The 224,779-nt window shown below is 72.2% G+C and carries 195 protein-coding genes, 3 tRNA genes, 2 pseudogenes and 1 riboswitch (2 of these 201 running past the window's edge); of the genes and pseudogenes, 82 read left to right on the forward strand and 118 right to left on the reverse strand.

Annotated elements, in window-relative coordinates:
* The 3 genes in view from ACZ67M_RS29510 to ACZ67M_RS29520 are tightly spaced (at most 27 nt apart) and all read left to right on the forward strand, a layout consistent with a single transcriptional unit that may run on beyond the window.
* Window positions 1-1,435: the 3' portion of an aldehyde dehydrogenase family protein gene (locus ACZ67M_RS29510; RefSeq protein WP_361357966.1), read on the forward strand. 32 nt of this gene lie to the left of the window's left edge; only the last 1,435 of its 1,467 coding nucleotides appear in the window; its start codon lies beyond the left edge, outside the window; its stop codon occupies window positions 1,433-1,435.
* A 27-nt stretch (window positions 1,436-1,462) separates the two neighbouring features.
* Complete coding sequence (locus ACZ67M_RS29515) at window positions 1,463-3,031, forward strand: GMC family oxidoreductase (protein WP_361357964.1); 1,569 nt, start codon at window positions 1,463-1,465, stop codon at window positions 3,029-3,031.
* Window positions 3,028-4,530 carry an APC family permease gene (locus ACZ67M_RS29520; RefSeq protein WP_469853611.1) on the forward strand — a complete coding sequence of 501 codons (1,503 nt, stop codon included), beginning with the start codon at window positions 3,028-3,030 and terminating at the stop codon, window positions 4,528-4,530. Before ACZ67M_RS29515 ends, ACZ67M_RS29520 begins: the two co-directional genes overlap by 4 nt.
* On the opposite strand, the gene ACZ67M_RS29525 is transcribed toward ACZ67M_RS29520, so the two are convergent.
* Both ACZ67M_RS29525 and ACZ67M_RS29530 read right to left on the reverse strand, forming a co-directional pair.
* A complete protein-coding gene (locus tag ACZ67M_RS29525) occupies window positions 4,527-5,153 on the reverse strand; it encodes an ATP-binding protein (protein WP_361357959.1) in 627 nt (208 codons plus the stop codon). The two genes, ACZ67M_RS29520 and ACZ67M_RS29525, sit on opposite strands and share 4 nt — an antisense overlap.
* Before the next feature lie 194 nt (window positions 5,154-5,347).
* Window positions 5,348-5,725 carry an STAS domain-containing protein gene (locus tag ACZ67M_RS29530; RefSeq protein WP_122617044.1) on the reverse strand — a complete coding sequence of 126 codons (378 nt, stop codon included), beginning with the start codon at window positions 5,723-5,725 and terminating at the stop codon, window positions 5,348-5,350.
* Window positions 5,726-5,965: 240 nt separating this feature from the next.
* On the opposite strand from ACZ67M_RS29530, the gene ACZ67M_RS29535 reads away from it, so the two are divergent.
* On the forward strand, window positions 5,966-6,892 hold the full coding sequence (locus ACZ67M_RS29535) for an RNA polymerase sigma factor SigF (protein ID WP_163015898.1): 927 nt from the start codon (window positions 5,966-5,968) through the stop codon (window positions 6,890-6,892).
* 67 nt (window positions 6,893-6,959) lie between these two features.
* On the opposite strand, the gene hutI is transcribed toward ACZ67M_RS29535, so the two are convergent.
* Genes hutI through hutU form a run of 4 tightly spaced genes read right to left on the reverse strand, consistent with a single transcriptional unit; the run spans window position 6,960 to window position 12,410 of the window.
* Window positions 6,960-8,135: an imidazolonepropionase gene (gene hutI, locus ACZ67M_RS29540; protein ID WP_469853612.1), complete on the reverse strand. Its 1,176-nt coding sequence runs from the start codon at window positions 8,133-8,135 to the stop codon at window positions 6,960-6,962.
* 41 nt (window positions 8,136-8,176) lie between these two features.
* Window positions 8,177-9,526: a formimidoylglutamate deiminase gene (locus tag ACZ67M_RS29545; RefSeq protein WP_469853613.1), complete on the reverse strand. Its 1,350-nt coding sequence runs from the start codon at window positions 9,524-9,526 to the stop codon at window positions 8,177-8,179.
* Window positions 9,523-10,740 carry an allantoate amidohydrolase gene (locus ACZ67M_RS29550; RefSeq protein WP_469853614.1) on the reverse strand — a complete coding sequence of 406 codons (1,218 nt, stop codon included), beginning with the start codon at window positions 10,738-10,740 and terminating at the stop codon, window positions 9,523-9,525. The genes ACZ67M_RS29545 and ACZ67M_RS29550 overlap by 4 nt, the downstream gene beginning before the upstream one ends.
* Entirely contained in the window at window positions 10,737-12,410 is a 1,674-nt protein-coding gene (gene hutU / locus ACZ67M_RS29555; protein WP_382805218.1) for a urocanate hydratase, read from the reverse strand. Before hutU ends, ACZ67M_RS29550 begins: the two co-directional genes overlap by 4 nt.
* Before the next feature lie 177 nt (window positions 12,411-12,587).
* On the opposite strand from hutU, the gene ACZ67M_RS29560 reads away from it, so the two are divergent.
* Window positions 12,588-13,973 (forward strand): type III PLP-dependent enzyme domain-containing protein, encoded by a 1,386-nt coding sequence (locus ACZ67M_RS29560; RefSeq protein WP_469853787.1) that lies wholly within the window; start codon window positions 12,588-12,590, stop codon window positions 13,971-13,973.
* A 79-nt stretch (window positions 13,974-14,052) separates the two neighbouring features.
* Here the strand turns inward: ACZ67M_RS29560 and ACZ67M_RS29565 are convergent, their stop codons facing one another.
* Window positions 14,053-14,640 carry a hypothetical protein gene (locus ACZ67M_RS29565; RefSeq protein WP_467321756.1) on the reverse strand — a complete coding sequence of 196 codons (588 nt, stop codon included), beginning with the start codon at window positions 14,638-14,640 and terminating at the stop codon, window positions 14,053-14,055.
* A 112-nt stretch (window positions 14,641-14,752) separates the two neighbouring features.
* Window positions 14,753-15,631, reverse strand: coding sequence for a MurR/RpiR family transcriptional regulator (locus ACZ67M_RS29570; RefSeq protein ID WP_361357943.1), 879 nt, complete (start codon window positions 15,629-15,631; stop codon window positions 14,753-14,755).
* Window positions 15,632-15,745: 114 nt separating this feature from the next.
* Here ACZ67M_RS29570 and ACZ67M_RS29575 point away from each other — a divergent pair, with 114 nt between their 5' ends.
* Both ACZ67M_RS29575 and ACZ67M_RS29580 read left to right on the forward strand, forming a co-directional pair.
* Entirely contained in the window at window positions 15,746-16,204 is a 459-nt protein-coding gene (locus ACZ67M_RS29575) for a protein-tyrosine phosphatase family protein (protein ID WP_392102678.1), read from the forward strand.
* A 106-nt stretch (window positions 16,205-16,310) separates the two neighbouring features.
* Window positions 16,311-16,733, forward strand: coding sequence for a hypothetical protein (locus tag ACZ67M_RS29580; RefSeq protein ID WP_385802790.1), 423 nt, complete (start codon window positions 16,311-16,313; stop codon window positions 16,731-16,733).
* 358 nt (window positions 16,734-17,091) lie between these two features.
* On the opposite strand, the gene ACZ67M_RS29585 is transcribed toward ACZ67M_RS29580, so the two are convergent.
* Window positions 17,092-18,477, reverse strand: coding sequence for a cystathionine beta-synthase (locus tag ACZ67M_RS29585; RefSeq protein WP_361357939.1), 1,386 nt, complete (start codon window positions 18,475-18,477; stop codon window positions 17,092-17,094).
* Window positions 18,478-18,656: 179 nt separating this feature from the next.
* Between ACZ67M_RS29585 and ACZ67M_RS29590 the strand changes: the two genes are divergently transcribed.
* The 3 genes from ACZ67M_RS29590 to ACZ67M_RS29600 all read left to right on the forward strand — a co-directional run bounded on the left by ACZ67M_RS29590 (window position 18,657) and on the right by ACZ67M_RS29600 (window position 22,247).
* Window positions 18,657-19,682 carry an SGNH/GDSL hydrolase family protein gene (locus tag ACZ67M_RS29590; RefSeq protein ID WP_361357936.1) on the forward strand — a complete coding sequence of 342 codons (1,026 nt, stop codon included), beginning with the start codon at window positions 18,657-18,659 and terminating at the stop codon, window positions 19,680-19,682.
* Between the two features lie 243 nt (window positions 19,683-19,925).
* Window positions 19,926-21,146 carry an acetyl-CoA C-acetyltransferase gene (locus ACZ67M_RS29595; RefSeq protein WP_361357934.1) on the forward strand — a complete coding sequence of 407 codons (1,221 nt, stop codon included), beginning with the start codon at window positions 19,926-19,928 and terminating at the stop codon, window positions 21,144-21,146.
* Window positions 21,147-21,443: 297 nt separating this feature from the next.
* Window positions 21,444-22,247: a hypothetical protein gene (locus ACZ67M_RS29600; RefSeq protein ID WP_361357931.1), complete on the forward strand. Its 804-nt coding sequence runs from the start codon at window positions 21,444-21,446 to the stop codon at window positions 22,245-22,247.
* 21 nt (window positions 22,248-22,268) lie between these two features.
* Here the strand turns inward: ACZ67M_RS29600 and ACZ67M_RS29605 are convergent, their stop codons facing one another.
* A complete protein-coding gene (locus tag ACZ67M_RS29605) occupies window positions 22,269-22,580 on the reverse strand; it encodes a hypothetical protein (RefSeq protein ID WP_234961090.1) in 312 nt (103 codons plus the stop codon).
* A 103-nt stretch (window positions 22,581-22,683) separates the two neighbouring features.
* On the opposite strand from ACZ67M_RS29605, the gene ACZ67M_RS29610 reads away from it, so the two are divergent.
* On the forward strand, window positions 22,684-22,914 hold the full coding sequence (locus tag ACZ67M_RS29610) for a DUF4287 domain-containing protein (protein WP_064728274.1): 231 nt from the start codon (window positions 22,684-22,686) through the stop codon (window positions 22,912-22,914).
* 83 nt (window positions 22,915-22,997) lie between these two features.
* Here ACZ67M_RS29610 and ACZ67M_RS29615 read toward each other — a convergent pair whose 3' ends face one another.
* The 3 genes from ACZ67M_RS29615 to ACZ67M_RS29625 all read right to left on the reverse strand — a co-directional run bounded on the left by ACZ67M_RS29615 (window position 22,998) and on the right by ACZ67M_RS29625 (window position 25,502).
* The gene (locus tag ACZ67M_RS29615) at window positions 22,998-23,918 is read right to left on the reverse strand and encodes a Bax inhibitor-1/YccA family protein (RefSeq protein WP_122617029.1); all 921 of its coding nucleotides are present in this window, start codon (window positions 23,916-23,918) and stop codon (window positions 22,998-23,000) included.
* Window positions 23,919-24,086: 168 nt separating this feature from the next.
* Entirely contained in the window at window positions 24,087-25,274 is a 1,188-nt protein-coding gene (locus tag ACZ67M_RS29620; RefSeq protein ID WP_385802760.1) for a 4-hydroxybenzoate 3-monooxygenase, read from the reverse strand.
* 144 nt (window positions 25,275-25,418) lie between these two features.
* Window positions 25,419-25,502: transfer RNA gene (locus ACZ67M_RS29625), tRNA-Leu, on the reverse strand.
* Window positions 25,503-25,884: 382 nt separating this feature from the next.
* On the opposite strand from ACZ67M_RS29625, the gene ACZ67M_RS29630 reads away from it, so the two are divergent.
* Both ACZ67M_RS29630 and ACZ67M_RS29635 read left to right on the forward strand, forming a co-directional pair.
* Window positions 25,885-26,655 carry an ABC transporter ATP-binding protein gene (locus tag ACZ67M_RS29630; protein ID WP_161342920.1) on the forward strand — a complete coding sequence of 257 codons (771 nt, stop codon included), beginning with the start codon at window positions 25,885-25,887 and terminating at the stop codon, window positions 26,653-26,655.
* 72 nt (window positions 26,656-26,727) lie between these two features.
* The gene (locus tag ACZ67M_RS29635; RefSeq protein WP_392017506.1) at window positions 26,728-29,259 is read left to right on the forward strand and encodes an ABC transporter permease; all 2,532 of its coding nucleotides are present in this window, start codon (window positions 26,728-26,730) and stop codon (window positions 29,257-29,259) included.
* Between the two features lie 73 nt (window positions 29,260-29,332).
* On the opposite strand, the gene ACZ67M_RS29640 is transcribed toward ACZ67M_RS29635, so the two are convergent.
* The 14 genes from ACZ67M_RS29640 to ACZ67M_RS29705 form a co-directional block, all read right to left on the reverse strand.
* On the reverse strand, window positions 29,333-30,649 hold the full coding sequence (locus ACZ67M_RS29640) for a class I SAM-dependent methyltransferase (RefSeq protein WP_469853615.1): 1,317 nt from the start codon (window positions 30,647-30,649) through the stop codon (window positions 29,333-29,335).
* A 221-nt stretch (window positions 30,650-30,870) separates the two neighbouring features.
* Complete coding sequence (locus tag ACZ67M_RS29645) at window positions 30,871-32,289, reverse strand: NAD(P)/FAD-dependent oxidoreductase (protein WP_361357920.1); 1,419 nt, start codon at window positions 32,287-32,289, stop codon at window positions 30,871-30,873.
* A gap of 418 nt (window positions 32,290-32,707) precedes the next feature.
* Window positions 32,708-33,649: a Ppx/GppA phosphatase family protein gene (locus ACZ67M_RS29650; protein WP_392017501.1), complete on the reverse strand. Its 942-nt coding sequence runs from the start codon at window positions 33,647-33,649 to the stop codon at window positions 32,708-32,710.
* A complete protein-coding gene (locus ACZ67M_RS29655) occupies window positions 33,646-34,188 on the reverse strand; it encodes a DUF501 domain-containing protein (protein ID WP_234961097.1) in 543 nt (180 codons plus the stop codon). Before ACZ67M_RS29655 ends, ACZ67M_RS29650 begins: the two co-directional genes overlap by 4 nt.
* A gap of 49 nt (window positions 34,189-34,237) precedes the next feature.
* Window positions 34,238-34,720 (reverse strand): FtsB family cell division protein, encoded by a 483-nt coding sequence (locus tag ACZ67M_RS29660; protein WP_125491366.1) that lies wholly within the window; start codon window positions 34,718-34,720, stop codon window positions 34,238-34,240.
* 99 nt (window positions 34,721-34,819) lie between these two features.
* Window positions 34,820-36,100, reverse strand: coding sequence for a phosphopyruvate hydratase (gene eno, locus ACZ67M_RS29665; protein ID WP_079155847.1), 1,281 nt, complete (start codon window positions 36,098-36,100; stop codon window positions 34,820-34,822).
* Window positions 36,101-36,343: 243 nt separating this feature from the next.
* On the reverse strand, window positions 36,344-37,045 hold the full coding sequence (locus tag ACZ67M_RS29670; protein WP_469853616.1) for a transglycosylase family protein: 702 nt from the start codon (window positions 37,043-37,045) through the stop codon (window positions 36,344-36,346).
* 3 nt (window positions 37,046-37,048) lie between these two features.
* Window positions 37,049-37,215: riboswitch (cyclic di-AMP (ydaO/yuaA leader) on the reverse strand.
* A 183-nt stretch (window positions 37,216-37,398) separates the two neighbouring features.
* Window positions 37,399-38,418: a transglycosylase family protein gene (locus ACZ67M_RS29675; protein ID WP_469853617.1), complete on the reverse strand. Its 1,020-nt coding sequence runs from the start codon at window positions 38,416-38,418 to the stop codon at window positions 37,399-37,401.
* Between the two features lie 148 nt (window positions 38,419-38,566).
* A complete protein-coding gene (locus ACZ67M_RS29680; protein ID WP_469853618.1) occupies window positions 38,567-39,868 on the reverse strand; it encodes a cytochrome P450 family protein in 1,302 nt (433 codons plus the stop codon).
* Window positions 39,865-40,842: a nucleoside triphosphate pyrophosphohydrolase gene (locus ACZ67M_RS29685; RefSeq protein WP_361357903.1), complete on the reverse strand. Its 978-nt coding sequence runs from the start codon at window positions 40,840-40,842 to the stop codon at window positions 39,865-39,867. Before ACZ67M_RS29685 ends, ACZ67M_RS29680 begins: the two co-directional genes overlap by 4 nt.
* Before the next feature lie 67 nt (window positions 40,843-40,909).
* Complete coding sequence (locus ACZ67M_RS29690; RefSeq protein ID WP_361357900.1) at window positions 40,910-41,557, reverse strand: SurA N-terminal domain-containing protein; 648 nt, start codon at window positions 41,555-41,557, stop codon at window positions 40,910-40,912.
* Between the two features lie 147 nt (window positions 41,558-41,704).
* Window positions 41,705-43,195 carry a serine/threonine protein kinase PkaE gene (gene pkaE, locus ACZ67M_RS29695; RefSeq protein WP_392102735.1) on the reverse strand — a complete coding sequence of 497 codons (1,491 nt, stop codon included), beginning with the start codon at window positions 43,193-43,195 and terminating at the stop codon, window positions 41,705-41,707.
* Window positions 43,196-43,248: 53 nt separating this feature from the next.
* On the reverse strand, window positions 43,249-43,833 hold the full coding sequence (locus ACZ67M_RS29700; protein WP_122617015.1) for a hypothetical protein: 585 nt from the start codon (window positions 43,831-43,833) through the stop codon (window positions 43,249-43,251).
* Between the two features lie 123 nt (window positions 43,834-43,956).
* Window positions 43,957-44,727, reverse strand: coding sequence for an HNH endonuclease family protein (locus ACZ67M_RS29705; protein WP_392102664.1), 771 nt, complete (start codon window positions 44,725-44,727; stop codon window positions 43,957-43,959).
* A 136-nt stretch (window positions 44,728-44,863) separates the two neighbouring features.
* Here ACZ67M_RS29705 and ACZ67M_RS29710 point away from each other — a divergent pair, with 136 nt between their 5' ends.
* Window positions 44,864-45,061, forward strand: coding sequence for an antitoxin (locus ACZ67M_RS29710; protein ID WP_125494714.1), 198 nt, complete (start codon window positions 44,864-44,866; stop codon window positions 45,059-45,061).
* A 60-nt stretch (window positions 45,062-45,121) separates the two neighbouring features.
* Here ACZ67M_RS29710 and mfd read toward each other — a convergent pair whose 3' ends face one another.
* From mfd to ACZ67M_RS29725, 3 genes are all read right to left on the reverse strand, one after another.
* Window positions 45,122-48,655, reverse strand: coding sequence for a transcription-repair coupling factor (mfd, locus tag ACZ67M_RS29715; RefSeq protein ID WP_361357894.1), 3,534 nt, complete (start codon window positions 48,653-48,655; stop codon window positions 45,122-45,124).
* Between the two features lie 436 nt (window positions 48,656-49,091).
* The gene (locus ACZ67M_RS29720; RefSeq protein ID WP_392017488.1) at window positions 49,092-51,656 is read right to left on the reverse strand and encodes an ABC transporter permease; all 2,565 of its coding nucleotides are present in this window, start codon (window positions 51,654-51,656) and stop codon (window positions 49,092-49,094) included.
* Window positions 51,653-52,441: an ABC transporter ATP-binding protein gene (locus ACZ67M_RS29725; protein ID WP_122617011.1), complete on the reverse strand. Its 789-nt coding sequence runs from the start codon at window positions 52,439-52,441 to the stop codon at window positions 51,653-51,655. Before ACZ67M_RS29725 ends, ACZ67M_RS29720 begins: the two co-directional genes overlap by 4 nt.
* 509 nt (window positions 52,442-52,950) lie before the next feature.
* Between ACZ67M_RS29725 and ACZ67M_RS29730 the strand changes: the two genes are divergently transcribed.
* Both ACZ67M_RS29730 and ACZ67M_RS29735 read left to right on the forward strand, forming a co-directional pair.
* Window positions 52,951-53,409, forward strand: a complete 459-nt coding sequence (locus tag ACZ67M_RS29730) for a DUF485 domain-containing protein (RefSeq protein WP_385802733.1) — start codon at window positions 52,951-52,953, stop codon at window positions 53,407-53,409.
* Entirely contained in the window at window positions 53,406-55,016 is a 1,611-nt protein-coding gene (locus ACZ67M_RS29735) for a sodium/solute symporter (RefSeq protein WP_361357885.1), read from the forward strand. The genes ACZ67M_RS29730 and ACZ67M_RS29735 overlap by 4 nt, the downstream gene beginning before the upstream one ends.
* A 33-nt stretch (window positions 55,017-55,049) precedes the next feature.
* On the opposite strand, the gene ACZ67M_RS29740 is transcribed toward ACZ67M_RS29735, so the two are convergent.
* The 3 genes from ACZ67M_RS29740 to ACZ67M_RS29750 all read right to left on the reverse strand — a co-directional run bounded on the left by ACZ67M_RS29740 (window position 55,050) and on the right by ACZ67M_RS29750 (window position 59,831).
* Window positions 55,050-55,940, reverse strand: a complete 891-nt coding sequence (locus ACZ67M_RS29740) for a cellulose-binding protein (protein WP_469853619.1) — start codon at window positions 55,938-55,940, stop codon at window positions 55,050-55,052.
* 194 nt (window positions 55,941-56,134) lie between these two features.
* Window positions 56,135-58,828, reverse strand: coding sequence for an SUKH-4 family immunity protein (locus ACZ67M_RS29745; protein ID WP_469853620.1), 2,694 nt, complete (start codon window positions 58,826-58,828; stop codon window positions 56,135-56,137).
* Between the two features lie 7 nt (window positions 58,829-58,835).
* The gene (locus tag ACZ67M_RS29750; protein WP_161328293.1) at window positions 58,836-59,831 is read right to left on the reverse strand and encodes an SMI1/KNR4 family protein; all 996 of its coding nucleotides are present in this window, start codon (window positions 59,829-59,831) and stop codon (window positions 58,836-58,838) included.
* A 283-nt stretch (window positions 59,832-60,114) separates the two neighbouring features.
* Between ACZ67M_RS29750 and ACZ67M_RS29755 the strand changes: the two genes are divergently transcribed.
* Together ACZ67M_RS29755 and ACZ67M_RS29760 are read left to right on the forward strand one after the other, a co-directional pair.
* The gene (locus ACZ67M_RS29755; RefSeq protein ID WP_385800129.1) at window positions 60,115-60,645 is read left to right on the forward strand and encodes a YwqJ-related putative deaminase; all 531 of its coding nucleotides are present in this window, start codon (window positions 60,115-60,117) and stop codon (window positions 60,643-60,645) included.
* Between the two features lie 62 nt (window positions 60,646-60,707).
* Complete coding sequence (locus tag ACZ67M_RS29760; protein WP_361357874.1) at window positions 60,708-61,202, forward strand: SUKH-3 domain-containing protein; 495 nt, start codon at window positions 60,708-60,710, stop codon at window positions 61,200-61,202.
* Between the two features lie 30 nt (window positions 61,203-61,232).
* On the opposite strand, the gene ACZ67M_RS29765 is transcribed toward ACZ67M_RS29760, so the two are convergent.
* Window positions 61,233-62,540: a sensor histidine kinase gene (locus tag ACZ67M_RS29765; RefSeq protein WP_385800127.1), complete on the reverse strand. Its 1,308-nt coding sequence runs from the start codon at window positions 62,538-62,540 to the stop codon at window positions 61,233-61,235.
* A 134-nt stretch (window positions 62,541-62,674) separates the two neighbouring features.
* Here ACZ67M_RS29765 and ACZ67M_RS29770 point away from each other — a divergent pair, with 134 nt between their 5' ends.
* The 6 genes from ACZ67M_RS29770 (at window position 62,675) to ACZ67M_RS29795 (ending at window position 68,404) form a co-directional block, all read left to right on the forward strand.
* Complete coding sequence (locus ACZ67M_RS29770) at window positions 62,675-63,532, forward strand: terminase gpP N-terminus-related DNA-binding protein (RefSeq protein ID WP_469853621.1); 858 nt, start codon at window positions 62,675-62,677, stop codon at window positions 63,530-63,532.
* Window positions 63,533-63,742: 210 nt separating this feature from the next.
* Window positions 63,743-65,191 (forward strand): bifunctional UDP-N-acetylglucosamine diphosphorylase/glucosamine-1-phosphate N-acetyltransferase GlmU, encoded by a 1,449-nt coding sequence (gene glmU, locus ACZ67M_RS29775; protein ID WP_385800125.1) that lies wholly within the window; start codon window positions 63,743-63,745, stop codon window positions 65,189-65,191.
* A 132-nt stretch (window positions 65,192-65,323) separates the two neighbouring features.
* Window positions 65,324-66,298, forward strand: a complete 975-nt coding sequence (locus ACZ67M_RS29780) for a ribose-phosphate diphosphokinase (protein ID WP_125494724.1) — start codon at window positions 65,324-65,326, stop codon at window positions 66,296-66,298.
* A 236-nt stretch (window positions 66,299-66,534) separates the two neighbouring features.
* Window positions 66,535-67,137, forward strand: coding sequence for a 50S ribosomal protein L25/general stress protein Ctc (locus ACZ67M_RS29785; RefSeq protein ID WP_361357862.1), 603 nt, complete (start codon window positions 66,535-66,537; stop codon window positions 67,135-67,137).
* 102 nt (window positions 67,138-67,239) lie between these two features.
* A complete protein-coding gene (gene pth, locus ACZ67M_RS29790) occupies window positions 67,240-67,842 on the forward strand; it encodes an aminoacyl-tRNA hydrolase (RefSeq protein WP_469853622.1) in 603 nt (200 codons plus the stop codon).
* Window positions 67,843-67,894: 52 nt separating this feature from the next.
* The gene (locus ACZ67M_RS29795; RefSeq protein ID WP_361357857.1) at window positions 67,895-68,404 is read left to right on the forward strand and encodes a hypothetical protein; all 510 of its coding nucleotides are present in this window, start codon (window positions 67,895-67,897) and stop codon (window positions 68,402-68,404) included.
* A gap of 75 nt (window positions 68,405-68,479) precedes the next feature.
* Here ACZ67M_RS29795 and ppc read toward each other — a convergent pair whose 3' ends face one another.
* Complete coding sequence (gene ppc, locus ACZ67M_RS29800; protein ID WP_392017473.1) at window positions 68,480-71,227, reverse strand: phosphoenolpyruvate carboxylase; 2,748 nt, start codon at window positions 71,225-71,227, stop codon at window positions 68,480-68,482.
* A 290-nt stretch (window positions 71,228-71,517) separates the two neighbouring features.
* Between ppc and ACZ67M_RS29805 the strand changes: the two genes are divergently transcribed.
* The 3 genes from ACZ67M_RS29805 to ACZ67M_RS29815 are packed head-to-tail and all read left to right on the forward strand — an operon-like array spanning window position 71,518 to window position 74,408.
* Complete coding sequence (locus tag ACZ67M_RS29805; RefSeq protein WP_122617000.1) at window positions 71,518-72,528, forward strand: acyl-CoA desaturase; 1,011 nt, start codon at window positions 71,518-71,520, stop codon at window positions 72,526-72,528.
* Window positions 72,525-73,202 (forward strand): TetR/AcrR family transcriptional regulator, encoded by a 678-nt coding sequence (locus ACZ67M_RS29810; protein ID WP_064728310.1) that lies wholly within the window; start codon window positions 72,525-72,527, stop codon window positions 73,200-73,202. Before ACZ67M_RS29805 ends, ACZ67M_RS29810 begins: the two co-directional genes overlap by 4 nt.
* 30 nt (window positions 73,203-73,232) lie before the next feature.
* The gene (locus tag ACZ67M_RS29815) at window positions 73,233-74,408 is read left to right on the forward strand and encodes a CaiB/BaiF CoA transferase family protein (protein ID WP_467321788.1); all 1,176 of its coding nucleotides are present in this window, start codon (window positions 73,233-73,235) and stop codon (window positions 74,406-74,408) included.
* 42 nt (window positions 74,409-74,450) lie between these two features.
* Here the strand turns inward: ACZ67M_RS29815 and ACZ67M_RS29820 are convergent, their stop codons facing one another.
* The gene (locus ACZ67M_RS29820) at window positions 74,451-74,825 is read right to left on the reverse strand and encodes a VOC family protein (protein ID WP_392102653.1); all 375 of its coding nucleotides are present in this window, start codon (window positions 74,823-74,825) and stop codon (window positions 74,451-74,453) included.
* Window positions 74,822-75,643: a trans-aconitate 2-methyltransferase gene (locus tag ACZ67M_RS29825; RefSeq protein ID WP_469853623.1), complete on the reverse strand. Its 822-nt coding sequence runs from the start codon at window positions 75,641-75,643 to the stop codon at window positions 74,822-74,824. The genes ACZ67M_RS29820 and ACZ67M_RS29825 overlap by 4 nt, the downstream gene beginning before the upstream one ends.
* Before the next feature lie 117 nt (window positions 75,644-75,760).
* On the opposite strand from ACZ67M_RS29825, the gene tamR reads away from it, so the two are divergent.
* The gene (gene tamR, locus ACZ67M_RS29830; protein WP_122616995.1) at window positions 75,761-76,258 is read left to right on the forward strand and encodes a MarR family transcriptional regulator TamR; all 498 of its coding nucleotides are present in this window, start codon (window positions 75,761-75,763) and stop codon (window positions 76,256-76,258) included.
* Here the strand turns inward: tamR and ACZ67M_RS29835 are convergent.
* Window positions 76,217-76,996 (reverse strand): response regulator transcription factor, encoded by a 780-nt coding sequence (locus ACZ67M_RS29835; protein ID WP_382808249.1) that lies wholly within the window; start codon window positions 76,994-76,996, stop codon window positions 76,217-76,219. The two genes, tamR and ACZ67M_RS29835, sit on opposite strands and share 42 nt — an antisense overlap.
* Window positions 76,997-77,300: 304 nt before the next feature.
* Here ACZ67M_RS29835 and ACZ67M_RS29840 point away from each other — a divergent pair, with 304 nt between their 5' ends.
* On the forward strand, window positions 77,301-77,762 hold the full coding sequence (locus tag ACZ67M_RS29840) for a GNAT family N-acetyltransferase (RefSeq protein WP_392017459.1): 462 nt from the start codon (window positions 77,301-77,303) through the stop codon (window positions 77,760-77,762).
* On the opposite strand, the gene ACZ67M_RS29845 is transcribed toward ACZ67M_RS29840, so the two are convergent.
* From ACZ67M_RS29845 to galT, 5 genes are all read right to left on the reverse strand, one after another.
* Entirely contained in the window at window positions 77,759-78,820 is a 1,062-nt protein-coding gene (locus ACZ67M_RS29845) for a hypothetical protein (protein WP_467321797.1), read from the reverse strand. The two genes, ACZ67M_RS29840 and ACZ67M_RS29845, sit on opposite strands and share 4 nt — an antisense overlap.
* Complete coding sequence (locus tag ACZ67M_RS29850) at window positions 78,808-79,461, reverse strand: hypothetical protein (RefSeq protein WP_469853624.1); 654 nt, start codon at window positions 79,459-79,461, stop codon at window positions 78,808-78,810. Before ACZ67M_RS29850 ends, ACZ67M_RS29845 begins: the two co-directional genes overlap by 13 nt.
* Window positions 79,462-79,543: 82 nt before the next feature.
* A complete protein-coding gene (gene galK, locus ACZ67M_RS29855; protein WP_392102646.1) occupies window positions 79,544-80,707 on the reverse strand; it encodes a galactokinase in 1,164 nt (387 codons plus the stop codon).
* Between the two features lie 36 nt (window positions 80,708-80,743).
* A complete protein-coding gene (galE, locus tag ACZ67M_RS29860; RefSeq protein WP_361357830.1) occupies window positions 80,744-81,706 on the reverse strand; it encodes a UDP-glucose 4-epimerase GalE in 963 nt (320 codons plus the stop codon).
* Window positions 81,703-82,764 (reverse strand): galactose-1-phosphate uridylyltransferase, encoded by a 1,062-nt coding sequence (galT, locus tag ACZ67M_RS29865; RefSeq protein WP_355829823.1) that lies wholly within the window; start codon window positions 82,762-82,764, stop codon window positions 81,703-81,705. The genes galE and galT overlap by 4 nt, the downstream gene beginning before the upstream one ends.
* A 189-nt stretch (window positions 82,765-82,953) precedes the next feature.
* Between galT and ACZ67M_RS29870 the strand changes: the two genes are divergently transcribed.
* Entirely contained in the window at window positions 82,954-84,633 is a 1,680-nt protein-coding gene (locus ACZ67M_RS29870; RefSeq protein ID WP_392017448.1) for a sodium:solute symporter family protein, read from the forward strand.
* Window positions 84,634-84,654: 21 nt separating this feature from the next.
* On the forward strand, window positions 84,655-84,963 hold the full coding sequence (locus tag ACZ67M_RS29875) for a hypothetical protein (protein WP_385800103.1): 309 nt from the start codon (window positions 84,655-84,657) through the stop codon (window positions 84,961-84,963).
* A gap of 218 nt (window positions 84,964-85,181) precedes the next feature.
* Here ACZ67M_RS29875 and ACZ67M_RS29880 read toward each other — a convergent pair whose 3' ends face one another.
* From ACZ67M_RS29880 to rsmI, 10 genes and pseudogenes are all read right to left on the reverse strand, one after another.
* On the reverse strand, window positions 85,182-85,856 hold the full coding sequence (locus ACZ67M_RS29880; RefSeq protein WP_352155704.1) for a helix-turn-helix transcriptional regulator: 675 nt from the start codon (window positions 85,854-85,856) through the stop codon (window positions 85,182-85,184).
* A gap of 240 nt (window positions 85,857-86,096) precedes the next feature.
* The gene (locus ACZ67M_RS29885) at window positions 86,097-87,926 is read right to left on the reverse strand and encodes an outer membrane protein assembly factor BamB family protein (protein ID WP_469853625.1); all 1,830 of its coding nucleotides are present in this window, start codon (window positions 87,924-87,926) and stop codon (window positions 86,097-86,099) included.
* 63 nt (window positions 87,927-87,989) lie between these two features.
* On the reverse strand, window positions 87,990-89,780 hold the full coding sequence (locus ACZ67M_RS29890; protein ID WP_469853626.1) for an outer membrane protein assembly factor BamB family protein: 1,791 nt from the start codon (window positions 89,778-89,780) through the stop codon (window positions 87,990-87,992).
* Window positions 89,781-90,054: 274 nt separating this feature from the next.
* The gene (locus ACZ67M_RS29895) at window positions 90,055-91,869 is read right to left on the reverse strand and encodes an ABC-F family ATP-binding cassette domain-containing protein (protein ID WP_361357815.1); all 1,815 of its coding nucleotides are present in this window, start codon (window positions 91,867-91,869) and stop codon (window positions 90,055-90,057) included.
* Window positions 91,870-91,925: 56 nt separating this feature from the next.
* Window positions 91,926-92,828 (reverse strand): 4-(cytidine 5'-diphospho)-2-C-methyl-D-erythritol kinase, encoded by a 903-nt coding sequence (locus ACZ67M_RS29900; RefSeq protein ID WP_392017435.1) that lies wholly within the window; start codon window positions 92,826-92,828, stop codon window positions 91,926-91,928.
* 7 nt (window positions 92,829-92,835) lie between these two features.
* Window positions 92,836-93,696 (reverse strand): 16S rRNA (adenine(1518)-N(6)/adenine(1519)-N(6))-dimethyltransferase RsmA, encoded by an 861-nt coding sequence (gene rsmA / locus ACZ67M_RS29905; protein WP_307012878.1) that lies wholly within the window; start codon window positions 93,694-93,696, stop codon window positions 92,836-92,838.
* Between the two features lie 78 nt (window positions 93,697-93,774).
* Window positions 93,775-94,995: pseudogene (locus tag ACZ67M_RS29910) on the reverse strand (ubiquitin-like domain-containing protein); the annotation flags it as partial.
* A 149-nt stretch (window positions 94,996-95,144) separates the two neighbouring features.
* Window positions 95,145-96,035 (reverse strand): TatD family hydrolase, encoded by an 891-nt coding sequence (locus ACZ67M_RS29915; RefSeq protein ID WP_361357809.1) that lies wholly within the window; start codon window positions 96,033-96,035, stop codon window positions 95,145-95,147.
* 41 nt (window positions 96,036-96,076) lie between these two features.
* Window positions 96,077-96,514, reverse strand: a complete 438-nt coding sequence (locus tag ACZ67M_RS29920; RefSeq protein WP_392238850.1) for a hypothetical protein — start codon at window positions 96,512-96,514, stop codon at window positions 96,077-96,079.
* Between the two features lie 150 nt (window positions 96,515-96,664).
* Window positions 96,665-97,513 carry a 16S rRNA (cytidine(1402)-2'-O)-methyltransferase gene (rsmI, locus tag ACZ67M_RS29925; protein WP_361357803.1) on the reverse strand — a complete coding sequence of 283 codons (849 nt, stop codon included), beginning with the start codon at window positions 97,511-97,513 and terminating at the stop codon, window positions 96,665-96,667.
* 104 nt (window positions 97,514-97,617) lie between these two features.
* Between rsmI and ACZ67M_RS29930 the strand changes: the two genes are divergently transcribed.
* Window positions 97,618-99,363 carry a dolichyl-phosphate-mannose--protein mannosyltransferase gene (locus tag ACZ67M_RS29930; RefSeq protein ID WP_361357800.1) on the forward strand — a complete coding sequence of 582 codons (1,746 nt, stop codon included), beginning with the start codon at window positions 97,618-97,620 and terminating at the stop codon, window positions 99,361-99,363.
* A 78-nt stretch (window positions 99,364-99,441) separates the two neighbouring features.
* Here the strand turns inward: ACZ67M_RS29930 and ACZ67M_RS29935 are convergent, their stop codons facing one another.
* Window positions 99,442-99,621: a hypothetical protein gene (locus ACZ67M_RS29935; RefSeq protein ID WP_450734140.1), complete on the reverse strand. Its 180-nt coding sequence runs from the start codon at window positions 99,619-99,621 to the stop codon at window positions 99,442-99,444.
* Window positions 99,622-99,954: 333 nt separating this feature from the next.
* On the opposite strand from ACZ67M_RS29935, the gene ACZ67M_RS29940 reads away from it, so the two are divergent.
* Both ACZ67M_RS29940 and ACZ67M_RS29945 read left to right on the forward strand, forming a co-directional pair.
* Entirely contained in the window at window positions 99,955-101,583 is a 1,629-nt protein-coding gene (locus tag ACZ67M_RS29940; RefSeq protein WP_361357795.1) for a penicillin-binding transpeptidase domain-containing protein, read from the forward strand.
* A gap of 108 nt (window positions 101,584-101,691) precedes the next feature.
* Window positions 101,692-103,362, forward strand: coding sequence for a penicillin-binding transpeptidase domain-containing protein (locus ACZ67M_RS29945; RefSeq protein WP_469853627.1), 1,671 nt, complete (start codon window positions 101,692-101,694; stop codon window positions 103,360-103,362).
* Window positions 103,363-103,395: 33 nt separating this feature from the next.
* On the opposite strand, the gene ACZ67M_RS29950 is transcribed toward ACZ67M_RS29945, so the two are convergent.
* Complete coding sequence (locus tag ACZ67M_RS29950) at window positions 103,396-103,773, reverse strand: SsgA family sporulation/cell division regulator (RefSeq protein WP_469853628.1); 378 nt, start codon at window positions 103,771-103,773, stop codon at window positions 103,396-103,398.
* Window positions 103,774-103,937: 164 nt separating this feature from the next.
* Here ACZ67M_RS29950 and ACZ67M_RS29955 point away from each other — a divergent pair, with 164 nt between their 5' ends.
* From ACZ67M_RS29955 to ACZ67M_RS29970, 4 genes are all read left to right on the forward strand, one after another.
* Window positions 103,938-105,008 carry an energy-coupling factor ABC transporter permease gene (locus tag ACZ67M_RS29955; RefSeq protein WP_469853629.1) on the forward strand — a complete coding sequence of 357 codons (1,071 nt, stop codon included), beginning with the start codon at window positions 103,938-103,940 and terminating at the stop codon, window positions 105,006-105,008.
* A 1-nt stretch (window position 105,009) separates the two neighbouring features.
* Window positions 105,010-105,771 (forward strand): cobalt ECF transporter T component CbiQ, encoded by a 762-nt coding sequence (gene cbiQ, locus ACZ67M_RS29960; protein WP_469853630.1) that lies wholly within the window; start codon window positions 105,010-105,012, stop codon window positions 105,769-105,771.
* On the forward strand, window positions 105,759-106,517 hold the full coding sequence (locus ACZ67M_RS29965) for an energy-coupling factor ABC transporter ATP-binding protein (RefSeq protein ID WP_161330693.1): 759 nt from the start codon (window positions 105,759-105,761) through the stop codon (window positions 106,515-106,517). The genes cbiQ and ACZ67M_RS29965 overlap by 13 nt, the downstream gene beginning before the upstream one ends.
* A gap of 71 nt (window positions 106,518-106,588) precedes the next feature.
* The gene (locus tag ACZ67M_RS29970; protein ID WP_469853631.1) at window positions 106,589-107,809 is read left to right on the forward strand and encodes a serine hydrolase domain-containing protein; all 1,221 of its coding nucleotides are present in this window, start codon (window positions 106,589-106,591) and stop codon (window positions 107,807-107,809) included.
* On the opposite strand, the gene ACZ67M_RS29975 is transcribed toward ACZ67M_RS29970, so the two are convergent.
* The 5 genes from ACZ67M_RS29975 to ACZ67M_RS29995 all read right to left on the reverse strand — a co-directional run bounded on the left by ACZ67M_RS29975 (window position 107,800) and on the right by ACZ67M_RS29995 (window position 112,671).
* The gene (locus tag ACZ67M_RS29975; RefSeq protein ID WP_125493354.1) at window positions 107,800-108,075 is read right to left on the reverse strand and encodes a DUF1876 domain-containing protein; all 276 of its coding nucleotides are present in this window, start codon (window positions 108,073-108,075) and stop codon (window positions 107,800-107,802) included. The two genes, ACZ67M_RS29970 and ACZ67M_RS29975, sit on opposite strands and share 10 nt — an antisense overlap.
* Window positions 108,076-108,178: 103 nt before the next feature.
* A complete protein-coding gene (locus ACZ67M_RS29980) occupies window positions 108,179-109,024 on the reverse strand; it encodes an EamA family transporter (RefSeq protein ID WP_469853632.1) in 846 nt (281 codons plus the stop codon).
* On the reverse strand, window positions 109,021-109,524 hold the full coding sequence (locus ACZ67M_RS29985; RefSeq protein ID WP_361357774.1) for a YbaK/EbsC family protein: 504 nt from the start codon (window positions 109,522-109,524) through the stop codon (window positions 109,021-109,023). The genes ACZ67M_RS29980 and ACZ67M_RS29985 overlap by 4 nt, the downstream gene beginning before the upstream one ends.
* A 163-nt stretch (window positions 109,525-109,687) precedes the next feature.
* Complete coding sequence (locus ACZ67M_RS29990; protein WP_385800077.1) at window positions 109,688-111,928, reverse strand: MMPL family transporter; 2,241 nt, start codon at window positions 111,926-111,928, stop codon at window positions 109,688-109,690.
* A gap of 113 nt (window positions 111,929-112,041) precedes the next feature.
* Window positions 112,042-112,671, reverse strand: a complete 630-nt coding sequence (locus ACZ67M_RS29995; protein ID WP_361357768.1) for a TetR/AcrR family transcriptional regulator — start codon at window positions 112,669-112,671, stop codon at window positions 112,042-112,044.
* Window positions 112,672-112,828: 157 nt separating this feature from the next.
* On the opposite strand from ACZ67M_RS29995, the gene ACZ67M_RS30000 reads away from it, so the two are divergent.
* Window positions 112,829-116,173, forward strand: coding sequence for a S41 family peptidase (locus tag ACZ67M_RS30000; RefSeq protein WP_469853633.1), 3,345 nt, complete (start codon window positions 112,829-112,831; stop codon window positions 116,171-116,173).
* Window positions 116,174-116,269: 96 nt separating this feature from the next.
* Here the strand turns inward: ACZ67M_RS30000 and ACZ67M_RS30005 are convergent, their stop codons facing one another.
* The 4 genes from ACZ67M_RS30005 to ACZ67M_RS30020 form a co-directional block, all read right to left on the reverse strand.
* Complete coding sequence (locus ACZ67M_RS30005) at window positions 116,270-116,461, reverse strand: hypothetical protein (RefSeq protein ID WP_122617504.1); 192 nt, start codon at window positions 116,459-116,461, stop codon at window positions 116,270-116,272.
* Between the two features lie 88 nt (window positions 116,462-116,549).
* Window positions 116,550-117,443, reverse strand: coding sequence for an SDR family oxidoreductase (locus tag ACZ67M_RS30010; RefSeq protein WP_361357762.1), 894 nt, complete (start codon window positions 117,441-117,443; stop codon window positions 116,550-116,552).
* Window positions 117,440-118,384, reverse strand: coding sequence for an alpha/beta fold hydrolase (locus tag ACZ67M_RS30015; RefSeq protein WP_361357759.1), 945 nt, complete (start codon window positions 118,382-118,384; stop codon window positions 117,440-117,442). The genes ACZ67M_RS30010 and ACZ67M_RS30015 overlap by 4 nt, the downstream gene beginning before the upstream one ends.
* The gene (locus tag ACZ67M_RS30020) at window positions 118,381-119,913 is read right to left on the reverse strand and encodes a flavin-containing monooxygenase (protein WP_469853634.1); all 1,533 of its coding nucleotides are present in this window, start codon (window positions 119,911-119,913) and stop codon (window positions 118,381-118,383) included. The genes ACZ67M_RS30015 and ACZ67M_RS30020 overlap by 4 nt, the downstream gene beginning before the upstream one ends.
* A gap of 142 nt (window positions 119,914-120,055) precedes the next feature.
* Here ACZ67M_RS30020 and ACZ67M_RS30025 point away from each other — a divergent pair, with 142 nt between their 5' ends.
* Together ACZ67M_RS30025 and ACZ67M_RS30030 are read left to right on the forward strand one after the other, a co-directional pair.
* A complete protein-coding gene (locus ACZ67M_RS30025) occupies window positions 120,056-120,709 on the forward strand; it encodes a MerR family transcriptional regulator (RefSeq protein ID WP_392102623.1) in 654 nt (217 codons plus the stop codon).
* A 136-nt stretch (window positions 120,710-120,845) separates the two neighbouring features.
* Complete coding sequence (locus tag ACZ67M_RS30030) at window positions 120,846-122,174, forward strand: recombinase family protein (RefSeq protein WP_392102622.1); 1,329 nt, start codon at window positions 120,846-120,848, stop codon at window positions 122,172-122,174.
* 6 nt (window positions 122,175-122,180) lie between these two features.
* Here ACZ67M_RS30030 and ACZ67M_RS30035 read toward each other — a convergent pair whose 3' ends face one another.
* On the reverse strand, window positions 122,181-122,984 hold the full coding sequence (locus ACZ67M_RS30035; protein ID WP_392102621.1) for an exodeoxyribonuclease III: 804 nt from the start codon (window positions 122,982-122,984) through the stop codon (window positions 122,181-122,183).
* A 69-nt stretch (window positions 122,985-123,053) separates the two neighbouring features.
* Here ACZ67M_RS30035 and ACZ67M_RS30040 point away from each other — a divergent pair, with 69 nt between their 5' ends.
* Window positions 123,054-123,539 carry a GNAT family N-acetyltransferase gene (locus tag ACZ67M_RS30040; protein ID WP_469853635.1) on the forward strand — a complete coding sequence of 162 codons (486 nt, stop codon included), beginning with the start codon at window positions 123,054-123,056 and terminating at the stop codon, window positions 123,537-123,539.
* Between the two features lie 164 nt (window positions 123,540-123,703).
* On the opposite strand, the gene ACZ67M_RS30045 is transcribed toward ACZ67M_RS30040, so the two are convergent.
* The 7 genes from ACZ67M_RS30045 to galU all read right to left on the reverse strand — a co-directional run bounded on the left by ACZ67M_RS30045 (window position 123,704) and on the right by galU (window position 129,318).
* Window positions 123,704-123,777 (reverse strand) — tRNA-Ala (locus tag ACZ67M_RS30045).
* Window positions 123,778-123,873: 96 nt separating this feature from the next.
* Complete coding sequence (sepX, locus tag ACZ67M_RS30050) at window positions 123,874-125,124, reverse strand: divisome protein SepX/GlpR (RefSeq protein ID WP_392102620.1); 1,251 nt, start codon at window positions 125,122-125,124, stop codon at window positions 123,874-123,876.
* A 172-nt stretch (window positions 125,125-125,296) separates the two neighbouring features.
* Window positions 125,297-125,932: a GNAT family N-acetyltransferase gene (locus ACZ67M_RS30055; RefSeq protein ID WP_185832196.1), complete on the reverse strand. Its 636-nt coding sequence runs from the start codon at window positions 125,930-125,932 to the stop codon at window positions 125,297-125,299.
* Window positions 125,929-126,468, reverse strand: a complete 540-nt coding sequence (locus tag ACZ67M_RS30060; RefSeq protein WP_361357743.1) for a MogA/MoaB family molybdenum cofactor biosynthesis protein — start codon at window positions 126,466-126,468, stop codon at window positions 125,929-125,931. Before ACZ67M_RS30060 ends, ACZ67M_RS30055 begins: the two co-directional genes overlap by 4 nt.
* Complete coding sequence (gene moaC / locus ACZ67M_RS30065; RefSeq protein ID WP_161332004.1) at window positions 126,465-126,977, reverse strand: cyclic pyranopterin monophosphate synthase MoaC; 513 nt, start codon at window positions 126,975-126,977, stop codon at window positions 126,465-126,467. The genes ACZ67M_RS30060 and moaC overlap by 4 nt, the downstream gene beginning before the upstream one ends.
* A gap of 86 nt (window positions 126,978-127,063) precedes the next feature.
* On the reverse strand, window positions 127,064-128,410 hold the full coding sequence (glp, locus tag ACZ67M_RS30070) for a molybdotransferase-like divisome protein Glp (protein ID WP_392238870.1): 1,347 nt from the start codon (window positions 128,408-128,410) through the stop codon (window positions 127,064-127,066).
* Window positions 128,411-128,415: 5 nt separating this feature from the next.
* Window positions 128,416-129,318, reverse strand: a complete 903-nt coding sequence (galU, locus tag ACZ67M_RS30075; protein WP_122617559.1) for a UTP--glucose-1-phosphate uridylyltransferase GalU — start codon at window positions 129,316-129,318, stop codon at window positions 128,416-128,418.
* A gap of 93 nt (window positions 129,319-129,411) precedes the next feature.
* Between galU and ACZ67M_RS30080 the strand changes: the two genes are divergently transcribed.
* On the forward strand, window positions 129,412-130,026 hold the full coding sequence (locus ACZ67M_RS30080) for a 5-formyltetrahydrofolate cyclo-ligase (protein ID WP_469853636.1): 615 nt from the start codon (window positions 129,412-129,414) through the stop codon (window positions 130,024-130,026).
* A 36-nt stretch (window positions 130,027-130,062) separates the two neighbouring features.
* Here ACZ67M_RS30080 and ACZ67M_RS30085 read toward each other — a convergent pair whose 3' ends face one another.
* Window positions 130,063-132,864, reverse strand: coding sequence for a penicillin acylase family protein (locus ACZ67M_RS30085; protein WP_469853637.1), 2,802 nt, complete (start codon window positions 132,862-132,864; stop codon window positions 130,063-130,065).
* A gap of 276 nt (window positions 132,865-133,140) precedes the next feature.
* On the opposite strand from ACZ67M_RS30085, the gene ACZ67M_RS30090 reads away from it, so the two are divergent.
* The 6 genes from ACZ67M_RS30090 to mscL all read left to right on the forward strand — a co-directional run bounded on the left by ACZ67M_RS30090 (window position 133,141) and on the right by mscL (window position 138,902).
* Window positions 133,141-134,673 carry a potassium/proton antiporter gene (locus ACZ67M_RS30090; protein WP_392017338.1) on the forward strand — a complete coding sequence of 511 codons (1,533 nt, stop codon included), beginning with the start codon at window positions 133,141-133,143 and terminating at the stop codon, window positions 134,671-134,673.
* 247 nt (window positions 134,674-134,920) lie between these two features.
* Window positions 134,921-136,237 (forward strand): MFS transporter, encoded by a 1,317-nt coding sequence (locus ACZ67M_RS30095; protein WP_392017335.1) that lies wholly within the window; start codon window positions 134,921-134,923, stop codon window positions 136,235-136,237.
* A 67-nt stretch (window positions 136,238-136,304) separates the two neighbouring features.
* On the forward strand, window positions 136,305-136,640 hold the full coding sequence (locus ACZ67M_RS30100; protein ID WP_361357730.1) for an FmdB family zinc ribbon protein: 336 nt from the start codon (window positions 136,305-136,307) through the stop codon (window positions 136,638-136,640).
* Window positions 136,641-136,749: 109 nt separating this feature from the next.
* Window positions 136,750-137,592 (forward strand): S-methyl-5'-thioadenosine phosphorylase, encoded by an 843-nt coding sequence (locus ACZ67M_RS30105; RefSeq protein WP_365633909.1) that lies wholly within the window; start codon window positions 136,750-136,752, stop codon window positions 137,590-137,592.
* A gap of 257 nt (window positions 137,593-137,849) precedes the next feature.
* Complete coding sequence (locus tag ACZ67M_RS30110; RefSeq protein WP_361358030.1) at window positions 137,850-138,320, forward strand: hypothetical protein; 471 nt, start codon at window positions 137,850-137,852, stop codon at window positions 138,318-138,320.
* Between the two features lie 111 nt (window positions 138,321-138,431).
* Complete coding sequence (mscL, locus tag ACZ67M_RS30115) at window positions 138,432-138,902, forward strand: large conductance mechanosensitive channel protein MscL (RefSeq protein ID WP_161330955.1); 471 nt, start codon at window positions 138,432-138,434, stop codon at window positions 138,900-138,902.
* A gap of 49 nt (window positions 138,903-138,951) precedes the next feature.
* Here the strand turns inward: mscL and ACZ67M_RS30120 are convergent, their stop codons facing one another.
* On the reverse strand, window positions 138,952-139,128 hold the full coding sequence (locus ACZ67M_RS30120; protein ID WP_122617522.1) for a hypothetical protein: 177 nt from the start codon (window positions 139,126-139,128) through the stop codon (window positions 138,952-138,954).
* A 62-nt stretch (window positions 139,129-139,190) separates the two neighbouring features.
* On the opposite strand from ACZ67M_RS30120, the gene ACZ67M_RS30125 reads away from it, so the two are divergent.
* From ACZ67M_RS30125 to ACZ67M_RS30135, 3 genes are all read left to right on the forward strand, one after another.
* Entirely contained in the window at window positions 139,191-140,423 is a 1,233-nt protein-coding gene (locus tag ACZ67M_RS30125) for a low temperature requirement protein A (RefSeq protein WP_361357721.1), read from the forward strand.
* 46 nt (window positions 140,424-140,469) lie between these two features.
* Window positions 140,470-141,504 (forward strand): P1 family peptidase, encoded by a 1,035-nt coding sequence (locus ACZ67M_RS30130; RefSeq protein ID WP_392238880.1) that lies wholly within the window; start codon window positions 140,470-140,472, stop codon window positions 141,502-141,504.
* A gap of 217 nt (window positions 141,505-141,721) precedes the next feature.
* The gene (locus tag ACZ67M_RS30135) at window positions 141,722-142,471 is read left to right on the forward strand and encodes a DUF6227 family protein (RefSeq protein WP_361357715.1); all 750 of its coding nucleotides are present in this window, start codon (window positions 141,722-141,724) and stop codon (window positions 142,469-142,471) included.
* Between the two features lie 55 nt (window positions 142,472-142,526).
* On the opposite strand, the gene ACZ67M_RS30140 is transcribed toward ACZ67M_RS30135, so the two are convergent.
* The 4 genes from ACZ67M_RS30140 to ACZ67M_RS30155 form a co-directional block, all read right to left on the reverse strand.
* The gene (locus ACZ67M_RS30140; RefSeq protein WP_469853638.1) at window positions 142,527-144,602 is read right to left on the reverse strand and encodes a PTS fructose transporter subunit IIABC; all 2,076 of its coding nucleotides are present in this window, start codon (window positions 144,600-144,602) and stop codon (window positions 142,527-142,529) included.
* 97 nt (window positions 144,603-144,699) lie between these two features.
* Window positions 144,700-145,647, reverse strand: coding sequence for a 1-phosphofructokinase (gene pfkB / locus ACZ67M_RS30145; RefSeq protein ID WP_392017320.1), 948 nt, complete (start codon window positions 145,645-145,647; stop codon window positions 144,700-144,702).
* Window positions 145,644-146,405, reverse strand: a complete 762-nt coding sequence (locus tag ACZ67M_RS30150; RefSeq protein ID WP_469853639.1) for a DeoR/GlpR family DNA-binding transcription regulator — start codon at window positions 146,403-146,405, stop codon at window positions 145,644-145,646. The genes pfkB and ACZ67M_RS30150 overlap by 4 nt, the downstream gene beginning before the upstream one ends.
* Window positions 146,406-146,551: 146 nt before the next feature.
* Window positions 146,552-148,102, reverse strand: coding sequence for an MFS transporter (locus tag ACZ67M_RS30155; protein WP_469853640.1), 1,551 nt, complete (start codon window positions 148,100-148,102; stop codon window positions 146,552-146,554).
* Window positions 148,103-148,164: 62 nt separating this feature from the next.
* Here ACZ67M_RS30155 and ACZ67M_RS30160 point away from each other — a divergent pair, with 62 nt between their 5' ends.
* Window positions 148,165-149,142, forward strand: coding sequence for a helix-turn-helix transcriptional regulator (locus ACZ67M_RS30160; protein ID WP_450734098.1), 978 nt, complete (start codon window positions 148,165-148,167; stop codon window positions 149,140-149,142).
* Between the two features lie 9 nt (window positions 149,143-149,151).
* Here the strand turns inward: ACZ67M_RS30160 and ACZ67M_RS30165 are convergent, their stop codons facing one another.
* Window positions 149,152-149,838: a TetR/AcrR family transcriptional regulator gene (locus ACZ67M_RS30165; RefSeq protein WP_469853641.1), complete on the reverse strand. Its 687-nt coding sequence runs from the start codon at window positions 149,836-149,838 to the stop codon at window positions 149,152-149,154.
* A gap of 359 nt (window positions 149,839-150,197) precedes the next feature.
* Window positions 150,198-151,196, reverse strand: coding sequence for a sigma-70 family RNA polymerase sigma factor (locus ACZ67M_RS30170; RefSeq protein ID WP_122617530.1), 999 nt, complete (start codon window positions 151,194-151,196; stop codon window positions 150,198-150,200).
* Window positions 151,197-151,377: 181 nt separating this feature from the next.
* Between ACZ67M_RS30170 and ACZ67M_RS30175 the strand changes: the two genes are divergently transcribed.
* Entirely contained in the window at window positions 151,378-151,896 is a 519-nt protein-coding gene (locus ACZ67M_RS30175) for a GNAT family N-acetyltransferase (protein ID WP_392102597.1), read from the forward strand.
* Window positions 151,897-151,912: 16 nt separating this feature from the next.
* On the opposite strand, the gene ACZ67M_RS30180 is transcribed toward ACZ67M_RS30175, so the two are convergent.
* The gene (locus ACZ67M_RS30180; RefSeq protein ID WP_469853642.1) at window positions 151,913-152,698 is read right to left on the reverse strand and encodes a dioxygenase family protein; all 786 of its coding nucleotides are present in this window, start codon (window positions 152,696-152,698) and stop codon (window positions 151,913-151,915) included.
* A gap of 94 nt (window positions 152,699-152,792) precedes the next feature.
* Here ACZ67M_RS30180 and ACZ67M_RS30185 point away from each other — a divergent pair, with 94 nt between their 5' ends.
* On the forward strand, window positions 152,793-153,284 hold the full coding sequence (locus tag ACZ67M_RS30185; RefSeq protein ID WP_122617532.1) for a MarR family winged helix-turn-helix transcriptional regulator: 492 nt from the start codon (window positions 152,793-152,795) through the stop codon (window positions 153,282-153,284).
* A gap of 100 nt (window positions 153,285-153,384) precedes the next feature.
* Here ACZ67M_RS30185 and ACZ67M_RS30190 read toward each other — a convergent pair whose 3' ends face one another.
* Window positions 153,385-154,920, reverse strand: coding sequence for an MFS transporter (locus ACZ67M_RS30190; RefSeq protein WP_161326720.1), 1,536 nt, complete (start codon window positions 154,918-154,920; stop codon window positions 153,385-153,387).
* A gap of 102 nt (window positions 154,921-155,022) precedes the next feature.
* Window positions 155,023-155,676: a TetR/AcrR family transcriptional regulator gene (locus ACZ67M_RS30195; RefSeq protein WP_469853643.1), complete on the reverse strand. Its 654-nt coding sequence runs from the start codon at window positions 155,674-155,676 to the stop codon at window positions 155,023-155,025.
* Window positions 155,677-155,988: 312 nt separating this feature from the next.
* On the opposite strand from ACZ67M_RS30195, the gene ACZ67M_RS30200 reads away from it, so the two are divergent.
* Both ACZ67M_RS30200 and ACZ67M_RS30205 read left to right on the forward strand, forming a co-directional pair.
* Window positions 155,989-157,284 carry a M6 family metalloprotease domain-containing protein gene (locus tag ACZ67M_RS30200; protein WP_469853644.1) on the forward strand — a complete coding sequence of 432 codons (1,296 nt, stop codon included), beginning with the start codon at window positions 155,989-155,991 and terminating at the stop codon, window positions 157,282-157,284.
* Window positions 157,285-157,319: 35 nt separating this feature from the next.
* Window positions 157,320-158,951 carry an IclR family transcriptional regulator domain-containing protein gene (locus tag ACZ67M_RS30205; RefSeq protein WP_469853645.1) on the forward strand — a complete coding sequence of 544 codons (1,632 nt, stop codon included), beginning with the start codon at window positions 157,320-157,322 and terminating at the stop codon, window positions 158,949-158,951.
* A gap of 38 nt (window positions 158,952-158,989) precedes the next feature.
* Here ACZ67M_RS30205 and ACZ67M_RS30210 read toward each other — a convergent pair whose 3' ends face one another.
* Both ACZ67M_RS30210 and ACZ67M_RS30215 read right to left on the reverse strand, forming a co-directional pair.
* Complete coding sequence (locus ACZ67M_RS30210) at window positions 158,990-159,787, reverse strand: ABC transporter (protein ID WP_469853646.1); 798 nt, start codon at window positions 159,785-159,787, stop codon at window positions 158,990-158,992.
* Between the two features lie 6 nt (window positions 159,788-159,793).
* Complete coding sequence (locus tag ACZ67M_RS30215; RefSeq protein WP_469853647.1) at window positions 159,794-160,747, reverse strand: ABC transporter ATP-binding protein; 954 nt, start codon at window positions 160,745-160,747, stop codon at window positions 159,794-159,796.
* Window positions 160,748-160,883: 136 nt separating this feature from the next.
* On the opposite strand from ACZ67M_RS30215, the gene ACZ67M_RS30220 reads away from it, so the two are divergent.
* The 3 genes from ACZ67M_RS30220 (at window position 160,884) to ACZ67M_RS30230 (ending at window position 163,747) form a co-directional block, all read left to right on the forward strand.
* Window positions 160,884-162,617, forward strand: a complete 1,734-nt coding sequence (locus tag ACZ67M_RS30220) for a sensor histidine kinase (protein ID WP_469853648.1) — start codon at window positions 160,884-160,886, stop codon at window positions 162,615-162,617.
* A gap of 32 nt (window positions 162,618-162,649) precedes the next feature.
* Window positions 162,650-163,321, forward strand: a complete 672-nt coding sequence (absA2, locus tag ACZ67M_RS30225) for a two component system response regulator (protein WP_469853649.1) — start codon at window positions 162,650-162,652, stop codon at window positions 163,319-163,321.
* Between the two features lie 353 nt (window positions 163,322-163,674).
* Window positions 163,675-163,747, forward strand: a tRNA-Arg gene (locus ACZ67M_RS30230).
* A 114-nt stretch (window positions 163,748-163,861) separates the two neighbouring features.
* Here ACZ67M_RS30230 and ACZ67M_RS30235 read toward each other — a convergent pair.
* From ACZ67M_RS30235 to ACZ67M_RS30250, 4 genes are read right to left on the reverse strand one after another with little or no spacing between them, the layout of a single operon-like run.
* Window positions 163,862-165,592: a SpoIIE family protein phosphatase gene (locus ACZ67M_RS30235; RefSeq protein ID WP_469853650.1), complete on the reverse strand. Its 1,731-nt coding sequence runs from the start codon at window positions 165,590-165,592 to the stop codon at window positions 163,862-163,864.
* 8 nt (window positions 165,593-165,600) lie between these two features.
* Complete coding sequence (locus tag ACZ67M_RS30240) at window positions 165,601-167,838, reverse strand: xanthine dehydrogenase family protein molybdopterin-binding subunit (RefSeq protein WP_469853651.1); 2,238 nt, start codon at window positions 167,836-167,838, stop codon at window positions 165,601-165,603.
* A complete protein-coding gene (locus tag ACZ67M_RS30245; RefSeq protein WP_469853652.1) occupies window positions 167,835-168,863 on the reverse strand; it encodes an FAD binding domain-containing protein in 1,029 nt (342 codons plus the stop codon). The genes ACZ67M_RS30240 and ACZ67M_RS30245 overlap by 4 nt, the downstream gene beginning before the upstream one ends.
* A gap of 11 nt (window positions 168,864-168,874) precedes the next feature.
* Window positions 168,875-169,399, reverse strand: coding sequence for a (2Fe-2S)-binding protein (locus ACZ67M_RS30250; protein WP_361357663.1), 525 nt, complete (start codon window positions 169,397-169,399; stop codon window positions 168,875-168,877).
* 74 nt (window positions 169,400-169,473) lie between these two features.
* On the opposite strand from ACZ67M_RS30250, the gene ACZ67M_RS30255 reads away from it, so the two are divergent.
* Complete coding sequence (locus ACZ67M_RS30255; protein ID WP_469853653.1) at window positions 169,474-170,046, forward strand: antibiotic biosynthesis monooxygenase; 573 nt, start codon at window positions 169,474-169,476, stop codon at window positions 170,044-170,046.
* A gap of 164 nt (window positions 170,047-170,210) precedes the next feature.
* Here the strand turns inward: ACZ67M_RS30255 and ACZ67M_RS30260 are convergent, their stop codons facing one another.
* The 4 genes from ACZ67M_RS30260 to ACZ67M_RS30275 form a co-directional block, all read right to left on the reverse strand.
* The gene (locus ACZ67M_RS30260; protein WP_469853654.1) at window positions 170,211-171,386 is read right to left on the reverse strand and encodes an NAD(P)/FAD-dependent oxidoreductase; all 1,176 of its coding nucleotides are present in this window, start codon (window positions 171,384-171,386) and stop codon (window positions 170,211-170,213) included.
* The gene (locus ACZ67M_RS30265; RefSeq protein ID WP_125492722.1) at window positions 171,383-171,625 is read right to left on the reverse strand and encodes a helix-turn-helix domain-containing protein; all 243 of its coding nucleotides are present in this window, start codon (window positions 171,623-171,625) and stop codon (window positions 171,383-171,385) included. The genes ACZ67M_RS30260 and ACZ67M_RS30265 overlap by 4 nt, the downstream gene beginning before the upstream one ends.
* Window positions 171,625-172,116 (reverse strand): DUF2975 domain-containing protein, encoded by a 492-nt coding sequence (locus ACZ67M_RS30270; RefSeq protein WP_361357651.1) that lies wholly within the window; start codon window positions 172,114-172,116, stop codon window positions 171,625-171,627. Before ACZ67M_RS30270 ends, ACZ67M_RS30265 begins: the two co-directional genes overlap by 1 nt.
* Window positions 172,117-172,333: 217 nt before the next feature.
* On the reverse strand, window positions 172,334-172,459 hold the full coding sequence (locus ACZ67M_RS30275) for a hypothetical protein (RefSeq protein WP_392017239.1): 126 nt from the start codon (window positions 172,457-172,459) through the stop codon (window positions 172,334-172,336).
* A gap of 283 nt (window positions 172,460-172,742) precedes the next feature.
* Between ACZ67M_RS30275 and ACZ67M_RS30280 the strand changes: the two genes are divergently transcribed.
* Window positions 172,743-172,898, forward strand: a complete 156-nt coding sequence (locus ACZ67M_RS30280) for a DUF6131 family protein (protein WP_122619779.1) — start codon at window positions 172,743-172,745, stop codon at window positions 172,896-172,898.
* 74 nt (window positions 172,899-172,972) lie between these two features.
* On the opposite strand, the gene lysA is transcribed toward ACZ67M_RS30280, so the two are convergent.
* The 9 genes from lysA to ACZ67M_RS30325 form a co-directional block, all read right to left on the reverse strand.
* Window positions 172,973-174,307, reverse strand: a complete 1,335-nt coding sequence (gene lysA / locus ACZ67M_RS30285) for a diaminopimelate decarboxylase (protein WP_469853655.1) — start codon at window positions 174,305-174,307, stop codon at window positions 172,973-172,975.
* Window positions 174,308-174,322: 15 nt separating this feature from the next.
* Window positions 174,323-174,667 (reverse strand): SAV_915 family protein, encoded by a 345-nt coding sequence (locus ACZ67M_RS30290; protein ID WP_392017234.1) that lies wholly within the window; start codon window positions 174,665-174,667, stop codon window positions 174,323-174,325.
* Window positions 174,668-174,865: 198 nt separating this feature from the next.
* Window positions 174,866-175,042: a hypothetical protein gene (locus tag ACZ67M_RS30295; protein WP_361357640.1), complete on the reverse strand. Its 177-nt coding sequence runs from the start codon at window positions 175,040-175,042 to the stop codon at window positions 174,866-174,868.
* Window positions 175,043-175,065: 23 nt separating this feature from the next.
* Window positions 175,066-175,746, reverse strand: coding sequence for a response regulator (locus ACZ67M_RS30300; RefSeq protein WP_392238918.1), 681 nt, complete (start codon window positions 175,744-175,746; stop codon window positions 175,066-175,068).
* A gap of 106 nt (window positions 175,747-175,852) precedes the next feature.
* On the reverse strand, window positions 175,853-176,524 hold the full coding sequence (locus tag ACZ67M_RS30305; protein ID WP_469853656.1) for a potassium-transporting ATPase subunit C: 672 nt from the start codon (window positions 176,522-176,524) through the stop codon (window positions 175,853-175,855).
* A 5-nt stretch (window positions 176,525-176,529) separates the two neighbouring features.
* The gene (gene kdpB, locus ACZ67M_RS30310; protein ID WP_392017576.1) at window positions 176,530-178,629 is read right to left on the reverse strand and encodes a potassium-transporting ATPase subunit KdpB; all 2,100 of its coding nucleotides are present in this window, start codon (window positions 178,627-178,629) and stop codon (window positions 176,530-176,532) included.
* 62 nt (window positions 178,630-178,691) lie between these two features.
* Window positions 178,692-180,356, reverse strand: a complete 1,665-nt coding sequence (gene kdpA / locus ACZ67M_RS30315) for a potassium-transporting ATPase subunit KdpA (protein ID WP_392017226.1) — start codon at window positions 180,354-180,356, stop codon at window positions 178,692-178,694.
* Window positions 180,357-180,363: 7 nt separating this feature from the next.
* Entirely contained in the window at window positions 180,364-180,453 is a 90-nt protein-coding gene (kdpF, locus tag ACZ67M_RS30320) for a K(+)-transporting ATPase subunit F (RefSeq protein ID WP_018536030.1), read from the reverse strand.
* 247 nt (window positions 180,454-180,700) lie between these two features.
* The gene (locus ACZ67M_RS30325; RefSeq protein ID WP_469853657.1) at window positions 180,701-182,539 is read right to left on the reverse strand and encodes an APC family permease; all 1,839 of its coding nucleotides are present in this window, start codon (window positions 182,537-182,539) and stop codon (window positions 180,701-180,703) included.
* A 287-nt stretch (window positions 182,540-182,826) separates the two neighbouring features.
* Between ACZ67M_RS30325 and ACZ67M_RS30330 the strand changes: the two genes are divergently transcribed.
* Window positions 182,827-183,375: a hypothetical protein gene (locus ACZ67M_RS30330; RefSeq protein ID WP_469853658.1), complete on the forward strand. Its 549-nt coding sequence runs from the start codon at window positions 182,827-182,829 to the stop codon at window positions 183,373-183,375.
* A gap of 26 nt (window positions 183,376-183,401) precedes the next feature.
* Here ACZ67M_RS30330 and ACZ67M_RS30335 read toward each other — a convergent pair.
* The 3 genes and pseudogenes from ACZ67M_RS30335 to ACZ67M_RS30345 form a co-directional block, all read right to left on the reverse strand.
* Window positions 183,402-183,869 (reverse strand): annotated as a pseudogene (locus tag ACZ67M_RS30335) (hypothetical protein); the annotation flags it as partial.
* 169 nt (window positions 183,870-184,038) lie between these two features.
* Window positions 184,039-184,827 carry an ABC transporter permease gene (locus tag ACZ67M_RS30340; protein ID WP_469853659.1) on the reverse strand — a complete coding sequence of 263 codons (789 nt, stop codon included), beginning with the start codon at window positions 184,825-184,827 and terminating at the stop codon, window positions 184,039-184,041.
* Window positions 184,824-185,816 (reverse strand): ATP-binding cassette domain-containing protein, encoded by a 993-nt coding sequence (locus tag ACZ67M_RS30345; protein WP_469853788.1) that lies wholly within the window; start codon window positions 185,814-185,816, stop codon window positions 184,824-184,826. Before ACZ67M_RS30345 ends, ACZ67M_RS30340 begins: the two co-directional genes overlap by 4 nt.
* A 324-nt stretch (window positions 185,817-186,140) precedes the next feature.
* Between ACZ67M_RS30345 and ACZ67M_RS30350 the strand changes: the two genes are divergently transcribed.
* The gene (locus ACZ67M_RS30350) at window positions 186,141-186,548 is read left to right on the forward strand and encodes a YciI family protein (protein WP_125492730.1); all 408 of its coding nucleotides are present in this window, start codon (window positions 186,141-186,143) and stop codon (window positions 186,546-186,548) included.
* Between the two features lie 8 nt (window positions 186,549-186,556).
* Window positions 186,557-187,744 carry an RNA polymerase sigma factor gene (locus ACZ67M_RS30355; RefSeq protein WP_469853789.1) on the forward strand — a complete coding sequence of 396 codons (1,188 nt, stop codon included), beginning with the start codon at window positions 186,557-186,559 and terminating at the stop codon, window positions 187,742-187,744.
* On the opposite strand, the gene ACZ67M_RS30360 is transcribed toward ACZ67M_RS30355, so the two are convergent.
* Complete coding sequence (locus tag ACZ67M_RS30360) at window positions 187,680-189,239, reverse strand: MFS transporter (RefSeq protein ID WP_469853790.1); 1,560 nt, start codon at window positions 189,237-189,239, stop codon at window positions 187,680-187,682. The genes ACZ67M_RS30355 and ACZ67M_RS30360 overlap by 65 nt on opposite strands.
* A 273-nt stretch (window positions 189,240-189,512) precedes the next feature.
* On the opposite strand from ACZ67M_RS30360, the gene ACZ67M_RS30365 reads away from it, so the two are divergent.
* The gene (locus ACZ67M_RS30365) at window positions 189,513-191,249 is read left to right on the forward strand and encodes a helix-turn-helix domain-containing protein (protein WP_469853660.1); all 1,737 of its coding nucleotides are present in this window, start codon (window positions 189,513-189,515) and stop codon (window positions 191,247-191,249) included.
* A 148-nt stretch (window positions 191,250-191,397) separates the two neighbouring features.
* The gene (locus ACZ67M_RS30370) at window positions 191,398-192,762 is read left to right on the forward strand and encodes an MFS transporter (protein WP_469853661.1); all 1,365 of its coding nucleotides are present in this window, start codon (window positions 191,398-191,400) and stop codon (window positions 192,760-192,762) included.
* A 39-nt stretch (window positions 192,763-192,801) separates the two neighbouring features.
* Here the strand turns inward: ACZ67M_RS30370 and ACZ67M_RS30375 are convergent, their stop codons facing one another.
* Window positions 192,802-194,019: an MFS transporter gene (locus ACZ67M_RS30375; RefSeq protein ID WP_469853662.1), complete on the reverse strand. Its 1,218-nt coding sequence runs from the start codon at window positions 194,017-194,019 to the stop codon at window positions 192,802-192,804.
* A gap of 92 nt (window positions 194,020-194,111) precedes the next feature.
* Here ACZ67M_RS30375 and ACZ67M_RS30380 point away from each other — a divergent pair, with 92 nt between their 5' ends.
* From ACZ67M_RS30380 to ACZ67M_RS30390, 3 genes are all read left to right on the forward strand, one after another.
* Complete coding sequence (locus ACZ67M_RS30380; RefSeq protein WP_385801905.1) at window positions 194,112-195,110, forward strand: ArsR/SmtB family transcription factor; 999 nt, start codon at window positions 194,112-194,114, stop codon at window positions 195,108-195,110.
* A gap of 9 nt (window positions 195,111-195,119) precedes the next feature.
* A complete protein-coding gene (locus ACZ67M_RS30385; protein ID WP_361357605.1) occupies window positions 195,120-195,641 on the forward strand; it encodes a glutathione peroxidase in 522 nt (173 codons plus the stop codon).
* A 106-nt stretch (window positions 195,642-195,747) separates the two neighbouring features.
* Entirely contained in the window at window positions 195,748-196,608 is an 861-nt protein-coding gene (locus ACZ67M_RS30390) for a MerR family transcriptional regulator (protein WP_361357602.1), read from the forward strand.
* A 106-nt stretch (window positions 196,609-196,714) separates the two neighbouring features.
* Here ACZ67M_RS30390 and ACZ67M_RS30395 read toward each other — a convergent pair whose 3' ends face one another.
* From ACZ67M_RS30395 to ACZ67M_RS30405, 3 genes are all read right to left on the reverse strand, one after another.
* A complete protein-coding gene (locus ACZ67M_RS30395; protein WP_361357599.1) occupies window positions 196,715-196,906 on the reverse strand; it encodes a DUF397 domain-containing protein in 192 nt (63 codons plus the stop codon).
* Window positions 196,907-197,083: 177 nt separating this feature from the next.
* The gene (locus ACZ67M_RS30400; RefSeq protein ID WP_355830543.1) at window positions 197,084-197,941 is read right to left on the reverse strand and encodes a helix-turn-helix domain-containing protein; all 858 of its coding nucleotides are present in this window, start codon (window positions 197,939-197,941) and stop codon (window positions 197,084-197,086) included.
* A gap of 303 nt (window positions 197,942-198,244) precedes the next feature.
* A complete protein-coding gene (locus tag ACZ67M_RS30405; protein WP_161329570.1) occupies window positions 198,245-199,006 on the reverse strand; it encodes a GOLPH3/VPS74 family protein in 762 nt (253 codons plus the stop codon).
* Window positions 199,007-199,150: 144 nt separating this feature from the next.
* On the opposite strand from ACZ67M_RS30405, the gene ACZ67M_RS30410 reads away from it, so the two are divergent.
* From ACZ67M_RS30410 to ACZ67M_RS30420, 3 genes are all read left to right on the forward strand, one after another.
* On the forward strand, window positions 199,151-201,625 hold the full coding sequence (locus ACZ67M_RS30410) for a D-alanyl-D-alanine carboxypeptidase (RefSeq protein ID WP_469853663.1): 2,475 nt from the start codon (window positions 199,151-199,153) through the stop codon (window positions 201,623-201,625).
* A 199-nt stretch (window positions 201,626-201,824) separates the two neighbouring features.
* Window positions 201,825-203,714 carry an MFS transporter gene (locus tag ACZ67M_RS30415; protein WP_469853664.1) on the forward strand — a complete coding sequence of 630 codons (1,890 nt, stop codon included), beginning with the start codon at window positions 201,825-201,827 and terminating at the stop codon, window positions 203,712-203,714.
* A 224-nt stretch (window positions 203,715-203,938) separates the two neighbouring features.
* Window positions 203,939-205,522: a sodium:solute symporter family protein gene (locus tag ACZ67M_RS30420; protein ID WP_361357589.1), complete on the forward strand. Its 1,584-nt coding sequence runs from the start codon at window positions 203,939-203,941 to the stop codon at window positions 205,520-205,522.
* Window positions 205,523-205,583: 61 nt separating this feature from the next.
* On the opposite strand, the gene ACZ67M_RS30425 is transcribed toward ACZ67M_RS30420, so the two are convergent.
* Window positions 205,584-205,994 (reverse strand): VOC family protein, encoded by a 411-nt coding sequence (locus tag ACZ67M_RS30425; protein WP_361357586.1) that lies wholly within the window; start codon window positions 205,992-205,994, stop codon window positions 205,584-205,586.
* 174 nt (window positions 205,995-206,168) lie between these two features.
* On the opposite strand from ACZ67M_RS30425, the gene ACZ67M_RS30430 reads away from it, so the two are divergent.
* Complete coding sequence (locus ACZ67M_RS30430) at window positions 206,169-206,453, forward strand: DUF4190 domain-containing protein (RefSeq protein WP_161329565.1); 285 nt, start codon at window positions 206,169-206,171, stop codon at window positions 206,451-206,453.
* A gap of 59 nt (window positions 206,454-206,512) precedes the next feature.
* On the opposite strand, the gene ACZ67M_RS30435 is transcribed toward ACZ67M_RS30430, so the two are convergent.
* From ACZ67M_RS30435 to ACZ67M_RS30445, 3 genes are all read right to left on the reverse strand, one after another.
* Window positions 206,513-207,628: an ADP-ribosylglycohydrolase family protein gene (locus ACZ67M_RS30435; protein WP_361357583.1), complete on the reverse strand. Its 1,116-nt coding sequence runs from the start codon at window positions 207,626-207,628 to the stop codon at window positions 206,513-206,515.
* A gap of 105 nt (window positions 207,629-207,733) precedes the next feature.
* Window positions 207,734-208,222, reverse strand: coding sequence for a hypothetical protein (locus ACZ67M_RS30440; RefSeq protein WP_469853665.1), 489 nt, complete (start codon window positions 208,220-208,222; stop codon window positions 207,734-207,736).
* 43 nt (window positions 208,223-208,265) lie between these two features.
* On the reverse strand, window positions 208,266-209,069 hold the full coding sequence (locus ACZ67M_RS30445) for a helix-turn-helix domain-containing protein (RefSeq protein ID WP_392015644.1): 804 nt from the start codon (window positions 209,067-209,069) through the stop codon (window positions 208,266-208,268).
* Window positions 209,070-209,499: 430 nt separating this feature from the next.
* Here ACZ67M_RS30445 and ACZ67M_RS30450 point away from each other — a divergent pair, with 430 nt between their 5' ends.
* From ACZ67M_RS30450 to ACZ67M_RS30465, 4 genes are read left to right on the forward strand one after another with little or no spacing between them, the layout of a single operon-like run.
* Window positions 209,500-210,312, forward strand: coding sequence for a helix-turn-helix domain-containing protein (locus ACZ67M_RS30450; protein ID WP_467322515.1), 813 nt, complete (start codon window positions 209,500-209,502; stop codon window positions 210,310-210,312).
* On the forward strand, window positions 210,309-210,509 hold the full coding sequence (locus tag ACZ67M_RS30455; RefSeq protein ID WP_469853666.1) for a DUF397 domain-containing protein: 201 nt from the start codon (window positions 210,309-210,311) through the stop codon (window positions 210,507-210,509). The genes ACZ67M_RS30450 and ACZ67M_RS30455 overlap by 4 nt, the downstream gene beginning before the upstream one ends.
* A 50-nt stretch (window positions 210,510-210,559) precedes the next feature.
* Window positions 210,560-211,645, forward strand: coding sequence for a tyrosine-protein phosphatase (locus tag ACZ67M_RS30460; RefSeq protein WP_469853667.1), 1,086 nt, complete (start codon window positions 210,560-210,562; stop codon window positions 211,643-211,645).
* Window positions 211,646-211,674: 29 nt separating this feature from the next.
* Window positions 211,675-212,187: a DUF2165 domain-containing protein gene (locus ACZ67M_RS30465; RefSeq protein WP_125494834.1), complete on the forward strand. Its 513-nt coding sequence runs from the start codon at window positions 211,675-211,677 to the stop codon at window positions 212,185-212,187.
* Here ACZ67M_RS30465 and ACZ67M_RS30470 read toward each other — a convergent pair.
* Complete coding sequence (locus ACZ67M_RS30470; RefSeq protein ID WP_469853668.1) at window positions 212,171-212,734, reverse strand: hypothetical protein; 564 nt, start codon at window positions 212,732-212,734, stop codon at window positions 212,171-212,173. The genes ACZ67M_RS30465 and ACZ67M_RS30470 overlap by 17 nt on opposite strands.
* A 96-nt stretch (window positions 212,735-212,830) precedes the next feature.
* Window positions 212,831-213,703, reverse strand: a complete 873-nt coding sequence (locus ACZ67M_RS30475) for a DUF4231 domain-containing protein (protein ID WP_469853669.1) — start codon at window positions 213,701-213,703, stop codon at window positions 212,831-212,833.
* Window positions 213,704-213,831: 128 nt separating this feature from the next.
* Here ACZ67M_RS30475 and ACZ67M_RS30480 point away from each other — a divergent pair, with 128 nt between their 5' ends.
* Window positions 213,832-216,675 carry a toll/interleukin-1 receptor domain-containing protein gene (locus tag ACZ67M_RS30480; protein WP_469853670.1) on the forward strand — a complete coding sequence of 948 codons (2,844 nt, stop codon included), beginning with the start codon at window positions 213,832-213,834 and terminating at the stop codon, window positions 216,673-216,675.
* Window positions 216,676-216,719: 44 nt separating this feature from the next.
* On the opposite strand, the gene ACZ67M_RS30485 is transcribed toward ACZ67M_RS30480, so the two are convergent.
* The gene (locus ACZ67M_RS30485; protein ID WP_361357560.1) at window positions 216,720-219,323 is read right to left on the reverse strand and encodes a bifunctional FO biosynthesis protein CofGH; all 2,604 of its coding nucleotides are present in this window, start codon (window positions 219,321-219,323) and stop codon (window positions 216,720-216,722) included.
* Window positions 219,324-219,508: 185 nt separating this feature from the next.
* On the opposite strand from ACZ67M_RS30485, the gene ACZ67M_RS30490 reads away from it, so the two are divergent.
* Window positions 219,509-221,017, forward strand: a complete 1,509-nt coding sequence (locus ACZ67M_RS30490; protein ID WP_469853671.1) for a CehA/McbA family metallohydrolase — start codon at window positions 219,509-219,511, stop codon at window positions 221,015-221,017.
* Here ACZ67M_RS30490 and ACZ67M_RS30495 read toward each other — a convergent pair.
* Window positions 220,989-221,864, reverse strand: a complete 876-nt coding sequence (locus tag ACZ67M_RS30495) for an endonuclease/exonuclease/phosphatase family protein (RefSeq protein ID WP_392015661.1) — start codon at window positions 221,862-221,864, stop codon at window positions 220,989-220,991. The genes ACZ67M_RS30490 and ACZ67M_RS30495 overlap by 29 nt on opposite strands.
* A 98-nt stretch (window positions 221,865-221,962) precedes the next feature.
* On the opposite strand from ACZ67M_RS30495, the gene ACZ67M_RS30500 reads away from it, so the two are divergent.
* Both ACZ67M_RS30500 and afsR read left to right on the forward strand, forming a co-directional pair.
* Window positions 221,963-222,403 (forward strand): nitroreductase/quinone reductase family protein, encoded by a 441-nt coding sequence (locus tag ACZ67M_RS30500; protein WP_361357552.1) that lies wholly within the window; start codon window positions 221,963-221,965, stop codon window positions 222,401-222,403.
* Window positions 222,404-222,496: 93 nt separating this feature from the next.
* Window positions 222,497-224,779 carry the 5' portion of an SARP-family global regulator AfsR gene (gene afsR / locus ACZ67M_RS30505; RefSeq protein WP_469853672.1) on the forward strand. The gene runs 696 nt beyond the window's last position, so the window shows 2,283 of its 2,979 coding nt (coding positions 1-2,283); it begins with the start codon at window positions 222,497-222,499; the stop codon falls past the right edge of the window.

The raw sequence follows: 224,779 nt of genomic DNA on the forward strand, positions 1-224,779 counted from the left end.
CGGCGCCGTGGGCGGGGGGCGGCGGGACGTGGTCAACCCGTTCGACGCGTCCGTCGTGCAGCAGGTCGACGAGGCGGACGAGGCCGACGTCGACCTCGCCGTACGGGCCGCCCGGCGGGCCTTCGACCGGGGCGACTGGTCGTCGGCGCCCACCCGCGAACGGGCCGACGTGCTGCTCAGGGTGGCGCGGTTCCTGCTGCGCGACCAGGAGGAGATCGCCCACGTCGAGTCGCTGGACACCGGCAAGACCCTCAAAGAGGCGCGGATCGACGTGGAGGACGTCTCCAACGCGTTCCGCTACTTCGCCGAGATCGCCGACAAGGACGGCGGCCGGATCGTGGACGTGGGCCCCGACGTGCTCAGCCGGGTCGTCTACCAGCCCATCGGGGTCTGCGCGCTGATCGCGCCGTGGAACTACCCGATGCTCCAGGCGTCCTGGAAGGTCGCCCCGGCCCTGGCCGCGGGCAACACCTTCGTCCTCAAGCCCAGCGAGACGACCCCGCTGTCCACCATCCACATGGTCCGCCTGATCGCCGAGGCGGGGGCCCCGCCCGGCGTCGCCAACCTGGTGCTCGGCCCCGGCTCCACCGTGGGCGCGGCGATGTCCGCCCACGAGGACGTGGACCTGGTCTCCTTCACCGGCGGCCTGGCCACCGGGCGCCGGATCATGGAGGCGTGCGCGCCGGGCGTGAAGAACCTCGCGCTGGAGCTGGGCGGCAAGAACCCCAACCTGGTCTTCGCCGACTGCGACTTCGACGCCGCCCTCGACTACGCGCTCGACGCCGCGTTCCTGCACTCGGGGCAGGTCTGCTCGGCCGGGTCCCGGCTGATCGTGCAGGACGAGCTGCACGACCGGTTCGTGGAGCGGCTGGCCGCCCGCGCGCGGACCATCCGGCTGGGCAGCGGCCTCGACCCGGCGACCGAGAGCGGGCCGCTCAGTTCGGCGGAGCACCGCGCGAAGGTGGAGAGCTACCTGGAGATCGCCCGCGACGACGGCGCCCGCCTGGTCTGCGGCGGCACCCGGCCGGACGACCCGGAACTCTCCCGCGGCTTCTTCCTGCTGCCCACGATCTACGCCGACTGCGACCGCTCCATGCGCATCGTGCAGGAGGAGGTCTTCGGGCCCGTCGTCACGGTGGAACGCTTCCGCACCGAGGACGAGGCCGTGGAACTCGCCAACGACACGCGGTACGGGCTGGCCGGCGGTGTCTGGACGAGCGACGCGTCCCGCGCCCAGCGGGTCGCCGGACGGCTGCGGCACGGCACCGTCTGGATCAACGACTTCCACCCCTACCTGCCCCAGGCGGAGTGGGGCGGCTTCGGCCGCTCCGGGATCGGCCGCGAGCTGGGACCCACCGGGCTGCGCGAGTACCAGGAGGCCAAGCACATCTACCAGAACCTGCGGCCGGGCCCGTCCGGCTGGTTCAAGGGCTGACCGGGACAGGGCGAGAGAGGGCGACGCATGGACGACGAGACGACGACCTACGACTACGTGATCATCGGCGGCGGCACGGCGGGCTCGGTGCTGGCCGCGCGACTGAGCGAGGACCCGGCCTGCCGGGTGTGCGTGGTGGAGGGAGGTCCCAGCGACGTCGGCGACGAGCGCATCCTGCGGCTGCGCAACTGGATCAACCTGCTCGGCTCCGAGTTCGACTACGGCTACACCACCGTGGAACAGCCGCGCGGCAACTCGCACATCCTGCACTCCCGCGCCCGCGTGCTCGGCGGCTGCTCCTCGCACAACACGCTGATCAGCTTCCTGCCGTTCCCCGAGGACCTCGACGAGTGGGCGGCCCGCGGCTGCGACGGCTGGGGGCCCGAGACGATCCTGCCGTACCGGCAGCGGTTGCAGAACACGATCGTTCCCGTCGGCGCCGCCGACCGCAATCCGATCGCCCAGGACTTCGTCACCGCCGCCGCCGCACGGCTCGGTGTCCCGGTCGTGGAGGACTTCAACGCCCGCCCGTTCACCGACGGCACCGGCTTCTTCTCCCTGGCGTACGACCCGGAGACCAACATCCGCTCCTCGGCCTCGGTCGCCTATCTGCACCCCGTCCTGGACCGGCCCAACCTGACGCTGCGTCTGGAGACCTGGGCGTACCGGCTGCTGCCCGACGGCGAGGGCCGCTTCACCCGCGTCCAGGTCCGCAACCCCGACGGCTCCCTGTCGACCCTGGAGGCCGAGGCAGAGGTCCTGCTGTGCGCCGGGGCCATCGACACGCCGCGGCTGCTCATGCTCTCCGGCATCGGCCCCGCCGACCACCTGCGCGACCTGGGCATCGAGGTCCGCGCGGACCTGCCCGGGGTGGGCGAGAACCTGCTGGACCACCCCGAGTCGGTGATCGTGTGGGAGACCGGCGGACCGCTGCCGCCCAACTCGGCGATGGACTCCGACGCCGGCCTCTTCGTACGCCGCGACCCGGCGGGCGGCCCCCGCCCGGACCTGATGTTCCACTTCTACCAGGTGCCGTTCACGGTCAACACCGAGCGGCTGGGCTACCCGGTCCCGCAGCACGGCGTCTGCATGACGCCGAACGTGCCGCGCGCCCGCTCCGTCGGCCGCATGTGGCTGACCAGCGCCGACCCGGAGGTCAAACCGGCGCTGGACTTCCGCTACTTCACCGACCCGGACGGACACGACGAGCGCACCATCGTCGACGGTCTGCGGATCGCCCGCGAGGTGGCGGCCACCGCACCGCTCAGCGACTGGCTGCTGCGCGAGGTGGCCCCCGGCCCGGACGTGACGTCGGACGCGGACCTGTCCGAGTACGGACGCCGCGCCGCGCACACCGTGTACCACCCGGCGGGGACCTGCCGGATGGGCGCCGACGACGATCCGCTCGCGGTGCTCGATCCGCAGCTCAGGCTGCGCGGGCACGACGGGCTGCGGATCGTGGACGCGTCCGTCTTCCCCACGATGCCGTCGATCAACCCGATGGTCACGGTGCTGCTGGCCGCGGAGCGCGCGGCGGACCTCATCACCGCCCGGCCCGCCCCGCGTCCGCTGACGACGGAAGGACAGGAGCGGTGACCCGGCCGGCGACGCCGGGCGGCGCCGCGGAATCCGGCCCCGAGGAGGGCGAGTCGGAGTTCCGCAAGGAGATGGGCCCGTGGGCGAACTTCGCCCTCGGCTTCACGTATCTGTCCCCGGTCGTGAGCACGTACACCCTGTTCGGCACGGCCCTCGCCGACGGCGGCCCACCGATGATCTGGGCGTTCGTGCTGGCGGGCTGCGGTCAGTTCCTCGTCGCCCTGATCTTCGGCGAGGTCGTCGCGCAGTACCCGATCGCGGGCGGCGTCTACCCGTGGGCGCGGCGGCTGTGGGGCAAGCGCTGGGCGTGGATGACCGGGTGGGTGTACCTCTGGGCGCTGCTCGTCACGATCACCTCGGTCGCCTACGGTGCCGGGCCCTACATCGCCATCCTGCTCGGCTACGACGCCACCGTGCACACCACGGTGCTGTGCACGATCGCCCTGATCGTCATCGCCGTGCTCATCAACTACGCGGGCACCAAGGCCCTGTCGTGGGCCGCGCTGATCGGCTTCAGCGCGGAGCTGATCGGCGCGCTCGCCGTCGGCGTCATCCTGCTCACCACGCACCGCTTCCACGGGCTCGGCGTCCTCTTCGACGACTACGGCGCCGCCGGCGACGGCTCCTACCTGCCCGTCTTCCTGGGCGCGGCGATCATCGGCTTCTACCAGTACTACGGTTTCGAGGCGTGCGGGGACGTCGCCGAGGAGGTGGCGCATCCCGGCAAGGTCATCCCCAAGGCGATGCGGCGCACCATCTACGTGGGCGGGGCGGCGGCGACGTTCACCTGTCTGACGCTGCTGCTGGCGGTCGTGGACTACCGGGCGGTGATCTCGGGCGAGGACTCCGACCCGGTGGTCCGGGTGCTGTTCGACGCCCTCGGGGAGGTCGGCGCGCGGCTGGTGATGGCCGTGGTCCTGATCTCCTTCCTGTCCTGCACGATCAGCCTTCAGGCGGCGGCGGGGCGGCTGATCTACTCGTACGCCCGGGACGAGATGATCATCGGCCACAAGCTGCTGCGGAAGTTCTCACCGAAGCGCGCGGTGCCCGAGTACGCGCTGCTGCTCGCAGCCGTCATCCCGGCCCTGATCGCGGTGGGTTCGCTGATCTCCGAGGACGCCCTCACCAAGATCGTCTCGTTCGCGATCCTCGGCATCTACGCGGCGTTCCAGATGGTCGTCCTCGCCGCGCTGCGGGCCCGGCTCAAGGGCTGGCGGCCGGGCGGCGAGTTCCGGCTGGGCCGCTGGGGGATGCTGGTGAACGTCGGGGCGCTGGCCTACGGTCTCTTCGCCATCATCAACATCTCCTGGCCGCGCACGCCGGACGTCCCCTGGCACGACAACTGGATCGTGCTGCTCAGCGGCGGCATCGTGCTGGCGGTGGGTCTCCTGTACATGTTCACGACCCACCACTACGGCCGCAGCGACGCACCGGCGGGAGTCGCGATCCCGGACCGGGGCACGGCGAACGCCGGCGGGGGAAGGACGAACCCGGACTAGGCCGGTGCGCCCAGTTCCGCCCACACCCGCTTGCCGGCCACTCCCGGTGTCCGTACGACGCCCCAGTCCAGGCACAGCCGCTGCACGATGAACATGCCGTGTCCGCCGGGGCGTCCGGCCCGGTGCGGTGTGCGCGGCGCCGGCTGGCCGGTACCGCGGTCGGAGACCTCCAGCCGGATCACCTTCTTCTCACAGGTGATCCGCAGCTCGTCCGGTCCCTCGGCGTGCAGACAGGCGTTGGTGACCAGCTCGGACACCACGAGCAGGACGTCCTCGGCGGCGGCCCGCTGGTCCGCGGTGGCGGAGGGCAGCCAGCCCCACGCGTACAGCGCCTCGCGGGTGAAGTCACGGGCGAGCGGGACGACCCCGCTGGCGTCCTCGAAGTTCAGCAGGCGGACCTGCCGCCCGCCCTCCGAGACGGGGCCGGGCGGGGCCGGAGCCGCGGCCCCGGAAGCTGCCGGGGCCACGGCCGCGGGCACGGGAGCGCCCATCACGGCGGCCTGCCCGGCGGGCACGCCCCCCTCGGACTCCCCGGTCCCGGGCACGCCCCTCTCGGGCGCCCCGGAAGCGCCGCCGGACTCCGGACCGCGGTCGCCCGGCGAATAGGGCCGGGTGGTGCTCATCAGCGCTTCACCTCACCGATCCACCAGTTCACATTTCAAGTCTTGGACAGGAACGTCGTACAGCCGACTCAGGGTCTCTCCTGCCCGACCGGGCCGTCCGAACACCCCCGCAATCGGCACGAAACACGGGACGAGGCGAAAACGCCCGTCCCGTGAGGCGCACGAAACCCGCCGACGGCCGGACAAGAACCGGCTCAGCCGGACTCGTCGGCCAGGGCGGCCGCAAGCGTGTCGTGCAGGGTGAAGACCGCTTCGGCCCCCGTGATCTCGAAGACCCGGGCCACCACCGGCTGCATGGCCACCAGATGCACACCGCCCCCCGCGGCCTCCGCCTTCAGCCGCGCGCCGAGCAGGACGTTGAGTCCCGTGGAGTCGCAGAACTCCAGGCGCGAGCAGTCGACGACAAGGCGATTGAATCCCTTGGCGAGGCACTCCTCCAGCGGCTCACGCAACAGCTCGGCGGTGTGGTGATCCAACTCACCCGCCGGGGTCACGACGGCGCTGGGGCCCTCTTCCCGTACCTCGACCAGAAGCCGGCCCGACTGGGCACTGCCGACCGTCCCGCGGTCCATGCCGTTTCTCTCTCCCGAGGTCATGTCTGCTTGCTGACGACCTCGAACACTACGCCTTCCCCACGCACTCCGACACCCGAACAACCGCACACAAACGGACATAAGCGTACAGAACACACTTGCGATCGCCTCGGTAAACCCGGTAGGCCTAGGTGGACACGTAAAACGACACGGCCGGCTTTGGAGGCGCCGCACACCGCAGTGCACGTCATTGGCTTCGGCAGCCGTATGCCGAGAACGATGGAGGACACCATGTCACCCCGGCTCGACGGATCGCGTACCCAAGAAGCGACGTCGACACTCCCTCCGGAACATCTGGATCCCATCGAGCACCCCGACGCCGTCGTCGACCACGACGGCGCACTCGCCGGGCTTCCGGACATCCCCGCGTACGACGAGGTCGCTCCGGCGGACGCCAGGGCCCTGTCCAAGACCCTCTTCGGGCGACTGGAGTCGCTGGAGGAAGGCACCCACGAGTACGCGTACGTACGCAACACGCTCGTCGAGCTGAACCTGGCCCTGGTCAAGTTCGCCGCCTCCCGCTTCCGCTCGCGCAGCGAGCCGATGGAGGACATCATCCAGGTCGGCACGATCGGCCTGATCAAGGCGATCGACCGCTTCGAGCTGTCGCGCGGTGTGGAGTTCCCCACGTTCGCGATGCCGACGATCATCGGCGAGATCAAGCGCTTCTTCCGCGACACCTCGTGGTCCGTGCGCGTCCCGCGCCGCCTCCAGGAGCTGCGGCTCGACCTCGCCAAGGCGGGCGACGAGCTGGCCCAGCGGCTCGACCGCGCCCCCACCGTGACCGAGCTGGCCGAGCACCTCGGCCTGACCCGGGACGAGGTCGTCGAGGGCATGGCGGCGTCGAACGCCTACACCGCCTCCTCGCTGGACGCCCAGCCGGAGGAGGACGACGCCGAGGGCGCGCTCGCCGACCGGATCGGCTACGAGGACCACGGGCTCGAGGGCATCGAGTACGTCGAGTCGCTGAAGCCGCTGATCGCCGAGCTGCCCGCCCGGGACCGGAAGATCCTCTCCCTCCGCTTCGTCGCGGGCATGACCCAGTCGGAGATCGGCGAGGAGCTGGGCATCTCCCAGATGCACGTGTCGCGGCTGCTGTCGCGCACGCTCGTGAAGCTGCGCAAGGGGCTCACGGTCGAGGAGTGATCCTCACCGGATGACGCTTGCCCTCCAGGGGGGTGGTCCGAGGCCGGGCCGCCCCCCTTCGGGCTGCTCAGACCACGCGTACGCCGCGCCGCCAGACCCCGCTGACCAGCGGCACGCCCGGCCGGTAGGCGAGGTGCACGTGGCTCGGGGCGTCGAGGAGCGTCAGGTCGGCGTACGCGCCCGGCGTGAGGCGGCCGACGTCGTCCCGGCGCAGGGCCGCGGCGCCGCCCGCGGTGGCCGACCAGACCGCCTCGTCCGGCGTCATCCCCATGTCCCGCACCGCGAGCGCGACGCAGAACGGCACGGAGGACGTGAAGGACGATCCCGGGTTGCAGTCGGTGGACAGCGCGACCGTCACCCCGGCGTCGAGCAGGCGCCTGGCGTCCGGCCACTCGGCGCGGGTGGAGAACTCGGCGCCCGGCAGCAGCGTGGCGACCGTCCCGCCGCCCGCCAGCGCGTCCACGTCGGCGTCGGTGAGGTGGGTGCAGTGGTCGGCGCTGGCGGCGTCGAGTTCGACCGCGAGCTGGACGCCCGGGCCGTAGGAGAGCTGGTTGGCGTGGACGCGGGGGTGCAGGCCCCTGGCCCTGCCCGCGGTGAGGATCGCGCGGGCCTGGTCGCCGTCGAAGGCGCCCTTCTCGCAGAACACGTCGATCCAGCGGGCGTGCGGCGCGCAGGCGTCGAGCATCTCGCCGGTGACCAGGGCGACGTAGGCGGCGGGGTCGTCGGCGAGTTCGGGGGCCACGATGTGCGCGCCGAGGAAGGTGACCTCGTCGGTGTGGCGGGCGGCGACGCGCAGGGCGCGGGACTCGTCGGCGGTGGTCAGGCCGTAGCCGGACTTGGTCTCGAAGGTCGTCGTGCCCTGGCGCAGGGCCTCCGCGAGGTAGCGGGTGAGGCCCGCCTCCAGTTCCGCGTCGCTGGCGGCGCGGGTGGCGGCGACGGTGGTGCGGATGCCGCCGGCGCTGTAGGGGCGGCCGGACATGCGGGCGTTGAACTCCTCGGTGCGGTCGCCGCCGAAGAGGAGGTGCGAGTGCGAGTCGACGAAGCCGGGCAGGACCGCCCGGCCGCCGGCGTCGACCCGGTTGTCAGTGGCGGGTGCTTTGCTTGATTCACCGGTCCACGCGACGCGGTCGCCGTCGATGACGACGGCCGCGTCCCGGACCAGTCCGAGCGGGGAGTTGTCACCGAGGGAGGGGTCGTTGGTGACGAGTGCGGCGATGTTGGTGATGACGGTGCTGGTACTCATGGCGTCCGTGGCGTCCTCGTGGGGGCGGGGATGGGTGATGGCTAGGCGCGCAGGGCTTCCACGGCCCGCGCGAGGGCCTGCGGCACCCCGGGTACGAGGGTGTGCACCCCGTCGCGTACGACGTGCCGTCCGCCCACGACCGTGTGCCGTACGTCCGCTGCCGTCGCGGCGAATACGGCCGTCTCGGCGCCGAGCCTGGGCAGCGGCCCCGCCGTCCTGACCGAGTCGAGGGCGACCGTCGCGAGGTCGGCGCGGGCGCCGGTCTCGATCCGGCCGGTGTCGTCCCAGCCGAGGGCGGCGTGGCCGTCGGCGGTGGCGGCGCGCAGCAGTGCGGCGGCGGTCCAGTGGCCGCGGATGCGGGTGCGCAGGCGCTCGTTCAGCTCCATGGCGCGCGCCTCTTCCAGCAGGTCGACGACGGCGTGGCTGTCGGAGCCGAGGGAGAGCGGCGAGCCCGCCCGCTGGAGGGCGGCCGCGGGGCCGATGCCGTCGGCGAGGTCCCGTTCCGTGGTGGGACACATGCAGGTACCGGTGCGGCTGCCGCCGAGCAGGGCGACGTCCTCGTCGGTGAGGTGGGTGCTGTGGACGCCGGTGGTGCGCTCCCCCAGCACGCCGTGGTCGGCCAGCAGGCGGGTGGGGGTGCGGCCGTGGGCCCGGTGGCAGGCGTCGTTCTCGGCGGTCTGCTCGGACAGGTGCACGTGCAGCGGGGCCCGCCGCTCCCCGGCCCAGCGCGCCACGGTCTCCAACTGGTCCGCGGGCACGGCCCGTACGGAGTGGATCGCGGCCCCGATCCGTGCGTGATCGCGTTCCTTGAGAAGTGAAGAGCGTTGCGCCCAGGCGTCCGCCGTCCCGTCGGAGAACCGCCTCTGGTGGGCGTTCGGGGGCTCGCCGAAGCCGGCCGACAGATAGCAGGTGTCCAGGAGGGTGATGCGGATGCCGGCCTCGGCGGCGGCCTCGACCAGCGCCTCGCCCATCGCGTTGGGGTCGGCGTAGGGGGTGCCGCCGGGCGCGTGGTGGACGTAGTGGAACTCGCCGACGGTGGTGATGCCGGCCAGCGCCATCTCGGCGTACACCGCGCGGGCCAGGTCGAGGTAGGTGTCCGGGTTCAGCCGGTCGGCGACGGAGTACATGACCTCGCGCCAGGTCCAGAAGGTGCCGGAGCCGACCTGGACGGTGCCGCGCAGGGCCCGGTGGAAGGCGTGGCTGTGGGCGTTGGCCAGGCCGGGCAGCGTCAGTCCGCGCAGGATCTCGGCGCCGGGGGGCGGGGTGGGCGTGTCCTGGAGGACGGCGGTGATGCGGCCGTCCGCCACCTCCACGGCGACGCCCGGCTCGACGTGTGTGCCGAGCCAGGCGTGCTCCAGCCAGTAGGTCCGGGTCCGCTCGGTGGGGGTCACGTGCAGGCCAGCCCTTCCAGTGCGTCGGCGAGTGCGGTCACCCCGGCCACGCAGTCGTCCTCGGCCGCGTACTCGGCCGGGGAGTGCGAGACGCCGGTGGGGTTGCGTACGAACAGCATGGCGGTCGGGATGCGGTCGGAGAGGATTCCGGCGTCGTGTCCGGCGCCGGTGCCGAGCACGGGGACCTTCAGTTCCGTCGCGCCGCCCAGGATGCGGGCGAGTTCGTCGCGCAGGGCGTGGTCGAACTCGACGACGGGCGTGAAGGACTCGCGGACGACGTCGAGGTCGACTCCGTGGGCCGCGGCGTACTCGCGGGCCGCCCGCTCCACCCCGGTGACCACGGCGTCCAGGCTCTGCTGGTCGGCGGCGCGGGAGTCGAGCCAGCCGCGGACCAGGGACGGGATGGCGTTGACGCCGTTGGGCTCCACACTGATCTTGCCGAAGGTGGCGACGGCCCCCGCGAGTTCGGCCTCGCGGCGGGCGGCGAGGACGGTCTCGGCGTAGGACAGCATCGGGTCGCGGCGGTCGGCGAGGCGGGTGGTGCCGGCGTGGTTGGCCTCGCCCCGGAAGTCGAACCGCCAGCGCCCGTGCGGCCAGATGGCGGAGGCGAGGCCGATCCGGTCGCCGGACAGGTCGAGGGCGCGGCCCTGCTCGACGTGGAGTTCGACGAAGGCGCCGATGCGGGCGAGCCGCTCGGGGTCCGGGCCGAGGGCGGCCGGGTCGTAGCCGGCGTCCTCCATGGCCCGCGGGAGGGTGATGCCGTCCCCGTCGGTCAGCCGGTGGGCCTGCTCCACGGTGAGCGCCCCCGCGGTGAGCCGGGAGCCGACGCAGGCGAGGCCGAAGCGGGCGCCCTCCTCGTCGCCGAAGTTGACGATGCCGAGCGGCCTGGTGAACCGCGCTCCCCTCCCGCGCAGTTCGTCCAGGGCGGCGAAGGCGGAGACGACACCGAGGGGCCCGTCGAAGGCGCCGCCGTCGGGCACGGAGTCCAGGTGGGACCCGGTGACGACGGCGTCCCCGGCGGCCGGGTCACCGAGCCAGGCCCACTGGTTGCCGTTGCGGTCGGTCTCGTAGGCCAGCCCGCGTGCCTCGGCCTGCTCCTGGAACCAGGTGCGGCAGTCGGCGTCGGCGCCCGTCCAGGCGTAGCGGCGGTAGCCGCCGGAGGCGGAGCTGCGGCCCACCGGCAGCAGCTCCGCCCACATGCTGTGGAAGCTCACGCGGCGCCACCCTCGCGGCCCTCGCGCATCGGCACCCGCACGCCCCGCTCCCCGGCGACCGACTCGGCGATGTCGTACCCGGCGTCGACGTGCCGGATGACGCCCATGCCGGGGTCGTTGGTGAGGACGCGGCGGATCTTCTCCCCGGCGAGTGCGGTGCCGTCGGCGACCGTCACCTGGCCGGCGTGGATGGAGCGGCCCATGCCGACGCCGCCGCCGTGGTGGAGGGAGACCCAGGAGGCGCCGGAGGCCACGTTGACCATGGCGTTGAGCAGCGGCCAGTCGGCGATGGCGTCGGAGCCGTCGAGCATCGACTCGGTCTCGCGGTACGGGGAGGCGACGGAGCCGCAGTCGAGGTGGTCGCGGCCGATGACGATCGGCGCGGCCAGCTCACCGCTCGCGACCATGTCGTTGAAGCGCTCACCGGCCTTGTCGCGCTCGCCGTAGCCGAGCCAGCAGATCCGGGCGGGCAGGCCCTGGAAGTGGACCCGCTCCCCCGCCATCTTGATCCAGCGGGCCAGCGACTCGTTCTCGGGGAAGAGGTCGAGGATCGCCTTGTCGGTCTTGGCGATGTCGGCGGGGTCGCCGGAGAGGGCGGCCCAGCGGAAGGGGCCCTTGCCCTCGCAGAAGAGGGGGCGGATGTAGGCGGGGACGAAGCCGGGGAAGGCGAAGGCCCGGTCGTATCCGGCGAGCTGGGCCTCGCCGCGGATGGAGTTGCCGTAGTCGAAGACCTCGGCGCCGGCGTCCTGGAAGCCGACCATGGCCTCGACGTGCCGGGCCATGGACTCGCGGGCGCGGGTGGTGAAGCCCGCCGGGTCCTTGAGGGCGGCGTCGGCCATGTCCTCGAAGGCGATGCCGGTGGGCAGGTAGGCCAGCGGGTCGTGGGCCGAGGTCTGGTCGGTGACGATGTCGATGGGGGCGCCCATGGCGAGCAGCTGCGGGACCAGCTCGGCGGCGTTGCCGAGGACACCGATGGAGAGCGGTTCGCGCCGGTCCCGGGCCTCGGTGGCCAGCTGGAGGGCGTGGTCGAGGGAGTCGGCCTTCACGTCGAGGTAGCGGTGCTCGATGCGGCGGTCGATGGCGCGCGGGTCGCAGTCGACGCAGATCACGACGCCGTCGTTCATGGTGACGGCGAGGGGCTGGGCGCCGCCCATGCCGCCGAGGCCGGCGGTGAGGGTGATGGTCCCGGCGAGGGTGCCGCCGAACTTCTTCGCGGCGACGGCGGCGAAGGTCTCGTAGGTGCCCTGGAGGATGCCCTGGGTGCCGATGTAGATCCAGGAGCCGGCCGTCATCTGCCCGTACATGGTCAGGCCGAGGGCCTCCAGGCGGCGGAACTCCTCCCAGTTGGCCCAGTCGCCGACGAGGTTGGAGTTGGCGATGAGGACGCGCGGGGCCCACTCGTGGGTCTGCATGACGCCGACCGGGCGGCCGGACTGGACGAGCATCGTCTCGTCCTGCTTGAGCTTCTCCAGGGTGCGGACCATGGCGTCGAAGGAGCGCCAGTCGCGGGCCGCCTTGCCCGTGCCGCCGTAGACGACGAGCTTGTCGGGGTGCTCGGCGACCTCGGGGTCGAGGTTGTTCTGCAGCATCCGCAGGGCGGCCTCCTGCTGCCAGCCCAGGGCACTCGGCGTCGTACCGCGTGGCGCTCGGACGGGGCGGGGTCCGGACATGGTCTGCCTCCTGGTGGCTTGCTCCCGGCGGATTGTTACTACGGATATTCACATACTCGCTTCGTGAATAGAACTAGTCAATACGTTCGTGTCCCGCACCGGGCGCGTGCGAGTGTTTGGCTGGATGTACAGGCAGGCTGCGACGACAGGGAGGATCGCGTGAGCGACGGCACGGGCATGAGCGGTGACCTCGACGGCATGGGGACGGAGCGGGCCGCGCGGCGGGACGGGGCGGTGCGGGCCGCGGTGGAGCAGGGGCTGCTCGGGCCGGACGGTCCGATCGTCGGGCTCCTCGACGTCGCCGGGATCCGGGAGTCGGCGGCGGCCCTGCGGGCGGCGTTCGACGCGGTGACGGCGCCCGGTACGCCCGTGCTGCACGCCTTCGCGGTCAAGGCGACCCCGCTGGTCCCGGTGCTGCGGCTGCTGCACGAGGAGGGCATAGGCGTGGAGGTGGCCAGCCCCGGCGAGCTGGCGCTGGCCCGGGCCGCGGGGGTGCCGGCGGAGCGGACGGTGCTGGACTCGCCCGCCAAGACGCCGGCCGAGCTGCGGGAGGCGCTGGAGCTGGGGATCGCGGTCAACGCGGACAACCCCCAGGAGCTGGAGCGCCTCGACGCCCTGGTGACGGCCTTGCCCGACACCGCCTCGCCCCTCGGAATCCGGGTGAACCCGCAGGTCGGCGGGGGCTCCATCGAGGCCCTCTCGACGGCGACCGCGACCTCGAAGTTCGGCGTGGCGCTGCGGGACGAGGGGGCGCGGGAGTGGGTGGTGCGGGCCTATCTGGACCGGCCGTGGCTGACCCGGCTGCACACCCACACCGGGTCCCAGGGCATCCCGCTCACCCTGATGGCCGAGGGCGTGGCGGCGTCGTACGCGCTCGCCGAGGAGATCAACGAGCGGGCCGGGCGGCAGCAGGTCGACACCCTGGACATCGGCGGCGGGCTGCCGGTGAACTTCGGGTCGGACGAGGAGTCGCCGACGTACGCCGAGTACGCGCGCGTACTGCGCGAGGCGGTGCCGGGGCTGTTCGACGGGCGGTACGGGCTGGTCACCGAGTTCGGGCGGTCCCTGCTGGCCAAGCACGGCACGGTGGTGGCGCGCGTGGAGTACGCCAAGAGCGCGGGCGGGCGGCCGGTCGCGGTGACGCACGCGGGCGTGCAGGTCGCGACGCGGACGGTGTACGCGCCGGGCGCGTGGCCGCTGCGGATCGCCGCGTACGACGGCAAGGGGCTGCCGAAGGAGGGTCCCGACGTGGTGCAGGACGTGGCGGGGCCGGCGTGCTTCGCGGGCGACCTGCTGGCCGTGGGGCGGGCGATGCCGTTGCTGGCGCAGGGGGACTACGCGGCGGCGCTGGACACGGGGGCGTACTACTTCGCGCATCACTACGCGTACAACTCGCTGGCGCGGCCCGGGGTGTACGGGTTCGTCTCCGACGACGACGGGGGTGTCTCCTTCGCCACCGTGCGGGAGGAGCAGCGCGTCGAGGAGATCGTGGCCGAGGCCGGCGGGGGTCACGCCGACGCGCTGACCGTCGCCGTCCGCCGCGGGGGCGCCGGCCGCTCGTAGGCCGGGTGTTCGTCGTGGCCGGGCGCGCCCACGCGGCGGAGCCGGGTGAGGTCACCGCGCCGCGCCCCTGACGAGGCCGTCAGACCGGTGCCGGGGCCTTGCGCCGCGCGCCGCCCGGGGCGGCGTCGCCTGCCGCGATGCCGGTGCTGCGGTAGGCCCTGACCGTCTTGCCCGCCGGGCGGCCGGCGTTGTCGGCGAGCCAGTCCACGCGGACCCACAGCAGGGCGTCGCCGGACTGCTCGCGGCGGCCGATCCAGGCGGACTTGAGCCACAGGCCCGCGCCGCAGCCGGCCATCAGCAGTCCGCCCGCGGCGGGCGCGGCGAAGGCGCTGCCCAGGGCGGCGAGGAAGGCGAGGAGCAGCCACCAGCGGTGGCCCCGGCGCCAGTTGCGCAGGGTCACCGCGCGGTCCTGGAGTACGTCGTGCCTGCCCGCGCGGGCCGCCGAGCCGGCCAGGGCCGTGTAGCGCCCGCGCCGCGTCCACGCCACGACGGCCGCCGCGACGATGAACAGCGCGGCACCGGCCAGTACGCCGATGCGGCGCCCGGTCAGCCCCGGCACCAGCACGCCGGCGCCCGCCGCGAGCAGGCCCAGCCACCACAGCGGTGCGGCTCCCGCCCGTACGACGACGGCGACCCGAGCCAGCCCCACCTGTCCTGCGCGCGTCACGTCCTGCCTCCCGTCCCGTCCCTGCCCGTCCGACCCGCCTGAACGGGGCGTCAGGCGCCGCACTGTAACGGGGCAAGCTGAGACGAGTCTGAGAAGGCGTCCGCCGTCCGGGTCACTCCACGAACAGCCCCCGCGCCGCGGCCTCGGCGTCGAACTCCTCCAGCCGGGCCTGCGCGTCCGGCAGGTCGTCGCACATCGCCTCGAGCAGCACCCGGCCCAGCAGCATCGGCGCACAGGCCGTGTCGAACGCGAGGCCGGTGCCGACGGCGGCGGGCAGCAGCAGGTCGGACACCTTGGCGACCGGCGCGAAGGCGGAGTCGGCGACCGTCACCACCATGAGCCCGGCCTCCTTGGCGTGGGTGAGCGCGTCGACGACCTCGCGCGGATGCCGGGGCAGGGCGAAGCAGAGCAGCGCGGTGGCGCCGGCCCGGACGGCGGCGTCGACGCGGTCGTGGAGCATCGTGCCGCCCTCGTTGAGCAGCCGGACGTCCGGGTGGACCTTGGCGGCGAAGTAGGCGAAGCCGTGCGCCTGGGCCGCGGCGGCCCGCAGTCCGAGCACCGGCAGCGGCCGGCTCCCGGCGAGCATGCGGCCCGCCTCCGCCACCGGCCCGGGGTCGGCCAGCACCTCCGCCAGGTGCCGCAGGTTCTCGATCTCGGCCATGACCGCCTGCTGGTACTCGTTGCGGTCGTCGGTGCCGGCGTCCGGTTCCGCCGGGGCGACCTCGCGCAGATGGCGGCGGAGCGCGGGATAGCCGTCGAAGCCGAGGGCGACGGCGAAGCGGGTCACCGACGGCTGGCTGACCCCGGCCAGTTCGGCCAGCTCGACGCTCGACAGGAAGGGCACCTCGGGCGCCCGGCGCACCATGCTGTGGGCGATCCGCCGCTGGGTCGGCGTCAGCCGGTGCCCCTCGAAGAGCGCCTGGAGCCGTGCGGCCGGGCTGTCGGCCCCGCCCGTCCCGCCACTCGCGCCGGCCCCGCTGGTCCCGCTCATGGCCTGCTCCCCCAAGGTCTATTCACATCACCCGGTCACTGCATACCGTTATACATCCAGGCGCCGGAGGGCACGATGCCGAGCGCGACGGGACCGAGGGAACCAGGACGACGGATGACCGAGTTGTGGGACGGCGGCACCCCCGGGCTGGTGGAGCTGCCCTCGGGCCGCAGGCTCAGGGGACGCGGCCTGCGATACGACCTGCCTCAGGGGCAGACACCGACGTTCACCGTGCACCTGACGGATCACGAGCCGCCCAGACCGCCGTGGGAGTCGGTCTGGGTGCCCTGGCGGGACTTCTGGCTCCCCGCCGACCCGATGGACGCGATGCGCAGGCTCCGCGACGCCTACGAGCGCGCGCCGGGCGAGCGCGTGGAGGTCTGCTGCGGGGGCGGCGTCGGCCGGACCGGTACCGCGCTGTCCGCGATCTGCGTCTTCGAGGGCATGGACCCCAGGGAGGCGGTCAAGTGGGTGCGGCGCCACTACCACTCCCGTGCCGTGGAGGTGCCCTGGCAGCGGCGCTTCGTCCGTCAGGTCCACGCCGCGAGCACCGGCGGTAGCGGGCGGGCGTGACCTCGTCCGTCCTCGCGGACCCCTGCGGGACATCCCCCACCCGATACGGGGGCTGTCCCCAGTGCCATCGCCTCCCCGGCCGCCTACCTTGAGTGACATGACGGGAATGGACGCGCGGGACACCGACCTCAAGAAGGAACTCGACGCCACCCTGCAGACCCGCAGGGAGCTGGGCGAGGAGTACGAGTCCGCGCTGGTCGACTCTTTCCTGGAGAAGGTCGACCAGCGCATCGACGGCGCGGTCGAGCGCCGGGTGCGCAGGCAGCTCGCCGAGCAGCAGATGACCACGGCCCGGGAGAGCCGGACGCCGAGGTCCACGGACTCCTTCGGCGAGCGCTTCGGCTTCGGCATCGTCTCGCTGGTGCTCGCCGTCCCGCTGTCCGCGATCGGCGGCGGAGTCGCCGACCTCCCCGGACTGCTGGTCGCCTGGGCGGGCATCGTCGGGGTGAACGTCGTACAGGCCGCCCGCACCAACCCGGGCCTGTTCGGACGCCGCCGCGCCGGGCGGGACGACGCCTGGGAGGACTGACAGAGGGGCTGACGCAAGACTGCGCGGGGACCGCCGGCACCCCCATCACTGGGGGGCGGGACGACGGCGGTCCCCGCGGGGGACGCGCGGTGCCGGGCCTCACGGCCGGGGTGGCGCGTCCGTGGCGTCCATGGAGGTCCGGGAGCCGCTCCGGAAGGTCCGTGACGCCGTTCGGCGCCGGCCGGACCGGGGAGCCGCTCCCAATCCCGCCGACACCGCATACTCTGCCGGTCGCGTGTTAAGCGACTGCTGCGCGCACGTGACGTGCGCGTACCGCTTCCGCGAAGTTCACGAAGATCGCGGAGCGGGCCAAGTCGGCCGCGCCCACCGGGGATTCACCCGGCGGACACCGCCGGTTCTACTTCCCGCGGGCCAGGAAGGACAGCAGGTCCTGACGGCTCACCACGCCGGTGGGCTTGCCCTCGACGAGGACGATCGCCGCATCGGCCCGGCCGAGCACCGACATCAGGTCCTCGACCGGCTCGCCGGAGCCGACCTGCGGCAGCGGGGCGTACATGTGCTTCTCCAGCGGGTCCTCCAGCGAGGCGCGCTTGGTGAACAGGGCGTCCAGCAGCTCGCGTTCCACGACCGAGCCGACGACCTCGGCGGCCATCACGTCCGGGTGGCCGGCGCCGGGCTTGACGATGGGCATCTGCGAGACGCCGTACTCGCGCAGCACCTCGATGGCCTGACCGACCGTCTCGTCCGGGTGCATGTGGACGAGGGAGGGGATGGAGTCGCCCTCCTTGTGGTTCAGGACGTCGGCGACGCGGGCGCTGGGGCCGGCGTCCTCCAGGAAGCCGTAGTCGGCCATCCACTCGTCGTTGAAGATCTTGCTGAGGTAACCGCGCCCGCTGTCCGGCAGCAGTACGACGACCACGTCGTCCTCGCCGAGCCGCGCCGCCACCTCGAGCGCCGCGACGACCGCCATGCCGCAGGAGCCGCCCACCAGCAGGCCCTCCTCCTTGGCGAGGCGGCGGGTCATCTGGAAGGAGTCCTTGTCGGAGACGGGGACGATCTCGTCGGCGACGTTCCGGTCGTACGCGGTCGGCCAGAAGTCCTCGCCGACGCCCTCGACCAGGTAGGGCCGTCCGGAACCGCCGGAGTAGACGGAGCCCTCGGGGTCGGCGCCGATCACCTGCACGGCGCCGTCGCTGATCTCCTTCAGGTACCGGCCGGTGCCGGAGATGGTCCCGCCGGTGCCGACACCGGCGACAAAGTGGGTGAGCTTCCCCGCGGTCTGCTCCCACAGCTCGGGGCCCGTGGAGTGGTAGTGGGAGAGCGGGTTGTGCGGGTTGGAGTACTGGTCCGGCTTCCAGGCGCCCGGCGTCTCGCGGACCAGCCGGTCGGAGACGTTGTAGTAGGAGTCCGGGTGCTCGGGGTCGACCGCGGTCGGGCAGACGACGACCTCGGCACCGTACGCGCGCAGGACGTTGATCTTGTCGGTGGACACCTTGTCAGGGCAGACGAAGATGCACTTGTAGCCCTTCTGCTGGGCCACGATCGCGAGGCCCACGCCGGTGTTGCCGCTGGTGGGCTCGACGATCGTGCCGCCGGGCCGCAGCTCTCCGCTCTTCTCGGCGGCCTCGATCATGCGCAGGGCGATGCGGTCCTTCACCGAGCCGCCCGGGTTGAAGTACTCCACCTTGGCCAGGACGGTAGCCCTCAGGCCCTTGGTCACGCTGTTGAGCCGCACCAGCGGGGTGTTGCCGACGAGGCTGATCATCGAGTCGTGGAAATGCACCGTGGTCTCCGGATGCCGCAAAGGATGGGTCTTTTTATCGGGTCCGGCCAGCCTATGGCCTGCCCGGCCGGTGCACCCGCCCGTGCCACGTGACGGTCGTTCACTCCCCGTTGAGATTGGGCGACCGTCCGTACGGGGCAAGGAGTGGGTGTACGGCATGAAGGAGGTGGCGGCGGCGTATGACGAGCATGTCCAGAGCGAGGGTGGCGCGGCGGATCGCGACGGGAGCGGCTTACGGAGGCGGCGGCATCGGGCTGGCCGGTGCGGCCGCGGTCGGTCTGCTGCTGGCGGAGGTGCAGCTGGCCCGGCGCCGGGTGGGCATCGGCACGCCCGCCCGGGTGCCGAACGCGCAGGGGGTGTACGGGGACGGCCTGCGGACGGCCGGTGAGCCGCCGCTGCGCCTGATGATGCTGGGCGATTCCACGGCCGCCGGGCAGGGTGTGCACCGGGCCGGCCAGACGCCGGGCGCGCTGCTGGCCTCGGGGCTGGCGGCGGTGGCCGAGCGGGCGGTGGACCTGGGTTCGGTCGCGGCGCCCGGGGCGTGTTCGGACGACCTGGACCGGCAGGTGGCGCTGGTGCTCGCGGATCACGGCCGGGTGCCCGACATCTGCGTGATCATGATCGGCGCCAATGACGTCACCCACCGGATGCCGGCGACCCAGTCGGTCAGGCACCTGTCGGCGGCGGTACGGCGGCTGCGCACGGCCGGCGCGGAGGTGGTGGTCGGCACCTGCCCGGACCTGGGCACGATCGAGCGGGTGCGGCAGCCGCTGCGCTGGGTGGCCCGGCGCACCTCGCGGCAGCTGGCGGCGGCGCAGACCATCGGCGTCGTGGAGCAGGGCGGGCGCACGGTGTCGCTGGGCGACCTGCTGGGCCCGGAGTTCGCGGAGAACCCGCGGGAGCTGTTCGGCCCCGACAACTACCACCCCTCCGCCGAGGGGTACGCCACGGCCGCGATGGCCGTCCTGCCGTCGGTGTGCGCCGCGCTCGGCCTGTGGCCGGCCGAGGAGGAGCACCCCGACGCCCTGCGCCGCGAGGGCTTCCTGCCGGTGGCCCGGGCTGCGGCGGAAGCGGCGTCCGAGGCCGGCACGGAGGTCGCGGCGGCGATGCCGACGGGGCCACGGGGGCCGTGGGCACTGCTCAAGCGCCGCCGGCGCCGCAGGGTGTCGGAGACGGAGCCGACACCGTCGGCACAGCCGAGGTAGGGGTTTTCAGCCCGTCCGGCGTTTGAGGACGAGGCCGTCCAGGCCGACGGGGGGGTCTGGGGGCGCAGCCCTCAGGTCGACGGCCACCACGAGGCCCCGCACCAGGAAGCCGCTCCACCGCCGGAGGCAAAAGCAAGCGCTTAGAAAGTTGCGGTCCATGTCACACCCCCACACCCGTGACCCGGGCCATACGTCCGGGTAACTTCCCCAGCAGCCGCCCACCGCCTCTCCACTGGAGCCGTGATGCCCGAAGCCGTGATCGTTTCTGCCGCCCGCTCCCCCATCGGCCGCGCGTTCAAGGGCTCCCTCAAGGACCTGCGCCCCGACGACCTGGCCGCCACGATCATCCAGGCCGCGCTCGCCAAGGTTCCGGAACTGGACCCCCGGGACATCGACGACCTGATGCTCGGCTGCGGCCTGCCCGGCGGCGAGCAGGGCAACAACCTCGGCCGGATCGTCGCCGTCGAGATGGGCATGGACCACCTGCCGGGCTGCACCGTCACCCGGTACTGCTCCTCGTCGCTCCAGACCTCCCGCATGGCCCTGCACGCCATCAAGGCCGGCGAGGGCGACGTCTTCATCTCGGCCGGCGTCGAGATGGTCTCCCGGTTCGCCAAGGGCAACTCCGACAGCCTGCCGGACACGCGCAACCCGCTGTTCGCCGAGGCCGAGGCCCGTACCGCCGCCGTCGCCCAGCAGGAGGGCACCACCTGGCACGACCCGCGCGAGGACGGCCTGATCCCCGACCCGTACATCGCGATGGGCCAGACCGCCGAGAACCTCGCCCGCTCCAAGGGCGTCACCCGGCAGGACATGGACGAGTTCGGCGTCCGCTCCCAGAACCTCGCCGAGGAAGCCATCAAGAACGGCTTCTGGGAGCGCGAGATCACCCCGGTGACCCTCCCCGACGGCACCGTCGTCGCCAAGGACGACGGCCCGCGCGCCGGTGTCACCCTGGAGGGCGTGCAGGGCCTGAAGCCGGTGTTCCGCCCCGACGGGCTGGTCACCGCCGGCAACTGCTGCCCGCTCAACGACGGCGCCGCCGCCCTCGTGATCATGAGCGACACCAAGGCCCGCGAGCTGGGCCTGACCCCGCTCGCCCGCATCGTCTCCACCGGCGTCTCCGGCCTCTCTCCCGAGATCATGGGCCTGGGCCCGGTCGAGGCCAGCAAGCAGGCCCTGTCCCGCGCCGGGCTGGGCATCGGCGACATCGACCTGGTCGAGATCAACGAGGCGTTCGCCGCGCAGGTCATCCCCTCCTACCGCGACCTCGGCATCCCGCTGGAGAAGCTGAACGTCAACGGCGGCGCCATCGCCGTCGGCCACCCCTTCGGCATGACCGGCGCCCGCATCACCGGCACGCTCATCAACTCCCTCCAGTGGCACGACAAGCAGTTCGGCCTGGAGACGATGTGCGTGGGCGGCGGCCAGGGCATGGCGATGGTCATCGAGCGCCTGAGCTGACGGCCGCACCGGGCGGGTGACTGAAGGACTGTCAGTAGCGCCCGGAGGACCCTGCGTGACGCCACGGCCCGGGGCCCTGTGACCACAGGGTTCTGGGCCGTTTTGTGACCCAATCTCCCCCAGGATGTGACCTACCTCTCTCGCCCCCTTGATTTACGCAGGTCAGACCGACCACACCCCTCCCTTCCGGGCCCAAAGTCCTGTCCGTTTCGTGACGTTACGCACTGACAGACGGTTAGTCCTCCCTTCAAGCTGATGTAGGAAGTCGGGGGTCGACTTTGAACCGGGAGTACGTCAGTGAGCGCCATGCCGATCGCCCTGCTGCTCACCACGGCCGCCACCGGCGCCGTGGGCGTCGCCGTCCTGCGCAGCGTTCTGGTGCTGCGCCGGCAGGTGACCGCCCTGCGCGCCGAGCTGGCCGAGAGCCGGGCCACCGCAACGCGGGGCCGCGTGCCGGCCGCCCGCACCACCGCCGACGCCGAGGAGATACGCGCCGCCGTCGCGGAGGCGCTCGCCGAGGAGCGCGAGCGGGAACTCGCCGAGGCGAGGGCCTTCTGGGCCGCGCAGGAGTCGCGGGACGCGTCCGACGCACCGCTGCTGCTCGGGCTGACCGACAGCGAGCTGTTCCTGCCCCGCCAGGCCGACCTCGTGGGCCTGGAGCCCGTGATCGAGCCGGTCGCGGAGAGCGACGAGCCGTCCGCGCAGGACCTCGGCGGCCCGAGGGACTCCGCCGAGCTGGCCGCCGCGCGCCGCCGGCACCCCTCGCACCCCGACTTCGTACCGAACCCGGCACCGGCCGTGAACGACCATGAGCGGACCGTCGCCACCCTGGAGGGGCTGGCCGAGTCGGGCGTCACGCTCGCGGACGTCCGTCCGGGGCCGCTGGGCACCCTCGACGTGTACGTCTTCTCCGACGGCACCACCCTGTGCATGACCCCGGGCCACCGCGAGACCGCGGAGCGCCTGGCGGACGCGCTGGGCGCCGGCCAGACGCCGTACCTCCTCGGCGGCTCGGGGATCTCCGGCGCCTACACGCTGACCTTCGCGTGCGGCGAGGAGAACGTGTACATCCTGGCGGACCGGGTCATCGCGTCCCTGTAGTCCCCGGACTTCCCCGGGGCCCTAGACCCCGGCCCGCTTGCGGGCCTCCTCCACCAGCCCCGCCGCTTCTTCCACCTGGCCCTCGTCCGTCAGTACGAGGGCCAAGTCGTGTGCGGCGACGGCGATCTGGTCGGCGGCCGCGAACATGCCCGCGTCGGGCATCAGACGGGGCTCGGCCCCCGGTTCCTCGATCAGCTGGGCGCGCCGGGCCAGCTCCCGGGCCAGCTCCAGCGCCTCGGCGGCGGCGCCGCGTTGGAGTCTGCTCTGCGGGGCGGCCCGCAGGCGGTCGGCGAAGTCGTCCACGGCACGGGTCAAAGGCGTCGTATCAACCACGGCGCGAGCGTACGCGGCCGTCCGGGACTGTTGCCAACGGGCGAACACTCAGGCACGGTGACCTGAAGGACCGGCTTACAACCCCTTTCGCCCGGAGGCGCCGATGTCCCAAGTCTTCTCCGAGGAGACCCATCGCAATCTGCTCGCCCGCATTCCCCAGTGCACCGGTCGTGAGATCTCCGACTGGCTGCGTGCCGTCGAGGACGGCCCCTCCCTTTTCCGCTTCGAGGAGAAGGTCAGCTGGCTCCGCCACGAACACAACCTCGCGTACGGCCACGCGAAGGCCATCGTCCACGAGTACGACCTGAGAAGGGCCGCGCGCAACCTGCTCTGAGCGGGCGCGCCGGCACACGACGACGAAGGGCCCCGGGCTTGAAGCCCGGGGCCCTTCACTTGTCACACCGACGGCGGTGTCCGCTAGTCGTTGCTGTTCAAGATCGCGATGAGTCGCAGGAACTCGAGGTAGATCCAGACCAGCGTCAGCGTGAGGCCGAAGGCCGCGAGCCAGGCCTCCTCGCGCGGCGCACCGTAGGCCAGCCCGTCCTCGACCTGCTTGAAGTCCAGGGCGAGGAAGCAGGCGCCGAGGATGACGCCGACGATGCCGAAGACGACACCGAGCGCACCGCTGCGGAAGCCGAGGCCGTCGCCGCCGCCGAAGACGGCGAACAGCAGGTTCACCATCATCAGGAAGACGAAGCCGAGCGCCGCCGCCATCACGAAGCCGTAGAAGCGGCGGTTGACGCGGATCCAGCCGGCCTTGTAGGCGATCAGCACACCGGCGAAGACCGCCATCGTGCCGATCACGGCCTGCATGGCCGCGCCGTCCGCGATGCGGTTGTCGACGACGCTGGAGACGACGCCGAGGAAGACACCCTCGAACGCCGCGTACGACAGGATCAGCGCGGGCGAGGCCTTGCGCTTGAAGGACTGGACGAGCGCCAGGACCATGCCGATCAGGGCGGCACCGATGCCGATGCCGTACGAGCGGCCGATGTTGGCGTCGTCCACGGGCAGCAGCGCCCAGGCGAGCGCGGCGGTCACCACGAGCACGCCGAGCGTGCTGCCGGTGCGGATGACGACGTCGTCCATCGTCATCCGGCCGGTGGTGGCCGGCGCCTGCGGCGGCGTGCCGTACTGAAGGTCCTGCTGGGCGTACGGGTTTTGCGCGTACGGGTTGTCGGCCGGCTGGGCGTACGGGTTGCCCTGCGTGCCCTGCGCGTACGGGTTGCCCTGCGTGGCGACGGCGGGTCCCCCGGCCTGCGGCGCGGCGTTGAAGCCCGCGTAGCCGTTGTCGCGGCTGAACCCCCGTCGCGAGAAGACCGGGTTTCTGCTCCTCATTTCACTCCTCCATGGCCACACGGCGCAGCCTTGGCTCAAGAGTAATAGAACGGCAAAGGAATGACCCTACTGCTTGGGGAGGATCTTTCCCTCGCTCTGGCGCACAACACGCTACGCCGATCAGTGATTCCCCTCACGGCCGGGGCCCCACGGGACGTCCGGGACCGCTCACCCGATCGGGAACCCGGTGTAGGCCTCGGCGAGGTCGGTCTCGGCGGCGCGGGAGGAGGCGATCCGGTCCAGGCGGGCCACCTGGAGGCGGTCGTCGAAGGGCGTGGCGGCCGGATCACGGTGGAGCAGGGTCGTCATGTCGTACGAGAACCGCTCGGCCTGCCAGACGCGGCGCAGGCAGGTGGCGGAGTAGGCGTCGAGCAGCGCGTCGGAGCCGGTCCCGGCGCGGTGGGCCAGGGCCCGCGCGAGGGTGACGACGTCGCCGACGGCGAGGTTGAGGCCCTTGGCACCGGTGGGCGGCACGATGTGCGCGGCGTCGCCGGCCAGGAAGAGGCGGCCGTGCCGCATGGGCTCGTGGACGTAGGAGCGCATGGGGGTGACGGACTTCTGGGTGATGGGGCCGCGGCGCAGCGTCCAGTCGTCGTCGGTCTCGAAGCGGCGCTCCAGCTCGGCCCAGATCTCGTCGTCGCTCCAGCTGTCGGCGTCCGTGTCCGCGGGGACCTGGAGGTAGAGGCGGGAGACGGAGGGGGAGCGCATGGACAGCAGGGCGAAGCCGCGGTCGTGGCGGGCATAGACCAGCTCGTCGTGGGAGGGGGCGACGTCGGCGAGGATGCCGAGCCAGCCGAAGGGGTACGTCCGTTCGAAGGTGCGGCCGCCTGGGACCGCCGTCCGGGCGATGCCCCAGAAGCCGTCGCAGCCGACGACGTAGTCGCACTCCAGGACGTCCTCCGTCCCCGCGTCGCCGTCGGCGCCGCCGTGCCGGAAGCGGATGCGCGGGCGGTCGGTCTCGGCGCCCTCCACGGCCAGCGCCTCGGCCTCGAAGAGCAGCGGGCCGCCGTCCTCCAGCTGGAGGGCGATGAGGTCCTTGCAGACCTCGGTCTGGGCGTAGACCATGACGGACCTGCCGCCGGTGAGCGCGGGGAAGTCCACGCGGTGGCGCCGCCGGTCGAAGCGCAGCTCGATGCCGTCGTGGCGCAGCCCCTCGCGGTCCATCCGCTCCCCCGCCCCGGCCGCGCGCAGCACGTCCACCGTGCCCTGCTCCAGGATCCCGGCGCGCTGCCTGCGCTCGACGTAGGCGCGGTCGCGGCTCTCCAGGACGACCGAGTCGATCCCGGCGTTGTGGAGCAGCCGGGCCAGCAGGAGTCCGGCGGGGCCGGCCCCGATGATGCCGACGGTGGTGCGCATCGGTCGTCCCTTCGTTCGTGTTTGCTCGTTCGCCTGGTGAAATTTCCTTCACCGAATGCCGAGAGGAGTTTCCGACCACACGCACGCCGCTGTCAACGGTTCAGGGGGCCGGGAGGCTGCGGAGCTGAAGGGAAGCGTCGGAAGTGCCCGGAGCCGGACTTGAACCGGCACGCCCTCGAAGGGGCAGCGAGGTTTAAGCTCGCCGTGTCTGCATTCCACCATCCGGGCAGGCCATGGGCTCCGCGTCGAGTCCCTTGAGCCTATCGGGACACACCTCCCGAACCGTGGGCGGGAGGTGCGATGTTGTCTTATTTTATTGGCGCCTGAGGGTCCATCAGTTCCTGGTTCAGGCCATCAGTACTCGCCAACAGCCTCGCGGGCGGTGGCCCTCGGCGCACGTGGAATGACGGGATTTCACCGTCCCGGTCAGGGCGCCCGCCCCGTTCCGCCGTCGGGGTCGGCCGTCATCCGCAGGTATGACACCGCCGCCGCCCGTCCGACCGAAGTCGCCCCCCGAAACCGGAACAGCGGCTGACTACACGGCGCCGTCCGGGAGGAACGATGGGAGACGTCCCCGAGCACACGCCGTACCGACAGGAGCGCCCTTCCCGTGACCACCGCACCCATCGCCGACCGGTCCACCGTCGTGGCCGCACGCGCCACGGAGCTGTCCAAGATCTACGGCCAGGGTGAGACCCAGGTGGTCGCCCTGGACCGCGTCTCCATCGACTTCCGGCAGGCCGAGCTGACCGCCATCATGGGCCCCTCCGGCTCCGGCAAGTCCACCCTGATGCACTGCGTGGCCGGACTCGACACCTTCTCCTCGGGCTCCGTGCGCATCGGTGAGACCGAGCTGGGCTCGCTGAAGGACAAGCAGCTGACCAAGTTGCGCCGGGACAAGATCGGCTTCATCTTCCAGGCGTTCAACCTGCTGCCGACGCTGACCGCGCTGGAGAACATCACCCTCCCGATGGACATCGCGGGCCGCAAGCCGGACAAGCAGTGGGTGGACTCCGTGATCGAGATGGTCGGCCTCTCCGGCCGGCTCGGGCACCGCCCCGCCCAGCTCTCCGGCGGCCAGCAGCAGCGGGTCGCCGTGGCCCGGGCGCTGGCCTCCCGGCCGGAGATCATCTTCGGTGACGAGCCGACCGGAAACCTCGACTCCCGTTCCGGCGCCGAGGTGCTGGGCTTCCTGCGCAACTCGGTGCGGGAGCTGGGCCAGACGGTGGTGATGGTGACCCACGACCCGGTGGCCGCGGCCTACGCGGACCGGGTGGTCTTCCTCGCCGACGGGCGCATCGTCGACGAGCTGTACGGGCCGACGGCCGACGCGGTGCTGGACCGCATGAAGCGGTTCGACGCCAAGGGCCGCACCAGCTGACGTTCCGTCCGCTCGCCGCCCGCCCCCACCCCGTACCCCGTACGCCCGTACGTCTGGACAGAGAAGACCCCCATGTTCCGTACCGCCTTGCGCAACGTCTTCGCGCACAAGGCCAGGTTGTTGATGACCGTGCTCGCCGTGATGCTCGGCGTGGCGTTCGTGTCGGGCACCCTGGTCTTCGCCGACACCCTCTCCAACGCCTTCCGCAACCAGTCCGCGAAGAGCTACGACGACGTCGCCGTCGCCGTCAGCTCGCACGCCGACCCGGACAACCCCAAGGAGGAGCCCGGCCTCTCCGGCGAGGTCCTCGACAAGATCTCCGCCGTGGACGGCGTCGCCGGGGTGTACGGCCGCGTCGAGGGCTTCGCCGGTGTCGCCGACCCCGACGGGAAGCTCATCGGCGTCGGCTGGTCCAACAAGGGCTCCAACTTCGCGCCCGGCAAGGACGGCAAGGACACCGCGTACACGTTCACCGACGGCTCCGGCCCGGTGAAGGACGACCAGATCGCCCTGGACGAGGAGTCCGCCGGCAAGGGCGAGTACAAGGTCGGCGACCGGGTACGCGTGGCGACCAACGGCCCGGTGAAGGAGTACACCCTCAGCGGTGTGTTCACCACCGAGGACGGCGCCGTCAACGCCGGCGGCAGCCTCGTCCTCTTCGACACCGCCGTCGCCCAGCGGCAGTACCTCCAGCCCGGCTACTTCGAGAGCGCCACCGTGGCCGCCGCCCCCGGCGCCGACGACGCGCGGGTCCTGAAGGCGGTCGAGCCGCTGCTGCCGGAGACCGCCGAGGCGCAGACGGGCCAGGCGCTCGCGGACGAGCAGGCCGACCAGATCGAACAGGGCATGGGCAACCTCAAGCAGGTCCTGCTCGGTTTCGCGGGCATCGCGCTCTTCGTCGGCATCTTCCTGATCTCCAACACGTTCACGATGCTGGTCGCCCAGCGCACCAAGGAAATCGCCCTGATGCGGGCCGTCGGCGCGTCCCGCAGGCAGATCACCCGCTCGGTGCTCGCCGAGGCCGCGGTGGTGGGTCTGGTGGCCTCGGCCGTCGGCTTCGCCCTCGGCGTCGGTCTCGCCGTCGGACTGCGCTCCGGCATGGCCGCGTTCGACATGAAGATGCCGGCCGGTCCGCTGGTCCTGTCCGCCACCCCGGTGGTCGCGGCGTTCGTGGTGGGCGTGCTGATCACGGTGTTCGCCGCCTGGCTGCCGGGCCGCCGGGCCGCGAAGATCCCGCCGGTGGCGGCCATGAACAGCGTCCACGCGGTGGCCACCACCAAGTCGCTGGTGCTGCGCAACTCCATCGGCGCCGCCGTCACCGCCCTCGGCGCGGTGGGGATCGTGGCGGGCGCCTCGACCGGCGGCGACGACGGCCGGCTGTACATCGGCGCGGGCGCGTTCCTGGCGCTGATCGGCGTGATCGTCCTCATCCCGCTGCTGTCCCGGCCCGTGATCGCACTCGTCCGTCCGCTGCTCGTCGGGCCGTTCGGGGTGGCGGGCAAGCTGGCCGGCCAGAACGCGGTCCGCAACCCGCGCCGTACCGGCGCCACCGCCTCGGCGCTGGCGATCGGACTGACGCTGGTGACCGCCCTGTCGGTGCTGGGCGTCACGGTCGGCGCGGCCATCGACAAGATGACCACGGACAACATCAGGGCCGACTACATGGTCTCGATGGCCAACGGAGGCGACCTCGACCGGTCCGCGCTGACGGCCCTGGAGAAGGCCGACGGCGTCTCCGCGGTCTCGCCGCAGCAGGACGCCTACTTCCGGGTCGACGGCGACTTCGTGTCCGCCTCCGCGGTCACCCCGGGCGACATCGAGAAGGTCCTGACCGTCGACACCGTCAGCGGCAACGCGGCCTCGCTCGCCCAGGGCCGGATCGCGGTCGCCGAGAAGACGGCCGAGAGCAGGGGCTGGAAGCCCGGCGACACCGTCTCCGTCACCTTCGACGACGACGAGAAGGCGAAGCTGACGGTCGGCGCCGTCTACAAGGACAGCGAGTTCCTCTCCCCCGTCCTGGTGGACCGGAAGGTGGTGGCGGGGCACGAGGCCAAGCCGTCCATCCGGCAGATCTTCGTGAAGACCGACGGCGGCCAGTCGGCGGCGAACGAGAAGGTCCTCGTCAACGCGCTCGGCGACAACCCCGCGATCACCGTGATGGACCGGCAGGACATCCGCGACGAGTTCGGCGGTGCCATCAACACCCTGCTGAACGTCATGTACGGCCTGCTGGCGATGGCCCTGATCATCGCGGTGCTCGGCGTCGTCAACACCCTCGCGATGTCCGTCTTCGAACGGCAGCAGGAGATCGGCATGCTGCGCGCGATCGGTCTGGACCGGCGCCGGGTGAAGCGGATGGTGCGGCTGGAGGCCGTCGTCATCTCGGTGTTCGGCGCGGTGGTCGGCATCGGTCTCGGCACGTTCCTCGGCTGGGCGATCGGCGAGACCGTCGCGGAGAGCATCCCGGGGTACGCGCTGGTCCTGCCCTGGGGCCGGATCGGGATCTTCGTGGCGCTGGCCGCTCTGGTGGGTGTCCTGGCCGCCATGTGGCCGGCCCGCAACGCCGCCCGGCTGAACATGCTGAACGCGATCAAGGCCGAGTGACCTGGCCGCGACGCGGTACACCAAAGGGCCGGGCTCCCCGCACGGGGGCCCGGCCCTTCGGGTCGGGTGGGGGTCAGGCCCGGTCGGGCGCGCCCCACACGCGGGCCCGCAGCGGCATCCCGGAGTCGCCCGAGGCGGGCGTCTTCACGGCGAGGACCTGGTTGACGCCGATGCGGTTGCGCTCGAAGGCGAGCGCGGAGGCGGCCATGTACAGCCGCCAGACGCGGGCGCGGCCGGGGCTGACCAGCTTCAGGGCCGCCGCCCACTCGGCCTCCAGGTTGGCGACCCAGCGGCGCAGGGTGAGCGCGTAGTGCTCGCGGATGGCCTCCACGTCGCGCACCTCGAACCCGGCCCGCTCCAGCTGGGTGACGGTGGTGCCGACGGGGGCGAGTTCGCCGTCCGGGAAGACGTAGGCGTCGATGAACTCGTCGACCTGGTAGGCGGACTCGTCCCGCTGGGGGCGGCGGGCGATCTGGTGGTTCAGCAGCCGTCCACCGGGCTTGAGGAGCCGGTGCAGGTCGGTGGCGTACTCCAGATAGCGCTCGGCGCCGACGTGCTCGGCCATGCCGATGGACGAGATGGCGTCGTACGGCCCGTCGGACACGTCCCGGTAGTCCTGGACGCGGATCTCCACCCGGTCGGTGAGGCCCTCGTCGGCGACGCGCTTGCGGGCGTAGACCGCCTGTTCCTGGGAGAGCGTCACGCCGACGACGCTCACCCCGTACTCGCGGGCCGCGTGGATCGCCATGGAGCCCCAGCCGCAGCCGACGTCGAGGAGGCGCTGACCGGGGCTCAGGCCGAGCTTGCGGCTGACGAGTTCGAGCTTGTCGCGCTGGGCGTCCTCCAGGGTGCCGCCCTCGGCCGGAAGGGCCGGCCAGTAGGCGCAGGAGTACACCATGGACGGGCCGAGGACGAGTTCGTAGAAGTCGTTGCCCACGTCGTAGTGGTGGCTGATGGCCCGTCTGTCGCTGCGCTTGGTGTGCAGGTGGCCGCGGGCCCGGCGGATCTCCTCCGGCGGCGGTGCGGGCGGCAGCGGCGGCCCGGCGAGGCGCACCAGTCCGCGTACGGCGGCCCGGACCTCGGGGTCGCGCAGCGCCTCGGCCATGGAGCGGGCGTCCTCGCCGCGCTCCCAGACGAGTCCGGCCATGGCTTCGAGGACGGTGTAGAGGTCTCCGTCGACGTCGACGTCGCCGGCCACCCAGGCGCGGGCCAGGCCGAGTTCACCCGGCTTGAACAGCAGGCGGCGCAGGGCCCTGCGGTTGCGGACGACGAGGGCCGGCGCACCCGGCGGGCCCGCCTCGGAACCGTCCCAGGCGCGGATGCGCACCCTCAGGGGTGCTCCCAGCAACTGTTCGAAGAGGTTCTGCAGCCGCAGCGCGGCGTCAGCCATGGCGTACCTCCGTGATGTGCGATCCCGGAATGTCCAACACCACGTAAACACCTGGGAGCCCGCCGTACAGTCCCCGGCGCGCGTTACGACTCGGCAAAATACTTGTACACACCATCGAGATCGTCGCTCCGCCGGAGCAACGCGAAGGGGCCGCCCGCACCACGGATGGCGGGCGGCCCCTTCGGGGTACCGCGGGTACTACCGACGCTCGGGAGCCGGGGTCAGGAGGCCTTGGCCTTCTCCTCGGACTTCTCCGACGACGCGGCCTTCTCGCTCTGGCCGGCGGCCTTCGGCGGGGCGACCGGCGCCGGCTTGGCGGCCTCGTAGAACTCCTCGCGCGGAGTCTCCATCGCACCGAGGGAGACGACCTCGCGCTTGAGGAACATGCCGAGGGTCCAGTCCGCGAAGACGCGGATCTTCCGGTTGAACGTCGGCATCGCCATGCCGTGGTAGCCACGGTGCATGTACCAGGCGAGACGGCCCTTGAGCTTGATCTTCATCTTGCCCATGACGATCATCGCGACGCCCTTGTGCAGGCCGAGGCCCGCCACCGCGCCCTTGTTGGCGTGGCTGTACTCCTTCTGCGGGAAGCCCCGCATGCCGGAGATCACGTTGTCGCCGAGGACCTTGGCCTGGCGCAGCGCGTGCTGGGCGTTCGGCGGGCACCAGGCGTTCTCGTTGCCCGCCTTGCGGCCGACGAGGTCCGGCACCTGGGCGTTGTCGCCCGCGGCCCAGATGTAGTCGGTGCCCTTGACCTGGAGGGTCGGCTCGCAGTCGACGTGACCGCGGGGACCCAGCGGCAGGCCGAAGCGGGAGAGCGCCGGGTTGGGCTTGACGCCGGCCGTCCACACGATGGTGTTGGAGTCGACCTCCAGCCCGTTCTTCAGCACCACGTGGCCGTCGACGCAGGAGTCCATGGAGGTGGACAGGTAGACCTCGACGCCGCGGCCCTCGAGGTGCTCCTTGCCGTACTGGCCGAGCTTGGGGCCGACCTCGGGGAGGATCTTGTCGGCGGCGTCGACGAGGACGAAGCGCATGTCCTCGCGGGAGACGTTGGTGTAGTACTTGGCCGCGTCGCGGGCCATGTCCTCGACCTCACCGATGGTCTCCGCGCCGGCGAAACCGCCGCCGATGAAGACGAAGGTGAGCGCCTTGCGGCGGATCTCCTCGTCGGTGGTGGAGTCGGCCTTGTCCAGCTGCTCCAAGACGTGGTTGCGCAGGCCGATGGACTCCTCGATGCCCTTCATGCCGATGCCCTGCTCGGCGAGGCCGGGGATCGGGAAGGTGCGGGAGACCGCGCCCATGGCGATGACCAGGTAGTCGAAGGGCAGCTCGTACGCCTCGCCCACCAGCGGGGCGATCGTGGCGACCTTGCGGTCCTGGTCGATGGTGGTGACCCGGCCGGTGAGGACCTCCGCCTTGGGGAGCACGCGCCTGAGGGGGACGACGACGTGTCGGGGGGAGATGCTGCCGGCGGCGGCTTCGGGGAGGAAGGGCTGGTAGGTCATGTACGACCGCGGGTCGACGACGGTGACGGTCGCCTCGCCGTAACGCATCTTCTTCTGGATGCGTCGAGCTGCGTACAGGCCTACGTACCCACCGCCTACTACGAGGATCCTGGGACGCTCCGTGGTGCTCATGCCATCGAGTATCCACCCGTCCCAGGGGGGTCGTTCGTGCGCCCCTTCACAAGCTCGTGTTAGGTCTGTGTTACCATCCGCCACTCACGTGACGGAGATCATGGTGAGGCGAGGAACCGGCCCCCCTCACACCCCGTTGTCAATGCCGCGTGAGCTGCTCCTCCGTGCCGCCGGGGAGGGTGGGCCACCCGCTCGCGGCCCGCCTCCGAGGCACCCTCCGAGCACCGTCCTGAACACGTTCAAAGGGCAGTTGACACCCCAAAAGGGTCAACGACCGCGCTTTCGTCGTCCGACAGGGCCCAATTCCTTGTGAAGAACTTCACGAACTTTCCGGACGGGACGTCACCGGGAGGCCCGTGAGGCCCCCCGGCGGCCGCTCAATCGTCGTCCGTCCTGCTCAGACCGGCACCCCGCGCGGCTACGCGACCGACCACGCGATGCCGTCGAGGATGTCGTGCTCGCTCACGACGACCTCCTCCGCACCCGTCCGCTCCATGATCGAGAGCAGCACCAGCGCGCCCGCCGCGATCACGTCGACGCGGCCCGGGTGCATGGAGGGGACGGCCGCCCGCTCGGCGTGCGTGGAGCGCAGCAGCCAGTCGGTGATCTCCCGGACCCGGTCCCGGGAGACCCGGGAGTGGTGGATGGCGGCCGAGTCGTACGCGGGCAGCTCCTGCGCGATGGCGGACACCGTCGTCACCGAACCGGCCAGCCCGACCAGCGTGCGCGCCTCGCGCAGCGGCACCGTCTCCTCGGCGAGGTCGAGCGCCGCCTCGATGTCGGCCCGCATCGCCCGGACCTGCTCGGCGGTGGGCGGGTCGGTCACCGCGCCCTCGCGCACCAGGTGCCGCTCGGTCATCCGCACGCAGCCGACGTCCACCGAACGGGCGGCGCGCACCCGGTCGTCGCCCACCACGAACTCGGTGGATCCGCCCCCGATGTCGACGACCAGGTAGGGCCGGTCGAGGTGGTCGCGCCCCGCCAGCTCCCTGGTCGCCCCGGTGAAGGAGAACTCCGCCTCCTGGTCGCCGGAGATGACCTCCGGCTCCACGCCGAGGATGTCCAGCACCCCGCGCACGAAGTCGTCGCGGTTCTCCGCGTCCCGGGAGGCGGAGGTCGCCACGAAGCGCAGCCGCTCGGCGCCGTGCTCCTTGATCACCTCGGCGTACTCGCGGCAGGCGGCGAAGGTCCGCTCCAGCGCCTCCGGCGCCAGCCGCCCGGTGCGGTCCACGCCCTGGCCGAGCCGCACGATGGTCATGCGGCGGTCCAGGTCGGTCAGCTCACCGGTGGCCGGGTCCGCGTCCGCGACCAGCAGCCGGATGGAGTTCGTGCCGCAGTCGACGGCGGCGACCCGGGTCACTGGGCGTCCTCCTGGCCGGCGGGGCCGGCGGGCGTCACGCACGGACCCTTGCGCCACCACTCGGGCAGCAGCGCGATCGCCTCGTCGCCCAGCGGATTGACGCCGGGCCCGGCCGCCAGCGAGTGGGCGACCAGCACGTGCAGGCACTTGACCCGGTCCGGCATGCCGCCCGCGCTCGGGAATCCGGTCAGCTCCTCGATCTCGTCGCGGCGCCGGATGTAGTCCTCGTGCGCCGCGCGGTAGGCGGCGGCCAGCTCCGGGTCGGCGGCGAGGCGCTCGGTCATCTCCTTCATCACGCCGTTCGCCTCCAGCGTGCCGATGGCGGAGGCCGCCTTCGGGCACGTCAGGTAGTACAGCGTCGGGAAGGGCGTGCCGTCGGGCAGCCGCGGCGCCGTCTCCACGACGTCCGGCTGTCCGCAGGGGCAGCGGTGCGCGATGGCGCGCAGGCCGCGCGGAGGACGGCCGAGCTGCTGCTTGAAGGCCAGCACGTCCGCGTCGGTGGGCTCGGTGCGCGGCGTGGTCGGCGGGGGAGTCTGCATGACTGTCTTCTGCTGGTCTTCCTGTTGAGTCAGTGCCGGCGCGGTCGGTTCACGGCCGGCGGGCGGCGGCGTCGGCCTTGTCGACACCGTCCCAGACGTTCCGGTACCAGGGGCGGTCGGCGCCGCCGGACTCGGCGCGGGCCTTCCTGGCGGCGTCCGGGTCGACGACGACGAACCCCGTCTCCCCCGGCATCACGTAGTGCAGCCGCAGCCGGACCTGCTGCTCGGCGTAGGCGTCGTCCTGCCAGCGCGCCTTGAGGTCGCGCAGTTCCTCGACCCGGTCCCGGGTCTCCTGCTGCTCCCGCCGCAGGTCGGCGATCTCGGCGCGCTGGGCGACGTACTGCCGTATCGGATAGGCGAGCGCCACGACGAGGGAGCAGAGCACCATCGCGAGCAGCGCGGCCCGGCCGGTCAGCCGGGAGCGACGGGCCTGGCGCTTGGTCTGCGAGCGGTAGACCCGGGCCGCGGTCTGTTCCCCGATGATCCGGATCCTGGTCGCGGTGGAGAAACGGTCCCGGTCCTTCACCGCCATGTCTGTCCCCGCTTCCCGTCCACACGTGCGTACGTCCCCGCACACGGTACGGGACCGAGTACGGGGACGTACGTACGACGCCGCCTGTGACGGCGGCGCTCAGCCCTTGAAGCGGGGGAAGGCGCTGCGGCCGGCGTACACCGCGGCGTCGTCGAGGATCTCCTCGATGCGCAGCAGCTGGTTGTACTTGGCGACGCGCTCGGAGCGGGCCGGGGCGCCGGTCTTGATCTGGCCGCAGTTGGTGGCGACGGCCAGGTCGGCGATGGTGACGTCCTCGGTCTCGCCGGAGCGGTGGGACATCATGCACTTGAAGCCGTTGCGCTGGGCCAGCTCCACGGCGTCCAGGGTCTCGGTCAGCGAACCGATCTGGTTGACCTTGACGAGCAGGGCGTTGGCCGAGTTCTCCTCGATGCCGCGGGCCAGGCGCTCCGGGTTGGTGACGAACAGGTCGTCGCCGACGAGCTGCACCTTGTCGCCGAGCTTGGCGGTGATGGTGTTCCAGCCGTCCCAGTCGTCCTCGAACAGCGGGTCCTCGATGGAGACCAGCGGGTACGCCTCGACCAGCTCGGCGTAGTACTCGGTCATCTCGGCGGCGGTGCGGCTCTTGCCCTCGAAGGCGTAGGAGCCGTCCTTGTAGAACTCGGACGCGGCGACGTCGAGCGCGAGGGCGATCTGCTCGCCGGGGGTGTAGCCGGCCTCCTTGATCGCCTCGAGGATGAGGTCGAGCGCCTCGCGGTTGGAGCCGAGGTTCGGGGCGAAGCCGCCCTCGTCGCCGAGGCCGGTGGCCAGGCCCTTGTTCTTCAGGACCTTCTTCAGCGTGTGGTAGACCTCGGCGCCCCAGCGCAGGGCCTCGGAGAAGGACTCCGCGCCGATCGGGGCGATCATGAACTCCTGGATGTCCACGTTGGAGTCGGCGTGCGAGCCGCCGTTCAGGATGTTCATCATCGGCACCGGCAGCAGGTGCGCGTTGGGGCCGCCCAGGTAGCGGAAGAGCGGCAGGTCGCTTGCCTCGGAGGCGGCGTGCGCGACGGCGAGGGAGACGCCGAGGATGGCGTTGGCGCCGAGCGAGCCCTTGTTGTCGGTGGCGTCCAGGTCGAACATGGCCTGGTCGATCAGGCGCTGCTCGGTGGCGTCGTATCCGACCAGCTCCGGGCCGATCTGCTCGATGACGGCGAGGACGGCCTTCTCGACGCCCTTGCCGAGGTAACGGCCCGGGTCGCCGTCACGGAGTTCGATGGCCTCGAAGGCACCGGTGGAGGCGCCGGACGGAACGGCGGCACGACCCGTGCTGCCGTCGTCGAGGCCGACCTCGACCTCGACCGTGGGGTTGCCTCGGGAGTCCAGGATTTCCCGGGCTACGACGACGTCGATGGACGGCACGAGCATCTCCTTCTTCAATGTGACGCTTCGGTGTGACGCGCGGGTCCGCAGGACCGCGTCGGCTCTGCGGGACCGAGCCTAACCGGCTCCGGGCGATCGGCCAGCCGATCGCCCACCCGCTGGACAGAACCGAGAGTAAATTGTTTCTGAACGAAACAAACAGGATTTGGCGACGGACGCGAAAATCCCGCCCCGGTGCGTACGGGGAACACGCACCGGGGCGGGAGTCGCGGCAGGCGCCGCTTACTTCAGGTGCAGCTGCTGACCCGGGAAGATCAGGTCGGCCTCGTCGACGATGTCGTCGTTCAGCTTGAACAGCTTCTCCCAGCCGCCCTTGACCTCGTGCTCCTGGGCGATGGAGCTGAGGGTGTCACCCTTGACGACCTTGTACTCGCCGTCACCCTTCTCGACCTTCTTGCCGGTGGGGGTGGTGACCGTCTTCTTCTCGGCCTTCTTCTCGGCCTTCGGCTCGGCGGCCGGGCGCTCGTCGGAGCGGGACGCCTTCTGCTCGGTGGAGCGGTCGGCGGTGGAGCCGCTGTCCTGGCTCTCACCGGAGCCGCCGCCGGTGTTCGTGGCGTTCGAGAGGCCGGTGCCGCAGACCGGCCAGGCACCCTTGCCCTGGCCCGCGAGCACCTTCTCGGCGATCTCGATCTGCTGCGCCTTGCTGGCCTGGTCGGCGGTGGCGGCGTACTGGGTGCCGCCGTAGCCGGACCAGGTGGAGGCGGAGAACTGGAGGCCGCCGTAGTAGCCGTTGCCGGTGTTGATGGACCAGTTGCCACCGGACTCGCACTGGGCGACGGCGTCCCACTCGGAGGTGGTGGCGGCGGAGGCGTTGCCGGCCGCCATCAGCGGGGCGGCGACGGCGGCACCGGTCACGCCGGCGACGGCGATGACGCGAGTGGCCTTGGACGGACGACGGTGCTTGCCCTTGCCGGAAAACAGCATGGTTGATCCCCTCACCGACGCCTGCGAGGTGAGCTGTCGGGTTCGGGCCGGTTGAGTTGCCCGGCCGGGTTCCTCGCGGAACTCGGCTCCACCCCTAGCCGCTCCGGCAGAACTGCCCGGTGCGGCACTTACCTTGGGTCCCCCGCTCCTGCCTTCGGCGCTTGACGCGACGACTGTTCCCGTACGGCCGCTGGCAGGATTCGGCGTTGCGGCTGTCGGGGCCCGCGGTGGCGAGCGGTCATGACCGTAGACACGCGCTCCGCGGATTTTCAAAGACGATCACGGCTTCTGAGACCTATCTCTCACGAGATCCAAAACGGACATAGAGTCTCTAACCGTGACGTGAACTCCCTCTACTTTTCGCCCGATTCGCCCGTGACCGTGAGCGTCTGACCGGGCAGGATGTGGTCGGGGTCCTGGCCGACGACCCTCTCGTTGTCGGAGTAGAGCGCACGCCATCCGCCGTCGACGCCAAGGGAGTCGGCGATGACCCAGAGATTGTCCCCGGAGCGGACCATGTAGGAGCCGTCGTCGGCGTCCCTCGACCCTCCGTCACGCGAGGCGTGCCGGCCCGAGGTGCTGTCGGTGAGGCCCTTCCAGCGCCCGCCCTCGTCCGCGCTGTCGCCGCGGTGCTTGCCCGAGCCCGACGAGCGGTCGGCGGCCTCCGGTTCGGTGGCGCGACGGTCACTTTCGGACGATGTGCCCGTCTTGGTGGATTGATCCTTGCCGCCGGACGCATCGTCAGAGGAGTCCGACCCGGAGGACGGAGAAGACGACGAAGAGGGCGAAGCGGACGAACCCGGAGTCGGTTCGGTCTCCTTCTCCGAACCCGACGACGCGTCGGACGACTCGGATGATTCGGACGACTCGGGCGAGTCCGACGCCTTGGGCGAACCCGTCGGCTCGGGCGCCTTGGACCCGGCGGGGTCGGGGGTGTCCGACGCCTTCGGGGCCTGCGAACCCTCCGACGCACCGTCACCGGTCGGCGCGGTGGCGCCCGGGGGGTTGCCGAGGCCCGCGAGCAGCCCGCAGGTCGGCCAGGCCGCGATGCCCTGGTCCGCGTACAGCTTCTCGGCGATTCTTATCTGCTGGGAGCGACTGGCCTGGTCGGCGCTGGCCGCGTACTCCAGACCGCCGTACCGCTCCCACGCCTCCTGGGGGAGCTGGAGGCCGCCGTAGTAGCCGTTGCCGGCGTTCTGGCTCCAGGCCCCGCCGGTCTCGCACTCGGCGACCTGGTCCCAGTTCACCCCGGCCGCGTGGGCGCCGGTGGCGCCGAGCAGCGGGATGGCGATGGCGGAGCCGGTCACTCCGGCGGCGACGACCAGTGCGGGAGCCTGGCGGGGGCGGCGATGACGACCGTTCCCGGAGAGCATGCGACGACCTTTCACAGACGACGGGGACCGTGCGGCGGGTGATGCTCGTCGCCACACTGGTTCGTGAACGTATAGGCAGATGATCGCTTGTCACAAGTTCATGCCGCACAGATCACGCGAAGATCACAGAGTTGAGGGCGTGTCATGTTTACCTTGACGACGCACTGTTGCCGGGTCCTGACGCGATCGGCGTGAACGAGACGGGCAAAGTGCGCAGACCTCGCATGATGAGCCCGCCCCGCCAGCGCAGTTCTCCCGGATCGGCGGCGAGGCTCAGGTCGGGGAGGCGGGTGAGGAGCGTGGCGAGCGCGGTCTGCCCCTCCAGCCGGGCGAGCGGGGCGCCGAGGCAGTAGTGGATGCCGTGGCCGTACCCGAGGTGCTGACTGTCGCGGCGGGCCAGGTCCAGGGTGTCCGGGTCGGCGAAGCGCTCCGGGTCCCGGTCGGCGGCGGCCAGGACGACGAGGACGGGATCACCCGCCTCGATCCGCTCTCCGCCGACGTCGAGCGGCTCGGTGGCGAAGCGCCAGGTGGCCAGCTCCACCGGGCCGTCGTAGCGGAGCAGTTCCTCGACGCCGGTCTCCAGCAGGCCGTGTTCGCCGGCCGCGAGGGAGGACTGGAGACGGGCGCGCTGCTCGGGGTGGGTGAGCAGGGCGTACGTCCCGTTGCCGATCAAGTTGACCGTGGTCTCGAAACCCGCGAACAGAAGGATGAAGGCCATCGCCGCGGCCTCGTTCTCGGTGAGGTGCTCGCCGTGGTCGGAGGCGCGGATGAGGCCCGAGATGAGGTCCTCGCCGGGGCCGGGCTCGGGCGGCAGCGCGGCGCGTTTGCGGTGGATGAGGTCGGCGAGGTAGCCCCGCATCTTCTTGACCGACCGCGCGACACCGCCGCGCGGTCCGCCGCCGTGACGGATCATCATGCCCGCCCAGTCCCGGAAGTCGTCCTGGTCCTCGCGCGGGACACCGAGCAGGTCGCAGATGGCGTAGATGGGCAGCGGGAAGGCGAAGTCGTGGATCAGGTCGGCGGAGCCGTCGGCCGCGAACCGGTCGATGAGGCCGTCGGCCAGCTCCTGCACCCGGGGCGCGAACTCGGCGACCCGGCGAGGGGTGAACGCCTTGCTTACCAGTCGGCGCAGCCGGGTGTGGTCCGGCGGGTCGATGTTCAGCAGATGGGTCATCAGCTCGGCCTTCCGCTCCCCCGGAATGCCCGTCTTGCCCTTGGCGTGCGCGGGCTCGTCGTGATGGGCCGGGTTCTTGGACAGCCGGGGGTCGGCGAGGGCCTGTTTGGCATCGGCGTACCGGGTGACCAGCCAGGCCTCCACGCCGCTGGGCAGCCGCGTGCGGTGCACGGGGGCGTGCTCGCGCAGCCAGGCGTAGGCGGGGTAGGGGTCGCTGGCGAACTCCCAGGTGAACAGCTCGGGGGCGGGTCCGGCGGGCGGCGGGTTCGGGGTCACCCCTCGACCTCCCGGATCGCGTCCCGGTACGCCCGGGACGCCGCTCTCAGGGCGGCCTCCGGGTCCGTGCCCTCGGACTCGGCGCGGGCGGCGAGGGCGAGGAGGTCGTAGCCGATGCCCTCGCCGGTGGGGAGGGGGACGTCGAGGCCGGCCTGGCGGACGCGGGAGGCGAGCTTGGCGGCGAGGGCGAGGCCGGGCTGGCCGAGGGGGACGCCCTCGGTGACCGAGGTGCGCTGCTTCTCGGCGGCCTTGGTGCGCAGCCAGTGCTCCCGGACGTCCTCCGGGGTGTCGGCCGTCTCGTCGCCGAAGACGTGGGGGTGGCGGTGGATCAGCTTGGCGACGATGGTGCCGGCCACGTCGTCGACGGAGAACGGCGCCTCCGGGTCCTCCTCGGCGATGCGGGCGTGGAAGACGACCTGGAGGAGGACGTCGCCCAGTTCCTCGCGCAGTTCGTCGCGGTCGCCGTCCTCGATCGCCTCGACGAGTTCGTAGGCCTCCTCGATGGCGTACTTGGCGAGGCCCTTGTGGGTGCGCTGGGAGGACCAGGGGCATTCGAGGCGGATGCGGTCCATGACCTGGACCAGGTCGAGGAGGCGGGCGCCGGGGAGGTCGTAGGAGGCGGGGAGCAGCTCCAGCTCGGGCATGTGGACGCGGCCGGAGCCGGCGAGGCGGGCCAGTCCGTCGGTGAGCGCGGGGTCGCCCTCGCCGGTCGCCACGACCACCGCGGTGCGGCCGCCGGCGCAGGCGCCGACCAGTTCCTCGGCGGTGGGGGCCGCTTCGTCGACCCGTATGCCGGCCTCGCGCAGGTAGGGCAGCTGGGGGTGGGTGCCGTCGGCGCACAGCACGCGGTCGGCGGTGCGCAGGGCCTGCCAGGCGGGCCAGGAGAGCAGGCCGGGGGCGACGCGGTGGCTGGTGGTGAGGAGGACGATGCGGCCCGGGTCGGCGGGGGCCGCGTCGGCGGTGGTTGCGTTCACTCCCCGAACGTAACGCATGGCCCGGACGGCCCCCCGAGTTGTCCACAGGGGGCCCTGCGCAGGACCGTTACGCCGTCTCCTGGCTCCTCGCGGCGGTGATCTCCCGCAGCCACGGCGTCTCGGCGTTGACGCGGCTGCTCTTGCGGACGTCCCAGGCGCCGTAGCGCGGGTTGAGGTCGACGTCGAGCTTGGCGGAGGCCTTGGACAGGGCCTGCCAGAACTCGGGGCGGCTGGTGTCGGTGCCGAGGCTTCCGGCCAGCTTCTGGGCCTCCAGCTGGAGGCGGAGGTTCTCGTCGAGGCGCTCGGGGGCGACGCCGTACTGCTGGAGCCAGGCCGTCTCCAGCTGCTTCGGGCCGCCGGCCTGCTCCTCCAGGCCCGCGCGCATCGCCTGCACTTCCTTGCGGGTGACGGTCACACCGGCGTCCTGGGCGGCGCGGTGCAGCACCTGGTCCAGGACCATGCCGTGCAGGGTGTCGCGGGTCAGGGTGCCGGTCTGGGCGAGGACCTGCTGGTACTGGGTGTCGTCCGGGACCGCGGCCCGCTGCGCCGCGCGCACCTCGTCGACGCGGTTCTCCAGCTGGGAGACGGTGATGCGCTGGTCGCCGACGACGGCCGCCGCGCCCGGATGCGCGTCGTTGCCGCAGGCGGTGAGCAGGGGTGCCGCGGCGGCGATCGCGGCGGTGAGGAGGAGCGCGGGGCGACGGCGGCGGTGCAAGGAGACCTCCCGTTGGAGATTGTGCGACGGTGCACAAGGTCTTGCGATGATCGATGTTAGGCAGTGGCCCGGCTCTGGCCAACCCATTGGACCAACGATTCACCGGGACTTCGGGCACCGCCTCGCCCCCGCGCGCGGCGGGGGTCGTCAGCCGCGCATCCGGCTCAGCCAGTGGAGTGTCCGCCGGACGTCGGAGGCGAGCGGGTGGCCGGGGCCGTGGAGGCGCTCCACGTCGTGCAGCAGCCGGGCCAGTGTGTCGTGGGCGGCGGGGCGGTCGCCGAGGGCGAGCAGCAGGTGGCCGACGCGGCGGCGGACGTCGTGGGCGAGGTCGGGGTCGCCGGCGACGTACTGGTTCTCGTAGTAGGGGAGCAGCGCGCGGTACTCGGCCAGGGCGGCGGCCGGTTCGCCGAGCTGTTCCAGGCACTGGGCGGCGTCGTAGCGGTGGCGCAGGGACTGCGGGTCGGCCTGGCCGGCCTCGGCGGCGCGTTCGTCGGCGAGGCGGCGCAGTTCGGGCAGGGCGCGCCGGTACTGGCCGTCGTCCATGAGGGTGGCCGCGTACTGCTTGCGCAGGGTGCGGACGACCGGGGAGCGTTCGCCGTGCTGTTCGGCGGCGGTGGGCAGGATGGCGCCGAGGATGTCGACGGCCTGGGTGATGCGGCCCTCGCCGAGGAGGCGTTTGACCTCGTCGACGGCGCGGGCGACGTCGGGCTTGGCGGCCTCCGCGGTGGGCGGCACGGGGGCCGGCTGCGGGGCGGGGGTGCGGGCGCGGTCGGGCCAGGGTGCGTGCGGGCGGACGAAGGGGCGGGTGGGGTCCAGCGCGCGGCCGGTGGGCATGGAGCGCGCGGGGAGGAGCAGCGCCAGGTGTTCGTAGACCTCCTGGGCGGAGTCCGGGCGGTGCTGCGGGTCCTTGGCGAGCAGGCGCAGGACGAGGGCTTCGAGTGCCTCGGGGACCTCGGGGCGGACGCGGCGCACGGGCAGCGGCGGTTCGTACAGGTGGCGGTGGAGCACGCCGAGGGCGGTGGAACCGGCGAACGGCACGTCGCCGCTGAGCAGTTCGTGCAGGACGACGCCGAGGGCGTACAGGTCGGTGTAGGGGCCGACGGCGCCGCCCATGGCCTGCTCGGGCGACATGTAGGCGGGCGAGCCGATGGGGGTGCCGGTGTGGGTGAGGCGGGTGGTGTCGGCGTCCATGACGGAGGCGACGCCGAGGTCGAGGACGGTGACGGTGCCGTCCTGCTTCACCATCACGTTGCGGGGTTTGAGGTCGCGGTGGACGATCGGCACGGCGTGCACGGCGCTCAGTACGGCGCACAGTTGGGCGGCGACCGCGACGGCCCACTGCCACGGGTAGGGGTCGTGTTCGGCGAGGTGGTCGGCGAGGTCGGCGCCGTCGACGTACTGCATGACGAGGAAGAGTTCCTCGCCCTCGCTGCCCGCGTCGTGCACCGTGACCAGGCCGGGGTGGTCGACCTGTGCGGTGACCCGGCACTCGCGGACGAACCGGCGGCGCAGTTCGTCGGCCTCCTGCCCGGCGACCTTGTCGGGGCGCAGCAGCTTGACGGCCACGCGCCGGTCGAGCCGTCGGTCGTACGCCGTCCAGACCTGGCCCATGCCGCCCTGTCCGACGAGTTGGGACAGCTCGTAGCGGTCGGCGACGACGCGTCCTGTGGTGCCGGTCGCCTGGCGCGCGCTCACGTTCCGCCCTGGTGGCCGGCGCCGCCGTTGCCGTCGTGGCGGCGCAGGTAGTCGCTGAGTTCGTCGAGTTCGGCGCGGACCTGGTCGATGCGGGCGGGCGGGGGCGGCGCCTGCCGCGGGGGCGGCGGTGTGGTCTGCGGCGGCGCGGTCTGCGGCACGGTGGTGGCCGTGAACGGCGAGGAGGGCTGCTGCGGGTAGCCGTAGCCGGGGGTCGGGGTCGGGGCGTAGCCGCCGTACCGCTGCTGCTGGAAGTGGCGCACGTCGGCCGCGATGTAGTAGGCGATCACGGCCACGAGGGTGATGAGCAGCAGCGCGAGTCCGGTGTAGCCGCCGGGGGTGTGGATCTCGTCGCCGGGCTCGGTCCCGATCAGCACGATGCTGAGGATGTCGACGGCCAGGACCGCCACGAACAGGCCCCAGTCCACGGACCTGCGGGTGACGACCGCCAGCCGCAGCAGCATCACCCAGGTCAGAAAGCCGCAGGTGAGGACCGACAGGGTCACGAACAGCACGCGCATGGAGACCAGATACCCGGGTGAGGGTGGCTGCTTCACCGGCTGCGTGTAGCCGTGGCCGTGCATGGCTGCTCCTGGTACCTGGAACGGGCGGATGTCGCGTTGAGCGTATAGGCCGACACCGACAGGCGGCCCCGGGTTGTACCGAACCGTTGTCGACCTGATCACTCCGGCCGGCCGAGGGCGGTGTCAGCCGCCGCACTGGCGGAGCATCGCCTCCCGGTCGGGGGCGGTCACCGCCAGTTCGTACTTGGCGGCGACCTGGGCGAAGCGGACCGCGTACGCGCACCGGACCGGCTTGGCCGGCGGGAGCCAGGAGGCGGGTCCGGAGTCGCGCTTGGCGGAGTTGGCGCGGCCCTGGACGGGGATCAGGTTGAGGGGGTCGTTGGCCAGTTGCTCGCGCTTGTTCTCCGTCCATCGCGAGGAGCCCATCTGCCAGCTGTAGGACAGCGGCACGACGTGGTCGATCTGGACCTCGCTCGCCTTCTGCTTGCGCCACTCGATGGTCGTGCCGGTGTAGGGGTCGTCGAGGCTCATCGCGACGACCACGCAGTCGGAGCCGGAGCGGTAGCGCACCTCCTGGCCGTCGCGCTTGAGGAGGTCGTTGCGCGTGTCGCAGCCGTTGCGGGCGAGCGGGACGCCGTCGGCGGAGTCCATCCAGGCGTAGCCGAACTCGTCGCGGTCGTAGCCCGTCTTCGGGCCGCGTCCCTTGGTCTCCAGGTCCTCGATGAGCCGTCGGGCCGTGGTTTCGGGGCCGTCGCCGGTGACCGGGGCGAGGCCGGGGCCGGTGCCGTCCGGGTTGCGCAGGGGGCTGACGGCCGGTCCGGCGGCCGGGGCGGCGGCGCCGCTGTCGTCGGGGGTGGCCGCGTCGCCCTCCAGGCCCTCGCATCCGCTGACCAGGGCCAGTGCGAGGGCCGCGCCCACGGTCCATCCGGTACGGATCCTGCTGTGCCGCGTCATGCGGGTCCTCCCCCAACTCGTTCGCCGGTATCACCGTAGCGACGGAGAGGTCCAGACCAAAGAGGGCTTAATTGGGCATGTCGGACATGTCTGCCGTACCTTCGAAAGTGAGTCACGTCTCGGAAGGAGCTGCTGCATGGGCATCCTCGACAAGGTCAAAGCCATGGCCGGCAAGGACAAGGACAGGTCAAGGAAGATGTCCGACGCCGCCGAGCGCCAGGTCAACCAGCGGACCGGCGGCAAGTACGAGAAGCAGGTCGACGCCGCGCAGCAGCAGGCCGAGGGAAAGCTCGGCTTCGGGCGCGAGGGCGGCGACCGGCCGGAGCAGCGGTAGCCGCTCCGCACGTCACAACCGCCGAAGCCCGTCCACGGGGTCCCGTGGACGGGCTTCGCGCTACGAGCCCAGGATCGAGGTCAGGAACTCCCCCACCCAGCCGAGCAGTTCCCGCCCGAGCAGCGGCTTGCCGCCGACCTTCGCGGTCTTCGGGCGCGGTACGAGGACCTGGCGGGTGCCCGCCTTGATGACGCTGCCGGGGTAGAGCCGCTTCAGCCTCAGCTCCTGGGACTCGCGCAACTCCACCGGCGCGAAGCGGATGTTGTTGCCCTGGAGCACGATCTCGCCGACGGCGCACGCCCGCGCGAGCATCCGCAGGCCCGCGACCAGCAGCAGGTTCTCCACCGGCTCGGGCAGCTTGCCGTAGCGGTCGACGAGTTCCTCGCGTACGGCCTTGATGTCCTCCTCGCTGTTGGCGGAGGCGATGGACCGGTACGCCTGGAGGCGCAGCCGCTCGCCGGGCGCGTAGTCGTGCGGGACGTGGGCGTCGACCGGCAGCTCGATCTTGACCTCCAGCGGCGGCTCCTCCTCGACACCGCCCTCCAGCGAGGCCCGGTAGTCGGCGACCGCCTCGCCGACCATCCGCACGTACAGGTCGAAGCCGACGCCGGCGATGTGACCGGACTGCTCGCCGCCGAGCAGGTTGCCCGCGCCGCGGATCTCCAGGTCCTTCATCGCCACGTACATGCCCGCGCCCATCTCGGTGTGCTGGGCGATGGTCGCCAGGCGCTCGTGCGCCGTCTCGGTCAGGGGCTTCTCCGGCGGGTAGAGGAAGTACGCGTAGCCGCGCTCCCGTCCTCGGCCGACCCGGCCGCGCAGCTGGTGGAGCTGGCTGAGGCCGAAGTTGTCGCCGCGCTCGACGATCAGGGTGTTGGCGTTGGAGATGTCGATGCCGGACTCGACGATGGTGGTGGAGACGAGCACGTCGAACTTCTTCTCCCAGAAGTCGACGACCACCTGCTCCAGGGCCTGCTCGGACATCTGGCCGTGGGCGGTGGCGATGCGCGCCTCGGGGACGATCTCGCGCAGCCGGGCCGCCGCGCGGTCGATGGACTCGACGCGGTTGTGGATGTAGAAGACCTGGCCCTCACGCAGCAGCTCGCGGCGGACGGCGGCGCCGATCTGCTTCTGCTCGTAGGGGCCGACGAAGGTCAGCACCGGGTGGCGCTCCTCCGGCGGGGTGGTGATGGTGGACATCTCGCGGATGCCGGTGACCGCCATCTCCAGGGTGCGCGGGATGGGGGTCGCGGACATGGTCAGCACGTCGACGTTGGCGCGGAGCTTCTTCAGCTGCTCCTTGTGCTCGACGCCGAAGCGCTGCTCCTCGTCGACGATGACCAGGCCCAGGTCCTTGAACTTGGTCTCGGACGAGAACAGCCGGTGGGTGCCGATGACGATGTCCACCGAGCCCTCGCGCAGGCCCTCCAGGGTCGCCTTCGACTCGGAGTCGCTCTGGAAGCGGGACAGCGCCTTCACGTTCACCGGGAACTGGGCGTACCGCTCGCCGAACGTCCCGAAGTGCTGCTGGACCAGCAGGGTCGTCGGCACGAGTACGGCGACCTGCTTGCCGTCCTGGACCGCCTTGAAGGCGGCGCGGACCGCGATCTCGGTCTTGCCGTAGCCGACGTCGCCGCAGATCAGGCGGTCCATGGGGACCGTCTTCTCCATGTCGTCCTTGACCTCGGCGATGGTGGTGAGCTGGTCCGGGGTCTCGGCGTAGGGGAAGGCGTCCTCCAGCTCGCGCTGCCAGGGCGTGTCGGCCCCGAAGGCATGTCCCGGGGCCGCCATCCGCGCGCTGTAGAGCTTGATCAGGTCGGCGGCGATCTCCTTGACCGCCTTCTTCGCGCGGGCCTTGGTCTTGGTCCAGTCGGCGCCGCCGAGACGGTGCAGGGTGGGGGCCTCGCCGCCGACGTACTTGGTGATCTGCTCCAGCTGGTCGGTCGGGATGTAGAGCCGGTCGCCGGGCTGGCCGCGCTTGGCGGGGGCGTACTCCACGACCAGGTACTCGCGGGTGGCGCCCTGCACGGTGCGCTGCACCATCTCGATGTAGCGGCCCACGCCGTGCTGCTCGTGGACGATGTAGTCGCCCGTCTCCAGGGTGAGCGGGTCGATGGTCTTGCGGCGCCGGGCGGGCATCCGGGCGCCCTCGCGGCCCGCCGCCTTCTGGCCGGTCAGGTCGGTCTCGGTGAGGACGGCGAGCCGGAGATTCCGGTCGACGAAGCCGTGGTCGATCGAGCCGCAGGAAACGTGCACGACGGAGGGGCTGAGGGTGCCCAGGTCGTTGTCGAGCCGGGCCGCGATGCCCTCGCCGCCAAGGACCTCGACGGTGCGGGCGGCCGGGCCGTGGCCCTCGGTGACGTAGACCGCGCGCCAGCCGTCGGCGAGCCAGCCCTTGGTGTCGGCCAGCGCCTTGGCGGTGTCGCCGCGGTAGGTCTCCGGGGCGTGCATGCCGAGCTTGAGGGTGTCGGCCTCCTCGAACGCGTCGTCGGCCGCGAACGGCGACACCGACCACCACATCATGTCCAGCTCGCGGGCCCGCTCCCGGACGTCGGCGATGGACCAGAGCGAGGCCGCGTCGACGTCGATCGGCGCCTCGCCGCCGCCCGCGGTGGCCGCCCAGGACGCCTGGAGGAACTCCTGGCTCGTGGCCACCAGGTCGGCGGCGCGGGTCCGCACCCGCTCCGGGTCGCAGACGAGGGCCATGGCGCCCTTGGGAAGCACGTCCAGGAGCAGTTCCATGTCGTCGACGAGGACGGGAGCCAGGGACTCCATGCCCTCCACCGCGATGCCCTCGGCGATCTTGCCGAGCAGTTCGCCCAGCTCGGGGTGGGCCTCGGCGAGGGCGGCGGCGCGCTCGCGCACGTCCGGGGTGAGCAGCAGCTCGCGGCAGGGCGGGGCCCACAGGCCGTGCTCGGCGATCTCCAGGGAGCGCTGGTCGGCGACCTTGAAGTAGCGGATCTCCTCGACGTCGTCGCCCCAGAACTCGACGCGGAGGGGGTGCTCCTCGGTCGGCGGGAAGACGTCCAGGATGCCGCCGCGGACGGCGAACTCGCCGCGCTTCTCCACCAGCTCCACGCGCGCGTACGCGGCTGCCGCGAGGGCTTCCACGATCTCGTTCAGGTCGGCGGTCTGTCCGGTGCGCAGGGCCACCGGCTCCAGGTCGCCGAGGCCCTTGACCTGCGGCTGGAGCACGGACCTGACGGGCGCCACGACGACGGAGACCGGACCGGTCTCCGGGTCGTCGGGGCGGGGGTGGGCCAGGCGCCGCAGGACGGCCAGGCGGCGGCCGACGGTGTCGCTGCGCGGGCTGAGGCGCTCGTGCGGGAGCGTCTCCCAGGAGGGGTACTCGACGATGCCCTCGGGGGGCAGGAGGGAGCGCAGGGCCGCGGCGAGGTCCTCCGCCTCGCGGCCCGTCGCCGTCACCGCCAGGACGGGACGGGACGTCTCGCGGGCCAGGGCGGCGATGGCGAAGGGGCGGGCCGCGGGGGGACCGACCAGGTCGACGTGCATGCGGTTGCCGTCTGCGGCCGCCGAGATCGCTTCCGCGAGGGCGGTGTCCTTGACGACGGCGTCGAGCAGACCGTGCAGGCTCATGGAGGGGGCGCTTTCCGTCCTGGGGTGGGGCAACACGAGTAGCCCGACGCGGGTGGGGCCGGGGGTGTCCAGCGTACGTCGCCGCGGGCGGGGGCGTCGGGGGCTGTGGATGGCGCCGGGTGGTGGGTGTGCGGCATCGCGGTGGCCGTACCAGGGGGCTCCGCCCCCTGGACCCCCGGCCTGTGCCCACCCACCACCCGACTCGGTGGGTGGAGAGGTGGACGCCCGGGGTGACGGACGACTCGGTGGGCTGAAGGGTGAGCGCCCCGGATGACGGACGACTCGGTGGGCTGAAGGGTGAGCGCACGGGGTGACGGGCGGCTCGGTGGGGCGAAGGCTGGACGTCCGTACCGCCGCAAAAGAGCCGGCGCCGGAGGCCTCGTGGCTTCCGGCGCCGGGTTCCCCCGCAACCCCCGTGTGCGGTGGCTGTCGGGTGCTACTCCGTCGCGATGGCGTTCAGAACGTTCATGCGGCCCGCGCGGAAGGCCGGGACCAGGGCGGCGAACAGGCCCACGAAGGCCGAGCCGATGAAGACACCGATGATCGTCGGCCAGGGGATGTCGAGGACGTTCAGTCCTTCCAGGGCGAGGAGCTTCTGCGCCGTGGCGCCCCAGCCCATGCCGAGTCCGAGGCCGAGCAGCGCGCCGAAGAGGGCGATGACGACCGACTCCATGCGGATCATGCGGCGCAGCTGGCGGCGGGAGAGTCCGATCGCCCGCATCAGGCCGATCTCGCGGGTCCGCTCGACCACCGAGAGGGCCAGGGTGTTCACCACGCCGAGGACCGCGACGATGATCGCCAGGGCGAGCAGGCCGTAGACCATGTTCAGCAACTGGCCGACCTGGTCCTTCAGCTCCTGCTTGTAGTCGGTCTGGTCGGCCACCTGGTACTGCGGGTAGGCGTCCATGGACTTCTTCAGCGCCGCGTACGCCTGGTCGCTCCTGCCGTCCTCGGCCTTGGCGAACATGATCGTGTTCGGCGGGACGCTCTCGGCCGGCAGGTACTTCCGCATCGTGTCGATGCTGATGTACCGGGCGCCCTGGTCGATGGCCACGTCGTCGCTCGTGATCGCGGCGACCTTGAGCTTCGCGGTCTCGCCGCCCTTGAAGGCGACCGAGACGGTGTCCCCGACGTGGACCCCGTGCTTCTCGGCGTAGTCCGAGCCGACGGACATGGCGTCCGGCCCGTAGGCGGCGGAGAGCTTGCCCTCCGTCGTGGCGCGGCGGACGTCCTCGGCGTAGGTCGGGTCGGCGGCCGTGAGGCCTTCGTCGTCGGTCTTGCCGTCGGGTGAGGTCAGGGTGGCGTCGAGCATCTTGTAGCGGGTGACGTGCTCCAGGCCGGGCGTGTCCTGCATCGCCTTCTCGGCCTTAGGCACGATCCGCTGGTTGCCCTGGACGATGAAGTCCGCGCCGACCGTCTTGTCCAGCTCGCTGGTGGCCGAGGCGACCATGGAGGAGCCGACCACGGAGAGACAGGCCACCAGTGCGAGGCCGATCATCAGGGCGGCGCCCGTGGCACCGGTGCGGCGCGGGTTGCGCAGGGCGTTGCGCTCGGCCAGCCGGCCGACGGGGCCGAAGGCCCGCAGCAGCACCGCGCTGATCACCCGGACCACGAAGCCGGCCAGCAGCGGGCCGATGACGACGAAGCCGATGAGGGAGAGCACGATGCCCGCGCCGAGCATCAGCGAACCCTCGCTCGCCTTGTCGGCGCCGGCCGCCGTGAGCAGGGCCGCGGCACCGGAGCCGGTGAGCACCAGGCCGATCAGGCCGCGTATCCAGCCGGCCTTGCCGTCGGCCGGTGTGCCGGCGTCGCGCAGGGCGGCCATCGGGGAGATCTTGCCGGCGCGGCGGGCCGGCAGGTAGGCGGCCAGGACGGTGACCACGACGCCGAGGACCAGGCCGATCACGGGGGTGGCCGTCTTGATGGTCAGGTCGTCGGTGGACAGGTTCATGCCCGCGGCGGACATCAGCTTCATCAGGCCGATGGCGATGCCGACTCCGGCCGCGACGCCGAGGACGGAGCCGACGATGCCGAGGAGCAGAGCCTCGACCAGCACGGAGCGGTTGACCTGCCGGCGGGAGGAGCCGATGGCCCGCATCAGGCCGATCTCGCGGGTCCGCTGGGCGACCAGCATGGAGAAGGTGTTGATGATGAGGAAGATGCCGACCAGGAACGCGATCCCGGCGAAGCCGAGCATGGCGTACTTGATGACGTTCATGAACTCGCCGATGCCCTCGCGGTTCTCGTCGGAGTTCTCCTTGGCCGTCTGGACCTTGTAGGTGCCGTCCAGGGACGACGCGACGTTCTGCTTGAGCCGCGTGTCGGAGACACCGGCCTCGGCGGTGAGGTTGAGCTGGGTGAACCTGCCGGTCGCGCCGAGCAGTTCGCTCTGGGCGGTGGCCGTGTCGAAGTAGACGACGGCGGCGCCGGGGTTGGTCACCGTGAAGGAGGCGATGCCGACGATCTTCGCCTTGAAGTCGCCGGTCTGCGCGATGGTGCGCAGTTCGTCGCCGAGCTTCAGGTCGTGCTTGTCGGCGGTGTCGGCGTCGACCATCACCTCGGTGGGCCCCCGCGGGGCGTGCCCGGTGGTGATCTCCATCGACCGGAGGTCGTTCTTCGTCCAGTTTCCGGCGATCGTCGGGGCGCCGTTGGTGGCGCCCACGTTGTCGTTGTCGCTGTTGACGACCGTCACGTTCATCGAACTGACGACGCCCTCGGCGGACTTGACGCCCTCGGTCGCCCGGGCCCGCTCCAGTGCGGAGGCCGGGAGGGCCTCGGGCACGCCGTTCTGCGGGGTGTCCTCGGCCTTGGCGTCCTTCGGCAGGACCGTCACGTCGGACGAGGTGATCGCGAAGAGCTTGTCGAAGGTGGTGTTCATCGTGTCGGTGAACACCAGGGTGCCGCACACGAACGCCACCGACAGCAGCACCGCCACCGCCGAGAGCGCCATCCGGCCCTTGTGCGCGAGGAAGTTGCGCATCGAGGTCTTGACGACGGTCATGACGTGCGCCCCCGGGCGTCGAAGTCCTTCATGCGGTCGAGGACGGCGTCCGCGGTCGGGCTCAGCATCTCGTCGACGATCCGGCCGTCGGCGAGGTACAGCACCCGGTCCGCGTAGCTCGCGGCGACCGGGTCGTGGGTGACCATGACGATGGTCTGGCCCAGTTCGGTGACCGAGCGGCGCAGGAAGCCCAGCACCTCGGCACCGGCGCGGGAGTCGAGGTTTCCGGTGGGCTCGTCGCCGAAGATGATCTCGGGTCGGGCGGCCAGTGCCCGCGCCACGGCGACCCGCTGCTGCTGGCCGCCGGAGAGCTGGGTGGGCCGGTGCTTGAGCCGGCCGGCCAGCCCCACGGTCTCCACGACCCGGTCCAGCCAGGCCTTGTCGTACTTACGGCCCGCGATGTCCATGGGCAGGGTGATGTTCTCGATCGCGTTGAGCGTCGGGAGCAGGTTGAACGCCTGGAATATGAAGCCGATCCGGTCCCGGCGCAGCCGCGTGAGCTTCTTGTCCTTGAGGCCGGTGATCTCGGTCTCGTCGAGGTAGATCTGCCCGCCGGTGACCGTGTCCAGGCCGGCCAGGCAGTGCATCAGCGTGGACTTGCCGGAGCCCGACGGCCCCATGATGGCGGTGAACCGACCGCGGTCGATGTCCACGTCCACGTGGTCGAGGGCGACCACCCGCGTCTCGCCCGAACCGTAGGCCTTCACGACCTGCCGCGCTCGCGCGGCAACGGCCGTACGCCCTCCGGTGCCCCCGTGCGTGGGAATACTTACGGCCGATGTCATGTCAAGTCTCCTATGTCGGTCATCGAGTGAGCCGCGGGTGCCCCGTTGGACTGCCGTGGGTGCGCCGTGCCGCTGTCTCGAAGAGTCTGTCCGGAACCGTGGGGCGGGCGCGCTGGTGTTCAGCGCACTCTTTTCCTGGGGAAAACCCCACCCCCACGGGTCCGGTTTGCCGCCCCCCAGCGGCGTAAAGCCAGATTAAGGACGCCGCCCGGTCCCTCTCGTCCTCCGCCGGTACGAACCCTCCCCGAGCCGTAGTACGGAGGTACCCCTAGGGGCAGTCCACCCTTCGGTGGAGTCGGTCTCGGGGTCGCTCTCCACCCCGGGACGCACCGAGCCTCCACCCTCCCGCCACGTGAGGGGCAAACCAGCACGTCGGCCAGGCCATACCGACCGACCAGTTCGGCCAAAAGGCAGCGCTCCAGGTGACTGGCGAGTAACGTGCGTGACTCCCCACCCCCCACCTCCCTGCGGTCCGCCACCCGGACCCCAGCCGCGCAAGGAGAACCGGGATGTCCTACGACCCGTCCCCGTCGTACCCCCACCACCCCCCACCGCACCACATCGCACCGCCGTACCCGCCCCATGCCCCGACGCACCAGGCCCCGGCGCACCATGCCCCGTCCCACCGCGCCACGGCCCGGCGCGCCCCGCGGCGCGACCCGCTGGGGCACCACAGCGACCTGCGGATCCTGCGCAGCGCCTACCGCTGGCAGCGGCGCACCGCCACGCTCACCGCGCTCGGCTACTTCACCCTGTTCCTGATCCTGTCCGCCTACGCGCCCGGATTCATGACCGGCCAGGTCGTCGACGGACTGCCCACCGGACTGCTGCTCGCCCTGGTCCAACTGCCCGTCACCTGGCTGGCGATCGCGCTCTACGAGCAGACCGCCCGGCGCCGCGTGGACCCGCTCGCGGACCGCATCCGCAAGGAGGCCGAACTGGACGCCCGGCGGGGGGCGGGACGATGACGGAGTTCAGCGGCAACGCGCAGACCATGTCCCTGGTCGGCTTCACCGCGGTCGCCACCATCACGCTGCTGCTGTGCGTGATGACCGGCCCCGACCGGGACGACCTCGACGAGTTCTACACCGGGTACAGCTCCCTGTCCCCGATGCGCAACGGCCTCGCGATCGCGGGCGACTACATCTCGGCCGCGTCCGTCCTCGGCACCAGCGGCGTCATCGCCCTGTTCGGCCACGACGGTGTCGTGCTGGCGCTCAGCACCGCACTCTCCCTGATGCTGCTGATGTTCCTGCTGGCCGAACCCCTGCGCAACGCGGGCCGGTTCACCATGGGCGACGCGCTCGCCCGCCGGATGCCCGGCCGCAGCGTCCGTGTCGCCACCTGCGCGGTCACCCTCGCCGCGCTGCTGCCGCTGATGCTGGTGCAGCTCGCGGGCACCGGCCAACTGCTCGCCTTCGTCCTCGGGTTCTCCGGCGAGTCGCTGGAGACCGGGTGCATCATCGGGCTGGGCGTGCTGATGATCAGCTACGCGGCGATCGGCGGGATGAAGGGCACCGCCCTCATCCAGATCCTCAAGATCGTGATGCTGCTCGGCTCGGGCGCCGTGGTGGCCGTACTGATCCTCAACCGCTTCGACTGGGACCCCGGCGCGCTGTTCGGCGCGGCGGCGGACCGCAGCGGGGTGGGCTCGGCGTTCCTGCACTCGGGGCTCCAGTTCGCCGGCGGACCCCACCCCGACGCGGACATGATCACCGCGCACCTGACGGTCGTACTCGGCGGTGCCTGCCTCCCGCACATCACCATGCGCATGTACACCGCCTCCTCGGCCCGCCAGGTGCGCCGCTCGATGTCCTGGGCCGTGTCCAGCGTGGCGCTGTTCGTGCTGGTCGTCACGGTCATCGGCTTCGGTGCGACGGCGCTGGTGGGGCGGGCGGTCGTGGCCGCGGTCGACCCGCAGGGCAACACCGCCTACCTGCTGGGCTCGCAGGCCGCCTTCGGTGCGGAGGTGTCCACCGCGGAAACGTTCCTGTTCACGATGGTCACCACGGCCGTCTTCCTCACCCTGCTCGCCTCCGTCGGCGGCATGATCCTCGCCTGCGCCAACTCCCTGGCCCACGACGTGTTCGCCACCCGCGTGCAGGAGATGTCACCGCGCCGCGAGATGGCCCTCGCCCGCGTCTCCGCGCTGGCCGTCGGCGTCCCGGCGATCATCCTGGCCACCCTGGTCCAGCACCGCAGCCTCCAGCCGCTGGTGACGCTGTCGTTCTGCCTGGGCGCCTCGGCCATCGCCCCCGCCCTGGTCTACGGCCTCTTCTGGCGCCGCTACACCCGCACCGGGATGCTCAGCACCCTCATCGGCGGCTCGCTGGCCGTCCTGCTGCTGATGCCGGGCACCAACCTGGTCTCGGGTTCACCCGTCGCCGCCTTCCCCGAGGCCGACTTCAACTGGTTCCCGTTCACCACGACCGGCCTGGTCTCCATCCCGTTCGGCTTCGCCTGCGGCTGGATCGGCACCATGCTCTCCGGCCGGCGCAAGGCCGAGGAGCAGCGCCGGCAGTACGAGGCGGTGGAGGGGTGGATCCTGGCGGGGGCGGTGCGCAGGGGCGACTGACCCCGCCGGGCGCCGGGCGGGACCCGGGTGGCCTCACTCGACCGCCCGGCCGGTCAGCGAACTGAGATTGCTGCGTACGGAGGCCATGTGGGCCTGAAGTTCGTCCCACCGCTCCCCGTGCTCGCGCAGCACCCGCTCCGTCTCGCGGACGATCTCCTCCTGCCGCACCCGGGCCTCGGCGACCACCTCGGCCGCCCGGGCCCGGGCCTCCTCCCGCATCCGCCCGGCCGCCTCCCCCGCCTCGGCCAGCGCCCGCTCCGCCTCGCGCACCTCCCGCTCGGCGCGGGCCACCGCCTCCGCGTGGTGCGCGTCCAGCGCCTCGGCCCGCTCCTTCTCGGCCCGCTCCGCTCCGGCCAGCCGCTCGGCGTGCTCGCGGTCCTGCTCCTCGAGCGTGCCGTCGGTGCGCGTGCGCGCCTCGCGCAGTACGGACAGCACCTCTCCGCGCCCCGCCTTCACCTCCCGCCGCGCCTCGATCCGCACCTCGTCGGCCTCCGCACGCGCCACGAGCAGCCGCTGCCGGGCCTGTTCGTCGGCCTCGGCGCGCACCGCGTCGGCCCACGCCCCCGCCGCCTCCAGCACGCCGTCGGCGTACGCCCGCGCTTCCCGCATCCACTCGTCCCCCGCGTCGCGCGCCCGCTGCCGCACGGCCTCGGCCTCCTCCTCGCCGAGCCGGAACAACCGCCGCGCGCCCTCCCCGAGCACCTCGTAGTCCTGCGAGGTGAGCTGGGCGACCTCGTCCAGCAGGTCGCCCAGGTCCTCCTCCATCTCCCGGGCGAGCACGGTGAGACGGGCGGCCCGCTCCCAGGCCGCGTCGCGGTCGTCGGAGAGCGCCGCGACACGCTCCTCCACCTGTTCCGGACGGTAGCCGCGCTCACGCCCGCGTACGGTCACGAATCCGTCGGGAGCCGCCGCTGCGCTGCTCATGCTGATCACCCCTGTGGTGAACCTGCCGCACTAAATGGACTTAACCGACTTTATGGATCGGATGTAAGCCCTCATAATGCGACACACCGCACGCGAAGGGCGGGGCCCGGTCGCCTCACCGGCCGACCGGGCCCCGCCCCTCGATACGTCAGGAACGCCGCCTTCCAGCAGCGGTCCGTCTCACGCGGTCCGTCTCACAGCAGTCCGTCCCACATCTGCTCCAGCAGCACCGACCACCAGCTCTCCGGCGAGCCGAGCGCCGCCGGGTCCAGCGCGGCCAGCTGCGCCTGGAAGTCGACGGTCCAGCGGCCCGCCTGCTCCTGGTTCAGACCGAACCTGAGCCGCCACATCCGGCCCAGCAGCGCCAGCGAGCGCGCGAACTCCGGCAGCCCGGAGTTCACGAACTGCGGCGGCACCGGCGCACCGCCGGGACCCGCCTCCACCGGCACGGCCACGATGGCCGCGGTGCCGTACTGCACACAGATCGCGCGGCCGAAGTCGCTGCCGACGACGAGGTACGAACCCGCGTCCGAGGCCGGCTGCACCCCCCGTTCGGCCGCCAGCTCCGCCAGCGTGGGCACCGGGCGCCCCGGCTGGGCCTGCGCCCAGAAGAACGGCCCCATGTCCATCGGCAGACCCGCGGCCACCAGCGTGTGCGCCACGACCGGCGGCACGCCCTGCCGGGAGACCGCGGCCTGCTCGAACCGGAAGACCCCCGGTCCGAACGCGCCGCCCAGCTCCTGCCCGATCGCCTCCGGCGGAACCGGCGGCGCCGGCTGCACCTGCGGCAGCGGAGCGCGCACCGGCGCCGGACGGGCCGGCCCGTCGGCCACCTGGTGCAGCTCGCCCTGGTGCGCGAGCAGTTGCCGCATGCCCTGCTGCCGGCTCGCGTGGTCCGTGCCGTACGGGGCGATCGAGGTGATCCGCGCCTGCGGCCACTGCTCCCGGATCATCCGCGCGCAGTACGCGCCCGGCAGCTCGCACGACTCCAGCTCGGTGTGCAGCTCCAGCACCTGGTCCGGCGGGACGTTCATGGAGCGCAGCTCGTGGAACATCTGCCACTCCGGGTGCGGCGTGCCCGGCGCCGAACGCCGGATCAGCTGCTGTTCGGAGCCGTCGTGGGCGCGGTAGCGGAGCACGGCCTGGTAGCCCGGGCCGACGGTCGGCTGACCGGCGGGCGGCTGCGGATAGCCGTACGCCTGCGGCTGACCGGGCATCGGCTGGCCCGGGGGCGGCATGGCACCCGGCGGCATCGGCTGCCCGCCGCCGGGGACCCCCGGAGCGCCGGGCGGCGGCGGAGGCGCGCCGACTCCACCGGGCCCACCGAGCGAGGGCGCGGCCAGCACGGTCTGCGCGTGGTGCACGGCACCGCCCGCGCCGCCCGAGGAACCCTGCGCGCCGGGCATCCCCGGGGCGGCGGGCGGGGGCGGCGTACCCGGAGCCGCGGGCGCGCCCGGCGCACCGGGGGCCGCGGGAGCGCCGGGAGCCGCGGGGGCACCGGGCGGCCCGGGAGGACCCGGAGGCTGCGGCGCGCCGCCACCCGTGCGGCCCGGGTCGGCCAGCATCGTGGCGGCGTGGTGCATACCGCCCGGCGGCGTCCCGCCCGGAGCGCCCGGAGCGCTCGGTGGGGGCGGCGTACCCGGCGCCTGCGGAGCGGGGGGCGTACCGGGCGGCGCGGCAGGGGGCTGCGGCGCACCCGGCGGAGGCGGAGGCGTCCCAGGTCCGGCCGGCGCACCCGGGCCACCCGGACCCTCGGGCCCGAGCGAAGACACCAACTGCGTAGGCACGTACCCGCCGGCCGGCGTGCCCGGCGCCGGAGTCCCCGACGGCGGCGGCGTGACACCCGGCCGGCCGCCCGGCACACCCGGGGCACCGGGCGGAGGCGGCGTGGTCGGGCCACCGCCACGGCGCGGCGGAGGCGCCGCCTTGCTGGTCGCGGCGTCGGCGATGTCCCCGGCGTTCGGCGCGAGAGGCTGGGCCGGACCGGCGGGCGCACCCGGACCGGCGGGCGGCGGCGCGGCGGGCGGTGTCTGCGGCGCGGGCGGCGGCGGCGTGCCCGGACCGGCGGGCGCGGCCGACGCGGCCGGCTCGTCGAGCGCGGGCGACAGCGCCGTCGGCGGCAGCGAACTGCCGCCCGACATCAGCGCCGTCTTGGCGTCCGGCGTCGCGGGCGGCGGCGCGTCGTCGTCGGCACCGCTCAGCGGCGGCGAGAACACGGTCTGCGGCAGCGGTACGGAACGGTCCTCACCGGCGTCCGCGTTGGTGTCCGTCCCCGCCCAGGGCGTCGCCCCGGCAGGGGCGCCCGGCGTACCGGAGGCACCCGCGCCCGCCCCGGAGCCACCGTCACCACCGGACGCGGCGGCCGGCCACGCCGCACCGCTGCCCCCGGCAGGGGCCGACGCCACGCCGGCCTGCGTCTCGGGCAGCGGAGCGGCAGCACCGGCCACGGAACCGGAACCGGACGCACCGGTGCCCCCGGTGCCGCTGCCCTGATCCCCGCGCCTGCGGTCCGGAATCCCCAGCTTGTCCGCCGCCTCCTGCAACCACTCCGGCGGACTCAGCAGGAACGAGGTCTGGTTCAGGTCGACCCGCGCGGCGGGCGCCGGCTGCGCCTCCTCGGCCTCGTCGGGACGGCCGTACTCCTCCTCGTACCGGCGGATGACCTCACCCACCGGCAGCCCCGGCCACAGCGTCGCCTCCCCGCTGTCCCGGGCGATCACCAGCCGCTGCGCACCGCCGTCCGAACGCGGGCCGTCCGCACGGTCCTCGGCCCACACCACGAACCCGAGGTCGAACTCCCGCACGCGCACCTCACGGTGCTGGTACGCCGGCAGCTCGCCGTTGACCCACTCCTCCGCGCGCTCCTGCGCCTGCGCGAACGTCACCATCGTCAGCTCACTCCCCTACGGACGCCGGCGTCGCGGGCACCGCGTGCGCGAATCCGCCGTCCACCATCAGGTTCGCCACCGTCTCCAGCTCCGGCGGGGACCCCGCCAGCCGCGACAGGAACGCGTCGAAGTCCTCGCCGCAGGGCATCAGCAGCCGCTCCACCCGGTCCGCGGGCGGCACCGAGGGGTCCACGTCGCGCACGTCGTCGTAGGCGCAGAACCACACCGAACCGAGCCGGTCGCCCTTGACCTTCACCGCGAGCAGACCGCCCTGGACGAACGCGACACCCAGGTAGTCCTTGGTCAGGTGGTCCCGCAGACACTTGTTGACATAGACCAGGTCGTTGACCGCGGCCTCCTCACGCACCGTGAAGAACGGCTGGTCGACCAGCAGCCCCAGCTCGGCGTCGAGCGCCGTGCCGACCGGCGCGCAGCCGCCCGCCGCCTTCAGGAACGACCGGTACGCGCCCGGCAGCCGGTAGCCGAGGTCCTCCTCGACCCCCTGCACCTGCTGCTCCGACACCGCGACGCCCGACTTCGGCAGCCCGAAGTGCGCCGGACGCGTCTCCTGCAAGGGCCTGGTGCCGCGCTTGCCCTGGTCCACGGTCGCCGTCGCGATGCCGCCGTGGTGCCGCAGCAGCGCCTTCACCTCGACCGGCACCAGTTCCATCCGGCGCGAACCGGCCACGTGGTGCCACGTCCAGCCGTGCGGCGTCGCCACCGCGGGCACCGTGTCCCACAGCTCGTGCCCCGACGCGGACAGCGCCGCGTTGGCCGACACGTAGTCCGTCAGCCGCAACTCGTCGACGCCGAACCCCACGGGCGGCTCCGCGATCTCCGCCACCGCGCGGGCGTACGGCGAGAAGACGGGGTAGCCGCCCTCGTCGACCCGTACCCCTCTCGGGTGACGGGCCGCCCGCACCGGATCCGGGAAATGCACGACCTGCCCGGCATAGGCCGCGTTCGGCGGCGCGGCTCGCTGCCCGAGCCGACCTGTAGTCATGGCGGTTGCCCCCTGCGGCGTCTGTCTGATCTGTCTGCACTGTCTGAACTGTCTGGCCACCGCACGCAATCGCGGTGCCGACAGCCTATGCGGTACGTCGAGAGGGGTCACCGGCGCCGGACCCCGCACCCGACACGCCGACCTCCGCTTCCGTGACCTGCCGTCACCCTCCCGTGACACACGGCCCATACCCGGGCGTGTCGCCACGCCCCAGCTTCCCCAGCAGCCACGGGATTTGGCACTCTGTGACCATCCGGGGGATGCTCAGGAGGGGAAGATGATCATGAGTGCGACACAGACGGGACCCGCCACCGGGCGACCCGACGACCCCCGCGGCGGCGACCCCCGCATCGGCTGGAGCAGCGCCGAGGCCCCGCACACCCCCATCCTCCAGCACCGCCGCGACGGCATACTCCCGACCGTCGCCGCCGCCCTCTCCGTGCGCGGCACCACCCTCACCGGCACGGCCACCCGCGCCGACGCGCCGCCCGCTCTGCACCACCTCGTCCAGGACTTCCTCGACACCCTCACCAGCGGCCAACGAGACCGTTACACCGGCCGCTGCGCCGAGACGATCCTCATCTCACGGCACCTGGCCACCACCGACGCCACCCGCAGCAAACGCGCCGCACGAAAACCCATGACCAACGGCGAAGCCCGCAAAGCACTCAAACACGCCAAACTCACCACCCGCCGCATCCGCGAGGACGGCGACCCCCTGCACGGCAGCTTCGCCGCACCGTGCCGCGCCTGCACCGCCCTCAGCGCCCACTTCGGCGTCCGCGTCGTCGACCCCACGACCAGCGAGGACTGACCCGCCGGCCACCGACGCCGAGGACCGAGCCGCCAGCGCCGACCGAAGAGAACCAAGAGCCGATGCAAGCCGACCGCACCTCCACCACCCGCTTCCCCGTCCCCGTCGACGCCGCACTGCGCGACGCCGGCTGGCAACCCGGACGCTGGGACATCAAGCAGGCCGAGATCTGGGCCGACACCCTGCGCGAACACACCTCACCGGCCGGACACCGCCACACCGTCTTCCCCGCCGCCGTCGAGGCGTGGGCCGAGTTCGGCGGTCTTCACCTCACCCCCACGGGCCCCGGCCGCCAGATCGCGCCCGCGACCCTGCACCTCGACCCGCTGCACGGCCTCCACATGGCCCGCACCCTCGGCGACCTCGGCCGCGCCCTCGACACCCAGACCTGCCCCCTCGGCACCGAGACCGACAGCCAGGCCCTCATCGCCATCGACACCGAGGGCCGCGTCTACGTTCTCGACCACACCGGCGACTGGTACCTCGGCCCCGACATCGACACCGCCCTCGCGGCGCTCGTCGCCGGCACGCAGCCGACCCGCCTCACCACCGGCTGACCCCGCGCCGCACCAGGGCCCGCCGCGCGGCTACGACGCCGGAATCACCGCCGACACCCGGAATCCCCCCGCGTCCGTCGGCCCCGACACGAACACGCCCCCGAGCGCCGCCACCCGCTCCTTCATCCCCACCAGCCCGTTGCCGCCCGACGGCAGCCGCGCCGACGTCGCGGCCTCGGGCGGCGGCTCGTTCTCCACCTGCATCGCGATCTCCGACACCCGGTGCGCCAGCCGCACATACGTCTTCGCCCCCGCCGCGTGCTTGTGCACGTTCGTCAGCGCCTCCTGCACCACCCGGAACGCCGTCGCCTCCACCTCCGCCGCGTACACCCGCTCCTCCCCCTCCACGGACAGGTCGACGACCATCCCGGCCGCCTCCGACTGCCCGACCAACTCGTCCAGCTCGGACAGGCACGGACCGTCCGACTCCCCCTCGTCCGCCGCCCGGGACGCCGCCGCGGCCGCCGCCACGCCCACCGCCGCCAACGGCACCGAGGCCCGCTCCGCGCGGGCACCGTCCCCACCACTGCGCAGCACGCCGAGCATCTCCCGCAGCTCCGTCAGCGCCTGCCGCCCCATGTCCCCCACGAGCGCGGCGTTCTTCACCGCCTTCTCCGGATCCTTCCGGGCCACCGCCTGCAACGCCGCCGCGTGCACCACCATCAGGCTCACCCGGTGCGCCACCACGTCGTGCATCTCCCGGGCGATCCGCGTCCGCTCCTCGCCCCGCGCCCACTGCGCGCGCTCCTCCGCCCGCTCCGCGAGCAACTGGAGCTCCCGCTCCAGCGAGTCCGCCCGCTCCCGCAGGCTCTCCATCAACCGCCGCCGCTGCCCCACGTAGAGGCCGAGCAGCAACGGCGGAGCGGTCAGCCCGAGCGAGGTCGCGATCGACGCGAACGGCAGGAACCAGTCCCCCAGGTCCACCCCGTCCCGCGCCATGTCCTGCCGCAGCCGCACGAACGTCACGATCAACGTCCCCAGCAGCGACATCCCGGCGAGCGACCCGATGATCCGCCGCGGCAGCTCCGACGCCGCCAGCGTGTACAGGCCGACGACGCCCATCAGGAAGCCCATCTCGGCCGGCGTGACGGCGATCGCCACCAGCACCACCGCGATCGGCCACCTGCGCCGCACCACCAGCACCGAGCCGGCCAGCAGCCCGAAGACGACCCCCACCGCCAGCGGGATCCCGGCGTCCCGCGCGAACGGGACCCCCTCCGCCGCGCACTCCAACGCGGACACGGCACCGAGGCTCACGTCGAGCACCGCGCCGCGCCGCCTGTCCCACCACCAAGGCCCACCCCGGGCCGGCACGTGGTCTTCCCCCGTCGTGGTCATGCCTCCAGCCTACGGGCGCGAGCCGCCCCATTTCCGGTGACTTTCGACAAACGATAGGACGCGATATCCCTCGAACTGGTGAACCCTTCGCCATTCGGGGCCGGAGGCGAGGATTCCGGCCGGACGGTATGCCCATGGCACGTTCACGGAACAAGTACGCGGACTTCGAGGGCTTGCGGGAGCGGGCGGTGGCGCTGCGGCGGGCGGGCTACAGCCTTCGACAGATCCGCGACGAGTTGAAGATTTGCAACAACGACATCCTCAACCAACTGGTGAAGGGGGAGCCGCCGCCGGAGTGGACCAAGCGGCCGAACGCGAAGGACGACGTCAGGACCAAAGCGCGCGAGCTTCGACTCCAGGGCTGGACGTACGACCAGATCGAGGCCGAACTGGGGTGCTCCAAAAGCTCAGTGTCGCTTTGGGTGAGGGACCTACCGAAACCCGAGCCCCGATACACGCCACATGAGCAGCAGGCGCTGATGCGGGCGGGGCTCGCGCGCCTTCGCAGCAGCCAGGACGAGGAGCGGCAGCAGACCAAAGCGGCGGCCCAACTGGCCATCGGTGACTTGTCCGCCCGCGAGCTCTTTCTGGTAGGCGTTGGCCTGTACTGGGCGGAAGGAGGCAAGGACAAGCCGTACGACCGCCGCGAGAACGTCACCTTCGTCAACAGCGACCCCGATATGATCAAGGTCTTTCTGGCGTGGCTCCGCCTACTCGAAGTCGAACGCGAGCGTCTCCGGTTCACGGTCATGATCCACGAGAACGCCGACGTGGCGGGCGCGGAGCAGTTCTGGGCCGAACTCGTCCGCGCCGATCGCAGCGCCTTCAACAAGACGACACTCAAGCGCCACAACCCCAAGACAGTGCGCAAGAACGTAGGAGACTCCTACCGTGGGTGCCTCGTGATCAAAGTCCTCAAGGGCGCAGACCTCTACCGTCGCATCGAAGGCTCTTGGTACGGCATAGTGTTGGGTGCCGACTCGGCGACCTAACTAAATGTCCGGTTTAGTCGAGTTTCATCCCCCATGGTGTAATCAGGCAGCACTGAGGGTTTTGGTCCCTTAAGTTCAGGTTCAAATCCTGATGGGGGAGCTGTCGCCTGCGGGCCCTGACCACACGGTCAGGGCCCGCACTCATGCCCCCCACAAACAGCCCCGGTATCCTGCGGATGTCCCCACCCCCAAAAAGCCGAAGGGCATCCCGTGAGCGCCATTCGCCCGGCAGCCGTCGTCGTTCTCGCAGCGGGTGAGGGCACCCGTATGAAGTCGGCCACACCCAAGGTCCTGCACGAGCTGTGCGGCCGGTCCCTCGTGGGGCACGTGCTCGCCGCCTCCGGTGAGCTGGACCCGCAGAACCTGGTCGTCGTGGTCGGGCACGCCCGCGAGAAGGTCACCGCGCACCTCGCCGAGGTCGCCCCCGACGTACGCACCGCCGTGCAGGAGCAGCAGAACGGCACCGGGCACGCGGTGCGGATGGGCCTGGAGGCGCTGGGCGGCGCCGTGGACGGGACCGTGGTCGTGGTCTGCGGCGACACCCCGCTGCTGACCGGCGAGACCCTCAAGGCCCTCGCCACCACGCACTCCGCCGACGGGAACGCCGTGACCGTGCTGACGGCCGAGGTGCCGGACGCGACGGGGTACGGCCGGATCGTGCGGGAGGAGGCCACCGGCGCCGTCACCGCGATCGTGGAGCACAAGGACGCCTCCGAGGCGCAGCGGGCCATCCGGGAGATCAACTCCGGCGTCTTCGCGTTCGACGGGCGGCTGCTCGCCGACGCGCTGGGGAAGGTGCGGACGGACAACAGCCAGGGCGAGGAGTACCTGACGGACGTCCTCGGGATCCTGCGCGAGGCCGGGCACCGGGTCGGCGCCTCCGTGGCCGGCGACCACCGGGAGATCGCGGGCATCAACAACCGCGTGCAGCTCGCCGAGGCCCGCCGGATCCTCAACGACCGGCTGCTGACGCGGGCGATGCTGGCCGGCGTGACGGTCGTCGACCCGGCGAGCACGTGGGTCGACGTGACGGTGACGTTCGAGCAGGACGTCGTGGTCCACCCGGGTACGCAGCTGCACGGTGCGACGCACCTGGCCGAGGGCGCCGAGGTGGGGCCGAACTCGCGGCTCACGGACACCCGGGTCGGGGCGGGGGCGCGGGTGGACAACACCGTGTCCTACAGCGCGGACGTGGGCCCGCAGGCGTCGGTCGGTCCGTTCGCGTATCTGCGGCCGGGGACCCGTCTCGGTCTCAAGTCCAAGGTGGGGACGTACGTCGAGACGAAGAACGCGTCGGTCGGCGAGGGGACGAAGATCCCGCACCTGTCGTACGTGGGTGACGCGACGATCGGTGAGTACACCAACATCGGTGCCGCGAGCGTGTTCGTGAACTACGACGGGCAGGACAAGCACCACACGACCGTCGGCTCCCATTGCCGTACGGGTTCGGACAACATGTTTGTGGCTCCTGTCACGGTCGGGGACGGTTCCTACACCGCCGCCGGGTCGGTGATCACGAAGGACGTGCCGCCCGGTTCGCTGGCCGTGGCCCGCGGCCAGCAGCGGAATATCGAGGGCTGGGTGGCCCGGAAGCGTCCGGGGAGCGCGGCGGCGAAGGCGGCCGAGGCGGTCTCCCGGGAGGCGGGAAGCGAAGACTGACCGGAAACCGGCGCGTCGAACACGGCGTACCGTGATAAGTGCACATCCGCACCCCACCAGCTGAGACGCCCCCGCGGCCAGTCGGGAGAGCGCCCGTGACGCTCAGCTGCGAACCTCTGAGGAGACAGTGCTGTGACCGGGATCAAGACGACCGGCGAGAAGAAACTGATGTTCTTCTCCGGCCGCGCCCACCCCGAGCTTGCCGAGGAGATCGCCCACCAGCTGGGTATCGGGGTCGTCCCGACGAAGGCGTTCGACTTCGCCAACGGCGAGATCTACGTGCGTTATCAGGAGTCGGCGCGTGGTGCGGACTGTTTCCTGATCCAGAGCCACACGGCCCCGATCAACAAGTGGGTCATGGAGCAGCTGATCATGATCGACGCGCTGAAGCGCGCGTCGGCCCGCTCCATCACGGTCATCGTGCCGTTCTACGGTTACGCGCGGCAGGACAAGAAGCACCGCGGACGTGAACCGATCTCGGCGCGTCTGATCGCGGACCTGATGAAGACCGCGGGTGCGGACCGGATCCTCGCCGTGGATCTGCACACGGACCAGATCCAGGGGTTCTTCGACGGCCCGGTGGACCACCTTTTCGCGCTGCCGCTGCTCGCGGACTACGTGGGCGCGAAGGTGGACCGTTCGAAGCTGACGGTGGTCTCTCCGGACGCGGGCCGGGTACGGGTGGCGGACCGCTGGTGCGACCGTCTGGGCGCGCCGCTGGCGATCGTGCACAAGCGGCGCGACAAGGACGTGGCGAACCAGGTCACGGTGCACGAGGTCGTGGGTGACGTGAAGGGGCGCATCTGCGTCCTGGTCGACGACATGATCGACACCGGCGGCACCATCTGCGCCGCCGCGGACGCCCTGTTCGCGCACGGTGCGGAGGACGTCATCGTGACGGCGACGCACGGTGTGCTGTCGGGTCCGGCGGCGGACCGGCTGAAGAACTCGAAGGTGAGCGAGTTCGTGTTCACGGACACGCTGCCCACGCCGAACGAGCTGGAGCTGGACAAGATCACGGTGCTGTCGATCGCGCCGACCATCGCGCGCGCGGTGCGCGAGGTGTTCGAGGACGGTTCGGTGACGAGCCTGTTCGACGAGCAGTGAGTTTCGACGAGCTGTGAGTTCCGACGAGCTGTGACAGTCGTGCAGTAACCGTTCTGCACAGCACGTGGAGATCGTTTTGGGTGCGGCCTCCCCCTCCGAGTAGACTGCTGAAGTTGCTCGGCGAGGGAGGCCGTACCCGTGTCGCGGGTTCGGTTGTCCGTTATCGACGCGCTCTTCGTAGCAGGCCGTTCGTGGCCGGGTGACCACGTCCGTTTCTACCTCTACGAGGAGTGATCATGTCCGAGGTGAAGATCTCCGCCGGCACGCGCACCGAGTTCGGCAAGGGTGCCGCCCGCCGTATCCGCCGTGACGACAAGGTTCCCGGCGTTCTGTACGGCCACGGTTCCGACCCGCTGCACCTGACGCTGCCGGGCCACGAGCTGCTCATGGCGCTGCGTACGCCGAACGTCCTGATCGCGCTGGACATCGACGGCAAGACCAACGAGCTGGCGATCCCGAAGTCCGTGCAGCGTGACCCGATCAAGGGCTTCCTGGAGCACGTCGACCTGCAGCTCGTGAAGCGCGGCGAGAAGGTCGAGGTCACGGTTCCGGTCCAGGCCGAGGGCGAGCTGGCCCCGGGCAACTTCCTGCTGGAGTACGTCCTGGACGCGCTGCCGGTCGAGGCCGAGGCCACGCACATCCCGGAGCAGGTCACCGTGTCGGTGGAGGGTCTGGAGGCCGGTGCCTCGATCCACGCCAAGGACGTCAAGCTGCCGTCCGGCGTGACGCTGGCCGTCGACGAGGACGCCGTCGTGCTGCAGGTCCTGGCCGCGCAGGCCGAGGAGCCCGCCGCCGAGGGCGAGGGTGAGACCGAGGGCGAAGAGGCCGCCGAGGCCTGATCGTCCCCCGGGTCCGGTGGGGCCCGGGTCATCATGTGGTCGGCCGCTGTTCCCGTGCGGAGCAGCGGCCGACGCGTATGTGCGGACGGGTAGCGAGGAGACATGGACGTGACGACGGACGCGAGTGCGCCCTGGCTGATCGCCGGCCTGGGCAATCCGGGCCCCGAGTACGCCGCGAACCGGCACAACGTCGGCTTCATGGTGGCGGATCTGCTGGCGGACCGGATGGGGGCGCGGTTCAAACGGCACGGCAAGGCGCAGGCCCAGGTGGTCGAGGGGCGGATCGGCCCGCCCGGGCCGGCCGGCCGGCGGGTGATCCTGGCGAAGCCGATGTCGTTCATGAACGTGTCGGGCGGCCCGGTGACGGCGCTGGCGGACTTCTACAAGGTCCCGCTCGCCAACATCGTGGCGGTGCACGACGAGTTGGACATCGACTACGGCGTGCTGCGGCTGAAGCTGGGCGGCGGGGACAACGGGCACAACGGGCTGAAGTCGATCACGAAGGCGCTGGGCCGGGACTACCACCGTGTCAGGTTCGGGATCGGGCGGCCGCCGGGGCGGATGCAGGTGGCGGACTTCGTGCTGCGTGACTTCGTGTCGGCGGAGCGCAAGGAGCTGGACTACTTCGTGGACCGGGCGGCGGACGCGGTGGAGGCTCTGGTCATCGAAGGGCTGGAGCGGGCGCAGAGCGCGTACAACTCCTGACTTGTCCGTTGATGGCGCTCGGACGAGTTGACCGAGCGCTCAGGTATGGCCAATGATCCCGGCCATGCCTGCCTCCGCCGCCGCCCCTCGCCCCCGTCAGGCCTCGTACGCCCTGCTTCGATTCGGCCGGATGGCGGCGATGGGCACGGTCGCGGCGCTGATCCTGATCGCGGGTGTGTGGGCGTCCTGGGGCACGGCGCAGCACGTGCTGCTGACCAAGGGCCGGGAGCAGGGCACGGTCGAGGTGACGGGGTGCGCCGACGGTTCGTGCAGCGGCCCGTACGCGCCGGTGTCGGCGGGGTCCCGGGAGCGGGAGCGGGTCGTCATGGAGGACTCGGTCGCCGTGGCCAAGGGGCGGACGTACTCGGTGGTGGTGAAGCCGGGGAGCGACGAGGTGGTGCGTTCCGGTCCGGCGGGGGTGCTGTACGCGTGGGTGCCGCTGGGCGGGGCGCTGCTGCTGGCGTCGGTGGTGGTGGCCGGAGGCCTGCGGCGGACGCGGATGGCGTGGGCGATGGCCGGGGCGGGTGTGGCGCTGCTGACGGCGGCGTTCTTCGCGGTGTGAGTTTCCCGCGTACGCATGGCGGTGCCCCCGGGCTCTCGGTGAGCGCGGGGGCACCGTCCTGTTGAAGCGCCGCGGTCAGCCGGTGTTGCGCAGGCCCGCCGCCACGCCGTTGACGGTGAGGAGCAGGGCGCGGGCGAGGAGCGGGTCGGGGTCCGTGCCGGCGGCGGCCGCCTCGCGCTGGCGGCCGAGGAGGGCGACCTGGAGGTAGGAGATGGGGTCCAGGTAGGCGTCGCGGATGCCGAACGTCTGCTTGAGGACGGGGTCGGCGTCGAGCAGTTCGGTCTCGCCGGTGACCCGCAGGACCTCCTGGACGGTCAGCTCGTGCTCGGCCTTGATGGCGTCGAAGACGTGCTTCAGCTCGTCGGGGACGAGGGTGTCGACGTAGTGCTGCGCGATCCGCAGGTCGGTCTTGGCGAGGGTCATCTCGACGTTGGAGATGAAGTTGCGGAAGAAGTGCCAGTGCTGGTGCATCTCCGCGAGGACGGCGTCCCCCTCCTGGCGCACGCCCGCCTCGCGCAGCGCCTTGAGGCCGGAGCCGACGCCGAACCAGCCGGGGACGATCTGCCGCGACTGGGTCCAGCCGAACACCCACGGGATGGCCCGCAGTCCGTCGAGCGAGACGCCCGAGCCGGGGCGGCGCGAGGGCCGCGAGCCCAGGTGCAGGTCGGCGAGCTGGTCGACCGGCGTGGAGGCCAGGAAGTACGCGGGCAGGTCGGGGTCCTCGACGAGTGACCGGTACGCGGTGTGGGCGGCGTCGGAGACGACGTCCATGGCGGCGTCCCAGCGGGCGAGGGCCTCGTCGGACTGGCGGGGCGCGGTGTGCAGCGCGGACGCCTGGAGGGTGGCCGCGACGGTCAGTTCCAGGTTCTCCCTGGCCAGCGACGGGATGAGGTACTTGTCGGAGATGACCTCGCCCTGCTCGGTGACCTTGATCTCGCCCTCCAGGGTGCCCCAGGGCTGGGCGAGGATCGCGTCGTGGGTGGGACCGCCGCCGCGGCCGACGGTGCCGCCGCGGCCGTGGAAGAGGCGCAGCCGCACGCCGTGGCGGTGGGCGACGTCGCGCAGCCGGCGCTGGGCGCGGTGGATCTCCCACTGCGAGGTGGTGATGCCGCCGAACTTGGAGGAGTCCGAGTAGCCGAGCATGACCTCCTGGACGTCCCCGCGCAGCGCGACCAGGCGCCGGTAGGAGGGGTCGGCGAGGAGGTCCTCCAGGATGGTGTCGGCGGCCTTCAGCTCGTCGGTGGTCTCCAGGAGCGGCACGATGCCGATCTTCGCCCAGCCGGCGTGCAGGTCGATCAGGCCGGCCTCGCGGGCCAGCACGGCGGCGGCGAAGACGTCGTCGGCGCCCTGGCACATCGAGATGATGTAGGACTCGATGACCTCGGGGCCGAAGACCTCCAGGGCGCGCCGGACCGTCTGGAAGACGCCGAGGGTCTTCTCGCCGGGCGCGTCGACGGGCGCCGGGGTGGGCGCCAGCGGACGCCGGGAGCGCAGCTCCTTGGCGAGGAGCTTGGCGCGGTACTCGCGCGGCATGTCGGCGTAGCGCCAGGACTCCTCGCCGAGCCGGTCGAAGAGCTGGCCGAGCGCGTGGTGGTGGGCGTCGGCGTGCTCGCGGACGTCCAGGGTGGCGAGCTGGAGGCCGAAGGCGGCCAGGGTGCGGATGGTGCGGGCCAGGCGGCCGTCGGCGAAGAGGCCGCCGCGGTGCTCGCGCAGGGAGGCCTGGATCACGCGCAGGTCGTCGAGGAGTTCGGCGGTGCCGAGGTAGTCGCGGCCGTCCTCGTGGGAGGTGCCCTTGGCGAGGCGCTGCTTGGTGTTCTCCAGCTTCTGCCGGATGCAGGTGGCCTTGAGCCGGTAGGGCTCCTCGGCGTTGAGCCGCTTGTAGCGGGGGCTGATCTCGGGGAGCCGGTCGAGGTCGGCCTGGAGGGAGGCGAGGAGTTCCTCGGTGGCGCCGGCGTAGCGGATCGAGTTGGAGAGGAAGCCGCGCAGCTCGTCGATCATCTCCAGGGCGTCGTTGATGCCGTGCTCGTGCTGGAGGATGAGGACGTCCCAGGTGACCTGGGGGGTGACGTTGGGATTGCCGTCGCGGTCGCCGCCGATCCAGCTGCCGAAGGTGAGCGGGCGGGTGTCGTCGGGGAGCTTGACGCCGGCCCGCTCCAGCTCCGCGGTCAGGTCCTCCAGGACGTCGCCGACGGCGCCCGCGTGCAGCTCGTCCAGGTAGTAGATGGCGTTGCGGGCCTCGTCGGCGGGCTCGGGGCGGACCACGCGGAGTTCGTCGGTCTGCCACACGAGGTCGATGTTCTCGGCGAGGCGGGTGTCCAGGCGGCGCCGGTCGGACTCGATGACCGGGGTGTCCAGGAGGGCGGCGATGCGGCGCAGCTTGTTGAGGACGGAGCGGCGCGCGGCCTCGGTGGGGTGCGCGGTGAAGACGGGGCGCACGTTGAGGTTGCGGACGGTCTCCTGGAGGTGCTCCGGGTCGGCGTCCTTGAGGCGGTCGGCCGTGCGGGCGAGCAGTCCCCCCTCGGCGGCGCGCTTGGCGCCCAGCTCACGGCCCCGGTGCACCTGCTCGGTGACGTTGGCGAGGTGGAAGTAGGTGGAGAAGGCGCGGACCAGCTTGGCCGCGGTCTCCAGTTCGGTGCCGCGCAGCAGTTCGGCTGCGGCCTCGCCGTCCTCTCGGGTGAGTCGGCGCACCTTCTCGACGAGTTCCAGCAGCTCGGGGCCTTCCTGCCTCACGAGGGTCTCTCCGAGGAGGTCGCCCAGCCGGCGGATGTCGGCTCGCAGTTCGCTGCTGGTCGTCGTGGTGGTCTGGTCGTCGGCACTGCTCACAGGTGCGGCTCCTTGCAGTGTTGAAGCTCGTCTGGGAGGGAACCCGAACGGCGTCTCGCGCGGCGGGCGCCGCTTACGGGCCGGACGTCCGGGAATTATTCAGAGCGGACCGCGCTGTCCGACCGACTCCCAGGATAGGTGTCGGCCCGGACGCGCAGGTTCTCGGGCTCTTGCCGCGCGGCAACGCGCTGCCATACTTACGTCGCCGTAGGTTACGGAACCGTAGGAAAACGTGCATGGTTCCCGAGGCCCGGCACCGGACCCCACCCTCGACCCCACAGGGGACGCGCATGACCACGAGTTCCGATGTGATCCCAGACGCTTCACAGCCCTCCGGCGACGCCGCCGCGTCGTCCGCCACGCTGGGCGGTGAGCAGAAACGGTCGATCGAGCAGATCACCCTGCTGCTGTTCATCGCCGTCCCGTTCCTCGCGCTGGTGGCGGCGGTGCCGCTGGCGTGGGGGTGGGGCGTGAGCTGGCTGGACCTGGGTCTGCTGGTCTTCTTCTACTTCCTCGGCTGCCACGGCATCACGATCGGCTTCCACCGTCACTTCACCCACGGCTCCTTCAAGGCGAAGCGGCCGCTGAAGATCGCGCTGGCGATCGCGGGCTCGATGGCGGTCGAGGGGCCGCTGGTCCGCTGGGTGGCCGACCACCGCAAGCACCACAAGTTCTCCGACGACGAGGGCGACCCGCACTCGCCGTGGCGGTACGGGGAGACGGTGCCCGCCCTGATGAAGGGCCTGTGGTGGGCCCACATCGCATGGATGTTCGACGAGGAGCAGACGTCGCAGGAAAAGTACGCGCCGGACCTGATCAAGGACCCGGCGCTGCGCGCGATCTCCCGCCAGTTCGTCCTGTGGACGCTGCTGTCGCTGGCCCTGCCCGCGCTGATCGGCGGGCTGGTCACGATGTCCTGGTGGGGAGCGTTCACCGGCTTCTTCTGGGGTTCACTCGTCCGGGTGGCGCTGCTGCATCACGTGACCTGGTCGATCAACTCGATCTGCCACGCGGTGGGCAAGCGCCCCTTCAAGTCGCGGGACCGCTCGGGCAACGTGTGGTGGCTGGCGATCCTGTCCTGCGGCGAGTCCTGGCACAACCTGCACCACGCCGACCCGACCTCGGCGCGGCACGGCGTCATGCGCGGTCAGCTCGACTCGTCCGCGCGGCTGATCCGCTGGTTCGAGGCGTTCGGATGGGCGTACGACGTGCGCTGGCCGTCACGCTCGCGTATCGATTCGCGCCGCAACACCGAGCAGGACGGCGCCCGCCGCCGTAAGGAGACGGCGAAGGCTGCATGATTGACGGCGTGGCGACCGACTCCAGCAGCACCCCAGGCAACGAGAAGCCCAGGCGCGCGCGCCGCACCCGGATGACCGGTGCCGAGCGCCGCCAGCAGTTGCTGGAGATCGGCCGCACCCTCTTCGCGGCGAAGGGCTTCGAGGGCACCTCCGTGGAGGAGATCGCGGCGAAGGCCGGGGTCTCCAAGCCGGTGGTGTACGAGCACTTCGGCGGCAAGGAGGGGCTGTACGCGGTGGTGGTGGACCGCGAGATGCGGCGGCTGCTCGACATGGTGACCGGCTCGCTGACCGCCGGCCACCCGCGCGAGCTGTGCGAGCAGGCCGCCTTCGCGCTCCTGGACTACATCGAGGAGTACACGGACGGATTCCGCATCCTGGTCCGCGACTCCCCCATCCCGCAGTCGACGGGCTCCTTCGCCTCGCTGATCTCCGACATCGCCACCCAGGTGGAGGACATCCTGGGCCGTGAGTTCAAGAACCGCGGCTTCGACGCCAAGCTGGCCCCGCTGTACGCGCAGGCGCTGGTCGGCATGGTGGCGCTGACCGGCCAGTGGTGGCTGGACGTGCGCAGGCCGAAGAAGGCGGAGGTCGCCGCCCACCTGGTGAACCTGGCCTGGCACGGCCTGGACGGCCTGGAGCCCAAGCCCCGGCTCATAGGGCACCGCAAGAGCTGACCGCGGCCACCGGTACCGGGGAGAACACAGATGCAGCCGCTGCGCGGAGTCACGGTCGTCTCGCTGGAGCAGGCGATCGCCGCACCCTACGCGAGCCGTCAGCTCGCCGACCTCGGCGCCCGGGTGATCAAGGTGGAGCGCCCCGGCACGGGGGACTTCGCCCGCGCCTACGACTCCCGGGTGAAGGGACTCAGCTCGCACTTCGTGTGGGCCAACCGCGGCAAGGAGTCCCTCACCCTGGACATCAAGGACCCCCGCGGCAAGGACGTGCTGCTCCGGCTGATCGCGGGCGCCGACGTGTTCCTCCAGAACCTGGCGCCGGGGGCGGCGGCACGCGCGGGGCTGGGCGCCGAGGAGCTGCGGGCGCTCCACCCGGAGCTGATCGTCTGCGACATCTCGGGCTACGGCAGCCCGGGGCCCTACGAGGGGCGCAAGGCGTACGACCTGCTGGTGCAGTCCGAGGCGGGGCTGCTCTCCGTCACGGGCACGCCGGACGAGATGGCCAAGGTGGGCATCCCGGTGTCGGACATCGCGGCGGGCACGCACGCCTACAGCTCGATCCTGGCGGCGCTGCTGGAACGCGGGCGGACCGGCCGGGGCACGCACCTGGACGTGTCGATGCTGGAGGCCACCGTGGAGTGGATGGGCTTCCCCCTGTACTACGCGTACGACGGCGGCGAGCCGCCGCCCCGGGCGGGTGCCGCGCACGCGACCATCCACCCGTACGGCCCGTACACGGCCGGGGACGGGAAGACCGTCATGATGGCCGTGCAGAACGAGCGGGAATGGCGCGGCTTCTGCACGGTCTTCCTGAACCGCCCGGAGCTGGCCGACCACCCGCACTACGCCACCAACGCGGACCGCAACGCGCACCGCGAGGCGCTCGGCGCGATCGTCGCGGCCCGTTTCGCGGAGCTGACCGGCGCGGAGGCGATCGAGCTGCTCGGCGCGGTGCCGGTCGCGGGCGCGCGGGTCAACACGCTCGCCGAGGTCTGGGACCACCCGCAGCTCGCCGCGCGCGGGCGCCGGCACGAGGTCGCGACACCGGCCGGTCCGGTTCCGGCACTGGCTCCGCCGGGCCCGACCGGGGACGCGCCCCGCATGGACGCCGTACCGGCGCTGGGCGAGCACACCCGCGCCATCCTGGGCGAGCTGGGCCTGTCCGGCGACGCCGTCGACGTGCTGGTCGAGGAGGGCGTGGCGTGACTGGGGCGGGTCACCTGGGGAGCGCGTCCGGTGCGCCCGGCGTCATGGGCGGGGGCGCTCGCCGGGCTCCAGGAACTCCAGGCGGTTGCCGACCGGGTCGGCGCAGTAGAAGCGCCGGTGGCCGGGCAGCTCGTCGTCCCAGGTGACGGACGCGCCCCGGGCCTCCAGCCGGGCGGCGTAGGCCTCGATCCCGGTGACCCGCAGCCCGGGATGGGCCTTGCGGGCGGGGCGGAAGCCGGGCTCGATCCCCAGGTGGAGCCGGACGGTGCCCGCCTGGAACCAGCAGCCGCCGCGGGCGGCGAGCACGGGCGGCTTGGGGGTCTCGGCCATGCCGAGGACGCCCGTGTAGAACGCGCGCAGCGACTCCTCGGAGCCGGGCGGCGCGGCGAGCTGCACGTGGTCGACCGCGGTGATCACGACTTTGCCGGCTTGCGGGCGACGGCGAAGACGCGGCGGAACGGGAAGGCGGTGCCGTGCGGTCCGGCCGGGTAGGCGGCGCGGAGGACCGTCCGGTACTCCTCGACGAAGGTGTCGCGGGCGGCCGGGTCGTCGTCGAGAGCGGCCAGTACGGGGCGCAGTCCCGTTCCCTTCACCCAGTCGAGCACGGCGTCCTCGCCGTCCAGCAGGTGGACGTACGTCGTCTCCCAGACGTCGGCGGTGCAGCCGGTGGCCGTGAGGTGGGCGAGGTAGGCCTCGGGGGTGAGGACGGCGTCGTCGTGGCGCAGGACGCCCGCGAGACGGTCCCGCCAGCGCCGGGAGTGGGCGAGTTCGCGCATCAGGCGGTGGCTGGGGGCGTCGAAGTTGCCGGGCACCTGGAAGGCGAGGGTGCCGCCGGGGGCGAGCCGGTCGATCCAGTCGGGGAGGCGGTCGACGTGGCCGGGGACCCACTGGAGGGTGGCGTTGCTGACGAGGAGGCCGAGGGGCTCGTCGGGGGTCCAGGTGCGGGCGTCGGCGGGGGCGAAGTCGAGGTGGCCGCCGCCGGGGGTGGGGCCGGCGTACTGCCGGGCCCGGTCGAGCATCTGGGGCGAGTTGTCGTAGCCGGTGATGCGGGCGGTGGGCCAGCGGTCGGCGAGCAGGACGGTGGCGTTGCCCGGGCCGCAGCCGAGGTCGGCGATGCGGGGCGGGTCGCCCGGCAGGTCCGGGACACGGGCGAGGAGGTCGGCGAAGGGCCGGGCGCGGTGATCGGCGTGGCGGAGATACTGGGCGGGGTCCCAGGCGGGGGCGGTGGCGGGCATGGACTCTCCAGGGTGGCCGGGCGGGACGGGTACCCAGCGTCGCGGGCAAACTATCTCGACGTCAAGACAATCGACATCAAGAGACTTCACGTCGACACAACCCTTACACTGATCGACATGGAGGACGAGGTCGATCGACTGGTCGCAGCGTGGCGCCGGGAGCGCCCGGACCTCGACGTGGAACCGCTGGAGGTGCTGAGCCGGGTCAGCAGGCTCGCCCGGCACCTGGACCGCGCCCGCCGGCTGGCTTTCTCCGAGCACCAGTTGGAGCCCTGGGAGTTCGACGTGCTCACCGCACTGCGCCGGGCCGGCACCCCGTACCAGCTCTCACCGGGCCAGCTCCTCACCCAGACCCTGGTCACCTCGGGCACGATGACCAACCGTATCGACCGCCTGGCCAAGAAGGGCCTGGTCGAGCGGCTGCCCGACCCCAGCGACCGGCGCGGCGTGCTGGTCCGGCTCACGGACGAGGGCCGCGACCGCGCCGACCAGTCACTCGCCGGGCTCCTGGCGCAGGAACGGGCCATCCTGGCCGAGCTGTCCCGCGCCCAGCGCAGCGAACTGGCGGCACTGCTACGCCAGCTGACCGCCCCGTTCGACAACATCCCCGGTTAGGGGCCTCTCCAAGTCGGCGGGACCGACCCCCGCCCTCCTCGCCAGCGCCACCGCCGCGAGGGTGGAGTGGACGCCCAGCTTGCCCAGCACGTTCTGCATGTGGGTCCGCACGGTGTGCGGGGACAGGTAGAGCCGCTCGGCGACGGCCTTGCGCCCGAGCCCGGCCACCATGCACCGCAGCACCTCGCGCTCCCTCGGAGTCAGCGACTCCACCAGGCGCTCGCTCTCGGTGCGGTGCTTGCGGGCGGCGGTCAGTTCGCGCAGGACGCCGGTGAGCAGGGCGGGCGGCAGATGCGTCTCGTCGCGCAGCACGCCCCGGATGACGCTGAGCAGCCGCGACAGGGAGCAGTCCTTCGCGACCCACCCGGAGGCGCCGGCCCCGAGCGCCAGCGCCGCCCGCCGGGGGTCGTCCCGGCCGGCGAGGACGACGATCCGTACCCCCGGCTGCCCCGACCGCACGCCGGCGACCAGCGAGATCCCGTCCACCAGCCCGTCCTCGTTGCCCTCCCGCACGGGCACGGCGGGGCGGGTGCCGGGCACCCGGCCGCCCAGGTCGGCGTCGACGAGCAGCACGTCGAACGGCCGCCCCTCGGACGCGGCCCGCTCAAGGCAGCGCAGTGCGGCCGGACCGCTGCCGGCCGCTGAGACGTCGACGTCGGGCTCGGCGGCCAGCGCGGCGGCGAGCGACTCGGCGAAGATGCGGTGGTCGTCGACGACCAGGACTCGGATACGAACCACGGAACCCCCTCCCCCGCGCTCCTCCCGGAGCAGGGGATACCCATCGTCTGTCCATCACGGGAGGACGACACCGGCACGGGCACGGCGCCCGAAGCCCCGTATCCAGCGGTGCGCTCGGTGCTCCGGGTGGGAACGCCGCGGCCGCACGGCCGCCGCCGCGCCTGCACCGCTGTCCCGCCCCGAGCGCCGTACCCGGCTGTCTCGCCCCCTGAACGGCACCGGCCCCCACCGGTGCTGTTCATCAGAGTACGGGCGGGCGCCGGGAGCGGAAGGTTATTTGCAGAACTGACAGCCCCGCCCGTTTATGGTGAGCCGCATGTTTCGTCTTGTGACAGAAGTCGACAAAGCACGACGCGATCTGCTGCGCACCCGCCTGCGGGAGACGAACACCGCGGCGTCCTCGGTCCTGCGTTCGCTGCGCGGAACCCCTCACGAACGCGAATTCCCGTTGCACGTCTGGCTGCTGGACACCTCCGGCGGCCTGGCCGGCGGCCTCGTCGGCCACACCTGGGCGACCTGGCTGCACGTGACCTATCTGTGGGTCGACGCCCGCCACCGCGGCACGGGCCTGGGCTCGGCCCTCCTCAAGGAGGCGGAACACTCGGCCCGCACCGAACGCGGCTGCGTGGCCGCCCGCGTGGAGACCTGGGACTTCCAGGCCCCGGACTTCTACACGCGCCACGGCTACGACGTGATGTGCGTGATCCCCGACTACCCGCCGGGGGTCACGGAGTACACGCTGGTGAAACGGCTGGCCGCGGCCTAGCGGTTGACGGCCTGGATCTCCTGGACGACGACGTCCTGGCCCGCCCCGAACTCGCCGTCGGGCAGGTCGCCGCCGGCGCCGGTCGTGCTCGTCCAGCTGATCTTCCACGTGACGGTGGCCCGGAGTCGGTACGAACCCTCGCCGGAGGAACGCAGGTACTTCACCCCGCACGGCGGTGTCTCGTCGGCCTTGCCCTTGGCGTAGGGCGCGCCGATCCGTCCGTCCCGGATCTCGCACTGCCCGGACGACGGGTAGGTGATGGCGTCGTCCGTGCCCGGGGTGATCTTCAGCGACACCGGTTCGGCCGTGGTCGTCGCGCTGAGGCCGAGCATGGGGACGGAGGCGGTGACGGAGACGGGCTTGAACTCGGCAGTGTCGAGCCACGCCCAGGTCGGCAGGTTCACCTTCGTGGCACCCTCCGGCGCCAGGTCGACCTCGGTCGAGGGCACGCGGATCTCGGCGTAGGCGAGTTGGGCGAGCGTCTCGGCGGTGATGGCCTGGGGGCGGTCGGGGGGTGGCGCGTCGCCCTCATCGACCCAGAAGGGCAACTCGTCGCACTCCTGCGACGCCGGATCGGCCTCACGCCCCTCGGTGACGTACGAGTCCCACCAGTATCCCTCGCCGTCCTTGTCCTTGTTGAAGTCCTTGTAGGGCTGCCCGTTGACGAAGTAGTTCTGGGTCTTCAGGGCCCACTCGTGACTGGGCGCACTGCTCTCCCACACCTGCCGCATCTGCGCGTCGAGTTCCTTGGCCGTGTGCTTGGGCGCGTAGTAGCAGGCGGGGGGTGTCCAGGAGGTACTGGATGCGACGGCGCCGGCCGACTTACCGGTCCCGTTCCTGGACCGATCAAACACGATCACTCCACCGACGCCCGCCTTGAGCGTGTCGCCTTCACGATCACCCGATGCGCTCGTGTCGGCCGCCGGTCCGGGGTCTCCGATGGAGCCGGCTCCAGGATTGGTCTTGTCCGCGAAGGCGCTGGGCATCGAGCAAAGCCACAACGACCCTGCGGCGACCGCGACGGCTCCGAGGCGCAACAACCGCATCACGGCTGGCACCCGGTGGCGCCACGGGCCGAAGTGATCTTCACGAGCTCCCAGACACCCTGCTTGTTCTTGGCGACCTCGACGCTGTAGGCCACATAACTGTCCTTGCTCACCTTCGTGCCCGTGAGCTCACCGGTCTTGATGACCTTGCTGTAGGCCTTGCTCTCGTCGGCGCAGTAGCCGATCGCCGCACTGGTTTCGGACTTCACCTTCACGGCACGGTCGAAGTACCGAGTCGTGCCCGTCACCGTCCAGCCCGCGTCCTTGAAGCCCTGGACCCATTTCTCGGCGGCGGCGGCGCCCTCTCCCTCCGTGTAGAACTCCAGGGCGGGAAGGCGTGGATCCTGAGCAACGATCGCCGCGTCCAACGCCCGGACGAATTCGGCGTTGTCGCGCAGAATGGCGTCTTCGACGGATTTCCCGGTCTCTTCCGGCGAGAAGACGTCCTTGACGTCCGACGGCAACGTGACCTTCGGCCGCTCGGCGGAGCCCGTCGTGCTCGGCGAAGCCGACGTCGGTGGCTTGCTCGTGTCCGCGCCCGCGATCTTGTCGTTGCCGCCGGAGTCTTCGTCACCGCCCCCGCACGCGGACAGCGTCAGGGCCGCGGTGGCGGCGAACGCGGCGGCTGTGAGGAACGTGGGGCGGCGATTCACGGATGGCTCCCGGTGGGGCGAGGGTTCACACGAGTGGCCCACGCTATCTACCGGGAGTGACGACCAACCAGTTGGGTTCCCGTCAGAGGAGCCGCCGCGCCCCCGCCGACGGCACCGCCTCGAACACCCGGGGAGCCGTGAAGGCCGCCGCCGCGAAGGCCTCTTCCACGGCCTTGGTGACGGCGTCCACGTCGGCGGCCTCGGCCAGGACGATCGCCGAGCCGCCGAAGCCGCCGCCGGTCATCCGGGCGCCGAGGGCGCCGGAGGCGAGGGCGGTGTCGACGACCAGGTCCAGCTCCGGGCAGGAGATGCGGAAGTCGTCGCGCAGCGAGACGTGGCCCTCGACGAGGACGGGCCCGATGGCGCGGGTGTCGCCGGATTCCAGGAGGGACACGACGCGCTCCACGCGCTCGTCCTCCGTGACGACGTGCCGGACGAGACGGCGTACCTCCTCCTCGTCGCCCAGCCGTTCCAGCGCCGCGTCCAGGTCGGCGTAGGGCACGTCGCGCAGGGCGTCGACGCCGAGCAGCGCGGCGCCCTTCTCGCAGCCCGCGCGGCGCTTGCCGTACTCGCCCTCGCTGTGGGAGTGCTTGACCTGCGTGTCGACCACGAGCAGGCGCATGCCCTCGGCGGCGAGGTCGAAGGGGATCTGCCGCTGGGAGAGGTCGCGGGTGTCGAGGAACAGGGCGTGGCCCGCCTCGCAGCACGCCGACGCCGTCTGGTCCATGATGCCGACCGGCGCGCCGACGTAGACGTTCTCCGCGCGCTGGCACAGGCGGGCCAGCTGCCAGCCGCGCAGGCCGAGCGCGTAGAGGTCGTTCAGGGCCAGGGCGACGACGACCTCCAGGGCCGCCGAGGAGGAGAGGCCCGCGCCGGACGGGACCGTGGAGGCGAGGTGCACGTCGGCGCCGGTCAGCTCGTGGCCCGCCTCGCGCAGCGCCCAGACGACACCGGAGGGGTACGCCGTCCAGGACTTGTCCGACCCGGGGTCCAGGTCGGCCACGCGCAGCTCGACGGGGCCCCCGGTGACGTCCGCCGAGTGCAGGCGCAGGATGCCGTCGTCGCGCCGGGAGACGGCGGCGACCGCGGTGTGCGGCAGGGCGAACGGCATGACGAAGCCGTCGTTGTAGTCGGTGTGTTCGCCGATCAGGTTGACCCGGCCCGGCGCGGCCCACACCCCTTGCGGTTCCGCCCCGTACAGCTCCCGGAACCGCTCGCCGACGGTCCCTGCGACAGCCTCGCCCATGCCCTGACCCTCACCCTTCCGGTGACTTGGTAAGTACTAGCCCGCGCGGCGCTGCGCGAACTGCCACGCGTCCGCCACGATCCCCGCGAGATCCGCGCGGGACGGGTTCCAGCCCAGTTTCTCGCGTGCCGTGTCCGCCGACGCCACCAGGACCGCCGGGTCGCCGCCCCGTCGGGGGGCCACGACCTCGGGGATCGGGTGGCCGGTGACGCGGCGGACGGTCTCGACGACCTCGCGGACGGAGAACCCGTTGCCGTTGCCCAGGTTGCAGATGAGGTGCTCGCCGGGGGCGGCCGCCCCCACCGCGAGCAGATGGGCCTCGGCCAGGTCGGCGACGTGGATGTAGTCGCGTACGCAGGTGCCGTCCTGGGTCGGGTAGTCGTCGCCGAAGACGGAGATCGCGTCGCGCCGGCCCTGGGCCACCTGGAGGACGAGCGGGATCAGGTGCGACTCGGGGTCGTGGCGTTCGCCGTACTCGCCGTAGGCGCCCGCGACGTTGAAGTAGCGCAGCGACACCGCGCCCAGGCCGTGGGCCGCCGCCTCGCCGCTGATCATGTGGTCGACGGCGAGCTTGGAGGCGCCGTACGGGTTGGTGGGCTTCGTCGGCGCGGACTCGGGGATCGGGACCTGGTCCGGTTCGCCGTACGTGGCGGCCGTGGAGGAGAAGACGAGCCGCCGCACGCCCGCGCCCCGCATGGCCTCCAGCAGGGCCATGGTCCCGCCGACGTTGTTGTCCCAGTACTTCTCGGGCTTCACGACCGACTCCCCCACCTGGGAGAAGGCGGCGAAGTGCAGCACGCCGTCGAAGGTGGAGTCCAGCCACTTGGCGGCGTCGCGGATGTCCCCCTCGATGAAGGAGGCGCCCGCCGGCACCCCCTCACGGAATCCGGTCGAGAGGTTGTCGAGGACGACGACCTCGTGCCCCGCCTCCACCAGATGCTGGGCGACGACGCTGCCGACGTAACCCGCACCGCCCGTCACCAGGTACTTCCCGCTCATGAACTCGCTACCTCTCGCAGTCGCTCGGCCGCGCGCTCCGGGGGCACGTCGTTGATGAACACGTTCATGCCGGACTCGGAGCCCGCGAGGAACTTCAGCTTGCCGGACGTACGGCGGATGGTGAAAAGCTCCAGGTGCAGCGCGAAGTCGTCGCGCGTCACGCCCTCGAACTCCTCCAGCTGCCCGAACGGGGCCTGGTGCCAGGCCGCGATGTAGGGCGTCGGAGGCTCTCCCTCACCGAAGATCCGGTCGAAGCGCCTCAACAGTTCCAGATAGACCTGGGGGAACTCTGTGCGCGCCGCCTCGTCGAGCCCGAGCAGGTCGGGCACCCTGCGCTTGGGGTAGAGGTGCACCTCGTACGGCCAGTGCGCCGCGTACGGCACGAAGGCCACCCACTCCTCACTCTCCAGGACTACCCGCTCACCGGCCAGTTCCTCCGCCAGGACGGCGTCGAACAGGTTGTCCCCGCCCGTCGCGTCCTTGTGGGCGGCGAGTGAACGGAGCATCAGGGCGGTGCGGGGCGTGGTGAAGGGGTAGGCGTAGATCTGCCCGTGCGGGTGACCCAGCGTCACACCGATCTCGGCGCCCCGGTTCTCGAAGCAGAACACCTGTTCAACGGAGGGCAGATGGGACAGCTCGGAGGTGCGGTCGGTCCAGGCGTCGAGCACGAGCCGGGCCTGCTCCTCGCTCAGGTCGGCGAAGGAGGCGTCGTGGTCGGAGGTGAAGCAGACGACCTCGCAGCGGCCGGAGTCGCCGGCCAGCGAGGGGAAACGGTTCTCGAAGACCACGACGTCGTACGACGAGTCCGGGATCTCGCTCAGCCGCTCGCCCTGCGAGGGGCACAGCGGGCACTGGTCGGCCGGCGGGTGGTAGGTGCGGCCCTGGCGGTGCGAGGCGACGGCGATCGAGTCGCCGAGCAGGGGATCGCGGCGGACCTCGGAGGTGGTGACGGTCCGCTCCAGCGGACGGTGGTCCACCGCGTCGCGCACGGTGTCGTCACGCAGGTCGTAGTAGACCAGCTCGCGGCCGTCGGCCAGCCGGGTAGAGGTCTTCTTCACTGCCGCACTCCTCTGCACCCACTGATGCGCTCACCAGTCACCCAACACAATCAAACATAACACATCACAACCCACCACGGCCCGTCGTTCATCACAATCAAACAAAGTTCATCACCAGAAGTGTTCAATTACTGAACGCGGAGGCGTAGGTTCCGCTCCGGATCAGTTCGCGAACGAAGCGAGTGCTTAATGCAAACCCCCACATACCTAGCTGCTGAACTTCGGCTCCCCACCAACTGGCTCGACTACACGATCCTCGGGATCTACTTCGTCGTCGTCCTGGGCATCGGCTTCGCCGCCCGCCGTTCGGTCAAGACCAGCCTGGACTTCTTCCTGTCCGGCCGCTCGCTGCCCGCCTGGGTCACCGGCCTCGCCTTCGTCGCGGCCAACCTGGGCGCCACCGAGATCCTGGGCATGGCCGCCAACAGCGCCCAGTACGGCGTCTACACGACCCACTGGTACTGGATCGGCGCCATCCCGGCGATGGTCTTCCTCGGCCTGGTGATGATGCCGTTCTACTACGGCTCGAAGGTCAGGTCGGTTCCGGAGTTCCTCCTCCTCCGCTTCGACAAGGCCTCGCACCTGCTCAGTTCGATCCTGTTCGCCGTGGCGGCCATCCTGATCGCGGGCGTGAACCTCTACGCCCTCGCGATCGTGGTCGAGGCGCTCCTGGGCTGGCCGGAGTGGGTGGCCATCGTGGTGGCCGGCTTCTTCGTCCTGGCGTACATCACCCTGGGCGGTCTCTCCTCGGCCATCTACAACGAGGTCCTCCAGTTCTTCGTGATCCTGGCCGGCCTCATCCCGATCACCATCCTGGGCCTGAAGAAGGTCGGCGGCTGGGACGGCCTGTCCGACTCCCTCTCGCAGTCACGGGGTTCGGACTTCATGACGGCGTGGGGCGGCACGGGGATCGGCAGCGACAACCCGCTGGGCGCCAACTGGCTGACCATCGTCCTCGGCCTCGGCTTCGTCCTCTCCTTCGGCTACTGGACGACGAACTTCGCCGAGGTGCAGCGCGCCCTCTCCGCCAAGAACCTCTCGGCGGCCCAGCGCACGCCCCTGATCGCCGCCTTCCCGAAGATCTTCATCGTCTTCGTGGTGATGATCCCGGGCCTGGTCGCAGCCGTCCTGGTCCCGAAGATCGGCACGCCCGGTTCCGACCTCCAGTACAACGACGCGATCCCGTACCTGATGCAGCAGCTGCTGCCCAACGGTGTCCTCGGCATCGCGGTGACCGGCCTCCTCGCCGCCTTCATGGCGGGCATGGCGGCCAACATCTCCTCCTTCAACACGGTCTTCACGACCGACATCTGGCAGAAGTACGTGAAGAAGGACCGCCCGGACGAGTACTACGTGCGCTTCGGCCGCCTGATCACCGTGATCGGCGTGCTGGCCTCGATCGGCACGGCGTTCCTGGCGTCGTCCTTCTCCAACATCATGAGCTACCTCCAGACGCTGTTCTCCTTCTTCAACGTGCCGATGTTCGTGGTCTTCATCATCGGCATGTTCTGGAAGCGCGCGTCGATGAAGTCCGGCTTCTGGGGCCTGATCGCCGGTACGACCGCGGCGATGGTGAACTACTTCGTCATCTACAAGCAGGGCATCATCGACATCCCCTCCGACCAGGGCGCCAACTTCGTCTCCGCGATCGCGGGCTTCGTGGCCGGCGCGGTGGTCATGGTCGCGGTGTCCCTGTTCACGGCCCCGAAGCCGGTCAGCGAGCTTCAGGGTCTGGTCTACGGCACGACGTCGCCCGGCATGTCCGAGGCACCGGCCAAGGGCGACGACGCGTGGTACCGCAAGCCGGCGCTGCTGGGCTGGGGCGCGATCGTCCTGGCCGCCGCCTGCTACATCCCGTTCTCGTTCTGATCGCGGGAGGATTGAGAGAGCATGTCTGATTCCTACTCCGACAAGAACGTCCAGGACGAGGTCTCCGAGCTGGAGACCAAGTCCGTCACGGCCGCGCGGCTGTTCGACATCCGGCGCATCATCGGCGGGCTGTTCGCGGTCTACGGCGTCATCGTGATGATCGCGGGCTTCGTGGCGTCCGACGACGAGATCGACAAGGCGCAGGGGGTGAACATCAACCTCTGGACCGGGCTGGGGATGCTGATCCTCGGCATCTTCTTCCTGGCCTGGCTGAAACTCCGCCCCACGGCTCCGCCGCCCCCTCCGGTGGAGGACGCCCCCGAGGAGTGACCCCGCCCATGTGACGCCGGGGTGGTCAGGGCTCCGGCGTCGGTGCGGGCGCGGGGTGGGTGACGCGACCGGGGTTCATACGGCGCCCGGCGCGGGTGCGGGCCAGGGGTGGGTGACGCGGCCCGGCGCCGGCCGGGTGCCGCTGCGCCCACCCGTGCCGCCCCAGCGGCACGACTGCCCGCAGCTGGGGGGAGGGACTGCCGGGTACGGCACCCCGGTCAGCCGCCGGAGGTGCTCGCCCGGTCCAGCAGCCCCGTCCGGGCCGCCAGCGCCGCCGCCTCCAGGCGTGAGCCCACCCCGAGCTTCATCAGGACCCGCTGCACATGGGTCCGCGCCGTGGACGGTGCTATCCCCATCCCCGCCGCGATCAGCCGGGTGTCCTCGCCGTCGGCGACCCGGACCAGGACCTCGACCTCCCTCGGCGTGAGCATCTGCAACAGCCGTGCCCCCTCGTCGTCGGGCTGCGCCGCGGGATTCAGCAGTTCCCCGAACGCCCCCTGCAACAGCGCCGGCGCCACCGCCGCCTCCCCGGCCCGCGCCTTCATGATCGCCCGTTCCACGCCCTCTATGCGCTCGTCGTGCCGGACGTACCCCGACGCCCCCGACGCGAACGCCGCCGCGATCCCGCGAGGGCTCGGCACCGGTCCGAGCACCAGCACCGCCACCTGCGGACGCTCGCGCTTGATCCGCACCACCGGATCGAAGATCCCCGCCTCGGCCGGCGTCGCCGTCCCGAGCAGGCACACCTCCGGCGCCCGGCTGATCACCAGCTCGGCCGCCCCCGCGGCCGGCGCCGCCGCGGCCAGCACCCGGTGCCCGCGCAGCTTCAGCGCAGAGGCCAGCGCCTCGGCGAGCAATCGGTGATCGTCGACCACCATGAGCCGTACTCCCATGGAGCAACCCCCCAGTCACCCAGACCCCCGGCATGCCCACGGAAGCTACACGCTAGCCGTGTCCCGCGCTGCCTCTACCGGCGAGAATCGCCCCCCGATCACCGAATCCCACCCCAATACGCCCCCGCGCGGCGCCCCGCACCCACAAGACGGCCCCGCCCCCGCGGGAAGCGGGAACGGGGCCGAGGAGCACTCAAGCGCACTCATGCGCACCGGGAGGCGCCGAGACGTACCGCGGGCTCAGCCGCTCGTGCCGAACCCGATCGCCAGGTACTCCTTCTCGTCCGCGCTGGTCGGCTCGCTGGCGAACACCTGCGACATGTACAGGTGCCCCTGCGAGTAGAGGATCTCGGAGTAGTCCGGCGACATGCTGGACTCCACGTCCCGCACCGCGTCGGTCGCCGGGTTCTCCAGCAGCGTGGTCTGCTTGAACGACCCGCCGTCGATGCTGACGACCTGACCGCCCTTGTCGTACGGCGGCCGCTTGTAGGCGATCACGTTGCCGCCGTCCATGCGCAGCGGAGTGATCGTGTAGTCCTCGCCGGCGTCCGCCCGCTGCCCCGTCTGCTTCCCGGTGGCCAGGTCGAAGGCGACGACCTCGTTGGTCCGGCTGTAGGACTCTCCGCTGCCCTCGTGCTCCTCGGTCGGGATGTAGAGCCGGTTCGCACCGACCGCGAGCCCCGTGCAGTTCTCGATCTTGGTGATCGTGTCGCAGCGGGCCGCGAACTGCTCGCCGGGGACCGAGATGCGGGTCAGCAGCTTGCCGGTCTTGTTGTCGATCGAGAAGAAGTCCGAGATGCCGCTGCCGTCACCGGCGGAGTCACCGACGTCGGCGGCCACGACCAGCGGGTCCGTGGACACGACGCCCGCGTACTCGATGCCCTTGGCCATCTTGTACTCGGAGATCACCTTCCCGCTCTTCGGGTCGATGGTCTGGATGTTCAGCTGCCGGGCGTCGTACGAGCCGCACTTGCGCACCGCGACCAGCTTGTCGCCGCCGCCGTACCCGGCGTCGTAGCAGGAGTCGGTCGCCTTCGGGGACCAGAGGACCTCGCCCTTGGCGATGTCGAAGCCGACGCCGCCCTCGGTGCTGCCGGCCGCGACGGTGTCGCCGCTGATCGTGACGTTGCTGAAGTTGATCGGCTGGTCACCGGCGGTCTTCGTCCACAGCTTCTTCCCGGCGTCCAGGTCGAGGACGGCGACCTGGGTGCAGCCGTGCGAGGGCTCGGCCTTGGTCGGCATGGCGGGCTGGTGGATGACGACCGTCTTGTTGTCGTCGGTGACGTGCTGGCTGGCCGCGCAGACGGGACCGGCGAGCTTGATCGACCACTGCTTGCTGCCCTTGTCGGGGTCGTACCCGACGACCTCGGCGATGCCGCTCTTGGCGTACACCTTGTCGGTGAGCCAGGAGCCGGAGACGACGACGCTGCTGTCGTCCTTGCTCACCGCGGGCGCCGGGACCTGGAAGAGCACCTTGGCGGCGGGGTCGGAGGGGACCTTCTCGGTGCCGGCGGAGGACTCGCCGCCCTCGCCGCCCTTCTCGTCGGTGCCGCCCTTGCCACCGGTGCCCCCGCTGGAGCTGGCGGTGTCGTCCTTGCCTCCGTCGCCGGAGGACTTGGCGTACCAGACCCCGCCGCCGATGATCAGCGCGATCGCGACGACGGCCGACACGATGATCGCCAGCTGCGCGTTGATCTTCCGTCCGCCGCCCGGCCCGCCGGGCTGGGGCTGCATCGGCACGGTCGCCTGCGGATAGCCGTACTGCGGCTGCCCGGGCTGCCCGTACGCCGGCGTCGGCTGCCCGTACGGCCCCGGCTGCCCGGGCTGCTGACCGGGGTAGCCGTACCCCGGCTGGGGCTGCGGCGGCGTCTGCGGATACCCGTACCCCGGCTGCTGCGGCGGCGGTCCCGCCGGCGGGGTGGGCGGAGCCGCGGGCGCCTGCGGCGGGGTCTGCGGCGGCGTCTGCGGGTAGCCGTAGCCCGGCTCGGGAGCCTTCCCGAAGTTGGGCGGGCCCCCCGAAGGCGGCGTGGGCGGCTGGTTGGGCGGCGGCGGGGGCGGCGGCTGGCTCATGGCGTGACTACCTCGGGGAAGCGGGGACGACGGGGAAAGAGTCAAAGAGAGCTGCGAAGAAGGTCACTTGCCGTAGGCGAGCATCAACTTCTCCTTCGACTCGTCGTTTCCGGTCAGGCGGGTGGTGGAGATGTAGAACCGCCCGTCGACCCAGTCGATGTCCTTGGAGTAGAAGCTGTTCTCGATGTCCGCGACGCCCTGCGGGTTCTGGAGCAGCTTGGCCGGCGCGTGGGCGCCGCCGCCGGTCGGGATGGAGACGACCTGGCCGCCCGCGTCGTAGGACGGCTGGACGTAGGCGACGAGCTGGTCGCCCTCGACCTTCAGCGGCATCATCGACTCGTCCGCGGGGGACTTCGTCCGCCACTTCTCCTTGCCGGTGGCGAGGTTGATCGCGACGATCTCGTTGGCGCCGCTGGTCGCCTCGGTGGGCAGGTAGAGGGTGCCCGCGGCGACCGCGACGCCGGAGCAGCCCTGGAGGTCGCGTTCGAGGATGGCCCAGCCGCACTCGGGGGCGAAGTCCTCGTCGACGCCGACCTGTTCGAGGACCTTGCCGCCGGAGGTGAAGGTGGAGATGTTCCAGACCTTCTTGTCCTCGTTGGTGGCGTAGACGACCGGCGGGTCGACGGAGTAGGCGCGGGCGACCCGCCAGCCCTTGTCGTACTTGTAGGTCCACAGGACCTTGCCGGTCTTCGGGTCGAGCCCCTGGACCTCGTCGTGCTCGGTGTTGCCGCCGGCGCCGCAGGAGGCGACCTGGACGAGCTTCTTCGCGCTGCCGGCGAACCCGGCGGGGAAGCAGGCGTCGCCGTACCGCTTCTTGTCGTACAGCTTCTTGCCGCTGGTGACGTCGTAGGCGGTGCCGGACTGGGAGCGGCCGACCATCAGGGTGGTGCCGCTGACGGAGAGTTCGACGGAGAGCGTGGAGTCGAACAGCTCGCCGTCGGCGACGTCCTCGGTCCAGCCCTTCGCGCCGGTGGCGAGGTCGATCTCCTGGAGCTTGTTGCACTTGGCGCGGTCGCTGGAGCCGCTCATGTAGGCGACGACGATCTTGTCGTCGGCCGTCTTCTCCGGGGTGACCGCGCAGATCTTCTCCGGGAAGGCGATCGGGTCCCAGGTGGGCTTGCCGTCGCCGACGTTGTAGGCGAAGACCTGCTTGTACGCCGCCTTCACCGCGGTCTTGTCGGTGATCCACATGCCGTTGGCGTCGGCGCCGGAACCGGGGGCGTCGGGCGCCTCCTTGTACCAGAGCACCTTGGACTCGCCGGCCTGGCGGCCCTCGTTGAGGTTGTCGGGGTCCTCGCCGCCGTCACCGCTGCCGTCGCCGGGGTTGACCGGGGCGTCGCCGCCGGAGCCGGACGGCTTCGGGTCGTCGCTCTTGCCGGCCACCGGCTTCTTGTCCTTGTCGTCACCGCTGTTGGCGGTCACCGCCCACACACTGCCGCCGATGACCAGCAGGGCCGCGACCGCGGCGCCGACGACCAGGGCGGGCTTGCCCTTGAAGGGGTTGCGGGAGCCGGGGCCGCCGGGCGGCGGGGTGCCGGGGCCGCCCGGGTACTGCGGCTGCGGGTAGCCGTAGCCGGGCTGCTGGCCGTACGGTCCCGGCTGCTGCGGCTGGGCGTAGGGGCCGGAGTTGTACGGCCCGGGCTGCCCGTACGGTCCCGGCTGGCCGGGCTGCTGCTGCGGGTAGCCGTACCCCGGCTGGGGCGGCGGGCCGGACGGCGGGCCCTGCGGGGGCGGCGGCGTCTGGGGCGGTCCCTGCGGGGGCGGCGGCGTCGGCGCCCCGAAGCCTCCCGGCGGTGGGTCCTGCGGTGCTCCGAAGCCACCCGACTGCGGCGGCTGGTTGGGCGGCTGGCTCATCAGCGCGTTCCCCCTTATGACTCACTGATTTTTAGCCACGACCCGGGGTACGCGCTGCCCCCGCGGTCGTCTCAGGCGATCGTCCGGACTGTCGCGGACAGTCCTCCGAGACACTCCTCGGACGGCCTTTCTATCACCCGCGGCCGACCGCCCACCGGGCCGCGTCCGCCCCTGTTCCCAAGGGAGAACCGGCCCGTGATGCCACTGTTACGCGCCTTCACGCCCTCTTCACGCCACCCGCGCCCCCCACGCGCAGGGCTCCGGGGGCCAAGGGCTAGGCGTCCTCGGCCAGTTCAAGCCAGCGCGTCTCCAGCTCCTCGCGCTGTCCGGCCAGTCCGCGCAGCTCGGCGTCCAGTTCGGCCACCTTCGCGAAGTCCGTGGCGTTCTCGGCGATCTGGGCGTGCAGCCTGGTCTCCTTCTCGGAGACCTTGTCGAGCTGCCGCTCGATCTTCTGGAGCTCCTTCTTGGCGGCGCGCGCGTCGGCGGCGCTCTTCTCGGGCACGTCGGCGGCCGGCCCCCGCACCGGGGCGGGAACGGCGGCCGCGGCCGCCTCCTCCATGCGCTGCCTGCGCTCCAGGTACTCGTCGATGCCGCGCGGCAGCATCCGGAGCGCGCCGTCGCCGAGCAGGGCGAAGACCCGGTCGGTGGTCCGCTCGACGAAGAACCGGTCGTGGGAGATGACGATCATCGAGCCGGGCCAGCCGTCGAGCACGTCCTCCAGCTGGGTCAGGGTCTCGATGTCGAGGTCGTTGGTGGGCTCGTCGAGGAAGAGGACGTTGGGCTCGTCCATGAGCAGCCGGAGCAGCTGGAGCCGCCGGCGCTCACCGCCGGAGAGGTCGCCGACCGGCGTCCACTGCTTCTCCTTGCCGAAGCCGAAGGTCTCGCACAGCTGCCCGGCGGTCATCTCGCGGCCCTTGCCGAGGTCGACGCGCTCGCGGACGCGCTGCACGGCCTCCAGCACCCGCCAGGTGGGGTCGAGTTCGGCGACCTCCTGGGAGAGGTAGGCCAGCTTGACCGTCCGGCCGACGCGGACCCGGCCGCTCACCGGCTGCTCCTCGCCGTCGCTGCGGGCGGCGTCCCTGAGGGCGCGCAGCAGGGAGGTCTTGCCGGCGCCGTTGACGCCGACCAGGCCGATGCGGTCGCCGGGGCCGAGCTGCCAGGTGACGTGCTTGAGGAGCACCTTGGGGCCGGCCTGGACGGTCACGTCCTCCAGGTCGAACACGGTCTTGCCGAGCCGGGACGAGGCGAACTTCATCAGCTCGCTGCTGTCCCGGGGCGGCGGCACGTCGGCGATCAGCTCGTTGGCGGCCTCGACGCGGAAGCGCGGCTTGGACGTGCGGGCGGGGGCCCCGCGGCGGAGCCAGGCCAGCTCCTTGCGGACCAGGTTCTGCCGCTTGGTCTCCTCGGTGGCGGCGATGCGCTCGCGCTCGGCGCGGGCGAAGACGTAGTCGGAGTAGCCGCCCTCGTACTCGAAGACGTCGCCGCGCTGCACGTCCCACATGCGGGTGCAGACCTGGTCGAGGAACCACCGGTCGTGCGTCACGCAGACGAGCGCGGACCGGCGCTCGCGCAGGTGCCGGGCGAGCCAGGCGATGCCCTCGACGTCGAGGTGGTTGGTGGGCTCGTCGAGGACGACGAGGTCCTGCTCCTCGATGAGCAGCTTGGCGAGCGCGATCCGGCGCCGCTCGCCACCGGAGAGCGGCCCGATGACCGTGTCCAGCCCCTGCGGGAAGCCCGGCATGTCCAGCCCGCCGAACAGCCCGGTCAGCACGTCCCTGATCTTGGCGTTGCCCGCCCACTCGTGGTCGGCCAGGTCGCCGATGACCTCGTGCCGGACGGTGGCCTCGGGGTCCAGGGAGTCGTGCTGGGTGAGCACGCCGAGCCGCAGCCCGCCGGAGTGGGTGACGCGGCCGGTGTCGGGCTCCTCCAGCCTGGCCAGCATCCGGATCATGGTCGTCTTGCCGTCGCCGTTGCGGCCGACGACGCCGATGCGGTCCCCTTCGGAGACGCCGAGCGACACGCCGTCGAGGAGTGCACGGGTGCCGTACACCTTGCTGACGTTCTCGACATTGACCAGATTGACGGCCATTTCTCTCCTGCCTGGGGGTCGATCGACCCTCCAGGGTAGTCCCGGCCGCCGGGTGCCTACGATCCGAGCACCGTCGCCCCCGCCGCCGGCCCGGACGCCGTCCGCACGTCACGGCAGGTCCCCGACGCCCGCAGGACCCCGGCGATGTCGGAGGCGGAGCCGGCGTCGGGGGCGAGGAAGGCCGTGGTCGGGCCCGAGCCCGAGACCATTGCCGCCAGCGCGCCCGCTGCCCGTCCCGCGGCGAGGGTGTCGGACAGCTCGGGGAAGAGGGAGAGCGCGGCCGGCTGGAGGTCGTTCGAGACGGCCACCGCGAGCGCCGTGGGGTCGCCCTTCGCGAGGGCGTCCAGGACCGCCTGGTCGGCGACCGGCTCCGGGACGTCCAGGCCCTCCGCCAGCCGGTCGAACTCGCGGAACACGGCCGGCGTCGACAGTCCCCGCCCGGCCAGCGCGAACACCCAGTGGAACTCGCCGCCGGTCTCCAGCGCGGTCAGCCGCTCGCCGCGCCCGGTGCCCAGTGCCGCGCCGCCGACCAGACTGAAGGGCACGTCGCTGCCCAGCTCGGCGCAGATCTGGAGCAGTTCGTCGCGGGAGGCGCCGGTGCCCCACAGGGCGTCGCAGGCGAGCAGGGCGCCCGCGCCGTCCGCGCTGCCGCCCGCCATGCCGCCGGCGACGGGGATGTCCTTGGCGATGTGCAGGTGCACGTCGGGTGCGCGGCCGTACCGCTCGGCGAGGGCCAGCGCGGCGCGGGCGGCCAGGTTGGTGCGGTCCAGGGGCACCTCGCCGGCGTCGGGGCCCTCGCAGGTGACGCGGAGCCCGCCGGCGTCCGGGACCGCGGTGACCTCGTCGTGGAGGGAGACGGCGAGGAAGACGTTGGCGAGGTCGTGGAAGCCGTCGGGGCGGGCGGCGCCGACCGCGAGCTGGACGTTGACCTTGGCGGGGACGCGGACCGTCACGCTCACTTGCTCGTCACTCCTTGTGTTCGGCGATACGCGCGAACTCTTCCACGGTCAGCGCCTCTCCGCGCGCCTGCGGCGACACGCCCGCGGCGACGAGCGCGGCCTCGGCGGCCGCGGCGGACCCCGCCCATCCGGCGAGGGCGGCCCGCAGCGTCTTGCGGCGCTGGGCGAAGGCGGCGTCGACGACGGCGAAGACCTCGCGCTTGGAGGCGGTGGTCTTCAGCGGCTCGGTCCGCCGGACGAGTGAGACCAGCCCGCTGTCCACGTTCGGCGCGGGCCAGAAGACACTGCGGCCGATGGCGCCGGCCCGGCGGACCTCGGCGTACCAGTTGGCCTTCACGGACGGCACTCCGTACACCTTGTTGCCGGGCCCGGCGGCGAGGCGGTCGGCGACCTCGGCCTGGACCATGACGAGGGTGCGCTCGATGGTCGGGAAGGTGTCGAGCATGTGGAGGAGGACGGGCACGGCCACGTTGTACGGCAGGTTGGCGACCAGTGCGGTCGGGGCGGGGCCCGGCAGCTCGGTCACGTGCATGGCGTCGGAGTGGACGAGCGCGAACCGGTCGGCGCGCTCCGGCATGCGGGCGGCGACGGTGGCGGGCAGGGCGCCGGCCAGTACGTCGTCGATCTCGACGGCGGTGACCCGGTCGGCGGCCTCCAGCAGGGCCAGGGTGAGCGAGCCGAGACCCGGTCCCACCTCGACCACCACGTCGTCGGGGCGGACCTCGGCGGTGCGGACGATACGGCGGACGGTGTTGGCGTCGATGACGAAGTTCTGGCCGCGCTGCTTGGTGGGGCGCACGCCGAGGGCGGCCGCGAGTTCGCGGATGTCGGCGGGGCCCAGAAGGGCGTCGGGGGTGGGGCTGCTCACCCCGCAAGGGTATCCGGGGGCGGCGGCGGCTCCGCCGGGGTCGTGCTGCGGGCCCGTCGGCCCCGCAGCCGGGCCCCGTCAGCCCCGCAGCCGGGCCCCGCAGTGCGGCCAGGAACCGGCGCCCGCGCGGACGTACAGCTGCTTCGCCCGGTACGTCTGCTCCGCGGCGGTCGCGTCCTGCGGGCGGCCCTCGCCGCCGAGGCTCTGCCAGGTGTGGGTGTCGAACTGGTAGAGGCCCCCGTAGGTGCCCGAGGGGTCGACGGCGTCCGGGCGGCCGCCCGACTCGCAGGCGGCGAGCCCCTGCCAGTTGAGGTGGTCGGCGCCCCGCACGGACGTGGGGCGGGGGCGGGTGCCGACCAGGATGATCTGCGCGCGGGGTTCGCGCACCAGCTCGGTGCGGAGCCTGCGCGGCTTCTGCCGGACGCCGTTGACGGTGCGCAGGGCGTAGGTGGTGCGGCGCAGTCCGGGCTGTCCGGCCTGCTGGACGACCTCCGTGCCCCGGTACAGCGAGTCGTCCTCCGCCCGTCGGACGTCGAAGGGGACCGGGTCCTCGCGGACCTCCTGCGAGCCGGTGATCCGCAGCACGGTGACGGTCTGGCCGTCGCGGGGGAAGCCGGTCGCGGGGACGGAGGTGGTGTCCTCGCCGCGCAGGGTCACCCCGGCCGCCTCGACCGCCTCCCGCACGGTCGCGGCGTTGGTGCGGACGGTGCGGGCCCGGCCGTCCGCCATGACGGTCACCACCCGCTCGGTCCGCACCGTCAGGGCGAGGCCCTCGCGGCCGATGCGCCGGGAGCCCTCGGTGGACAGGTGGGCGCCCTCCGTCCGGACGCCGAGCTGCCGCAGCGCGCCGTGCACCGTCTCCGCGGTCGTCCACACCTGGCGGCGGTGGCCGTCGAGGGTGAGCAGGACGGGGCGCCCGTGGCGGACGGCGATGTCCTCGCCGCTGGTCAGCGGGGTGCCGGGGGCCGGCACGATCACGTCGTGGGCGCCGACCTCGACGCCCTCCTGCGCGAGCAGCTCGGTCACGTCGTCGGCGAAGGTGTGCAGCGTGCGGGGCGTCCCGTCGACGGTCAGCTCGACCGCCTTGTCCTTGGCCACGAAGGCGGTGGTGCCGCCCGCGAGGAACGCCACGACCAGCGCGCGGGGCAGCAGGCGGCGCAGGGAGCCGTCCGCGCGTCCGGCCTCCCGCGCCCGGCGCCGCCGCCCGGCCCGCCCGTCGGCCGGCGTGCGGGCGGACGGGAGGACGGCGCCGTACGGCAGGGTCGGCGCGCTGTGCACGTCGTACGGTGCGAGGTACTCGTGTCCCTCGGCGACCTCGGTGGTCTCGAACTGCGTTCTGCTCACGCCGACACGCTCCAGGGGTCCGGATCGGGCCCCCAGAACCTAGCGGAGCGCTCGTCACTCTCCAAAGCGACGCGGCTACGCAGCGTGGCGCGCACTGCCGCCGGTCAGTAGCCGAAGGCGCGGGCCGTGTTCGCGGCCAGGGCGGTCGCCAGGGTGTCCTCGTCGACCCCGCGCACCGCGGCCATCGCCCGCACGGTGACCGGCACCAGGTAGGGGGCGTTGGGGCGGCCCCGGTAGGGCATCGGGGTCAGGAACGGCGCGTCGGTCTCCACCAGGACCAGTTCCAGCGGGGCGACCGCGAGGGCGTCGCGCAGGTTCTGGGCGTTCTTGAAGGTGACGTTGCCCGCGAAGGACATGTAGTACCCGGCGCGGGCGCAGATCCCGGCCATCTCGGCGTCGCCGGAGTAGCAGTGGAAGACGGTGCGCTCGGGGGCGCCCTCCTCCTTGAGGATGCGCAGGACGTCGGCGTGGGCGTCGCGGTCGTGGATGACCAGGGCCTTGCCGTGCCGCTTGGCGATCTCGATGTGGGCGCGGAAGGACCGCTCCTGCGCCTCCTTGCCCTCGGGCCCGGTGCGGAAGTAGTCCAGGCCGGTCTCGCCGACGCCCTTGACCTGCTCCAGCGCGGCCAGCCGGTCGATCTCCGCGAGCGCGTCGTCGAGCGCCGCGTCCCCTCCCGGCCGCCGCGCCCCCTGCCTGGACCAGCCGTCGGGGTCGCCGTGGACGATGCGCGGTGCCTCGTTGGGGTGCAGGGCGACGGTGGCGTGCACGGCGTCGTGCGCCGCCGCGGTCTCGGCCGCCCAGCGGGAGCCGGCCAGGTCGCAGCCGACCTGCACGAGCGTCGTGACACCGGCGGACGCGGCCTTGGCGAGCGCCTCCGCCACCGTGCCGGACTGCATGTCGAGGTGGGTGTGCGAGTCGGCGACCGGCACCCGGAGGGGCTCGGGGAGCGGGGGCGCGTCGTTCTTGTCGGAGCGTCCCGAGGCGTTCGAAGGCATGCCCCGATCCTACGAAAGCCCCGGCCCGCTCCCCGAGGGCGTCAGCTCGCCCGGCGGTGGAGGTGGAGGGCGTGCAGCAGGTCGCCCAGGTGCCAGTGCCGGCGTTCGGCGGAGAGCCCCGCCGCTCCGGGACCGGGCGTCTCGGGCACCGGCGGCACCTCGAGGGGGCCGGCGGCCGGCACCCGGTGCGGGCCGTGGTCGGTGCCGCGGACCGAGGCGACCCGCCCCGGCCGCATGATCCGTACGACGTGACTGTCGCAGTTGGCGCAGGTCGGCCGGGTCAGCGGGGAGGGCACGACGCGGCCGTCCGAGACGTAGCGCACGTACTCGTGGCCGTCGGCGTCCTTGCGGTGCTCGATCTCGAAGGACTGCTCCCAGCCGTGCCCGCAGCGCATGCAGGCGAAGGAGTACGACTCGTGGACGACGGAGGTGGCCCCGGAGGGTATTCCGGTCCGTGCCGCGCTCTCACTCATGCTCATCCCGGCTCCTTCGGTTCGTTCGCCGTTCCTTCCTCCAGTGGACTCCTCCACCAGCCGGAAAGCACCAGGCCGTGCCGAGTGTTTGAGCCGATTTGGGGTGTCCTTGGCGGAAGGGCCCGCAAGGTCAGGAACGGGTCAAGCGCGGCCGGATCACGCCCCCGCGTTCTTCGCAGCCACCACCGCGTCGAACACCTCCCGCTTGGGCACGCCCACCTGGGCGGCCACCGCGGCGATCGCCTCCTTGCGGCGCTCCCCCGCCTCCTCGCGCACCCGCACCAGGCGCACCAGTTCCGTGGCGTCCAGCTCCTCGGGTCCCCGGTCCGGGGCGCCCTCGACCACGACGGTGATCTCGCCGCGCACACCCTCGGCTGCCCACGCGGCCAGCTCGCCGAGACCGCCGCGCCTGACCTCCTCGTAGGTCTTGGTCAGCTCCCGGCAGACGGCGGCCCTGCGGTCGGCGCCGAAGGCCTCGGCCATCGCGGCGAGGGTGTCGTCCAGGCGGTGCGGCGCCTCGAAGTAGACGAGGGTGCGGCGCTCCTCGGCGACCTCGCGCAGCCGGGTCAGCCGCTCGCCCGCCTTGCGGGGCAGGAAGCCCTCGAAGCAGAACCGGTCGACCGGCAGCCCGGACAGCGCGAGCGCGGTCAGCACCGCGGACGGGCCGGGTACGGCGGTGACCCGGACGTCCCGCTCGACGGCGGCGGCGACCAGCCGGTACCCGGGGTCGGACACCGACGGCATCCCCGCGTCGGTCACCAGCAGCACGCGCGCGCCGCCCGCCAGTTCCTCGACCAGCTCGGGGGTGCGGGCGGACTCGTTGCCCTCGAAGTACGACACGACGCGCCCGCGCGGGGTGACGCCGAGCGCCTGGGTGAGCCGGCGCAGCCGCCGGGTGTCCTCGGCGGCGACCACGTCGGCGCCGGCCAGTTCCTCGGCGAGCCGCGGCGGGGCGTCCCGGACGTCGCCGATGGGGGTGCCCGCCAGTACAAGGGTTCCAGTCACGCCCCCATCCTCCCAGGGGCGGACGGGCTTCCTTCCGCGGGACGCATCGGGCGGGTGGGGGCCATGCGCGGGACGTGCACAGCACGGTTCCCTACGATGGCGCGGTGACCAGTACCGCGTCCTCCACGGACACCCGGCAGGACCAGGCACCGCACGACGAGCGGCCCGCCTGGCAGCAGCGGCTGCGCCGCTTCGGCTACCCGGCGGGGCCCGCGGCCGGTGACGTCGGCGACCGGCTGGTGCCGCCGTACACCAGCCCGGGTCCGCGCCTGTGGGCGTTCCTCGGCCTGTCGAAGCCGCTCACCGGGCGGATCCTGCGCTGGTCGGCGTGGGGCGGGCCGCTGCTGGTGGCGCTCTTCGCGGGCGTGCTGCGGTTCTGGAACCTGGGCAGCCCGAAGGCGGTGATATTCGACGAGACGTACTACGCCAAGGACGCGTGGGCGCTGATCCACCGCGGCTTCGAGGTCAACTGGGACAAGAACGCCAACGACCTGATCCTGAACTCGGGCGGCGACGTCCCGATCCCGGCGGACGCGGCGTACGTCGTGCATCCGCCGGTCGGCAAGTACATCATCGGCCTGGGCGAGGTGCTGTTCGGTTTCGACCCGTTCGGCTGGCGGTTCATGACGGCGCTGCTCGGCACGGTGTCGGTGCTGCTGCTGTGCCGGATCGGACGGCGGCTGTTCCGCTCGACCTTCCTCGGGTGCCTGGCGGGCGCGCTGATGGCGGTGGACGGCCTGCACTTCGTGATGAGCCGCACCGCGCTCCTCGACAGCGTGCTGATGTTCTTCGTGCTGGCGGCCTTCGGCTGCCTGGTCGTCGACCGCGACCGGGCCCGCGGGAAGCTCGCCGCCGCGCTGCCGGTGGACGCCGACGGCATGGTCCGGCCGGACGCGGGCATCGCCGAGACGTTCCGCTTCGGGTGGCGGCCGTGGCGGCTGGCGGCGGGGCTGATGCTGGGTCTGGCCGCGGCCACCAAGTGGAACGGCCTCTACATCATGGCGGCCTTCTGCGTGATGGCGGTGCTGTGGGACGTCGGCACCCGCCGGGTCGCGGGCGCGGAACGGCCGCATCTGGCGGTGCTCAGGCACGACCTGGGCTGGGCGTTCCTGTCCACGGTGCCGGTGGCGCTCGCGACGTACGTGCTGTCCTGGCTGGGCTGGATCCTGTCCCCCGCCGACGGCTCCGGCGGCTACTACCGCGACTGGGCGGCGAACGACGGCGCGAACAGCTCCTGGTCCTGGCTGCTGCCCGACTGGTGGCGCAGCCTGTGGCACTACGAGACCCAGGTGCTGGAGTTCCACACCAACCTGACCTCGCCGCACACGTACCAGTCGAACCCCTGGAGCTGGCTGGTCCTGGGCCGCCCGGTCTCCTACTTCTACGAGTCGCCGTCCCCCGGCGCGGACGGCTGCCCGGCCGACGCGGGTGAGAAGTGCGCCCGCGAGGTCCTGGCGCTGGGCACACCGCTGCTGTGGTGGGTGGGCTGCTTCGCGCTGCTGTACGTCCTGTGGCGCTGGGCCTTCCGCCGCGACTGGCGCGCGGGCGCCATCGCCTGCGGCATCGCGGCCGGCTATCTGCCCTGGTTCCTGTACCAGGAGCGGACGATCTTCCTCTTCTACGCCGTCGTCTTCCTGCCCTTCCTGTGCCTGGCGGTGGCGATGCTGCTGGGGGCGGTCATCGGCCGCCCGGGCTGCGGCGACGCCCGCCGCGTCGCGGGCGCGACCGGGGCGGGCGTGCTGGTCCTGCTGATCGTGTGGAACTTCATCTACTTCTGGCCCCTTTACACCGGTACCGCCATCCCGATGGAGGACTGGCGGGCGCGGATGTGGCTGGACACCTGGGTCTAGCCGGGCGTCCGGCAGGGCGGTCGGGGTGAGGGGCTCCGCCCCGGTCCCGACCGCCCTGCGCGTGGGTGTGGTGGTCCGTCAGTTGCAGAAGTTGAGGATGGGGAGCAGGCCGTTACCGCACTGGAACTCGTCTCCGTCCCCGCCACCGCCGTGGCCCGAGGCGGCGGGCGTGGCGGCGTGGGTGGCGGGCGTCACGGCCACGGCGGACGTGGCGGTCGCCACCCCCGCGGCGCAGGCGATGCCGACGACGGCACTCACGACGAGTGCGCGGGCTCGGAGGGAAACTGCCTTCTTGAGCTGAGGTGTTGTGTTCATGAACTCACCATGCACACCCTCGCGATCAGTTGCCCGCCGAGCGCATCCGCGCGGGTGAGCCACCACCACCCCGCAGGGTGCGGCGAGTTCACCGGACGCCCGGACGGCCGGGAAAACGACGGGAGCTGAGCACGCCTCATCTCCATTCGGCCACCATCCGGAAACTTTCGTACCGCCGGTCACGCCCTGCACATAGAGTGCGACCCACAAGTGCTTCTGAACGCGTTCAAGTCGGCGCGCGGAAGCTCGGACGGGGAAACGGGGAGGGGACTGCCGATGGGCAGGGGGGTGAAGGTCGCCGTCATAGGCGGCGTATTCGCGGTGATGGTCGGCGGGGCCGGGTACGGCGCGTACAACGTTGTCTCGGCGCTGGACGGCGGGGGATCCGGCGCCGCCGGGGCGTCGGTCAAGAGCGGGCCGCCGAGCGCGGACGAGGTCGAGGAGACGGCCGGGAAGTTCTTCGCGGCCTGGGAGAAGGGCGACGCGACGACGGCGGCGTCGCACACGAACAACGCCTCGGTCGCCACGACGCTGCTGACGGCCTACGGCGAGGCGGCGCACATCTCCGGCGTCGAGATCACGCCCTCCGCCGCGGCCGGCGCGTCCGTGCCGTTCACCGTGAAGGCGAAGGTGTCGTACGAGGGCACGACCAAGCCGCTGACGTACGAGAGCACCCTGAAGGTCGTGCGCGGTGAGACCAGCGGGCGGGCGCTGGTGGACTGGCAGCCGTCCGTCGTCCACCCCGCGCTGAAGGACGGGGACACCCTGGTCACCGAGGAGTCGGCGACCCCGCAGATCGAGGCCGTCGGGCGGGGCGGCGAGGTGCTGACGAAGGAGAAGTACCCGTCGCTCGGACCGGTCCTGGCCACGCTCCGGGAGCGGTACGGCGCCGAGGCGGGCGGCACCCCGGGCGTCGAGCTGGTGGTCCGGCACACCGCCCAGGAGGCCCCCGACTCCCCGTTGCTGACGCTCAGCAAGGGCGAGCCCGGCAAGCTGCGCACGACGCTCAGCGCAGGCGTGCAGGCGGCGGCCGAGAAGGCCGTGAAGCGGTACGGCGAGTCGTCCGTGGTCGCGGTCAGGCCCAGCACCGGCGAGGTGCTGGCCGTGGCCAACAACCGCGCGGACGGCTTCAACGCGGCCTTCCAGGGACGCGTCGCCCCCGGCTCCACCATGAAGATCATCACCGCCGCGATGCTCATCGACAACGGCGTGACCTCGATGAACGGACCCGCCCCCTGCCCCAGCACGGCGACCTGGCAGAGCCAGACCTTCAAGAACCTGACGGGCCTGGAGCCGAACGAGGGAGCCACGCTCGCCAACACCTTCATGCGGTCCTGCAACACGGGCTTCATCAAGCTCGTCGACGAGGACCCGCTCTCGGACTCCTCGCTGACCCAGGAGGCCCAGGAGCGCTTCGGGCTGGGCGGGGACAACTGGCAGACCGGCATCGTCTCCTTCGACGGCAGGGTCCCCGCGTCCGGCGGCCCGGACCGCGCGGCCAACGCCATCGGCCAGGGCGAGGTCCAGATGAACCCGCTGAACATGGCGTCGGTGACGGCGACCGCGGTCACCGGCGAGTTCCGCCAGCCCTATCTGGTCCCCCGCGACCTGGACGACCGCGAGTTCGCCACCGCCAAGGGCCTGCCGCAGAGCACCGCGGCGCAGCTCAAGCAGATGATGCGGCTCACCGCCACCCAGGGCACCGGCCGGCCGGCGATGGCCGGTCTCGGCGGCGACATCGGCGCGAAGACCGGGTCGGCCGAGGTCGACGGGCAGACCACGTCCAACAGTTGGTTCACCGGCTTCCGCAACGACGTCGCGGCGGCGGCGATGACCGAGGAGGGCGGCCACGGCGGCGACGCGGCCGGCCCGATTGTCGCGGACGTGCTACGAGCGGGCGGCTGAGGGCAGCGGCCGCGGTGCATGCCCCTACTGTGGTCGGGTCGTTGGAAGCATGAGGCAACGAGGGCATCGAGCGGCCCGGGATCCGGGCGCCGAAGAGGACGGGACGCAGTGAGCAGCAGAAGGGGCGCCGGCGAACGGCGCAGGACGGCACCCGCCGTGATCGGTGGGGTGGCCGCGGTGGTCGTGGCCGGTGCCGGGTTCGGCGCCTACGCGATGTTCGGCGGCGAGTCCGGCACCGAGGACGACGCCAGGACCAAGTCCGCGGCGGCCGACGAGGTGAAGTCGGGCCCCCTGACGGCGGCCGAGATCACCTCGACGGCGCAGGGGTTCCTGACCGCGTGGCAGAAGGGCGACACGGCCGGCGCCGCCGCCGCGACCGACGACGCGGAGGCCGCGGCGGCCCTGCTCGCCGGCTACGCCAAGGACGCCCGGATCAAGGACGTCACCCTCACCGCGGGCACCCCGGCCGGGGAGAAGGTCCCGTTCTCCGTGAAGGGCACGGTCGCCCACGGGAAGACGACCGCGCCACTGGCGTACGACAGCGCGCTGACCGTCGTGCGCCGGGCCGGCGACGGCGAACCCCGCGTCGACTGGCACGCCGCCGTCGTCCACCCTGAGCTGAAGGACGGCGACAAGCTCGTCACCGGCGAGGCCGGGGACCCGCCGGTGAAGGCGCTGGACCGGAACGGCGCCGAGATCACCGCCGCGAAGTACCCCTCGCTCGGCAGCGTCCTGGACGGCCTGCGCGAGAAGTACGGCGACAAGGCCGGCGGCACCCCCGGCATCGAACTGCGCGTGGTCCGCGGCAAGGAGTCGAAGGCGGCGAAGGTCGCCGACAAGACCCTGCTGGAGCTGAGCAAGGGCACCCCCGGCACCCTGAAGACGACCCTGGACCCCGCCCTCCAGGCGGTCGCCGAGAAGCAGGTGGACGGCAAGGAGCGCGCGTCGGTGGTCGCGCTGCGCGCCTCCACCGGCGAGGTCCTCGCGGTCGCCAACGGCGGCCACGGCTTCAACACCGCCTTCCAGGGCTCCCTCGCCCCGGGCTCCACGATGAAGGTCGTCACGGCCTCGATGCTCATCGAGAAGAACCTGGCGTCGATGGACAAGAAGCACCCGTGCCCGAAGTACTTCACCTACGGCGGCTGGAAGTTCCAGAACGACGACAAGTTCGAGATCAAGGACGGCACGTTCAAGGCGAGCTTCGCCCGCTCCTGCAACACCGCCTTCATCAGCCAGGCCCCGAAGCTGAAGGACGACGACCTGACCCGCCAGGCCAAGGAGGTGTTCGGCCTGTCGATGAACAACTGGTCCGTCGGCGTGTCCACCTTCGACGGTTCGGTCCCGGTACAGAGCAACGCCCAGATGGGCGCCTCCCTGATCGGGCAGGGCGGGGTCCGGATGAACCCGCTGAACATGGCGTCGGTGTCGGCGACCGTGAAGTCGGGCGGCTTCCACCAGCCCTACCTCGTCGCCCCCTCGGTCGACGGACGTGCCCTCGCCACCGCCTCCCGCACCATGTCGGCGGGGACGCTGGCGCAGCTGCGCGAGCTGATGTCCTACACGGCGGCGTACGGCACCGCGGCGGAGGCGATGGCCGGGGTGAGCGGTGACGTCGGCGCGAAGACCGGCTCGGCGGAGGTCGACGGCCAGAAGCAGCCCAACGGCTGGTTCACCGCGTACCGGGGCGACGTGGCCGCGGCGGGCGTGGTCCAGCAGGGCGGCCACGGCGGCGAGACCGCGGGTCCGCTGGTGGCGGCGCTGCTGAAGGCGGGCGGCTGACCGCTCGGCGCGGTCCGGCACGCGGCCGGTGGCTCAGTGAGCCACCGGCTGTGCCGCGGCGGTGTAGGTGCGGCGCAGGAAGCGGATGAGCGGCTTGGTCTCGAACTGGACCACCGAGCAGCCCTGCGGGGAGTGGAACTCGACGACGGCCTGCACCCGGCCGCACGGCCACACCCGCACCTCGCCGGTCCCGGCGGGCGCGCGCAGGCCCTGTTCCAGCAGGTCGCGGGGGAAGGTCCACTCCCGGACACCGGGGGCGCGCCCCCGCGCGGGCAGCGCGACGCTCACGGATCGCGGGTCGCGGTCGGGGTCGTAGCGCAGGACGACGGGTATCGCTCCGCCGTCGTCCTGGCCGGGGTGGTCCGCGTCCGTGAGGATGTGGGCTCGTGCGTACTGCTCGACTACGGACATCGGATGCCCCTTACGCTCTGCCACCTGTGCGAAAGCTCTGCGTCCACCCCCACTCCAATGTCCCATATTTTCCCATTCACGCCCTTCCGGCCGAATATCACATGTGAGATCAGCCTTTACCTCGCTCTTGCGAACCACTCGCAACTGGTCCCTATCATCGAACCGTGCATGTACCTGACGGATTCATCAACGCCCCGACCTCCGCCGTCACCGGCGTCGTCGCCGCCGGCGCCATCGCGGTCAGCCTGCGCGGCGCGCGCCGTGAGCTGGACGAGCGCACGGCGCCCCTGGCCGGGCTGGTCGCGGCGTTCATCTTCGCGGTGCAGATGCTGAACTTCCCGGTCGCGGCCGGGACCAGCGGGCATCTGCTCGGCGGCGCGCTGGCCGCCATCCTCGTCGGCCCCTTCACCGGCGTGCTGTGTGTCTCCGTCGTCCTGCTCATGCAGGGCATCCTCTTCGCCGACGGCGGGCTGACCGCGCTCGGCGTGAACATCACGGACATGGCGATCGTCACCACGGTCGTCGCCTACGCCCTCTTCCGGGGCCTGGTGAAGGTCCTGCCGCGCACCCGCCGCTCGGTCACCGTCGCCTCCTTCGTCGCCGCCCTCGTCTCGGTGCCGGCCGCCGCCCTCGCCTTCACCCTCCTGTACTGGATCGGCGGCACCACCGACATCGCCATCGGCAAGGTCGCCACCGCGATGGTCGGCGTGCACGTGCTGATCGGCATCGGCGAGGCCGCGATCACCGCGCTGACCGTCGGCGCCGTCATCGCCGTACGCCCGGACCTGGTGTACGGGGCGCGCGGGCTCCAGCAGCGGCTCAAGCTGCGCGTGAACGGCGAACTGGTCGACGCCCCCGACACCCCCGGCGCCGGACCCGCCCCGGCACCGGCCCCCGCCGCCGCCCGTTCGCACCGCAAGCTGTGGATCACCGGGCTGGTCACCTCCCTCGTCCTCGCCGGCTTCGTCAGCTTCTACGCCTCCGCCAACCCCGACGGCCTGGAGAAGGTCGCCGCCGACAAGGGCATCGACGAGAAGGCCGAGGAGCACGCGAACGCCGACTCCCCGCTCGCCGACTACGGCGTCGAGGACATCGCGAACGCCCGTGTCGCCGGCGGCCTCGCGGGCGTGATCGGCGTCGGTGTCACGGTCGTCGCCGGCAGCGCGGTGTTCTGGACCGTGCGCAGGCGCCGCAGCGACGACGCCTCGCCGACGAACACGGACACCACCGTCTGACATGGGTGCCGGCCACGCCCATCGGCTCCACCGGCCCGGGGACTCCCCCGTGCACGGGCTGCCCCCGCACACCAAACTCGCCGCCACGTTCGCCTTCGTGGTCGTCGTCGTGTCGACGCCCCGCGAGGCGATATGGGCCTTCGGCCTCTACGCGCTGCTGCTCGCCGCGGTGGCGTACGCGGCCCGCGTCCCGGCGGGCTTCCTGCTCAAACGGCTGCTGATCGAGGTGCCGTTCGTCGCGTTCGCGGTGCTGATGCCGTTCGTGGCGGAGGGCGAGCGGGTCGAGGTGCTCGGCATGTCGCTGAGCGTGAACGGCCTCTGGGGCGCCTGGAACGTCCTGGCCAAGGGCACCCTGGGCGTCGCCGCCTCCGTACTGCTCGCCTCCACCACCGAGCTGCGCTCCCTGCTGCTCGGCCTCCAGCGGCTGCGGCTCCCCCCGCTGCTGGTGCAGATCGCGACCTTCATGATCCGGTACGGGGACGTGATCACGGACGAGATGCGGCGGATGCGGATCGCCCGGGAGTCGCGCGGCTTCGAGGCGAGCGGCGTCCGGCACTGGGGCGTGCTCGCCAAGTCGGCGGGCGCGCTCTTCATCCGCTCCTACGAACGCGGCGAGCGCGTCCACCTGGCCATGGTCAGCCGCGGCTACGCCGGTTCCATGCCGGTCATCGACGAGGTGACCGCGTCCCGGGCGCAGTGGTCGTACGCGATGGCCCTCCCGGGTGCGGCGCTCGTCGTCTGTCTGCTGGGATGGACCCTGTGACCGCTTCCCTGGACGTCTCCGGCCTCGCCTACGCCTACCCCGACGGGCACCAGGCCCTGTTCGGCGTCGACTTCTCCGTCGCCCGCGGCGAGCGGGTCGCGCTGCTCGGGCCGAACGGCGCGGGCAAGACGACCCTGGTCCTGCACCTCAACGGCATCCTGACCGGCGGCGCCGGCACGGTCACCGTCGCCGGGCTGCCGGTGGACAAGCCGAACATGGCGCAGATCAGGCGCCGGGTCGGCATCGTCTTCCAGGACCCCGACGACCAGCTCTTCATGCCGACCGTGCGTGAGGACGTGGCGTTCGGACCGGCGGCGGCCGGGGTGAAGGGGCCGGAGCTGGAGGCGTGCGTGGACCGGGCGCTGGCGCTGGTCGGCATGGCGGAGTTCAAGGACCGGCCCCCGCACCACCTGTCCTTCGGGCAGCGGCGCCGGGTGGCGGTGGCGACCGTGCTCGCCATGGAGCCGGAGATCCTGGTCCTGGACGAGCCCTCCTCCAACCTCGACCCGGCCTCCCGCCGCGAGCTCGCCGACATCCTGCGCTCCCTGGACGTCACGGTCCTGATGGTCACCCACGACCTCCCCTACGCGCTGGAGCTGTGCCCCCGCGCCCTGATCCTCAGCGACGGCGTGATCGCGGCCGACGGCCCGACCGCGGGCCTGCTCTCCGACGAGGCGCTGATGCGCGCCCACCGGCTGGAACTGCCCTTCGGCTTCGACCCGCGGTCCGTGTCGACGGGCGGGTGAGGAATCACCGGCGGTCGGTGGCGGTTGCATCCACTGGCGCGGGCGACCGGAAGGGACGTACAGAGGTGGGCGTGGACGTGCACGGCACAGTGGCCGAGGGCTTCGAGCCGGTGAGGGACGCGTTCGCGGGCAACTTCGCGGCGCTCGGCGACCGGGGCGCGGCGGTCGCCGTCTACCGGGACGGGCGCAAGGTCGTCGACCTGTGGGGCGGCAGCCGCGACGTCGACGGCACCGAACCCTGGCGCCGGGGCACCGCCCAGGTCGTGCGCTCGGCGACCAAGGGCGTCGCCGCCGCCGTACCGCTCCTGCTGCACCAGCGCGGGGAGCTGGACCTGGACGCGCCGGTGGGCGAGTACTGGCCCGAGTTCAAGGCGCACGGCAAGGAGCGCGTGCTGGTCCGGCACGTGCTGAACCACCGGGCCGGGCTGCCGGTCCTGGACCGCCCGCTGACCCCCGAGGACGCCCTCGACCCGCTGCGCGGCCCGCGGGCCGTCGCCGCCCAGGCGCCCGTCTGGGAGCCGGGCACCGACCACGGCTACCACGCGCTGACCTACGGCTGGCTGCTGGACGAGCTGGTCCGGCGGGTGACGGGCGGGCGGGGCGCCGGGGAGTGGATCGCCGACGAGATCGCGCGGCCGCTCGACCTGGACCTGTGGCTGGGGCTGCCGGCCGCGGAGGAGGCGGCGGGCCGCGCCGGGCGGGTCGGGCGGCTGGAGGACCCCGACCCGGGACCGTCCGGGAGCGGCCCGCGGCTGCGCCCCAAGCGCGCCGTCACCGAGGCCTACGCGGACCCCGGCTCGCTCACCCGCCGTGCCTTCGCCGCGATCACGCCGTTCCCGGACCAGAACGACCCGGCCTACCGCGCGGCCGCCCTCCCGGCGACCAACGGCGTCGCGACCGCCGACGGGCTGGCCCGCTTCTACGCCGCGCTGATCGGCGACGTGCACGGGGTGACCCGGCGGGTGCGGCTGTTCGACCCGGCGACCATGGAGCGGGCCCGGGCCGAGGAGTCCGCCGGGCCGGACCGGGTGCTGGTCGTGGGCACCCGCTTCGGCCTCGGCTACATGCTGCACGGCAGCGCCTCGCCGCTCCTGTCCCCCGGCTCCTTCGGCCACCCGGGCCGCGGCGGCGCCCTCGGCTTCGCCGACCCGGAGGCCGGTGTCGCCTTCGGCTACGTCACCAACGGCTTCCGCAAGACGGTGACGGCGGACCCGCGGGCCCAGGCGCTGGTGCGGGCGGTACGGGAGTCGCTGCGGCGGACCGGCTCGGACGTGGGCACCCCTCAGACGTGAATGGGGTGTGACGTCCGCCCCGACGCCGCGTCGATCTCGTCGTGCGCCTTGGTGAGCAGCTGCATGGCCAGCTCGTTCAAAGCGCGGGCCCCCGCGACCTCCTCACCGACCCGTGGCTGCTGGGAGTCGATCCGGTGCCGGCTGGCGTGGCCGTGCGCGCGGACCTCGGTGCCGTCGGGGAGCCGCACCATGGCGACCGCCCGCGTGTGCTGGTCGTCCTCCATGAACTCCATCTCGACGTGCCATCCCACTGCGGTGTGCATCATGAGGATCACCTCCGGAAGACCTGCTTCCAGGGTGCTCCTCACGGCCGCCGCCCGCACCATGCCGGCCGCTCCGGCCCCTCCCGCGTGACGCGTGGGGTGCGGCTCATCCCGTGTGCAGCATCAGCCCGATCCCGACGACCAGCAGCCCCGCGGCCGCGATCCGGGGCGCCCCGAACCGCTCCTTGAAGAAGAGGGCCCCGATCGCCGCGCCGACCAGGATCGAGGACTCGCGCAGGGCGGCGATCGGCGCGAGTTCGGCGCGTGTCTGCGCCCACAGGACGAGTGCGTAGGCGCAGAAGGAGAGCACCGCGCCGAGCACTCCCAGTCCGGCCCGGGGCCGCAGCAGCGCCCAGGCGCCGGCGCGGTGGCGGTAGAGGAAGTAGGCCGGCAGGACCGTCCCCTGCACCGCCATCAGCCAGGCGACGTACCCGAGGGAGGACCCGGAGGCGCGGACGCCGAGCCCGTCGACCACCGTGTACGCGGCGATGCTCACGCCGGTGGCGAGGGCCGCGCCGATCGCCGCCCAGTCGGGCCGGCGTCCGCGCAGCCCCCACAGGGCGACGCCGGTCAGTCCGGCGCAGGCCAGCAGGACCCCGGCGGTCGCCCAGCGGTCCGGCACCTCGTGGGCGAATACGGCGGCGAGGACGGTGACCAGCAGCGGCGCGCTGCCGCGGGCGATCGGGTAGGCCTGGCCGAAGTCGCCCAGCCGGAAGGACCGCATCAGCAGGGCGTAGTAGGCGATGTGCAGAACGGCGGAGACCAGGAGGTACGGCCAGGCCGCGGCCCTCGGGAACGCCGTGAACGGCAGCATCGCGAGGCCGATGAGCATCCCGCCGCCGGATATCAGCGCGAAGCCGGTGAGCTTGTCCGTAATCCGGTGGGCGATCGCGTTCCAGCCGGCGTGCGTGACGGCGGCGAGCAGGACGGCGCCGGTGACCAGTGGGGTCACGCGGAGCGCTCGCGCACGTCCACGAGGGTGGCGCCGGCGGTGGTGACGAGGTCCTCGGGCGCCATCGGGAACACGGCGTAGGGGGTGCCGGCGGCGGCCCAGACGACCTCGTGGGCGAGGAGCGAACGGTCGGCGAGGACGCGGGTCGGGTTGCGGTGCCCGAAGGGCGGGACGCCGCCGATCGCGTATCCGGTGGTCTCCCGCACGACGTCGGCCTTGGCCCGGGTGACCTTCTGCGCGCCGAGTTCCTCCCGGACGCGCTCCAGGTCGACGCGGGAGGCGCCGTCCATGAGGACAAGGACGGGCACGCCGTCGGCGGCGAAGATGAGGGACTTGCAGATCTGGCTCAGCTCGCACCCGATCGCGGCGGCGGCCTCGGTGGCGGTCCGCGTGGCCTCGGGGAAGCGCCGGGCCCGGGCGGCCAGATCGCCGAGGCCGAGTCCGTTCAGGGCCTCGGTGAAGCGGGGGTGGGCGGCGGAGGCGTCGTCGGTGGTGGTCATGGACGGCACGGTAGCGGTCCGTGTAGCCGGCATGCGACCCGGTTCCGCGGCGCCCCGGGCGGGCCGGGTACGGCCCCGTGACGGAGGAAGCCGGTGAGGGCAGCCCCGTCCCCACGGAGCCCTCACCGGCTGGTCTTTCTGTCCTCCTGTCAGAGGCGGCGGGTCAGGTGCGCACCAGTTCCCGGTCCTCGTCGGGGCCGGAGCCCCGCTCGTCGGCCGTGCGCAGTCCCTCGCCCTCGACGTCCACGTTGGGCAGGGCGCGGTCCAGCCACTTCGGCAGCCACCAGGCCTTCTTGCCGAGCAGTGCGAGCACCGCCGGGACGAGGGCCATGCGGACGACGAAGGCGTCGAAGAAGACGGCGATCGCCAGGCCGAAGCCGATCATCTTGACCATCGACTCGCTGGAGCCGATGAAGCCCGCGAAGACCGCCATCATGATGACCGCGGCGGCGGTGACGACCCTGGCTCCGTGCTTGAAGCCGGTGACGACCGCCTGGCTGGGCTTCTCCCCGTGGACGTACGCCTCACGCATGCGGGTGACCAGGAAGACCTCGTAGTCCATGGCCAGGCCGAAGACCACGCCGACCATGAAGATCGGCATCATCGACATGACCGGGCCGGTCTCCTCGACGCCCATCAGGCCGGACAGCCAGCCCCACTGGAAGACCGCGACGACCGCGCCGAGCGCCGCCATGACGGAGAGCAGGAAGCCGAGCGCCGCCTTCAGCGGGACCAGGATCGAGCGGAACACCACGATCAGCAGCAGGAAGGCCAGGCCGACGACGAGGACCAGGTACGGCAGCAGCGCGTCGTTCAGCTTCTCGCTGACGTCGATGTTCATCGCGGTGGAGCCGGTGACCAGGGTCTCGGCGCCGGTGTCGGCCTTGATGTCGCCGCCCGCGTCGCGGATGGCGTGCACCAGGTCCTCGGTCTGCACGGAGGACGGCTTGGAGTCCGGGATCACGCTGATCGTCGCCGTGTCGCCGCCCTTGTTGGGGGCGGGCGGGGTCACCGCCACGACACCGTCGAGGCCCTCGATCTCGTCGGAGACCTGGGTGAAGGCGTCCTTGGGGGCGTCGCTGCCCTTGGCGTCGACGACGACCAGCAGGGGGCCGTTGAAGCCGGGCCCGAAGCCCTCGGAGAGCAGGTCGTAGGCGCGGCGCTGGGTGGTGGACGTCGGCTGGGAGCCGTCGTCGGGCAGGCCGAGTTCCAGGTCGGAGGCGGGGATCGCGGCGGCGCCGAGGCCGATCACGCCGAGGAGGAGGACGGCCAGGGGGCGGCGGACGACGAAGCTCGCCCAGCGGGTGCCCAGGTTGGCCTTGGCCGGTCCGGCGTCCTTCTTCGGCTCGGTCTTCGCACCGCCCCGGCGACGGCCCAGGAGCCCGCCCTTCGCGCCGGCCGGCTTGACCCGGCGTCCGGCGTAGCCGAGCAGTGCGGGGATCATGGTCAGGGCGATCAGGACCGCGATGGCGACGGTGCCGGCCGCCGCGATGCCCATCTTGGTGAGCATCGGGATGTTGACGACCGCCAGGCCCACCAGGGCGATGACGACGGTGAGGCCGGCGAAGACGACCGCGGAGCCCGCGGTGCCGACCGCCCGGCCCGCCGCGTCCTCGCGCTCACGCCCCTCGGCGAGTTCGGCGCGGTAGCGGGAGACGATGAACAGGGCGTAGTCGATGCCGACCGCGAGGCCGATCATCATCGCCAGGATGGAGGTGGTCGAGCCCAGCTCCAGCGCACTGGCCAGCGCGGTGATCGAGGAGACGCCGATGCCCACGCCGATCAGGGCGGTGAGCAGGGGCAGCCCGGCCGCGACCAGCGAGCCGAAGGTGATGACCAGGACGACCGCGGCGACCGCGATGCCGATGATCTCGGTGGCGCCGGTCTCCGGTACGGCCTGGAGCGCGTCACCGCCGACCTCGACGGTCAGCCCGGACTCCCGCGCCTGCTCGGCGGCGTCCTCCAGGGCGTGCTTGGTGGACTCCTCCAGCTCCATGCCGGAGACGTCGTAGCGCACCGACGCGTAGGCGATGGTGCCGTCCTTGCTGACGGCGTTGCCGGTGTACGGGTCGGCGACCGAGGCGACCTCGGAGCCGTCCGCCAGTTCGTCGACGGTCTTCTCGACCGTCGCCTTGTTCCCGGCGTCCGTCATCTTCTCGCCGGACGGTGCCTTGAAGACGACGCGGGCGGTCGCCCCGTCGGCGCTCTGGCCGGGGAAGCGCTGTTCCAGCAGGTCGAAGGCCTTCTGGGCCTCGGTTCCGGGGATGGAGAAGGACGTGGAGCCGGCGGGCGGGGCGCTGGCCGCGCCGACGCCGGCGAGCGTCAGCAGGGCCACCCAGATCAGGGCGACGAAGTGCCGTCGGCGGAAGGCGAGCCGTCCGAGTTTGTAGAGGAACGTGGCCACGGGGGCGTACTCCCGGTCAGGTCGTGGGAACTTCGGGGCAGGGGTGATCGGCCCGACGACGTGAGCGGTGACGTCAGATGGGGCTCAGCAGGGGGTCGCAGCCGAGGGGTCGGCTACAGGGACGTGTCAGACGTGCCAGACGTGTCAGTGGTGGAGACGCCGAGTGCGGGGAGGATCACGGCGTCGATGTAGGAGGCGAGGAAGTCCCGGGTCGGCGGCTGGTCGTCCAGCAGCGTGCGGGTGGCGAAGCCGCCCACCATCATGTGGACGAGGAAGTCCAGGGCCGGACAGTCCGGTCTTATCTCGCCACGGTCGACGGCGCGTTGCAGCACCCGCCGGAACTCCCCCATCTCGGGTTCGACCAGCTGGTCCCGGAACGCCTGTCGCAGGTCCGGGTTCTGGTGCAGCGCCATGGCGACGCCGCGCATCAGCGCGGAGTTCTGTTCCATGGTGCAGTCGTCCTCGCGGGCCATCACGGCGTGCAGGTCGCCGCGGAGCGAGCCGGTGTCGACGTCGCCGATCTCACCGGGCTTGTTGTGCCGGATGGCCTTGACGACCAGCTCGGCCTTGCCGCCCCACTGGCGGTAGAGCGTCGCCTTGCTGGACCGCGTACGGGACGCGACGGCGTCCATGGTCAGCGCGTCGTACCCGACTTCCCGGAGCAGGTCGAGCACGGCCTCGTACAGCTCGGCCTCGCGCTCGGGAGTGATCCGACTGCGACGCGCGGTGGTTGCCCCGGTCATCTCGCTCACTCCTCTCCAGTCCACTCTGTCAGAACGACACCGTTTCGTACATGACGAATGTACCCCGCCCACTAGCGAAACGAAACGGTTTCGTTCGTGTTCTGGGTCACGGTTGTCGGCTCGCCATAAGTTGCCGGTACCCGGAGCCCGGAAAAGCATGGGGTGGGTGAGTTATCTGCGCCTTCCGCACCTCAGTGGCGACCAGCTCTGCTTCGTGGCAGAGGACGACCTCTGGCTCGCGTCCCTCGACGGACCGGGCCGAGCCTGGCGGCTCACCGTCGACCGCACCAAGGCCGGCCACCCGCGCTTCTCGCCCGACGGCCGGCACATCGCGTACACCAGCTGGCGCAGCCTGGTGCCGGAGGTCCACCTGGTGCCGGTGGACGGCGGCCCCGGCCGGCAGCTCACCCACTGGGGCGGCCTAGACACCCGGGTCTGCGGCTGGTCCCCGCCCGATCCCGACGGCACCACCGCCGTCCTCGCCGTCGCCTCCCACGGCGAACCCTTCTCCCACCTCACCTGGGCCTACAAGGTCGGCCCCGACGGCGACCCCGGCCGCAAACTGCCCTGGGGCCCGGTCACCGACATCCAGGCCGCCGACCTCGACGGGGAACGCCGGACCCTGCTGCTCACCGGCACCCCGCCGCACGAACCCGCCGCCTGGAAGCGCTACCGGGGCGGCGCCACCGGCCGGCTCTGGCTGCACGGGGAGCGGCTCCTGCCCGACCTCGGCGGACACCTGGCCGCCCCCATGTTCGTCGGCGACCGGATCGCCTTCCTCTCCGACCACGAGGGCGTCGGCAACCTCTACTCCTGCGCCCACGACGGCACCGGCCTGCGCCGCCACACCGACCACGACGCCTTCTACGCCCGCAACGCCGCGAGCGACGGGACCCGGGTGGTGTACCAGTGCGCGGGCGACCTGTGGATCGTGGACGACCTCGCGTCCGGCTCGGTGCCGCGCCGGCTCGACGTACGCCTCAGCGGGCCGCGCGCGGGCCGGCGTACGTACCAGGTGCCCGCCGCCCAGAACGTCGGCGGCATCTCCGTCGACGAGACGGGCCGCGCGAGCGCCGTCGTCGTCCGGGGCAGCCTGTACTGGCTCACCCACCGCGACGGCCCCGCCCGCACCCTCGCCGACACCCCGGGCGTACGGGTGCGGCTGCCGGAGATGCTCGGCGAGAGCGGCCGGATCGCGTACGTCACGGACGCGGCGGGCGAGGACGCCGTGGAGATCGCCCACCTGCCCCGGGCGACCGGGGGCCGGGCGGCCCGGCGGGCGGCCACCGGGGGGCTCGGCCGGATCCTGGAGCTGGCCTCGGACCCCGCCGGCGACCGCCTCGCCGTCGCCTCCCACGACGGCCGGCTGCTGCTGCTCGACGTCGCGGAGGAGGACGCCGCAACCGCGGAGGACGCGGAAGGAGAGGGCACGGAGAACCCGGCCCGGGACGCCGACGGCACCGCTGCCGCCTCAGGCGGCGTCACCGAGCTGATCCGGTCCGTCAACGGCCCCGTGACCGACCTCGCCTTCTCCCCCGACGGGACCTGGCTCACCTGGTCCCACCCGGGCATCGGACGCTCGCTGCGCCAGATCAAGATGGCCCGGATCAACGGGCAGAACGGACACGACCCGCTCGTCGTCGACGTGACCGACGGACGCTTCGAGGACGAGAACCCCGTCTTCACCCGGGACGGCCGCTACCTCGCCTTCCTCTCCTGGCGCGGCTTCGACCCGGTGTACGACGTGCACACCGGCGACCTCTCCTTCCCGCTGGGCTGCCGCCCCTACCTGGTCCCCCTCTCCTCCGCGACCCCCTCCCCCTTCGCCCTCAACCCCGAGGGCCGCCCCGCCGCCGGCGGTCTCGACCCCCTGGAGGACGAACCCGGCGAGGGCGGCGCCGTCACCGTCGAGGTCGAGGGCCTGGCGAGCCGGGTGACCCCCTTCCCGGTCACCGCCTCCAAGTACTCGGCGCTGCAACCGGTCGCCGGCGGCGGCCTGGTCTGGCTGCGCTGGCCGATCTCGGGCGCGCTCGGCGAGACCTTCGCCAACCCGGCCGACCCCAGCGAGCGGCCCACCCTGGAGCACTTCGGCCTGGCCAAGGCGAAGAAGTCCGAACTGGTCGACCACCTCGACTGGTTCCGGGTCAGCGGCGACGGCACCCGCCTGGTCGTGCTCGACGAGGGCGACCTGCGCGCGGTGCCCGCCACCGAGGCCGGCGACAGCGACTCGACCACCTGGATCGACCTCCGCCGCATCCTGCACGTGGTCGACCCGCCCGCCGAGTGGCGCCAGGCCTACGACGAGGCGGGCCGACTGATCCGCGCCTACTTCTGGGACCCCGGCATGTGCGGCATCGACTGGGACGCCGTCCTCGACCAGTACCGTCCGCTGGTCGAACGGGTCGCCACCCCGGACGAGTTCGCCGACCTGCTGCGCGAGGTGCTCGGCGAACTCGGCACCTCCCACGCCTACGTCGCCGCCGCCCGCCGCAACGAGGGCCCGGCGCACTACCAGCGCCGGCAGGGCCTGCTCGGGGCCAACCTGGTCTGCCGGGAGGGCCACTGGGTGGTCAAGCGCATCCTGCCCGGCGACTCCTCCGACTCCAAGGCCCGCTCCCCACTGGCCGGCACGGGCATCCGCGAGGGGGCCGTACTGACCCACGTGGACGGCCGCCCGGTGGACCCGGCGGCGGGCCCGTATCCGCTGCTGGCGGGCGCGGGCGGTACGACGGTGGAGCTGACCTTCTCACCGGCCGAGGGCACCGGAGGACCGTCCCGCAGGGTCGCCGTCGTACCGCTGGTCGACGAACGCCCCCTGCGCTACCAGGACTGGGTCGCCAAACGCCGCGAGGTCGTCCGCGAGTTGAGCGGCGGACGGTGCGGCTACCTGCACATCCCCGACATGGGCGGCTCCGGCTGGGCCCAGTTCAACCGCGACCTGCGCATGGAGGTCTCCCGGCCCGCGCTCATCGTGGACGTGCGCGGCAACGCCGGCGGGCACATCAGCGAACTCGTCGTCGAGAAGCTCACCCGCACCATCCTGGGCTGGGACCTCACCCGCGACGCCCAGCCGGTGTCGTACGCGTCCACCGCGCCGCGCGGCCCGGTCGTCGCGGTCGCCGACGAGGCCACCTCCTCCGACGGCGACATGATCACCGCCGCGTTCAAGCTGCTGCGCATCGGTCCGGTCGTCGGGCAGCGCACCTGGGGCGGCGTGGTCGGCATGACCGGCCGGCACCGCCTCGGCGACGGCACGGTGATCACGGTGCCCATGAACGCCGCCTGGTTCGACGCGTACGGCTGGTCCGTGGAGAACTACGGCGTCGCCCCCGACGTCGAGGCGCTGCGCACCCCCCTGGACTGGGCCGAGGGCCGCTACCCGGTCCTTGACGAGTCCGTGCGGCTGGCGTTGGAACTGCTGCAGACCAACCCGCCCGCGACGCCGCCCGGTTACGCCGAGGTACCGGACCGATCCCGTCCGCCGCTGCCGCCCCGGGGCTGAGAACAGCGGCCCGGCCGCCCGGACATGGCCGCCCGGGCATGAGCAAGGGCGCCTCCCGTACGACGGGGGGCGCCCCTTCACCTCAGCGGCGACGGATCAGGCGTTGTCGCGGTGCTGCTCGAAGCGGTCCTCCGCTTCCCGGCGACGCGAGGACGGGTCCATCTCGTCCTCACGCTCGTCGCGACGGCGGTCGCGGTTCTGGAACTGGTCCTTCGCCTGCTCGGCCCGCTGCTTGCCCTGCTGCTGCATGCGCTCGGCCTTGTCCTGGAACTGGTCCTTCATACCCATGTGGGTTCACTCCTGTGGTGATCGGGCCCGACCGCTTCGGCCGGGCGCTCGATCAGATTCACACGAGCCGTGACCCTGCGCATGTCGATCACTTACGGACCGTAGTCGCCCCTGACCGGCCCTGTTCGTCGGCCGCTCCACCGGCGCCGACCAGGCCCATGCGGACCCCGTTCAGCCGGTCCCCGAACCGCCGCATCTCCCGCTGCCCGACGGTCCCGACGAGGGAGGGCAGGTAGCCGCGCATGCCCTGCATACCGCGCAGCCACCACTGCCCGTAGACGTGCGCGGAACGGCGCTCGATGCCCTCCACGAGCCGGTCGACCGCCGGGCCCAGCGGATAGGTCTTGTTCGACGGCCAGGGCAGCCGCTGCCGCAACTCGCGCATGACGTCGTCCTGGTCGGCACCGCGCACCATGTCCGTGTCGGTCCACGAGAGGTAGCCGACGCCGACCTTCACACCCCGGTGCCCGACCTCGCCGCGCAGACTGTGCGCGTACGCCTCCACACCGGACTTGGACGCGCAGTACGCGGACATCATCGGCGCGGGCGTGATCGCGGCCAGCGAGGCTATCTGGAGCAGGTAGCCACGGCTCTCCAGCAGCGCCGGCAGGAAGGCGCGGCCCGTCACCGCCGACCCGACCAGGTTGACCTCGATCACCCGCCGCCAGGACTCCGGGTCGGAGTCGACGAAGGGACCGCCGCTGGCCACACCCGCGTTGGCGACGACGATGTCGATCCGGCCGAAGCGCTCCTTGACCTCGGCCGCGACCCGGGCCATCGCCTCGTGGTCGGTCACGTCGGCGTGCCAGTGCTCGCTCTCGCTGTGCAGCCGTGAGGAGACCTGCTTGAGCGCGTCGGGCTCCAGCCCCACCAGCGCCACCTTCACGCCGCGCGCCGACAGCTTGCGGGCCAGCAGTTCCCCGACACCCCGCGCCGCTCCGGTGACGACGGCGACCCGCCCTTCCAGGCTCACCCTGCTCATGCGCTCTCCTCGGCGTGTACGGCACGCTCGCTGCGTGCGCTGGGTATGTGGGCGGCGGCGAGCGCCCGTATCTTCCCGGTGACCAGTTCCGGCGCCTCCACCGGCGTCATGTGGCCCAGCCCCTCCAGCTCCGTCAGGCCCACGCAGTCGGGCAGCGCGGCGGCCAGCGACCGGGCCTGCACGGGCGGGGTCAGCCGGTCGGCGGTACCGACCACGATCTCCACCGGCATCCGCAACTCCCGTACGCCGTGGTCGAGATCGAGCAGGTCGAGCACCTGCGACCAGCCGTGCCGGACCCGGCGCGGGCAGGCGTGCACGATGCGGGCACAGGCCTCGATCATGTCCGGGCCCGAACCGGGGCCCATCGTCCCGTACCTGAGGATCCGCCGGGCGAGGGGCGTGACCGGCCCGAGCGGCGCCCGGGAGCCGAGGATCCGCCGGGTCAGCCAGGTGCGCACCCGGCCCTCCCCGAGCGGCACCACGGTGGCGGACGCCACCAGCCGCGAACTGCCCGTGCTGCACAGCAGAACGGCCGCCACGTGCTCACGCACCGCGGACCTGGTCGCCGCGGCCATCACCGTCATCCCACCCATCGAGTGCCCGGCGACCACCGCCCGTTCACCCGGCGCGAGCGTCGCCTCCAGGACCGCTTCCAGGTCGTCGGCGAGCGGCTCGGTGCCGTACGCCGGGTTCGCCGGACTGCGGCCGTGACCGCGCTGGTCGTAGGCGACGACCCGGTGGTCGGCGGCCAGTTCGCGGACCTGCGCCGCCCAGAAGGAGGTCGAGCAGCACCAGCCGTGCGCCAGCACGACCGCGGGCGCCCCCTCGGGGCCGTGCACCTCCACGTGGATCCGGGCGCCGTCGGCGGCGGTGACGGTCAGTTCACGGGCGGGGACGGGCGGGGCGTACCGGCCCTCCGCGTCACGCAGCAGGCGGCTCACGCGCTCACCTCGGAGACCGGCTCGGCGTCTTCGGCGGGCCGGGCGGCGGGCGCGCGCAGCACGTCGTACTCCGCGAGGTCCACGCGCCGCGTCGCCCGCCGGAACTCGGCGGTCGTACCGGGCCAGACGGTGGTGTTGCGGCCGCTGGCGTCCAGGTACCAGCTGGTGCAGCCGCCGGTGTTCCACACGGTGCGCTTCATCCGCTCCTGCACCCGGTGGTTCCAGTTCCGCACCGCGGCCGGGCGGGCGTCGAGGGCGGTGCGGCCGCCGAGGACGTCGATCTGGCGCAGGTAGTCGGCCATGTAGTTCAGCTGGGACTCGATCATCAGGATCATGGACGAGTTCCCCAGGCCGGTGTTGGGTCCGATGACCGTCATGAAGTTGGGGAAGCCCGCCGCCGAGGCGCCGCGCAGCGCCTCCATGCCGCCCTTCCAGGTCTCGGCGAGGGTCCGCCCGTCCGCGCCCACGACCCGCTCGGCGATGGGCATGTCGGTCACGTGGAAGCCGGTGCCGAAGATGATCACGTCGGCCTCGGCCTCGGTGCCGTCGGCGCCGACGAGGGTGGACCCGCGCACCTCGCTGAGTCCGGCGGCGACCACGTCGACGTTGGGCTGGGCGAGCGCCGGGTAGTAGCTGCTCGACAGCAGGATGCGCTTGCAGCCGATGCGGTAGTCGGGGGTGAGCTTGGCGCGCAGCTCCGGGTCCTTGATCGAGGCGCCCATGTTGCGCTTGGCGATCCGCTCGATAAAGCCCAGCTCGTTGGGGTGCTTGGTGAAGGCCTGCACCTGGAGTTCCCGGATGCCCCACAGCAGCCCGCGCCGCACCTTGGTGGTGGCGGGCACCGCCCGGTGCAGGGCGCGCTCGGCGCCGCTGATCGCCCGGTCCATGCGGGGCATCACCCAGGCCGGGGTGCGCTGGAAGAGGGTGAGGCGGTCGGCCTTCGGCTGGACGGCCGGCACGATCTGGATGGCGGAGGCGCCGGTGCCGATCATGGCGACGCGCTTGCCGGTGAGGTCGTGGTCGTGGTCCCAGCGGGCGGAGTGGAAGACCTTGCCCGGGAAGGAGTCGAGACCGGGGATGTCCGGGACCTTGGGGTCGGACAGCGGGCCGGTCGCGGACACGACGACGTCGGCGGTGAGGTTCCCGCTCGCCGTCTCGATCTCCCACCGCAGCTGCTCGGTGTCCCACGCCATCCGCTTCACCTCCGAGTCGAAGCGGAGGTGGGGACGGAGCCCGAAGGTGTCGGTGACGTGCTCCAGGTAGGCGCGGATGTGCTCCTGCCCGGAGAAGGTGCGCGGCCACTCGGGGTTGGGCGCGAAGGAGAAGGAGTACAGGTGCGACGGTACGTCGCAGGCGCAGCCCGGATAACTGTTGTCGCGCCAGGTCCCCCCGACGCTCCCCGCCCGCTCCAGCACGACGAAGTCCGTGATCCCTTCGCGCCGCAGCCGCACGGCGGCCCCGAGGCCGCCGAAGCCGGACCCGATCACCGCCACCCGTACGTGTTCCTGAACCTGCTCGTGCTCGGCCATCCCGGAGCCTCCACGCTTAGCCTGGACCGTCTGGAACCATGCCAGTGAACACTGGCGCAATGGGAGAGTAGAACAGCTCCGTACTCATGGGTAGGGGTCACGCGAAGGAAAGTTACCGGCGGTACGACTTAAGGTCGGTGACGTGACCGAGAAGCGTGAATACCGCATGGAGGAACTGGCCGGGCTGGCCGGCATCACGGTGCGCACCCTGCGCTTCTACCGCGAACGCAAACTGATCCCGCCACCCCGCCGCGAGGGCCGCATAGCCTGGTACGACGACCACCACCTCGCCCGCCTGCGCACCATCGCGGCGCTCCTGGAACGCGGCCACACCCTCAACGGCATCGCGGAACTCGCCGACGCCTTCGACCACGGCCGCGACGTCGGCGACCTGCTCGGCCTCGGCGAGCCCACCGAGGAGACCCCGGTCCGCCTCACCCCCGAGGAACTCGCCGCCCGCTTCGAGGGCGAGGTCACCCCCGAGAACCTGGCCGCCGCGATGGACCTCGGCTACCTGGGCACCGACGGCGACGAACTCGTCCACATCAGCCACAGCCTGCTGGAGGTCTCCTCGGCCCTGGTCCGCGAGGGCATACCGCTCGCCGAGGTCCTCCAGGCCGGCGCCCGCGTCCGCGAACACGCCGACGCCCTCGCCGAACTCTTCACCACCCTGATCCTCCGCCACGCCCCCGAACAGGACCTCCACCGCCTACGCCCCCTGGCCCGCAGCGTGGTGGAGGCGGAACTCTCCCTGGCCCTGGACCGCCGGACCCGGAAGCGGACGGAGCCTTCCTGACCCGTTCACCCCATCGGGCTACTCATCAGGAAAGCGGTAACGCAAGTCAGTTCCCGCTCCGACAGTGAGATCGAAAGGCCCCGGCGGCTGTGCGACCAGCCCCGGGGTACGGCCGACACTCCCCAGGAGCGCCGACATGCCCCAGCGTAGCCACGGACCGTCCCCTCAAGGCTCGATCGCCGCAACGGCGCCCCAACAGACCAGAGCGCTCGGTGTGCTGCGCATCAGCCAGCTCACGGAGGTGACCACAGCACCAGACCGACAGCGCGCCACGATCCACCGGTGCGCACAGCGGCTCGGCTTGACCATCGTGGCCGAGACGGCGGACCTCGGCGTATCGGCCCGCAGCAAGTCCCCGTTCGAACGGCCGTCACTGTCGATCTGGCTGCGCCATCCCACGGAGTACGACGCCATCGTCTGGTCACACGTCGACCGAGCGGTACGGTCCTTGGCGCACATGGCCGAACTCCTCGCCTGGGCCCGACGGCACACGCGGACACTCGTATTCGGCGGACAGGGCGACGACAGTCCGATCGTCGTGCGACCCCAGACCGACGACGCGGTCATCCAGCGATGCATGGACCTGGCCAAGGTCGCCGAGCAGGAGGCCGAGACTCTTTCCGCCCGGCTGACCAGCAGTCACGCCGCATTGCGCATGATCGGCCGCTACGGGGGCGGCCTCGTTCCGTTCGGCTACCGGAAAGCGCCCCACCCGTCCGGCAGCGGCTGGTGCCTGGCCCCGGACCCCGAAGCCGCCGCCGTGGTCCACGCCATCGTGGCGGACGTGGAAACGGGGTCGTCCCTCATCGCGATCGCGCGAAGGCTCAACGACGCCTGCGTACCGGTCCCACGAGACCGTCATGCCCAGCTCCAGGGCCGCCCCACGGGCGGCCGCCGTCACGGGCGCGACTTCGAGCGGTTCCGGTGGACGTCCGGCACCCTGTCCAAGGTGCTGCGCAGTCCGTCGCTCATGGGGCACCGGATCCACCAGGGACAGACCGTGCGGGACGGCGAGGGGGCACCCGTGCTGATCGGTCCGCCGTTGCTGACGGAGGACGAGTTCGGCCGCCTGCAGACACTGCTGCGAGCCCGCTCGAGCCACAACCATCACAGGAACCCCACGAACGCCATGCTCACTGCGGTCGCCCACTGCTCGGGGTGTGATGGGCGCATGTACTTCGCCGCGCGCAAGGGCCGTCCCCATGGCGACTACGCGTGCCGGGCGACGGCTCGCGGCGACGTGTGTTCCGCGCCCGCGTCGATGCGCTCGGACTGGCTGGAGTCCTACACGGTCGCTCGGTACAAGGAGGTCACCAGCAGCGAGGTGCCGGTGACCCGCGAACTGCTCCTCGCCAGCGGCGCTCGCGTCAACGTGGCCAAGGGGCGCTGCGGCGGTGGTCCGGCCAGGCTGGCCGGACCGGACACCTCGCGACTTTCCTTCACCCTCGGCAACTCCTCGTCGTGAGGTCCGTCACGACTCGAAGACCACCGTCACGGGTGCGTGGTCCGACCACCGTTCCGCGTGGCTGGCTGCTCGCTCGACAAACCCCTTGACCGCGCGGGCGGCCAGTGCCGGGGTAGCGGCGGCGAGATCGATTCTCCAACCTGAATCGTTATCAAAGGCCCGCCCCCGGTACGACCACCACGAGTACGGCCCCTCGGCGTCCGGGTGCAGTGCGCGCACGACGTCCACGTAGCCGCCCTCCGCCGGGTCGAGGACGCGGCTCAGCCAGTCGCGTTCCTCCGGCAGGAAGCCCGAGTTCTTCTTGTTGGCGCGCCAGTTCTTCAGGTCGGCCTCGCGGTGGGCGATGTTCCAGTCGCCGCAGACGACGACCTCGCGGCCCTCGGCGGCGGCGCGCTCGCGCAGTTCCTTGAGGTAGGCGAGGAACTCGCCCATGAAGCGGACCTTCTCGTCCTGGCGCTCGGTGCCGACCTCGCCGGACGGGAGGTAGAGGGAGGCGACCGTCACACCGGGCAGGTCGGCCTCGACGTAGCGGCCGCTGCCGTCGAACTCGGCCGAGCCGAAGCCGACGCGGACGGCGTCGGGCTCGCGCCGGGTGTAGAGGGAGACGCCGGCCCGGCCCTTGGCGGCGGCCGGCGCGTGTGTGACGTGCCAGCCGTCGGGCGTACGGACGTGCTCGGGCAGCTGCTGGGGCTCGGCCCGCACCTCCTGGAGGCAGAGCACGTCGGCGGCGGTGTCGGCGAGCCACTCCACGAAGCCCTTCTTCGCGGCGGCGCGCAGACCGTTCACATTCACGGAGGTCACGGTGAGCACCAGGGCACGATACCGGCACACTGGACGGTGCCCCGATCCCGGATCTCGCATTAATATACGGTAGGTAGCATGAACATTCGCCGGGTCGCCTTCGACCACCCCGACGCCGTCAAGCTCAACGACGAGGTCCAGGCCGAGTACGACGTCCGCTACGGCGACGGCGGCGACGCCACGCATCTGGACGCGTCGGACTTCGCGCCGCCGAACGGCCTCTACCTGGTCGCGTACGACGAGAGCGAGGCCCCGGTCGCCTCGGGCGGCTGGCGCGGCCAGGACGCCAACGACGAGGGGAACCTCGACGGGGACGCCGAGCTGAAGCGGATGTTCGTCATAGAACAGGTGCGTGGCCGCGGGGTGGCCCGCCGCATACTGGCCGCCCTGGAGGAGGACGCCCGCACGGCGGGCCGGACCCGGATGGTGCTGGAGACGGGCACGAAGCAGCCGGAGGCCGTGGCCCTGTACCTGTCCAGCGGCTACGAGCCGTGCACGAAGTTCGGCTACTACCGCTTCCACGAGGACAGCCTCTGCTACGCGAAGGCCCTCCAGGTCCCCTAGGGTCTCGCCTCCTCGGCGCCCGTGCCGTTCGGCGCGACCCTGATGGCGGATCAGGTTGGGGTGTGACACCGCACACAGGGTCGCGCGGCGCGCGCGGGTGGGCCAGGCAACGACGAAGGTCCCGCCCGGTCGTGATGACCGGACGGGACCTTCGACAATGTGCGTGGACCTGTGGGGATTTGAACCCCAGACCCCCTCGATGCGAACGAGGTGCGCTACCAGACTGCGCCACAGGCCCTTGCAACGAGTGAAACTTTAGCACCCCGACCGGCCTGCTCAAAAATCCGTTCCGGGACCGCGGCGGGACGGCCCCGGACGGGCCCACCAGGCGGGTCTACTCGTTGGCGGCGCGAGGGCGGCCGCCGTCCTCGTACTGATCGAAGAGCGGTGTGCGGCCGCGCTCCCGGGCCCGGCGGGCGGAGGCGGCGCGGCGGGCGTCACTGCGGGCCGGCGTCTCCGCGCGGTCCTCGGCGGGATCGGCGGGGCGGTCCGGCGCGGGGGCGGACACCGCGTCCTCCTGTTCGGGGGTGACGGCGCTGGAGCGGGCCGAGCTCCAGGCGTCGGGCGCCGCGAGGTCCACGTCGGGCGTGGCGCGCGGGGCGACCGGTGCGGTGACGTAGGTGGGCAGGGGCACCGGTACCGGGTCCCAGCTGTCGCCGCGGGGGCGCCCGCGGGGTTCGCGCTGCTGGTCGACCCACTCGGCGTGGTCGGTCTGCTCGACCAGTGCCCGCCGGTCCGCGGCGAGCGCGGAGAGCCCGGCGTCGGCCTCTGTCTCGGGCCCTTCGTCCAGTTCCTCGGCGTCGGGGTCGCCGACGGCACCTACGGGGTCGGACTGCGTGCGCCTCCCCGGCGGCCGGGGGCCGCGGTCGCGCAGCCGCTGCGCGGCGACCTCGGCCTGGCGGCGGTCCATCTGGAAGGCGAACCGGCGGCGTTCCTGCGTGCGCAGGTAGGCGATGTAAGCGCTGAGCAGCAGTGCGGGCACGCCGGGAGCCCACAGGAAGGCGAGTCCGCCGACCGCCGCGACGACCGAGCCGAGTGTGAAGGCCAGGAACAGCATCACGGTGGTGCGGCGGCGGCGTGCGAGGACCTTGGTGCGCCGGGCACGGGCCGCGGCCTCGGCGGAAACGGGTGCGCGGCGGGCCTGCGGGACCCGTCCCCGTGCCGCTGGGGCGCCGGAGCCGGTGGTGCGGCCCGGGTGTTCCGGGGACGTGCCGGGTCTGGGGCCCTGCGCGGGTGCGCCCTGCTCCGGGCGCGCCTTCTCGGGCCGTTCCGCGGGGTGCTGCGGTGGGGTGGGCCGGGTGTGCCGTCGGGTCCGGGACACGGCGAAGGCCCGGACGTCCACCGAGTCGGTGACGGCGTCCGGGGCGTCGGTGTCGGGCTCCGCCTCGTCGGCGGGGCGCGACCGCAGGTCCTTGGCGTACCGGCGCTCCATGCCCGCCCGTCCGGACAGCAGCCGGATGGCGGTGCTGAAGCGTTCCGTCGGACGGGCCTCGTTCAGCTCGTCCTGCCTACGGAGCCACATCGGCACCAAGTAGGCGGCCCAGGCCCCGACAATGACTGCGTAGATGAGGCCGCTGCTGCTCACGCCTCACACGGTAGAGGGGTTTCCGTGAGGCCATCCGCCAATTGGGCCGGTGTGTCGCACGATCTGGCTGATATTTCGAACTTTTCTTGTGATCGATGCGATCAGCAGACCGTCAGAGACGCGAAATTCTCCGCTTCGGACGATCGTCGGTCGATCAATTTCGAACGTTTATTCAATTTCCGGTGTTCGGCGCACTCCGGTCCCGTGACCGGTGCCAGCGCCTCAGCAGACCCTCCGGCACCTCTTCCGCGGTGAGCGCGAAGACGAGATGGTCGCGCCAGGCGCCGTCGATGTGGAGATAACGCGGCCTGCGGCCCTCCTCGCGGAATCCGAGTTTCTCCACCACCCGGCGGCTGGGCGCGTTCTCGGGGCGAATACAGACCTCGACGCGGTGCAGCCCGACGGTGCGGAAACAGTGGTCCACGGCCATCGCCACGGCCGTCGGCATCACGCCGCGCCCGGCCACCGACTCGTCCACCCAGTAGCCGACATGGCCGGAGCACATCGAGCCCCAGGTGATGCCGGCCACCGTCAACTGCCCGGCCAGCCGCCCCTGGTACTCGATGACGAACGGCAGCATCCGCCCCGCGTTCGCCTCCGACCTCAGGTGGCGCACCATCTGCCGGTAGGTCGGCCGGTGCGCGAGCGGGCCGCCGGGGCCGGGCGGCGGGATGGTGGCCTCCCAGGGGCGCAGCCAGTCGCGGTTGCGCCGGTTGACCTCGCGCCAGGCCCGCTGGTCGCGCAGCCTGATCGGCCTCAGGACGATGTCGCCGTCCCTCAGCTCCGCGGGCCAGGATGGGCTGTTCAGCTCGCACCCCCTCCGGTGCCGGGTCTGGGGTGGTCGCCGCCCCGGAGCTGGTCGACGGCGTGGATCAGCAGCGGCTCCAGCACGGCGAGGCCGTCCTTCACCCCGCCGGAGGAGCCCGGCAGGTTGACGATCAGCGTGCCGCCCGCCACCCCGGCCAGGCCCCGGGAGAGCGCCGCGGTGGGCACCTTGTCCCGGCCGTACGCCCGGATCGCCTCGGCGATGCCGGGGATCTCGTGGCCGATCACCGCCCGGGTGGCCTCGGGGGTGCGGTCGGTGGGCGAGATGCCGGTGCCGCCGGTGGTGACGATCACGTCGTAGCCGGCCTCGGCGCCCGCGCGCAGGGCGGCCTCGACGGGGTCGCCGTCCGGGACGACCCGCGGTCCGTCCACGGCGAAGCCGAACCGGCGCAGGCCGTCGGCGATCAGGGGGCCGCCCTTGTCCTCGTAGACCCCGGCGGCGGCCCGGTTGGAGGCGGTGACGACCAGGGCGCTGTACGGGGCGGCGAGGGCGCCTCCCGTCGACTCGTCCCGCGTCATGACCGGCTCCAGTCGCCCGACTTGCCGCCCGTCTTCTCCTCCACCCGCACGTCCGTGATGACCGCTCCCTTGTCGACCGCCTTGACCATGTCGATCACGGTGAGCGCGGCGACGGTGACCGCGGTGAGCGCCTCCATCTCGACGCCCGTGCGATCCGTCGTCTTCACCGTGGCGGTGATCTCCACGGCGTCGTCCGCGACCGACAGGTCCAGTTTCACACCGGAGACCGACAGCGGGTGGCACAACGGGATCAGGTCCGGGGTGCGTTTGGCGCCCATGATGCCCGCGATCCGCGCGGTGGCCAGGGCGTCGCCCTTGGGGACCCCCTCGCCGCGCAGCAGCTCCACCACGCGGGGGGCGACGAGGACGCGCCCGCTGGCGCGCGCGGTGCGTGCGGTGACGTCCTTGCCGGACACGTCGACCATCCGGGCGGCGCCCGCCTCGTCGATGTGTGTCAGCCGGCCTTGCGGGTCCCGTCCGCCGTTCGGGGTTCGGTCCTGCGTACTCATGCTTGTGTGGCGCTCCCGGTCCTGGCCCGGCGCGGTGCGGCGCGTGGGCCTGCTGTGCGCGACACGCTACCGGCAACCGGGCGGGGTCAGCCGAGCAGGACCACCTCGACGTCGGCGCCCGGCTCGACGGACTCGGTGTCCTCGGGGACGACGATCAGGGCGTCGGCGTGCGCGAGGGCGGCGATCAGGTGGGAGCCGGAGCCGCCGACCGGGGTGACCGAGCCGTCGGCGTAGGTGCCGCGCAGGAACTGGCGGCGACCCTTGGGTGAGGTCAGCGCCTTCTTCGCGGACAGGGTGGCGGTGACCGTCGGCCGGTGGACGTCGGGCAGGCCCATGAGGGTGCGGATCGCGGGGCGGACGAACAGCTCGAAGGAGACGTACGACGACACCGGGTTGCCGGGCAGGGCGAGCAGCGGGGTGTGGTCGGGGCCGATGGCGCCGAAGCCCTGGGGCTTGCCGGGCTGCATGGCGAGCTTGCGGAAGTCCACGCCGCTGCCCGGCTCGTCCTCGTCGCCGACGTGCGCCAGCGCCTCCTTGACCACGTCGTAGGCGCCGACGCTCACGCCGCCGGTGGTGACCATCAGGTCGGCGCGGACGAGCTGGTCCTCGATGGTGGCCCGCAGGGTCTCGGCGTCGTCGGCGACGGCGCCCACCCGGTAGGCGATGGCGCCGGCGTCCCGGGCGGCCGCGGTGAGGGCGAAGCTGTTGGAGTCGTAGATCTGACCGGGCGCCAGCTGCTCGTCGGGCTGGACGAGTTCGCTGCCGGTGGAGAGCACCACCACGCGCGGGCGCGGGCGTACCCGGACCTTGCCCCGGCCGATCGCGGCGAGCAGGCCGATCTGCGGCGGGCCGAGGACGGTGCCCGCTTCCAGGGCGCGGTCGCCGGAGCGGACGTCGCTGCCCTTGGCGCGCACGTGGGCACGGGACTCGGCCGGCCGGTAGACGTGCACCTGTCCCTCGGCGCCCTCGGGGGCCAGGCTGCGGGCCCGCATGCCGGCGACCGGGCCCTCGCCGAGCCCGCCGTCGGTCCACTCGACGGGGACGACGGCCTCGGCGCCGGGCGGGAGCGGGGCGCCGGTCATGATGCGGGCGGCCTGGCCGGGGCCGACGGAGGGCGGGTCGGCCTGGCCGGCGGCGACGTCCCCGACGACCTCCAGGACGGCGGGGAACTCCTCGCTGGCGCCCGCGACGTCGGTCACCCGCACCGCGTACCCGTCCATGGAGCTGTTGTCGAAGGGCGGCAGGGACAGCGGCACCGTGACGTCGTCGACCAGGACGCAGCCCTGGGCGTCGAGCAGGTTCAGCTCGATGGGTTCCAGGGGGCGGACGGTGGCGAGGACGTCGTCCAGGTGGTCCTGCACCGACCACAGCCGGTCCGGACCGGCGTCCGCGGTGGCGTGGTCGTGTCCGGTGTCACGGGGCGCGCTGCTCAACGTCGTTACATCTCCTCGGCTACGTAACTGCGAAGCCAGGTCCGGAAGTCCGGGCCCAGGTCTTCACGTTCGCACGCGAGTCTGACAATGGCACGCAGATAGTCGCCCCGGTCACCGGTGTCGTAGCGGCGGCCCTTGAAGACGACGCCGTGCACGGGACCGCCGGCCTTCTCGTCCGCGGCCAACTGCTGGAGGGCGTCGGTGAGCTGGATCTCGCCGCCGCGGCCGGGCTCGGTCTTGCGGAGTATGTCGAAGATGCGCGGGTCGAGGACGTAGCGGCCGATGATGGCGTAGTTGGAGGGGGCGTCGGCCTCGTCGGGCTTCTCGACCAGCCCGGTGACCTTGACCACGTCGCCGTCGCCGGTCGGGGCCACGGAGGCGCAGCCGTAGAGGTGGATCTGTTCCGGCGCGACCTCCATGAGGGCGATCACGCTGCCGCCGTACTGCTCCTGGACGTCGATCATGCGCTGGAGGAGCGGGTCGCGCGGGTCGATCAGGTCGTCGCCGAGCAGGACCGCGAAGGGCTCGTGGCCGACGTGCGGGGCGGCGCACAGTACGGCGTGGCCGAGGCCCCTGGGGTCGCCCTGGCGGACGTAGTGCATCATCGCGAGGTCGCTGGACTCCTGGACCTTGGCGAGCCGTCCCGCGTCGCCCTTCTTCTGGAGGGCGGACTCCAGTTCGTAGTTGCGGTCGAAGTGGTCCTCCAGGGGGCGCTTGTTGCGGCCCGTGACCATGAGGACGTCGCCGAGGCCGGCGGCCACGGCCTCTTCGACCACGTACTGGATCGCCGGCTTGTCGACGACCGGCAGCATCTCCTTGGGAGTGGCTTTGGTGGCCGGCAGGAACCGGGTACCGAGCCCGGCCGCGGGGATGACAGCCTTGCTGATCCTGGGGTGGGACTGAGTCATGCGCGCCACCATATCCGGTGCCTATAGGGAGAATCTGTGACTCAGGATCATTGGCGCTCATATGAGCGCATTAGAGCGGTACGGGAGCGACCAATGCCACACACCGGCCCCGCGGACGAACCTGACAAGCGGACCTTGCGTCGGGAGATCCTCACGGCGAGGAACAGGTTGACGGCCGATGACGTGCGGGAATCGGGGGACGCGCTGGCCGTGCAGGCGCTCGGGATGCCGGAGGTCGCGGGGGCGCGCGCCGTGGCGGCGTACGTCTCCGTGGGCGCCGAGCCGGGCACCCTCGCGCTGCTGGACGCGCTGCGCGCGCGGGGCGTGCGCGTCCTGCTGCCCGCCCTGCTGCCGGACAACGACCTGGACTGGGGCGAGTACACCGGGACGGACTCCCTCGCGCGCGTGCGGCACGGCGGGCGGATGGACCTGTTCGAACCCGCCGGTGCCCGCCTGGGGCCGGACGCGGTGACGGAGGCCGACGTGGTGCTGCTGCCGGGGGTCGCGGTGGACGGGCGGGGCCTCAGGCTGGGGCGCGGCGGCGGGTCCTACGACCGGGTGCTCGCCCGCCTGGAGCGGTCGGGCGCGCGTCCCGCGCTGCTGGTGCTGCTGTACGACCGGGAGGTCGTCGCGCAGGTCCCCGCCGAGCCCCACGACCGGCCGGTGGACGCGGTGGTGACGCCGTCGGGGGTGCGCAGGTTCCGCTGACGCCCGCGCGGGCCGTTTCCCTCGCGGGCGGTGCCGTCAGGGCTTGAGCACCAGGGTGTCGCTCGTGCTCTCGTCGACCGCCTTCTTGGAGAACGCCCACGGCAGCAGTTCACCGTCGGCCCACTTGTCCGTCTGGTCGGTGTAGTGGGCGCTGTAGGCGTGTCCGGAGGCGCCGGTGAGGTTGATCCACCGGGACTTGTCGAGGTCGCCGAGGTTGACCACCATCCGCATGGACGGCACCCACACCACTCCGTAGCCGCCGGCCGCGTTCCAGCCGGCGGCGTTGACCGCGGCCTCGCCGCCGCTGAGCTTCCACGGGCCGCGGTTGAGGGCGTACTTCACGAAGCCGGGGCCCTCGGTGCCCAGGGTCTGGTTGTTCAGGAACAGGCGGTGCAGCCGGCCCCAGTTCCAGGTGTCGATGTCCTTGCCGAGCTTGGCGGTCAGCTCCCAGCGGGCGTCGATCATGGCCCGCTTGAACAGGTCGTCCCGGTTGTTCTCGGCACCGTCGCGGGCGCCGGAGTCGGGCGTGGTCCACCAGGCGCTCTTGGGGTTCTGCATCTGGGTGCGGACCACCTCGAACCAGCGGTCGCCGCCGTCCGGCTGGGCCTGGTCGGCGTCGCGCCGGCCGCACTCGCGGACCTTGTCGACCTCGTCCGCGGGCCCGGTGGTGTTGACCGGGTCGACCCACAGGCACTGGCCCTTGACCCGCAGCTCCTTGGGGAGCTTGTTGCCGAAGGCCAGCTTGAGGACGTTGCGCCAGACGGCGTTGAAGTACGCGGCGGCGGCCGAGTCGGCGTCCTGGGTGTAGTCCCAGCCCTCCAGCAGCTTCTGCGCCTCGCGGACGTCCTTGTCGCCGACGTCGATCTTGAGCAGCTGGGGCACGAGCAGCTTGGCCATCTCGCTGCTGTTGTCCAGCTGCATCTGGCGCATGTCGTCGGTGGAGATCTTGCCGCCGTCCTTGATCTTCTGCTCGATCAGGGAGGTGATGCGCTGGCTGCGGGTGCCGTAGCCCCAATCCGTGGTCAGCGTGTACGGGTAGTCCTCGCCGACGACGGCCTGGTTGGCGGTCACGATGTAGCCGCGCTCCGGGTCGTACTCGTAGGGCAGCTCGTCCTGGTCGATGTACTCGCCGGTCCAGCGGTACTTGGAGCTCCAGCCCGGCGCCGGGACGGAGCCGTCGTGGCCCTCGGCGCGCACCGGGATCTTGCCGGGCAGGGTGTAGCCGATGTGCTCGCTGTCGGCGTAGACCAGGTTCTGCGAGGGCACGTCGAAGAGGGTCGCGGCCTCGCGGAAGTCGTCCCAGTCCTTGGCCCGGTCGATCGCGAAGACGGAGTCCATCGTGTTGCCCGCGTCGAGCGCGGTCCAGCGCAGCGCGACGCCGTAGCCGTCGCCGCGGTCGGGGGCGGCGGTGTCGACGGTGGCCCTCTTGCCGGTCTGCACCAGTTCGCTGTCGCGGTCGGACAGGAGCGGTCCGTTGTTGGTCTCGCGCACGACGATGGTCTTGGACTCACCGCCGGCGACCTTGATGGTCTCCCGCCGCGTCTGGAAGGGGACCACCTTGCCGTCGTACTGGTAGCCCTCGCCGGTGATCTTCTCCAGGTAGAGGTCGGTGACGTCGACGCCGGAGTTCGTCAGGCCCCAGGCGATCTGCTGGTTGTGGCCGATGACGACGCCGGGCATGCCCGCGAAGGTGTAGCCGGACACGTCGTACTGGCACTTCGCGGAGACGGTCCGGCAGTGCAGGCCCATCTGGTACCAGACGGACGGCAGGGACGGGGACAGGTGCGGGTCGTTGGCCAGCAGCGGCTGTCCGGTGATGGTGTGCTTGCCGGACACCACCCAGGAGTTGGAGCCGATGCCGTTGCCGTTCACGCCGACCGCGGTGGGGAGGTCGTCCAGGACGTCCTGGAGACCGGACAGCTGGCCTTCGAGGGCGTTGCCGGTACCCGTGCCGGTGCCGGTGCCGGTACCCGTGCCGGTCCCTGTTCCGGTACCCGTGCCCGTGCCCGTTCCGGAGCCGGACGAGGAGTCGTCGCCGCCGGACGGGCCGCCGCCGTCGAACGTCTTGGTCAGGTCGTCGTACTGGCCCTCCTGGACGATCGCCTTGTTCCGGTCGTACGGGTACGCCGGGTACAGGTCGGCGATCTGCTTGGGGCCGAGGCGGCTCGTCATCAGGGCGCGGTCGACCTCGTCCTGCATGTTGCCGCGCAGGTCCCAGGCCATCGCCTTGAGCCAGGCCACCGAGTCGACCGGCGTCCACTCCTGCGGCTTGTAGTCGTTGGTGAAGCCGAGGGCGGCGTACTCCAGGGAGATGTCCTTGCCGTCCTTGCCCTTGAGGTAGGCGTTGACTCCCTTGGCGTACGCCTGGAGGTACTTCTTCGTGGAGTCCGACAGCTCCTCGTCGTACTCCTTCTTCGCCACCCGGTGCCAGCCCAGGGTGCGCAGGAACTCGTCGTTGTCGACCTGGCTCTTGCCGAACATCTCCGACAGGCGCCCACCGGTCATGTGCCGGCGCACGTCCATCTCGTAGAACCGGTCCTGCGCCTGGACGTAGCCCTGCGCCATGAACAGGTCCTCGTCGGTGGAGGCGTAGATCTGCGGGATGCCGTAACCGTCGCGCTTGACGTCGACCGGACCCGACAGGCCGTCCAGTGTTATCGAGCCCTTGGTCTGCGGGAAGGACGCGCGGACGGTGCTGATGGACCAGTACGCCCCGTAGGCGAGGCCGCCGATGATGGCCAGCACCAGCACGAGGACGAGCAGGCGCCCTTTGCGCCCCTTCTTCCTGCCGGACGTGCCGGGCTGCTGACCCGTGGAGGCGGTGGTGTTGGGGGGCATCGCTGTCCTTGCTGTCCTAACACGAGCGGCAGGGGCGGGCTGTGCTTTGTACTGAGCGCTGGAGCAACTGTAGGCGCAGGCCCGGCTCGCCCTTGACGCGGAGTCGGGTACCGCGGCGCACGGGCGTTCGATCTTGCCAAGCCGAGCGTCAAGAAAGCGTCAAGAGTTAGGTAAGGTAACGAAGTAGTTGTCCGCAGAGCATGGTGGCTTCGTGTGCCATGGGGGTGCGCCTCGCGTGCCGAACGAGCGCACTCGCCCGCGCTGTGATTCCGTGCTGTGCGCCAGGGAAGGGAACGGCCGCTGACTGTCCACCACCTCAACCAGCTCCTGCTCGTCTGCTCGCTCGTCCTGCTCATCGCCGTCGCGGCGGTACGGATCTCCTCGCGCAGCGGGCTCCCCAGCCTGCTCGTCTACCTGGCCATCGGCGTCGCCATGGGCCAGGACGGCATCGGCGACATCCACTTCGACAACGCCGAACTGGTCCAGGTCATCGGGTACGCCGCCCTGGTCGTGATCCTGGCCGAGGGCGGACTCGGCACGAAGTGGAAGGAGGCGAAACCGGCGCTGCCGGCCGCCTCCGCACTGGCGCTGGCCGGGGTCGCGGTCAGCGTCGGCGTGACGGCGGCGGGCGCGCACTACCTGACCGGGCTGGAGTGGCGGCAGGCACTGATCGTCGGCGCCGTGGTGTCCTCCACGGACGCGGCCGCGGTCTTCTCCGTGCTGCGCAGGATCCCGCTGCCCTCGCGCATAGTGGGCACCCTCGAGGCCGAGTCGGGCTTCAACGACGCCCCGGTGGTCATCCTGGTGGTCGCCTTCTCCGCGTCCGGCCCGATCGAGCACTGGTACGTGCTGCTCGGCGAGATCGCCCTGGAGCTGGCCATCGGCGCCGCCATCGGACTCGCGGTCGGCTGGCTGGGGTCGTGGGGACTGCGGCACGTGGCGCTGCCCGCCTCGGGCCTCTACCCCATCGCCGTCCTCTCCATCGCCGTGGCGGCCTACGCGGCCGGCGCCATGGCGCACGGCAGCGGCTTCCTGGCCGTCTACCTCGCCTCGATGGTGATGGGCAACGCCCGGCTGCCGCACTGGCCCGCCACCCGCGGGTTCGCCGACGGGCTCGGCTGGCTCGCCCAGATCGGCATGTTCGTGCTGCTCGGCCTGCTGGTGACCCCGCACGAGCTGGGCGACGACATCCTGCCCGCCCTGGTCATCGGGCTGGTGCTCACCATGGTGGCGCGCCCACTGAGCGTCGTGCTGTGCCTGGTGCCCTTCCGGGTGCCGTGGCAGGAGCAGGCCCTCATGTCCTGGGCCGGACTGCGCGGCGCGGTGCCCATCATCCTGGCGACGATCCCCATGGTGGAGGGGGTCGGCGGCAGCCGCCGGATCTTCAACATCGTCTTCGTCCTGGTCGTCGTCTACACCCTGGTCCAGGGGCCCACGCTGCCCTGGCTGGCCCGCAAGCTGGGCCTGGGCAAGGGCGACGAGGCCGCCGACCTCGGCATCGAGTCGGCGCCGCTGGAGCGGCTGCGCGGACACCTGCTGTCCGTGACGATCCCCGAGGGCTCGAGGATGCACGGCGTCGAGGTCAGCGAGCTGCGGCTGCCGCCCGGCTCCGCGGTCACGCTGGTCGTGCGCGACGACAAGTCGTTCGTGCCGCTGCCCACGACGGGACTGCGGCGCGGGGACGAGCTCCTCGTCGTCGCCACGGACCCCGTCCGCGATGCGGCCGAGGCACGACTGCGCGCCGTCGGCCACGGCGGCAAGCTGGCCGGCTGGCTGGGCACGGGGGACAACGGCGGCCGCCACCCGTGAGCGGGCGGGGTGCTCGCTTTCACACGGTTGTGCCCCCCTTGATCCCTGTACGATGAGTGCGGCACCTGATCGAACCAACTCTGTCTGATGCAGAGCTGGCGCGACCGTATGGCGGCCGGCACGCCCCCTCATCCGCACGGGCTCCGGCATCTACCGCAGTCCGCGCAAGAGGACAGCTCTCGGCGCTCCCGCACGGCGACACAGCCGCGAGGCGGACCGCGCTACCAGGCGGCAGAAAGGCACGGCCGTGGCATCCACGGTCACCCCGTCGAAGAAGTCGCCGGAGGCAGCGCCGCACACCGCGTCCGCCTCCGCCCGCCCCGGATACGGACAACTGCTGCGCACCCGCGGCGCCTGGACGTTCCTGCTCCCCGGTTTCGCGGCCCGCCAGCCGTTCGCGATGCTGACGATCTCCATCGTGCTGCTCGTGCAGCACACCACGGGCTCCTACGGCGTCGCGGGCGCCGTCGCCGCCGTCACCGGCGTCTCCATGGCCCTGTTCGCCCCCTACGGCGGACGGCTCGCCGACCGCTACGGACAGCGCGCCGTCCTGCTGCCCGGCGTTCTCGTGCACGCCGCGTCCGGCCTGGCCCTGACCGCCCTCGCGCTCGCGGACGCGCCGCTGTGGGCGCTGTTCGCGGCGGCCGTGCCCGCGGGTGCGTCGGTGCCGCAGATCGGGCCGATGGTGCGGGCCCGCTGGGGCGTCAGGCTCAAGGGCTCCCCCCTGATGAGCACCGCCGCCGCCTTCGAGTCCGTCACCGACGAGCTGACCTTCGTCCTCGGCCCGCTGGTGGCGACCGCCCTGTGCACGGGCGTCGGCCCGGCCGCGGGCCTGGTCACCGAGGCCGCGCTCACCCTGGTGGGCGGTCTGCTGTTCGCCGCGCAGAAGAGCACGCAGCCCGAGGTCGGCGGCGCCGACGGCGTGCACGCGCGCGGGGAGCACGTTTCCGCGCTGCGCGTCCCCGGGGTGCGCGTTCTGATCGTCGCCTTCCTGGGCGTCGGCTCCGTCTTCGGCGGCATGCAGGTGTCGCTGGCCGCGTTCACCGAGTCGATCGGCGAGCCCGGCCTGAACGGCGTCCTCTACGGCGTCTTCGCCGCCGGAAACATGCTCTCCGGCCTGGCCTGCGGCGCCATCGCCTGGAAGGTCGCCCCGCAGCGGCGCCTCGTGATCGGTTACGCCGCCCTCGCGCTGACCGCCTCCGGCCTGTGGGCGGCGCAGTCGGTGCTCGTGCTGGCCGGCCTCGGTCTGCTGGTCGGCATCTGTGTCGCGCCCGCCATCGTCACCGGCTACACGCTGGTGGAGGGCCTGGTCCCGTCCGGGGCCCGCACCGAGGCGTTCACCTGGCTGACCGGCGCCGTCGCCCTCGGGCAGGCGCTGGCGGTGACCGTCGCCGGACAGCTGGAGGACGGGTTCCGGGACGGGGCCGGATTCCTGGTGCCGATGGGCGGCACGGTGCTCGCGCTGGCGGTCCTGGTGGCACTGCGCTCACGGCTGGCCTCCCGGCCCCAGGGGCGCACGGTCGCACGTGGCGTCGGTCACCGCGAGCCCGTCGCAGTGGACTGATCCCGAGGAATACGTCACTATGGACCGTCGTTAGCACTCATCGAGTGAGAGTGCCAGGAGGAAGACAGTGCCGACGTACCAGTACCAGTGCACCGAGTGCGGCGAGGGCCTCGAGGCGGTGCAGAAGTTCACCGACGACGCGCTCACCGAGTGCCCGAACTGCCAGGGCCGCCTGAAGAAGGTGTTCTCGGCGGTCGGCATCGTCTTCAAGGGTTCCGGCTTCTACCGCAACGACAGCCGCGGCAGCTCGTCGAGCAGCTCGCCGGCGTCGTCGTCGAAGTCGGGGGCGTCGTCCTCCTCGTCCTCGGACTCCGGTTCGTCCTCGTCGTCGGCGTCCGGCTCGGGTTCGTCCTCGACGTCCTCCGGCTCCGGCAGCTCCTCCTCCAGCACCACCGCCGCGTAGGCTCCCGGCCGGACGCGGGAGCCGCCCGGCCGCACCAGGTTCTTACGAGACCCTGTCGTCGTACGACGACGGGGTCCTCGGCGTTTCCCGGGCCGGTTAGGGTGCGGACATGGCGAACAAGGTGAATGCCGAGATCGGCGTGATCGGCGGCTCCGGTTTCTACTCGTTCCTCGACGACGTGACCGAGGTCGAGGTGGACACCCCGTACGGGCCGCCCAGCGACTCGCTCTTCCTCGGCGAGATCGCCGGCCGGCGGGTCGCCTTCCTCCCCCGGCACGGTCGCGGCCACCATCTGCCGCCGCACCGGATCAACTACCGGGCCAACCTGTGGGCGCTGCGCTCGGTCGGCGCGCGCCAGGTCCTCGGGCCGTGCGCGGTGGGCGGCCTGCGTCCGGAGTACGGGCCGGGCACGCTGCTGGTGCCGGACCAGTTCGTCGACCGGACCAGGTCCCGCCCGTCGACGTACTTCGACGGACTGCCGCTGCCCGACGGCAGCGTGCCCAACGTGGTGCACGTGTCGCTGGCCGACCCGTACTGCCCCACCGGGCGGGCCGCCGCGCTGAAGGCGGCGCGTGGAAGGGACTGGGAGGCCGTGGACGGCGGCACCCTGGTCGTGGTCGAGGGGCCCCGCTTCGGCACCCGGGCGGAGTCGCTGTGGCACCGGGCGCAGGGCTGGTCGGTGGTGGGCATGACCGGTCACCCGGAGTCGGCGCTCGCCCGTGAACTGGAGCTCTGCTACACCTCGCTGACCCTCGTCACCGACCTGGACGCCGGCGCCGAGAGCGGCGAGGGCGTCTCGCACGAGGAGGTGCTGCGGGTGTTCGCGGCCAACGTGGACCGGCTGCGGGGCGTCCTGTTCGACGCGGTGGCCGCGCTGCCGGAGAACGGCGAGCGGGACTGCCCGTGCGGGGCGGCACTGGGCGGGATGGATCCGGGGATCGCGCTGCCGTAGGGCGGGGCGGGTTTGGGGGGCGCGCTGCCGCGAGGCGGGGCGGGGACGGCTTTGGTTCGGGCGGAACGTCCCCTTCGGGTGGTGGAGTTGTCCACAAGCGGGCGGTGGTCCACGGGCCTCGGCGGGGTCCGGCGCAAAGCCTCATCGTGGGAGCGCAAGCCGATCCCTCGTCGCAGGTGGTGGTCACCGTGTCCCGTTCCGTCCTTCCCTCCCCCGGCCCGTCCCCGCTCGGCACCGACGCGCCGCCCACCGGCGAGGTGCCGCCCTTCGCCCCGGTGCGGGTGCGCGGCGGACGGCACCGGCTGCACCGGCTCGTCCGGCACCGGCGGCGCGTCGTGGCCGCCGGGCTCGCGGTCACCGCCGCGGCGCTGGTGGCCGCGGGACCTCAGCCGGGAGCCGCCGGGCCGGACCCGAGGCGGGCACGCGGACATCCGGTGGCCGACCAGGTGCGCGAGCGGCCGGGCCCGCGGCTCGTGGCGGCGCCGGTACGGATCGCGGACGCGGAGACGGTACGGCTGCTCGATCCGGGCGACCGCGTCGACGTGGTCGCGACCGGGGACGCCGGCGACGCGTCCGTGGTCGCGCGCGGGGCGCGGGTGACGAAGGTGCCGGAGCCTGTGGACGGGGCGGCGGGCGGGGCGCTGGTCGTGGTGTCGGTCGAGCGCGCCACCGCTCACCGGCTGGTCGGCGCCGGCACCACGGGGCGGTTGGCGGTGACCCTGTGCTGAGGCCGTCAAGTCGCTCGTTCGAGGGACCGGATTGGACAGGACGGCCCAACGCTGACGTAGGTTGCGGAGCGCTCCATTCCAACACCTGTTCAAGCGAGGAGAACGTCCACCGTGAGCGAGAAGAGCGACCCGAGCGTCTGGCAGGGCTTCAAGGCCTTCCTGATGCGCGGAAACGTCATCGACCTGGCGGTGGCGGTCGTCATCGGCGCCGCCTTCACCAACATCGTCAACTCGGTGGTGAAGGGGGTCATCAACCCGCTGATCGGGGCGTTCGGCACGCAGAGCCTGGACAGCTACAGCTCCTGCCTGAAGGGCCCGTGCACCGGGACCGGCGACACCGCGACGGGCGTGCGGATCCTGTGGGGCTCGGTGCTGGGCGCCACGCTCTCGTTCCTGATCACCGCGGCCGTCGTCTACTTCCTGATGGTCCTGCCCATGGCGAAGTACCTGGCCCGGCAGGAGGCCCGCCGCAAGGCCAAGGAGAGCGCCGAGGAGATCATCGAGGTCACCGAGCTGGAGGTGCTCAAGGAGATCCGGGACGAGCTGGTCGCGCAGCGCGGTTCGGGGCCCGACCGCTCCTAGCGGCAGCGGCAGCGGCGGCGGCCGGCCGGCGGGCGGGTGCCCGCGCGGCTCACAGGTGGTGCGGCGGCTTCTCGTCGAGGAAGCGCTTCAGGTCGGCCGCGCTGTCGCCCTCGGGCCGCTCGCCCCAGCCTCGGTCGGTGTCGTCCGACGTCTGCTGGTCCAGCGGGTCGTCGAAGACCAGCGCCGGCCTGGGCGCGCGCGGTTCGGGTTCGGGGGCGGTACTCATGGGTCCAGGGTACGGCCCCGCTCCACAAGCGGACCGGCGTCGTCTCTGCTGTGCTGGGAGCCATGACGTCCAGTCCCCAGCCCGCGGGCGCGTCCTCGGGCCCGCCCGGCGCCCACCCCCCGGTCCGCAGCCTGAAGGCCCGCGGGCGGCAGGAGCCGCACCGCGTCGCCACGCCGCTGGAACTCTTCTTCGACCTGTGCTTCGTCGTCGCCATCGCCCAGGCGGGCGTGCAACTGGTGCACTCGGTCGCCGAGGACCATGCCGGCGAGGGCGTTCTCGACTACGCGATGATCTTCTTCGCCATCTGGTGGGCGTGGATGAACTTCACGTGGTTCGCCTCGGCCTACGACAACGACGACGTGCTCTACCGGATCGTCACCCTGGTGCAGATGGCCGGTGTGCTCGTGCTGGCGGCGGGCGTCTCCCGGGCCTTCGAGGAGCACGACTACGTGGCCGTCGTGCTCGGCTACGTGATCATGCGGATCGCCATGTCGGTGCAGTGGCTCAGGGCGGCGCGCACGGCCGGGGCGGCGGAGCGTGCCATGGCCCTGAGGTACGCGGGAGGCGTGCTGGTCTGCCAGGTCGGCTGGCTGGGACTGCTGGTTCTGCCCGAGGGCGGCCGCGGCTGGCTGTACCTGGCGATGGTGGTGCTGGAGCTGTGCGTGCCGGTGTTCGCCGAGCGCCGGCACATGTCGGCCTGGCATCCGCACCACATCTCCGAGCGGTACGGGCTGTTCACGATCATCGTGCTCGGCGAGACCATCGCGGCGGCCACGGTGGCGGTGAAGTCGGGCATCGAGGAGAACGACGCGCTGGGCGAGGTGCTGCCGATCGCGGCCGGCGGGCTGCTCCTCGTCTTCTCCGCCTGGTGGATCTACTTCGTGGTCCCCGCCCACAGCCGACTGCGGACCAGCAGGCAGTCGTTCGTGTGGGGTTACGGCCACTACGTGGTGTTCGCCTCGGCCGCCGCGATCGGGGCGGGGCTGGAGGTGGCGGTGGAGCAGACCGTGGGGAAGGCGCACATCTCGACGCTCGCGGCGTCCGCGGCGGTGACCCTGCCGACGGCGCTGTACCTGCTCACGGTGTGGGCGCTGCACGCCCGGCACTTCAAGGTGGGCATCGCCGAGCAGTCGGTGCTGCCGACCGCCGCGCTGCTGGTGATCTGCTGCACCTTCCTCGGGGACATGGCGGTGCTGGTGGCCGGAGTCGTCCTGGCGCTGGCCGTGGCGGCCGGCGTGACGCTGACCGCGCGGCGCACCGGGCGGACGCGGGGCGCGACGCCGCCCGCCGCCTGACCGGGCGCGGCCCGCCCAGGCCTACGGCGTGGACAAGACTGGCGGTATGACAGTTGACGCATTGACGGACGTCGCCGGTCTGCTGGTGGGGCACGCGACGCGGCGCGGCGACGGATGGCTCACGGGGACGACGGTGGTGCTCGCTCCGGAGGACGGGGCGGTGGCGGCCGTGGACGTGCGCGGCGGCGGCCCCGGCACCAAGGAGACCGACGCGCTCGACCCGCGGAACCTGGTGCAGCGGGTGCAGGCGGTGGTGCTGACCGGCGGCAGCGCGTACGGGCTCGACGCGGCGTCGGGGGTGATGGCCTGGCTGGAGGAGCGGGGACGCGGGGTGCGCGTCGGGCCTGACCCCGCGCACGTGGTGCCGGTGGTGCCCGCGGCCTGCGTCTTCGACCTGGGGCGCGGTGGCGACTTCCGGGCCAGGCCGGACGCCGCCACCGGACGGGCGGCCGTCGAGGCGGCGCAGGCGAGTGCGGACTCCCCCGGCGCCGGGGTGCCGCAGGGCTGCGTCGGGGCGGGCACGGGGGCCGTGGTCGGCACGCTGAAGGGCGGGGTCGGCACCGCGAGCACCGTGCTGGACTCGGGCATCACGGTGGCGGCGCTGGTGGTGGCCAACGCGGCGGGGTCGGTGACGGATCCGGAGACGGGGGTGCTGTACGGGGAGCTGTTCGGCGGCGGGCGGGTCCCGTACCCGGCGCCGGAGGTGCACGCGGCGGCGGGGCGGCGCCTGGCGGAGGTCGCGGCGAGGAACGCGCCGCCGCCGTTGAACACCACGCTCGCCGTGGTCGCCACCGACGCCGACCTGTCGAAGGCGCAGGCGCAGAAGCTGGCCGGCACGGCGCACGACGGCATCGCGCGCGCCGTGAGGCCGGTGCACCTGCTCAGTGACGGGGACACGGTGTTCGCGCTGGCGACCGGGGCGCGTCCGCTCGCCGAGGGGGAGCCGCTCGCGCTGAACGAGGTGCTGGCGGCGGGCGCGGACATGGTGACGCGTGCGATCGTCCGCGCGGTCCGGGCCGCCGGGCCGGTGGACGGACCGGGCGGGTCCTGGCCGTCGTACGGGGAGCTGTACGGCGGGTGACGGGGGAACGGCCGGCAGGTGTGGAAAAGTTGCGGCGGATGTCGTCCGAACGGTCTTTGACCAGCGGATTTTGACGGATCGTCGGGTCGCGCGGGAACTTTTCGCGCGGCCTGCCGGTTTTTCGTGCGTACGTTTTCTCGGTTCCCGGACATGATGTCCGATCGAGGGGCTACGGTATGCACCCACAAGGTGACATGCAGCAACGCCGGGAGAAACCTTGAGCGTTCCGTACGAGACGGCAGCGTACGAACCACCCGAGTCGCCCGAGTCTCCGGAGGAGCACCTCATGCGGCTGCTGGGTCGCGCCCTGAACTCGTTCGAACTGCCCGACGAGACGATACGGCGCCTGGACTGCGCGCTGGCGCACGACGGTTCCCTGCACTCCGCGCACCACAGCGCGGGGCTGCACCGTGAGACGTACCGGCACACCTGGCTGCTCGCCGACGGTTCGGCGCTCACGCTCTGGGAGCTGGTCCACAACACCGTTCCGGGCGGCGAACCGCAGCACGAGGTGTACCTGGACGACGAGGAGCTGCGCACCGCGACCTCCCGGCTGGCGCTGCCGCCGGAGACGCCGGACTTCGAACTGCCGGTGCAGGTGCACCACGCCCCGGTCCCGGCCCCGCGGCACACCTACGTCTCCGACGCCTCGGCGGACCACGCCCGCCGGCTGCTGCGCCGCGCGGAGAACACGGACCGGCCGGGATCCGAGCTGGCCGAGCTGCTGGCGACGGCGTCCGCGCACCAGATCATCCAGGCCTTCGGCGGCCCCGGCCGCGCGGGCCGCGCCCGGGCCGGGTTCTCGCTCTACGAGCACGCGTTCCTGCTCCGGGACGGCGCCGAGGTCTCGCTCTGGGAGGTCGAGCACACGGCCACGCCCGACGGACGGCACATGTGCGAGGTCTACGACAGCGAGGACGCGGCCCGCCGCGCGATGGAGCGACGGGCCGCGCAGCCCTCCTCCTGAGCGGTGAACGGTGAGCGGTCAGCGGTGACGGCGGGAGCGTCCGGCCGCCCCGGCTCTACGCGGCCACCGGCTGCTTCGTCCCGGGTGCCGGGGCCGACGGGTCCGCGCCGCCGGACCCCTGGGCCGTAGCCCCCCGCGCCGGTTTGCGCAGGCCCTTGAGGACGATCACCAGGGCCGTGGTGACGCAGACGCCGGCCGCGATGGCGACCAGGTAGAGCAGCGGATTGCCGATCAGCGGGACCACGAAGATGCCGCCGTGCGGGGCCCGCAGCGTGGCGCCGAAGGCCATCGACAGGGCGCCGGTGACCGCGCCGCCCACCATCGAGGACGGGATGACCCGCAGCGGGTCGGCCGCGGCGAAGGGGATCGCGCCCTCGGAGATGAAGGAGGCGCCCAGCACCCAGGCGGCCTTGCCGTTCTCGCGCTCGGCGGCGTTGAAGAGCCGGCCTCGCACGGTGGTGGCCAGGGCCATCGCCAGCGGCGGGACCATGCCGGCCGCCATCACCGCCGCCATGATCTTCATCGCCGAGTCGCTGGGACTGGCGACCGCGATGCCCGCGGTGGCGAAGGTGTAGGCGACCTTGTTGACCGGGCCGCCCAGGTCGAAGCACATCATCAGGCCGAGGAGCGCGCCGAGCAGGACCGCGTTGGCGCCGGACAGGCCGTTCAGCCAGTCGGTCATCGCCGACTGGGCGGACGCGATGGGTTTGCCGATCACCACGAACATCAGGAACCCGACGACCGCCGCCGAGATCAGCGGGATCACCACCACCGGCATGATGCCGCGCAACGCCTTCGGGATGCGCACCCGTTGGATGGCCAGCACCACCGCACCCGAGATCAGACCGGCCGCCAGACCGCCGAGGAAACCGGCGTCGATGGTCAGCGCTATCGAGCCGCCGACGAAGCCGGGGACCAGGCCCGGCCGGTCGGCCATGCCGTAGGCGATGTAGCCGGCCAGCACCGGAACGAGGAAGGCGAAGGCCACGCCGCCGATCTGGAACAGCAGGGCCGCCCAGCTGTCCGCCTGGCTCCACACGAAGTGGTCCATCACGGACGGCGCCTTGTTGATCTCGTAGCCGCCGATCGCGAAGCCCAGGGCGATCAGCAGACCGCCCGCCGCGACGAACGGCACCATGTAACTGACGCCGGACATCAGCCACTTGCGGAGCTTCGTCCCGTACCCCTCGCCGGACTCGCCGCCCCGCTCGACCGGCGTCGCACCGGCGGCACCGGACGGATCCGTCGCCCCGGCCGCCGTGACCTCGCCGCGGGCCGCCTTCCCGCGCACCTCGCCGATCAGCTCGCCCGGCCGGTTGATGGCCGCCTTGACGCCGGTGTCGACGGTGGGCTTCCCGGCGAAGCGGTCCTTCTCGCGCACCGGCACGTCATGGGCGAGGATCACGCCGTCCGCCGCCGCGATCACCGCGGGGTCCAGCCGGTCGAACCCGGCCGAGCCCTGGGTCTCCACGACGACCTCGACGCCTTCCTCGCGGCCCGCGTTCTCCAGCGACTCGGCGGCCATGTAGGTGTGCGCGATGCCGGTGGGGCAGGAGGTGACGGCGACGATCCGGAAGGGGCGCCCGGACGGTCCGGGGTCCTCCCGGTCACCGGTGCCGACCGTGGCGGCCCCGGCGGAGGCCGCCGCCGGGGTCGCCACGGAGTCCTCGTCGCCGGCGGCGGCCGCGGGCTCCTCGCCGCGGATCAGCGCCGCCGCGTCCGCCGGGTCGCCCACCGCGCGCAGCGCGTCGGTGAACTCGGCGTTCATCAGCTGCCGGGCCAGGGCGGAGAGGATCGTCAGGTGGGCGTCGTCGGCGCCCGCCGGTGCGGCGATCAGGAAGACCAGGTCGGCCGGGCCGTCCGCCGCCCCGAAGTCGATGCCCCGCGCACTGCGCCCGAAGGCCAGCGTGGGCTCGGTGACGTGCTCGCTGCGGCAGTGCGGGATGCCGATGCCGCCGTCGAGGCCGGTCGGCATCTGCGCCTCGCGGGCGGCCACGTCGGCGAGGAAGCCCTCCAGGTCGGTCACCCGGCCCCGGAACGCCATCCGCTCGGCGAGGGCGCGCGCCGCCGCTTCCTTGGTGTCGGCGGACAGGTCGAGGTCGACCAGATCCGCACTGATCATGTCGCTCATCGCGGGCTCCTTAGCTCGCGTATCGCCCGGAACACGGGGTGCGGGGCGGGGGCGGGGAGGGGGACGCTTCGGTGGCGGCCGGGGACGGGGTCGGGGGTCATGACGCCGGCTCCCGCAGTGCGCGGTCCGTCGGCACCTCGGTGGTGACCGTCACGGCGGACGGATCCAGGTCGTCCGGCGCCGGCATCACGCTGCCCGGCAGCCGGACGGCGGCGGCGCCGTGCGCGACGGCGGAGGCGAGGGCGCCGGGCCCCGCTCCCCGGGCGATCAGGAACCCGGCGAGGGAGGAGTCACCGGCGCCCACGTTGCTGCGTACGGCGTCCACGCGGGCGTTGCCGAACCACGTGCCCTCCTCGGACACGAGCAGTTGCCCGTCGGCGCCCAGGCTGGCGAGCACGGACCGGGCGCCCAGCTCCCGCAGTTCCTCGGCGGCCTTCACGGCGTCGCCGACCGTGGCGAGGGGGCGCCCGACCGCCTCCGCGAGTTCCTCGGCGTTGGGCTTGACCACGTCGGGCCGCTCGCGCAGGGCCTGGAGCAGGGCGGGTCCCGAGGTGTCCAGGGCGATGCGGACACCGGCGGCGTGCGCCCGGGTGACCAGCTCGGCGTACCAGGAGGGGGCGAGGCCGCGGGGCAGGCTGCCGCAGCAGGCGATCCAGTCGGCGCCGGGCGACTGGCTCCGTACGGTCTCCAGGAGCAGTTCCCGTTCGGCGGCGGACAGTTCGGGACCCGGCGCGTTGATCTTCGTGAGGACGCCGTCGGCCTCGGCGAGCGCGATGTTGGAGCGGGTGGCCCCGGCGACCGGCACCGGGGCGACCTCGATGCCCTGGGCGTCCAGCAGGTCGGCCACGAGTGCTCCCGGCGCCCCGCCGAGCGGCAGTACCGCGACGGTGCGCCGGCCGGCCGCCGCCACCGCCCGCGAGACGTTCACGCCCTTGCCGCCCGGGTCCACGCGCTCGCCCGTGGCGCGGACGACCTCGCCGCGGTCGAGCGAGGGGACCTCGTAGGTGCGGTCCAGGGACGGGTTGGGGGTGACGGTGAGGATCATGCGCGTACCACTTCCGTGCCGGCGCGCTCGACGTCGCCCGCGTCTTCGGGGCTCAGCCCGCTGTCGGTGATCAGCAGGTCCACGTCGTGCAGGGCGCCGAAGCGGGCGAAGTGCTCCTGGCCGTACTTCGAGGAGTCGGCGACCAGCACCGCGCGGCGGGCGGCGGCCACGGCGGCCCGCTTGACGGCGGCCTCGGCGAGGTCCGGGGTGGTCAGGCCGTACTCGACGGAGAAGCCGTTGGCCGCCACCACCGTGACGTCGGCGCGGATCTCGCCGTACGCGCGCAGCGCCCAGGCGTCCACGGCGGCGCGGGTACGGTGCCGGACCCGGCCGCCGACCAGGTGGAGCTGGATGCCGGGGTGGTCGGCGAGGCGGGCGGCGATGGGCAGGCTGTGGGTGACGACGGTCAGCGAGCTCTCCGCCGGGATCGCCGCCGCGATACGGGCCACCGTCGAGCCGGCATCGAGGATCAGCGTGCCGTCGGTGGGCAGTTCGGCCAGGGCCGCCTTGGCGATCCGGTCCTTCTGGTCGGCGGCGGTGGACTCGCGCTCGGCGAGGTCGGGCTCGAAGTCGAGCCGCCCGGCGGGGATCGCGCCGCCGTGCACCCGGCGGAGCAGTCCGGCGCGGTCCAGCGCCGTGAGGTCGCGGCGGATGGTCTCCGCCGTCACCTGGAACTCCTCGGCGAGCGACACCACGTCCACCCGGCCACTGTCCCGGGCGAGCCGGAGGATCTCCTGCTGCCGCTCCGCTGCGTACATGACCATTCACCTCCGAACCATGCCCGAACCTGTGGTTTCTCTGGGAGGCTAACCCCGGTTTTCCGGAATGTAAACAGAGAAACACAGACGCTCGGACACGCTCAGGCATGAACGGGCATGGGCAGCGGAGGCCCGGACATTGGGGCTCAGAGCAGCGCGGGCTCCTTCTGCTCCGCCGGCTCCTTGGCCCCGGCCCCTTCCACGTGCTGCGCGGGCCGCTTGGGCAGCGCGAACATCAGCAGGAAGATGACGGCCATCACCCCGGCCACCCAGCCCAGCGCGTTCTGGAAGGCGTCCGCGTAGGCCGGGCCCAGGCGGGCGGGGGTGAGGTGGTCGCTCATCGTGCCGAAGAAGACCACCGACACCAGGCCGAGGCCGAGCGCGTTGCCCATCTGCTGCACGGTGTTGATGAGCCCGGACGCGGCCCCGGCGTGCTCACGCGGCACCTGGGACAGCACCGCGTCGGTCAGCGGCGCGACGATCAGGCCCATGCCGGCGCCCATCACGGTGAGCGGCAGTGCCATCTGCCAGGACGCGATGCCGAGGCCGTAGCGCTCGGACTCCCAGATGTAGAGCAGCACCCCGGCCGCCATCACCAGCGCGCCCGCCTGGAGCACCTTGCGTCCGAAGCGCGGGACCAGCAGCTGCACCGACACCCCGGCCGCCACCGAGACGGCGATCGAGAACGGCACTCCGGTCAGTCCGGCCCGCAGCGCGGTCCAGCCGAGTCCCACCTGCATGTACAGCGTCCACACCAGGAAGAAGACGCCGAGCGCGATACCGAAGACGGTCTGCACGGCGATACCGGCCGCGAAGCTCTTCACCCTGAACAGCGACAGCTCGACCAGCGGCGAGCCGTCCCGCGCGCTCTTGCGCCGCTCGTACGCCACCAGCACCGCGAGGACCACGAGCGAGCCGGCCATCGACAGGTACCCCCACAGCGGCCATCCCAGCTCCTCGCCGCGGGTGAGCGGGTAGACCAGCATCAGCATGCCGAGGGTGACCAGGGCGACCCCGACCAGGTCCAGCCGCAGGGCGCGCGGCGCCCTGGACTCCGTGATGAAGCGGCTGCCGAGGACGAGTCCCGCGATGCCGACCGGCAGGTTGATGAGGAAGATGGGCCGCCATTCGAGGCCGAAGAGGTTCCACTCGGTGAGCAGCGCGCCCAGCAGCGGGCCGGAGACGGCGCCGAGTCCGACGATCGCGCCGAACAGGCCGAAGACCTTGCCGCGTTCGTGCGCGGGGAAGGTGGCGTGCACGATCGACAGGACCTGCGGCACCATCAGCGCCGCCATGGCGCCCTGGAGGACGCGGGAGGCGACCAGCATCTCCGGGTTCGCCGCCAGACCGCACAGCGCGGACGCCAGGGTGAACCCGGCGATGCCGATGAGGAACACCCGCTTGCGGCCGTGGATGTCGCCGAGCCGCCCGCCGGTGATCAGACCGGCGGCGAAGGCGAGGGCGTAGCCGGCCGTTATCCACTGGATCTGGCTGACGGAGGCGCCCTCGTCCCGCTGGATCGACGGGATCGCGATGTTGACGATGGTGACGTCGACCAGGTCCATGAAGGCCGCGGTCATCACGATCGCCAGGGCGAACCAGCGGCGGCGGTCGCCCGCGGGCGGGGCGGGTGAAGCGGGCGGGGCGGGTGAAGCAGGCGGGGCGGGTGGCGTGTCCGGGGTCTGCGTGAAGGTCATGCGAGGAAGTTAGGGCGGCAGTAGGACGGATCACGTCCTAGATGTGCGGCATCCTCGGTGCCATGACGACGGACACCCCGGCCCGGCTGCTGACGCTCCTCTCCCTCCTCCAGACGCCCCGCGAATGGCCCGGCGGCGAACTGGCCGACCGGCTCGGCGTCTCCCGCCGCACGGTCCGGCGCGACATCGACCGGCTGCGCGAGCTGGGCTACCCCGTGCAGGCCACCATGGGCTCGGACGGCGGATACCGGCTGGTGGCCGGCAAGGCGATGCCGCCGCTCGTCCTCGACGACGAGGAGGCGGTGGCCATCGCGGTCGGGCTGCGCGCGGGCGCCGGGCACGCGGTCGAGGGCCTGGACGAGGCGTCGGTGCGGGCACTGGCCAAGCTGGAGCAGGTGCTGCCGTCCCGGCTGCGGCACCGGGTGACCACGCTCCAGGCCGCGACCACGCCGCTGACCAGCGGGGACGGCCCGAGCATCGCGCCCGGCACACTGACCGTCATGGCCTCGACGGTGGCCGGACACGAGCGGCTGCGGTTCGCCTACCGCGCGGGCGACGGCACCGAGTCGCGGCGCGTGACGGAGCCCTACCGGCTGGTGTCGACGGGACGCCGCTGGTACCTGATCGCCTACGACCTCGACCGCGACGACTGGCGGACCTTCCGGGTCGACCGGGTCAGCGAACCCTTCGCCACCGGCGCCCGGTTTACGCCGCGGGAGCTGCCCACCGGGGACGCGGCCGAATACCTGCGGCGCTCGATGCAGCGGCGCAACGACTCGTACGGGATCGAGGTCCTCTTCCTCGAACCGGCCGAGGCCGTCGCGGCACGGCTGCCGCAGTGGCTCGGGGCGCCGGAGGCGGTGGACGGCGGCACCTCGTGCGTCCTGCGGACGACGGTGTCCGACGCACCCGAGTGGATGGCGGTGCGGCTGGCGATGACGGGGCTGGAATTCCGCGTCCGGCAGCCGGCGGAACTGGTGGACCGGGTGCGGGAGCTGGGGGCGCGGCTGGGCCGGGCCGCGGAGCCGGGCGCCGGGTGACGGCGCGGCTCAGTCCCGTCCGGACGGTTCGTCCTCCCACGTGAAGCCGCGGAGGTCCGTCAGGTTCCGCAGGGCCTGGTCCAGCGGGCTGCGGGCCGTCTCGCCGGACGTCGCCCAGTGCTCCGCCGCGACGCGCACGGCGGCGCCCGCCACGGCGGCCGCGAAGTGGAGCCGGGGCGAGGCCGCGAGGCGTGCGGCAACGTTGTCGTCGCCGCCGGACATCCGCGCGGCCAGCGCCTCCACGAGTCCGCGTTCCGTGCTGTGGCAGACCTCCGCCCACACCTTGCGCAGCGCCGGGCTGCTCCCGGCCAGGCGGATCAGGGTGCGGGCCCACTCCCAGGAGGCGGCCGAGACTCCGGCGCCCGGGGTCAGGGTGTGCCGGACGGCGTGTTCCAGCGCCTCGGGCGGGGACAGCTCGGCCGGGGCGTCGCGGACCGCCCGCACCCAGCGCTCGGCGCCGAGGGCGTACAGCGGGGCGACGGCTTCCTCCTTGGCCGCGAAGTAGCGGTAGAAGGTACGCGGGGCGATTCCGGCGGTGCGGGCGATGTCCTCGGCCCGAGTGGCCCTGAGGCCCTGGCCGACGAAGAGGCGGGCCGCCGCGCGGGCGATCTCCATACGGGTCTCGGCCTTGCGCCGTTCGGTCAGGGAGACCGGTCCCGACCCGGGGTCGGGGAATGCGGGGATGGTGCTGCTCACTTCGGCAGGCTATGCCGCTGTGGCAGAATCTGCCATTCGGCGGGCCACCCCGGGGTTCAGGTTCGGGGTGTCCCGCCGGCCCGCTCGGCTCCCGGCAGGGAGAGAGCCGGGCTGCGGCACCCCGGGGGGAGGGGCGCCGAGCCCGGCTCGGGAAAGTCCCGGCACCGGGGGGAGTGCGTCGGGACGTGGTCCTCAAGGGCGGCGGGCCGGTGGTTCCGGGCCGCCTGCGGACGGGCCCGGAGTTCTTTTTCCCGGGCCCCCGCGGGTTGAAGCAGCGTTGTACGGCCATGTTTGCGCGGGGTTCGGCCACCGGCGTGCGCCCCACGCGCCACGTCACGCCCCCGCGTCACGCGCCGTCGCTACGCCGCCGCCTCGAAGCCGGTCGAGCGAGCCAGCTTCTTCAGCTCGAGCAGCGCGTGCTTCTCGATCTGCCGGATGCGCTCACGGGTGAGGCCGTGCTCCTTGCCGACCTCGGTCAGGGTGCGCTCGCGGCCGTCGACGATGCCGTACCGCATCTTGATGATGGAGGCGGTGCGCGGGTCGAGGCGGCCGATGAGGTCGTCCAGCTCCTCGCTGCGCAGCAGGGTCATCACCGACTGCTCGGGCGACACGGCGGAGGTGTCCTCCAGCAGGTCGCCGAACTGGGTCTCGCCCTCGTCGTCCACCGACATGTTCAGCGAGACCGGGTCGCGGGCCCAGTCGAGCACGTCGGTGACGCGCTCCGGGGTCGAGCCCAGCTCGGCCGCGATCTCGGCGGGCTCCGGCTCGCGGCCGTGCTCGCGGTTGAACTCGCGCTGCACGCGCCGGATCCGGCCCAGCTCCTCCACCAGGTGGACGGGCAGACGGATGGTGCGGGACTGGTCGGCGATGGACCGGGTGATGGCCTGGCGGATCCACCAGGTCGCGTAGGTCGAGAACTTGAAGCCCTTGCGGTAGTCGAACTTCTCGACCGCGCGGACCAGGCCGGCGTTGCCCTCCTGGATCAGGTCGAGCAGCGGCAGCCCGCTGCGCGGGTAGCGGCGGGCGACCGCGACGACCAGGCGGAGGTTGGACCGGATGAAGACGTCCTTCGCCCGCTCGCTCTCGTCGATCAGGGCCTGGAGTTCCTCACGGGTGGCATCCGCCCCGGTCTCCTCGTAGCCTTCGAGGACCTGCCGCGCGAAGACACCGGCCTCGATGGTCTGGGACAGCTCGACCTCCTTGGCGGCGTCGAGCAGCGGCGTACGCGCGATCTCGTCGAGGTACATGCCGACCAGATCGCGGTCGGCGAGCTCTCCGCCGTTGGCGCGGACGCTGGTTGCCGCGCCGGAGGTCTCGCCGGTGGCGGACTTACGACGGGCGACGGCACGGGTTGCCATGCGTGCTCCCTTGCGATGGTGGTTCAGCGAGTGATCCGGTGGACGCTCAGCACTGTGGGGGACTCTCCTCGGGTGCCCTGCATCCGATGGAAACAACGACTGGAATCCGGACAGAATTCCCAACCCGCCCCTCGATTTTTCTGATCATGCAGTACCCTGTGCCGCCGCAGGAGGTGGCGTGATGGCGACGGAACGTACGGATGTCCAGGTCAGACCGGGAGTCGAGGACGACCTCAAGGCACTCACCGACCTCTACAACCACTACGTGTGTGAGACGCCCATCACGTTCGACACCGAGCCCTTCACCGTGGAGGAGCGCCGCCCTTGGCTGCTCTCCCACCCTGAAGACGGCCCGTACCGGCTGAGGGTTGCCACGGACGCGGACTCACAGGAGATCCTGGGGTACGCCACCTCCAGCCCCTACCGCGCCAAGCCCGCCTACAAGACCTCGGTGGAGACCACCGTCTACGTCGCCCCGGGCGCCGGCGGCCGGGGCGTGGGCACGCTGCTCTACACGTCCCTGTTCGAGGCGCTGGCCGGCGAGGACCTGCACCGCGCCTACGCGGGCATTGCCCAGCCCAACGAGGCGTCGGCGCGGCTGCACGGGCGCTTCGGCTTCCGGTACGTCGGCACCTACCGCGAGGTGGGCCGCAAGTTCGGCCGCTACTGGGACGTGGCCTGGTACGAGAAGCCGCTGTAGCCCGCCCGGGCGGCGCTCAGCCGAACTGCACGGACCGCTTGGCCAGCCCCATCCAGAACCCGTCGATCACCGACCGCCGCAGTTCCAGCTCACCGGCCGCGTCCGCGGCCCCCATGGTCACGAACAGGGGCGCGAAGTGCTCGGTGCGCGGGTGGGCGAGCCGCCCCGCCGGGGACTTGCGGGCGAAGTCGAGCAGCCCGTCCACGTCACCGTCCTCCAGCGCACGCCGGCCCCAGTCGTCGAACTCCGCGGACCAGGAGGGGACGCCGCCCTGGCGCAGCGCGGCCAGGTTGTGGGTGAAGAAGCCGGAGCCGATGATCAGCACGCCCTCGTCGCGCAGCGGCGCGAGCCTGCGGCCGGTCTCCATCAGCCGTTCCGGGTCGAGGGTCGGCATGGAGACCTGGAGCACCGGGATGTCGGCGTCGGGGTACATCTCGACGAGCGGCACGTAGGCGCCGTGGTCGAGGCCGCGGTCGGGGACGTCCTGGACGGGGGTGCCGGGGGCGCGCAGCAGCTTACGGACCGACTCGGCCAGCGCGGGGGCGCCCGGGGCCTCGTAGCGCACCTGGTAGTAGTGCTCGGGGAAGCCCCAGAAGTCGTACACCAGGGGCAGGGTCGTGGTGGCGCCGAGGGCGAGCGGGGACTCCTCCCAGTGGGCGGAGACGACGAGGATCGCCTTCGGCCGGGGCAGTCCGGCGGCCCACGCGGCGAGCTGGCCGGGCCAGACCGGGTCGTCGGCGAGCGGCGGGGCGCCGTGGCTGAGGTAGAGGGCGGGCATGCGCTCCTGCGTGGCGGCGGTCATGACGGCTCCCGATACTTGAACTCTCAATCTCTACTGGGCCAATCTACCCCGAACTTGTTTAACTTTCAAGGAGTAATTCCGTAGAGTGGGACCCATGAACGACGAACCCCGGTGGCTGACCGACGAGGAGCAGCTCGTCTGGCGCTCCTACATCGAGGCCGCCACCCTCCTGGAGGACCACCTCGACCGGCAGCTCCAGCGCGACGCGGGCATGCCGCACGTCTACTACGGCCTGCTGGTCAAACTGGCCGAGTCGCCGAGGCGGCGGCTGCGGATGACGGAGCTGGCCCGCTACGCGAAGATCACCCGCTCCCGGCTCTCGCACGCGGTCGCCCGGCTGGAGAAGAACGGCTGGGTCCGCCGCGAGGACTGCCCCTCCGACAAGCGTGGCCAGTTCGCCATCCTCACCGACGAGGGGTACGCGGTGCTGAGCCGGACCGCTCCGGGTCACGTGGACGCCGTGCGCCAGGCCGTCTTCGACCGGCTCACCCCCGGACAGCAGAAGTCCCTCGGCGAGATCATGCGGATCGTCGCCGAGGGACTTCAGCCGAGCGAAGCGGGTGCGGACCTGCCCTGGCTGCGCTGAACGCGCGGCCGGGGCAGGTCCTGGGAGCCGTGTGCGGAGGGCGTCCCCTCCCCCCGCACACGGATGGAACGAAGGGCCCGAGCGGGTACCGGGTCCGGCGTCAGTGGGCGACGACCGGCACCGGCAGCTCGTCCTCGACCCCGTCGCCGGCGGCCGACCCGGTGACGGTGGTGCCGCCCGGGCGTCCGGCGTTGATGAAGGTCAGGGCGATGACGGCCGCCGCCACCAGGATGCCGACCGCGAACCAGATGGCGCTGGTGTAGCCCTGCACCTGGCCCTGGAGCTGGACCAGCTGCTGCTGGGACCGGGAGGTCGCGCCGCCGATGTGGTCGGCGACGTAGGACGTGGTGGCCGAGGCCGCGATGGTGTTCAGCAGCGCCGTACCGATCGCGCCGCCCACCTGCTGCGAGGTGTTGACCATCGCCGAGGCGACACCGGCGTCCCGCGCCTCCACGCCCATGGTGGCCATGGACATGGCCGGCATGAACGCCGTACCCATGCCGAGGCCGAGCAGGAGCATGCCGGGCAGCAGCACACCGGCGTAGGAGGTGTTGATCTCCAGCTGGGTCAGCAGCAGCATGCCGACGGCGGCGACCAGGAAGCCGGGGCCCATCAGCAGCCGGGGCGCGACCCGGGTCATCAGGCGGGTGCCGATCTGGGTGGAGCCCGTGATCATGCCCGCGATCATCGGCAGGAAGGCGAAGCCGGTCTTCACCGGCGTGTAGCCCTTCACGACCTGGAGGTAGTAGGTCAGGAAGAGGAACAGGCCGAACATCGCGATGATCGCCAGGCCCAGCGAGAGGTAGATCCCGCCGCGGTTGCGCTCGGTGATCACGCGCAGCGGCAGCAGCGGGGCCTTGACCCTCGACTCGACGATCACGAAGGTGAGCAGCAGCACGGCCGCGGCGACGAACATGCCGACGGTCAGCGCGTCGCTCCAGCCGTTGGACTCGGCGCGGGTGAAGCCGTAGACGAGCGAGACGAGGCCGAGGGTGGACAGGATCACGCCGGGGATGTCGAGCGGCGAGCGGTTGCGGCCGCCCTGGGGCTCACGGATGACCAGGTAGGCACCGGCCGCGGCGACGATGGCGAACGGGATGTTGACGAAGAACGTCCAGCGCCAGTTCAGGTACTCGGTGAGGAAACCGCCGAGGATCAGACCCACGGCGCCGCCGCCACCGGCGATCGCGCCGTAGATGCCGAAGGCCTTGGCGCGCTCCTTGGCGTCCGTGAACATCACGGCGAGCAGGGAGAGCGCGGCCGGCGCGAGCAGGGCGCCGAAGACGCCCTGGAGGGCGCGGGAGCCGAACATCATCGCCTCGTTGGTGGCCGCGCCGCCGAGCGCCGAGGCGACGGCGAAGCCGGCCAGGCCGGTGACGAAGGTGCGCTTGCGGCCCCACAGGTCGGCTATCCGGCCGCCGAACAGCAGCAGACCGCCGAAGGCGAGGGCGTAGGCCGTGACGACCCACTGCCGGTTGCCGTCGGAGATGCCGAGGTCCTGCTGGGCGGAGGGCAGGGCGATGTTCACGATGGTGGCGTCGAGGACCACCATCAGCTGGGCGAGCGCGATGAAGACGAGCGCTTTCCAGCGTCCGGCGTCCGGGACGCCGGGAGCCTTGACGGCTGTTTCAGACATGGGGATACCCACTTCGGGACTTCGTGACGGATAAAGGCGAGTAAAAGGGACGACTGACCTACGGCGACGGCCGGAGGGTCGGGTGTCGCGGGGCTGCTGGAGCTACTGGTCGCAGGGCCGGCGCAGATCCTCCATGGTCACTTCGCTGCCGGGCAGGACGGAGCGGGCCGGTGCCCGCAGTCCGTCCAGGAACAGCTGGAGATGGCGGTGGACGAACCGGTCGGCGCTCAGGCACCCCGTACCGGCCGGGGGCCGGCTCAGCTGGGCGGCGGCGATCATCAGGTCGCCCACGCCCACGTCGTTACGGAGCTGACCGGCCGCCTTCGCCCGGTCCATGACCTCGGCGACGAGTCGTTCGACCCGTTCGCGCGCCGCTTCCAGGTCGGGGTGGTGCTGGTCGAACGTGCTGGAGACCATCGGGCACAGGGCGCTGATCCGCTCGTCGGCGGAGGCGTGCACGAAGCGCTCCAGCGCCTCGAACGCGTCACCGGTCTCCGCGAGGGCCACCTCGGCCGCCCGTGCCGTGCGGTCCATGACCGAGCAGACGACCTCACGGACGAGGGCGTCGCGGTCGGGGAAGTTGCGGTACACCGTGGCGTTGCCCACGCCGGCCCGGCGGGCGATCTCGTCGAGCGGCACCTCGGGGCCGTGCTCGACGAACATCTCCCGGGCGGCGGTGACGATCCGCTCCCGGTTGCGCAGAGCGTCGGCACGCGGCCGGGGCACCTTGCGCTGCTCGGGGGTCGCGGTCTGCACGGCGTACTCCTTGGCGTGAGGTTCGCGATCCGGGGAGGCAGTCCCCGTTTCGCTCGGACACAGGGCTAAACGGGGAAACGATCCCCGGTTATTTCCCGGACCCGGAAAGAAACACCGTGACCTGAGTCACACCACCGGAATGATCCGGTTCCTCACCCTCCGTGAGGCCTCAACACCCGTCCCCCGGACGGAAGCTACCGGCGAGAAACCCACGATCGGCCGCTCCAGCGCGCGCCCGCACACCCCTCGGCACAGGGTGAGCGCAGGAGCGCAGCCGGTGCCGGGCGGCTGCCGTGATCCGCGGAGGTCCGCATGCAGGCGCAGCCGCCGAGCCGACGCATACGCCCGCGCCGGCTGGCCGCGATCGGGACCGTCGGCGTCCTGACCCTCGCGCTCAGCACCTCGGCGAGCACCGGCGGCCTCGCGCCGGGCACCGCGCCCGCGGGCGCCGGACCGGCCGCCCTCTCCCGCTCCTCCACGCACGGCCCCTGCATGATCAGTGGCGGACCCGAGATCCAGATGTCCGAGGGCGTCCCGACCTCCGCCGGCTACGCCCCCTCCACCGGCACCATCCGGGCCCTGAACCTGATGATCGACTTCTCCGACGCGCCCGGCGAGGGTGAGGCGCTCGACCGGTTCGCGGAGTTCTTCCCGAAGACCGAGGAGTGGTTCCGCACCAGCTCCTACGGCCGCCTCGACTACCGCCCCGAGACCCCCATGGGGGACTGGCTGCGGATGCCGAAGTCGTTCGCGGAGTACGGCATAGAGCGCGGCGCCCCCTTCGAACCCGGCTACCGCAAGATGGTCCAGGACCTCGTGGCGACGGCCGACGCGAAGGTGGACTTCCGCTCCTACGACCTGCTGAACGTGCTGGTCACCCCGAACGCGGGCCCGTCCGCCCTGGACACGGTGCTGTCCGTGACCTTCGCCGGGAACGCCGACGCCCCGGTCGCCGACGGCGTCCCGGTGGCCAACGCGTCCTTCGTCTACTCCCGCCAGGACGACGGCTCCGGCTCCTACGACGAGACCGGCTACCGGGTGCTGCCGCACGAGAACGGCCACGTCTTCGGACTCCCCGACCTCTACACCCAGGACGGCGGGGGCGCGGTCGGGCACTGGGACATCATGAGCGAGGACTGGGGCGCCAACAACGACCTCCTCGGCTGGCACAAGTGGAAGCTGGGCTGGCTCGACCCCTCCCAGGTGCACTGCGCCGCCGCGGCCGGGACGACCGAGTACACGCTGACGCCGCTGGCCCGCAAGGGCGGCGACAAGCTGGTGGTCGTCCCGCTGGACGGCGAGTCCGGCTACGCGGTGGAGCTGCGCACCCATGCGGGCAACGACGAGACGGTGTGCCGGCCGGGTGTACTGGTCTACAAGGTCGACGCGGACGTCGACACCGGCATGGGCCCGGTGAAGGTCTACGACTCCCAGCGCGACAGCGGCGGCTGCACCCGCGGTCCGAACGTCCACGCCGAACTCTCCGACGCCGCCTTCACCCCGGGCGAGACCTTCCAGGACCCGGCCCGGAACGTCACGATCAAGGTGTCGGGTGCGGACGGGAACGGCGACCACCGGGTGCGGGTCACCCGCGGCGAGCGGGATTAACGTAGCCCTGCCGCGAACGCCGTACCGGAGAGCCGATGCCCGCCAACACCACGAACGCCGTCGCACGCGACGGGGCCGCCGCCGTGCCGGACGAGGCGGTGGCGCCGCTGCTGCGCGGGATCGCCGTGCTGCGCCGGCTGACCGAGGCGGACGGCGGCGCGCTCAGCCTCAGCGGGCTGGAGAAGGCCACCGGCCTGGCCCGGTCCACCGTGGACCGCCTCACCGCGACCCTCGCCCGCGTCGGATACGTCCGCCTGGACGGCCGCGACGTGTCCCTCGCCCCCCGGCTGATGGAACTCGGCAACGCCTACCTCGCCGCGCTCCGCCTGCCCGACCTGCTGGCCGCCCGCGCCGACGCCCTCGCCGACAAACTGGACGAGTCGGTGTCGCTGGCGGTCGGCGACCGGGACGGCATCCGCTTCATCCACCAGGCCACCCGCCGCCGCGCGATGTCGCTGAGCTTCCGCATCGGCGACCTCCTGCCCGCCGAACGCACCGCGCCGGGGCCGCTGTTCGCCGCCGAGTGGACGCCGGCCGACTGGCACCGCTGGCACCGGCGCCGGGCGGCCGACCCGGAGGACCGCGGCTTCCCTGCCGTACCGCCGCGCGAACACGGCACCCCCGACGAGGACTTCGAGCGGCGTACGGAGCGGGCGGCGGGCGACGGATGGGCGCTGGACGACCAGTTGATCGAACCGGGCCTGGTGGCGGTCTCGGTCCCGGTGCGCGACCCCGCCACCGGACGGGTGGCCTGCGTGGCGAGCGTGGTGAGCCACACCAGCCGCCACACCGCACCGGACCTGCGGGCCGCCCTGCTCCCCCGGCTGCGCGCGGCCGTCGCCGCGATGGAGGACGACCTGCGCACCGCGCCGCCACCGGAACCGGGGCCGCCGCCCTCCGGCCTGGCCACCTGGACCGGTGCGTCCAAACAGGAGCTGGGCAGGGAGTTCGTGGAGTCGCTGGCCCGCGGGCTGACCGTGCTGACCGCCTTCGGCGCGGGCCGCCCGGCGCTGACCCTCACCGAGGTCGCGAAGGCCACCGGCCTGGCCCGCGCGACCGCCCGCCGGGCGCTGATCACCTACGAGCACGCGGGGCTGGTGACACCGGCGCCAGACCGGGCGTTCGCGCTCACCCCCCGGGTGCTCTCCCTCGGCTTCCCTCCGCTCTCCCGCACGTCCCTGCCCGAGATCGCCCAGCCGCACCTGACCGCGCTGGCCGGCCGGGTGCACGAGTCGGCGGCGCTGGCCGTCCTGTCGGAGACCGGTGAGGAGATCCAGTACACGGCCCGGGCGTCCACCGGCCGCGTGCTGAGCGCCCGGGTCACGGTCGGTACCCGGCTGCCCGCGTACGCGACCGCGTTGGGACGCGTGCTGCTGGCCGGCCGCCCGGACGGCGCCGGGACACCGTCCGACGTGCTGCGGGAGGTGCGGGCGCGGGGCCACGCCCTGGTCGACGAGGAGCTGGAGGCCGGGCTGCGCGCCGTCGCGGTCCCGGTGCGGGACCGTACGGGACGGGTGGTGGCCGCCGTGAACGTGGCGATGCACGCGGCCCGCCGGACGACGGAGGAGTGCGTGACGCGGGTCCTGCCGGAGCTGCGGCGCACGGCGGACCTCATCGAGACCGAACTGCGGGTGGCGGGACGCTTCTGCCGGGTGCCCGCGGTCTGAACCGGCGGCAACGGGGGCGGCGCGGGGGCGGGTTCGACCTAGGCATCCCGGCGGCGCAGGACCGCGGCACCGGCGACGTGGGCGGCCAGCGCCCACAGCAGGAGGACCAGCAGGGCGGTTCCGCCGCCGTACGGGTCGCCGTCCTGGGTCAGCAGGACGGTGCCGGCGACGCCGGGCATGTGGTCGGAGGCGGTCTCCAGCCACTTGGCGCCCACGACCCCCATCAGTTGGGGCAGGGCGAGCAGCACCATGATGAGGGTCGTGATGGTGCCCGCGGCGCTGCGCAGGACGGTGCCGAGCCCGATCGCCATGACGGCGAGGAGGGCGAGGTAGACCCCGGCGCCGAGCGCGGTGCCGAACAACTGGCCGCCGGTGTAGTCGCCGTGGTCGCCCATCAGGGGCGCGGCCACCAGGGTGCCCAGCAGGCTGAAGACGAAGCCGGCGACGGCCACGACCGCGGCGATCACCAGCGTCTTGGAGCGGAGCATCCGGCCGCGCTTGGGCACGCTCTGGAGCGTGGTGCGGATGGAGCCGCTGGAGTACTCGCCGGTGAGGGCGAGGGTGGCGAGCACCACGATGGCCAGCTGGGAGATGAGGAAGGCCTGCGAGGCGTGGTGCGGAGCGGGCATCGTGACGTCGAGGCCCTTCTTCGCGCTGGCGTCGGCCGACGCGCCGACGATGGCGGCGAAGCCCGCGGTGAGCGCCAGGCCGACGGCCAGGTTCCACCAAGTGGCCCGGACGCTCCAGAACTTGATCCACTCGAACGCGAGGGCGCCCGTGAAGCCGCCGCCCTTCACGGGGCCCACGACCTTGGGGAGGGTGGTTGTACCAGTCATGTCCAGTCACGCCTTCCGATGGTCCGGGACTTCGGTGACCCGGGCGGGCGCGGGAGAGCCGTACTCCACGCTCGCGGCGGTGAGTTCCATGTACGCCTGTTCCAGGCTGGCCCTGCGCATGCCGAGTTCGTGGATGGGGACGCGGCGGTGGAAGGCCAGGTCGCCGATCTCCTCCAGGGTGCCGCCCACGACGAGGAGTTCGCCGGGCTCGGAGCCGGCGTCCGGCTCGACCCGCAGACCGAACTCCAGCAGCTCGCGCCTGAGCACGTCGGGCTGCGGGGTCCGGACCCGGACGGCGGTGAGTGAGCTGCCCGCGATGACCTCCTCGATCGGTGCGTCGGCGATGATCTTTCCGCGGCCGATGACCAGGAGATGGTCGGCGGTCTCCTGCATCTCGCTCATCAGGTGACTGGAGACGAGGATCGTCCTGCCCTCGTCGGCCAGGGAGCGCATCAGCTCGCGGACCCAGCGCACACCGTCCGGGTCGAGGCCGTTGACCGGCTCGTCGAAGAGCAGCACCTCCGGGTCGCCCAGCAGGGCCGCGGCGATGCCGAGCCGCTGGCCCATGCCGAGGGAGAAGGAGCCGATGCGCTTCTTCGCCACCTCGGTCAGGCCGACGGTCTCCAGGACCTCGGCGACCCGGGAGGCCGGGATGCCGTTGCTGCGGGCCAGGCCGAGCAGGTGCTGGTGGGCCGAGCGGCCGGGGTGACCCGCGCGGGCGTCGAGCAGGGCACCGACTTCGCGCAACGGGTGCCGCAGCTCCTCGTACCGCTCGCCTCCCACCAGGGCCCGCCCGGACGTCGGCGCGTCCAGACCGACGATCATGCGCATGGTCGTCGACTTTCCCGCGCCGTTCGGGCCGAGGAATCCGGTGACCTTTCCCGGGTTGACCTCGAACGAGAGGTCCGAGACGGCCGTCTTGTCGCCGTACCGCTTGGTCAGTCGCTCCAAAGTGATCATCGTCTGGTGGCTCCTTCCAAAGTCACGTCCTCGACGCTAGGGAGAGGGGAGGGGCGAAAACATCTGGCGATCGGCAACGACCACATATGACTTTCGGCAGATCCGGAGCCCGCGACGCCTCTTGTAGCGTGCTGGAATGCAGCGATGGCAGGCCGTGCGCGGACGAACCGAATCGCTTCTGCGGGCCCTGGGCTCCGAACGCCCGTTGGCCCGGCGCGGCGATGTGGTCCTGCTCCTGGTACTGCTGGCGCCCTCCGCCTTCAGCACCGAGGCGCTCGTGAGCACGCCGGTCAGCCGGCTGACCGCGTGCCTGGTCATCACCGCGGCGGTGGTGGTGCGGCGCACCGCGCCACTGCTGTCGCTGCTGCTCGCGGCGCTCCTCACGCTGCTTCACCCGTGGTTCGGCGCGAGCCTGTGGCCGTCGCTGGCGACGGTGGTGCTGAGCTGTCTCGCGGGCCGCAGACTGACCCGGCTGTGGCCGGCCCACCTGGTGTTCCTGTGCGTCGCGGTGGCCGGGCTCCTGCTGGTGGGCACGGTCGCCCAGTCCGAGGACTGGCTGAGCCTGCTGATGACGGAGTTCATCGCCTGTGTGCTGCCCTGGTGGGCGGGCAACTGGTGGCGCCAGCGCACCGCGTTGACGCACGCCGGCTGGGAGCACGCCGAGCAACTGGAGTGGCGCCAGCGCTACATCGCCGACCAGGCGCGGCTGAAGGAGCGGGCCCGGATCGCGCAGGACATGCACGACTCCCTGGGCCACGAGCTGAGCGTGATGGCGCTGCTCGCCGGTGGTCTCGAACTGGCCCCCGGTCTGCCGGAGCGGCACCGGGAGTCCGCCGGGCAGCTGCGCGAGCGGTGCACGACGGCCACCGAGCGGCTGCACGAGGTGATCGGGCTGCTGCGGGAGGACCCCACGCCCTCGCTGACCCCCGCTCACGAGTCCATCGCCCAGCTCGCTCGCCGCTTCCAGCGGTCGGGCACGCCGGTGGAGTTCCAGGAGGACGGGGCACGGGACCGGCCGGGCACCCCGCTGCTGTCCGGCCTCGCGGCCTACCGGGTGGCGCAGGAGGCTCTGACCAACGCGGCCAAGCACGCGCCGGGCGCCCCCGTCACCGTACGGGTCAAGCACACGGCGGACGAGACCGTGGTCTCGGTCGTCAACGAACGGCCGGAGCAGGCTGCGGACGCGCCCGCGACGGGCAGCGGGTCCGGGCTGATCGGCCTCGACGAACGCGTCCGGCTCGCGGGCGGCACGCTGCGGACCGGCCCGCGGGCCGGCGGCTTCGAGGTGCACGCGCGCCTGCCGCGCAGCCCGTTCTCGCCGTCGCGGCACATCGAACCGCCGGGCACCGGCATTGGCGGTCCGGAACTGCACCCCGCCGACCACGACGCGGTCGGCGGCGACGAGGACGCGGATGCCTGGGCCGCTACGACCGGACTGGGCGCCGGAGCCGGGGCCGACGGGGCCCGGCCCGCGGCCGCCGCACCGCGGCTCAGCGCCTCGCGGACCACGCTGCTGCGCACCCGGGCCCGGCTCAGGCGCGACGCGCGGCGGGCCGCGTTGCTCCCGGTGGCGCTCGGTGCCGCCATCGTGGCGCTCCTCGGCGGGCTCTACGTCCTCACCTCGGCGACGACGTCGCTCAGCCCCGAGGACTACGCGGGGATACGTGTCGGGGAGACGCGCGACGAGCTGAGGCCGGTGCTGCCGGACCGGTGGATCAGGAAGCCGCCGCCGGTCACCTCCGAGCCCGCCGTGCCGGCCGGGGCGACCTGCGAGTACTACCGGGCGAGCAGGAATCTCCTCGACTTCGGCGACACCATGTACCGGCTGTGTTTCGAGGACGATGTCCTCACGGCCAAGGACACGCTCTGACCACCCGTCTCTCACCACCTGGGAAGGACCGGATGATTCGCGTACTGCTCGCCGACGACGAGGCCATCGTCAGGGCCGGGGTCCGCTCCATCCTGACGACCGAGCCGGGCATCGAGGTGGTCGCCGAGGCGTCCGACGGGCGGGAAGCGGTCGAACTGGCCCGCAAGCACCGCCCCGACGTGGCGCTGCTCGACATCCGGATGCCTCAGATGGACGGCCTGACCGCCGCGGGTGAACTGCGGACCACCAACCCGGACACCGCGGTCGTCGTCCTCACCACCTTCGGGGAGGACAAGTACATCGAGCGGGCCCTCTACCAGGGCGTCGCCGGATTCCTCCTCAAGGCGTCCGACCCGCGCGACCTGATCTCCGGTGTGCGGGCGGTGGCGTCCGGAGGGTCCTGTCTCTCCCCGCTGGTGGCGCGGCGGCTGATGACCGAGCTGCGCCGGACGCCCTCGCCGCGCTCGGAGGTCTCCGGGGAGCGCACCAAGCTGCTGACCAAGCGGGAGCGGGAGGTCCTCGGCATGCTGGGGGCCGGGCTGTCCAACGGGGAGATCGCGCAGCGGCTGCACCTGGTCGAGGGCACGATCAAGACGCATGTCAGCGCCATCTTCACCCAGTTGCAGGTCCGCAACCGGGTACAGGCGGCGATCATCGCCTACGAGGCGGGGCTGGTGCGGGATGCCGACCCCGGGCCTGCCTGACCACACCCGCCGTCCGCCCGAAGGCCGGCCCGCGAGTCGGCGCCGGTACCGCCGACACCGGTGACGGCCACGGGCCCCGCGGCCACGCCGCTTCCATCCCCTCTCCGGCCGGCGAGACGACTTCCCCCACACTGAGATCCGCGCCTCCTCACCGGCGAGGCCCACGCCGGTCTCCTCCTCGATCCGCACCACCGACTTGGGGTCGTTATCAGGGGCACGGAGGCGGGCAAAAGGGACGCACCGGATGCAGGCGCCCACCCGGAACCCCCCACTCCCCACCTCGCCCGCCACCACCCCTCCCTCACCCCACCCGCTACACTGTCCGCGACGGCCCAGCCCTGCCGGGCCGCCCCGCCTTCGTAGCTCAGGGGATAGAGCACCGCTCTCCTAAAGCGGGTGTCGCAGGTTCGAATCCTGCCGGGGGCACAGAGAAGCATGTGATCAGAGGCCCTCCCGTCCGACGGACAGGAGGGCTTCTGGCGCAAGGGCTACGGGGGCCCAGAAATGGATGTCGAGGCCCCCGGCATCGGTAGGAGCGCGTCACAGGCCGCGGGCCAGAAGGAGGGTGACGTCGTCGGCCGGGGTCGTGGTGGGCAACGTGTTGATCACGGCCGTGCAGAGGTCGTCCAGGGACGGGGCGGGGTGGGTGAGAGCCCGGCCCACTCGTCGCATGCCGACGTCGATGTCCTGGTGGCGGTCCTCGACGAGGCCGTCGCTGAACAGGGCGAGCAGGCTGCCCGGGGGCAGGTCCAGTTCCGTGGACGGGAACTCCAGCATCCCGAGGCCGAGCGGAGTGCCGTGCGGCAGGTCCGGGAACGAGGCGCCGCTGTCCGGGTGGACGACGGCGGGCGGGGGATGGCCGGCCAGCGCCAGCGTGCATCCGCGGACGGCGGGATCGTAGACGACGTAGACGCAGGTCGCGCCCATCGACGGGATCTCCGCGTCGTCGGCTGCCTCCTCGTCCTCGGTCAGCCGGATGAACGTGTGGTCCAGCCTCGTCAGCAGCTCCCCCGGAGGCAGGTCGAGGTCCGCGAGGGTGCGGATGGCCGTACGCAGTCTGCCCATGGTCGCCGCCGCCGTGACGCCGTGTCCCACCACGTCGCCCACGACGAGTGCCAGGCGTCCCCCGGACAGCCCGATGACGTCGAACCAGTCGCCGCCGACGCTGTCCTCGGCTTCCGCCGGAAGGTAGCGGGCGGCCACCTCCATGGCGGTGCCGCCGTGCACCCGTCGCGGCAGCAGGCTTCGCTGGAGGGTGAGGGCCGTGTTCCGTTCACGGGTGTAGCGGCGGGCGTTGTCCAGGCTCAGTGCGGCGCGGGCCACCAGTTCCTCGGCCAGGAGCTGGTCGTTCTCGTCGAACGGCGTCGGGTTCGTCGTCCGTACGAAGACCGCCACGCCCAGCAGGATGCCCCGGGCGTGGATCGGGAGGATCAGCAGCGAGTGCATGCCGTACTCGCGGATCTTCGAGGCCCGCGCGGGGTCATTGGCCAGCCAGGTGTCGTGCGAGGTACCGAGCACGGGTTCCAGCAGGGGGCGGCCCGTGTACAGCACCTGGGTGAACGGTGAGGTCTCCGGGACGTACACGACCTCGCCGTTCGACCACAGCGACTCCGGGGCGCCGGTGTGGACCGAGGCCAGGCCGGCCCGCCGGAATTTGGGGACGCGTCCGCGGGAGGTGCCCAGCCGGTCCAGCGGCTCCTCGCCGAGCCGTACCGCCTCCGTGAGGTCGACGGTCACGTAGTCGGCGATCAACGGCACCGTGTAGTCGGCCAGTTCCTGTGCCGTGCGGGCGACGTCCAGCGTGGTGCCGACGCGTGTGCCGGCCTCGCTCACCACCGCCAGGCGGTCCCCGGCCCAGCGCCGGTCGGTGACGACCAGCATCAGCATGCACACACCGAGCGGGCGGCCAGCGGCGGTGTGCAGCCGTACGAAGGAGGCGGAGAAGGCACGGTCCCGTCGCTTCCCCACGGCCGGCGGAACGCGGTACTCGCGGCCCGTCACGCAGTGGCCGTCGACCAGCACCCGGCGTACGAGGGACTCCAGCTGAACGGTGTCGCCGGTCAGGGAGTCCCGGGGTGTGCGGCCCAGGCGCTGCTCCCGGGGAATGCCGTCATAGCGTTCGAGAGCGTCGTTGACCCATACGCACCGCAGGTCGGTGTCCCAGACCACGAGACCGACGACCGAGTCGGTCAGCAGGGCCCGCAGTGCCGGGGTGACGTCGTTCCCCAGATCCAGGTCGTCCGGTGCACGGGCGGAGTCCGCTGCGTCCATGGGCGTCCTCAGATGAGTTCCTCGATCGTGATCGGCAGCTTGCGTATCCGTCTTCCCGTGGCGTGGTGCACCGCGTTGGCGATGGCGGCGGAGACGCCGACCTGTCCGATCTCGCCGACGCCCTTGACGCCCAGGGGGTTGACGACGTCGTCCTCGACCTCGATCAGCTCGACGTCGACGTCGGGCGCGTCCGCGTTGACGGCGACGAGGTACTCCCCGAGGCTCGTGTTGGCCCAGCGCCCGGTGTCCGGGTCCATGTGGTTGGCCTCCAGCAGGGCCTGGCCGAGGCCCCACAGCATGCCGCCCATCAGCTGGCTGCGCGCCGTCTTGGCGTTGAGGATCCGGCCGGGCGCGAACGCCCCGGTCATCCGCCGCACCCGCACGACGCCCAGGTCCGCGTCCACGGCGACCTCGGCGAACTGGGCACCGAACGTCATCGTCCCGTAGGGGATGTCGTGTGCGGGTGGGTTCCACTGCCCCACGGCCTCGGCGTCCGGCCGCAGGGTCCGCCGCAGCATGTCGGCGTACGACTCGGAGGCGTTCTCGCTGCTCATGACGCCGTCTCGCACGACCACACGGACCGGGTCCGCGCCGTACAGCGGCGAGCCGGGATCCGCTACCGCGCTGTCGACGAGCTGCCGGCGCAGGGCGGTGGCGGCGCTGTGCACGGCCGCGCTGATCATGCCGGCGCCGGCCGAGCCGACCGCGGCCGCGATGCTGGGCAGGTCGGTGTCACCGTTCTCGAAACGGCAACGGTCCACGCCGATCCCCAGGCCGTCGGCCGCGACCTGCGTCATGACCGTGGCGACGCCGGTGCCGAACTCGGGGGTGGCCGCCTGGACGATCGCGGTTCCGTCGGCGTACAGACGAGCGCGGGCGCGCTGGGGATTGGCGAGTGGAGCGACCGGGTAGCTCGCGGTGGCCATGCCGGTGCCGATCAGCCAGTCGCCCTCCCTTCGGGTGCCCGGGCGGGGATCACGGCCGGCCCAGCCGAAGCGGTCCGCCCCGCGCTCGTAGCACTCCCTCAGGCCGCTGCTGGACCAGGGATGCCCCGTCATGGCGTCGACCTCGGTGTGGTTGCGCAGTCTCAGCTCGATCGGGTCCAGGCCCAGCTCGTGCGCGAGTTCGTCCATCGAGCACTCCAGGGCGTGCATGCCGCTGGCCTCACCCGGCGCGCGCATGAAGGTGGGCGTCATGGTGTTGGCACGGAACAGCCGGTAGGCGCCCTCGTAGTGGGGGCACGCGTAGATCTGCGAGGACGTGCCGACGGACGGTTCCGCCCAGTCGTCGAAGTGGGAGGTCGGGGAGAGCTTGTGGTGCCGTACGGCGGTCAGGTGGCCCTCGCGGGTCGCGCCGAGCGTCATCCGCTGCTCCTGTTCCTCGCGGTGACCGACCGAGGTGAACATCTGCTCGCGGGTGAGGAAGAGCTTGACGGGCCTGCCGACCGCACGTGCCGCCATCGCGGCGAGGGTCGGATGGGCGTGGATCATCGCCTTCGATCCGAAGCTGCCGCCCGCGAAGTGCCCGATGACCCGGATCCGCGACATGGGGACGCCGAGCAGGCGGGAGACCGTCATCTGGGTGGCGTTGACGCCCTGAGTGGAGTCGTACAGCAGCAGTTCGTCGCCGTCCCACTGGGCCGTGGTGCAGGACGCCTCCAGCGGATTGTGGTTGTTGGCCGCGTAGGTGTACGTGGCGTCCACCGTGACGTCGGCTTCCCGCAGGCCGGCGTCGACGTCCCCGCGTTCCATGCGGCCCGGTATCCAGCCGCCGAAGATGCGCTCGGGTTCGTAGGCCGACTCGCGGCCCTGGTCGAGGGTGGTGACGGGCGGGGTCTCCTCGTAGGAGACGCGCACCAGCCGCGCCGCGTGCTGGGCCCTCTCCCAGGTGTCGGCGACGACCAGCGCGATCTGCTGGCCCGCGTAGTGCACGGTGTCGTTCTGCATGGGGAAGAAGGTCTGCCCGGGCGCGGCCGTGCCGCCGAGCGAGGGGACGAGAGGGGGCTGCTCGGCGATCCTCGGCAGCGTCTCGTGGGTGAGGACGGCCAGGACGCCCTCCTCGGCCCGTGCGGCACTCGTGTCGATCCCGGTGACCCGCCCGGCGGCCACGCGGGAGCCGACGACGCACGCGTACGCCATGTCCGGGAGGGGGATCTCGGCGGAGTACCGCGCGCGTCCGCCGACCTTGGCGAGGCCGTCGACGCGGTCGAGGGGCTGTCCTGTCGCGGCGGGGACGGTCGCGGTCATGACGGGCTCCCGGTCTCGGGGCGGGGCGCCGCCCCGGTCGCTCCTCCGTCGCCGAGCGTGCGCAGGGCGCGGACGATCGCGCGCTGGGCGAGTTCCACCTTGAAGGCGTTCATGGGGGTGGGCCGGGCGTCGGCCATCTCCACGCGGGCGGCCATGGCGTAGGAGTCGGGGTCGTTGGCCGCACCGACGAGGAAGTCCTCCGCCCGTCGGGCCCGCCAGGGTTTGGTGGCGACACCGCCGAGGGCCATGCGCACGTCCGCGATCGTGCCGTCCACGATGGACAGTGCGGCCGCCACCGAGACGAGGGCGAACTCGTACGACGCGCGGTCCCGGATCTTGAGGTAGAGCGACTGGCGCGCCACCGGTGTGGCGGGGACGTCGATTCCGGTGAGCAACTCGCCGTGCTCCATGGGGTGTTCCAGGTGCGGTGAGTCACCGGGGAGGAGGAAGAAGTCGTCGACGGCGTAGGCCCGCTCCCCCTTCGGCCCCACGGTGTGCACCCGGGCGTCCAGGGCCACCAGGGCCACGGCCAGGTCCGAGGGGTGGGTCGCGATGCAGTGGTCGCTGGTGCCGAGTACGGCGTGACCGCGGCTGAAGCCCTCGACGGCCGAGCAGCCGGTGCCGGGGTCCCGCTTGTTGCACGGGGATTCGGCGTCGCGGAAGTACGAACAGCGCACTCGTTGCAGCAGGTTGCCGCCCATGGAGGCCATGTTGCGCAGCTGCGGGGAGGCGCCGGACTCCAGTGCCTGGGCCATCATCGGGAAGCGGTCGCGTACGACGGGGGCGGCGGCGACGTCGCTCATCCTGGCCAGGGCGCCGATGCGGAGGCCGCCGTCGGGGGTGCCTTCGATGCCGGTCAGCGGCAGGTCGTTGATGTCGACGAGGCGGCGGGGATGGAGCACTTCCTGCCGGAGCAGGTCGACCTCGGTGGTGCCTCCGGCGAGGAAGTCGCTGGTGGGGTCCGTGGTGACGGCCTCGACGGCGTTCGCCGCGTCGGTCGCGCGGAGGTAGGTGATGGGCCGCACGAGGAGGCTCCCTAGGTCTGGTCCCGGACGGCGCGGATCGCGGCCCGGATGTTCGGGTAGGCGGCGCAGCGGCAGATGTTGCCGCTCATCCACTCCTTGATCTCGGCGTCGTCCGTCGTGTGCCCTTCCTCCAGCAGCGCCACCGCGGACATGATCTGGCCCGGGGTGCAGTAACCGCACTGGAAGGCGTCCTGCTCGACGAAGGCCCGCTGCACGGGATGGGGCTCCTCCTCCGGAGCGAGCCCCTCGATCGTGGTGATCTCGCGGCCTTCGCAGGCCACCGCCAGGGTGAGGCAGGCGAGCACGCGCCGTCCCTCGACCCACACGGTGCAGGCTCCGCAGGTGCCCTGGTCGCAGCCTTTCTTGGCGCCGGTCAGGTCCAGATGCTCCCGCAGCGCGTCCAGGAGGCTGACGCGTGGTTCGACGTCGAGGTCGTGCGCCGTGCCGTTGATCGACAGGGTGACGCGGACCGGGTGAGGTCCTCGTTCCGCCGCGGTGGTGTCCTGGTGGCTGAGAGCGGGGCCGGGAGCGGACATCGCGCACCTCCAAAAGACAACACCTGTCGATTGTCTTACGGGCTCTTTTGGGACGCAAAAGTTACATTCGCGGCATGAGTCAGCCTTCGCCTGAATCCACCGAGCCGGTGACCGTGGTGTACACCTGGGAGGTGACGCCCGGCAGGGAGACGGAGTTCGAACAGTGGGCCCACGGGCTGGAGCGCGCGGCCGCGGCGTTCCCGGGCCATCGCGGAGTGACCTGGCTCCGGCCCGAGAGCGGCGATCACCGGTACCACGCCGTGGTCCGCTTCGCCGACACGCGCAGCGTGGAGCGATGGATGACGTCGCCCGAGCGGGCGGCCTGGCAGGAGCGGGTCGGGAACGCCGGTCACCCGGCCCACCCGAGGCTGACGACCACGGGCCTGGAGACGTGGTTCAACGTCCCCGGCGGCTCGGCCCCGCCCCCGGCGCGCTGGAAGATGTCCCTGGTGACGATCGTCGCCGTCTACCCCTTCGCGCTGCTCTACGACGGACTCGTCGCCGAGTACTTCCGCACGTGGCCCCTGGCGTGGCGCACGCTGGTCTTCCCCGTCGTGCTGGCACCACTGCTCACCTACGCCGTCATGCCGCTGCTGAGCCGCCTGTTGCGGCGGTGGCTGTACCGGGACGGACGGGAGCGTCTGTAGCGCGGGGGCCGGCGACCGGCTCGTCTCCGTTGGTGGGGATCGACCTCGGCCAGATCTGACCTGCATGCCGCTCAGCGTGGAAGATCACCATCAGCGGGCCGGAGGAGTTGGTGTCGAGAAGGTCCGAGACCGCGCCGGGCGTGCCGCTGGTATCGCAGCCCCCTTCACCGTGAAGGCCGACCTCCGCCGACGCTGACCTCGGCCCCCGCCGGCGTGGGAAACGACCGGTCGCCGAAGAGGACCCTGCCGGCCGCCGCTCTGCCGAAGCGGCTGCGGAGGAGAGGGAAGGCCGCCTCCGCCATCGCCGGGGTGCGGAGTTGGGACAGTGCCCTGCGGAGCATCAGGCGGCCGCGGAAGTCGGTGCGCAGGGCCGCTCCGTCGTAGGTGCGCAGCGCGCCCCGGTCGCCCGTGCGCAGCGCCGTGTCCAGGACCGTGGCCGCGTGCTCCGACAGACGCAGGCACGGGTCCAGGCCGCCCGCCGTGAGCGGGGAGACCGCGCCGGCCGCGTCGCCGACGAGGAGGCCGTCGGGGCAGCTGATCCGGCGGAGGACGCCGCCGACGGGTATCGGGCCGCCGCGTCGTTCCACCGCGTCGGGGCGGGTTACGCCCCTGAGGCCGGGGGCCGTGGCGCTGAAGCGTTCCATGGTGCGGCGCAGGCCGTGGGGGAAGCGGTCGGCGTAGCCCGCGACGCCGACGTGGGCGTGCCGGCCGTCGTTGACCACCCAGGCGAGGTAGCCCGGGGCGCGGGACGGGTCGAGTACGCAGTGGAACGTCGGTGGCTCGTCGCCGGTTTCGGACAGGGCGAAGACCTCCTCCGCGCCGACCAGGAGGTGCTGGTTGCGGTCGAGGTCCAGGTCGTGGGCGACGCGTGAGCGGGCGCCGTCGGCTCCCACGACGAAGCGGGCCCGGAGCGTCGTGGGGCCCTCGCGTCCGGCGAGGTGGAAGGTGGTGCCGGTGCGGCCGACGTAGCGGGTGCCCAGCGCCACGCGTACGCCGGACGCCGCCGCGGCCTCGGCCGCCCGCGTGTAGAGCGGGCCCATGTCTCCCACTCGGTACTCGTCACGCCCGCTGACCAGGTCGACCGGGCGGCGCAGGTTCGGCGGGTAGAGCAGGACGCGCCGGATCGGTGGGCCGAGGCAGTCGGGCGGGAGCGGGAAGTCGTCGAGCGTCTTGCGGACGAAGATGCCGGTGGTGCGGATCGCGGAGGCGGGACTGGCACGGCGTTCGGCCAGGACCACGTCGTGTCCCCGCCGGGCGAGGAGCGTGGCCGTGTGCAGGCCGGCCAGGCCCGCGCCGACCACCAGGACGTCGGCCTCGGCCGTGGCTCCGAGGCCGTTCATCGGGGCTGGTCCGGGACGGTCGCGTCCACCCGGTCGTCGGCCTCCCAGCGGAGCAGGTCCCCCGGCTGGCAGTCGAGCGCCGCGCAGAGCGCGTCGAGTGTGGAGAGGCGCACCGCCTTGGCGCGGCCGTTCTTGAGGACCGCCAGGTTGGCGGGGGTGATGCCCACGCGCTCGGCCAGCTCGCCGACGGCCATCTTGCGGCGGGCCAGCATCACGTCGATGTCGACGACGATGGCCATCAGATCACCCCGCTGAGCTCGGCCTGCATCTGCGACGCCTCGGCGTCGCGGGCGACCGCCTGGGCGAGCAGCACCCGCATCACCAGGACGACGAGCGCGACCCCGAAGGCCGCGAGGGCGACGCCGCAGAGAAGGAGCACGACGCCCGGCGCCACCGCCTCGCCCGGCGCGAGTACGACGCCGAGCGCGCAGACGAGCACCCCGGCGGCGACGAACGCGCCCATCACGACGTGCACGTACCGGAAGGCGGCGTGGGAGAACACCGTGCCCCTGCGCACCATGGTCACCAGACGCCAGGTGCACAGCAGGACGGCCTCCACCGTCAGGACGCCCAGGACCACGATGACGACGATCGGCACCCGCCGGTCCGCCAGGTCACCGCCGTCCAGGTCGGACGCCAGCAGGGCCGCCATCACCGTCTGGACGAACACCGACCCGGCGAGCAGCGCCGCGAGTACGGCGCGCAGCGCGAGCACGGTCAGCTTTCCCATCACCACTCCTTCAATCGAAACGCGATGTGAATCTATCGTGTTTCGATAGATGACGGCAACTGGTGGCCTGTCGGCGCCGCCCTACCGCTCACCGACGGGCCGGCGACGACCACGCCCGGCGTGAGCGACCGCCGTACGGCTCCCCGCGCGACGGCGGAAGAGGGTGAACGGTCCGAACTCCTCCGGGTGGGCCGGCCCGGGGCCGTCGCCTCCCGCCTCACCCTCGTGCGGGGCCTCGCGCCTCGGACATGCGGCGCTCACCGACCGCCTCGGCCAGCCCGAGCACGCGCTCCGTCTCGTCGTCGACCGGACGGGCCGCCACCACGTCCACCTGAATTCCCATGGCCGGGAGGCCAGTTGTCCCCACTGACAGGGGACCGGGCCCGCACCCCTCGCGGCGGGGACGGCACACGTCGGTCTCCTTTCCGGCCCGGCCGCAATCCCGGGGCATGTGCCAGGGATGGCAGGGCAGACGGAGGGTGCAACGCTACGCAGCCTCACCGGGCGGGCACGGTGCCCCGGCACCGTACTCGGTTCGGCATCGGGGCTGACGAAACAAGCGACGCTACGGACCTTCCGTCAGGAGGCCCGGGCGCCTCGTGGAGACGCGACAGATCGGATTCGCAATGATTCTCATTGGGCTCATTCTGCTCATCATCGGCCTGCTCGTCGGCGTCGGACTGCTGACCACGGTCGGCGGAATCCTCATCGTGGTCGGTGCGGTCCTGTGGATTCTCGGGGCGACCGGGCGGGCCGTGGGTGGCCGAAAGCATTATTTCTAGGCTTGGCACACGCCCCGACGGGGGCCGGGGTCCCGCCCCGGCCCCCGTCGGCGTACCGCGTCGCGGACCGCGCGTCACAGGCCCACGTCACGGCCCCTGATGTCCTCCAACGACTCGCGTCGGACCAGGAGCCGGGCGTGGCCGTCGCGTACCGCGGCGACCGGCGGGCGGCCGACGAGGTTGTAGGCCGACGCCATGGAGAGGTGGTACGCGCCGGCCACGGGTACGGCGAGCAGGTCGCCGGGGCGTATGTCGCCGGGGAGTTCCACGTCGGCGGCGAGCACGTCGCCCGCCTCGCAGTGGCGGCCCACCACGGTCACCCTGGCCGGGGGCGCCGTGCTGTGGCGGCCGGCCAGCACAGGGGCGTAGCGGACCCCGTACAGGGCCGGGCGGGGGTTGTCGCTCATGCCGCCGTCCACCGCCACGAAGACCTTGGCACCGGTGTGCTTGACGGCCAGGACGCGGTAGAGGGCGATGCCCGCGGGGCCCGCGACGGCCCGGCCCGGTTCGATGATCAGGCGGGGGACGGTGAGGCCGGCCGTGGCGCACGCGTCGGACAGTTCGGCGCGGACCCGGCGGGCCAGGGTCGTCAGGTCCAGGGCCTGCTCGCCGGGGCGGTAGGCGATGCCGTGGCCGCCGCCGAGGTCGAGTTCGGGAAGGACCAGGCCGTGCTGCTCGTGCAGCCGCATCATCAGGCCGACCATGCGGCGTACGGCGACCAGGTACGGCTTGACGCTGGTGATCTGTGAACCCAGGTGGCAGTGCAGGCCGGTGAGCCGCAGCTGCGGCTGGTCGAGTATGCGGGCGATGGCGTGCTGCGCGTAGCCGTCGGAGATCGACAGGCCGAACTTCTGGTCGTCCGTGCCGGTCCGGATCTTCTCGTGGCCGCCCGCGCCGATGCCGGGGATCACGCGGACCATCACCTTCTGGTGGCCGTCGGGGCCCACGGCGGCGGCCAGGCGCGCGATCTCCGACGGCGAGTCGATGACGATGCGGCCAACGCCCAGGCGCAGGGCGGCGTCGAGGTCCCGCGGGGACTTGGCGTTGCCGTGCAGGACGATGCGCTCGGGCGGGAAGCCGGTGGTGACGGCGAGTTCCAGTTCGCCGGCGGAGCAGACGTCCAGGCCGAGGCCCTCCTCGTCCATCCAGTGGGCCATGGCCCGGCACAGGAACGCCTTGGCGGCGTAGTGGATCTCGGCGTCGGGGAAGGCGTGCCGGTAGGTGCGGCAGCGTTCGCGGACCTCCGCCTCGTCGAGGACGTAGACCGGAGTGCCGAAGCGGTCGGCGAGCCGTGTGAGGGGGACGCCGCCCACGGAGAGGTCGCCGTGCGCGGGGTCGGTGGTGGACGCGGGCCAGACCGAGAGGTCGGCGCGGGCGGCGCGGGCCGCGGGTACGTGGACGGTGGTCATGCTGGGCAACCCCTCTCAGCCGGCCCGCAGTACGGGGACGGGCTGCCGTACGGCCGAGGCGCCGGCCGGCGCGGCTGCCGGGGCGGCGAACCGCGGGTCGAGCGTGACGGTGGTGACGCCGAGCGGCGCGATCAGCGCGCGCAGCGCGGGCTCGGCGAGGCGGATCCACGCCTGGCCGGGGCCGAGGGTGGCGACGAGCGTGCGCTCGGAGGTGAAGGCGACGGCCGTGCGGTGGCCCAGCGGCGTGCGGAAGAGCCGGGTCGCGCATCCGGAGGGGCCCGGCCGGACCGGGACGTACAGGGGTCCGGCCGGGAAGGGTTCGGAGGGCTCGGGGTCCTCGCCGTACAGGAGTTGTGCCATGGGGTCCTCCCGGAGTCCGCGCCGTGCGCGGGGTGGAATGGGGTGGGAGCCGAGTGGTCCGGGCCCCGGACGCGGGGAGGCGGGCCGGGGCTCGTCATCGACGCTATGCCCGGTGGCCCCGCGTCCGGGGCGGTCCCTGACGGGACGCTGACGGCGACCCGGGCGATGTTGACGGAACGCTGACGGCGGCGGGCTCCGTCAGGGCCGGTAGACCAACTCGACCAGCAGCGCCGCGATCAGCGTCCACGCGCCGATCCCGAGCAGCCACAACGCGTCGGTGAGGAGGCCGGCGGCGAACGCGGCCGCAGCGGCGGCCAGGAGGGCGTGGAAGAGGCGCTTCATGCCGCGGTCGCCGCCGGGGGACGGGAACCTCATGGACGGGAACCTCATGGAACCGCTCACCCCTCGAAGCGGTAGCCCATCCCGGCCTCGGTGACGAGGTAGCGGGGGTGGGACGGGTCGGTTTCGAGTTTGCGGCGCAGTTGGGCCATGTAGACCCGCAGGTAGTTGGTCTTCCCGCCGTGGGCCTCGCCCCAGACCTCGCGCAGCAGGTGCTTCTGGCTGACGAGACGGCCGGGGTGGGTGACCAGGATCTCCAGCAGGTGCCATTCCGTCGGGGTGAGGCGGATGTCGCGGTCGGAGCGGCGGACCTTCTTCGCGGTCAGGTCGACGGTGAAGTCGTCCGTGGTGACCAGCGTCGTCCCGGCGACGGGGTCCGTCTCGGTGCGGCGGACGGCGGCGCGCAGGCGGGCGAGGAGTTCGTCCATGCTGAACGGCTTGGTGATGTAGTCGTCGGCGCCCGCGTCGAGCGCGGCCACCTTCTCGCGGGATGCCCGGCGGGCCGAGAGCACCAGGATCGGCACCCGGCTCCAGCCGCGCAGCGTCCTGATGATGTCGACGCCGTCCATGTCCGGCAGGCCGAGGTCGAGGACGACGACGTCGGGCCGGCGGGCCTGGGCCAGGCGCAGGGCCGTGGTGCCGTCGGGTGCCGTGTCGACGCCGTAGCGGCGGGCCCGCAGGTTCAGGACGAGTGCGCGGACGAGCTGGGGGTCGTCCTCCACGACCAGCACCCGGGTCATCGCTGTGCGCCTTTCCCGTCGAACCGACACGCCCTGGGTGCGGTCGGAGCCGGCGGCCGGGAACGGGTTCCGGGCGGCCGGCTCCGACGGCGTACGCGTAAGGCCATCAGCGGTCGGCCGCCGCGAGGTCCTTGAGCGCGATGTTGAGTTCGAGCACGTTCACCCGGGGTTCGCCCATGAAGCCGAGGGTGCGGCCCTCGGTGTGCTCGTCGACCAGCTTCTGGACGCGGTCGGCGGGCAGGCCGTTCTTCTCGGCGACGCGGTGGACCTGGAGGTCGGCGTACTTCGGGGAGATGGCCGGGTCGAGGCCGGAGCCGGAGGAGGTGACGGCGTCCGCGGGCACGTCCGCGGGGTTGACCGGGTGGCCAGGCGCGGAGTTGTCCTTGACGACGGCGGCCTTGGCGTCCTTGACCCACTGGATCAGCTCGGCGTTGTCGGCGGAGCGGTTGGTGGCCCCGGACAGGATGAGCTGGTACTGGGTGTTGACGCTGTTGGTGCCGAGGCCGTTCTGCGGGCGGCCCTGGAACCACTTGAGGTCGGGCTCCGGGGTCTCCTGGCCCTCCTTCAGCGGCAGGTTGTAGGCCTGGCCGATCAGGGACGAGCCGACGACCTTGCCGTGCGACTCGATCTCGGAGCCGTTCGCCTTGCCGGCGAAGAGCCCCTGGGCGATGCCGGTGATGACCAGCGGGTAGACGATGCCGGTGACCACGGTCAGCACGAGCAGGGCGCGCAGGCCCGCGCCGAGCAGCCGGGCGGTGTTGGTGACGGAGGTGTTCATGGCGGTCAGCCGATCCCGGGGATGAGGGAGATGAGCAGGTCGATGGCCTTGATGCCGATGAAGGGGGCGATCAGCCCGCCGAGGCCGTAGACGGCGAGGTTACGGCGGAGCAGCCGGTCGGCGCTGACCGGCCGGTAGCGCACGCCCTTGAGGGCGAGCGGCACCAGGGCCACGATGACCAGCGCGTTGAAGATCACCGCGGACAGGATCGCGGAGTCCGGCGAGGACAGCTGCATGATGTTGAGCTTGTCGAGGCCGGGATAGACGGCCGCGAACAGCGCCGGGATGATCGCGAAGTACTTGGCGACGTCGTTGGCGATGGAGAACGTCGTCAGGGCGCCACGGGTGATGAGGAGTTGCTTGCCGATCTCGACGATCTCGATGAGCTTGGTCGGGTTGGAGTCGAGGTCGACCATGTTGCCGGCCTCCTTGGCGGCCGACGTGCCCGTGTTCATCGCGACGCCGACGTCGGCCTGCGCGAGCGCGGGCGCGTCGTTGGTGCCGTCGCCGGTCATCGCGACCAGCTTTCCGCCGGCCTGCTCCCGCTTGATCAGGGCCATCTTGTCCTCGGGCGTGGCCTCCGCGAGGAAGTCGTCGACGCCCGCCTCTTCGGCGATCGCCTTGGCGGTCAGCGGGTTGTCGCCGGTGATCATGACGGTCTTGATGCCCATGCGCCGCAGTTCCTCGAACCGCTCCCGCATGCCCTGCTTGACCACGTCCTTGAGGTGGATCACCCCGAGGACGCGGGCGCCGTCACCGTCCTCCACGGCGACCAGCAGCGGAGTGCCGCCCGCCGCGGAGATGCGGTCGGCGGCCTCGCCGGCGCCCTCGGCGACCGTGCCGCCGCGTTCGCGGACCCAGGCGGTGACCGAACCGGCCGCGCCCTTGCGGACCTTGCGGCCGCCGACGTCCACACCGGACATCCGCGTCTGGGCGGTGAACTCGATCCACTCGGCGCCCACCAGTTCGCCCCGGTCGCGTTCGCGCAGCCCGTACTTCTCCTTGGCGAGTACGACGACGGAGCGGCCCTCGGGGGTCTCGTCGGCCAGCGAGGAGAGCTGGGCGGCGTCCGCCAGCCGGGCCTCGGTGGCGTCGCCGACCGGGACGAACTCGGCGGCCTGCCGGTTGCCGAGCGTGATGGTGCCGGTCTTGTCCAGCAGCAGGGTGGAGACGTCGCCGGCGGCCTCCACGGCACGGCCCGACATGGCCAGGACGTTGCGCTGCACGAGGCGGTCCATGCCCGCGATGCCGATCGCGGAGAGCAGGGCGCCGATGGTGGTCGGGATGAGGCAGACCAGGAGGGCCACCAGCACGACCATCGTCAGGTCGGTGCCCGCGTAGTTGGCGAGCGGCGGCAGGGTGGCGCAGGCCAGCAGGAAGACGATGGTCAGCGAGGCCAGCAGGATGTTCAGCGCGATCTCGTTCGGCGTCTTCTGCCGGGCCGCGCCCTCCACCAGGTTGATCATCCGGTCGATGAAGGTCTCGCCCGGCTTCGTCGTGATCCTGACGACGATCCGGTCGGAGAGCACCTTGGTGCCGCCGGTCACCGCGGACCGGTCACCGCCGGACTCCCGGATGACGGGGGCCGACTCTCCGGTGATCGCCGACTCGTCGACGGAGGCGACGCCCTCGGCGACGTCGCCGTCACCGGGGATGACGTCGCCGGCCTCGCAGACCACGAGGTCGCCGATCTTCAGCTCGGTGCCGGGCACCTGCTCCTCGCGCCCGTCCACCAGGCGGCGGGCGACGGTGTCGGTCTTGGCCTTGCGCAGGGTGTCGGCCTGCGCCTTGCCGCGGCCCTCGGCGACGGCCTCCGCGAGATTGGCGAAGAGCACGGTGAGCCACAGCCAGGCGCTGATGGTCCAGCCGAACCAGTCGCCGGGGTCGGCGAAGGAGAACGCCGTGGTCAGGACGGAGCCCACCAGGACGACGAACATGACCGGCGACTTCACCATGACGCGCGGGTCCAGTTTGCGGAACGCGTCGGGCAGGGACCTGACCAGCTGCCCGGGGTCGAACAGGCCCGCGCCCACGCGGCCTTCCTGCGGCTTGTGCCCGGTGGGCGCGTCGCTGTGCGGCGCCCTGGTCGGGGTGGGTGTGGACATGGCGTCCTCGTGCTTCTGGGTGTCGGGCTTCTGGGTGGAGCCGGTCGTCTGCGCGTCGGTGTTCATGCCGCCAGCCCCTCGGCGAGCGGCCCCAGTGCGAGCGCCGGGAAGTAGGTCAGACCGGTGATGATCAGGATGGCGCCGACGAGCAGGCCGACGAAGAGCGGCTTCTCGGTGCGCAGGGTGCCCGCGGAGGCGGGTACGGGCTTCTGCTGGGCGAGGGAGCCCGCGAGCGCCAGGACGAACACCATCGGCAGGAAGCGGCCGAGCAGCATGGCGAGCCCCAGGGTGCTGTTGAACCACTGGGTGTCCGCGTTCAGGCCGGCGAAGGCGGAGCCGTTGTTGTTCGAGGCCGACGTGTAGGCGTAGAGGATCTCGGAGAACCCGTGCGCCCCGCTGTTGGTCATGGAGTTGCCCGGGGTGGGCAGGGCCATGGCGGCGGCGGTGAAGACCAGCACCAGGGCGGGCGTGATGAGGATGTAGCAGGCGGCGAACTTGATCTCGCGGCTGCCGATCTTCTTGCCCAGGTACTCCGGGGTGCGGCCGACCATCAGGCCGGCGATGAACACCGCGATGATCGCCATGATCAGCATGCCGTACAGGCCGGAGCCGGTGCCGCCGGGCGCGATCTCGCCCAGCATCATGCCGAGCATGGTGATGCCGCCGCCCAGTCCGGTGAACGAGGAGTGGAAGGAGTCCACCGCGCCCGTGGAGGTGAGGGTGGTCGCCACCGCGAAGATCGACGAGCCGCCCACGCCGAAGCGCAGCTCCTTGCCCTCCATCGACGCGCCCGCGATGTCCAGCGCCGGTCCGTGGTGGGCGAACTCGGTCCACATCATCAGGGCGGTGAAGCCGACCCAGATGGCGGCCATCGTGCCGAGGATCGCGTAGCCCTGGCGGACCGAGCCGACCATCAGCCCGAAGGTCCGGGTCAGCGAGAACGGGATGAGCAGGATCAGGAAGATCTCGAAGAGGTTCGAGAAGGGCGTCGGGTTCTCGAAGGGGTGGGCGGAGTTGGCGTTGAAGTAGCCGCCGCCGTTGGTGCCCAGCTCCTTGATGGCCTCCTGGGAGGCGACCGCGCCGCCGTTCCACTGCTGCGGGTCGCCGAGGAACTGGCCGACCGCGTGGATGCCGGAGAAGTTCTGGATCGCCCCGCAGGCGACCAGGACCACCGCGGCGAGCGCGGCGATCGGCACCAGGACGCGGACGACACCGCGCACCAGGTCCGCCCAGAAGTTGCCCAGCTCACCGGTGCGGGACCGGGCGAAGCCGCGCACCAGGGCGACGGCGACGGCCATGCCGACGGCGGCGGAGACGAAGTTCTGCACGGCGAGGCCGCCGGTCTGCACGACGTGGCCCATGGCCTGTTCGCCGTAGTACGACTGCCAGTTCGTGTTGGCCACGAAGGAGGCGGCGGTGTTGAAGGCCTGGTCCGGGTCGATCGACGCGAAGCCGAGGGAGCCGGGGAGGACGCCCTGGAGCCGCTGGAGCAGGTAGAGGAAGAGGACGCCGGCGAGGGAGAAGGCGAGGACGCCGCGCAGGTACGCGGGCCAGCGCATCTCCCGGTCGGGGTCGGCACCGATGCCCTTGTAGATCCACTTCTCGACGCGCCAGTGCTTGTCGGAGGAGTAGACCCGGGCCATGTGGTTGCCGAGGGGTATGTAGGCGAGCGCCAGCGCGGCGATGAGCGCGAGCAGCTGGAGGACGCCGGCGAGGACGGGGCTCATGTGGTGCTCAGAACCTCTCCGGGTAGATCAGGGCGAGGACGAGGTAACCCAGGAGGGCGACGGCCACGATCAGGCCGACGATGTTCTCTGCGGTCACAGCTTCGTCACCCCCTTGGCGACGAGAGCCACGAGCGCGAACACCGCGATCGTGGTGACGACGAAGGCCACGTCGGCCATCGCAACTCCTCAGAGGTTCGGGCAGGGAACTGACAAGTCGAGGAAAGCTCCTCATTGGCCGGATTCGGCCGCCGTTGATGGCTTCCATACGGCCAGGTGAACGGCTTTGACGCTTCCCTGATGGTGTGCGGGCCCGGACGGTTTCCGGCACCGCCGTGCGGGTGGCTTCAGGCCGGGCGGAACCGCAGCCGGCAGATGACCGCGTCGGTGTCGCGCCGCACGGCGTGCGCGACGACCGCGCCCCGCTGGTTCTGGAGCAGGCGCTGCCACAGCCGCTCCGGCTCGACCTCGGGGATGAGCACGGTGACCCGGGTGCCCGGCTCGGTCGCGGCCCGGACGTAGGCGGCGATGGGGCGTCCCAGGGAGCGGTGGGCGGAGGGCAGGGAGATCAGCTCGACGCCGGGATTCCACTCGGCCCAGGCGCGCTCCAGGGCGTGGGCCTGCGCGCGGTCCTCGGCGTCCGGGTAGCAGACGGTCACCGCGCGCACCTCGTCGCCGAGGGAGGCGGCGGCGCCCAGCGCCTCGCCGGTCAGCCGGGACAGTCCCGACACGGGGACGATGACGACGGAGCGGTCGCGGTGCGGCGGGTCGGGGAGCCGTCCGACGCCCAGCCGCTCGCCGATCCGGGCGTACGCGCGCCGGACGGCCTCGAAGGCGAGGACCAGCAGCGGCAGGGCGATCACGATCAGCCAGGCGCCGTCGTGGAACTTGGTCACCGTGACGACGACGGCCGACACGCCGGTGAGCAGGGCGCCGAGGCCGTTGAGGACGGTCCTCCCCCGCCATCCGGTGCCGCGCTCCAGGTACCAGTGCCTGACCATGCCGGCCTGGGCGACGGTGAAGCCGACGAAGACACCGATGGCGAAGAGCGGCACGAGGGTGTTGGTGTCGCCGCCGGAGAACACGAGCAGCGCGGCGGAGACCAGGGCCAGCGCGAGGACGCCGTGGCGATGGACCTGCCGGTCGGCCTTCAGGGCGAAGACGTGCGGCAGGTAGTGGTCCCGGGCGAGCAGCTTCAGCAGCACCGGCAGCCCGCCGAAGGACGTGTTCGCGGAGAGCGCCAGCAGGATCATCGTCGCGAACTGGATGACGTAGAAGGCGGCGTTGTGGCCGAGGGAGGCGTCGGCGAGCTGGGCGAGGACGGTGACGCCCTCGACCGGCTGGAGGTGGAACCGGGAGATGAGCACCGACAGGCCGATGAGCATCACGCCGAGCACCGCGCCGAGGGCCACCTCGGCGTGCTGCGCGCGCCTGGCCCGGGGGGAGCGGAACGAGGGCACGGCGTTGGCGATGGCCTCGACGCCGGTCAGCGCGCTGCATCCGGACGCGAACGCCTTGAGGAGCAGTAGGGCGCCGACCGTGGTGGCGTTGTCGGCGAGCACGGAGGCGTGCCCGTCCGCCGCCGCGGTGCTCACCGGCGCCGACCTGAACAGGCCGACGGCGATCAGCGTGAGGATCGAGGCGACGAAGACGACGGTGGGCACGATGAAGACGCGCGCCGACTCCACGATGCCGCGCAGGTTCACGGCCGTGATCACGACGAGCACCGCCAGGCACAGCCACAGCCGCTCGCCGTAGAGGGCCGGGAACGCCGAGGTGAGCGCGGCGACACCGGCCGTCACGGCGACCGCCACGTTGAGCACGTAGTCCAGCACCAGCGAGCCGGCGGCCACCAGGCTGGCACGGCGCCCCAGATGGGCCTTGGCCACGGCGTACGAGCCGCCGCCGTCCGGGAAGGCGGCGATCACCTGCCGGTAGGAGGCGACCAGCACGGCGAGCAGGGCGGCGATGGCCAGGGTGACGGGGAGGGTGAAGCCCAGTCCGTGGGCGCCGGCGGCGGCCAGGACGAGCACGATCGCCTCCGGGCCGTACGCCACCGACGCCATGGCGTCCAGCGACAGGGCGGCCAGCCCGGTGACGGCGGTCAGCCGGTGCCGTTCACCGGCGTCGGGCGGTTCCTCCGGGGCGGACTTCTTCGCGCCCGGTTCGATGGTGGGAACGGACATGGCCGGCACTCCTTCGCGGATCGGGACCCGCGCAGGCGGGTGAGCGATGCGCGGGTGGCCAGGTTCTGTCCCTCTCCGGCCACCGAAGCCGTTTCCTTGCGCGTTCTTCGCGCCCAACGGGCCCGCTTTGACGCTGTCCTGACGCCGCGGTGGTCTGCGTCACCGGATCGCCCGCGCGGTCCCCGCCGCCGTGCGGCGCTGTCCCGCGTCAGGGGAGAGCAGGGGTTGCGTCAGGGAGGCGTCAGGAGCTGCCCGTCGTCGCGGCGCCGGTGCCTACCGTCAGCGGCATGGGACGCCGCGACGACGCGCGGGGGGCGGCAGGCCGGCGGCCGCCCGCCGGGACGGCACACGACGGACGCTGGGCCGGGGAGCTGCGCGGCGCGGTCCGCTGCGCCGTGGCCCTGCTGGTCGCGCTCGAACTGCTCGACCTGGCCGCGGGCATCGCCACCCCGGCCCGCTCCGCGCTGTGGGCCGCGCTCGCCCTCCTGCTGTTCGCGGTGCTCCGCCCGTGCCGGGTGAGCGCGGGCCCGGGCTGGCTGGCCTCCCGCGGGCTGCTGCGCGAGCACCGGGTGCGCACCGACTTCCTGGTGTCCGTGTGCTGCGTGGACGGTGTCTCGCAGCGCCTGGTCCTGCGGGACGTCCTCGGCGGGCGGGTGGAACTGGACCCCGCGACGCTCGTCGCCAACCCGCAGCTGTGGTACCGGCCGGCCGAGGACGCCCGGCGCTCGGTGGCCTCGGGGTCGCTGACCCGGGGCGGGAGGGCACTGCACCGGCTCACGGAGCGCGTCGACCGCGCGACGGCCCGGGCGGTGTTCGAGGTGTCGGGGCTGGAGTGAGTCCGCCCTGCCTGCTCGGCCGGGCCGGCCGCCGCGGAGTGCGTACGGCCGCGCGCGAAGACCACGAGGCGCAGTACGGCGAAGCGCGCGACGCCGGCGAGTGCGGAGGCGGACAGGTAGACGATCTGCTCCAGGACCGCGCCGGGCGCCGCCGCCAGCTGGTGCAGGGCGAGCATCGCCGCGCAGGTCGCCGCGTACGCGGCCGCCGCCGAGCCGGCGGACTGCGTGTGCTGGCGCCAGGTCGCGCGGCCGCCGGCACCGAAGGTGAAGCGGGCGTGCAGCTCGGTGGCGAGGAGCGTCGAGACCACGGTGATCACGGCGTTGGCCAGGGCCCAGGGGAGCCAGGCGGCGAGGGCCGCCACGGCGGCACTGGAGGCCAGTCCCACCCCGCCGCCGCACAGGACGAAGCGGGCGAAGGCGGCGAGGGTACCGGGCGCCTCCCGCGGCCGGACGGGCGCGCTGTCAGCGGTCACCGTCACCGTTTCCGTTTCCATGGCCCGACCCCCCTGTAGATTCCGTGCACCTTGTTGGCATCACTATGGCACACGTATGGCGTCATTGCGAGTCCTTTATGGCGTCAGCCGTGCACCAGAAAGGCGGCGCACCCCGACACGGTGTCGGGGTGCGCCGCCCTGGGACGGTGGAGCGAAGGCCGCTCCGGCACTACCTCGGGTCGCGGTCGAAGACCGACTTCGACCAGAAGTAGCCGAGCACGGTGAGCGCCACGCACCAGCCGAGGGCCAGCCAGCCGTTGTGGCCGATCTCGGTGCCCAGCAGCAGGCCGCGCAGGGTCTCGATGGCCGGGGTGAAGGGCTGGTACTCGGCGATCGGCTGGAACCAGCCCGGCATCGCGTCGATCGGCACGAAGGTGCTGGAGATGAGCGGCAGGAAGATCAGCGGCAGCGCGTTGTTGCTGGCGGTCTCGGCGTTGGGGCTGATCAGGCCCATGCCGACGGCGATCCAGGTGAGGGCGGCGGAGAAGGCCGCGACCAGTCCGAATGCGGCGAGCCACTCCAGGGCCGTGGCATCGGTGGAGCGGAAGCCGATCGCGAGGGCGACGAGGCCGACGAAGACGACGCTGAGGATGGACTGGAGCACGCTGCCGACGACGTGCCCGACGAGGACCGAGCCGCGGTGGATGGCCATGGTGCGGAAGCGGGCGATGATGCCATCGGTCATGTCGTTGGAGACGGAGACGGCCGTACCGACCGTGGTGCTGCCGATGGTCATGAGGATCAGCCCGGGGACGAGGAAGGCGACGTAGGCGTCGCGGTCCGCGCCGCCGCCCATGCCCGCGCTCATCGTGTCGCCGAAGATGTAGACGAAGAGCAGGAGCAGCATGACCGGGGTGAGCAGCAGGTTCAGAGTGAGGGAGGGGTAGCGGCGGGCGTGCAGCAGGTTCCGCCGGAGCATGGTGGTCGAGTCGCGCAGGGTGAGGGAGAGGGTGCTCATCGGACGGTCTCCTTGGACTGGTCGGCCTGGGTGGGGACGGCGGTGGAGCCGGTGAGGGCGAAGAAGACGTCGTCGAGGTCGGGGGTGTGGACGGTCAGTTCGTCGGCCTCGATGCCGGCGGTGTCGAGCCGGTCGAGGACGGTGCGCAGTTCGCGCTGGCTGCCGTCGTTGGGGATCTGGAGGGTGAGGGCCTCGTCGTCGCGGGCGGCGTCGGCGAGGGCGGTGGTGGCGGCGCGGTAGGCGGTGGGGTCGGTGAAGCGGAGGCGGACGTGGCCGCCGGGGATGAGGCGTTTGAGTTCGTCGGCGCTGCCCTCGGCGGCGATGCGGCCGTTGTTGAGGACGGCGATGCGGTCGGCGAGTTCGTCGGCCTCCTCCAGGTACTGGGTGGTGAGGAAGACGGTGGTGCCGCCGGTGACGAGTTCCCGGATGATCTTCCACATGTTGTGGCGGGAGCGCGGGTCGAGGCCGGTGGTGGGCTCGTCGAGGAAGATGATCCGCGGGCTGCCCACCAGGGTCATGGCGATGTCCAGGCGGCGCTTCATGCCGCCGGAGTAGGTGGAGGCGGGCGTCTTCGCGGCCTCCACCAGGTCGAAGCGCTCCAGCAGTTCGGCGGCGACCCGCCGCCCCTCGGCCTTGGACAGGTGGTTCAGGTCGGCCATGAGGAGCATGTTCTCCTCGCCGGTGATCAGCCCGTCCACCGCGGAGAACTGACCGGTCACGCCGATCGCGGCACGCACGGCCTGCGGGTCGGTGCCGAGGTCGTGACCGCCGACCTGGGCCTGGCCGCCGTCGGCGGTGATCAGAGTGGAAAGGATCTTGACGGCGGTGGTCTTTCCCGCCCCGTTCGGCCCGAGCAGCGCGAACACCGACCCGGCCGGGATGCGCAGGTCGACGCCGTCCAGGACGACCTTGTCACCGAAGGACTTGCGCAGGCCGACGGCGGAGATCGCGGCGGGCGCGGGGCCGGCACCCTGGCCGGATGTGGGCATGACAGTCGAAGGCACGGGGCCCTCCCGTTCGAAGGCTGGAGTGGCTGGGGACGAGAAGCGCGGCGGGTTCCGACGTACCGCTGAAGTCGATGACGTCATCATGGCACCACTATGGCGCCACAAGCAAGAGAGAATGTGGCGCCGCCTGGCACCACGCGACACCAGGCGGCGCCACCGGTGCGAAGCCGCAGGTCGGAGCGCCGGCCGGAGCCGCGAAAAATTCTCGGAGGAATTCCGTACGGCGATGTCGAGAACACGGGTCCCGCTCCGTCCCCGGGGTGAACGCGGCCACAATGGACCGCACCAGCACCGAGGAGACGCACCATGGCCAAGTACCTGCTGCTCAAGCACTACCGAGGCGCCCCGGCTGCCGTGAACGACGTGCCGATGGACCAGTGGACGCCCGAGGAGATCTCGGCGCACGTGCAGTACATGCGGGACTTCGCGGACCGCCTGGAGAAGACCGGCGAGTTCGTCGACGGTCAGGCGCTCGCCCCCGAGGGCACCTTCGTCCGGTACGACGGTGAGGGGCGCCCTCCGGTGACAGACGGCCCGTTCGCCGAGACCAAGGACCTCATCGCCGGCTGGATGATCATCGACGTCGACACCTACGAGCGCGCGGTCGAGCTGGCCGGTGAGCTGTCGGCCGCCCCCGGCGCGGGCGGGAAGCCGATCCACGAGTGGCTGGAGCTGCGCCCGTTCCTGGTCGAGCCGCCCACCGTCACGGAGTGACCCAAGAGATGGACGAGGTCCTGCTGAGGAGCCTCACGCCGAGCGTGCTCGGCATCCTCGTCCGCCGCGGAGCGGACTTCGCGGCGGCCGAGGACGCGGTCCAGGACGCCCTGACGGAGGCGGTCCGGGTCTGGCCGGACGACCCGCCGCGGGACCCGAAGGGCTGGCTGGTCGCCGTGGCCTGGCGGCGGTTCCTCGACGCGACCCGGTCGGACACGGCCCGCCGCAGGCGCGAGGACCGGGTGGAAGAGGAGCCGGCGCCCGGCCCCGCCTCCTCGGTGGACGACACCCTCCAGCTCTACTTCCTGTGCGCCCACCCCTCGTTGACGCCGTCGTCGGCGGTCGCGCTCACCCTGCGCGCCGTCGGCGGGCTCACCACCCGTCAGATCGCCCGCGCCTACCTGGTGCCGGAGGCGACCATGGCGCAGCGCATCAGCCGCGCCAAACGCACCGTCTCCGGCGTGCGGTTCGACCGGCCCGGCGACGTGGCCACCGTGCTGCGGGTGCTCTACCTGGTGTTCAACGAGGGCTACTCGGGCGACGTCGACCTGGCCGCCGAGGCCATCCGGCTCACCCGGCAGCTCGCGGCCGCCGTCGACCACCCCGAGGTGGCGGGGCTGCTCGCGCTGATGCTGCTCCACCACGCGCGCCGCGCCGCGCGGACCGCGCCCGACGGCAGCCTGGTGCCGCTCGCCGAGCAGGACCGCGGCCGGTGGGACACCGCGTCGATCGCCGAGGGCGTGGCGATCCTCCAGGGAGCGCTGGCCCGCGACCGGCTGGGCGAGTTCCAGGCCCAGGCGGCCGTCGCCGCCCTGCACGCCGACGCGCCCACCGCCGAGGAGACGGACTGGGTGCAGATCGTGGAGTGGTACGACGAGCTGGCCCGCCTGACCGACAGCCCCGTGGTCCGGCTCAACCGCGCGGTGGCCGTCGGTCAGGCCGACGGCGCGCGGGCGGGTCTGGCGGCGCTCGCGGCGGTGGACTCCGCGCTGCCCCGGTACACCGCGGCGGCGGCCTACCTGCACGAGCGGGACGGCGACCCGGCGAAGGCGGCGCGGCTGTACGCCGAGGCGGCGCGCAAGGCGTCCAACCTCGCCGAACGCGACCACCTCACCCGGCAGGCGGCCCGCCTCAACGCCCGTCGCCCTCCCGGGGAGAGGTCCGGGACGGACGGCCCGCGTCCTCGGCCGGACTGACGTCGGGCGCCCGTCCGCCGGGATGCCGCAGGGCGCAGAAGTACCCGACGGCGAGGACGACGGCCATGCCGTAGAAGACCCACTGGTTGGCCTCGGCGAAGTCGAGGCGTACGGCGGACATGGCGTCCCGCATGGCGGTGGCGGCCGGACCGTCGCCGGTGGGCACGCGGGCGTCCGCGTTGCCCGTGACCGTCTCCGTGACCTGCCGGGCCACGGAGCGCTCGGTGTCCGGCGCCACGCCCCGCTCGCGCAGGGTCTGTTCGACGTTGTCGGTCATGGTGTGCGTCAGCATGGTGCCGAAGACGGCCAGCCCGACGCTGGCCGCGTAGTTGCGGACGGTCTGGGTGATGCCGGTGACCTCGCCGTACGAGGCGTCGATCGCGCGGTTGACGGCGTCCGTCGACGCTGGGGCGAGGATGAAGCCGATGCCCGCGCCGGCCAGGGCGACGTAGGGCCACTGGTCGTGCATCGACAGGTCCGTCAGTTTCCCCGCCCACAGCGCGAAGCCGACGGCGCCGAGCGCGCACCCGATCCGCAGTGCCGGACGCGCCCCCCGCTTGTCGAGGATGCGGCCGCCCCACTGGGAGGCGATGGCGAACCCGGCGAAGAAGTACAGCAGGTACAGCGCGGCCTGGTTGGGCGAGGCGCTCAGCGAGACCTGGGCGTAGACCGAGGCGAAGAAGAACACCGGGACGAACGCCAGCATCGCGAAGAACAGCACCAGCGCGTCCACGGTGAAGGCGCGGTCGCGGAAGACGGCGAGGTTGACCAAGGGGCGGCCGGGGGCGCGCAGTTCGTAGCGGCAGAAGACGTACAGGATCGCCAGGCCGCCCACGATGCAGGCCCAGGTCGCCACGGAGTCCCAGCCCCACGCCGCCGCCTGCTGGAAGCCGAGCACGCTGAGGCCCATGCCGGCGACGATCAGCAGGGCGCCCTTCACGTCCAGGGTCTCCGCGCGGCGGCGGTCGGGGATGCGGGCCAGCACCGTCAGGATCAGCGCGATGATCGCGACGGGGACGTTGACCCAGAAGATCGCCCGCCAGGTCCAGGCCGTCAGCCAGCCGCCGAGCAGCGGTCCGATGGCGGTGAGGGCGCCGGTGACGCCGAAGAACAGGGCCAGCGCACGTCCCCGGCGGGCGACCGGGAACACGGCGACGACCACGGCGAGCGCGGCCGGGAAGAGCAGCGCCGCGCCCAGGCCCTGGATGGCCCGGAAGATGACCAGCCAGGTCAGCGCGTAGTCCCCGGAGGGCACGCAGCCGCACAGCACCGACGAGATGACGAAGATCAGGGTGCCCGCCACGACGACCCGGCGCGGCCCCCACAGGTCGGCCAGGCGGCCGCCGAGGGCGAAGAAGGCGGCCAGCGAGAGCAGATAGGCGTTGATCACCCACTGCATGCCGGTGGAGGAGAGGCCGAGTTCGGAGACGATGTCGGGGGCCGCGATCGACACGATGGTCTGGTCGATGAAGGTCATCGCCACCGCGAACATCATCGCGGCCAGGGCCAGCGACTGGGAGGCGGCGCGACCGGCACCGAGCGCGTCCGGGTCCCGCTCCGTGTGCGTTCCGCTCACCCGGTCAGTCTGCGCCGGGCCTCCCGGCGGCGCATCCGGAGCCTTCGTGCCTCTGGCTGCCCTCGGGCGCCCCTCCCCGGCCCGCAGAGTGTGCGAAGGCCCCGCCACGCGGGAGTGTCCCGACGGTCCTTGACCCGATCGAGGCCGAGCGGAACACCGGTCCAGGCCCCTTGGCGCGTCTACGCTGCTGCGGTGAACGACGCCGCCCTGCCCGGCCACGCCGCCCGCCACCGACGCGGAACCCCCATCGACACCGTGGTCAGCCGCCTTGCCGACCTGCTGGGGCCCGGCCCTGCCCGGTGCGGACCCGGCGGCGAGGTGCACGACGTCGTCATCGCCGAGCCGGACGAGCCGCTCGACGCCGTACCCGGCGACGGCCTCCGCGGCGCCCTCGTCCTGGCGGTCGGCGCCCGCGGCCCCGAGGTGGCCGCGATGGTGTCGGCGGCCGGTGCCGCGGGCGCCGCGGCCGTCGCCGTACGGCTGCCCGCTGCGGAGTCGCGGGAGCGAGGGGGCGGCGGCTTCCCCGCCGGCGTACGGGCGGCCGCCGACAGCGCCCGGGTCGCCGTCCTCGGCGTGCCGCCCGGGGTGCGCTGGGACCGGGTCGCGGCACAGGCGCGCGCGGTGCTCTCCGACGGGCAGGGGAACTTCGGCATCGGCCCGGACCGCAGCGGTGACCTGTTCTCGCTGGCCCAGACCGTGGCGACGCTCACCGGCGGCCTGGTCAGCATCGAGGACGCGGCGCACCGCGTGGTGGCCTACGCGGGTCCCGGCGACGAGGCCGACGAGCTGCGGCGGCTGTCCGTACTGGGCCGCAGCTGCCCGGAGCCGTACCTGGCCCTGCTGCGGCGGCTCGGCGTGCACCGGCGGCTGCGGGAGGGCGACGAGGTCGTCACGGTGGCCGAGCAGCCGGAGTTGGGGGCGCGCGGACGGCTGGTGACCGGCGTCAGCTCGGGACGGCGTCCGCTGGGCTCGATATGGGTCCAGGAGGGTGCCCGTCCACTGGCCGAGCGGGCGCCCCAGATGCTGCGGGGCGCGGCCCGGCTCGCCGCCCCCCACCTCGTGGACCACTACTTCCAGGGCGACGCGCGGGCCCGGTTGGTCTCCCGCGAGGAACTCAGCCACGGCTTGCTCACCGGGCGTTTCGACGCTGCGGCGCTCGCGGCCCACTTGGGCATCGACCCGTCGGCGGGCGCGGACGTCCTGGCCGTGGACCTGCGGGGGCCCGTCGACGAGAGCGGGGCGGGCGGCTCTCAGGCGCAGCGCGCCGAGGCGGCGGGGATCGTGTCCGTGCACGCCGCCGCGCACCGCGAGAACGCCCTGGTCGTCCAGGCCTGCGGCCAGATCTACGCCGTCCTGCCGTCTCCGGCCGCCCCGTCGGCCGGATCGCACGCCGACGCCGAGGCGACGCTGCTGCGCTGGACCGGCGACCTGGTGGCCACGTTGCGCCGGCTGACCGGGACCGGCGCGCAGCCGGTCCTCGCCGGCCGGGCGGAGCGCCTGGCCGACATCCCGGCCGTCAAGCGGCGCGGCCACCGGGCACTGGCGCTGCTGGCCCGCACGCCCGACGTGCCGGTCGCCACCCACACCCGGCTCACCCCCGCGCTGCTGGTGCGCGACACCCTCGACCTGCTCGACGGGGCGCCGGAGATCCGATTCCCCCCGGTGGCCGCGCTCGTCGTCCGCGACCGCGAGCAGGGGACCGACCTGGCCCGGTCGCTGCTGCTCTACCTGGACGCCTTCGGCGACGTCGGCGCGGTGGCCCAGCGCCTCAACGTCCACCCCAACACGCTCCGTTACCGCGTCCGCAGGGCCGTGGCGCTGACCGGGATCGACCTGGACGATCCGGAGCACCGGCTGGCCGCCGCGCTCCAGTTGCGCCTGGACCTCGACGAGCGGGAGCGCGGGCGTACGGCCTTCCCGGCGCCCTGACGGCGGGCCCTGTCCGGCCGGACAGCGCGGCGGGTCGAGTGCTGTCCGCGCGGACAAGAACCGGGCCTCGGACGTCGGCTTACGTTCACACCCTGTTCGCGGGTTCCGCGACGGCGTCCCTTTCCCTCACCGCTCCGGAGGTCTCCTGATGCCTTCCTCCGCATCCCCCGACGTCCCCGAGTCCGGTATCCCCGAACCGGCCACCACCGTCCCCGGCGCCACCACGGCTCCGAACTCTCCCGCTTCGACGGACATGCGCAGGGTCGCCACCGCCAGCTTCATCGGCACGGCCATCGAGTTCTACGACTACTACATCTACGGCACCGCCGCCGCCCTCGTCCTCAACGACGCCTTCTTCCCCGAACTGTCGGAGACCGCGGGCACGTTGGCCACCCTGTCGACGTTCGCGATCGGCTTCGCCGCCCGCCCGCTGGGCGCCGCGGTCTTCGGCCACTACGGCGACCGCGTCGGACGCAAGGCCGTCCTCGTCGTCTCGCTGCTGATGATGGGCCTGTCGACCGGCCTGATCGGTCTCCTGCCCGGTTACGACACCCTCGGTGTGGCGGCGCCGATCCTGCTGGTGGTGCTCCGCCTGATCCAGGGCCTCGGTCTGGGCGGCGAGTGGGGCGGCGCGGCGCTGCTGGCCGTCGAGCACGCCCCGCGCGGGAAGCGGGGCCTGTACGCCGCCGCACCGCAGATGGGCTCCCCCGTCGGCTACTTCGCCGCCACCGTCACCTTCCTGCTGATGTCCTCGGTGCTCAGTGACGAAGCGTTCGACGGCTGGGGCTGGCGCATCCCCTTCCTGCTGTCCTTCGTGCTCGTCGCCGTCGGCCTGGTGATCCGGCTGCGGATCGCCGAGACCCCCGCCTTCGCGAAGGTCACCGAGCAGCGCGAGACGGCGAAGGCTCCGCTGCTGGAGGCGTTCCGCGTGCATCCGAAGGAGATGCTGCTCGGCGCGGGCATGATCACGGTCGTGTACGTCATGTTCTACACGGCGGCGACCTACTGCATGACGTACACGACGGACGACCTCGGGATCCCGAAGAACGACATGCTGATGCTGACCCTGGTCGCGGTGGTCGTCCTCGGCGTCTCCACCTACGCGGTGGCCCGCTGGTCGGACCGGGTGGGCCGCCGCAGGCTCATCATCGGCGGGGCCGCGTTCGGCGTGGTGTGGGGCGCCGTCCTCTTCCCGCTGCTCGACACGGAGAACTACTTCCTCATCGCCGTCGCCCTCAGCGGTGCCCTGCTGTGCATGGGCATCATCTACGGCCCGGCCGGCGCCTACATGCCGGAGCTCTTCGGGACGCGGATGCGCTACTCCGGCGCCGGGTTCTCCTACAACCTCGGCGGAGTCCTCGGCGGCGCCGCCGCCCCGCTGATCGTGACGGCGCTCGCCGAGAGCTACAGCGCGACGGTGGGCGGCTGGTTCATGAGCGGCATGGCCCTGCTCTCCCTGGCGTGTGTCCTGGCCCTGCCCGAGACCAGGGACCGGGACCTCGACGCGGTCTGAGCCCACCGCGACCGGCGCGGCGGCCGGCGGCCACGGGCGTCAGGCCGTCGCCCCCGCCACCCGCCTCGGCAGCAGCCCTCCGTCGGCCGCGCCGCGCCGGCTCGCCAGCGTCAGCGCGAGGGTCACCGTGAGCGAGCCCGCCGCCATCACGGTCATCGCCGTCGCCGGGGAGGTGAACTGGGCGACCGTGCCGGCCAGCGTCGCGGAGACGCCCTGCAGGGTGAGCATCCCGGCGGAGTGCAGTCCGAGGACGTGCCCGGAGAGTTCGTCGGGGGTCAGGGAGACCAGGCGCTCCTGCTGCACCAGGCTCGCGCCGAAGCCCACGGAGGCCAGCGCGACCAGTACGGCCGTCAGCGGCAGCGGCGGGCGCAGGAACAGCGCCAGGTACGGCGCGGCCAGCAGCACCAGCAGCGGGACGCCGAACCGCGGACGCAGCCGGGCCGGGAGCAGCCGGCCGACCGTCACGTCCCCCGCGAGCATGCCCAGCGCGGCGCAGGCGAACAGCGTGCCGGCCGCGCGGGGGTCGTAGGAGACGTACAGCGACTCGCAGCCGACGACGAGGCCGTTGGGGATCCACAGGGCCAGCAGCACGTGGCGGCGCGGACGGGCGGACCAGAGCAGGGCGTTGGCGCGCCAGGTGGCGCGCACCGAGGGGCGGCCGGTGGCGCGCGGCGGACGGCGGGTCAGCCGCAGCGCGAGGGCCGCGGCGGTGGCGTAGAGACCGGCCGCGAGCAGCAGGCACAGGCGCGGTGACAGCAGGGTGACCAGGACGCCACCGGCCGCGTATCCGGCGATCTGCATGACGCCGCTCATCATGTTGAAGAGCGAACGCCCCGTCAGGTAGCGCTCCTTGGAGAGGATCTCGGTCAGCAGTCCCCAGCGGACGCCGCCGCCGAGGGAGGCGATCAGTCCCTCGGCGAGGACGATGGCGAGCATCGCCCAGATGGGCAGGCCGGGCAGCGCGAGGGCGGCGGTGGCGGCGGCGAAGGCCAGGGAGAGCGCCGCCAGGGTGGTGCGCGGGGCGAGCCGGTCGGCGCCGGAGAGGAAGAGGGTGGCGCCCAGCACCTGGGCCAGTGCCGGGCCGAACATGCTCACCGCGGACAGCAGCGGCGACCCCGTCGCGCGGTACACCAGGGTGCCGAGCGCCAGTCCGCTCACCGTCTGGGCGGCGATGTTGGCCGAGGAGGAGAGGAAGAGGGGGCTGAATTCCGGGGTGCGGAAGAGGTCCGCGTAGCTCGTGCGGCGGGTGTCCGGCATGCGGGGAGTCTGGGCCGGCGCGGGGACCGGACGTTATTCTTTCGCGCCCGTGCGAAAGGTCGACGGCGGGAACAGTCGGTGGGAGGGGCCGTATGGGCTGGTGGCAGATCAACGCCGACACCCTCGCGCGCAGCCGTTTCGTCGTCTCGCCCCTGGCGGAGACCTTCGCGTGCCTGAAGCTGCTGCACGCCGGGGTGGCCGCGCACCCGGGCGAACGGGCCTGGCTCGACGCCCGGCTGCCCGCGTACCGGCGCCGGCTCGCGGACGATCCCGTGACGGCGCTGCTGGTCCGTTCGGGCGTCGGCCGGGAGTGGATCGCCGACTTCCTCACGCCCGCCCCGCGGGAGGGCGAGACCTTCGAGGAGGGCGTCGCGCGCGTCCGGGCGGCCCGCCCCGACGCGGCCCGCGCCGACCTGGCCGTGTCCCTCGGGGGTGTGCTGCCCGCCGCCCTGGACCGGGACGACCTGCCCGAGCGCGCCGCCGCGCTGCTGGAGGACGTCTGGGCGGAGGCCGTACGGCCCGACTGGGAGCGGCGCCGCCGTGTCCTGGAGGCGGATGTCGTCGCCCGGACCGCGCGGGTCAGCCGGGGCGGCTGGGCGGCGGTGCTCGACGCGCTGCGGCCCGGCACCCGCTGGCTCGGCGACAGCCGCCTCCAGATCAACCTCAACCCGTACCCGCCGCGCGACCTGTCCGGGGCCGAGCTGGCCCTCGTGCCCATCACCCCGCAGCGACAGGGCTGGGTGGCGTGGGAGGAACCGGAGCGGTACGCGGTGGTCTACCCGTGCACGGGTGCCCTCGCGGACGACGGTGCGCGGACCGTCCCCGCGGCGCTCGGCGCGCTGCTCGGCCCGGCCCGCGCGGGTGTGCTGGTCCTGCTGGGCTCCCCGATGAGCACCAGCCAGCTGGTGGGGGTGACCGGACAGGCCCTCGGCTCGGTCGGACGGCACCTGCGGGTCCTGCTGGACGCCGGCCTGGTGGAGCGGCGCCGGGCGGGCCGGTCGGTGCTGTACTCACGGACGGCGGCCGGCGAGGTGCTGGTCGAGGCGGCGACCGGGGAGGCGGGCGGGGGTCCCTTCACCGGGCGGAGCTAGCATCCGGGCATGACGACCTCAGAGAACGCGCGCAGCAGTGAAAGCCTCCCCCTCGACGTCGGGATCGACGCCCTCCAGGGCGGGTCCGCCGACCTCTCCCAGTACGCGGGCCGGGTCGTACTGGTGGTCAACGTGGCCTCCAAGTGCGGGCTCACTCCGCAGTACGCCGGCCTGGAGCGGCTGCACGAGCGGTACGCGGAGCAGGGCTTCACCGTGCTGGGCGTGCCCTGCAACCAGTTCATGGGCCAGGAGCCCGGCAGCTCGGAGGAGATCGCCGAGTTCTGCTCGGCGACGTACGGCGTCACCTTCCCGATGACCGGGAAGGTCGATGTCAACGGCGATGACCGCCACCCGCTCTACGACCGCCTGACCGGCTTCGCCGACGCCGAGGGGCACAGCGGGGACATCCGCTGGAACTTCGAGAAGTTCCTGATCGGACGGGACGGCAAGGTGGCCGCCCGGTTCGCGCCGCAGACCGAGCCGGAGGCGGCCGAGGTCGTGGCGGCGGTGGAGGCCCGGCTGGCGGACTGATCGACCGCACCGGAACGACCCGGGGGCGGTTGACCTTCCCCCTGGGTCAGGCCCGAGCGTCGTCGTCGCCGGGCGGAGAAGCCGTCCGGCGACGGAGGATGACGACGTGGACGACGCGCGGGACGACGGGCTGCTGACCATCGGGGCGTTCGCCGAGAGGGCCCGGCTGTCGGCCAAGGCCCTCAGGCTGTACGACCGGATGGGCCTGCTGGTGCCCGCCCGGGTGGACGAGGCCACCGGCTACCGCTACTACCGCGCCGGCCAGGCGGAACGCGCCCGGCTGGTGGCGCTGCTGCGCCAGCTGGACATGCCGCTCGCGCGGGTCGCGGAGGTGGTCCGCGCGGACGGGCCCCGGGCCGCCGCCCTGCTGGACGCCTACTGGGCGGAAGTGGAGGCCCGGGTGGCCGGGCAGCGCACGCTCACCGAGCACCTCCGTGGACGACTGTCGGGGAGGAGCTCCGAGATGTACGCGAGGTTCGAGGTCGAGACGGTGGACGTGCCCGAGCAGGTGGTGATCAGCGAGACCCGGCACACGCTGGCGGCGGAACTGCCGGCGTGGATCGGCGCCTCGCTGGGGCGGCTGGAGGAGGCGGCCCGCGGTTGCGGAGGCGTGACGGCGGCGCCGTACGTCGTCTACCACGCCGAGGTGTCGATGGAGAGCGACGGCCCGGCGGAGTCGTGCGTCCCGGTGGCCGACGAGGCGGCGGCCCGGGCCTGGTGCGAGGAACGCGGGCGGGTCTGGCAGACGCGGGTGCGGGTGGAGCCGGCCGGGCGGCTTGCCTACACCCGGATCACCAAGGCGCAGGTCGCGCATCCGCAGATCCTGACCGCGTTCGAGGCGGTGGAGGCGTGGATCGCCGATCAGGGGCTGACGGCGGCGGGACCCTGCCGCGAGGTGTACTTCGCCGACTGGGAGGCGGCGGGTCCGGAGGACCCGGTGTGCGACATCGCCTTCCCGGTGAGGTGAGGTGAGATGAGGTGAGACAGAGCCCTCTCGGCAAGGTCGGCGAACTGGTCGAGAGGGCTCCGCCGTCGGTACTGCCGGGCGGTGCGTGGAGTCGTTCCCGGGGGTGTTACTCCTTGACCGACCCCACGAACGCGGTCCACGCGTCGGCGGGGAAGGCGAGGACCGGGCCCTCCTGGACCTTGGAGTCACGGACGGCGAGCGCCGCCACGACGGGTGACCGGACCTCGACGCACGCGCCGTTCCCTCCGGAGTAGGAGGACTTGGTCCACGATTCCTGGGCGCCCTGACGAATTGCCATGTCTGCTCCGATGGCGAGTTGCTGAGTGCGGTTTACGCCAATGACGTGTGATCTTTGGCGTGATCGACGCTACTCGCTGACCTTCCCGTACGGAGCAGCCATTCACCCGACCGGATGGCATATTCCAGGTGAGTCTTCCAGTACCGCCAGTCAGAGGTGTAGCATCCGCCCCCCTTCTCAGCGTGCGTACTCCTTCGCCACATCCTCGATGCGCTGGCGCGACTGCTCCACGTTGAGCGCCTGCGCCCGCAGGTGCTCGTACATCACCGTGTACTTCTGCACGTCCAGCGCCTTCTCCAGGTACAGGTCGCTGGTCACGCCCTCGATGTAGACCACGCTGGAGTCGGCCGCGTCGGCGAACTCCAGGATCGAGTACTGCCCGTTGATGCCGGGGTGCGCCCCGACGTCGAACGGCAGCACCTGCACGGTGATGTGCGGCAGCTGCGACATCTCGGCGACGTGCTCCAACTGCTCCCGCATGACCTGCTTGCCGCCCACCACGCGGCGCAGGCTGGCCTCGTCGAGCACCACCCACAGCCGCAGCGGGTTGTTCTGGGCGGCGATGCGCTCCTGGCGCCGTATGCGGACCTGCACCCGTTTCTCGATGTCGGCGACCGAAGTCTCCGGCAGGGCGCCCTGGATGAGCGCCTCGGCGTACGCACGGGTCTGCAACAGCCCGGTGATGATCTGCGGTTCGTAGGTCCGCAGCGACTCCGCGTCGGTCTCCAGACCGATGTAGACGCTGTACGGGATGTCCCCGAAGGCGTGCCACCAGCCCTGCTGGCGCGAGTCCTTGGCCATCTGCATCAGCGAGTCGACGATCCGCTGGTCCTCGACCTCGTAGACCCCGCACAGGTCGCGGACGTCGCGCTGGCTGATGCTGCGCCTGCCGTTCTCCAGGCGGCTGATCTTCGACTGCGAGACCAGCAGCCGCTCCGCCACCTCCTCGGCCGTCATGCCCTTGAGCTCACGGAGCCTGCGCAGCTCCTGGCCCAGCCGACGCCGCCTGACGGTGGGATTGACACTCGACGCCACGGAACGTGCACCTCCGGCTGCGTGACTCATACTTGCCACTTTGCGTATCTGCTGCTGAGCAGACTGCCACCAAGGTGGTTTCTACCGCTGGCAAACGGTCCATATGCGCCGCGTACACGCCAGTTCGGAACGCCACCCGTACACATGGCCGCGCGGGGCGGCGGGCCGGGCCGCCGTCCGGGCATGCCGGACGGACGGTCGGTCCCGCCGCCCCGCGCGGACCTGCGGCTCCCGTGACCGGGCTTGGGGACTGGCGGTGCGGCGGTGCGGTACTGCGTGTGCGTCACTGCGGTGCGGTGCGGCTCAGTGGGCCACCGCACGCGCCATGGATCCGTGGCGTGGTTGCGCCGGAACACCGCGAGCGGGTTCCGGAGCGGGCCTGCCACCCGGTCCGGCGGCCTGACGGCCGGCCGGTGCGGCCGGAGCGCGGCGTTGCTGCGCCCCCGCGCCGTTCTGGACGTCCATCACCGCGTGCGCCACCAGGCCGCCCATGGGGTCGTGCCTGATGAGGTCCCGCAGGCGGGACCGCGACGAACGTCCTTCGTTGCCCGGGTAGAGGTGCTTGCCGAGACCGACCGCGTGGGCCAGCGCGGCGAGCGCCGCGGTCCGCGGATCCGGCGGGACGCCGGTGCGGATCGCCGAGTCGAGGCGGGCCTTGATCTCCCTGCTGATCGCCGTGTCGGTCGCCTGGTAGCGAGTCGTCGGCAGCACCCCGCACATCTGGCCCTCCACGGCATGCACCATGCCGCATCGCTCCAGATGCGAGAGGTAGGTCTGGCGCAGCCCCAGGCGGGGCCCGCCAATCCAGTTGACCGCCCGTACGGGAGCGCCACGCCTTCGCAGCAACTCCAACGCGCAGTCCAGTGTTGGATCTCCTGTCGGCCGTGGTGCCACCACGGCGATACGATCCCCGTCTGGGGCTATCCGTCCGGCCAGCGCCAGCTCGACCAGCTGCGCTCCGGCCAGACCCAGGTCGAGCGACTGCGGCTGTGCGGTGGTACCCGTGGTCGGGTCCAACGCCAGCAGCAGAAGCTCCTCCGGAAGTGTTCTGCGGCTCCTGCCCATCCATGCCTCCCCGCGTGGATGAGACACAGGGTGACCCCTCTCACATTGGTCTGTCGAGGGTGCGTGACCTGTTTGTAGTGGAACCAGTAGGTATGTCGTTCTCGTCTTCCGCGTGGGTTCCCCCCGTACACAGGACACTGGTAAATGGTTTCGGTACGGGATCGGCAGCGCGCACAGCACGTGCGGCGCATGGAGGAGGCATCGGTGGCGGGCGAGTCCCCCGACAGGTCGAAGCAGCGCGAGTCGTCGGAAGAACCGACGTCGGGGAGCGCGGGTCCGGTTCCCGAAGCCAGGACCGAGGCGAGCGAACGGCGTGATCCGCGGCTGGCGGTCTCGCGGGAGGACGCGAAGTCCGCGGCGTCCGCCGGGTCCGACGGCGCGGAGCGCCCGCGCGGGGGCGTCGACACGGCGACGCGAGTGCTGTCGGTCCGCGAGACGGAGACGGAGACGGCGCCGGACGAGGCGGAGGAGACCGGGTCCGCCGAGGAGGCGCCGGCCGAGGAGGCCGAGGACTCCGGGGCGGCCGAGGAGGCGCCCGCCGAGGAGGCGGAGGCCGCCGACGAGGACGCCCAGGACGACGAGAGCGACAAGGGCGACGCGGCCGACAAGGCTGAAGTGTCCGACGCCTCCGACGCGTCGGACGACTCCGAGGAAGCGGATACGCCGGAGAAGTCCGAGAAGTCGGATACGTCTACTACGTCTGCCGCGTCCGAGAAAGAGGAAGACGCCGGGGACGACGCCACCCCCGGCGACGGGCGCCTGCGGGACGCCGTCGCCGCCTGGGTGGCGACGGCGGACGAGCGGGCCGCCGCCAACGCACGCCTGGAGGCCCCGGAGGCGGACGAGGACGCCGAGGGCGCCCGGAAGGACGCCGAGGCCCCCGAGGAGGCTCCGGAGGCCGACGAGAAGCCCTCTGACGCCCCCGCGGAGGACGCCCGTCCGGTCGACCAGCCCACCGCCGTGTTCCAGACGCGGCCCGCCAAGCCGCCCGTCGACCAGCCCACGACGATGCTGAAGCTGGGCGACGTCGCCCCGGCCCGCAAGAAGTCCGACAAGGATGTCGAAGACACCGAGGACGACAAGGCGGGCAAAGCAGATAGGGCAGACGAGGCGGGCAAGGGAGACAAGGCCGACGAGCCGCGCGACGTCGAGCGGACCAGCAAGTTCGTGGCACTGCGCCACCTCGACGACCCGGCGACGCGCAAGCCGCCGGGCGCCCCGAAGGCACCCGCCGAGCCCGCCCAGCCCGCCGAGCCGCCGCGGGTCCCCCGCAACGCCCCCACCGCCGCCGTACCCCAGGTCGGTCCGGAGCGGACGACGCAGCAGCCGCTGCCGCCGAAGCCGCCGCTGGACCTGCTGGCGGAGCTGACCAACACCCCGCCGCCCCCGGAGACCCCGCTGCGGACCACGGTGCGCCGGGTCAAGATCTGGACGCCGCTGGTCATCCTGCTGCTGATCGTCTTCGCGGTGGCGCAGTCGATGCGCCCGCTGCCCGCGCCGACCCTGGACCTCACGGCGGAGGACAGCTTCACCTTCGAGGGCGGCAAGCCGCAGATCCCGTGGCCGTCCAGCGGGCAGGCCGCGCTCGACGTGCAGGGCATCGGCACCTTCGGCTCGTCCGGCGACCAGAAGCCCGTGCCGATCGCGAGCGTGGCCAAGGTCATGACCGCGTACGTCATCCTGCGCGAGCACCCGCTCAAGAGCGGCGCCGAGGGCCCGAAGATCAAGATCGACCAGGCCGCCGAGGACCAGTCGCAGGCCGGCCAGGAGTCGACGGTCAACGTGTTCGCGGGCGACTCGATCTCGCAGCGCGAGGCCCTCGAGAGCATCCTCATCGCGTCCGCGAACAACGTGGCGCGACTGCTCGCCCGCTGGGACGCGGGGTCCGAGAAGGCCTTCGTCGAGAAGATGAACGCCACCGCCGAGGACCTCGGCATGGCCAACACCACGTACACCGACCCGTCGGGCCTGAACAACACCACCGTGAGCACCGCCGTGGACCAGGTGAAGCTGGCCAAGGCGGCGATGACGGAGCCCGCGTTCCGCGAGGTCGCGGCGATGATGTCCTACGACGACTACAAGGGCGTCAACCACTCCAACTGGAACCACCTGGTCGGCCACAACGACGTCGTCGGCATCAAGACCGGCACCACCACCTCCGCGCTCGGCAACCTCGTCTTCGCGGCCAAGAAGGACGTCGACGGCGAGACCCGGACCATCGTCGGTGCCGTGGTGCGGCAGCCGGCGGGCGGCGCGGACAACACCATCCTCGGTGCCGCGCTGGACTCCAGCGACAAGCTGATCCGGGCCGCGCAGGACACCCTGGAGTCGTCGACGATCGTGAAGAAGGGCAGCGTCGTCGGGTACGTCGACGACGGCCTCGGCGGCCGCACGCCGGTCGTCGCCACGCAGGACGTCAAGGCGGTCGGCTGGGCCGGGCTGACCGTGAAACTGACGTTCAAGGCGGACGAGGTGCCGCACACGGCGAAGGCCGGGACGAAGGTCGGCACCCTCGCCGTCGGCGACGGCGGCAGCAGCGGCGCGGTGAAGGTGCCGGTCGCCCTCCGGGACGACCTCGCCGAGCCCGGCTTCACGGACAAGCTCACCCGCGTGAGCTGAGTCCACGGGCCCGCACGGGCCGGACAGACGCCCAACGCCCCCGTGGCCGACCGGCCGCGGGGGCGTTCGCGTGGGGCGCCGGAAGTGAGGAAGCCACGGTGCGGGCGTGCGTGCTAGCGTCACGAAACGGGGCAGGTCGCCGGTCGCCGGAACGGGACACGGCCCAAAGCAGAAGACGGGACACGGGGAGTGCCTTCAGGTGGCCACTGCGGAGCCGACACGCGCCGACGACGCCGATTCGGGCCCGGGAGCCGGCCCTCGACCACGCGTACCCGCGCCGCGCGGGGAGGGCGACGGCCGTGACCCCGAACGCACGGACCCAGAAGGGCCCCACAAGGACCGCCCGCAGGCGCCGTCCCCGATGAACGCCGCGTTCCACGCCGTACGCGAGCGCATGCTGCGCCACCCCGTGCTGTCCGTGACCGTCCTGGCCGGCATCCTCCACGTCGTCTGGTTCTTCACCTTCGCGAACAGCGGCGGCGACCTCGCGGCACAGGACGCGTGGTCGGAGTTCGTCGGCCGGCACCCGGACTCGGCGTACAACCTCGCCTGGTACGGCGGCATGCACCCGGTGTCGTACAGCGTGGTCTCGCCGTACCTGATGTCGGTGCTCGGCGTGCGGACCACGATGATGATCGCGGGCACGGTGTCGGCGGGCCTGCTGACGATGATCCTGATCCGCAGCCGCGTGGTGCGCAATCCGCTGTGGGCCTCGCTGGCGGGGCTGTTCGGGCTGCTGGGCAACGCCGCGTCGGGCCGGGTGACCTTCGGCCTCGGCATGATGTTCGGTCTCGGCGCGGTCGCCGCGGTCTTCTGCTGGCCCCACCGCTGGCGCTACGAGCGCTGGGCCAAGGGGCTGTGCGCGGCGCCGCTGGCCGCGCTGTCCACGATGGCGTCGCCGGTCTCGGGTCTGTTCGTGGGCCTGGTGGCGGTCGCGCTGTTCCTCCAGAAGCGTAGGCCGGGCGCCTGGTCGCTGGGGCTGGCCCCCGCGGCGGTCGTGGCGCTGTCGGCCTGGCTGTTCCCCTTCTCCGGCACCCAGCCGATGTCCTTCGGTTCGGCGGCCCTGCCGGTCCTGTACGCGGGCCTGGTCTACGCGTTCGTGCCGCGCACCTGGACCACCGTGCGGATCACCTCGGCGGTCTACGGCCTGTCCGTGCTGCTGGTCTGGGTGATCAGCTCGCAGATCGGCTCCAACATCACCCGCCTGGCGATGCTCTTCGCCGGGGTGGCGCTGGTGGCGGCCCTGCCGTTCACGGTGCCCAAGTCGCGCAAGTGGTACGCGCTGGTGGTCTCGCTCGTCGGCTTCGTGGTCTGGATCGGCTTCAAGTCGGCCGACGACATCATCCACACCACCCCGGCCGCCTCGTGGGCGCGGGAGTTGGCGCCGCTGGTCAACGAACTCCAGGAGGTCGGCGCCGAGCGCGGCCGGGTCGAGGTCGTCCCGGCCCGCTCCCACCGTGAGGCCTCGGCGCTGGCGCCGTACGTGAACCTGGCCCGCGGCTGGAACCGGCAGGCCGACATGGAGCGCAACCCCCTCTTCTACGACGACACGCTCAACTCGGCGAACTACCACGAGTGGCTACAGCGCTGGGCGGTGCACTTCGTGGTGCTGCCGAAGGACGAGCCGGACGGGGACGGCGGCGAGCGGGAGCGGGAGCTGGTCCAGCGGGGACTGCCCTTCCTGAAGCAGGTCTGGGGCGACGCCAACTGGCAGCTCTTCCAGGTGACCGACCCGACCCCGCTGGCGGAGCCCAACGCGGAGGTCCAGCGCGCCGAGCAGGGCGAGTGGACGATCGACGTGAAGGAGCCGGGCCGGATCCTGGTCCGGGTGCCGTACTCGCCGTGGCTGAGTCTGGTGGACGACGAGGGCAACAAGCTCCAGCCGCCGCAGGAGACGGAGGCCTCCAAGAACAGCCCCGACGGCACGCCGAAGACGTACGACAACGTGAACGGCTGCGTGACGGAGACCGAGGAGACCGCCGAGGGCGACAAGTGGACCCTGCTGGTGGCGCCCGAGGCGGGCACGTACCGGCTGGCCGCGCCGTACGGACTCCAGCGGGGCACCCCGTGCCCGGAGGAGCTGAGGTAGCCCCTCGGGAACAGCGGAGACTGTTCACGTAGATGAACCAAGGTCAGTGAGGCGAACCTTTTTACTTCCTCTTGACCCTCCCCTTCCTTGTCGTGCCCGCGTCGACGCAACCACGATGAGCGGGCACTTCGCGCCCTGCCTCGCCCCTACCCGCCCCTACCCCGCTCGTGCGAAGTGCCAACCAGCTGAGCGGAGTTCACAAGGCGGACCCCGGAAGGGGGCACATGAACGGTCTCGACTGGTCCGTGCTCATCGGCTACTTCGCCGTCATGGTGGCGATCGGCGTGTGGTCGCACAAACGCGTGGACGACGTGAGCGACTTCTTCACGGCCGGGGGCAAGATGCCCTGGTGGCTGTCCGGCATCTCGCACCACATGTCCGGCTACAGCGCGGTGATGTTCACCGGCTACGCCGGCATCGCCTACACCTACGGCGTCACCTCGTTCGTGACGTGGTCGTTCCCCATCGCGCTCGGCATCGCCATCGGCTCCAAGCTGTTCGCGCCGCGCATCAACCGGCTGCGCTCACGGCTGCACGTGGCCTCGCCGCTGGAGTACCTGAAGAACCGGTACAACCTGCCCACCCAGCAGGCGCTGGCCTGGTCCGGCATGCTGCTGAAGATCGTGGACGTGGCCGCGAAGTGGGCGGCCATCGCGACCCTGCTGTCCGTCTTCACCGGCATCAGCCTCAACCAGGGCATCCTGATCACCGGCGTCATCACGGGCATCTACTGCACGATCGGCGGCCTGTGGGCGGACGCGCTGACCGAGCTGGGCCAGTTCATCATCCAGCTGCTGGCCGGCGTGGCGATGTTCGTGGCCGTGGTGATGAAGCTCGGCGACTACGGCGGCTTCTTCGGCGTCTGGGACGAACCCGCCCTCCAGGGCCACGGAAAACCGCTGGTCGGCCCGTACGGAACGGTGTTCCTGCTGGCCTTCCTCTTCATCAAGCTCTTCGAGTACAACGGCGGCATGCTCAACCAGGCCCAGCGCTACATGGCCACCCGCAACGCCCACGAGGCCACCCGGTCGGCGCGGCTGTCGGCGGTGCTCTGGCTGGTCTGGCCGCTGGTGCTGTTCTTCCCGATGTGGATGTCGCCGCTGCTGGTGGAGTCGCAGAAGCCGGACGGTTCCGACTCGTACGCGCTGATGACCGAGCAGTTGCTGCCGCACGGACTGCTCGGCCTGGTCATCGTCGGCTTCTTCTCGCACACCATGGCCATGTGCTCCTCGGACGCCAACGCCATCGCGGCGGTGTTCACCCGTGACGTGGCCCCGGTGCTGTCGTCGCGGGCGCGGGAGTGGGGGCAGCGCGCGGGACTGCTGGCGGCGCGGCTGACGACGGTGGTCTTCCTCGGGCTGTCGATGGCGGTGGCGACACAGGTCGACTCGCCGACGTTCAAGGACATCATCACGGTCGTCATCAAGTGGGTCGCCGGACTGATGGGCCCGATCGCGATCCCGATGATGCTCGGTCTGCTGCGGCCCTTCCGCCGCTCGGGACCGACCGCCGCGCTCACCAGCTGGGGGCTCGGGCTGCTCGCCTTCTGGCTGGTCAACTACCCGATCAGCTGGAACGTGGACGGTGGGGTGCCACTGGAGTACCAGGTCTCCATCCCGCTGGCGGTCTCCCTGGTCCTGTACATCGTGATCGGCTACCTGAAGCCGGAGGACACTCCGGAGCGGCTGGCGATCATCGAGCGCGTCAACACCGACGACGACGGTGACATGTCCGGCGCGACGGCCGCCATCCCCACGCCGGCGCCCGGGGTGGGCGACGCGAAGACCGGCAGCAAGGTGGGCGACTAGCCCCGCGCGTGCGTCCCCGGCCGGTGCCCGTGCCGACGGGCACCGGCCGGGCGCACCCGGTTCACCGCACTTCCTGAATACGGATCTGGTTGCCGGCCGGGTCGCGGAAGGCGCAGTCGCGGATGCCGTACGGCTGCTCGGTCGGCTCCTGGACGATCTCGGCGTTCCCGGCCCGCAGCTTCTCGAAGGTCCCGTCGAGGTCCTTGGTGGCGAGCAGCAGCCACCCGTAGGTGCCCTTGGCCATCATCTCGGCGACGGTCCGGCGCTCGGCCTCGGTGATCCCGGGGTCGGCGGCGGGCGGCGCCAGCAGCAGCGAGATGTCCGGCTGGCCGGCGGGCCCGACGGTGATCCAGCGCATCGCGCCCTGACCGACGTCCTGCCGGACCTCGAACCCGAGGACGTCGCGGTAGAACACCAGCGACGCGTCCGGGTCGTCGTGCGGGAGGACGGTGGTGTGAATGCTGATACCCATGCGGCCACGCTAGCGGGGTGGGGGGCGGTGTGCCCTGGGGACGACGATCGCGATGGGCGTCGAGGGCGACTCACCCGGCCGCGACCGAAAGTGTTTGCGCGCATGCCGTCTGTTCGTCGGAAGGCGGGGCATACGGGAGCACACGGAAGCCGGACCCGAGGTGGGGAGAGAGCGATGACAAACTTCAGCAACAGTGCGTCCGCCGCAGGCTCGCGTACCAACGGCCTCGCCGTAGCCGGTCTCGCGTGCGGCGTCGTCGGCATCTTCATCCTGAACATCGTGCTCGGCCCGCTGGCCATCGTCTTCGGTGCCGTCGGCCTGCGGCAGGCCGGGGCGAAGGGCGGCGCCGGGATGGCGAAGGCCGCCATCGCACTCGGCATCGTCGACGTGCTGCTCTTCGTCGTACTGATGATCGTGGCCGCGTCGAGCGGCGGTTTCAGCTGGTACGTCGGCGGCTGACGCCCGAACCGGCCGACCAGGGGCTCCGCGCAGGACTTCCGCGCGGAGCCTCCCGCGTTCTAGGCGCGCGGGTAGCGGGCCAGCCAGCCCGGGGACGAGCCCGCCGGGCCGTGCAGGGCCGGGCCCTGGGTCATCTCCATGGCGAAGTCGTCGGCCAGTTCGAGGAGGGTCGCCCGGCCCTCCAGCTCGGCCAGCCAGGCCGGCGGCAGGGCCGTCTCGCCGTGCAGTGCTCCCAGCAGGCCGCCGGTCAGTGCGCCGGTCGCGGCGGAGGGGCCGTCGTGGTTCACGGCGAGCCGCAGTCCGTGCCGTACGTCCTCGCCTACGAGGGCGCAGTAGACCGCGGCGGCGACCAGACCCTCCGCCGTGCCCTCGCCGATCAGCTCGGTGACCCGCGCCGGGGTCGGCAGCCCCTGCCGTACCGCGCCCAGCGCGTGCTGGAGCGCCTCGGTCACGGGTGGGTGCCCCGGCCGGGCGACGAGCAGGGCGAGGGCGCGCTGCACCGCCGCGTCCAGGCTCTCCCCGCGGGCCAGCCCGTGCACGATCACGGCGTACGCGCCCGCCGCGAGATACCCGGTGGGGTGGCCGTGGGTCTGCGCCGCGCACTCCACGGCGAGCTGCGCGACCAGCTGCGGCTCCCAGCCGACCAGCAGACCGAAGGGCGCCGACCGCGCCGCCGCCTCGGGCCCGCGCTCGCCAGGGTTCTTGGGCGCCTCCGGCGTGCCCATGGTCTCGTCGCCGAGCCCGAGCAGCAGCGCCTTGGGGGCGTCCCGGCGGACGTACAGCCACTCTTCGTGGGCCAGCCAGCCGTCGTCCTTGCGCCGCAGGTCGGGCCCCCAGTCGCGCTGGGTGGCGGCCCAGCGCCGGTAGGCCCGGTGCAGGTCGGTCGGCGGGTGCCAGGCGCCGGTGTCCCGCCGTACCTGGGCCCGTATCAGCCCGTCCACGGAGAACAGACTCAGCTGCGTGAGGTGGGTGACCGCACCGCGCCTGCCGTACGCCGGGGCCAGGTCGGTCAGCCCTTCGGCACCGTGCTCCTCCCGGATCCCGTCGAGGTCCAGCCCGTCGACGGGCGCGCCGAACGCGTCCCCGACGGCCACGCCGAGCAGTGTCCCGCGCACCCGGCTGCGGAAGTCCTGCTGCTCGGCACGCCCCCAGACGGCACCGGCTGTCGCGCCCACCCGGACCTCCCCTCGGCATCGACATGGTCCGTACGTACGACGCCCAGCACTTTATTCGAAGGTGGACGGTCGCTTCAGGGGCGGAACGGTGTGGAAACGTTCACGTCATGCCAGGGGGCGCACGGCCGCGGTGATCCGCAGGGCTTCGGCCAGAACGTCGGCGTCGACCTGCGCCGGTGTCCCCTCGCCGTATTCGAGGAAGTCGTACTCGTCGTCCAGCTCGGCGAGACGTTCGGTCGACGGAAGGTCGTGTCCGAAGCGCTGGTGGATCCGGAAGGCCAGTTCGCGCGGCGTCAGCCGGCCGGCCAGCGTGCGGGCGGCGAGTGCTCGCACACCGGCTTCCCGCGCGGCACGGCTGCCCGCCGGGTGGAGGACGAGACCCAGTTCCTCGAGTGCGGGAGGAAGGAGATCGTGGACGTCGTAGTCCGCCTCCGCGCGTGTGCAGGCGGCCAGTATGCGCAGGGCGGGGCTGTCGAGACCTGCGACGAGCGCATCACAGGCACTGGAGACGACATCGGCGGCACCCACCTCGCCCATCCGCCACAGGGCGGCATGGTCCTGGAGGACGAGCGCTGCTGCCTCGGCCGACGTCACTCGACCATGATTCCCTCCTGGGGCACCCCGGTCGAGCCGGTTTCTACGCGGCCGCGTACCCCCGGGCGCCACCCTCGCGGCAGTCGCGGCAGCGTCCCGGTCGCTGGGCGCGGAAGGCGCGTTCGCAGCCGTCGCAGGTCTGGAGGGGGTCCGGGAGGCGTGGGTCGGGGGCCAAGGGGCGAGGCGCTGGGAGGGCCGGGGGGAGGTCGGCGGTGAGGCGGCGTTCCAGGAAGGCCGCCGGGTGGCGGATCGGGTCCTGGGGCAGGCCGGCCGTCAGGGTCCGCTCCACGGCGCTCACGGGGACGCCGCGCTCCAGCCACACGGTGACGTAGGGCGCGAGACGGCGGACGTCCCGCTCGGTGAGCAGCAGGCGGGAGTCGTGCAGGCGCAGGCGAGTGAGCAGGTCGGACGCGGGGGTGCGGTCGGCTGCGGGGGCCGGGGCGGGGCGCGCTTCGGGAGCCTCACTCGCGGGCGGCAAGGCCGCCGCCAGGCTCGCGCGGGGCTTGTTGCGGGAGACCGTCCGGGTCACGACTCGGCCCGATTGAAGACGCTCCTTGGTGCGTGCGAGGTAGCCGTGCTCCTCCAACTCCCGCAGGGCGGCGGCGATCCGGATCTCGCCCTCGGGGAACTTCCCCGCCAGCGTCTTGATCCCGACCGGCGCCCCGGCGGGCAGCGACTGGATGTGGACGGCCAGGCCGATCGCCGTCAGGGACAGCTCGGGGTGCTGGAGGAGGTGGTTGCCGACCACGGTGAAGCTGTCGTGGTGCGGGTGGTTCTCGTGCTCGACGCCACCGGCGCGACGGCCGGACGCGGGGCGCGCGTGCGCGCTAGGGTTCTCGTCAGTCATCGGGAAGGGTCCACTTCCTCGGTGATGAGGCCCTCGCAGTGGGATGGCAGTCCCGGCGGGGGCCGAATCATGTCTGGTGTTGTTGCGGCAGACGCTGCACCATGAACGCCCCTCCGCGCCAGCCGAGTTGGTGATGTTCACTCCGGAGGGTGAGCGACGGGGGCGGCAGGGGCGGGTTCGGTTCTTTCCCCGGTTCTTTGGTCTTTGGCGTCGCGTCCGGCCGGGTCGCGTCCGGCCACGATCCGGTGGGTGAGAAGGGCCAGTTGGGGCCGGGCACGGCCTCGCGTCCGACCGGATCGCGGGGACGCGGGACCCGGCCGGACGCGATCGGTGGCCGGTTTCCGGATCACGTCACCCAGCGTGGCCGCCCATCCCTACTCTGTCCGGTGACGAACTCGACACCGAGGGTGACCGACCAGGAGGGGAAGACATGGAGGACGAGGAGTCCGAGGCCGTGCTCAGGACGGTCGGGCGGCAGGTCAAGATGTGGCGCGAGGCCGCCGGGATGACCCAGCCGGAGTTGGGCGCCGCGATCGGGTACGGCGAGGACCTGGTCTCGTCGGTCGAGCGCGGGCGGCGTATCCCCAAGCCGGACTTCCTGGACAACGCCGACGAGGTCCTCGGCGCGGGCGGCAAGCTCGCCTCGATGAAGGTGGACGTGGAGAAGGCCCGGTACCCGAAGAAGGTGCGGGACCTGGCCAGGCTGGAGGACGAGGCGGTCGAGCTGGGGGCGTACGCCGGTCATCACATCCACGGGCTGCTGCAAACACCCGAGTACGCCCGCGCGTTGTACGCGATGCGCCGCCCGGCGTTCACGGAGGAAGAGGTCGACCGCTACGTCTCGGCCCGCATGGCACGGAAGACGGTCTTCGACCGCGTACCCAGGGCTCAACTCACCTTTGTCCAGGAAGAGGTGACGCTGCGGCGCCCGCTCGGCGGCAGAATGGTCCTCCGTCAGCAGCTCGAACACCTGCTGGAGGTAGGGGGGTTGCGGCACGTCGAGATCCAGGTGATGCCGACAGCGCGGGAGGATCACGCGGGGATGGCCGGGTCGCTCCGGCTGTTGAAACTCCGGGACGGCAAGACACTGGGACACCTGGAGGCCCAACTGCACAGCCGCCTCGTCAGCGAACCCCGGGACGTCCAGGTCCTGGAAATGCGCTATGGAATGATCCGCGCGCAGGCTCTCACGCCTCGTGAGTCACTGACCTTCATCGAGAAAGTCATGGGAGAAGAGACATGACCTCCGCCATGGAGTGGTTCAAGAGCAGCCACAGCAGCAACGACGGGCCTGATTGCGTCGAGGTGGCGATACCCCCGGCCACCTCCACCATCCACGTCCGCGACTCCAAGAACCCCACCGCCGCCCGCCTCACCTTCACCGACGTCTCCTGGACCGCGTTCGTGCACACCGTCACGACGGCCGGCCGACGGGCCTAGTTCATGATCCGTTAGCGGCGTGACCGTCCGGGCGTTGAACGATCCCGGCCATGACGAACAACAAGACACGTGTCAGCCTGGCCTGCGCCCTGTCGGCCGCCGCTCTCCTCACCGGTGCCGCCGCCCCGGCGGCCACGGCCGCGCCCGCCGCGCACCAGACGCACCCCGGTCACTCGGCGCGGCAGATACCGTTCACGGCCGCCGAGGTGACCGCGCGGGACGGCGGCACGTACGAGATCACCTGGCAGGCGCCGGGGGTCCGCAAGGTCGCCGTGCGGGCGAACGGCCGTACCGTCGCCGTGGGCGGGGCCACCGGCCGGGTCACCGTGCGGGGGCTGCCCGCCGCCGACCGGCAGTGGTTCGACCTGGTCCCGGACCGGGGACAGCGGCTGCGGCTCGCCGACCGGCTGATCCGGCTGGAGGGCACGGTCAACTTCCGTGACGCGGGCGGCTACCGCACGGGCGACGGGCAGTGGGTGCGGATGGGCGCGGTGTACCGCACCGACTCGCTGGACAAGCTCACCGACGCCGACCTGGCCAAGCTGAAGCGGCTCGGCATCCGCGTCGACTACGACCTGCGCACCGCCACCGAGCGCGGCTCCGCCCCGGACCGCCTGCCCAAGGGCGTGCGGTACGTGGTGGCGGACGTCGTGGGCGCCGACTCCCCCGTGTTCTCCATGCCGGAGACGGCCGCCGAGGCCGAGCAGATGATGATCGACGGCGAGAAGGCCATGGTCAGCGGCGAGAGCGCGAAGGCCGCGTACTCCACCGTGTTCGCCGGGCTCGCCCGGGACGCCGACGGCACCCTCTACCACTGCACCGCGGGCAAGGACCGCACCGGCTGGGCGAGCGCCGCCCTGCTCACCGCGCTCGGTGTGCCGCGCGAGACGGTCATGGCGGACTACCTCGCCTCCAACGAGTACCGCGCCGAGGCCAACGCCGCCGCGCTGGCCGCCATGCCCGCCGAGCAGGCCGCGGTCTACAAGCCGATGCTCGACGTGCGGGCCGCCTACTTGAACTCCGGTTTCGCCGAAGTCGAGGACGCCTACGGCTCGTTCGCCGGGTACGAGAAGAAGGCCCTGGGTATGGACGCGCGCGAGCTGCGCCGGCTCAAGGCGGACCTCCTGGTCGGCTGAGCGCGAGCGCCATGGGGAAGGGTGGGGTCATGACCACCACCAGACACCCCCGACCCCTGGGCCTCGCCGCCACCGTTCTCACCGGCGTCCTCGCCCTGTACATCGCCCTCGTCGCCTTCGGCAACATCACCGATTTCGGGACGAACCGGGACTTCGTGCGTCACGTCCTCGCGATGGACACCACGTTCAAGGACGACGACCTGATGTGGCGGGCGATCACCAGCAAGGGTCTCCAGGACGCGGCGTACGTCGCGATCATCGCGTGGGAGACCGTGGCCGCGCTCGTGCTGATCGGCGCGACCTGGCTTTGGATACGCCGGGACCAGACCACCGCGCGGCGCCTGACCACGTACGGCACCCTCATGCTGATGCTGCTCTTCGGCGCCGGGTTCATCGGGATCGGCGGTGAGTGGTTCGCCATGTGGCAGTCGGCGGACTGGAACGGGCTGGACGCGGCACTGCGGGTGTTCCTGATCAGCGGCGTCGTGCTGATCGTCGCCCACCTGCCGTCCGGAGACGGCGAGGCTAGCCGACGACCGTGACCTTCGTGCCGGTCGTCGCGAAGCCCCAGACGGCCGTGCCGTCGGCCTTCTGGAGCCGTATGCCGCCCGTCTTCGTACCGGAGGCGGGCGGGGGCGGCGAGGAGCCGTCGACGGCGTTGGAGAAGGCGACCGAGACGCCGTCCTCCTGGGCGAAGTAGACGATCTGCTCGATCTGCACCCCGTCGGAGCCGGTCGTGGCGCCCTGGACCCGGCTGCTGACGGTGTAGGTGCCCGGGTCGGGGTCGACCGTGCCGGGCCACACCGTGAACGTCCGCCGGGTCGCGTCACTGGCGTCGACCAGCCAGATCCGCTTCTGGTCCAGCGAGTACACGACCCGCCGCCCGGTGCCGGAGCCGTCCGGCACCCGGGCCGGCGCGGTCTCCTTCGGCGACGGGTCCTTGCCCGCGGAGGCCGTGGGCGACGGCCGGGTCGCCGATGCGGTGGGATGGGGCCCCTGGTCCGCCTGCACGGCCAGGAAGGTCACCGCCGCGATCGCGCCCACGGTCAGACCGGAGACCCACGCCCAAGAGGGAAGTCGGGCAGGCACGGGCACGCATCTCCTCAGCTACGAGAACCCCGACACACCGGGGGTCCGATCATCCTACTGCGACTGTTCTCGTGCCCCGGGCCGCAGACCGCGACGTCAGCTCGTCCCGCGCGAGGCCCGCCACATCGTGTGCTCCCGGCTGATCGCCTCCTCGGCATCGGCCACCTCGTCCCCCCAGGTCTCCTCGTCGGCGTGGACCAAGCGTTCGTGGATCACGCTCAGCTCGGTGGCGGCGAAGGTGTAGGCCCGGCCGAGCGTCTCGTACTGCCGCACCGCGAGCCACGCCGAGCCGGCGCCCAGTACCGCTGCGAGGATTCCGGCCAGGTCGAAGGTGAACAGGTCGAGGAGCCGCAGGACCGCCGCCGTCAGGCCCAGCCCCTCGACGGCGATGAGTACCAGACGCCAGCGCCGGGCGTTGCGGACGTTCGACGCCGCCTTCGCCGAGTACCACGCCTGCTGGTCCTCGATCCGGTGGCGCAGATACGCCTCCTTGCGCTCGGCGAAGGGCCGGGCGCGCAGGTGGTTCATGGCGTCGGTGACCGCGATCGACCCCAGCGGCGAGAGGCTGGAGACGGGCGCTTCCCGCAGCAGCTCTCCGAGACGCCGCTGGAACCTGCGGTGCGCCCCGGCCTCGGGCAGGTCCGCGGGAAAAGGCGTCCCTCCCACCGCGAAGCGCCAGGCCAGGGTCTTCGTGGACTCGGCGAGCGCACGGCCGTCGTACCAGGACTGCTCGGGGCGCTCCGTCAGCAGCCAGACCTCGACACAGATGGTCAGCACGAAGACCACCACGAGCCCGATGACCGCCGGCCGCTGGTCGAGGGCGCCGCACAACGCCGCGGCGACGGCCAACGACAGCCGGATCTTCGTACCCCGGATGTAGTTCCGCTGTCCGCCCAGCGAGGCGGAGTCCGAGGAACGGAACACCACCGGAAGGTCGTCGTCCCCCAGGCCCAGCAGTCCCTGGCTCATCTCCGCCCCCGACTCTCGCGACACCAATGTCCAAATGGCTATTCTGACGCCTCATTTGACTGGGTGTCAGTGCCATGGCGAAGGACCATGATCCAATCGCCGCAGCACGCCGGGACGGGGGTCCATCCATGCGCTACGCCGCGTTCATCTCGTACAGCCACACGCCCGACACGCACCGGGCGCGGCTGCTGAGACAGGCGCTGCACACCTTCGCCAGGCCCTGGAACCGGATGCGCGCGCTGCGGGTGTTCCTGGACAACGCCGCCATGTCCATGGAACACAACCTGTGGAGCACCGTGGAGCAGGCGCTCGGTGACTCCGCGTACCTGCTGCTCCTGGCTTCGCCGGAGTCGGGTGCCTCGAAGTGGGTGGGCAAGGAGATCGACTGGTGGCGGCAAGGCCCCCGCCCGGAGAAGCTGCTGCTCGTGGTCACGGGTGGGGAGATCCACTGGGACGAGGCGGCCGGGGACTTCGACTTCGCGCGTTCCACCTGCCTGCACCCGGCCCTGCGCGGCCACTTCACCGCCGAGCCTCGCTGGGTGGACCTGCGATGGATGGACTCCGACCACACCGGCGACCTCCGGGATCCTCGGTTCCGTGAGGCGGTCGCGGACCTCGCGGCGCCCCTGCACGATCGGCCGAAGGACGAGCTGTTCGGGGAGGACGTCACCCAGCGAAGCCGGCTCCGGCGCTTCCGGCGGGGCATGCTGGCCGGCATGACGGCTTTGGCCGTACTGGCCACCGCCACTGCGGTGTTCGCCTTCGTCCAGCGCAACACGGCCCAGGAACAGGCCCGCATCGCCACGGCCCGTCAACTGGCGGCGACGGCGCTCAATCTGAGCGACGACGACCTGGAGACGGCGTCACTGCTGGCCCTGCAGGGGTACCAGGTGGAGGAGACACCCGAGACCCTCTCGGCCCTCTATCAGGTGACGACACAGAGCCCGCATCTGGTCCGCTTCGTGCACGCCGACGCGACGGTGACGGCTCTGGCACACACCGCTTCACCGCGTTTCGTCGCCGCCGGCACGGAGAAGGGCACGGTGACCCTGTGGACCGCCGACGGCTCCCGAAGAACGGAACGGTTCTCGCTCTCGGGACGGATCGACGCGTTGACCTTCAGTGACGACGACCAGCTGCTCGCCGTCGGCACCAGCTCGGGCGAGGTCGTCGTCCACGACATGCGGACGGGTGAGAACAAGCGCCTGTCCGCAAAGGGGAGTGCGATCTCCCTGATCGCGTTCCGCCCCTCCACCCATGACCTGGCCTGGATGGACGGCGACAACGGCCTGAGGCTGTCCGAGGGGAAGTCCGGCAAGGTCTCCCGCCGCGTCGAGACGAAACTCCTCGCGGCAGCCCTCAACCTCGCGTTCTGGGACAACGGAACCAAGATCGCCGTGACCAGCGCGATGGGATGGCGGACCTACGACAGCGAGTTGAGGACACTCGACGCGTCCGACGAGGTCCAGTTCCCCGCCAACGGGTACGTCTCCGCCGCCTCGCCCAGCGGAAACTGCTTCGGGTTCATGAAATTCGGCAGCGTTTCCCTTTCTTCGCTGGAGCAGCTCTCCCAGGGCTCGTTTCCCGGAGGGGACAACGAGGGCAGTGGCTGCGGGGCTCAGACGATCCGAGTGGACAAGGAGACGGCCAGTCTGGCCGTCTCGGACGGACGACGCACCGCGGTGGGCACGAGCCGAGGGCTCTTGCTGGCCACGGCTGAGGAGGGATCACCGCAGGCGGTGCTGGAGACCCTCCCCGGTGTGGAGGCGCCATCGCTCCTGGCCTTCTCACCGGGAGAGGGTGACCGGCTCGCCTCGGCCGATGGAGGCACGGTGGCCCTCTGGTCCCTGGCGCAGAGGGCACCCACCATGCACCGGCACGGTGTCCCGGTGCCCGACGGGGCGACGGTCGAGTACCAACCCCCTCTCGCCCTGAGCCCGGGTGGACTGCTGGCGTGGAGTCAGCAGACGGATGCCGATCACCCCTCCTCCTTGCATGTCAGGTTTCCGGACGGCGAGATCGCGAGCGCCGCCGACATGCCGTACGACTCGCTCGCGTTCGGCGACTCCGATGACGTCCTCTACGCCGCGTCGGGCTCCCATCTTGAGGTGTGGGCCTTGAAGTCGGGGAGTCTGACGAGAGAGAAGTCGTTCGCCCTTCCCGAGCATCCCGGAGCCGTCGGAGAGACGCACATCGCCGGCAGGCCGGACGGCCGCGTGGTGGTCATGCCCGCTGACGGCTCCGTGCTCGTCGTCGACCCCCGTACCGGGAAGCACTCGATCGCGGTGAAGGGTGCCGCCGCAGGGTCGGCCGGGGAAGACTCCTGGGCGACGGATTCGACCGAGTACGTGACGGCCGTCGGCGAGAGGGGCGAACTGGCCGCGGTCACTACCGAGGACGGCCACGTCGACGTCTACCGCGTGGCATCGGGTGAACTCCTGCAACGACTGGACCTCGGGACCCCGGCCGTGAACAGCCTGGCCCTGTCCGAGGAGAGCCAGTCGCTTCTCGCCGTCACTGACGGCCGCGTGCTGCAGAGCTGGAGCCTCCGAAGCGGCCGGTCGAACTGGCGGTCCCAGGGAGCCGGGGTGAGCGGTCTGGTCACCGATCACACGGGCCGGTGGACGGCCACAGTGGCAGGCGACGGCACGGTCTGGCTGTGGGACTCCGAGACCGGCGACCGACTGGGCAGCGTAGCGGTCCCTTGGACAGACGTCTCACAGTCCGGAACCGGGGGTCCGGGCTGGCAGAGCAGTCTCCTCTTCGCCAAGGACGGCAAGCACTTGTGGTCCGCCACCGAAGGCGGAGAGATCATGTCGTGGGACGTGTCTGTCGACGCTTGGACCAGGCAGTTGTGCGCCCGCGTCGGCCGGGCCCTTACCGGGGCGGAGCGCGACCGCTACCTGACGTCCCTCTCCGAAGGCGACACGGCCTGCGGAGATGACGAGGATGCCGCGCACGGCGCTCCCTGACGCCAACAGGGGCGGGAGGCCGTGCGCCACCCGCCCCGATTCGCTCAGTCCAGCACCGGCAGCAGCTGAGGCAGGTGGCCGTCCGAGTCCCGCGCCGTCCGCTGCCGCTCCTCCGGCACCGGGCCGTACAGCGTGGTCCGGGGTTTGGCCGGGCGGCCCGCCGCGTCCGCGACCGCGATCAGATCCTTGACCGACTTGTACGAGCCGTAGGAGGAGCCCGCCATGCGGGAGATCGTCTCCTCCATGAGGGTGCCGCCGAGGTCGTTCGCGCCGGAGCGGAGCATCTCCGCCGCACCCTCCGTGCCCAGTTTGACCCAGCTTGTCTGGATGTTGGGGATGTGCGGGTGGAGGAGCAGGCGGGCCATCGCCGTCACCGCGCGGTTGTCCCGGACCGTCGGGCCGGGCCGCGCGATGCCCGCCAGGTACACGGGCGCGTTGGTGTGGATGAAGGGGAGCGTCACGAACTCCGTGAAGCCGCCCGTGCGCTGCTGGATGCCGGCCAGGGTGCGCAGGTGGCCCAGCCAGTGGCGGGGCTGGTCGACGTGGCCGTACATCATGGTCGAGGAGGAGCGCAGACCCAGTTCGTGGGCCGTCTCGATCACCTCGATCCAGGTGGCCGTCGGCAGCTTGCCCTTGGTCAGGATCCAGCGGACCTCGTCGTCGAGGATCTCCGCCGCCGTGCCCGGGATCGAGTCCAGGCCCGCTTCCTTGGCCGCGCTCAGCCACTCCCGGATCGACATGCCGGTGCGGGTCGCGCCGTTGACGACCTCCATCGGCGAGAAGGCGTGCACGTGCATGCCGGGGACCCGGGCCTTCACCGCCCTCGCGATGTCGAAGTACGCGGTGCCCGGCAGGTCCGGGTGGATGCCGCCCTGCATGCAGACCTCGACCGCGCCCACGTCCCACGCCTGCTCGGCGCGGTCGGCGACCTGGTCCAGGGAGAGCGTGTAGGCGTCGGCGTCGGTGCGGCGCTGGGCGAAGGCGCAGAAGCGACAGCCGGTGTAGCAGACGTTGGTGAAGTTGATGTTGCGGGTGACGATGTACGTGACGTCGTCGCCCACCACGGACTTGCGGACGTCGTCGGCCACCTGGCACAGGGCGTCCAGCGCGGGCCCGTCGGCGTGCAGCAGGGCCAGCGCCTCGTCGTCGGTCAGCCGCGTCGGGTCGTCGGCGGCCGTGGCGAGCGCGGCGCGCACGTCGGTGTCGATGCGCTCGGGGACCATGCCGGGCGCTGCGGCCTCGCGCAGGGCGCCCCAGTCGCCGTACACCTCGTCGAAGTCGTCGCGGCGGTCCGAGGTGCGGCCCTCGGTGTCGATGGTGGTGTGCAGGTCGGTGCGGCCCGAGGCGGTGAACGCCTCGTCCGGTTCCTGCCAGGGGCGCCCCTCGACCGGCGCGTCCGGCAGCGCGAGCCCCGTCGCCGGGTCGGCGAGGGCCGCCACGTGCGGGCGCAGCCTCGGGTCCAGCCAGGGCTCGCCGCGCTGGACGAACTCCGGGTAGACGCAGAGACGTTCCCGCAACTCGAAGCCGACCGCCCGGGACTTCGCGGCGAGTTCGTCGATCTGCGGCCAGGGCCGCTCGGGGTTGACGTGGTCGATGGTGAGCGGGGAGACCCCGCCCCAGTCGTCGATGCCGGCGCCGATCAGCCGCTCGTACTCGGCGTCCACCAGGTTCGGCGGGGCCTGGAGGCAGGCGGACGGGCCCATGATGTGCCGGGCGACGGCCACCGTGGCGACCAGCTCGTCCAGCTCCGCGTCCGGCATGCCGCGCATCGCCGTGTCGGGCTTGGCGCGGAAGTTCTGGATGATCAGTTCCTGGATGCCGTGGTAGGAGCGGGACACCTTGCGCAGCGCGAACAGGGACTCCGCGCGCTCCTCGTAGGTCTCTCCGATGCCGATGAGCAGGCCCGAGGTGAAGGGGACCGAGGAGCGTCCGGCGTCCTCCAGGACGCGCAGCCGCACGGCGGGCTCCTTGTCCGGGGAGCCGTGGTGCGGGCCGCCGGGCTCGGACCACAGGCGGGTCGCCGTCGTCTCCAGCATCATGCCCATGGACGGCGCCACCGGCTTGAGCCGCTGGAAGTCCGTCCAGGACATCACACCGGGGTTGAGGTGCGGGAGCAGGCCCGTCTCCTCCAGGATGCGGATCGAGATGGCGCGGACGTACGCGATCGTGTCGTCGTACCCGTGCGCGTCGAGCCACTCGCGGGCCTCCGGCCAGCGGTCCTCGGGCTTGTCGCCGAGGGTGATGAGGGCTTCCTTGCAGCCGAGGGCGGCGCCCTTGCGCGCGATGTCCAGCACCTCGTCCGGCGACATGAACATCCCGTGCCCCGCCCGGCGCAGCTTGCCGGGGACGGTGACGAACGTGCAGTAGTGGCACTTGTCCCGGCACAGCCGGGTCAGCGGGACGAAGACGCTCTTCGAGTACGTGATGACGCCGGGCCGCCCGGCCGCCTCCAGGCCCGCGTCCCGGACCCGGGCGGCGGACGCGGTGAGGGCGTCGAGGTGCTCGCCGCGCGCCTGGAGCAGCACGGCGGCCTCGGACACGTCCAGGGCGACGCCGTCCCGGGCGCGTTTGAGGGCGCGACGCAGGGAGTTCTCGGTGGGGCCGGCCTGGTCGGCGGGTCCGGTTCCGGAGGTCGCGGAAGTCGTCATCCTTCGAGCATACGAGCGCCGTGATCAGGGCGGCTTTCCCGTCCCGCCGGCCCACCGCGCGGTTCCCGGCCCTCCATGCCCCGAACCCCTTTCCTTGCCCGGGAGTTCACGGCTCAATACGAGGGTTGCACGCACCACCCCTGCACCACCGATGTCATGACCGTGACGACACAGGGAGCAGCAGCATGTGCGAGGACGACCACGCCGGGATCGGCAGACGCGCGGTGTTCGTGACGGGAGCCGCCGCCGCGCTTACGTTGGGAAGCGTGAGCTTCGCCACAGCGGCACCGCGGGAAGAGCGGAAGCGAACGGTGCGCGGCACCCTGCCCACCGGCTCGCCCGACTTCGTCTACGTCCCCGTCGAAGTCCCGTCCGGGGTGCGCGAGATACACGTCGCCTACACCTACGACCGTCCCACCGTCCCGGCCGGCGCCCAGGGCAACGCCCTCGACATCGGCCTCTTCGACGAGCGCGGCACCGAGCTGGGCGGCCGGGGCTTCAGGGGCTGGTCGGGCGGGGCGCGCACGGAGTTCTTCGTCCGGGCGGACGACGCGACCCCCGGATACCTCCCCGGGCGGATCCGGCCGGGCACCTGGCACGTCGCCCTCGGCCCGTACACGGTCGCCCCGCAGGGGCTGTCGTACGAGATCACGATCACGCTGACGTACGGCGAGCAGGACGAGACCCCCCGTCCGGTGTACCCGCCCGAGCGGGCCCGGGGACGCGGCCGCGCCTGGTACCGGGGCGACTGCCACCTGCACTCCGAGTACTCCGACGGCCGCTACACCCTCGCCGAGATCGCGGAGCTGGCCCGTGCGGCGGGCCTGGACTTCATCAACTCCTCCGAGCACAACACCCACTCCGCACACGCGCACTGGGCCGACCTGGCCGGGGACGACCTGCTGATCCTGCTCGGCGAGGAGGTGACGACCCGCAACGGCCACGTCGTCGCCCTCGGCACCGACCCCGGCACCTTCGTCGACTGGCGCTACCGGGCCCGGGACAACCGCTTCGGCCGTTTCGCCCGGCAGATCCGCCGCGCGGGCGGCCTGGTCGTCCCGGCCCACCCGCACGCCACCTGCATCGGCTGCAACTGGAAGTTCGGCTTCGGCGAGGCCGACGCGGTCGAGGTGTGGAACGGCGCCTACACGCCCGACGACGAGGTGGCGCTGGCCGACTGGGACGGCATGCTGGTCGCCTCGGTGCGGGACGGCGGCCGCAGCTGGATCCCGGCGATGGGCAGCAGCGACTCCCACCGCTCCCCCGACGTCATCGGCCGCCCGCAGACCGTCGTCCTCGCCGACGACCTGACGCGGGAGGCGATCCAGGAGGGCATCAGGGCCGGCCGGTCCTACGTCGCCGAGTCGTCGCGGCTGTCGCTGGCCTTCACCGCGTCCGGCGGCCGGGGCGAGCACGCCGGGATCGGTGAGCGGCTGCGCGTGGACCGCGACACCCCGGTCACCGTCCGCCTGGAGGTGACCGGCGCCCCGCGCTGCACGGTGCGCCTCGTCACCGACCAGGGGGTGCTGTTCACCAGTGACCCGCTGCCGGTGTCCGGTGCGGGCGTCGTGGAATGGCGGACGACCGCCTCGTACGCGGCGTACGTACGGGCCGAGGTACGGCACGAGGCGGCGGCCGGTCCGCTGCCGGGGGCGCTGGCGGCCTTCACCAACCCGGTGTTCCTGGGGCGTTAGCCGCCCCCGGCGATCCTGGGGCGGTAGCCGCCCCCGGCGTTCCCGCGGCGGGGACCGCCCCTCCGTCGTCGAGGTCGGCGACGACCGCCGCGTGGTCGGAGGGGCGGACGCCGTCGACGGGGCGGTCGCCGGCCCGCCGTACCGCCCGGACCCGGCCCAGTCCGCCGGGCCCGGGCGGGCCCACGTACACGTGGTCGATCCGCGCGCTCAGCCCGTCCGGCCCGTCGGGGTCCCCCGGGCCCCAGGTGCCGGAGGGCAGGCCGGGCCCGGCGTGCAGCCAGGCGTCGTGGAGCCGCGCCGTACGCAGCGGGCGCACCTCCGGGGACCCGGGGCGGGCGTTGAAGTCGCCGGTGACGACGGCCGGGAAGCCGGTGCCGTGCCGGTGCGCGGCGACGAAGTCCACGAGGGACGCGACCTGTGCGCGCCGCACCTCGGACGCTCCGGCACCCGAGTTGAGGTGGACGGTGCAGAAGGGCACCTGGTGACCGGGCGCGTCCAGCCGGACGTGGAACGCCAGCCGCCCGTCGTCCACCTCGCCGGGGGCCGGCAGCCGCAGCACCGCGCGCTCCACGACGGGCCAGCGGCTGAGCACCGCGGTGCCGATGCCCACCGACCCGTCCCCGATCCGCCGCTGCCACCGCTCGGGCGCGGGCGAGGGCGCCCAGGCCCAATGCAGGCCGAGTTCCCGCGCCAGCCACCCGGCGAGGTTCTCCCCGTCGTCGGCGGCCCACACCTCCTGGAGCCCGACGACATCGGGCCGCAACTCCCGCAGCACGGCGAGGATCGCCTTCTGCCGGTCGGCCCACGCCCCGAACCGCCACCACAGGTTCCACGTCACCACGCGCACACCCGCACCACCCGTCCGTCCGCCACGCCCGCCCCCGTTCGTCCCCGAGAGGTTTTCCGGGAACATGGAGACACAAGAGACGGGAGCGTGAACGAACGATGTCGAAGTCGTCCAACGCCGAGAGGCCGCCCCAGGCCGAGAAGAAGTACCGGGCCGTCACGGCCTTCCAGCGCCGCCTCAACACCGTCGTACGCAGACTGCCCGGCCAGATCCTCCTCGAGACCACCGGCCGCGTCTCCGGCCTCCCCCGCCGCACTCCGGTCGGCGGACGCCGGGTCGGCGACGACTTCTGGCTGGTCTCGGAGTTCGGCGAACGGTCCCAGTACATCCGCAACATCCGCGCCGACCCGCGCGTCCGGGTACGCCTCCGCGGCCGCTGGCACCGGGGAACGGCCCACCTCCTCCCCGACGACGACCCACTCGCCCGCCTGCGCCGGCTCCCCCGCCTCAACAGCCTGGCGGTACGGGCGATGGGGGTGGGGACGGGGCTGCTGACGGTGCGGGTGGAGCTGGAGGGGAAGGGGCCGGGGAGCAGGTGAGAACCTTGTGATCGGCGTCTCCCACGGCTGACGTGGTCGGCATGAACAAGGCAAACTGGCCTGGTTGCTCAGGATGTCTAGGGGGACGACGGCATGGACGGTGGACCGCGGGTTCCGGAGCAGCGGCGTCCCGGAACCCCGGCGGAACCGGACGGGTCGGCCGCGCTCCGGTTCGGCGTGCTCGGACCGGTGCGGGCCTGGCGGGGCGAGGGGGCGCTGGCCACCGGCTCCCCGCAGCAGCGCGCCCTGCTGGCCGCGTTGCTGCTCCGCGAGGGCCGCACGGCGACGGCGGCCGAACTGATCGACGCCCTGTGGGGCGAGGAACCGCCGTCGCAGGCGCTGGCGGCGGTGCGGACGTACGCGTCCCGGCTGCGGAAGATCCTGGACCCCGGGGTCCTGGTGAGCGAGTCCGGCGGGTACGCCGTGCGGGGTCTCGCCGAGGGGGCGCTGGACCTGGCGGCGGCCCAGGACCTGGCCACCGGCGCCGAGAAGGCGCGGACCGCGGGGGACCTGTGCCACGCCCGTGACCTCCTGCGCCGCGCGCTCGCGCTGTGGGACGGCGAGGTACTGGCGGGCGTTCCGGGACCCTACGCGGAGGCGCAGCGCGTCCGTCTTGAGGAGTGGCGGCTGCAACTCCTCGAAACCTGCCTGGACATGGACCTGGAGCAGGGCTGCCACGCGGAGGCGGTGTCGGAGCTGACGGCGCTCACGGCGGAGCACCCGCTTCGGGAGCGCCTGCGCGAGCTGCTGATGCTGGCCCTGTACCGCAGCGGCCGCCAGGCGGAGGCCCTCGCGGTCTACGCGGACACGCGGCGCCTGCTCGCCGACGAACTCGGCGTCGACCCCCGCCCCGGCCTCCAGGAACTCCAGCAGCGCATCCTCCAGGCGGACCCCGGCCTCGCCGACCCGTCGGCCCCAGCCGCGGAGACGGTGTCTTCCTCCGTGCGTCCGGCGCAACTCCCGGCCACGGTGCCCGACTTCACGGGCCGGGCCGCCTTCGTGCGCGAGCTGAGCGACGTGCTGTCCTCCGCGTCCGGGGCCGGGGGCGGGAACTCCGGCCGCGTGATGGCGGTCTCCGCGCTGGCGGGCATCGGCGGCGTCGGCAAGACCACCCTCGCCGTGCACGTCGCCCACCAGGCGCGGGCCGCCTTCCCGGACGGGCAGCTGTACGTCGACCTCCAGGGCGCGGGCCCGCGGGCGGCGGAGCCGGAGACGGTGCTGGGCTCGTTCCTCCGCGCCCTCGGTACGGCCGACTCGGCCATCCCCGACTCCCTGGAGGAGCGCGCCGCCCTCTACCGCTCCGTGCTGGACGGGCGCCGCGTCCTCGTCCTCCTCGACAACGCCCGCGACGCCGCGCAGGTACGGCCGCTGCTGCCCGGCACGGAGGGCTGCGCGGCGCTGGTGACGGCGCGGGTGCGGATGGTGGATCTCGCCGGGGCGCAACTGGTCGACCTGGACGTGATGTCCCCGGAGGAGGCGCTGGCCCTCTTCACGAAGATCGTGGGCGAGGAGCGGGTGGCCTCGGAGCGGGAGGCGGCGCTGGACGTCGTCGGCGCGTGCGGCTTCCTGCCCCTCGCCATCCGCATCGCGGCGTCCCGGCTCGCGGCCCGCCGCACCTGGACGGTCTCGGTCCTCGCGGCGAAGCTGGCGGACGAGCGGCGCCGGCTCGACGAACTCCAGGCCGGTGACCTGGCCGTCAAGGCCACCTTCGAACTGGGCTACGGCCAGCTGGAGCGCGCCCAGGCCCGCGCCTTCCGCCTCCTCGGCCTGGCCGACGGCCCGGACATCTCCCTGGCGGCCGCGGCGGCGGTCCTGGATCTCCCCGTGGAGGACACGGAGGACCTCCTGGAGACCCTGGTCGACACGTCCCTCCTGGAATCGGCGGCGCCGGGCCGCTACCGCTTCCACGACCTGGTCCGCCTCTACGCGCGTGCGTGCGCGGAACGGGACGAGCATCCGCCGAGCGAGCGGGGCGCGGCGTTGTCGCGGTTGCTGGACTTCTACCTGGCCACGGCGGCGGGGGTGTACGCGATCGAGCGGCCCGGGGATCGGCTGGTGGACCACTTGGAGGTGACCAAGTATCCCGGCCTCCGCTTCGCCGACGGTCCGGCGGCGCTGGACTGGCTGTACACGGAGTCGTCGGCCTTGCTGGCGTGTGTACGCCAGGCCGCCGGGACGGAGCGGCTGCGCCGTGCCGTCGATCTCCTGTGGGCCGCGAGGGATCTGGCGGAGTCGGGCGCCAACTCCCGGCAGTACGAGGCGACGGCCGTGGCCATACGCGAGGCGACGCAGGCCGTGGGTGACACCCGCGCGGAGGGCAGGGCGCGTATCGCGCTCACCGGGTTCCTGCTGGTCTCCGGCCGCATCCAGCAGGCC

The organism is Streptomyces sp. NPDC107500 (assembly GCF_055582785.1).

What these genes read in the sequence shown, in the direction of transcription:
- ACZ67M_RS29515 (WP_361357964.1), top strand. Translation starts at nt 1,463, where the DNA reads ATGGACGACGAGACGACGACCTACGACTACGTGATCATCGGCGGCGGC.
- ACZ67M_RS29525 (WP_361357959.1), bottom strand. Translation starts at nt 5,153, where the DNA reads ATGAGCACCACCCGGCCCTATTCGCCGGGCGACCGCGGTCCGGAGTCC.
- ACZ67M_RS29530 (WP_122617044.1), bottom strand. Translation starts at nt 5,725, where the DNA reads ATGGACCGCGGGACGGTCGGCAGTGCCCAGTCGGGCCGGCTTCTGGTC.
- ACZ67M_RS29535 (WP_163015898.1), top strand. Translation starts at nt 5,966, where the DNA reads ATGGAGGACACCATGTCACCCCGGCTCGACGGATCGCGTACCCAAGAA.
- hutI (WP_469853612.1), bottom strand. Translation starts at nt 8,135, where the DNA reads ATGAGTACCAGCACCGTCATCACCAACATCGCCGCACTCGTCACCAAC.
- hutU (WP_382805218.1), bottom strand. Translation starts at nt 12,410, where the DNA reads ATGTCCGGACCCCGCCCCGTCCGAGCGCCACGCGGTACGACGCCGAGT.
- ACZ67M_RS29560 (WP_469853787.1), top strand. Translation starts at nt 12,588, where the DNA reads ATGAGCGGTGACCTCGACGGCATGGGGACGGAGCGGGCCGCGCGGCGG.
- ACZ67M_RS29570 (WP_361357943.1), bottom strand. Translation starts at nt 15,631, where the DNA reads ATGAGCGGGACCAGCGGGGCCGGCGCGAGTGGCGGGACGGGCGGGGCC.
- ACZ67M_RS29575 (WP_392102678.1), top strand. Translation starts at nt 15,746, where the DNA reads ATGACCGAGTTGTGGGACGGCGGCACCCCCGGGCTGGTGGAGCTGCCC.
- ACZ67M_RS29580 (WP_385802790.1), top strand. Translation starts at nt 16,311, where the DNA reads ATGGACGCGCGGGACACCGACCTCAAGAAGGAACTCGACGCCACCCTG.
- ACZ67M_RS29590 (WP_361357936.1), top strand. Translation starts at nt 18,657, where the DNA reads ATGACGAGCATGTCCAGAGCGAGGGTGGCGCGGCGGATCGCGACGGGA.
- ACZ67M_RS29595 (WP_361357934.1), top strand. Translation starts at nt 19,926, where the DNA reads ATGCCCGAAGCCGTGATCGTTTCTGCCGCCCGCTCCCCCATCGGCCGC.
- ACZ67M_RS29610 (WP_064728274.1), top strand. Translation starts at nt 22,684, where the DNA reads ATGTCCCAAGTCTTCTCCGAGGAGACCCATCGCAATCTGCTCGCCCGC.
- ACZ67M_RS29615 (WP_122617029.1), bottom strand. Translation starts at nt 23,918, where the DNA reads ATGAGGAGCAGAAACCCGGTCTTCTCGCGACGGGGGTTCAGCCGCGAC.
- ACZ67M_RS29620 (WP_385802760.1), bottom strand. Translation starts at nt 25,274, where the DNA reads ATGCGCACCACCGTCGGCATCATCGGGGCCGGCCCCGCCGGACTCCTG.
- ACZ67M_RS29635 (WP_392017506.1), top strand. Translation starts at nt 26,728, where the DNA reads ATGTTCCGTACCGCCTTGCGCAACGTCTTCGCGCACAAGGCCAGGTTG.
- ACZ67M_RS29640 (WP_469853615.1), bottom strand. Translation starts at nt 30,649, where the DNA reads ATGGCTGACGCCGCGCTGCGGCTGCAGAACCTCTTCGAACAGTTGCTG.
- ACZ67M_RS29645 (WP_361357920.1), bottom strand. Translation starts at nt 32,289, where the DNA reads ATGAGCACCACGGAGCGTCCCAGGATCCTCGTAGTAGGCGGTGGGTAC.
- ACZ67M_RS29655 (WP_234961097.1), bottom strand. Translation starts at nt 34,188, where the DNA reads ATGCAGACTCCCCCGCCGACCACGCCGCGCACCGAGCCCACCGACGCG.
- ACZ67M_RS29660 (WP_125491366.1), bottom strand. Translation starts at nt 34,720, where the DNA reads ATGGCGGTGAAGGACCGGGACCGTTTCTCCACCGCGACCAGGATCCGG.
- ACZ67M_RS29670 (WP_469853616.1), bottom strand. Translation starts at nt 37,045, where the DNA reads ATGCTGTTTTCCGGCAAGGGCAAGCACCGTCGTCCGTCCAAGGCCACT.
- ACZ67M_RS29675 (WP_469853617.1), bottom strand. Translation starts at nt 38,418, where the DNA reads ATGCTCTCCGGGAACGGTCGTCATCGCCGCCCCCGCCAGGCTCCCGCA.
- ACZ67M_RS29700 (WP_122617015.1), bottom strand. Translation starts at nt 43,833, where the DNA reads ATGCACGGCCACGGCTACACGCAGCCGGTGAAGCAGCCACCCTCACCC.
- ACZ67M_RS29705 (WP_392102664.1), bottom strand. Translation starts at nt 44,727, where the DNA reads ATGACGCGGCACAGCAGGATCCGTACCGGATGGACCGTGGGCGCGGCC.
- ACZ67M_RS29710 (WP_125494714.1), top strand. Translation starts at nt 44,864, where the DNA reads ATGGGCATCCTCGACAAGGTCAAAGCCATGGCCGGCAAGGACAAGGAC.
- mfd (WP_361357894.1), bottom strand. Translation starts at nt 48,655, where the DNA reads ATGAGCCTGCACGGTCTGCTCGACGCCGTCGTCAAGGACACCGCCCTC.
- ACZ67M_RS29720 (WP_392017488.1), bottom strand. Translation starts at nt 51,656, where the DNA reads ATGACCGTCGTCAAGACCTCGATGCGCAACTTCCTCGCGCACAAGGGC.
- ACZ67M_RS29725 (WP_122617011.1), bottom strand. Translation starts at nt 52,441, where the DNA reads ATGACATCGGCCGTAAGTATTCCCACGCACGGGGGCACCGGAGGGCGT.
- ACZ67M_RS29730 (WP_385802733.1), top strand. Translation starts at nt 52,951, where the DNA reads ATGTCCTACGACCCGTCCCCGTCGTACCCCCACCACCCCCCACCGCAC.
- ACZ67M_RS29735 (WP_361357885.1), top strand. Translation starts at nt 53,406, where the DNA reads ATGACGGAGTTCAGCGGCAACGCGCAGACCATGTCCCTGGTCGGCTTC.
- ACZ67M_RS29740 (WP_469853619.1), bottom strand. Translation starts at nt 55,940, where the DNA reads ATGAGCAGCGCAGCGGCGGCTCCCGACGGATTCGTGACCGTACGCGGG.
- ACZ67M_RS29745 (WP_469853620.1), bottom strand. Translation starts at nt 58,828, where the DNA reads ATGGTGACGTTCGCGCAGGCGCAGGAGCGCGCGGAGGAGTGGGTCAAC.
- ACZ67M_RS29750 (WP_161328293.1), bottom strand. Translation starts at nt 59,831, where the DNA reads ATGACTACAGGTCGGCTCGGGCAGCGAGCCGCGCCGCCGAACGCGGCC.
- ACZ67M_RS29755 (WP_385800129.1), top strand. Translation starts at nt 60,115, where the DNA reads ATGAGTGCGACACAGACGGGACCCGCCACCGGGCGACCCGACGACCCC.
- ACZ67M_RS29760 (WP_361357874.1), top strand. Translation starts at nt 60,708, where the DNA reads ATGCAAGCCGACCGCACCTCCACCACCCGCTTCCCCGTCCCCGTCGAC.
- ACZ67M_RS29765 (WP_385800127.1), bottom strand. Translation starts at nt 62,540, where the DNA reads ATGACCACGACGGGGGAAGACCACGTGCCGGCCCGGGGTGGGCCTTGG.
- ACZ67M_RS29770 (WP_469853621.1), top strand. Translation starts at nt 62,675, where the DNA reads ATGGCACGTTCACGGAACAAGTACGCGGACTTCGAGGGCTTGCGGGAG.
- ACZ67M_RS29785 (WP_361357862.1), top strand. Translation starts at nt 66,535, where the DNA reads ATGTCCGAGGTGAAGATCTCCGCCGGCACGCGCACCGAGTTCGGCAAG.
- pth (WP_469853622.1), top strand. Translation starts at nt 67,240, where the DNA reads ATGGACGTGACGACGGACGCGAGTGCGCCCTGGCTGATCGCCGGCCTG.
- ACZ67M_RS29795 (WP_361357857.1), top strand. Translation starts at nt 67,895, where the DNA reads ATGATCCCGGCCATGCCTGCCTCCGCCGCCGCCCCTCGCCCCCGTCAG.
- ACZ67M_RS29805 (WP_122617000.1), top strand. Translation starts at nt 71,518, where the DNA reads ATGACCACGAGTTCCGATGTGATCCCAGACGCTTCACAGCCCTCCGGC.
- ACZ67M_RS29810 (WP_064728310.1), top strand. Translation starts at nt 72,525, where the DNA reads ATGATTGACGGCGTGGCGACCGACTCCAGCAGCACCCCAGGCAACGAG.
- ACZ67M_RS29815 (WP_467321788.1), top strand. Translation starts at nt 73,233, where the DNA reads ATGCAGCCGCTGCGCGGAGTCACGGTCGTCTCGCTGGAGCAGGCGATC.
- ACZ67M_RS29825 (WP_469853623.1), bottom strand. Translation starts at nt 75,643, where the DNA reads ATGCCCGCCACCGCCCCCGCCTGGGACCCCGCCCAGTATCTCCGCCAC.
- tamR (WP_122616995.1), top strand. Translation starts at nt 75,761, where the DNA reads ATGGAGGACGAGGTCGATCGACTGGTCGCAGCGTGGCGCCGGGAGCGC.
- ACZ67M_RS29840 (WP_392017459.1), top strand. Translation starts at nt 77,301, where the DNA reads ATGGTGAGCCGCATGTTTCGTCTTGTGACAGAAGTCGACAAAGCACGA.
- galK (WP_392102646.1), bottom strand. Translation starts at nt 80,707, where the DNA reads ATGGGCGAGGCTGTCGCAGGGACCGTCGGCGAGCGGTTCCGGGAGCTG.
- galE (WP_361357830.1), bottom strand. Translation starts at nt 81,706, where the DNA reads ATGAGCGGGAAGTACCTGGTGACGGGCGGTGCGGGTTACGTCGGCAGC.
- ACZ67M_RS29870 (WP_392017448.1), top strand. Translation starts at nt 82,954, where the DNA reads ATGCAAACCCCCACATACCTAGCTGCTGAACTTCGGCTCCCCACCAAC.
- ACZ67M_RS29875 (WP_385800103.1), top strand. Translation starts at nt 84,655, where the DNA reads ATGTCTGATTCCTACTCCGACAAGAACGTCCAGGACGAGGTCTCCGAG.
- ACZ67M_RS29880 (WP_352155704.1), bottom strand. Translation starts at nt 85,856, where the DNA reads ATGGGAGTACGGCTCATGGTGGTCGACGATCACCGATTGCTCGCCGAG.
- ACZ67M_RS29885 (WP_469853625.1), bottom strand. Translation starts at nt 87,926, where the DNA reads ATGAGCCAGCCGCCGCCCCCGCCGCCGCCCAACCAGCCGCCCACGCCG.
- ACZ67M_RS29890 (WP_469853626.1), bottom strand. Translation starts at nt 89,780, where the DNA reads ATGAGCCAGCCGCCCAACCAGCCGCCGCAGTCGGGTGGCTTCGGAGCA.
- ACZ67M_RS29895 (WP_361357815.1), bottom strand. Translation starts at nt 91,869, where the DNA reads ATGGCCGTCAATCTGGTCAATGTCGAGAACGTCAGCAAGGTGTACGGC.
- ACZ67M_RS29915 (WP_361357809.1), bottom strand. Translation starts at nt 96,035, where the DNA reads ATGCCTTCGAACGCCTCGGGACGCTCCGACAAGAACGACGCGCCCCCG.
- ACZ67M_RS29920 (WP_392238850.1), bottom strand. Translation starts at nt 96,514, where the DNA reads ATGAGCATGAGTGAGAGCGCGGCACGGACCGGAATACCCTCCGGGGCC.
- ACZ67M_RS29940 (WP_361357795.1), top strand. Translation starts at nt 99,955, where the DNA reads ATGGGCAGGGGGGTGAAGGTCGCCGTCATAGGCGGCGTATTCGCGGTG.
- ACZ67M_RS29950 (WP_469853628.1), bottom strand. Translation starts at nt 103,773, where the DNA reads ATGTCCGTAGTCGAGCAGTACGCACGAGCCCACATCCTCACGGACGCG.
- cbiQ (WP_469853630.1), top strand. Translation starts at nt 105,010, where the DNA reads ATGGGTGCCGGCCACGCCCATCGGCTCCACCGGCCCGGGGACTCCCCC.
- ACZ67M_RS29965 (WP_161330693.1), top strand. Translation starts at nt 105,759, where the DNA reads ATGGACCCTGTGACCGCTTCCCTGGACGTCTCCGGCCTCGCCTACGCC.
- ACZ67M_RS29975 (WP_125493354.1), bottom strand. Translation starts at nt 108,075, where the DNA reads ATGATGCACACCGCAGTGGGATGGCACGTCGAGATGGAGTTCATGGAG.
- ACZ67M_RS29985 (WP_361357774.1), bottom strand. Translation starts at nt 109,524, where the DNA reads ATGACCACCACCGACGACGCCTCCGCCGCCCACCCCCGCTTCACCGAG.
- ACZ67M_RS29995 (WP_361357768.1), bottom strand. Translation starts at nt 112,671, where the DNA reads ATGACCGGGGCAACCACCGCGCGTCGCAGTCGGATCACTCCCGAGCGC.
- ACZ67M_RS30000 (WP_469853633.1), top strand. Translation starts at nt 112,829, where the DNA reads ATGGGGTGGGTGAGTTATCTGCGCCTTCCGCACCTCAGTGGCGACCAG.
- ACZ67M_RS30005 (WP_122617504.1), bottom strand. Translation starts at nt 116,461, where the DNA reads ATGGGTATGAAGGACCAGTTCCAGGACAAGGCCGAGCGCATGCAGCAG.
- ACZ67M_RS30010 (WP_361357762.1), bottom strand. Translation starts at nt 117,443, where the DNA reads ATGAGCAGGGTGAGCCTGGAAGGGCGGGTCGCCGTCGTCACCGGAGCG.
- ACZ67M_RS30020 (WP_469853634.1), bottom strand. Translation starts at nt 119,913, where the DNA reads ATGGCCGAGCACGAGCAGGTTCAGGAACACGTACGGGTGGCGGTGATC.
- ACZ67M_RS30030 (WP_392102622.1), top strand. Translation starts at nt 120,846, where the DNA reads ATGCCCCAGCGTAGCCACGGACCGTCCCCTCAAGGCTCGATCGCCGCA.
- ACZ67M_RS30040 (WP_469853635.1), top strand. Translation starts at nt 123,054, where the DNA reads ATGAACATTCGCCGGGTCGCCTTCGACCACCCCGACGCCGTCAAGCTC.
- ACZ67M_RS30060 (WP_361357743.1), bottom strand. Translation starts at nt 126,468, where the DNA reads ATGACGCGGGACGAGTCGACGGGAGGCGCCCTCGCCGCCCCGTACAGC.
- moaC (WP_161332004.1), bottom strand. Translation starts at nt 126,977, where the DNA reads ATGAGTACGCAGGACCGAACCCCGAACGGCGGACGGGACCCGCAAGGC.
- galU (WP_122617559.1), bottom strand. Translation starts at nt 129,318, where the DNA reads ATGACTCAGTCCCACCCCAGGATCAGCAAGGCTGTCATCCCCGCGGCC.
- ACZ67M_RS30080 (WP_469853636.1), top strand. Translation starts at nt 129,412, where the DNA reads ATGCCACACACCGGCCCCGCGGACGAACCTGACAAGCGGACCTTGCGT.
- ACZ67M_RS30085 (WP_469853637.1), bottom strand. Translation starts at nt 132,864, where the DNA reads ATGCCCCCCAACACCACCGCCTCCACGGGTCAGCAGCCCGGCACGTCC.
- ACZ67M_RS30105 (WP_365633909.1), top strand. Translation starts at nt 136,750, where the DNA reads ATGGCGAACAAGGTGAATGCCGAGATCGGCGTGATCGGCGGCTCCGGT.
- ACZ67M_RS30120 (WP_122617522.1), bottom strand. Translation starts at nt 139,128, where the DNA reads ATGAGTACCGCCCCCGAACCCGAACCGCGCGCGCCCAGGCCGGCGCTG.
- ACZ67M_RS30125 (WP_361357721.1), top strand. Translation starts at nt 139,191, where the DNA reads ATGACGTCCAGTCCCCAGCCCGCGGGCGCGTCCTCGGGCCCGCCCGGC.
- ACZ67M_RS30130 (WP_392238880.1), top strand. Translation starts at nt 140,470, where the DNA reads ATGACAGTTGACGCATTGACGGACGTCGCCGGTCTGCTGGTGGGGCAC.
- ACZ67M_RS30140 (WP_469853638.1), bottom strand. Translation starts at nt 144,602, where the DNA reads ATGAGCGACATGATCAGTGCGGATCTGGTCGACCTCGACCTGTCCGCC.
- pfkB (WP_392017320.1), bottom strand. Translation starts at nt 145,647, where the DNA reads ATGATCCTCACCGTCACCCCCAACCCGTCCCTGGACCGCACCTACGAG.
- ACZ67M_RS30150 (WP_469853639.1), bottom strand. Translation starts at nt 146,405, where the DNA reads ATGTACGCAGCGGAGCGGCAGCAGGAGATCCTCCGGCTCGCCCGGGAC.
- ACZ67M_RS30155 (WP_469853640.1), bottom strand. Translation starts at nt 148,102, where the DNA reads ATGACCTTCACGCAGACCCCGGACACGCCACCCGCCCCGCCTGCTTCA.
- ACZ67M_RS30160 (WP_450734098.1), top strand. Translation starts at nt 148,165, where the DNA reads ATGACGACGGACACCCCGGCCCGGCTGCTGACGCTCCTCTCCCTCCTC.
- ACZ67M_RS30170 (WP_122617530.1), bottom strand. Translation starts at nt 151,196, where the DNA reads ATGGCAACCCGTGCCGTCGCCCGTCGTAAGTCCGCCACCGGCGAGACC.
- ACZ67M_RS30175 (WP_392102597.1), top strand. Translation starts at nt 151,378, where the DNA reads ATGGCGACGGAACGTACGGATGTCCAGGTCAGACCGGGAGTCGAGGAC.
- ACZ67M_RS30180 (WP_469853642.1), bottom strand. Translation starts at nt 152,698, where the DNA reads ATGACCGCCGCCACGCAGGAGCGCATGCCCGCCCTCTACCTCAGCCAC.
- ACZ67M_RS30185 (WP_122617532.1), top strand. Translation starts at nt 152,793, where the DNA reads ATGAACGACGAACCCCGGTGGCTGACCGACGAGGAGCAGCTCGTCTGG.
- ACZ67M_RS30190 (WP_161326720.1), bottom strand. Translation starts at nt 154,920, where the DNA reads ATGTCTGAAACAGCCGTCAAGGCTCCCGGCGTCCCGGACGCCGGACGC.
- ACZ67M_RS30200 (WP_469853644.1), top strand. Translation starts at nt 155,989, where the DNA reads ATGCAGGCGCAGCCGCCGAGCCGACGCATACGCCCGCGCCGGCTGGCC.
- ACZ67M_RS30205 (WP_469853645.1), top strand. Translation starts at nt 157,320, where the DNA reads ATGCCCGCCAACACCACGAACGCCGTCGCACGCGACGGGGCCGCCGCC.
- ACZ67M_RS30210 (WP_469853646.1), bottom strand. Translation starts at nt 159,787, where the DNA reads ATGACTGGTACAACCACCCTCCCCAAGGTCGTGGGCCCCGTGAAGGGC.
- ACZ67M_RS30215 (WP_469853647.1), bottom strand. Translation starts at nt 160,747, where the DNA reads ATGATCACTTTGGAGCGACTGACCAAGCGGTACGGCGACAAGACGGCC.
- ACZ67M_RS30220 (WP_469853648.1), top strand. Translation starts at nt 160,884, where the DNA reads ATGCAGCGATGGCAGGCCGTGCGCGGACGAACCGAATCGCTTCTGCGG.
- absA2 (WP_469853649.1), top strand. Translation starts at nt 162,650, where the DNA reads ATGATTCGCGTACTGCTCGCCGACGACGAGGCCATCGTCAGGGCCGGG.
- ACZ67M_RS30235 (WP_469853650.1), bottom strand. Translation starts at nt 165,592, where the DNA reads ATGGACGCAGCGGACTCCGCCCGTGCACCGGACGACCTGGATCTGGGG.
- ACZ67M_RS30240 (WP_469853651.1), bottom strand. Translation starts at nt 167,838, where the DNA reads ATGACCGCGACCGTCCCCGCCGCGACAGGACAGCCCCTCGACCGCGTC.
- ACZ67M_RS30250 (WP_361357663.1), bottom strand. Translation starts at nt 169,399, where the DNA reads ATGTCCGCTCCCGGCCCCGCTCTCAGCCACCAGGACACCACCGCGGCG.
- ACZ67M_RS30255 (WP_469853653.1), top strand. Translation starts at nt 169,474, where the DNA reads ATGAGTCAGCCTTCGCCTGAATCCACCGAGCCGGTGACCGTGGTGTAC.
- ACZ67M_RS30260 (WP_469853654.1), bottom strand. Translation starts at nt 171,386, where the DNA reads ATGAACGGCCTCGGAGCCACGGCCGAGGCCGACGTCCTGGTGGTCGGC.
- ACZ67M_RS30265 (WP_125492722.1), bottom strand. Translation starts at nt 171,625, where the DNA reads ATGGCCATCGTCGTCGACATCGACGTGATGCTGGCCCGCCGCAAGATG.
- ACZ67M_RS30270 (WP_361357651.1), bottom strand. Translation starts at nt 172,116, where the DNA reads ATGGGAAAGCTGACCGTGCTCGCGCTGCGCGCCGTACTCGCGGCGCTG.
- ACZ67M_RS30275 (WP_392017239.1), bottom strand. Translation starts at nt 172,459, where the DNA reads ATGGGAATTCAGGTGGACGTGGTGGCGGCCCGTCCGGTCGACGACGAG.
- ACZ67M_RS30280 (WP_122619779.1), top strand. Translation starts at nt 172,743, where the DNA reads ATGATTCTCATTGGGCTCATTCTGCTCATCATCGGCCTGCTCGTCGGC.
- lysA (WP_469853655.1), bottom strand. Translation starts at nt 174,307, where the DNA reads ATGACCACCGTCCACGTACCCGCGGCCCGCGCCGCCCGCGCCGACCTC.
- ACZ67M_RS30290 (WP_392017234.1), bottom strand. Translation starts at nt 174,667, where the DNA reads ATGGCACAACTCCTGTACGGCGAGGACCCCGAGCCCTCCGAACCCTTC.
- ACZ67M_RS30295 (WP_361357640.1), bottom strand. Translation starts at nt 175,042, where the DNA reads ATGAGGTTCCCGTCCCCCGGCGGCGACCGCGGCATGAAGCGCCTCTTC.
- ACZ67M_RS30300 (WP_392238918.1), bottom strand. Translation starts at nt 175,746, where the DNA reads ATGACCCGGGTGCTGGTCGTGGAGGACGACCCCCAGCTCGTCCGCGCA.
- ACZ67M_RS30305 (WP_469853656.1), bottom strand. Translation starts at nt 176,524, where the DNA reads ATGAACACCTCCGTCACCAACACCGCCCGGCTGCTCGGCGCGGGCCTG.
- kdpB (WP_392017576.1), bottom strand. Translation starts at nt 178,629, where the DNA reads ATGTCCACACCCACCCCGACCAGGGCGCCGCACAGCGACGCGCCCACC.
- kdpA (WP_392017226.1), bottom strand. Translation starts at nt 180,356, where the DNA reads ATGAGCCCCGTCCTCGCCGGCGTCCTCCAGCTGCTCGCGCTCATCGCC.
- ACZ67M_RS30325 (WP_469853657.1), bottom strand. Translation starts at nt 182,539, where the DNA reads ATGTCCGTTCCCACCATCGAACCGGGCGCGAAGAAGTCCGCCCCGGAG.
- ACZ67M_RS30330 (WP_469853658.1), top strand. Translation starts at nt 182,827, where the DNA reads ATGGGACGCCGCGACGACGCGCGGGGGGCGGCAGGCCGGCGGCCGCCC.
- ACZ67M_RS30340 (WP_469853659.1), bottom strand. Translation starts at nt 184,827, where the DNA reads ATGAGCACCCTCTCCCTCACCCTGCGCGACTCGACCACCATGCTCCGG.
- ACZ67M_RS30345 (WP_469853788.1), bottom strand. Translation starts at nt 185,816, where the DNA reads ATGCCCACATCCGGCCAGGGTGCCGGCCCCGCGCCCGCCGCGATCTCC.
- ACZ67M_RS30350 (WP_125492730.1), top strand. Translation starts at nt 186,141, where the DNA reads ATGGCCAAGTACCTGCTGCTCAAGCACTACCGAGGCGCCCCGGCTGCC.
- ACZ67M_RS30355 (WP_469853789.1), top strand. Translation starts at nt 186,557, where the DNA reads ATGGACGAGGTCCTGCTGAGGAGCCTCACGCCGAGCGTGCTCGGCATC.
- ACZ67M_RS30360 (WP_469853790.1), bottom strand. Translation starts at nt 189,239, where the DNA reads ATGATGTTCGCGGTGGCGATGACCTTCATCGACCAGACCATCGTGTCG.
- ACZ67M_RS30370 (WP_469853661.1), top strand. Translation starts at nt 191,398, where the DNA reads ATGCCTTCCTCCGCATCCCCCGACGTCCCCGAGTCCGGTATCCCCGAA.
- ACZ67M_RS30375 (WP_469853662.1), bottom strand. Translation starts at nt 194,019, where the DNA reads ATGCCGGACACCCGCCGCACGAGCTACGCGGACCTCTTCCGCACCCCG.
- ACZ67M_RS30380 (WP_385801905.1), top strand. Translation starts at nt 194,112, where the DNA reads ATGGGCTGGTGGCAGATCAACGCCGACACCCTCGCGCGCAGCCGTTTC.
- ACZ67M_RS30385 (WP_361357605.1), top strand. Translation starts at nt 195,120, where the DNA reads ATGACGACCTCAGAGAACGCGCGCAGCAGTGAAAGCCTCCCCCTCGAC.
- ACZ67M_RS30395 (WP_361357599.1), bottom strand. Translation starts at nt 196,906, where the DNA reads ATGGCAATTCGTCAGGGCGCCCAGGAATCGTGGACCAAGTCCTCCTAC.
- ACZ67M_RS30405 (WP_161329570.1), bottom strand. Translation starts at nt 199,006, where the DNA reads ATGGGCAGGAGCCGCAGAACACTTCCGGAGGAGCTTCTGCTGCTGGCG.
- ACZ67M_RS30410 (WP_469853663.1), top strand. Translation starts at nt 199,151, where the DNA reads ATGGTTTCGGTACGGGATCGGCAGCGCGCACAGCACGTGCGGCGCATG.
- ACZ67M_RS30420 (WP_361357589.1), top strand. Translation starts at nt 203,939, where the DNA reads ATGAACGGTCTCGACTGGTCCGTGCTCATCGGCTACTTCGCCGTCATG.
- ACZ67M_RS30425 (WP_361357586.1), bottom strand. Translation starts at nt 205,994, where the DNA reads ATGGGTATCAGCATTCACACCACCGTCCTCCCGCACGACGACCCGGAC.
- ACZ67M_RS30430 (WP_161329565.1), top strand. Translation starts at nt 206,169, where the DNA reads ATGACAAACTTCAGCAACAGTGCGTCCGCCGCAGGCTCGCGTACCAAC.
- ACZ67M_RS30445 (WP_392015644.1), bottom strand. Translation starts at nt 209,069, where the DNA reads ATGACTGACGAGAACCCTAGCGCGCACGCGCGCCCCGCGTCCGGCCGT.
- ACZ67M_RS30450 (WP_467322515.1), top strand. Translation starts at nt 209,500, where the DNA reads ATGGAGGACGAGGAGTCCGAGGCCGTGCTCAGGACGGTCGGGCGGCAG.
- ACZ67M_RS30455 (WP_469853666.1), top strand. Translation starts at nt 210,309, where the DNA reads ATGACCTCCGCCATGGAGTGGTTCAAGAGCAGCCACAGCAGCAACGAC.
- ACZ67M_RS30460 (WP_469853667.1), top strand. Translation starts at nt 210,560, where the DNA reads ATGACGAACAACAAGACACGTGTCAGCCTGGCCTGCGCCCTGTCGGCC.
- ACZ67M_RS30465 (WP_125494834.1), top strand. Translation starts at nt 211,675, where the DNA reads ATGACCACCACCAGACACCCCCGACCCCTGGGCCTCGCCGCCACCGTT.
- ACZ67M_RS30475 (WP_469853669.1), bottom strand. Translation starts at nt 213,703, where the DNA reads ATGAGCCAGGGACTGCTGGGCCTGGGGGACGACGACCTTCCGGTGGTG.
- ACZ67M_RS30480 (WP_469853670.1), top strand. Translation starts at nt 213,832, where the DNA reads ATGCGCTACGCCGCGTTCATCTCGTACAGCCACACGCCCGACACGCAC.
- ACZ67M_RS30485 (WP_361357560.1), bottom strand. Translation starts at nt 219,323, where the DNA reads ATGACGACTTCCGCGACCTCCGGAACCGGACCCGCCGACCAGGCCGGC.
- ACZ67M_RS30490 (WP_469853671.1), top strand. Translation starts at nt 219,509, where the DNA reads ATGTGCGAGGACGACCACGCCGGGATCGGCAGACGCGCGGTGTTCGTG.
- ACZ67M_RS30500 (WP_361357552.1), top strand. Translation starts at nt 221,963, where the DNA reads ATGTCGAAGTCGTCCAACGCCGAGAGGCCGCCCCAGGCCGAGAAGAAG.